106 protein-coding genes, 1 tRNA gene and 1 CRISPR repeat array (1 of these 108 cut by a window edge) are annotated in these 184356 nt (G+C 33.0%); of the genes, 79 read left to right on the top strand and 28 right to left on the bottom strand.

Annotation, left to right across the window (positions count from 1 at the left end; translation table 11 throughout):
• Positions 1-694 precede the first annotated feature (694 nt).
• From VP395_RS12135 to VP395_RS12095, 9 genes are all read left to right on the top strand, one after another.
• Positions 695-3898: a SusC/RagA family TonB-linked outer membrane protein gene (locus VP395_RS12135; RefSeq protein ID WP_346242279.1), complete on the top strand. Its 3204-nt coding sequence runs from the start codon at positions 695-697 to the stop codon at positions 3896-3898.
• Between the two features lie 16 nt (positions 3899-3914).
• Positions 3915-5696 (top strand): RagB/SusD family nutrient uptake outer membrane protein, encoded by a 1782-nt coding sequence (locus VP395_RS12130; protein ID WP_346242278.1) that lies wholly within the window; start codon positions 3915-3917, stop codon positions 5694-5696.
• Positions 5697-5728: 32 nt separating this feature from the next.
• Entirely contained in the window at positions 5729-8752 is a 3024-nt protein-coding gene (locus VP395_RS12125; protein ID WP_346242277.1) for a SusC/RagA family TonB-linked outer membrane protein, read from the top strand.
• 17 nt (positions 8753-8769) lie between these two features.
• Entirely contained in the window at positions 8770-10452 is a 1683-nt protein-coding gene (locus tag VP395_RS12120; protein ID WP_346242276.1) for a RagB/SusD family nutrient uptake outer membrane protein, read from the top strand.
• A gap of 35 nt (positions 10453-10487) precedes the next feature.
• The gene (locus VP395_RS12115) at positions 10488-11909 is read left to right on the top strand and encodes a DUF1735 domain-containing protein (protein ID WP_346242275.1); all 1422 of its coding nucleotides are present in this window, start codon (positions 10488-10490) and stop codon (positions 11907-11909) included.
• 159 nt (positions 11910-12068) lie between these two features.
• Positions 12069-16130, top strand: a complete 4062-nt coding sequence (locus tag VP395_RS12110; RefSeq protein ID WP_346242274.1) for an FG-GAP-like repeat-containing protein — start codon at positions 12069-12071, stop codon at positions 16128-16130.
• 411 nt (positions 16131-16541) lie between these two features.
• The gene (locus VP395_RS12105) at positions 16542-17957 is read left to right on the top strand and encodes a DUF6055 domain-containing protein (protein ID WP_346242273.1); all 1416 of its coding nucleotides are present in this window, start codon (positions 16542-16544) and stop codon (positions 17955-17957) included.
• Positions 17958-17977: 20 nt separating this feature from the next.
• A complete protein-coding gene (locus tag VP395_RS12100) occupies positions 17978-20377 on the top strand; it encodes a glycoside hydrolase family 127 protein (RefSeq protein ID WP_346242272.1) in 2400 nt (799 codons plus the stop codon).
• 78 nt (positions 20378-20455) lie between these two features.
• The gene (locus VP395_RS12095; RefSeq protein ID WP_346242271.1) at positions 20456-22015 is read left to right on the top strand and encodes a M61 family metallopeptidase; all 1560 of its coding nucleotides are present in this window, start codon (positions 20456-20458) and stop codon (positions 22013-22015) included.
• A gap of 4 nt (positions 22016-22019) precedes the next feature.
• On the opposite strand, the gene VP395_RS12090 is transcribed toward VP395_RS12095, so the two are convergent.
• On the bottom strand, positions 22020-22865 hold the full coding sequence (locus VP395_RS12090) for an AraC family transcriptional regulator (protein WP_346242270.1): 846 nt from the start codon (positions 22863-22865) through the stop codon (positions 22020-22022).
• A gap of 137 nt (positions 22866-23002) precedes the next feature.
• On the opposite strand from VP395_RS12090, the gene VP395_RS12085 reads away from it, so the two are divergent.
• The 20 genes from VP395_RS12085 (at position 23003) to VP395_RS11990 (ending at position 62793) form a co-directional block, all read left to right on the top strand.
• Positions 23003-23914, top strand: coding sequence for a dihydrodipicolinate synthase family protein (locus tag VP395_RS12085; protein WP_346242269.1), 912 nt, complete (start codon positions 23003-23005; stop codon positions 23912-23914).
• Positions 23915-23920: 6 nt separating this feature from the next.
• Positions 23921-25450, top strand: a complete 1530-nt coding sequence (locus tag VP395_RS12080) for an aldehyde dehydrogenase (NADP(+)) (RefSeq protein ID WP_346242268.1) — start codon at positions 23921-23923, stop codon at positions 25448-25450.
• A 32-nt stretch (positions 25451-25482) separates the two neighbouring features.
• Positions 25483-26490 (top strand): 4-hydroxyproline epimerase, encoded by a 1008-nt coding sequence (locus VP395_RS12075; RefSeq protein WP_346242267.1) that lies wholly within the window; start codon positions 25483-25485, stop codon positions 26488-26490.
• Positions 26491-26530: 40 nt separating this feature from the next.
• Positions 26531-27835 carry an NAD(P)/FAD-dependent oxidoreductase gene (locus VP395_RS12070; RefSeq protein WP_346242266.1) on the top strand — a complete coding sequence of 435 codons (1305 nt, stop codon included), beginning with the start codon at positions 26531-26533 and terminating at the stop codon, positions 27833-27835.
• A 13-nt stretch (positions 27836-27848) separates the two neighbouring features.
• The gene (locus VP395_RS12065) at positions 27849-29063 is read left to right on the top strand and encodes a M24 family metallopeptidase (RefSeq protein ID WP_346242265.1); all 1215 of its coding nucleotides are present in this window, start codon (positions 27849-27851) and stop codon (positions 29061-29063) included.
• A 225-nt stretch (positions 29064-29288) separates the two neighbouring features.
• Positions 29289-31538: a S9 family peptidase gene (locus VP395_RS12060; RefSeq protein ID WP_346242264.1), complete on the top strand. Its 2250-nt coding sequence runs from the start codon at positions 29289-29291 to the stop codon at positions 31536-31538.
• Between the two features lie 62 nt (positions 31539-31600).
• Positions 31601-34660, top strand: a complete 3060-nt coding sequence (locus VP395_RS12055; protein WP_346242263.1) for a beta-L-arabinofuranosidase domain-containing protein — start codon at positions 31601-31603, stop codon at positions 34658-34660.
• A gap of 105 nt (positions 34661-34765) precedes the next feature.
• Positions 34766-36418 carry a DUF885 family protein gene (locus tag VP395_RS12050; RefSeq protein ID WP_346242262.1) on the top strand — a complete coding sequence of 551 codons (1653 nt, stop codon included), beginning with the start codon at positions 34766-34768 and terminating at the stop codon, positions 36416-36418.
• A 23-nt stretch (positions 36419-36441) separates the two neighbouring features.
• Positions 36442-39129, top strand: coding sequence for a DUF5695 domain-containing protein (locus VP395_RS12045; RefSeq protein ID WP_346242261.1), 2688 nt, complete (start codon positions 36442-36444; stop codon positions 39127-39129).
• A gap of 90 nt (positions 39130-39219) precedes the next feature.
• Positions 39220-40191, top strand: coding sequence for a bifunctional Delta(1)-pyrroline-2-carboxylate/Delta(1)-piperideine-2-carboxylate reductase (gene lhpI / locus VP395_RS12040; protein WP_346242260.1), 972 nt, complete (start codon positions 39220-39222; stop codon positions 40189-40191).
• 166 nt (positions 40192-40357) lie between these two features.
• On the top strand, positions 40358-42496 hold the full coding sequence (locus VP395_RS12035; RefSeq protein ID WP_346242259.1) for a family 43 glycosylhydrolase: 2139 nt from the start codon (positions 40358-40360) through the stop codon (positions 42494-42496).
• 481 nt (positions 42497-42977) lie between these two features.
• Positions 42978-43871, top strand: coding sequence for a hypothetical protein (locus VP395_RS12030; RefSeq protein ID WP_346242258.1), 894 nt, complete (start codon positions 42978-42980; stop codon positions 43869-43871).
• 228 nt (positions 43872-44099) lie between these two features.
• Positions 44100-47162, top strand: a complete 3063-nt coding sequence (locus tag VP395_RS12025; RefSeq protein ID WP_346242257.1) for a PQQ-dependent sugar dehydrogenase — start codon at positions 44100-44102, stop codon at positions 47160-47162.
• Positions 47163-47370: 208 nt separating this feature from the next.
• Entirely contained in the window at positions 47371-49986 is a 2616-nt protein-coding gene (locus VP395_RS12020) for a T9SS type A sorting domain-containing protein (RefSeq protein WP_346242256.1), read from the top strand.
• Between the two features lie 114 nt (positions 49987-50100).
• Positions 50101-52851, top strand: a complete 2751-nt coding sequence (locus VP395_RS12015; protein WP_346242255.1) for a DUF5695 domain-containing protein — start codon at positions 50101-50103, stop codon at positions 52849-52851.
• 114 nt (positions 52852-52965) lie between these two features.
• Positions 52966-54924 (top strand): glycoside hydrolase family 97 protein, encoded by a 1959-nt coding sequence (locus VP395_RS12010; protein WP_346242254.1) that lies wholly within the window; start codon positions 52966-52968, stop codon positions 54922-54924.
• 382 nt (positions 54925-55306) lie between these two features.
• Positions 55307-56050 (top strand): DUF4859 domain-containing protein, encoded by a 744-nt coding sequence (locus VP395_RS12005; protein WP_346242253.1) that lies wholly within the window; start codon positions 55307-55309, stop codon positions 56048-56050.
• A gap of 263 nt (positions 56051-56313) precedes the next feature.
• Positions 56314-57660 carry a DUF6055 domain-containing protein gene (locus VP395_RS12000; RefSeq protein WP_346242252.1) on the top strand — a complete coding sequence of 449 codons (1347 nt, stop codon included), beginning with the start codon at positions 56314-56316 and terminating at the stop codon, positions 57658-57660.
• Between the two features lie 55 nt (positions 57661-57715).
• The gene (gene lacZ / locus VP395_RS11995; protein ID WP_346242251.1) at positions 57716-60925 is read left to right on the top strand and encodes a beta-galactosidase, LacZ type; all 3210 of its coding nucleotides are present in this window, start codon (positions 57716-57718) and stop codon (positions 60923-60925) included.
• Positions 60926-61560: 635 nt separating this feature from the next.
• A complete protein-coding gene (locus VP395_RS11990; RefSeq protein ID WP_346242250.1) occupies positions 61561-62793 on the top strand; it encodes a site-specific integrase in 1233 nt (410 codons plus the stop codon).
• 134 nt (positions 62794-62927) lie between these two features.
• On the opposite strand, the gene VP395_RS11985 is transcribed toward VP395_RS11990, so the two are convergent.
• Positions 62928-63143, bottom strand: coding sequence for a helix-turn-helix domain-containing protein (locus VP395_RS11985; RefSeq protein ID WP_346242249.1), 216 nt, complete (start codon positions 63141-63143; stop codon positions 62928-62930).
• 156 nt (positions 63144-63299) lie between these two features.
• Between VP395_RS11985 and VP395_RS11980 the strand changes: the two genes are divergently transcribed.
• The 5 genes from VP395_RS11980 (at position 63300) to cas2 (ending at position 71381) form a co-directional block, all read left to right on the top strand.
• On the top strand, positions 63300-64190 hold the full coding sequence (locus tag VP395_RS11980) for a hypothetical protein (RefSeq protein WP_346242248.1): 891 nt from the start codon (positions 63300-63302) through the stop codon (positions 64188-64190).
• Positions 64190-64552, top strand: a complete 363-nt coding sequence (locus VP395_RS11975; protein ID WP_346242247.1) for a hypothetical protein — start codon at positions 64190-64192, stop codon at positions 64550-64552. The genes VP395_RS11980 and VP395_RS11975 overlap by 1 nt, the downstream gene beginning before the upstream one ends.
• 1074 nt (positions 64553-65626) lie before the next feature.
• On the top strand, positions 65627-70057 hold the full coding sequence (gene cas9, locus VP395_RS11970) for a type II CRISPR RNA-guided endonuclease Cas9 (protein WP_346242246.1): 4431 nt from the start codon (positions 65627-65629) through the stop codon (positions 70055-70057).
• A complete protein-coding gene (gene cas1, locus VP395_RS11965; RefSeq protein WP_346242245.1) occupies positions 70054-70950 on the top strand; it encodes a type II CRISPR-associated endonuclease Cas1 in 897 nt (298 codons plus the stop codon). Before cas9 ends, cas1 begins: the two co-directional genes overlap by 4 nt.
• An 86-nt stretch (positions 70951-71036) precedes the next feature.
• Positions 71037-71381, top strand: a complete 345-nt coding sequence (gene cas2, locus VP395_RS11960; RefSeq protein ID WP_346242244.1) for a CRISPR-associated endonuclease Cas2 — start codon at positions 71037-71039, stop codon at positions 71379-71381.
• Positions 71382-71490: 109 nt separating this feature from the next.
• A CRISPR array of direct repeats spans positions 71491-74715; the repeat unit is 46 nt; unit sequence ACTGCGAATGCTAAGTAAAAATACAATTCTGAAAGCAATTCACAAC.
• 346 nt (positions 74716-75061) lie between these two features.
• Here cas2 and VP395_RS11955 read toward each other — a convergent pair.
• Positions 75062-77671, bottom strand: coding sequence for a chondroitinase-B domain-containing protein (locus VP395_RS11955; protein WP_346242243.1), 2610 nt, complete (start codon positions 77669-77671; stop codon positions 75062-75064).
• 275 nt (positions 77672-77946) lie between these two features.
• Between VP395_RS11955 and VP395_RS11950 the strand changes: the two genes are divergently transcribed.
• The 3 genes from VP395_RS11950 to VP395_RS11940 all read left to right on the top strand — a co-directional run bounded on the left by VP395_RS11950 (position 77947) and on the right by VP395_RS11940 (position 82660).
• Complete coding sequence (locus VP395_RS11950; RefSeq protein ID WP_346242242.1) at positions 77947-79056, top strand: T9SS type A sorting domain-containing protein; 1110 nt, start codon at positions 77947-77949, stop codon at positions 79054-79056.
• A 92-nt stretch (positions 79057-79148) separates the two neighbouring features.
• Positions 79149-80096 carry a sugar phosphate isomerase/epimerase family protein gene (locus tag VP395_RS11945; RefSeq protein ID WP_346242241.1) on the top strand — a complete coding sequence of 316 codons (948 nt, stop codon included), beginning with the start codon at positions 79149-79151 and terminating at the stop codon, positions 80094-80096.
• A gap of 257 nt (positions 80097-80353) precedes the next feature.
• Positions 80354-82660, top strand: a complete 2307-nt coding sequence (locus tag VP395_RS11940; RefSeq protein WP_346242240.1) for a chondroitinase-B domain-containing protein — start codon at positions 80354-80356, stop codon at positions 82658-82660.
• Positions 82661-82787: 127 nt separating this feature from the next.
• Here VP395_RS11940 and VP395_RS11935 read toward each other — a convergent pair whose 3' ends face one another.
• Positions 82788-83501, bottom strand: coding sequence for a ribonuclease activity regulator RraA (locus VP395_RS11935; RefSeq protein WP_346242239.1), 714 nt, complete (start codon positions 83499-83501; stop codon positions 82788-82790).
• A gap of 374 nt (positions 83502-83875) precedes the next feature.
• Between VP395_RS11935 and VP395_RS11930 the strand changes: the two genes are divergently transcribed.
• The 8 genes from VP395_RS11930 to VP395_RS11895 all read left to right on the top strand — a co-directional run bounded on the left by VP395_RS11930 (position 83876) and on the right by VP395_RS11895 (position 96079).
• Positions 83876-86176, top strand: a complete 2301-nt coding sequence (locus VP395_RS11930; RefSeq protein ID WP_346242238.1) for an alginate lyase family protein — start codon at positions 83876-83878, stop codon at positions 86174-86176.
• 89 nt (positions 86177-86265) lie between these two features.
• Positions 86266-86643 carry a cupin domain-containing protein gene (locus VP395_RS11925; RefSeq protein WP_346242237.1) on the top strand — a complete coding sequence of 126 codons (378 nt, stop codon included), beginning with the start codon at positions 86266-86268 and terminating at the stop codon, positions 86641-86643.
• Between the two features lie 393 nt (positions 86644-87036).
• Positions 87037-90330, top strand: a complete 3294-nt coding sequence (locus tag VP395_RS11920) for a SusC/RagA family TonB-linked outer membrane protein (RefSeq protein ID WP_346242236.1) — start codon at positions 87037-87039, stop codon at positions 90328-90330.
• A gap of 18 nt (positions 90331-90348) precedes the next feature.
• The gene (locus tag VP395_RS11915; protein ID WP_346242235.1) at positions 90349-91926 is read left to right on the top strand and encodes a RagB/SusD family nutrient uptake outer membrane protein; all 1578 of its coding nucleotides are present in this window, start codon (positions 90349-90351) and stop codon (positions 91924-91926) included.
• Positions 91927-92000: 74 nt separating this feature from the next.
• Positions 92001-92960: a polysaccharide lyase family 7 protein gene (locus tag VP395_RS11910; protein WP_379884329.1), complete on the top strand. Its 960-nt coding sequence runs from the start codon at positions 92001-92003 to the stop codon at positions 92958-92960.
• A 95-nt stretch (positions 92961-93055) separates the two neighbouring features.
• Positions 93056-93757: a FadR/GntR family transcriptional regulator gene (locus VP395_RS11905; RefSeq protein WP_346242234.1), complete on the top strand. Its 702-nt coding sequence runs from the start codon at positions 93056-93058 to the stop codon at positions 93755-93757.
• Between the two features lie 246 nt (positions 93758-94003).
• Positions 94004-95281, top strand: a complete 1278-nt coding sequence (locus VP395_RS11900) for an MFS transporter (protein WP_346242233.1) — start codon at positions 94004-94006, stop codon at positions 95279-95281.
• 33 nt (positions 95282-95314) lie between these two features.
• Positions 95315-96079 carry an SDR family NAD(P)-dependent oxidoreductase gene (locus VP395_RS11895; protein WP_346242232.1) on the top strand — a complete coding sequence of 255 codons (765 nt, stop codon included), beginning with the start codon at positions 95315-95317 and terminating at the stop codon, positions 96077-96079.
• 95 nt (positions 96080-96174) lie between these two features.
• Here the strand turns inward: VP395_RS11895 and VP395_RS11890 are convergent, their stop codons facing one another.
• Genes VP395_RS11890 through VP395_RS11880 form a run of 3 tightly spaced genes read right to left on the bottom strand, consistent with a single transcriptional unit; the run spans position 96175 to position 99376 of the window.
• A complete protein-coding gene (locus VP395_RS11890) occupies positions 96175-97194 on the bottom strand; it encodes a UDP-glucose--hexose-1-phosphate uridylyltransferase (protein WP_346242231.1) in 1020 nt (339 codons plus the stop codon).
• 16 nt (positions 97195-97210) lie between these two features.
• A complete protein-coding gene (galK, locus tag VP395_RS11885; protein WP_346242230.1) occupies positions 97211-98359 on the bottom strand; it encodes a galactokinase in 1149 nt (382 codons plus the stop codon).
• Between the two features lie 18 nt (positions 98360-98377).
• Positions 98378-99376, bottom strand: a complete 999-nt coding sequence (locus VP395_RS11880) for a GntR family transcriptional regulator (RefSeq protein ID WP_346242229.1) — start codon at positions 99374-99376, stop codon at positions 98378-98380.
• A 461-nt stretch (positions 99377-99837) separates the two neighbouring features.
• Here VP395_RS11880 and VP395_RS11875 point away from each other — a divergent pair, with 461 nt between their 5' ends.
• Together VP395_RS11875 and VP395_RS11870 are read left to right on the top strand one after the other, a co-directional pair.
• Positions 99838-101442, top strand: a complete 1605-nt coding sequence (locus tag VP395_RS11875) for a glycerol-3-phosphate dehydrogenase/oxidase (RefSeq protein WP_346242228.1) — start codon at positions 99838-99840, stop codon at positions 101440-101442.
• A gap of 78 nt (positions 101443-101520) precedes the next feature.
• Positions 101521-101868, top strand: coding sequence for a cupin domain-containing protein (locus VP395_RS11870; RefSeq protein WP_346242227.1), 348 nt, complete (start codon positions 101521-101523; stop codon positions 101866-101868).
• A gap of 7 nt (positions 101869-101875) precedes the next feature.
• On the opposite strand, the gene VP395_RS11865 is transcribed toward VP395_RS11870, so the two are convergent.
• Positions 101876-102901: a LacI family DNA-binding transcriptional regulator gene (locus tag VP395_RS11865; protein ID WP_346242226.1), complete on the bottom strand. Its 1026-nt coding sequence runs from the start codon at positions 102899-102901 to the stop codon at positions 101876-101878.
• A gap of 166 nt (positions 102902-103067) precedes the next feature.
• Between VP395_RS11865 and VP395_RS11860 the strand changes: the two genes are divergently transcribed.
• The 3 genes from VP395_RS11860 (at position 103068) to VP395_RS11850 (ending at position 106169) form a co-directional block, all read left to right on the top strand.
• On the top strand, positions 103068-104108 hold the full coding sequence (locus VP395_RS11860) for a PfkB family carbohydrate kinase (RefSeq protein WP_346242225.1): 1041 nt from the start codon (positions 103068-103070) through the stop codon (positions 104106-104108).
• Positions 104109-104207: 99 nt separating this feature from the next.
• On the top strand, positions 104208-105425 hold the full coding sequence (locus VP395_RS11855; RefSeq protein WP_346242224.1) for a 6-phosphofructokinase: 1218 nt from the start codon (positions 104208-104210) through the stop codon (positions 105423-105425).
• 75 nt (positions 105426-105500) lie between these two features.
• A complete protein-coding gene (locus VP395_RS11850; protein WP_346242223.1) occupies positions 105501-106169 on the top strand; it encodes a bifunctional 4-hydroxy-2-oxoglutarate aldolase/2-dehydro-3-deoxy-phosphogluconate aldolase in 669 nt (222 codons plus the stop codon).
• Between the two features lie 48 nt (positions 106170-106217).
• Here the strand turns inward: VP395_RS11850 and VP395_RS11845 are convergent, their stop codons facing one another.
• Positions 106218-106664, bottom strand: a complete 447-nt coding sequence (locus VP395_RS11845) for a hypothetical protein (RefSeq protein WP_346242222.1) — start codon at positions 106662-106664, stop codon at positions 106218-106220.
• A 170-nt stretch (positions 106665-106834) separates the two neighbouring features.
• Here VP395_RS11845 and trxB point away from each other — a divergent pair, with 170 nt between their 5' ends.
• The 15 genes from trxB to VP395_RS11770 all read left to right on the top strand — a co-directional run bounded on the left by trxB (position 106835) and on the right by VP395_RS11770 (position 132830).
• Positions 106835-107815 carry a thioredoxin-disulfide reductase gene (trxB, locus tag VP395_RS11840; protein ID WP_346242221.1) on the top strand — a complete coding sequence of 327 codons (981 nt, stop codon included), beginning with the start codon at positions 106835-106837 and terminating at the stop codon, positions 107813-107815.
• Positions 107816-107912: 97 nt separating this feature from the next.
• Positions 107913-107986: transfer RNA gene (locus tag VP395_RS11835), tRNA-Pro, on the top strand.
• 226 nt (positions 107987-108212) lie between these two features.
• Positions 108213-109469, top strand: a complete 1257-nt coding sequence (locus VP395_RS11830; RefSeq protein ID WP_346242220.1) for a site-specific integrase — start codon at positions 108213-108215, stop codon at positions 109467-109469.
• 573 nt (positions 109470-110042) lie between these two features.
• A complete protein-coding gene (locus VP395_RS11825) occupies positions 110043-111527 on the top strand; it encodes a Fic family protein (RefSeq protein WP_346242219.1) in 1485 nt (494 codons plus the stop codon).
• 350 nt (positions 111528-111877) lie between these two features.
• A complete protein-coding gene (locus tag VP395_RS11820; protein WP_428833356.1) occupies positions 111878-112048 on the top strand; it encodes a type I restriction-modification system subunit M N-terminal domain-containing protein in 171 nt (56 codons plus the stop codon).
• A 1182-nt stretch (positions 112049-113230) separates the two neighbouring features.
• Positions 113231-113782 carry a BfmA/BtgA family mobilization protein gene (locus VP395_RS11815; RefSeq protein WP_346242218.1) on the top strand — a complete coding sequence of 184 codons (552 nt, stop codon included), beginning with the start codon at positions 113231-113233 and terminating at the stop codon, positions 113780-113782.
• 1367 nt (positions 113783-115149) lie between these two features.
• Positions 115150-119364 (top strand): hybrid sensor histidine kinase/response regulator transcription factor, encoded by a 4215-nt coding sequence (locus tag VP395_RS11810; RefSeq protein WP_346242217.1) that lies wholly within the window; start codon positions 115150-115152, stop codon positions 119362-119364.
• A gap of 229 nt (positions 119365-119593) precedes the next feature.
• Entirely contained in the window at positions 119594-122629 is a 3036-nt protein-coding gene (locus VP395_RS11805; protein ID WP_346242216.1) for a SusC/RagA family TonB-linked outer membrane protein, read from the top strand.
• Between the two features lie 19 nt (positions 122630-122648).
• Positions 122649-124121: a RagB/SusD family nutrient uptake outer membrane protein gene (locus VP395_RS11800; protein WP_346242215.1), complete on the top strand. Its 1473-nt coding sequence runs from the start codon at positions 122649-122651 to the stop codon at positions 124119-124121.
• A gap of 133 nt (positions 124122-124254) precedes the next feature.
• The gene (locus VP395_RS11795) at positions 124255-125304 is read left to right on the top strand and encodes a glycoside hydrolase family 130 protein (RefSeq protein WP_346242214.1); all 1050 of its coding nucleotides are present in this window, start codon (positions 124255-124257) and stop codon (positions 125302-125304) included.
• Positions 125304-126557 carry an MFS transporter gene (locus VP395_RS11790; RefSeq protein ID WP_346242213.1) on the top strand — a complete coding sequence of 418 codons (1254 nt, stop codon included), beginning with the start codon at positions 125304-125306 and terminating at the stop codon, positions 126555-126557. Before VP395_RS11795 ends, VP395_RS11790 begins: the two co-directional genes overlap by 1 nt.
• Positions 126544-128301, top strand: a complete 1758-nt coding sequence (locus VP395_RS11785) for a hypothetical protein (protein WP_346242212.1) — start codon at positions 126544-126546, stop codon at positions 128299-128301. The genes VP395_RS11790 and VP395_RS11785 overlap by 14 nt, the downstream gene beginning before the upstream one ends.
• A gap of 3 nt (positions 128302-128304) precedes the next feature.
• Complete coding sequence (locus VP395_RS11780; protein ID WP_346242211.1) at positions 128305-129927, top strand: alpha-glucosidase; 1623 nt, start codon at positions 128305-128307, stop codon at positions 129925-129927.
• A 4-nt stretch (positions 129928-129931) separates the two neighbouring features.
• Entirely contained in the window at positions 129932-131128 is a 1197-nt protein-coding gene (locus VP395_RS11775) for a glycoside hydrolase family 130 protein (protein ID WP_346242210.1), read from the top strand.
• 97 nt (positions 131129-131225) lie between these two features.
• Positions 131226-132830, top strand: a complete 1605-nt coding sequence (locus VP395_RS11770; RefSeq protein WP_346242209.1) for a glycoside hydrolase family 32 protein — start codon at positions 131226-131228, stop codon at positions 132828-132830.
• Between the two features lie 1244 nt (positions 132831-134074).
• Here the strand turns inward: VP395_RS11770 and VP395_RS11765 are convergent.
• From VP395_RS11765 to VP395_RS11740, 6 genes are all read right to left on the bottom strand, one after another.
• Entirely contained in the window at positions 134075-138721 is a 4647-nt protein-coding gene (locus tag VP395_RS11765) for a glucuronyl esterase domain-containing protein (protein ID WP_346242208.1), read from the bottom strand.
• Between the two features lie 1029 nt (positions 138722-139750).
• A complete protein-coding gene (locus VP395_RS11760) occupies positions 139751-142522 on the bottom strand; it encodes an alpha-amylase family glycosyl hydrolase (RefSeq protein WP_346242207.1) in 2772 nt (923 codons plus the stop codon).
• 66 nt (positions 142523-142588) lie between these two features.
• Positions 142589-144055 (bottom strand): SusE domain-containing protein, encoded by a 1467-nt coding sequence (locus VP395_RS11755; protein ID WP_346242206.1) that lies wholly within the window; start codon positions 144053-144055, stop codon positions 142589-142591.
• Between the two features lie 18 nt (positions 144056-144073).
• Entirely contained in the window at positions 144074-145168 is a 1095-nt protein-coding gene (locus VP395_RS11750) for a SusE domain-containing protein (protein WP_346242205.1), read from the bottom strand.
• 17 nt (positions 145169-145185) lie between these two features.
• Entirely contained in the window at positions 145186-146787 is a 1602-nt protein-coding gene (locus VP395_RS11745; protein ID WP_346242204.1) for a RagB/SusD family nutrient uptake outer membrane protein, read from the bottom strand.
• Positions 146788-146798: 11 nt separating this feature from the next.
• Positions 146799-149708, bottom strand: a complete 2910-nt coding sequence (locus tag VP395_RS11740; protein WP_346242203.1) for a SusC/RagA family TonB-linked outer membrane protein — start codon at positions 149706-149708, stop codon at positions 146799-146801.
• Between the two features lie 326 nt (positions 149709-150034).
• On the opposite strand from VP395_RS11740, the gene VP395_RS11735 reads away from it, so the two are divergent.
• The 11 genes from VP395_RS11735 (at position 150035) to VP395_RS11685 (ending at position 165603) form a co-directional block, all read left to right on the top strand.
• Positions 150035-151108: a LacI family DNA-binding transcriptional regulator gene (locus tag VP395_RS11735; RefSeq protein ID WP_346242202.1), complete on the top strand. Its 1074-nt coding sequence runs from the start codon at positions 150035-150037 to the stop codon at positions 151106-151108.
• Between the two features lie 131 nt (positions 151109-151239).
• Entirely contained in the window at positions 151240-152595 is a 1356-nt protein-coding gene (locus VP395_RS11730; RefSeq protein WP_346242201.1) for an MFS transporter, read from the top strand.
• Positions 152596-152605: 10 nt separating this feature from the next.
• Positions 152606-153259 carry a beta-phosphoglucomutase gene (gene pgmB / locus VP395_RS11725; RefSeq protein ID WP_346242200.1) on the top strand — a complete coding sequence of 218 codons (654 nt, stop codon included), beginning with the start codon at positions 152606-152608 and terminating at the stop codon, positions 153257-153259.
• 15 nt (positions 153260-153274) lie between these two features.
• Complete coding sequence (locus VP395_RS11720; protein ID WP_346242199.1) at positions 153275-155584, top strand: glycoside hydrolase family 65 protein; 2310 nt, start codon at positions 153275-153277, stop codon at positions 155582-155584.
• Positions 155585-155609: 25 nt separating this feature from the next.
• Entirely contained in the window at positions 155610-157724 is a 2115-nt protein-coding gene (locus tag VP395_RS11715) for a glycoside hydrolase family 97 protein (protein WP_346242198.1), read from the top strand.
• Between the two features lie 83 nt (positions 157725-157807).
• Entirely contained in the window at positions 157808-159757 is a 1950-nt protein-coding gene (locus tag VP395_RS11710; RefSeq protein ID WP_379884328.1) for a glycoside hydrolase family 13 protein, read from the top strand.
• 1 nt (position 159758) lies between these two features.
• Entirely contained in the window at positions 159759-160886 is a 1128-nt protein-coding gene (locus VP395_RS11705) for an alpha/beta hydrolase (RefSeq protein ID WP_346242197.1), read from the top strand.
• 14 nt (positions 160887-160900) lie between these two features.
• Entirely contained in the window at positions 160901-162781 is a 1881-nt protein-coding gene (locus VP395_RS11700) for an alpha-amylase family glycosyl hydrolase (protein ID WP_346242196.1), read from the top strand.
• Positions 162782-163015: 234 nt separating this feature from the next.
• The gene (locus VP395_RS11695; protein ID WP_346242195.1) at positions 163016-163600 is read left to right on the top strand and encodes a YceI family protein; all 585 of its coding nucleotides are present in this window, start codon (positions 163016-163018) and stop codon (positions 163598-163600) included.
• A gap of 28 nt (positions 163601-163628) precedes the next feature.
• Positions 163629-164897: a hypothetical protein gene (locus tag VP395_RS11690; protein ID WP_346242194.1), complete on the top strand. Its 1269-nt coding sequence runs from the start codon at positions 163629-163631 to the stop codon at positions 164895-164897.
• Between the two features lie 55 nt (positions 164898-164952).
• Positions 164953-165603: a hypothetical protein gene (locus tag VP395_RS11685; RefSeq protein WP_346242193.1), complete on the top strand. Its 651-nt coding sequence runs from the start codon at positions 164953-164955 to the stop codon at positions 165601-165603.
• Between the two features lie 53 nt (positions 165604-165656).
• Here the strand turns inward: VP395_RS11685 and VP395_RS11680 are convergent, their stop codons facing one another.
• Positions 165657-166493 (bottom strand): GIN domain-containing protein, encoded by an 837-nt coding sequence (locus VP395_RS11680; RefSeq protein ID WP_346242192.1) that lies wholly within the window; start codon positions 166491-166493, stop codon positions 165657-165659.
• 195 nt (positions 166494-166688) lie between these two features.
• Between VP395_RS11680 and VP395_RS11675 the strand changes: the two genes are divergently transcribed.
• On the top strand, positions 166689-168857 hold the full coding sequence (locus VP395_RS11675) for a prolyl oligopeptidase family serine peptidase (RefSeq protein ID WP_346242191.1): 2169 nt from the start codon (positions 166689-166691) through the stop codon (positions 168855-168857).
• 57 nt (positions 168858-168914) lie between these two features.
• On the opposite strand, the gene VP395_RS11670 is transcribed toward VP395_RS11675, so the two are convergent.
• From VP395_RS11670 to VP395_RS11655, 4 genes are all read right to left on the bottom strand, one after another.
• On the bottom strand, positions 168915-169643 hold the full coding sequence (locus VP395_RS11670) for a head GIN domain-containing protein (RefSeq protein ID WP_346242190.1): 729 nt from the start codon (positions 169641-169643) through the stop codon (positions 168915-168917).
• A gap of 105 nt (positions 169644-169748) precedes the next feature.
• On the bottom strand, positions 169749-171563 hold the full coding sequence (locus VP395_RS11665) for a PspC domain-containing protein (RefSeq protein ID WP_346242189.1): 1815 nt from the start codon (positions 171561-171563) through the stop codon (positions 169749-169751).
• Between the two features lies 1 nt (position 171564).
• Positions 171565-171903, bottom strand: a complete 339-nt coding sequence (locus VP395_RS11660; protein WP_346242188.1) for a PadR family transcriptional regulator — start codon at positions 171901-171903, stop codon at positions 171565-171567.
• Between the two features lie 177 nt (positions 171904-172080).
• Positions 172081-172527 (bottom strand): DUF4870 domain-containing protein, encoded by a 447-nt coding sequence (locus tag VP395_RS11655; protein WP_346242187.1) that lies wholly within the window; start codon positions 172525-172527, stop codon positions 172081-172083.
• Between the two features lie 146 nt (positions 172528-172673).
• On the opposite strand from VP395_RS11655, the gene VP395_RS11650 reads away from it, so the two are divergent.
• Together VP395_RS11650 and VP395_RS11645 are read left to right on the top strand one after the other, a co-directional pair.
• The gene (locus VP395_RS11650) at positions 172674-173135 is read left to right on the top strand and encodes a DUF4442 domain-containing protein (RefSeq protein WP_346242186.1); all 462 of its coding nucleotides are present in this window, start codon (positions 172674-172676) and stop codon (positions 173133-173135) included.
• A gap of 101 nt (positions 173136-173236) precedes the next feature.
• Positions 173237-174037 (top strand): TIGR00266 family protein, encoded by an 801-nt coding sequence (locus tag VP395_RS11645; protein ID WP_346242185.1) that lies wholly within the window; start codon positions 173237-173239, stop codon positions 174035-174037.
• Between the two features lie 287 nt (positions 174038-174324).
• Here VP395_RS11645 and VP395_RS11640 read toward each other — a convergent pair whose 3' ends face one another.
• The 8 genes from VP395_RS11640 to VP395_RS11605 all read right to left on the bottom strand — a co-directional run.
• Complete coding sequence (locus tag VP395_RS11640) at positions 174325-175086, bottom strand: LuxR C-terminal-related transcriptional regulator (RefSeq protein ID WP_346242184.1); 762 nt, start codon at positions 175084-175086, stop codon at positions 174325-174327.
• Between the two features lie 118 nt (positions 175087-175204).
• Positions 175205-178861, bottom strand: coding sequence for a phosphoribosylformylglycinamidine synthase (gene purL, locus VP395_RS11635; protein ID WP_346242183.1), 3657 nt, complete (start codon positions 178859-178861; stop codon positions 175205-175207).
• 145 nt (positions 178862-179006) lie between these two features.
• Positions 179007-180221: an RsmB/NOP family class I SAM-dependent RNA methyltransferase gene (locus VP395_RS11630; RefSeq protein ID WP_346242182.1), complete on the bottom strand. Its 1215-nt coding sequence runs from the start codon at positions 180219-180221 to the stop codon at positions 179007-179009.
• Between the two features lie 233 nt (positions 180222-180454).
• Positions 180455-180880 carry a sensor of ECF-type sigma factor gene (locus VP395_RS11625; RefSeq protein ID WP_346242181.1) on the bottom strand — a complete coding sequence of 142 codons (426 nt, stop codon included), beginning with the start codon at positions 180878-180880 and terminating at the stop codon, positions 180455-180457.
• A 7-nt stretch (positions 180881-180887) separates the two neighbouring features.
• Positions 180888-181391, bottom strand: coding sequence for a hypothetical protein (locus VP395_RS11620; RefSeq protein ID WP_346242180.1), 504 nt, complete (start codon positions 181389-181391; stop codon positions 180888-180890).
• Positions 181392-181424: 33 nt separating this feature from the next.
• A complete protein-coding gene (locus VP395_RS11615; protein WP_346242179.1) occupies positions 181425-181967 on the bottom strand; it encodes an RNA polymerase sigma factor in 543 nt (180 codons plus the stop codon).
• A 292-nt stretch (positions 181968-182259) separates the two neighbouring features.
• Positions 182260-184086: an ABC transporter ATP-binding protein gene (locus VP395_RS11610; RefSeq protein WP_346242178.1), complete on the bottom strand. Its 1827-nt coding sequence runs from the start codon at positions 184084-184086 to the stop codon at positions 182260-182262.
• A gap of 81 nt (positions 184087-184167) precedes the next feature.
• Positions 184168-184356, bottom strand: the 3' end of a protein-coding gene (locus VP395_RS11605; protein ID WP_346242177.1) for a phospho-sugar mutase. Its footprint extends 1542 nt past the window's final position; the window shows 189 of its 1731 coding nt (coding positions 1543-1731); the start codon falls outside the window, past its right edge; the stop codon is at positions 184168-184170.

Below are 184356 nucleotides of genomic sequence, written 5' to 3'. Positions count from 1 at the left end.
AAAACTAAGGGTGCATAAGCCGTAACATCGCTTTAGCGTGTTACCCTCTTGCTCTTCGATCCTTATGTTCACAATGTCATTTACATAGGGTTCTCTTTTAATATAATTAAGTTGTTATTTAGAACTTTTTTATCATTATAGTACTTTAACTATACATAAAAACAGGAGTTACAAAACACTCAAAAAAAATAAACAAAATGAATTAATTATCTAAATTATTTATATTTTATTCCACTTTTTACTAAAATTCACAAAAGGAGTTAATATAGTATTACTTTCTGCTAATTATTATACTTTATAAAAAGATTAACATTTTAATTTTACCAAAATCAAATATTACAATTTTGCCTAAACGAAGTAATTGATCATAAAAGCTTGATTGTAATTAATTTAAAACTAAAAACTAACCCACACTATGAAGAAAATTTTACTCAAAAAAACTAAAATGAATTATTGTTGAATAAAGAATAATTCTGTGAATTCTAATCATGTTGAATTTTAATACTTTATTCAACAAACCTTTTTCTCTTATTTTAAGAATGCAAATAAGACCATAATAGTTTTTTTGTTAATAGGCATTGTCAACTATTTATCACTAAATAATAAAAAAACTTATTAGAATGAAAAAACAAATACAATTAAATCTAATTGCTTCATTTAGCAACTTAGAACATAACTTGAAAACCAAAAATTTATGAAAAAAATGAACTTTATGCCTCTCAGAGGAGTTCCAAGTAAATACAATTTGCTTTGTTATAAAATAGCATTCCTTTTCATGTTTATTTTCAGTTTTACAGCGCATGCACAGACCAAAAGCGTTACTGGAAAAATACTTGATTCTGATGGGGTTCCTGCTTTTGGAACAACAATTCTGGTTAAGGGAACTAATCGTGGAGTAACTACAGATTTTGATGGAAATTATTCTATTAATGTATCTGCTAATGAAATTTTAGTATTCTCTTCAGTAGGATTTAAAACACAAGAAATAGCTGTTAGAGATAAAAGCAAGATTAATGTAACATTAATTCCTGATCAAGAGGTTTTAGATGATGTTGTTGTTGTTGCTTTTGGGAAAAAACAAAAGCAAGAGTCTGTAGTAGGTGCAATATCCAAAATATCCGGGGATAAGCTAATGTCAGTTAGAATGGGTAGTAGTGTTGAGAATAGCTTACAAGGTAGGCTGCCAGGTTTAACGGTAATTCAAACAGACCCAACTCCTGGAGAGGAAGCACTTGGGGGTTATTATGCCGCCTCACCTATACAAATGTCTATTCGAGGTAATTCATCTATGGGTAGTAATACACCTCTTTTTATTGTAGATGGCGTTGAAAGACCTTTTTCAAATATAGATCCTAACGATATTGAATCAATTTCTGTGCTTAAAGATGCATCTGCTACAGCAGTGTATGGTGTTAAAGGGGCAAATGGTGTAATTATTGTAACTACAAAAAGGGGGGTAAAAGGTTCTATAGAATTGGATTTCTCAAGTAGCTTTTCAATGAAAGAAGCTGCTATTCTGCCAGAATATATGAATGCTTATGAAACCATGAAGTTAAGAAATGAAGCTTGGGCGAATGATGGTTTATGGAATTTAATGGTTTCAGATGAAGTATTAGAACATTATAGAACTCAAGATTTACCGTATTTGTACTCTAATACAGATTGGATGGATTACTATTTCAAACCGGGTTTCGATCAAACATATAATCTTAATGCAAGAGGTGGAAATAATTTTGTTCAATACTATGCGTCTATAGGATTTCTTAAAGAAGGTGATATATGGGCAGTTGGCGATAAATTTCCTTATGATTATGATAAGCAAAATGCCAATTATGGAAGTACAAGATATAATTTTAAAAACAATTTAGATTTCAATATTTCTAAGACCTCTAAGCTTATGGTTAACTTAGGAGGTAATGTTAAAGCATGGGGTAAGCCAAATGATACGTTTACACAACCAATATGGTATGAACCTGTAACTTCAATGCCATTTTACCCTGCTGATGCTTTAGAGCAATACCCAGACAATGTTATACCATATAACCAAACAGGTTCTAGACCTTATATCAACCCAGCACAAGGTGAAGTTGAAATGAACTGGTTAGGCGCCCAAGGTTTTAACAGGTATAAGGCAAATGAACTAAATGTAGATATTAAGTTTGATCAAAAACTCGATTTCATTACTGAAGGTTTGTCTACAGCACTGCTTTATTCGTACAATTCAAATGTAATTTATGAAAAACGATATGTACTTCCACAATATTTTGGATATTACCTAGATCCAGACACGCAAGAGTGGTCTAGATTTGATAATTATGGCGGGCAAGATTTAGATACACCTCAACCTGTTTTACAGGTAAATGGTTCTGAAAATATTTTCAAAGGATGGAAAAATCAATTTATCCAATACAATATTGGGTATAATCGTACTTTTGGTAAGCATACAGTTTCAGGATTAGGTCTTTTCAGTCGTAGAAAATCTACAGGAGATCAATTGTATTTCTTTCCAAGTTTTGAAGAGAATTGGGTGGGTAATGTAAATTATAGTTATGAAAATCGCTATTTTCTAGAAGCGAGTGTTGCTCATACTGGATCTGAAAAATTTGCACCAGGATTAAGATTTGGTACATTCCCCGCAGGTGGTATAGGATGGGTAGTTTCTAATGAAAAATTCTTTGGAAACTTTAAGGAATCAATGAATCTTTTTAAAATTAAATACTCATACGGTGTAGTAGGTAGTGATGCTGGCATTGGTAGATGGTTGTATTTATCTGAATACACACAAGGAGGTGGAACATCTTTTGGTTATCCTCAACAAGGCTATCCTTATATAAATGAAGGGAATTTACCAATATTGGATGCAACTTGGGAAGATGCTTACAAGCAAAATTTAGGTTTTGAACTTGGTTTTTTTCAAAATCTAATTACGCTTAATGTTGATTTATTCGATGAAAGAAGAGAAAATATGCTTCAATCAAGACAAAGAGTTCCTACTTGGGCCGGTGTTCCTGCAATACAAGCTAATATTGGATCTTCTAAAAGTCATGGTTTTGAAATAGAGTTAGGATTTAATAAAGCTTTTAATGATGGTTCTTTTATCATGTTTAAAGGCAATATGTCTGCTTCAGAAAACAGAATGGTATATTATGATGAATCTGATAATATCCCTTTTAACTTAAAAGCAGAAGGTAAGCCAGTAGATATAGCAAGAAGAATGGGGTCTTACACGCCAGCAACGGGTATTGTTACACAAGGGTTCTATCAAAATTTTGATGATTTATTCTTGTATCCTACCGTAGGTGGAGGAAGTCCAATTGTAGGTGATTTCAAATTCTTAGATTTTAATGGAGATGGTACTGTTGATACGCAAGACCGTGTTGTTGCTGAAAGCCCTTCTATACCTAATATGACATGGAATGGAACTTTAAGTGGTGGCTATAAAAATTTATCATTAGAGTTAAATTTCTATGGTATTAGCAGTGTGCAAACACCAATGAGACAAGGAGGCTTGTTCTTCTTATATCCATTTACTGAAAATAAAGATAATGCTTACACTGCGCATGCCAACCATTGGACGCCTACTAACACCAATCCGCAATTTCCTGCGGTACATGCTGAAGCTAGCAAACAATATAATTATCAAATTAGTGATTTTTCTATGGTTGAAGGTCAATACATACGTTTAAGAAGTGCTAACCTACGTTACGCAATTCAATCTGAAACTATTAAAAAGGCAACAGGTATAAAAAGTTTAGAATTGGGATTAATAGGAACAAATTTATGGACTTGGAGAAAACGTAAATGGGGAGGAGATCCTGAGGGAGGAAATTACGGAGTAGATTTTGGTGCTTATCCGCAAATGAAACGATATACTTTCGAGCTACGTGCAAGATTCTAATAAAAAAATAAGAGACATGAAAAAAATATTAAAATTTTTATCAATTATACTAGGTTTTTCTGCAATGATTAGTCTTTCTAGTTGTGAGGATTACTTAGATAAAGTTCAGGATTCTGCAGGAATTTCTGAAGCTGATATACTTGAAGATTACTTTAAGTTTAGACAGTATGAGGACGGTATGTTCAGAGATTTACAAAACTATTTAAGTGCTGGAGATTATAGTTACATAGCAGCTTTAAGTGATGAAGGCTATGTAAACTCTATAAATTGGGAAACCATGCCAATTGCACAAAGTGGAGATTGGCTTAGAGCCTACGATACAGGGCAAGCGTTACAGTTTTATGGTGTTTGGGGTTCATGGAGAAGCATCCGAATTGCTAATAGAGTTATAGAATTACTGCCAAAATTAGAAAACGCAACGCAGGTTGAAAAAGATAGGCTAAAAGGGCAAGCACATTTTATGCGAGCATGGTATTACTATGAGTTTCTTAAACGCCAAGGAGGGATGCCATACATTACGAAATCATTTAAAGCGTCTGATGAATTTTCTCTACCTCGTCTTTCTTTTCATGAAACAGCTTTGAAAATTGCTGCCGATTGTGATTCTGCTGCGGTATTGTTACCTCAAAGATGGGATATTCAAAATTTAGGACGACCAGAAAAGGGAGCTGCTATGGCAGTTAAAGCATCTGCTTTATTGTTTAGTGCTAGTCCAAGTAATAATACAACCAACGATAATGCAAAATGGGAATTAGCAGCTGAAGCTTCTTGGGATTTATTGTCGGAGTTAGGTCCTTATGGAAATAACAGATATAAATTATTAGAATCTGGTGGTACAGACCAAGTAACTTATAAAATACCTACTGGAGCATCAGAAAGATATGAAACCATACAGTATGCTAGCGGATTTGATAGTATTTTCATGTACCAACCTTATCATGATGAAATTATTTGGGAAAACTATGCTGCTGTTGGAGATGGTGGTGGTGCTTACCGTGTTTTAACAACAACTAGTATTCAAAGTAAAAACGTAACACAAGGATTTACACCTTCGGCTAATTTTGTTGATAGATTTGAAACTAAAAATGGATTAGCTATAACAGATGATTCTTCATTTGATAGTCAGAACCCATACATAGATAGAGATCCAAGATTTTATCATTCTATTCTTTTTAATGGAGAAAGATGGACAAGTCAATCGGGTAAATATTTAGAATTATTTGATGGTGGAACAGAAAGGAAGAGTCAACCTGGTGATGCACACTTAGGGTATATGGCAAGAAAATTTTGGGGAAAAAATGTAGATCAATGGTCAGGAACCGCAGCACCGCAAACACATATTATATATTTTAGGTTAGCAGATATTCTTTTACAATATGCAGAAGCAGCCAATGAAATAGGAGGACCAAATTATACGCTTCCAGGAGCTTCAATAAGTGCTGTTCAAGCTGTAAATATAGTGAGATCTCGTGTGAAAATGCCAAATGTAAAAGCACTATATCTTTCAAGTAAAGATGCTTTTAGAGAGCGTATAAAAAATGAAAGAGCCGTTGAGCTTTACCTGGAAGGAAAACGATTTTTTGATCTTTCTAGATGGGGAGATGCCAGTAAGTTAGAATATAAACAACATCTTGCTGATGATTTTATATTAAATCCTTCAGCACCTACAGGTTATGATATTAATAGAAATAACGTACCCTATTTTACACGCACATTTAATCAAAAACATTACAAATGGCCTATTCCATTATCAGATGCCTTAATGTTTGAAGAGTTTAAACAAAATCCAGGATGGTAGAATTTTTAATAACACGAAAAAATAGAACAATTATGTATAGAAAAATCGCAAAGATGTTGATGTTTTTTACAGCTATCGGGGTATTCAGTTCTACATCTTTATACGGACAAAGCAATGATGTATTCACATCTGTTGTTACTGGTAGAGTTATAAATAGTGAAGGGCAGCCTATTCCAAATGTTTTTGTAAAATCATTTGAAACAAAAGACAAAGGTATAACAAATAATCTAGGAGTATTTTCAATAAAAGTTTCTTCAACTGAAACCGACCAAATTGTAATTGATGAATTGGGTTATGTAATGAAAGTAACTGAAATTAATAAAGGTGTTTTGGAAAACCCTGATATTACATTAATGAATAGTGGTTATATTGAAAACAATATGGTGCAATTACCATATCAAACTATTTCAAATAACAGAAGTGTTTCTTCAACTTATACCATTACGGGTGACGAGTTGGCATCGTACCCATCGGGTATATTTTTAGAAGCGCTTTCTGGTAGAATACCTGGTTTACAAATAACACTTTTTAATAATAACCCAGGTAATGAATCTGTTTTTGCAAGCCTAAGAGGCGAAGGTGTTTCATTTTATATAGATGGTGTTATAAGAAATCCTTCAGATTTAACAGTTTTTGAAATAGAAACAGTGCAGGTTATTAAAGATATGTCTGGTAGGGCAGCGTTGGGTTTGTCTGGTGTTGGTCCGGTAATGTGGATTACTACTAAAACAGGAAAGAAGTTTAAAAAAGACATATCTGTATCTACAGAAAGTGGTTTTAGTTCGCCTACATCAAAGCCAGAATATTTAGATTCTTATAACTACGCAACGTTATATAATGAGGCATTGACTAATGATGGTTTGTCACCACTATATTCTGCAACAGCTTTAACAGCTTATAGAAATGGCACAAATCCTTTATATTTTCCAAATGTAGATTATAAATCAGATTATCTCAGAAAATCAAGTGTATATAACAGAGCTAATATTAATTTTAGTGGAGGAGATGATAAGGTTAACTATTTTTCTCTTTTAGATTATGTGAGAACTACAGGTTTGGAAAAAGTTGGAGAAGATACATCTTCAGATCGTTTTAAAATAAGAGGTGGTGTTAATATTAAATTAACCGATAAAATACAGTTTAATGTAAACTTATCAGGTACTTATCAGGAATTAGAATTTCCAAATGTAGGAGGTAGCGCTAATCAATTTAATATTTATAACTACATAGCTAACACGCCTTCAAATGCGCACGCTATTTCTTATGATGGAAAGTATATTGTTAGTAATGATTTTCCAACAAATATTGCAAATGAACTTTTAAATGGAGGTTATGCAGAGGGTTCAAATCTTAATTCTCAAAACAGTGCAACCTTGTTGTTAGATCTTGGAGCCATAACTAAAGGACTTACATTTACGGGTACAGCAGCTTTTGATATTTACAGCAATGTTATTAATAATAAAGGAGGATCAGCAGCATTATATTTATTGCAACCAAACAATGTATTACAATTATATACTGATGAAGTTATAGCGCCAAATTTAGGAACAGGAAGTGATAATTTTACTAGAAGTACAACTGCATTAGGTTCTTTAAATTATGATAGAGTATTTGGTAAGCATGCTTTAACTATGAATGCTTCATTTTATAGCGGACTTGTAGAAACACGTCGATTTGCAAATTACCAACCAGTTAATAAAAAGGACTTTAGTTATAGAGCAAATTATGCATATAACGATAAGTATGTTTTACAGTTAGATCTTGCTTATTCTGGAAGTATGAAGTTGCCAAAAGATAACAGATATGATTTGTATCCTTCTTTAGGAGCAGCGTGGATAGCTAGTAATGAGGCTTTCTTAAATACAAGTAAGGCTGTAAATTACTTGAAATTTTTTACGTCTTATGGCGTAATGGGTAATGATAATTTCAGAACTGGTTTTGATACTTCTTACAACCCTTATTATTTAGGTACAACACTTTGGCAAAATGTTGGAGGTTGGCAGTCTGGTATTGAAGGGAATAAAGGTAATGTTGTAAATATTTATAACATTCAACAAGCAGGTAGTACCAATTATGAGCTTCCAAAAGTTAGTTATTTGAATATTGGCTTTCAAAGTGAAATGTTTAATAAAACACTATCAGTAGAAGCAAATTATTATGCTAAAAGAGACTATAATCAAATATCCCCAAGAAGTTCTTTAACTCCATCATTATTTGGTACAGGAGGATTTCTTCCTTTAATCAACTATGGTGAAACAAAATATTGGGGATTAGAAGGTTACTTACAATATAAAAACACTATAGGTGATTTAGAATACAGTTTTGGAGGTAATGTAATGTATAATAGATCTAAATATATTGACGTAGATGAACCAGTTGCTTTAGAAGGTTACAGAAAATTAGCTGGCACAGAAACAGATATGTATAGAGGTTATGTGGCCGAAGGGTTGTATCAAACGCAAGCAGAAATAACATCGAGAAGTGTAACACAAAGTTGGGGAGATGTACAACCAGGAGATATCCGTTATAAAGATTATAATGAAGATGGTGTTATAGATGAAAAAGACATACATGAAACAGGAGCACATGCACCGAGAATATACTATGGTTTAAACCTAAACTTAAAATATAAAGGGTTTAATTTATTTGTAGTAGGTCAAGGATTGGCTGATGGTGTTACAAATGTAGGTGGTAATTATTTTGTGGGTAATAACCCAAGAGCAAACTACTCTGAAGTTATGTTAGATAGATATCCTGTTACAAACGATTTACCTCGATTAACTACACAATCCCAGAACAACTTCCAAGGTTCAACATTTTGGTTAAAAGATGCGGCATACTTTAGTATAAAAAATATTGAGTTAAGTTATACTATGCCTAAAGTAATAGCTGCAAATTTATCATTACCAAATTTAAAGTTTTTTGTTAGAGGTAAAAACATAGCTTCATTCTCTAAGTTTTCAAAATATAACTTAGATCCAGAAAGTACCTCGGCAGGGATCTCACAGTACCCAGTTTATAGAACTTTTACACTTGGAGCATCATGCAAATTTTAATTAATAACAACAAGATTATGAAACATAAAATATTTTATTATTTAATATTCGGCATCTTTGTAACGTCATGTGATATTGATCCGTTACCAATACAGGATCAAACAACAGAAGACCTTTGGAGTCATTCCACCTACGGAGAAGGCATTTTATCAAATGCCTATGCAAACCTTAGCGCTGATTATCCTGTTTATATGGATTATTATACAGATAATGCTGTGCCAAACCAACCCGGTACAAATGCTCTAGCATTAGGAACTTGGAGTGTGGAAAATAGCCCATTAGGAAATTGGAATCAAAATTATAACATGCTTAAGTATCTCAACTTGTATATAGCAAATGGTACTGATTTAATTTATAGTGTGTCAGATAAGGAAAGAGATTCAATTCTTAAGTCTAACAGAATGGGAGAAGCTCGCTTTTTAAGAGCTTGGTATCAATCAGAATTATTAAAAACATATGCTGGTAAAGTAGATGGAAGCACAGAGGTACTTGGTTTTCCTTTAGTAACAACTGTTTTAGAGCAAGGTGATAATTTAGATCTTCCAAGAAATACTTATGAAGCATGTGTTACACAAATAGTAGCTGATTGTGATGCTGCAATAGCAGTATTACCTTTAACTTACAGTAATGGAACGGATCCTTTTACAGGTTTAACTAATAGAGGTAGAGCTTCAGGTCTAGCAGCTTATGCGTTAAAAGCCAGAGTGCTTTTAAATGCTGCAAGTCCTGCTTATGGAAGTTCAACTCAAGCATTATGGGAAAGAGCCGCTACAGCTGCTTACGAAGCTATTGAAGCTGCAGGTGGTTTAAAAGACTTAGCAGCATACAATAATTTTAATAATGCAAATAATTTTGATAATATTTGGATACAACCAACATACAATAGTAATGCATGGGAAAGAAATTTTTATCCTCCTAGTTTGTTCGGTGCTGGTTTATGTAACCCATCTCAAAACTTAGTGGATATTTTCCCAACAGCAGATGGATATCCAATAGAAACGAGCAGCACTTTTGATGATGAAAATCCTTATGCTAATAGAGACCAACGTTTTAATAGATTTATATTCTTTAATGGAGATAATTATAATAGTAATATCATTAAAACATATAATGGTGGTGATGATGCCCCTGGAGGATTAACACAACAAGGAACCAGAACTGGTTATTACATGAAAAAACTTTTAAGTAAAAACGTAAGACTAAATCCTAACGATGCAACTTCTGATATTAAATTTTATGTTTTTCTTAGCAAAACAGAGCTTTATCTTAATTTTGTAGAAGCAGCGAATGAAGCTTATGGACCAAATGGAGCAACCTTAGGTTATTCTGCGGCAGATGTGATGGCAAAAATAAGAATGCGTGCAGGTATAGATTCAGATCCTGTTGCAGCAGGTTTTCAAGATCAGTATATGTTAGACCAAGCAAGCGCAGGTAAAGATGCTTTTAGAATTTTTATTCAAAATGATAGACGTATTGAATTATGTTTTGAAGGCTTTAGATTTTGGGATGTTAGAAGGTTGAATCAACCATTAACCCACACAATTAAAGGTGTGAAAATTACTAGAGATTTAGTAAATGGTGATTCGTATGATTATATAAATGTAGAAACTCATTCGTATCAAGATTATATGAGATATGCCCCATTACCATTTTCACAAACATTGATAATGAACAATCTTAAACAAAATGCGGGTTGGTAATCCTCTAAATTGAAAAAGATTTAATACAAATAGATATGAAAAAAATATTATTATTTTTAGTGTTGATTAGCGTTATAACAAGCTGCTATGATGATTTTAGACTAGACAATGAATACTCATCTGTAGCATTTTCAAGTGCAGATGGAGGATCTAATGAATCTGGTGTTCTTTGGCGAACGGTTGTTAAAGGAGAAGGACTAAAACTTGATGCAGGTATATACCTTGCTGGAATTTTAGATAATAAAAAAGAAAGATGGGCGGATTTTGAAATTGATCCAGAACTTCTTTTAGGTACTGATTATACGTTGTTACCCTCAGATTATTATACATTAAGCAACAACAGCAGATTTGTAATAAAATCAGGTGAAACTGTAGGCAAGGTATCAATAACTTTAGATTCATTAAAATTTGTAAACGATGTTCTTACAACTAAAATGAATTATGCAATACCGTTTAAATTAGTTGCTACTTCTGAAGATAGTATTTTAAGCACTCAAAGTAGTAAAATACTTGTGATTAAATATATTAATAAATACGAAGGTTTTTATGAACAAAAAGGAACATTTCAAACAGTTTCTTCTGATAATCAAATTTTAAATTCAGGAAATATAAATAACGTAATTAAAAGCAATACTATTTTTTTAGATTCTATAGAAAATAATGGCGTTATGAATTTAATAGGTCCAGATTACAAGATGAAATTGCGAGTGAATGCCGATAATACGGTCTCATTACAGTATAGTCCAAACCTAAATGTAGATAATTCACCAAAAAATATTGCATTAGATGCAACGGTTACTTCATCTTATGTAGCACCTTGGAATAATGAAAATGCAATTAAAAGTGGTACTACTCCGGCAAGCTCAGCTTTTACTGCTCAAAATTTAGCTTGGGGTAACTATGGAGCTCCCTCTGGGCCTGCAGCAGAAAATTGGGTTCAGTATAATTTTGGCTCAAAATTTTCCATAACAAAGTCAGAAGTTTATTGGGCTGCCGATGGTGGAGGTGTGGTGTTCCCTAATAAATCATATCTTAAATATTGGGATTTAGATTTAGGTGCATGGGTAACCCTAAAAAATAATAATATAGTTAATGGGGTTCCTGTATCAGATGCAGATTATGGTGTTATCAATATAGGAAATGATCCGGATAAATATAACGTAACTACATTTGATAAAATTGATACAGATAAAATTCGTATATACGCAACACCTCCCGCTGAGTTTATAGGAATTCATGAGTGGAGAGTTTGGGGAGTGCCTGCACCTTCAGGGTTTGAAACGGCTCCTATAGCAACTATTGTTGAAAACGGAATTAATACATACAATCCTGCTACAGGTACTTTCACTTTAAACTATACTGTAAATTATGTTGGAGAGGATTATAAAACAAATGTTTCTACAAAATTGGTTTGGAGAAACAGAATTAGAGATGGTGTAAATGAATGGAGACGTTAAATATTTTTAAAATATCTATTCAAGAGCTTAAATTTAATTATTAAAAAATAAAGTTCCCCAATACGCACTAATGTATGAAGTATGTATTGGGGATTTTTTTTTTGAAGTATTCAATCAATCATATAGTAGCATCTTTTTATGTCAATTAGAATTTATAAAATGAAGCATAGTTTAAAAAGAAAACCTTCTTTCTTTTTTGTGGTATTACTTTTTTTAATCACTTGTAATTTTTTAAAAGCACAAACTTTTAATAGAATCGAAACGGTAGCAGGTTTAAGTGTTTTAGAAGAAAATAACGGTGTAGCTATTGCAGATTATAACAAAGATGGGTTTCTTGATATGTTTGTAGTTGCATTAGGAAAAGATCAAAATGGTGTTGAAAAAACCCATAGTAGATTATTAAAAAATAATAATGACGGCACATTTTCAGATGTGACTGAAGCAGTAGGTTTATTGCTAAATTTATTTCCATTAGAAAAAGATGGAACTACTTATGATAAAGTTTTTGAAGGTGTAAAACATGGAGCATTTTGGGGTGATTATGATAATGATGGTTACCCCGATTTATTTATGACCAATGTGTATCAAGTTTATCTTTTTCATAATGAAGGCAACGGTACTTTTATAGATGTTACAGAAACTTCAGGGCTAAATATAGACAGTAGATGTATTAATACTGGAGCAACTTGGTTTGACTATAATAAAGATGGATTTTTAGATTTATACATTTCAGATTGGAAAGGTTGTGATAGTAATAGTTTTTATGAAAACAATGGTGATGGAACATTTACAAGCAAAATAGACTTATTTGGAAATACAGAACACAAAAATTCTTTAATGAGTATTCCATTTGATTTTAATAATGATGGATGGATGGACTTATACCTTGCAAATGATGTAATTAACAGAACTAACGATTTATTTATAAATCAAAAAGGCAAAGGTTTTACTGAAGAAGCTAGCAAATATGGTTTAGACCATGCTAGAAACGATATGGGTATTGCGTTTGGAGATTATAATAATGATGGTTTTTTTGATATGTATATTACCGATGTGCTACTAAATCCTTTACTAACCAATAAAGGAGATAACACTTTTGTAGATTTAGCTGTTGAACAAGGTGTACAATTAGGTGGCTGGTCTTGGGATACCGTGTTTTCAGATTTTGATTTAGATGGCGATGAAGATTTATTGGTACTTAATGGTTTCGAATATAAAGGGCATAGTACGGAAAAAAACATTTATTATCAAAATAGACATGCAAATGGAATACCAAAATTTATTGATAAATCAGTCGATTCTAATTTGGGAGAACTAACAATAAGCGTTGGAGCTGGTGTTTTTGATTTTGATAATGATGGTGATGAAGATATTCTGGTAACAAATACTGATAGACCTTCATTTTTTTATGAAAATAAAACCAGAGATTTTACCAATACGGTACAAGGTTTAAATTGGCTAAAAGTAAACTTAGAAGGTACAATATCAAATAGAGATGCCATAGGAACAAAATTGGTATTAAAAACAAATAAAGGAAAACTCTCTAGGTATTATTCCGGAAAAGGATTTTTATCACAAAACTTAAAATCTGTTCATTTTGGTTTAGCAAACGCAAATCAAATACAAGAGTTAAGAATAACATGGCCATCTGGCTTAATAGAAATATATAATGACTTGCCATTAAATAAAACTATAAATTTTAAAGAAGGCAACTCATATACAATTCCCAATATAGCACCCAGCATAAAATTATATGGTTGTACCGATCCTAATTCGTGTAATTATAATCCTAACGCCACTATTAGTTCTGGGGATTGTGTGTATCTCAAAACAGTATCTTCTATTTATGGAAATAGTAATGCGTTAAAGTTTAGTATCGAGGATTATTCATATCCGCCACAATCAGGAAACACAGTAACATGGGATGTTATAGGAGGAAGCATTTTAGAAGGGAAAACAGCAAATACCGTAAAAGTACAATGGGAAACTGGTACAGAAGGAACTATAAGTGTTATTGAAAAAAATAATAGTTGTAGTAGCAAAAGCATTGTTTTAAAAGTAAAGTTAAGAAGTGACTCAGATCCAATACCACCAGTAAATAAAAAATCTGTTGCAAGATTATGGAATGAGGTATTGCTAAATGCTATAAGGAAAGATTTTGCGCGTCCTACAGTACATGCTAGAAATTTATTTCACACAAGTATAGTTATGTATGATGCTTGGGCAGTATATGATGAAAATGCAAAACCATACCTTTTAGGAAACACTGTTCATCAATTCACGAGTGATTTTGAAGGATTTCAAACAACAGAAACCATAGAATTAGCAAGAGATAAAACAATTAGTTACGCTGCATACAGACTTTTAAAACACAGATTTCAGAATTCGCCAAAACTTGAATTAACTATGGGGTATTTTGATAATTTAATGCAAGAGTTGGGATATGATATAAACAATACTTCTTTGGATTATAAATCTGGAAACTCAATAGCTTTAGGGAATTATATAGCAAAAACCATTATAGATTATGGTTATACAGATGGTTCTAATGAAATAAATAAATATAAAAATAGTTACTATCAACCGGTTAATCCTCCAATATTACTCAATAATCCAGATATAAATGAGGGAGCCTTATTGTACCCTAATAGATGGCAGCCTTTAAGTTTTGATACATTTATAGATCAAAGTGGTAATTTAATTGAAGGCGCAACGCCAGCATTTTTAGGTGCTGAATGGGGTAATGTAAAACCATTCAATTTAGAGGAATCCGAAAAAAAAATATATACTAGAGCAGGACAAAATTATATTGTGTATGACGATCCTGGTATGCCACCTCAACTCGATTTAGCAAAATCAACACCTTCTAGCGATGCTTATAAATGGAGTTTTTCATTGAATACTATCTGGAGTTCGCACCTCAATCCTCATGACAATGTAATGTGGGATATCTCACCAAAGTCTATGGGGAACATCAATTTTAATTTAATTCCAAAGTCTGTAGAAAATCATAAATATTTTTATGATTTGGAAAACGGAGGAGATATAAGTAAAGGTCACACCATTAATCCGCGTACAAATGCACCTTACAAAGAACAAATAGTGCCAAGAGGTGATTATACAAGAGTTTTAGCCGAGTTTTGGGCCGATGGTCCAGATTCAGAAACACCTCCAGGGCATTGGTTTTCTATATTAAATTATGTTAGCGACCATGAATTATTCAAGAAAAAATTTAATGGTACCGGAAACGTTTTGAACAATTTGGAATGGGATGTTAAATCGTATTTTGTTTTAGGAGGCGCCATGCATGATGCGGCCATATCAGCTTGGAGTATTAAAGGTTGGTATGATTACATACGTCCTATTTCAGCTATTAGATTTATGGCAGAAAAAGGACAAAGTTCAGATGCTTCTAAAAGCAATTACAATATTGCAGGGATTCCGTTGGTGAAAAATTTTATTGAAACAGTTGAAATAGGAGATCCTTTGGCAGGAGAAAACAATAAAAATATAGGAAAAATTAAGTTATACGCTTGGAAAGGACATGATTTCATTTTAAATACAAATACAGATGAAGCTGGTGTAGGCTGGATTTTAGCTGAAAACTGGTGGCCATATCAACGTATTTCATTTGTTACACCACCTTTTGCAGGTTATGTTTCAGGGCATTCTACGTTTTCTAGAACAGCCGCAGAGGTTTTGACATTGATAACAGGTGATGAATATTTTCCTGGAGGTATGGGTGAGTTTTTTGCAAAAAAAGATAAGTTTTTAGTTTTTGAAAAAGGTCCTTCAGTTGATGTAACTCTGCAATGGGCAACTTACAGAGATGCTTCAGACCAATGTAGCCTTTCAAGAATTTGGGGAGGAATACACCCGCCAGCAGATGATATTCCAGGAAGAATAATTGGAGAACGCATAGGAAAAAAAGCATACGATTATGCTACAAGTTTTTTTGATAAAGATGCTTTTAATAACAATCAAAAACATGCTATTTTTCCAAACCCTTTAAAAGCAAATAGTGAAGAATTAATTATAACCAATACAAATCAAGCAGATGTTGTTAAGCTTTTCGATCTTAACGGAAGATATATACAATTGGTTGCTAGTAGTTACTCTGAAACAAATAGAACAACAATTTTGAAATTTCCAAAATCAATAACTACAGGAATTTTTATTCTAAAAATAAACAATAAAACCTATAAGATTGTTGTTCAATAATTGATGTTTTAAAACCATCGTAAATAGTTTGAATCTTATCCTAAATTAGCGTATTACAAATATAAATTGGTTTAATTTAATCATATTTTTTAGTAGTTTTTTTAATATAGAATTTAAAAATGGGTAATATAATACAGTTTTCTGATAATAATATTTCGTTCTTAAAAATTTAAGATGTTACCTTTATATTATATGAAGCACAATAAATTCTAGTGAAAATATATTGCTAGTAACTAGATAGTTATGATGTTAAATGTGAGTTAGTTTAATTTTTAATTGGAAAGCCAAAGAATATTTTTCAACTTCTTTGGCTTTATTTTATAACATTTATATTCATTTATTCTTAGTATAGAAAATATTCCAAAAAGTATCTCAAAATTTGAATCAAAGTATAATCAAAAAAATATTACAATGAAAAAAAAAATATTATTAAAATCTGCTTTTGCACTATGCTTATTTTTATTGCTTTCATGTTCTTCAAGTGGACCATCTAAAGAGGAGCCTGTGGAGGAAATACCTGAAAACCCAATTGACACTGGTATAACTCCACCAGATAATTTTGAATACGTTTTTGCAAAAAAACCAACCGAGGGTAAAGCTATTTATACACCAATTGAGCTTAGGGACAATAATTTTGATTCTAACGATAGTAAATGGAGTTATCAAAGAAGTGCTTCATCTGATAATGTTATCGTTTTTTGGGAAAAAGGATTTGGACAATATCCTAGTAAAACTACAAGAGAAAGCCTTCGTGTTGATATCAATGCATTGTTGAAAATGGCTGAAGAATTTTATACATATTATCGTGATATTATGAAATTTGTAGTTAAAGGGAATTCTAAAACTGATGATTATAGAATGATAATACAATTGCTGTATCAAGATGAATGGTTGGCAACAGGTGCAGGATATGATAACGTTATTGGGGCCTTATGGGTTAACCCTGCAACAACTCATGGTGGTGCTGTTATTGCCCATGAGTTTGGGCATTCATTTCAATATCAAGTTGCCTGCGATGGAAATTATGGATTTAGAGATCAACCTTATGTTGGGTCGTTTTGGGAACAATGCGCACAATATATGTCTTGGCAACAAAACAATGACGATTATACAAGAGAAATCCCTTATTTATTGGATAATATTCATAAAAACTTTTCGCATGAAGATATTCGATACCAATCTATGTACCTACAAGAATATTGGAAAGAAAAGCATGGTATAGATTTTTTAGGGAATTTATGGCGAGGTGCAATAAAGCCAGAACATCCTATTCAAGCTTATAAAAGAATTACTGAAATATCTCAGGATAAATTTAATGATGAAGTTTTTGAGTATGCTTCTAAAAACATTACTTGGGATTATCCTTTAGGTATTTACAATAAAGATTATATAAATAACTTACCAGCTACTGAACAAAAAAATTATAAACATTCTATCACTCTAACACCCATTGATAATGGATATTATCAAGTTTCAACTAATCAAAGCCCACAATCCTATGGTTACAACGCTATAGAATTAAGCGTTCCTGTTGCAGGAACAACAGTTTCTGTAGATTTTACGGGTTTAGACGGTGGGTATGCTACTGTAGAAGGATGGCGTTATGGTTTTGTAGCTGTAAAGACAGATGGAACTCCAGTTTACGGTATTATGGAAAAAACTAAAAGCGGTACCGCTTCTATTGTAATCCCTGAAAACGCAAAAGCATTGTGGTTAATTGTAACGGGAGCGCCAATAGAACATGTAAATCATATTTGGGATGAGGTTCCTACTAATGATCAAAATTTTCCTTATAAAGTTAAATTTGTTAATACAGCCATAGAATAAAACAAAATAATATTATACCTATGAAAAAAATAATAATCGGTTTATTTGTGCTAAGTTCATTTGCAGGTCTATCACAAAAAAAATCAAACACAGGTTACCCAATTACACCAGTGCCATTTACATCTGTACAAGTAAATGATGCTTTTTGGGGGCAACGCATTGAGGCAAGCAGAACAACAACAATTCCTTTGGCTTTTGGAAAATGTGAAGAAACGGGTCGTTATGATAATTTTGTAATGGCAGCAAGTCCTAGTGTAAAAAATAAAGTGGAAGGCTTTACTTTTGATGATACCGATGTTTACAAAACCATTGAAGGTGCTAGTTATTCCATGCAAACGCATCCCAATAAAAAGTTGGAAAAGTATATTGATAGCCTTATAACTATAGTTGGAAAAGCTCAAGAAGCAGATGGATATCTTTATACGTTTCGTACCATGAATCCTGAAAACACCCATGAATGGGCAGGAAAAAAACGCTGGGAAAAAGAAGAAGATTTAAGTCATGAGTTGTACAATTTAGGTCATTTAGTAGAAGGTGCAGTAGCTCATTACCAGTCAACTGGGAAAAGAGATTTACTTAATATCGCTATTGAATTTGCTGATTGTGCCGTTAGGGAAGTTGGTAATAAACCAGGGCAAATTATGGTGGTACCTGGGCATCAAATTACAGAAATGGCGTTAGCTAAACTATCCGTTGTAACTGGCGAAAAAAAATATCTCGATTTTGCTAAATTATTATTAGATGAACGTGGACATACACACATAAAGAGTGAATATAGTCAATCTCACAAACCTGTTTTAGAGCAAGATGAGGCTGTTGGTCATGCAGTTCGAGCATCTTATATGTATTCTGGAATGGCAGATGTTGCAGCACTTACAGGTGATGAGGATTATATTCATGCCATTGATAAGATTTGGGATAACATTGTTTCTAAAAAATTATACATAACTGGCGGAATTGGTGCTACAGGACATGGTGAGTCATTTGGAAAAAATTACGAATTGCCAAATATGTCTGCATACTGTGAAACATGTGCAGCCATAGGCAATGTTTATTTAAATTATCGCTTGTTTTTATTACATGGTGATGCAAAATATTACGATGTTTTAGAACGAACGTTATACAACGGACTTATTTCTGGAGTATCTTTAGATGGGGGTAGTTTTTTCTATCCAAACCCGTTAGAATCTATTGGTCAACATCAAAGACAAGCATGGTTTGGTTGTGCTTGTTGTCCTTCAAATGTAAGTCGTTTTATCCCTTCTGTTCCAGGATATATTTATGCTGTTGATGATACCGATGTTTATGTAAACCTTTTCATGGCAAATCAGTCAGATTTAAAAGTAAAAGGAAAATCATTAAAATTAACTCAAACTACCAATTATCCATGGACTGGTAAAGTAGATATTGAAGTATCGCCTAAAGGGAAGCAGAATTTTACGCTTAAAGTACGTGTTCCTGGTTGGTTGCAAAACGATGTAGTGCCATCAAATCTTTACGCTTATACCGATAAAAAAATATTAAATTTTTCGGTTAAAGTAAACGGAAAAGTAGTGAAAAGTGAGATTAACAAAGGTTATTTTAATATTAACAGAAGCTGGGTAAATGGTGATAAAGTAGAGATTGATTTCGAAATGGAACCGCGTACTGTAAAAGCGCATCCTGCCGTTGAAGCAGATAGAGGTAAAGTAGCTATTGAACGTGGGCCAGTTGTTTATTGTGCTGAATGGCCAGATAACGATTTTAATATTTTTAGTGTTATACTAAATAAAAAACCAGAATTTAAGGTTGAAAAAAAGAATGATCTACTTTATGGCATTAACATGATTCAAACAGATGCGCAAACCTTAAGTTATAGCGATAGTGGAAAACTTGTTACTAAAGATGTTAAATTAAATATGATCCCATATTATTCGTGGTCTCACCGTGGAAGTGGCGATATGGCTGTTTGGTTACCAATAGAATTAAATGCAACAAAACCAGAGATGGCACCAACTATTGCTTCAGAAAGTAAAATTGAGGCATCACATAATGTAAAGCCTATTGTAGCAATTAACGACGGACTTATACCTAAAGATGCTGAAGATCGTACATTACCTTATTACCATTGGTGGCCAAAAGAAGGTACAACAGAATGGGTTTCATACAATTTCGATTCAGAAAGAACCGTAAGTCGTTCAACAGTATATTGGTATGATGATAAACCTTGGGGAGGTTGTAAAGTGCCAGATTATTGGAAAATCTATTATAAAGATGCTAATGATAAATGGCAACCTGTTGAAAATACAACAGCTTATGGTATTGAGAAAGGTTTAGCTACTGAAGTAGTTTTCAAACCAGTTAAAACAAAAGCCATAAAAATAGAAGTGAAGTTAGCTGAAAAGAATGCGGCAGGTATTTTTGAATGGGAAGTAGAATAAAAAATAACAGGGAGGAAAAGGTTTTCCTCTCTATTTTTTTAAACATTTTAGTAAATTGAAATTGCAGAGATGCATCTAATGAAAAAGAATATAATACTTGTATTTGTTTTAGTAGTAACCTCGTTTTATACAACGTGTTTTTCTCAAATAAAGTTTAACTATTCGGCATATTTTACCGAACCAGAAAAGCATTATATTGAGGTTGAATTGAATATAGAAAATTCAAAAGTGGGAGAAACAGATTTTATACTTCCTGTTTGGACTCCGGGTTATTATGAAATATTAGACTCCCCAAAAAATATTGTAGATTTTAATGTGAAAAATAGCAATAATGAAGCTATTTCATGGTATAAAAAATTGAAAAACCACTGGGTAGTAAAAAACCAATACGATAAAAATTTCACGATTACATATAGGTATTTTGCTAATCAAAAATCTGTTGCAGAATCTAATGTAGATGGAGAAAAAGCGTTTATCATGCCAAATAATGTATTCATGCATGTTAAGCATAATCTACAAGAACCAGTTACTCTAAAAATCACTCCTTACAAATCATGGAAAACAATTTCAACGGGTTTAACAGAGAAAGATTCAGGTATTTTTTATGCTAATAATTTTGATATGCTTTATGATAGCCCTATTTATATTGGTAGTCCATATACGTTTGCGTTTAATCATGAAGGAAAGCAATTTAGTGTTTCAATTGCAAAGCCTGACGGTTTAATTGAAGAACAGTTAACTAACGATTTAAAAAGAATTATTAGTGCTACCACGAGTTTAATGCAACATGTACCATACACTAATTATAGTTTTATTATGATGGAAGCTGGAGGTGGTGGTTTGGAACATTGGAACTCGCAAGCTGTATTTACAGGCGGTTCTTTCAACTTTGAAGACAAAAGTGATTATATCGATTTTTTAAATTTCATTACACACGAGTATTTTCATTTGTATAATGTTAAAGCCATCCGACCCATAGAATTAGGACCTTTTGATTATAGTAAAGAAAACTATACAAACATGCTTTGGGTTTCTGAAGGTTTAACCGTTTATTATGAATATATAATTATGATGCGAGCTGGTTTGCTAGAAAAGTTTGCTGCGTTTGATTATTTGTCGAGTTCTATAAAAAGATATGAAAACATAGAAGGTAAAAATCACATGTCTTTAGCAAGGTCTAGTTTTGATATTTGGTTAAATTTTTTCAACCATAATTCCAATGCTTCTGAAACAACCATTTCATATTATAATAAAGGACCTATTATTGGTTTTCTTTTAGATTTAAAAATTAGAAATAGTACAAAAAACGAAAAATCATTGGATGATGTGATGCGTTTTCTTTACAATGAATATTATTTAAAACAAAACAGAGGTTTTAAAGAAGAAGAATTTTGGAAAGTTTGTGAAACTATTGCCGAAAACACCATGGAAGGCATAAAAGAATATGTTTACACTACAAATGAAATTGATTACCAAAAATTTTTAAATTACGCTGGTTTAGAAATAGATTTAAGCCCAATTAAAGGTGAACAAAATAATGTTTTGATTAAGCGTGTTTTTAATATTTCTGAAAAAAAACAAGCAAGCAAAATTCAAATGAAAATTAGGAATGATATTTTTCTAGTAAATAAATCATAATCATTTAAAATCTTTCAAGTCTGTAATGCGAAGGCGTTACGCCCTTTATTTCTTTAAATTTTCTATTAAAATTTGCTGTATTCTGAAAACCACATTGCTCTGAAATGGAGGAGATAGAGTAATCAGGGTAATTATGGATTAGCTTACAGGCATTTTCAATTCTTATTTCAATTAAAAACTGAAAGAAGGTCTTATTCGTGCGTTTTTTGAAATAACGGCAAAAAGCATTTTTACTCATGTTTGCTATTTCCGATATTTCTTCTAATGTTATTGGTTCTGGGTAATTTTCCATAGCATAATTAAAAACTTCATTCATCCGCTTACCCTCATCATCGGTATATTTCTTTTTGTAAACGAATGATGAAAGTGCAGCTGTTTCAGCTTTGCATACGTGATCTATAATTTTTAAAAGTGTTGCAATACGTTGTACTTTGTTTTGTTCTTTTAACTTAAGAAACTGCTTAATAAGTTTCTTTTTTCGGGATAAAACTCTTATGCCGTATTCGGATTGATTAAAAAAAACATTTAAGCCATCAAGGTCTGTGAGATCAAAAAAGCCTTTTCCAAAAGAATTTCTATCAAAAAATAAGGTGTAAACAACCGTTGTGTCAGAAAAATTGGTGTCAGTTCTAAAAACATGAGGTACATAACCTCCTAAAACCAAAATATCATTAGGTCTAAAATCACTAATTGTATCACCTACCAACAATGTTCCTGCACCTTCTTGAATATAGGAAATTTGTATTTCACTATGTTGATGAAACTGATCATATAGAACATTAACATGCTCTTCTTGATAAACCAATGCCTCATTTTCAGGCTTTGGAATTTTGAATGGAAGTACTTTCATTGCTATAATTTTGCTAATATTACTAAAAAAATAAAGACAAACCTATTTGTAGGATAATATAGTATTACAATAGGCTAATAATTGTAATGTGTATTTTCAAGCGTAGGTTTAAATTTGTATATCTAAATTTTTATACAATGATAAAATGGGAAGGCGTAATGCCAGCAGTTACAACAAAGTTTACAAGTGATGATACATTAGATCTTGTAATGTTTGAAAAAAACATCAAAGCTCAAATGGAAGCTGGTGTTCATGGAATAATTCTAGGTGGTACTTTAGGTGAGGCCAGTACTTTAACAAATGATGAAAAAGAAGTTTTAATAAAAGCAACGCTTTCAATAACTAATGGAAAAATACCTGTTATTATTAACATTGCAGAACAAAGCACTAAAGATGCAATTGCAGTTGCAAAACATGCAGAGGCTGTTGGTGCAGATGGCTTAATGCTTTTGCCACCAATGCGTTACAAAGCTACCGATTTTGAAACGGTTACCTATTTTGGAGAAATAGCTAAAAGTACTTCTTTGCCTATTATGATTTATAACAATCCCATTGATTATAAAATAGAAGTGACATTAGATATGTTTGAAGCATTATCTCAATATAATAATATTGAAGCTATAAAAGAGTCTACAAGAGAAATTACGAATATTATTCGTTTAAAAAATCGTTTTGGAGACCGTTACAAAGTATTTACTGGTGTTGATACACTTGGTTTAGAAAGTTTAGTAATTGGTGCGGATGGATGGGTAGCAGGATTGGTTTGTGCATATCCAGCAGAAACGGTAGCAATTTACGAACTTGTAAAAGCTGGAAAAATAAAAGCTGCCATGAACATTTACAAATGGTTTATGCCATTATTAGAATTAGATATTAGCCCTCAATTAGTACAAAACATTAAATTAGCAGAAGTTGCTACAGGTATTGGTACAGAAAATGTAAGAGCTCCAAGATTACCTTTACAAGGCGAAGAAAGAGAACGTGTTTTAAATGTAATTAACACCGCTATGAAAAGCAGACCAACATTACCTGATTACAAAAACTTATAAATAATAATGATTACAGGCAAAAATTATATTGGAAATAAACTGAGTGCTTTAGGAACTATTAGTCATAAGACAATTAATCCTAAACTAAATATTGAAAACCCTACGAAATTTATTGAAGCAACTTCTGAAGAAATTGAAGAAGCTGCACAGTTAGCCTCTCAAGCTTTCAAAGTATATAGAAAAGTAAGTGGAAAAGGAAAAGCAGCTTTTTTAAATGCTATTGCCGATGAAATTTTAGCCTTAGATCAAGAATTGATAGATGCATATACAACAGAATCTGGACTTCCTGAAGGAAGAGCCATTGGAGAACGTGGTAGAACTATTATGCAATTAAAGTCATTTGCAGATTTAGTTTCAAAAGAAAATTGGAAAAATAATTCGTTTGATGAAGCTATACCCGAAAGACAACCACTACCTAAAGACGATTTAAGAAAAACAGTTATTCCTTTAGGACCAGTTGTAGTGTTTGGTGCTAGTAATTTCCCCCTTGCATTCTCTACGGCTGGTGGGGATACTGCCAGTGCTTTAGCAGCAGGATGTCCTGTTATTTTAAAAGCACATGAAATGCATTCAGGTACTTCAGAATTAGTAGCGTCTGCAATAATTAAAGCTGCAGAAAAAACAAGTATGCCTAATGGTGTGTTTTCACAATTATCTGGTCGTGGCCCTGTAGTTGGTTCTGCTTTAGTAAATCACCCAAAAGTAAAAGCAGTTGGTTTTACAGGTAGTATTGGTGCTGGTAGAGCTATTTTTAATTTAGCTTCTATGCGTGAAGAGCCTATTCCTGTTTATGCAGAAATGGGTAGTATAAACCCAGTAGTTATTACTCCAAGAGCTATTGATGTTCGTGGTGAAGCTATTGCAACTAACTATGCTAGTTCTATAACAGTAGGAACTGGGCAATTTTGTACAAATCCAGGTTTGTTAATAACAATCGAAGGTGATAAAACAGATGATTTTATCCAAGATTTGGCTAAAAAAACGGTTGCTATAGAACCGCAATGTATGCTTCATCCTAATATTAAAGCTGGATTCGAAAAAAATGGAGAAATTGTGTCGTCTCAAAAAGGTGTTAAAACGGTTGCCAAAATGGAAGGTGAGATAAAAAATAATTTTGCTGCTTCACAAATTGTGACGGTTTCTGGAGTAGATTTTTTAGCTAATGCTAAAATTCATCAAGAAGTTTTTGGCCCGTTTTCTTTAGTTGTAAAAAGTAAAGATGAAGCACAGTTAATTGAAGTTATAGAGGCTTTGGAAGGTCAACTAACAGGAACTATTATTGCTGAAAAAGAAGATGTTGAAAACCTGATAGACATTGTTGATGCACTATCAAATCGTGTGGGTCGTATTATTTTTAATGGTGTACCTACTGGTGTTGAAGTATGTCCATCGATGCATCATGGTGGTCCATATCCTGCTTCATCAGATTCTAAATTTACATCTGTTGGTGTAGATGCTATTTACAGGTGGGTAAGACCGGTTAGTTATCAATCGTTCCCTACAGAGTTACTTCCAGAATCATTGAAAAATAATTAATTTTAAATCTTAAAAGCATTCATAAATAATACATGGCAAGAAAAACATTTTTTTGTGTAGATGCACATACATGCGGAAATCCAGTACGTGTTGTTGCGGGTGGTGGACCGAATTTGGTGGGCGATACTATGAGTGAAAAACGGCAGCATTTCCTAAAAGAATTTGATTGGATTCGTAAGGGGCTTATGTTTGAGCCACGTGGTCATGACATGATGAGTGGTAGTATTTTATATCCACCGCATAGTATGGAAAATGATTTTTCTATACTATTTATAGAAACTTCTGGTTGTTTACCTATGTGTGGACATGGAACTATTGGTACCATAACTATAGCTATAGAAGAAGGCTTAATTTTACCTAAAGTACCAGGTAAAATTAAAATGGAAGCACCTGCTGGATTAGTAGAAATTGAATACCAGCAAACAGGCAAAAAAGTAGATTGGGTCAAATTGGTTAATGTAAAGTCTTATTTGGCTGCAGAAAACTTAACTATTGATTGTCCAGAACTTGGAGAATTAACTTTTGATGTAGCTTATGGTGGAAATTACTATGCAATTGTAGATCCACAAAAAAACTTTAGTGGAGTCCATGATTTTACAGCTAGTAAAATTATCCAATATTCGAAAACATTAAGAGATTTAATAAATGACAAGTATCCAAATATGTTTATTCATCCAGAGAATGATACTATTAGAGATGTTAGCCATATGCTATGGACAGGAAATCCCATTGACCCTAGTTCATCAGGCAGAAATGCTGTTTTTTATGGTGATAAAGCTATAGATCGTTCGCCTTGCGGGACTGGCACTTCAGCTCGTATAGCTCAACTACATGCTAAAGGAAAATTAAGCTTAGGAGAGCCCTTTATTCATGAAAGCTTTATTGGTAGCAAATTTATAGGCAAAGTAGAACAAGAAACAACTTTGGCAGGCAAAAAAGCCATCATACCTAGTATTCAAGGTTGGGCACAGGTAACGGGTTACAATAATATTATTATTGATGATAATGATCCCTACGCCCATGGATTTCAAGTGATTTGATAATTAAAATTAAATAACAAAAAGACAAAAAATGCGTTTAGTGAAAATCAAATTTAAAATCGATTTTGCTGGCGCATTTTATTTAGAATATAAAAAATCAATGAAAAAAGTCGTTATAATTGGAGGCGGTATTTCTGGCATGTGCAGTGCTTATTACTTAGTAAAAGAAGGTCATACGGTAACTATTTTAGACCAAAGTGATATGACTACTGGTACATCTTTTATTAATGCAGGCTATTTAACTCCAAGTCATTTTATTCCATTAGCAGCACCTGGTATAATTACGCAAGGCATTAAATGGATGTTTAATAGTGCAAGTCCTTTTTATATTAAACCTAGATTGGATCTTGATTTTTTTAAATGGGCATGGCTCTTTAAACAATCAGCAACCAAATCAAATGTCGAAAAATCAATTCCTGTTCTTAAAGAATTAAACTTAAAAAGCCAGATCTTATTTGAAGAGATGCTTGCGACACTCGACTTTAATTTTCATTATGAGAAAAAAGGCGTTTTAATGGCTTATAGTAATGCAAAAAGCGAAGAAGAAGAAAACAAAGTTGCCCATCGCGCTTTAAAAGAAGGTTTAGATGTTACGCTTTTGAATAAAGAAGAATTACACAAAATACAACCTGTATTATCAGACAAAGTTATTGGTGCTGTCCACTACAAGTGTGATTCTCATATGACGCCTAATCATTTTATGGCAACCCTAAAAACATGGTTAGAAAATAATCAAGTGAGGTTCCGAACCTACCAAGAGGTTGAAGATTTCACTGTGAAAAATAATAAAATAATATCAGTAAAAACAAACCATATTAATTTTGAAGCCGATGAATTTGTTTTAGCTAGCGGAAGTTGGACTTCTAAATTAGCATCAAAATTAAAGCTAAATGTACCAATTCAAGGAGGGAAAGGTTACAGTATGGATGTATATAGACCAACAGGGATCACTATACCTACTATTTTATTAGAAGCTAAAGCAGCTATAACACCCATGGATGGGTTTACACGATTTGCAGGTACAATGGAGTTTTCTGGAAACAATACATTGATAAGAAAAGAACGTGTTGAGGCTTTAGCTAATGCAGCATCAAAATACTATAGAGACTTTGAAATTAGCGAAAAAGAACGTGCTAGTGCTACCTCTGGGTTAAGACCGGTATCCCCAGATGGTGTTCCTTTTATAGGTAAAACAAGTAAATACAGTAACTTAACTATTGCTGCTGGACATGCTATGATGGGATGGAGTTTAGGACCCATTACAGGCAAACTTGTTACAGAGCTAGTTGAAAACAAAAAAGCTTCCGTAAATTTAGTTCCACTTTCGCCTGAACGTTTTAAATAAAAACAATAAAAAAATGAGTAAATTCGGGATAGGTAGTTCAACTATTGAAGCAGAATTAAATGCTATTAAACCTGCAGCACATTTAATAGAACCTATCCAAGAGGTAGAATACAAAAATAGAATTAAAAAAGCATGCGAACTTATGAAAAGTCAGCATGTAAAGGCTATATATTTAAACGCTGGTACGAATTTACTATATTTTACAGGAACCCATTGGCATTCTAGCGAACGCATGGTGGGAGCTATCCTCTTGCCTAACGGTTCTATTCATTATATTGCCCCTAAATTTGAAGAAGGCACTATTAAAGATTTTATGATGATAGCAGGTGATATTCATTGTTGGGAAGAACACGAAAGTCCGTTTAAATTAATTAACACTGTCCTAAAATCCAATAATATTGCTAAAGGCGAGATTTTAATTGATGAAAGTACCCCGTTCTTTATTTATGAAGGTATTGTTAACGCATCAAGTTCTTTATCTTTAAATAATGCAAAATCTATCATTTCAGCATGTAGAATGATTAAATCTGAGGCTGAAATTGCTAATATGAAAGCTTTAATGAATATTACCTTAGAAGTGCATAAAGCAACTGCTAGAATTTTAAAAGTTGGTATTAGCGTAAAAGAAGTAGAAGGTTTTATTAACGAAGCACACAAGCGTTTCGGTGTGGTATCTGGTTCCTATTTCTGTATTGTTTTATTTGGCAAAGACAGCTCATTTCCACACGGCGTAAAAACACCAAAGCCATTAGAAATGAATGATATTGTATTGGTTGACACCGGGTGTTCCGTTCATAATTATATTTCAGATATAACAAGAACCTATGTTTTTGGAGACGCCTCTGATTACCAACGTAATATTTGGAATATTGAAAAAGAAGCTCAAATAGCTGCCTTTAATGCTTCAAAACTAGGCAGTACATGTGGGGAAGTTGATATTGCAGCACGAAAAACCATTGAATTTCATGGATTAGGTCCTGATTATAATTTACCTGGATTACCACATAGAACTGGTCATGGAATTGGTTTGGATATTCATGAGTACCCTTATATATTAAGAGGAAATGAAACTATATTACAGCCTGGGATGTGCTATAGTGTAGAGCCTATGATTTGTGTTCCTAACAAGTTTGGTATCCGATTGGAAGACCATATTTACATGACCAATAAAGGACCAAAATGGTTTACAGAACCTGCCCATTCCATTGAAAATCCTTTCAATATATAATATAGAAGTTACATTCTTATTTATTATTAGTCATTTTATTAATTTATTAAATGCTCATCAGTAAATTATAAAGCTTGTTTAAGCATTTATAATTGTATTTTTTTGTGATAAAATGCGTATTATTCCTTGTTAACACTGTGTTAAGGGTAATATAATATTAGTTTCAGTTAACATTACATCGTCTCTGTTAAATAAGAATAGTTATTTTTATGCATAATTGAAATTATGAAACAGATACTCAAAAAAACAAGTATAATAAGTATATTTCTTTGCTGCATTTCAATGTATAGTCAAGGAACATTAGAAGACTACAAAAAAGCGATGGCTATTGATTCTTTATTTAAAGATAAAGTTTTTAATACACCATCAGAATTTTATTGGATGCCAAATAATACATTTTGGTACATAAATAATTCTAAAAAAGGTAAAGAATATCTGTTGGTAAATGTAGAAGATAAGCGACAAATACCGTTTTTTAATCATATTAAACTTGCTGAGGTTTTAACTCAAAAAACGAATGAAAAAGTTGATGCTAGCAATATAAAAATAAGCGATTTGAAATATGATTCAGATGAAAATGAATTGCAATTCAATTTTAAAAATCTAGTATTAAAATGTAACTTAAATGATTACACACTACAAGTAACTGATTCAGTTAACAATCAAAGAAATAGAGATCGAGGTTATTGGGGAGATCGGTTTAATGAAACTAATAATAAACCTGTAGCATCTCCAAACAACACGCATGAAGCCTATATTAAAAATTCAAATCTCTACATAAAAGACAAAAAAACTGAAGTAGAAACTCAAATGAGTTATGATGGTTCTAAAGGGAACTATTATTCATCCTATATAAAATGGTCTCCAGACGGAAAAAAAATAATGGCATATAAAGTGAAGCCTGGAGAGGAACATAAGATTTATTTCGTTGAATCTAGTCCAAAAGATCAATTACAGCCTAAATTACAATCAAGAGATTACTTAAAACCTGGAGATGAATTGCCGATTAAAAGTCCACAATTATTTATTGTAGAATCAAAAAAGCACATCCAAATACCTATCTATGAATTTAGCAGTCAATATGATATTTCAAATATAGATTGGAGAAAGGATAGTAGAGCCTTTACATTTGAGTATAATGGGCGTGGTCATCAAGTTTACAAGGTAATTGAAGTTAACGCTGAAACTGGTAAAATATCTGTATTAATAAATGAAACAAGTAATACATTTATTGATTATAGTAGTAAAAAATACAGGTATGATGTTGAAGATGGTAAGGAGATTTTATGGACTTCAGAACGAGACGGATGGAATCATATTTATCTTTATAATGGTAATGGAACTGTAAAAAATCAATTAACCAAAGGTGATTGGGTGGTTAGAAAAGTAGTTTATGTAGACGAAAAAAATAAAGAAGTTTATTTTACAGCAAGTGGGTTAGATAAAGACCAAGACCCTTACTTAATTCACTATTGTAAAGTTGATTTTAATGGCAAAAATTTTAAGCGATTAACTTCGGAAAATGGTAATCATAAAGTAACATTCTCTAAAGATTACAAATATTTCGTAGATCAATATTCAAGAGTTGACATGCCAGCAGTAACACTGTTAAAGGCTACAGATGCTTCTAAAACTATCTTAGAAATTCAAAAAGGAGACCATTTAGAATTAATAAAACAGGGTTGGATCGCTCCAGAAGTTTTTACAGCAAAAGGGCGAGATGATAAAACCGATATTTGGGGTATTATTGTTAGACCCACAACATTTGATGCAACTCGCAGTTACCCAATTATAGAATACATTTATGCAGGACCACATGATTCTTTTGTGCCTAAAGATTTTCAAGCCTATTATTGGTCTATGTCTGCGCTTGCAGAATTAGGGTTTATTGTAGTTCAAATAGATGGTATGGGTACTTCAAATCGTTCTAAAGCTTTTCATAACGTATGTTGGAAAAATTTAAAAGATGGCGGTTTTCCTGATAGAAAATTATGGATGAAAGCTGCTGCAAAAAAATATCCATATATGAATATTGATAAAGTGGGCATTCATGGTACATCAGCTGGTGGACAAAACGCAGGAGCCGCTTTAGTTTTTAATTCAGATTTTTATGACGTTGCTGTATCATCTTGTGGGTGTCACGATAATAGAATGGATAAAATGTGGTGGAATGAACAATTTATGGGATATCCAATTGGGCCTCATTACGCTGCGTGTTCTAATGTTGAAAATGCGAGCCAAATGGGAGGTAACCTAATGCTTATATTGGGTGAAGTTGATGACAATGTAGATCCGTCCTCAACCATGCAATTTGTAGATGCATTAATAAAAGCAAATAAAGATTTTGAGTTAGTCACTGTTCCTGGAATGGCACACTCTTCAGGAGGTGCCTTTGGGGAACGAAAACGTAAAGACTTTTTTGTGAAACATTTAATGAATGTTACTCCACCTTCATGGGGTGAAATTTACAATTAGAGTATTCTGAAAAATATAAAAGTAAAAATTTAGAAGGGTTACAAACATTGAAAAAAATAACTATGAGAATTTATAAAGTATTTATTTGTTTAACATTAAGTTTCTTTGGTATCATTACAACAAATGTACAGGCGCAAGATGGTGATCAGATTTTAGATGGTATTGGAGAAACAGGATTGATAGCTCGTTATGTGTTTGATGGTGATGTAAAAGATTGGTCTAGGAATAACCTGCACGGTAAAATGGAAGGTTTAAAAGCAACGTTTATAGAAGACGATAAGTTTGGTAAAGTACTTTCTTTATCAGCAGAAAGTAAATCGTTTATTTCCCTTCCAGCTAATGCCATAACAGGAGAAGAATCATTAAGTATATCAGGATGGGTTTACTTGCGTTCAACCCAACATGGTCAGACTTTTTTTGATTTTGGAAAAAATACAAAAACACATTTCTCTGTAACACCTATAGGAACTAAACAAAATAAAGCATTTCAAGTTGAAATTACAAATGGCCTAGGTGGAAACTATTATACAAATTCACCAGTATTGGAAGCTGATAAATGGAATTATATAGCTATTGTTTTAAATATTCCTTCAAAAATCATCAGTACATATGTAAATGGTATTCTTGTAGGCGAAACTAAAAATGTAGAATTGGAGCTAGAGCAATTATTCGGTGCTGATTCAGGTAGTAAAAAGATGCTTTATGTTGGAAAATCATTAGCGTCTGAAAGTCCTTATCTTAATGCTAAATTACATGATTTTAGAATTTATAGAATTCCTTTGAGCAGAAGGCAAATAGGCAGAATATATCGAACAGCTTTAACTGGTGAAGAAACTGTTGTAAATGAAAAGCATGGTGCTGTAGATGATTTGCAACAATTTGATACGAAAACACCTCAATTATATAATCAATATCTAACAAGCATATCTGATGTTGAAGTAGAAACCATAGTTGGATATCTTCCAAGACTACCACGCCAAGTAAAAGGAGTTTACAGCAATGGTATTGAAGGACCAGAAGTACGAGTTATTTGGCCTTCGCCAACTGATAATAGTGAGACACTTAAAACAGGAAAATATACCGTAACAGGAAGTATAGCTGGATCAAACATAAAACCAAAGGCTATAGTTACTGTAAAAGAAGCTGATAACAAAGCAACACCAAACCGTAAGTTGGAAGTTTTTAATTTAGATCAGGTTTCATTGAATTCCGATATTCACGGTCACAACACTAAGTTTGTTGATAATAGAGATAAATTTATTACTACACTTGCTACCACAAACCCTGATGCTTTTCTTTATATGTTTCGTAATGCTTTTGGGCAAAAACAACCAGAAGGTGCTGAAGCACTAGGTGTATGGGATACTCAAGAAACGAAATTACGCGGACACGCAACAGGACATTATCTAACAGCTATTGCCCAAGCGTATGCAAGCACAGGGTATAATAAGGTTCTGCAAGATAATTTTGCCGATAAAATGGAATACATGGTGAATACACTCTACCAATTATCACAAATGTCTGGGCAACCACGTGAAGCCGGGGGTACATGTGTGTCAGAACCAACAGAAGTCCCAACAGTAGAAGGTAAATTAGTTTATGATTCTGATTTGAGTAAAGAAGGTATCCGTACCGATTATTGGAATTGGGGCCAAGGGTACATTAGTGCCTATCCACCCGATCAGTTTATCATGTTAGAGCAAGGTGCAACCTATGGGGGGCAAAAAACACAAATTTGGGCACCCTACTATACATTACATAAAATACTAGCTGGTTTAATGGATATTTACGAAGTAAGCGGTAATGAAAAAGCACTTGAAGTTGCCAAAGGTATGGGCAATTGGGTATACACTCGTTTGAGTCAGTTGCCAATCGAGACACTTATAAGTATGTGGAACAGATACATTGCTGGAGAATTTGGAGGGATGAACGAAGCCATGGCACGACTTTCTAGGTTAACCAATGAAGTACGTTATATGGAAGTTGCTAAATTATTTGATAACATTAAAATGTTTTATGGTGATGCATCCCATTCTCATGGTCTAGCAAAAAATGTAGATACGTTTAGAGGTCTACACGCCAATCAGCACATCCCTCAAATAGTTGGGGCACTTGAAACGTATCGCGATTCAAATGAACCAGAATACTACCATATAGCCGATAATTTTTGGTATAAAACTACGAATGACTACATGTATAGCATTGGAGGGGTAGCTGGAGCACGCAATCCTGCGAATGCCGAATGCTTTATTGCACAGCCAGGTACCATTTATGAAAATGGGTTGTCTTCTGGTGGACAGAATGAAACCTGTGCAACTTATAATATGCTAAAATTAACTAGCAATTTGTTTCTGTATGATCAGCGTACGGAGCTAATGGATTATTATGAGCGTGGTCTTTACAATCACATCCTTGCTTCTGTGGCGGAAGATAGTCCTGCTAATACTTACCATGTACCATTGCGTCCTGGCTCCGTAAAACAGTTCGGAAATCCAGACATGAAGGGATTTACTTGTTGTAACGGAACAGCTATTGAGAGCAGCACAAAACTTCAAAATGCCATTTATTTTAAAAGTGCTGACAATAAGGCTTTGTATGTAAATCTATATGTGCCTTCAACATTAACGTGGATAGGAAAAAACGTAACCGTTGAACAAACTACGTCTTTTCCAAATGAAGATCATACGCTATTAACCATTAAAGGTAAAGGTAAATTTGATGTAAATGTACGTGTACCACATTGGGCAACCAAAGGGTTTTTTGTAAATATAAATGGTAAAAATCAAAAAGTGGAGGCTACTCCAGGAACTTACATTACGTTAACCCGAAAATGGAAAAATGGTGATACTATTGAATTACGTATGCCGTTCCAATTTCATTTAGATCCAGTAATGGATCAACAAAATATTGCCAGTTTGTTTTATGGCCCAATTTTGCTGGCGGCTCAGGAAAATGAACCACGCAAAGAATGGCGTAAAGTAACATTAGATGCTAAAGATATCAGTAAAACTATAGGTGGTAACCCTGAAAAGTTAGAGTTTGTAATTGATGGGGTCATTTTTAAGCCATTCTATGAATCTTACGGACGTCATTCTGTTTATCTGGATGTAACATTAAATTAGTTTGAGAATAGTATGCACAATAATATGTGCTAAAATAAAAAATGATAAACAATGAGATGTAAAACGAAAAAAACATACAATTTTTTAATTATATTCTGTATAACCATGATGGCAACTGCGCAAAGCAATCTGATAGATTTAGTAAGTTCATATTCTGCTGATAAACGTGCTTTAAATAAGTTTTATACCAATAGCGAATCCGAAGAGTATTATCAGCGTTTTTTGACTTTATACAGTAATTGGGAAAATAAAATTAAAACGATAGATTTTGATGTGTTAACACAACAGGAGAAAGTAGATTATATTCTTCTAAAAAACTTAATAGAAAAAGAGACTTACTTTTTCAATTTAGACTACAAGGCATTTAAAGAAGTGGCTTATGTTTCAGATTTTTATAAAGATATTGTTCCATTTATTAAAGAACGAAGACGTGGGAAAAAGCCAGATGCTCAGTCACTTGCAAAAATTTTGCATAATACCAGTTTAAAAATAGATATTGAAATAAAAGGACTTAAAGATAAACAATTCAAAGATTGGTTAATGGCTGAAAAGTCATCTAAAGTAATTTATGAGTTTCAAAGCTCACTTAAAGAAGCCTATTCCTTTTATTATAGTTACGATCCTGATTTTACATGGTGGGTTGAAAAACCATTCGAAAACCTATCAACAAAACTGTCTGAATATGCCAAATTACTTAAAGAAAACTACACCAAAACAAGTATAAAAGATGATGGTAGCGGAATTATTGGTAAACCTATTGGTAAAGACGCTCTTATTAGAAGTTTAAATTTCGAATTTATTCCATACACACCCGAACAAATGATTAAAACTGCTGAAAGTCAGTTTAATTGGTGTAAGGAAGAAATGATAAAAGCTTCTAAAGAATTAGGTTTTGGTGAAGACTGGAAAGCTGCTTTAGAACATGTTAAAAACACGTATGTTCCTGCAGGTGAGCAACCTCAAGCCATTACTGATCTATATAATCAATCGGTTGATTTTATTGAAGAACGTGACCTTATTACTTTCCCAGAAATGGCAAAAGAAACTTGGGGTATGATTATGATGACACCAGAACGCCAAAAAGTAAATCCGTTTTTTACCGGTGGTTGGGAAATAAGCATTTCGTATCCAACTCAAGATATGAGTGAAGATGATAAGTTAATGAGTATGCGCGGAAACAATCCAAATTTTTCCAGAGCTACCGTTCAACACGAATTATTGCCTGGTCATAATCTTCAATTTTTTATGAATGCGCGTAATAAAAGTTATAGAAATGCTTTTGATACGCCATTTTGGATGGAAGGTTGGGCACTTTATTGGGAGATAAATTTATGGAATAAAGAGTTCCCTAAAACGCCAGAACAAAAGTTAGGGATGCTTTTTTGGAGAATACATAGATGTGCTAGAATTATTTTCTCATTAAAATACCATTTAGGAGAAATGACGCCGCAACAGTGCATTGATATGCTTGTAAATGAAGTGGGACACGAATATGCAAATGCAGAAGCAGAGGTTAGGCGTTCATTTGCCACAAGTTACACACCGCCATTGTACCAAATGGCATATATGACTGGTGGTTTACAATTTTATGCTTTGCGTAATGAAATGTTAGAAAAGGGTTGGACGGAAAAACAATTTCATGATCGTGTTTTACAAGAAAACATGATGCCAGTAGAGCTTTTAAGAGGTTTAATACAAGAGTTGTCACTAAAAAAAGATTATAAAACAAATTGGAAATTCTCAACAGAATTCAAATAAAAAAACTACCTAAATAAAGCACAATGAATCATATAAAACATAAATTTTGTTTCGTACTACTCTTTATAACAGTCTTAAGTGTAAAGGCTCAAGGTTATTGGAGCAGATTAGAAGATAAAACACCAACTTTAGGAATTGCAGATGTATATCAAAAATTTAATACACCAAATTTTCAATTAAAACTTGTAAAAGCGTCTCAAACGGTTGCAAGTTTAAAACCATTAAAAGATTTAAACTTCGATTTTACACCAGGTGACCGTTTAGAAATTAGAGATAAAGATGGTTTATATCATTTAGGCGATATTAATTTAAGAATTAAAGAAGGCACTGCTGAATGGAAAAGTTATTCATCGGCAGCAAAACGTGCCGTTGTTACACCGTTAGAAACATCCGGAAATGTACTGGCAGGTGCCGATTTAGCAAATACCTTTCCAAGTGATATTCCTGTTATTATAAAGCGTTTTTATGAAATAGATAATGGTCATTTGGTGATGCGATTTGAAATTACAAACAAATCAGTAAACAATATAGAAATAGGAGCTTTGGGTGTTCCTATGGTTTTTAATAATATTTTAGAAGGAAAATCACTTAATGAAACACATGCACAAAACGTGTTTTTTGATCCATATATTGGTATGGATGCTGGATATTTAGAAATAAAAAAACTTAGTGGTCGTGGTAACGCTCTATTGGTTTTACCACAAGAAAACATGGCTTTTGAAGCTTACCGTCCGTTGTTGGACGACCCAACTCCTAGAAGTATTGTTTTTGAAGGTTTCCACGAATGGATGGTTTACAGTAAAGCTTATGCAGAAAACGAATGGAAAGGTGTTAACCAATGGAATAAGCCAACATCATTACATTTAGCTCCAAAAGAAACTAAAAGTTTTGCTTTAAAATTTGTGCTTTCAGAAGGTGTTGAGAACATACAAACAACACTAAAAGAGCAAGAAAAACCAGTAACTACAGGGATTCCTGGTTATGTGATTCCGCAAGATATTACGGCACAATTATTTTTAGATTATAAAAGTGATGTAAGCTCAATTGAAGTTGAACCTAAAGGAGCACTTAAATTAAAAGAAGCAGGTAAAACACCAAAAGGTGTTAAAAAATACAATGTTTATGGTAAAATATGGGGACAATCAAGACTTACAATTACTTACAAAGATGGTTTAAAACAAACTATCAATTATAAGGTTATTAAGCCTGAAAATGAAGTTGTTAAAGATTTTGGGCGTTTTTCAACAACAGAACAATGGTTTGATGAACCTAACGATCCTTTTCATAGAAATCCTTCAGTAATTAGTTACGATTACGAAATCAAAAAACAGGTAACAAAAGATAGTAGATCATGGATTAGTGGTTTAAGTGATGAAGGCGGTGCAGGAGGTTGGTTAGCTGCTGTTATGAAACAACTAATTCAGCCAGATAAGCAAGAGATAAAAAAACTAGAAAAATTTATAGATAGTACGCTTTGGGGTGTTATTCAATACAAAGAAGGAAAAAATAAATATGGCGTTAAAAAAAGTGTTTTTTATTATGAGCCAGATTCATTGCCTAAAGGGACGTACAGTGATACTGAAAACTACAAATCGTGGACCGCTTGGAATCATAAACATGCAAACGATCCAGGACGGTCTTATAACTATCCTCACGTTGCTGCTGCTTATTGGACCATGTACCGCTTGGCAAGATATCATGAAGGTTTAGTTGATAATCAAACTTGGGATTGGTACTTAAAACAAGCGTACCATACTACTGTAGCGATGGTAGAACAAGCTCCGCATTATGCGCAGTTTGGGCAAATGGAAGGATCAGTGTTTTTATATATTTTGAAAGATTTAAAAGCTGAAGGTTATGAAGATATGTTTGCCGATTTGGAAACTAGAATGAAAAAGAGAGCAGACCATTGGGAAGCTTTAGAATATCCTTTTGGAAGTGAAATGCCTTGGGATTCTACTGGGCAAGAAGAAGTGTATATGTGGTCTGATTATTTTGGTTATCGTCGTAAAGTAAATGTAACGCTAAATGCCATTTTAGCTTATATGCCAACAATGCCACATTGGGCTTACAATGGAAATGCTCGCAGATATTGGGATTTCTTGTATGGTGGGAAATTATCAAGAGTTGAAAGACAAATACATCATTATGGCTCGTCATTAAATGCTATTCCAGTATTAGAACATTATAGAAAAAGAGGAGATAATTTATATTTATTAAAGGTCGGTTATGGCGGACTATTGGGTGGCATTTCTAATATTACACAAGATGGTTTTGGTCCATCGGCATTTCATTCCTATCCAACAGAACTTAGAATAGATTATCTATCTGGAGATTATGGTTCCGGTTTTTATGGATATGTCGTTAATACATCATCTTATTTAGTAAACGATGATGACTTAGGCTGGTTAGCTTTTGGAGGAAATTTAGTAACTAAAGGAGATATTGTTACTATAGAACTTACAACAGCTGCTAAATCTAAAATATTTATAGCACCTAAAAAAATGTGGTTAACTTTAGATGCAGGTCAGTTTAAAGAAGTAAGTTATAATATCAAAACAGAAGAAGTTAATATTACTCTGGAAAGTAAAGACGCGTTTACACCAAATGCTTATTTAAGAGTAAATAATGATATGAAGTTACCTTATAAAAATGTAAGAGGTGCTTTTGAAATTCCATTACAAAAAAAGAGTCTTACTATAAAGCTATAGAAAAGCAATTACTTTTTTTAATAGATTTTACATTGTAACCCCGAAAGATAGTATTCTTAGGGGTTTCTTTTTAATTGAAAAAATCAAAATATGAATACAACAATTCCGTTTATTTCCGATCAATTTATAAATGAAAATTGCCAGTTTAATGGTTTAATTGATGCTCTTAAAAGAGGGTTTTCAAATTCTGATATTGAAGTGCCCATGCGTCATCATCATGATTTTTCAAATCCTAAAGAAGCCAATGATTCTACATTATTACTGATGCCGGCATTCAACCCCGGAAAGGAATTAGGAGTAAAAATAGTTACGGTAAGTCCCAATAATGGTAAATATAATTTCCCAGCAATACAAGGCATGTATATTTTTATAGATGGACATAAAGGATTTATAAAAGCTATTTTAGAAGCGAAATCTTTAACTGCTAAAAGAACTGCAGCAGCATCAGCTTTGGCAAGTAGTTATCTATCTAAAAGAAATGCAGCTTCTATGTTAATGATTGGGACAGGTGCTTTATCCATCAACTTAATCAAAGCACATTGTTCTGTAAGGCCAATAGAATCAGTCTATGTTTGGGGACGAGATATAGGAAAAGCACAAAAAATTTGTGAAGCTTTAAAGAATGAGCAATTTACCTGTACTGCTATAAAAAATATTGAATATAAAATTTCTGAAGTAGATATCATTTCTTCTGCAACATTAGCGCCAACACCTTTGGTTTTAGGTAAATATTTAAAAAAAGGACAGCATGTTGATTTAGTTGGAGCTTATAAAAAGGATACTCGAGAAGCCGATGATGAAGCCATAACAAAATCAAGTGTTTATTTAGATACGTATCAAGGTGGATTAAAAGAAAGCGGCGATATTGTTATACCATTATCAAAAGGTATTCTTTTAAAGGAAACTATTAAAGCAGATTTGTTTGAGTTGTGTAATAATTCGAAAACAGGAAGAACGTCAGATGATGAAATTACGGTATTCAAGTCGGTTGGTCATGCACTGGAAGATTTAGTAGCAGCATCTTATATTTATAATTTGTTTCAAAATAAAGTAGAAATCTAAATAAAATTAGATATTTAACAATATTTCATAGCTAATATTTACAGTATATCAGGTAATAATTACCCTTAATTAAAACAGAAGAAATTTATATTTGTAAATAGCGATGTAATGTCATAAAAAACCATCTTTATACATTGTTTAAATTATCAAAAAACATAATAATATAATGATTAAAAAGTCCTTATTATTTATCTGTATTATAATCACTTTTATAATTTCAAGTTTCAACTCAAAAAAAGAGAGTGATGTATCTCCATATACAGGAAATCCTATTTTGCCAGGTTATTATGCAGATCCTACAATAAAAAAATTTGGTGATATTTATTATATCTACGCTACTACTGATAACGAAATGTTAGCATCTGGAGCACCAACAGTTTGGTATAGTAAAGATTTTCAAAATTGGTATAATTATACCATGGAAATTCCATCGCTATCTTCAGTAAACTTAAGAAATTTTTGGGCACCAGATATTGTTGAAGGTATAGATGGGAAGTATTATCTATACTTCGGAAATTGTCAAGCAGGTTGTAATATTTATGGTTATGTGTCTGATACGCCAATTGGACCTTGGACTAAATTAAATGAAGATGATACCCCTGTAATTGCTCATAATTACCCAAGACAAGGTTTTCCTTCTTTAGATGCGCAATTTTTTACAGATACAGATGGAAAGGTGTATTCTTATTGGGGAACTTGGGTGCATTATAACGGCGGTTATGCTGTAGGTGAATTAAATACTAATACCATGAAAGATATGGTAAATTCAAAAAATATTCCTTTAGAGCAAACTCCCGATCCTTTTGAGGCTGCTTACATGATGAAAAAAGGCAATAAATATATTTTAATGTATTCTGGTGATTCTTGTCATGATGAAACCTATAATGTGCGCTATTCTTATTCCAATAGTCCTTACGGACCTTTTACGCCAGGAGAAAATAATCCAATTTTAAGTACGAATGATGATAAAACCGTTCATGGGCCAGGGCATCATTCAGTGCTACAAGACGGTGATGATGATTACATTGTATATCACCGGCATGATTATCCAATGACACGCGGTGGACTTTCACGACAAGTATGTATTGATAAAATGATTTTTGAAAACGATTCAACAATTAAAACAGTGTTGGCTTCACATAAAGGTATTTTACCATTAGTGAAATCAAATGTCCCAAAAGATATCGCTTACAAAGAAAGCACCACAGCGTCATCAACCTATCATTTAAAATCTTTAGAATACGATTATACATATCAATCGGCATTTGCTACCGATAATAATAATGCAACCATGTGGAAAGCGGCAAATAATACATTTCCACAAGATTTAACAATCGACTTAGGGAAAGTAACAACCGTAAAACGTGTGATGACGCAATTCGAATTTGCTAGTTATTATTACCAATATACTTTAGAATATTCTAAAGATGGAAAAATATGGAAACTGTTTTCTGATAAGTCTAAAAACAGAACGTCTGGTAGCCCCATGATTGATGATAAAAACGTTAAAGCACGCTATATAAAACTTAAGGTTTTGGCAACCGAAAAGGTGGGGCTTTTAGCGGCTGTTTGGAATATAAAAGTGTATAGCGATTTATTTGAAATTCCGCTTCAATTAAAAAATAAAACATCAAGAGAAGAACCCGCAGTTGTAAGTACACGAAAAAAAATAGTAGATATTAATGCTAAAGATTTGAATACCGATGTTTTAACTCAAGTAACTAATAAAGGGGCAATTTCAGGCACATTTACCAAAAAAGGAGATGTTTTAATTACAACAGACAAAGAAACTGGTGTTAAAGCTTTTGAATTTAAAAAAGGATCATTAGTGTTGGATAAACCAGTTCCTAAAAGTTTGGCGTGGAATGGCTCTTTTACTGTTGCAACATGGGTAAAAAATCCAGAAACAGGAAAGGAAGGTGAGATTTTAGCATCTTGGTGCGATAGGCATGAATTTAATTTAGCAAACTCGTATAATGCTTTGGCATATAATAGTGGACATTACGGTGCAATGGCGCATTTAGATGGTCATTTTGATATGCGTTATAAAGCATTACCCGAAGCCAATAAATGGCATTATATTGTAGTGACATTTGATGGAGTTGTTGAAAAAATTTATGTTGATGGTGTTTTAAATAATTCACAAAACATGTTATTATCTTCAGCGATTGATAAGGCTAAAATAATTATTGGAGCTTCAGATGTTGGTGAGCATTTTACTGGATTTATGGCATCTTTGCAGATGTATGATTATGCTTTGAAGCGTGAAGAAATAGTTAGTCTTATGGAAAAAACGAGGTTCTGATTATAGATTATAAAATGTGGCGTGCTGGTTGGAGTTGGATTGTTTGAAGATAGAAATAACAATTATGAAGATTAAGAAAAATACATCAACTTTAGCAGTTTCTCTTATCTTTGAATCTATTCTAATTGATAATTGGTAGGGATTGGGTGTAAGACTTAGTCGAATATGTTAACTCAAAAAACATAAATGTTTTATTCTGGAAATGCTACCTGAAGGTGGTACTGTTATTTTTGAATAATTAACTTCATTCAAAATATTTATTTCTTCCATATAAATAATAGCCCATTTTTTAATATTCATTTTAATGAATGTCTCTACATTCATAATTTTTAAAAAGTAGGCATAAAAAACACTCCCGAAAAAAGCTAATATAGTATGATTTTTAGATAATTATAGTTGTTTGATTGAATATTTAAGTTATAATTTTCATGATACCCTAAAACGACAAAAAAATATTAATTAATTAAATCCTATTTTAATTATGAAAAAAACTACTTTAATATTAAAATTCTTTTTAACAATTTTGTGTATGGGTTTTATTCAAAACCTAAATGCTCGAACAACGTATGAAGATAATTTTTCTTCTAATGTCTCTGATTTTTTTACGAGTAATATTTCTGGAACTATATGGCAAGGTACTAATGTTAATACATCGGCAGGAGCCAATACTACTAGTAGTCAAGTAGCTAAGTCTGAAAACGGAAGCTTATTTCTTGCTTCATCAAATGGAGGCTTTGAGGACGGTCAAGCCGATGGTCTTCATTTATACCGTACAGTGACTGAAGGAAATGATTTTGAAGTTAGTGTTCAATTGGTTGGTAGTGATTTTTCAACTTTTACTGGAGGAGTAGCATCAAATTATAATTCTGCTGGAATATTGGTAAGAGATGCAAACCATCAAAGTGCTAATTTTGTTTATGGCATGTTCTTCGATTTGTTCAACAATCATTCTATGATTAAAAGAATTAAAGACGGTGTTCAACAGGAATTAGTAAATAATTCGGCATCTTATGCACTATCTCAGTATTCATGGATTAAAATGACGAAAACAGGGAGTGCTTTTAAATTGTATTTAAGTACAGAAGGTGGTGTTACTTGGGTAGAAACTCAATCCACTGGATTTCCTAAATTAAATAATGTGAATTTAGAAGGCGGAATTGCACAATGCAAATTTTTTACTGATGGCGCACAACTAAATAAAAATTCTAGTGCTATTTTAGATAATTACAAGTTAGTAGTTGGTTCTTCACTTGGTGTAACTGAAGTGTCTGCTATATCTCCAATTACTACATACTCTACAAAAAACAGTATTGTTGTAAACAACAAATTAGAAAAAACTTTAGAGTCTATTAAATTTTTATTATTTCAATTCTAAAATCCCGTTATGTAGTACTATAATCAGATGATTTTCATTGTCTATCGAAATATTATCACATAAGCTTCATAAATCAATCATTATTTAATTCATACACTGATTTTTTTTTGCAAATAAGTAAACAATCTATTGAATTTCAATAAATTATATTTGTAATTCATCTAGTTGTTTTAATAAATTAAGTCTATTGAATAAAAGTATTAACAGTTTAAAATAAATTTAAATTCGATGAATATTTCAAACAAAAATAATAAGATTTTAATTGCAATTTTAGGGGTTTTAATATTTGCTACTTTAAGTTTTGTTTCTTTTTTAGTGGGTCCAGGTTTTACCAATCCTGAACCAGTAGGAAGATTTTTGAATGGTAATTTTCCAGATTATTTGCCAGATAATCCTTATGTTGAGGCATTCCCAAACCTAAGGTTCGATTCGCCTTTAACATTTACGCTTGTACCCAATAGTAATGTTATTGTTATAGGGCAAAGAAATGGTATTGTATATTCATTTGAGGATAATAACGAGGTGCAAATAAAAAACCTTGTAGTTGATTTTTCAGGTGAAGTTGGTAATAGTAATGATAATGGTTTTTTAGGACTTGCCATCCATCCGCAGTTTGGTCAATCTGGTAAAAATTATTTTTATGTTTACTATCAAACCAAAGATAGTAATGGAGGTAATTCTGACGGCGGCGGCGGATTTGTTTGTGATAATACTCAGTATGTAGGGAGTTCTATGATTTTAAAACGTTTTGAGGTAAATCCAAATACTTTCAAAATAGTAGCAGGAACTGAATTGGTTATGATGAAAAGACGCATGTTCGGGTTTGCACATTATGGAGGATCGCTTAACTTTGGTAATGATGGCTATTTGTACTTAACAACTGGAGATCAATCATCATATTCCAAACCACAAAATACTTGGTCAAATTTAGATGGAGGAATTTTAAGGCTCGATGTAAATCAAGACCCCTCCAAAAGTCATGTCCCTATTCGTAAGTTACCAGCAGGAGCTCTCTATAATGATGAATTTTCTGGAGTTGGTTACTGGATACCTAACGACAATCCGTTTTTAAGCCCTAATGGTAGCCGTTTTGAGGAATACTATACGGTGGGCCATAGAAATCCTCACCGTATGACCAAGGATAGACTTACAGGTATCTTTTATATTGGAGAAGTTGGTGAATTTTACCATGATGAAATTAATGTACTTGAAAAAGGACAGAATTATGGTTGGCCTATATTTGAAGGATACCGCGACAGCCCTGGTACAAATTGTACCACAATGTTGGATGGCATGACACAGAAAGGGCCTTTGGTGGCTTTTCCTAGGGCTGAAGCCAATGCACTTATTGGAGGCTACATTTACCGTGGTTCCTCCATGACTAATTATTATGGTAAGTATATTTGTGCCGATTTTGGTGGCGGGTCAGAAATTTGGGCGGTTGATATTAATACGGGGGATTATGAACTTATAGCTTCCTTTACGCCAACACAGATTATATCTTTTGGAGAAGGAAATGATGGCGAGCTTTACTTGCTTAAACTTGGTGATAATGTACCGCTATATAAAATGGTGCCAAGTGGACAGCCAGAAAGTGGTTTTCCTCAAAAACTTTCTGAAACAGGTGCCTTCAAAAACCTAGAGACCTTAGAGCCAAACGAAGGCGTCATTCCGTATGAACTTATAGAATCCTTTTGGTCTGACGGTGCCAAGAAAAAGAGATGGATGGTAATACCTAATGATGGCACTCATAATACTCCAGCAGAAAAAATTAAATTTTCTGAGGATGGTGATTGGGAATTTCCTGTAGGTTCTGTGTTAATAAAACATTTTGAATTGCCTATTGATGAATTAAATCCTAACATAACAAAACGGTTAGAAACTAGATTTTCGGTTAAAACCAGTCCAGGTTCATTTTATTACTTAACTTATAAATGGAATGATGAACAAACGGATGCCGTATTGTTAGATTCAGGTATAGAGGAAACTATAGAAATAAAGACTCAGAATGGATCTACCAAAAATCAAACGTGGACATACCCAGGCACTCAAGACTGTATTACTTGCCATAATCCAGTAATTGGGGGCACTATAGGACCAAGAACAAGATATTTAAATTCTGAAATGACCTATCCAAAAACGACACTTAAAGCAAATCAATTGGTTACGCTAAGTCATTTAGGTATTTTAGATGAAGCAATAGACGATAATAAAGCTTTGCAGTATCAAACACACAAGGCACTAGACGATTCTAATGCTAGTTTAGAAGAGAGATCTCGATCTTATTTAGATTTAAATTGTGCATATTGCCATAGACCTGGAGGAACTGCTGAAAGAGCTAAATTAGATATGAGACTATTCAACAGTTTAGACCAAACAAATCTATTATATGCAAATCCTAGTAGCCTTCTTGGAATCGAAGGCGCACGGGTTGTTGCACCTGGAGACAAGTCCAAATCTGTTCTTTTCCATAGAATGAATAGTGTAGATCCAAATATTGCTATGCCTACAATTGCAAAAAATGTCATTGATAAAAAAGCCGTAGATCTTATTGGATTATGGATAGACCAACTTGAGCCCACTGCTTATAATAATATTGCCTTAACAGCTACAGCTAGAACCTCTTATGTATCTCCATGGGAATCATTGGCAGCAGTTAATAATGACTTTACCCCTGCCAGCTCAAATGATAAATCTAATTTAGCGTATGGTAACTGGAATAATCCAAACTCAATACAATGGGTCGAATATAATTGGCCCGAATCACACAAAATTACCTCAACTCAAATCTATTGGTTTGATGATAATGGGGGCATACTAATACCTACCATGGCATATATTGAATATTGGGACAGTAATAAATGGGTTAAGGTTGGAAACGTTCCTTTGGAAAAAGATTCTTGGAACACGCTTGCCATTAGCAACATTGTTACCACAAAGCTTAGAGTTTCTATGTTGAATAGTAATGAATCTACTGGTATTTTAGAATGGAGAGTAATAGGAGCTCCACTTTCAGCACTTTCAGTCAAAAGCGAAAAAACTTTAGAAATAGGTATATTTCCTAACCCTACAAATGGTTTGTTAAATATTAATCTTACTAATTTTTTAAATAGAGAAGTTAAGATTTTTGTATATGATTCATCTGGTAAAGTGGTAATAAATAAAACTATTCCTAAAAATCATGGTGCAATAGAAACGTTTAATTTATGGTATATGGCAGAAGGGGTTTATTATGTTAAATTCAAAAGTGATTCAATTCAATTTTCAAAAAAAATAATTGTTAAAAAATAAATAGAAACATCCATTTTTAGTATGTGTTAAAATGTATTTGTTAAGGTTATTTTTAACCATGCATCATCTGATTTTTCAAAACAAATGAAGCTAATATTTGCATATTATTGGGTAATAATCAGTGTGTTAAGATCTTGTTAGATGCTTAAATTGTAATCAACAAACTAAAACTTTTAATTGATTTTAAAAACAATTTAAACATGCTCTTATGAAAAAAAAATCACCTTTTTTATTGTTCTATAAATGGACATTTCTGCTAACATTATTTTTAAGCAGTTATTTAGCAATTGCTCAAACTAATTTAGCAATGCTAAATTCTACACAAACTTCAACATCTCATGTGTCTCCCTGGGAAAATTTAAATTCGGTTAACGATGGTTTTACACCCACAAGTTCATCAGATAGAACGCGTCCAATTTACGGAAATTGGAATGGTGACGCAGATTATGGTAAATACAATTGGGTTGAATACCAATGGAATTTTGCACATAGTATAAGCAGTGTTTCTGTTTACTGGTTTTCAGATGGCGGTGGCTTAATAGCCCCATCAGATGCTTATATTCAGTATTGGGATGGACTGGAATGGATTAACGCTGGAGCCATTGGTAAAGCATTAAACACCTTTAATACTCTTAGTGATTTAGCAATAAACACTAGTAAAATAAGAGTTAATATGAAAAGTGCAACATCTACTGGAATTATTGAATTTCAAGTATTTGGAATTGAAACTACAGAATGCGATTCTACACCAATTACATCAAGTGTTATAATTAATGGTACGCCTGAAGAACAAAATTTTGCGGTTGTAAATGCAGGTGAAGTTGTTGAACTTATTCCTGCATCATCAACTGATTTGAGTTTGGGAAAAATGAAATGGACTGGTCCAAATAATTTTGTATCGAATGAGCTAGCTCTTACACTATCCAATTTACAATCTAACAATTCTGGAACTTATACTTTTTTATATGTTAATGCATGTGGAAGGACATCTTCAACAGATTTCTATTTAACAGTTAAAGATGCGGTAAATCAATTCACAAATTGGCCAGCATACGATAATACTTTACACTACGATTTTAAAAGCGATTATCCAGATTTCCCTGTACCAATCAAAAATCTAGAAGAAGATTACCCTGGTTATAATGGCTGCGATGTTGCTTGGAGTCGAGACTATGGTTCATGGACCTTTAATGCAGGACCTAATGCAAACCCATTAGTAACTACCGCTGCTGTTGATGGATTGTTAAAGCGTTTGGATGAAGATTTTTCTTATCTAAGAAACAATATGGGATGGCCGCCAGATAAATTATATAGAGCAGGTTACCGTAGTTCCGTTTATTTATTTGGGTCTGGTTTATGTACAGATAATGCTTCTAACACGGATCTTGGAGGATGGCAAAGTGGTGTCGGTACTCAAGATGGTCAATCTTGGCCAATGGTGTTATTGTCGTATTATCCAGTGAATAGTTTTGACCCTAATACAACATTCCCTGATGCTGCAGGACAAAGAGGTGCTTGTGTTCATGAAGGTATTCACGCTATTTATGCGTCTTTACCGGGGTGTAGAGATGCCGCATGGTTTCACGAAGGCTCTAATGTCTGGTTACAAATGGAATTAGATATTCAAAAATCTGGACTTGAGGATTTTCGCAACATAGACTTAGGATGGCTAAGTATGGGGTCGGTTATGGCGCCATTTATACCTATAGAATGTTATAGTGGCTGGTTACAAGATGGTACTTTTGGAGGTCCTAAAGCTCAAGGTGTAAGTTCTGGAATATTCAATAGTCAAAATCAAGAACTTAGAAAAACAAGAGATGTTATTGGAGGTGTTCAATACAGTTCCATATTCCCAACATTTTTAGGAGAAATAGTAGATCAAAAAAGCTTACCTTGGATATGGAACTATTGTGAAGGATACGTTTTAGAAGGTATTGCAAATGGTAATGGTACTGTTAACGGTATAGGCGATGCAAAAACACGTACCCTAATTCAAGAATATCGCGCTCGACTAGCTTTATCAGATTTTGGTAAATATACAGAGGGTATTTTAAACATGTACAGAAATAATATGGGAAGAAATGTAGGTCCTGAAAGACCAGCCCTTATTGATGATCTTGCTACATGGAAGGCAACACCGTATGCAAAAACAACTAAAGATTCTGAAGATTTTCTAATTCCTGAAGAAAGAACATTACCGGGTTGGTCTGGAGCAAACATAGTACCTATTCATGTCACAGGAACTGATGCGACTGTATTTTTCCAACCTTTAGGAAAAAATATGACAATGCGGTTATGCTACCGTACAAAAGCAGGTGCTGCTTTTTATAGCAAACCTACATACGCTGGTGATGCTACTATATCATTCGCAGAAGGTCAACCAGCAAATGGTGTTATTTTCGCTGTTATTGCTAACTCCGATTATATTTATGAAGGTGAAAGTACACGTACTTCAAAATTTAATTACAAATTAAAATTAGGATCAGGTGCTATTCAAACAGCAGGTGTTGATAAAAACTGGTTTGATTGGAAAGTAGATATTTCTGAGCCGTTATCAACTAATGATTTTTCATCTAATGCTTCAAGTTTTACAATTTATCCTAATCCTACACAAAACGGTTCTGCTATTAATATAAAACTTCAAAATAATACAATTACTAACTACAATGTAGAGGTTTTGAGTTTAAACGGACAAGTGCTTTATAAGAAAGATAATTGCAAATCTGATGAACAATTGTCCTCATCAAAACTTTCAAAAGGCATTTATTTTGTTACTATTAAAACTGAAAACTTTAAGCAAACTAAAAAAATTGTAATACAGTAAAGTTGGCTGTTTAGTAAGTATATAGTTATTTATTAGCACTTAGTAGTTTGTTTAATAAACTACTAAGTGTTAAATTTTTTAAAAAAGCATATCAATTAATTTAAAATTAATGAAATGAGTTTTAAATATAAACACATAATTTATGCCCTGTTTTTTATAGGTATTTGTAAAAGCATAAATAGTCAAAACAATAAAACACAAACTTTAAAAGATGATAATATTACCGTTGAGTTAAACCATGACGGTATTACTAAAATAATATCACCTCATGATTCACATCAGGCTAATATAGTTAGTGCTGGCTCTGTTTGGGGGCATGCTCAAGTACAATATCAAATTGCTCCAAAAAGTTGGCTAAGTATATATACAGATGAAACTACTGTTTCTCAAAATGATAATAACATTATTTATACAGACTTTATAAAAGGAATGCCCATAAAAATGGTGCGTTCTTTTGCTGTAAATAATGGGGGTATCGATTGGAATATCAATATTCAAAATATGAGTAAATTTCCTTTAACTATTGGAGATTTAGCAATACCACTTCCGTGGAATAAACCTAGTAGTGAAAACCCTGAGTATGTTTTTGAAAAAGGCTTTGTAGAGCACCAACATATTGCAGAAAACGGTTCGTTCATTTATTTTACTAGACCATCTGGCGAAGCACCTTACCTAATGGTGATGACCAAACCGGGAACAATACTTGAGTATTTTAATGAAGCAGGAAATAAATATAAAGTGTTTATTCATTCTTCACTTTCAGCTTCTGAAGAAAAGCAAGGAAGTTGGAGGTTAGATAATACAAGTTTAAAATTAAACCCGAGTGGCACAAATGGTGATAACGCTGAATACGGTTTCAGAATAGAGTGGGCAAATAGTTATGAAGAGATGAGGGACATTCTTTATAAAAACAATTTATTTGATACCCGAATCGTTCCAGGAATGTCCATTCCGCAAGATTTAACAGCTAAAATAGCTTTGCGTTCAAAAAACACAATCGATTCTATAGTGGCGGAATACCCTAAACTAACAGAATTAAAAATTTTAAAATCTAATAAAGAAGACACTAAAATTTATGAAGTAAGTTTTAAAAAGTTAGGTGAAAATATGCTTACCATTTATTATAATGGAAATGAAAAAACAGTATTAGAATTCTTTTCAACGGAACCCATAGAAACATTAATAAAAAAACGAAGCAAGTTTATTGTTGAAAAACAACAACATACAGATTCAACAAAATGGTATAATGGCTTGTATTCTATTTGGGATATGGATGCAAAACAACTAAGAGGGCCTGATAATACAGATGGTTTTGATAATTGGTGGGGTTATGTTTTAGCAAGTGATGATCCTGCTTTATGTAAAGCACCTTTTTTAGCAGCAAAAAATGTATTCACTCCTGATGATAAAGAAATCGCATCTCTAGAATATTACCTTGAAAATTATGTTTGGGGAGGCTTACAACTTACAAATCAAGACGAAAAATATCCTTACGGCATTTACGGAGTACCTAATTGGAAGGTTAATAAAGATGAACTTTTAAAAACTGGTATAAGTAATCGAAATTTAGATAAAGAACACATCTGGCGCTCTTATGATTATCCTCATTTATTTATGCTGTACTATCACATGTATGAAATTGCCAAATTTTATCCAGAAAAAGTTAGTTATTTGGATGCTGAAGGGTATTTAGAACGGGCTTTTCAAACAGCAAAAGTTTATTTTATATATCCTTATGAAATTCTTCCTTGGTACGATACCTACAAATGGGGCTGCTATAATGAATTGGTTTTGTTGCCAATTATTAAAACGTTGGAAGATTATGGTAGACATGATGATGCAGATTTCCTGAGAAATGAATGGGAGAAAAAAGTAAAATATTTTGTTTATGATGATAAATATCCCTTTAGGTCAGAGTATAGTTTTGATAGAACAGCCTTTGAATCTAGTTATGCTTTTGCTAAATACGGTGCAACCACAGATATGAAACCCGACTCAAAACTTTGGTATGATGTTAAACTTGATAAATGGTATTCACATCCTGAAGTTAAAAAAGAGGATAGTAAATTATTTATGGAGCGGCAGCATTTAGCAGGTCTTGCGGTTAGGGGTTGGTTAAATAATGCTTACTATTTTTATGGTTCAGATGATACCCTAAGTTATATGGCCAGAATGGGTGGTTGGAGTATTTTAGATTATGCACTTAATTTTTCTGAAACCCCTTGGGATTGGTTGCAATTGGGTTATGCATCATATTTAAGTTCTTATGCTTTAGTGAATTCTGGAATAGAAAATTCTAGTTATGGTTATTGGTATTCTGGAAAAGAAAACGATGGTGCCATGGGTTGGGCATTTAACCCGCAAAAAAATGGTAAAATTTGGTTACAAGGTAGAATGAATCCACGAGGCTCTTGGAATTATGATGGTGAAGCCGATTTAGGTAACGGTGCTATTTTTAGAACGGCAGCTACCATTTTAGCAGAAGACCCCATATTTGGATGGTTTACTTATGGTGGTACTCATACCCTAAAAAATAATACTTTCTCTATTTTACCTAAAGATGGTGTTTTAAATACATTTTGGGTGATTTCTAATAAACAGAAAATAGGTGTGACTTTAAATAGAGATGGTTTAAAAAAAGATTCACCAATAACATATTCTACAAAAAAAAATGAAATAATATTGACTATTGAAAACAAAGCCAATGGTAGTCATACTACCGAAATGACACTTTTATCAAAAAATAAATGGCAAGTTTTTATAGATGGAAAAGAATTAAACCCCGAAGGAAACAAAAATGAAGACGAAAAAACATATATGCTTCCTATAAATAATAAACAACATATTATAAGTATTAAGCTATAAAAGGGTAATATATAACAAAGCTTAGGTAATAATTACCCTAGTGTTGTTTTTAAAATGGTTTATTTTTATAAACTAATAATAAATGCATCACATTAAAAAAAACAACAACTATAAATGAAAAAAGCATCGTTCTGTTTATCTGTTTTACTATTAGTTATTTTCCAAGCATCGGCACAACAATATGATATTAAATCTCCAGATGGTAGCATACGACTAAGTGTTTACAATTCGGATAAGATAAAATGGACAGCCTCCTTAAATGGTAATTTAATTATTGAAAACGCAGAAGCTGGAATGGATTTTTCTACTGGTTCAGATTTTGGAATAAAACCCATAGTTAAAAAGTACACTATAAAAAGTGTTTCTGAAACTATATATCCTGTAATTCCTCATAAAGATTCAGAAATAAAAGATAATTACACCGAACTTTCTATTGTATATAGTGGCAATTACAAACTCAATTTCCGTGCTTATAATGATGGGGTTGCATATCAATTTATTGATGAAGCTAAAGCAAAACGACATGTCATTTCAGAAAACGTATCATTAACATTTCCCGAAAGCACAAAATCACTGTTTCCGCAAGAAGAATCTATGTATTCGCACAACGAACGCTTGTATTTGGATAAATCTTTAACAAACATCAAGTCGAATGAGTTTTGTAGCCTTCCCGTGTTATTTACAGCAGAAAAAGCGAATGTGTTATTTACTGAAACAGCACTACATGATTATCCGGGCTTATTTTTAAAAGGAAATGCAAGTACAACAATGAATGCTATATTTCCGAAGTATGTATTGGAAGCCGTTGATAAAGGCGGAAAATCAGATCGGGTTCAAACCATTATCAAAGAAGCCGATTACATTGCTCAAACTACAGGTAAAAGAGAATATCCGTGGCGTGTATTTATTATAAGTGATGATGACCGTACTTTTGTAGAGAGTAACTTAACCTACCAATTGGCAAAACCAACTGTAATAAAAAATACCGATTGGATTAAGCCAGGTAAAGTAGCTTGGGATTGGTATAATGCAAATAATATTTACGGCGTAGATTTTAAAGCAGGACTAAACACAGAAACTTATAAGTATTTTATTGATTTTGCTTCAAAAAACAGCATTGAGTATGTTATTTTAGATGAAGGTTGGACAAAATCTACCACAGATATTCTTGATTTTAATCCAGATATGGATGTCAAAGAATTAATTGAATATGGCAAGATAAAAAATGTCGATATTATCCTTTGGGTGCTTTGGAAACCATTGGATGAAAACCTTATTGAAATTCTTGAAACCTATAAAAGTTGGGGAGCAAAAGGTATAAAAATTGATTATATGCAACGTAACGACCAGTATATGGTGAACTCCTATGAAAAAATTGCTAAAGAATGTGCTAGATTAGAATTATTAGTAGATTTTCACGGTGCTTTTAAACCTTCTGGATTACGCCGTATGTATCCAAATGTCATGAATTATGAGGGTGTTAGAGGTAACGAAAACAATAAATGGAGTGAAGACATTACACCAGAGCATACAGTGACCATTCCTTTTATTCGCATGGCAGCTGGCCCAATGGATTTTACACCTGGTGCTATGATAAACAAGCAACCTAAAAATTATGCCATTAGTTTTGATAGGCCTATGAGTTTAGGCACACGAGCGCATCAAGTAGCTATGTATGTAGTGTATGAAGCTCCTTTACAAATGATGTGCGAATCGCCATCAACCTATTACAAAGAACAAGAAACTGTTGATTTTATAAATAAAATACCAACTATATGGGATGAAACAAAAGTGCTACATGGCGCCGTAGGTAATTATATTGTGGTGGCTAGAAGAAAAGGAAGTGTTTGGCATGTTGGTGGTATGACAGATGACAGTGCTAGAAATTTAGATATTGATTTATCTTTTTTAGGTGAAGGCTCTTTTAATATGGAAGTATTTAAAGATGGTATAAATGTTGATATGTTTGCCCAAGACTATAAAATAGAAACATTAACCGTAAGTAAAAACACTAGAGTTTCTGCAACTATGGCTAAAGGAGGTGGTTGGTCTGCCATAATTAGCAAACAATAATTCGAATTTTATAAAACAACATTAACTTATCCCAGAATACCAATTAATTTAAATAGCAAAAAATACCTATTGAATATTATCTTAACGATATACCATTTTAAAAGCTGTTTTATTTAAAAAAAACTGATGCTTACAAATAGTATAGCTTTTCCTAATTTTAAAAAGGACCGCATGATTACTTGCTATTAAAAACACATTAGTAATAAATAGTCAATATAGTATTAGTATGTGCTAATTTATTGGTCTTTTAAACAGATATAACTTGTTATATTGCAATGAAGTATGAGATCATTCATTGTTTTTACAGAAAAGAAATAAACTAGGTTTTTGTTGATAAATCTTGATTGACCATACAAAAAAATATTAACTAAAATCATTTATTATGAAAAACAAACTACTTTTTTTACCATTTTTTAAATGGACGTTTTTATTAACGTTATTTATCAGCACTTCACAAGTTTTTGCACAAGTTGAGGAAACGATTACTTACAACATCCAACAACTACCTACAAGTGATTATTCGGCTACGAATGTTCCACTAGACGTAGAGGCAATAAGTACCTTTTTTGGAATTACTACAACAGAGTTTTCATCTTTATTTGGTACCGAAATTGTGTATGGAGCCATAGAGCCTGATGGTAATTTTAATACCGCATCAACAGCGAATACCCCTGGACATTGGTTTACTACTGACGGCTATACTATTGGTTGGGGTGATGGTGCCTATGTATATTCTGAAAAAAATGCACCTAATTTTAGTTTCAATGTTGGTCAATTTCCTGACAGATCCGCTGTTGATGATATGTACACAACAAAACAAGCCTTTACATATACACCGTCTGGCGGTGGAGATGTAAAACGTTATGTATTTGTTATTAATCTTACTATAGTAGCAACTTTAAGTACTTATAATGTATCAAAAGTTAACTCTATAAGAATTTGGAAGAATGATAATCATTTATTCGTTAATAAGTTACCTATTAATTCCACAATTAAGATATATGATATCTTAGGAAAAACACTTTTTAATGAGAAAATTCAAGGGGATAGTTTTGATGTAGCGTTATCATCAGGAATTAAAATCATAAGGATTAATGATTCTTTTGTGAAGAAGATATCATTATAAGCTATTTGGCTTAATTTAGACAGCTAAATTTAGAGAATTCTTTTATTTTTTTAAGAATACCACTCGTTATAATATTGGTTGTAAAATAATAAAGCCTTGAGATTTTCAAGGCTTTATTTATTATGTCTGTCCCGTCCTGAAACAAACAAATAGGGACAAAGCATGTAAACGACTCAAGACAAAATGAAATGGCCTTGGCTATTTATGGACTTAAAGTTGATTTATTAACTGAATAAGATGTTATATTTAACTAAGAAATAAGAATGAAACCATTAAAAATCATTATTTTAATCTCAGCTTTGGGCTTTGGCGTATTTGCCCTAGCACAAGAAAATCAACAAAAAGAGCGCTATATCCCAGCTAAAGTTTGGCGTGTTCCAGAAAACAATAACTATGATGATCCTGAAAGCGATTATAGTTATAGTCGTATGATAGAATCTGACAATATAGCAATGTTCTGGCATAAAGAATATGGCAATAATCCAATGACTAATTCAGATTTCACGAAAAGTTTCGATCCCAAAACAGCAATTATTGAGTGCGAACGGTTCTATAATTTTTATGTAAATGATTTAAAATTGGTTCAAAGAGGAAATTCCATAAGTGATAGCTACAAATTACTAATATATGTTTTTGGAGGTGATGAGAATACCGCTTTTGGTGGGGGAGAAGAAGAAAAGGTTGGTGTTTTATGGACACCTGCTAAGCGAATGAACAAACCTCCTTATGGAGCATTGGCACATGAAATTGGGCATGCATTTCAATACATGAGTCGTGCTGATAGCAAAACTGGTCCAGGAGGATCTGTTATGGAAATGTCTGCGCAATACATGTTATGGCAAGTATATCCTGAGTGGATGACTTTTGAAAACTATCACCTAAAAGATTTTTTAAAAGGAACGCATTATGCCTTTTTACATCCAGCAAATATGTATCACTCTCCTTATGTGTTGGAATATTGGTCTGAAAAACATGGTATTGAATTTTGGGGTAACTTATGCAGGGCGACGCAAAAGGATGAAGATGTTGTTATGACATACAAGCGTATGAATAACCTAACACAAGAACAGTTTAATGACGAAATGTTTGATGCCTCTCGGAAATTTATCACTTGGGATTTAAAAAGGATAGATTCTGTCGCTAAACCATATGCCAATCAACACAAAAGTAAATTGAATGATATTGGAGATGGTTGGTATCAGATTGATTCTATTAATTGTCCACAAAATTATGGATATAATGGCATAAAATTGCACGTTCCCAAAGCAGGAACAAAAGTTAAATTAAACTTTGAAGCTATTACTGGTGCCCAAGGATATAGTGCTGTTAAAATAGCTAAAGCTGGTTGGCGCTATGGATTTTTGGCTTCATTAAAAGACGGCAGTCGTGTTTATGGAAACATGTATAAAGACGAAAACGGCATTGCTACATTTAAGGTTCCAGAAAACACAACCTATTTATGGTTAGTTGTTAGTGGTTCTCCAACCGAACATTGGACTTTAACTCAAAGGCGAGGAAAAAACAAATCGGATGAATTAGAAGCCCAATGGCCGTATAAAATTAAATTAAAGGGAACAACTTTATACAAATCTGAAATTACTAAACAATAAATAAATTCTTAAATAGCGCTCAATAATAATTTATTCAACTTTTAACAAAGCAATTATGAAATCATATTTAATCATTTTCGCTTTTTTATTTTTTGCAGTACAAAATTCAATTGGACAAATAAACAAACAATCCTCTAACGAAATTAGACCTTGGGAAGATCCACAAGTATCGGGTATAAATAGAATGCCTTCTCGAGCTACTTCTTTTTCTTATCCAGATGAAATTACTGCTTTAAAAAATAAAAAAGAGGCAACTAATCGCTATAAGTCATTAAATGGAAAATGGAAATTTTATTGGTCAGAAACCCCTGAAGGTATTCCAGAAGGGTTTCAAGAACCTACGTTTAATTATAGCAATTGGGATATTATTGAGGTTCCAGCTAATTGGGAATTAAAAGGTTATGGTACTGCATTATATACTAGTGCGGGCTATACTTTTAGCCCTGTAGAGCCGCCATTCACACCAAAAGAAGACAATCCTACAGGAGCTTATAGAACAACTTTTGAAGTACCAACTACATGGAAAAATATGCAAATTACATTAACATTTGGTGGTGTTAGTTCTGCATATTATGTATGGGTAAATGGGCACATGTTAGGCTATAGTGAGGATAGTATGTTGCCCACACATTTTGATATTACTCCTTTTTTAAAAGCAGGAAAAAATGATATTGCTGTTAAAGTGTTTCGATGGAGTGATGGTGTTTATCTAGAAGATCAAGATCATTGGCGACTTAGTGGTATCCATAGAGATGTATATCTTACAGCGGCTCCTAAAGTGCAACTATATGATTTTTTTGTGCAAACAGATTTAGATGAAAATTATACAGATGCTACGCTTAAAATACGGCCAAAAATAAAAGTATTTGATGGAGAGTCTTTAGAAGGTTATAGCTTAGGGATAAAATTATTTGATGAAAATAATATCAATATACTTAAAGACACAAATAGACTAAAAGCAAGCTTAATTTACGAAGAAAACTATCCACAACGAGGGAAAAATGAATTTGCAATGATGAAAGCATCCATTGAAAATCCGAAAAAGTGGAGTGCTGAACAACCAAATTTGTACACTTTGGTTTTCGACTTAAAAAATAGGGAAGGAGATGTTGTTGAAACAAGGGCAGCAAAAGTTGGTTTTAGAGAGGTTGAAATTGTTGATGGCGAACTTTTAATAAATGGAAAATCAACCTTGTTATATGGTGTTAATAGGCATGACCACGACCCAATTAATGGTAAAGTAGTAAGTGAAGCTTCCATGCTTAAAGACATACTTACTATGAAACGATTTAATATTAATGCTGTTAGAACTTCTCACTATCCTAATGATGAAAGATGGTATGAGTTATGTGACCAGTTTGGTATTTACTTAATTGATGAAGCAAATCTTGAAACTCATGGGATAGGTGGTAAACTGAGTAATGATACCCATTGGGCAAGTGCTTTTTTAGAACGAGCAGTTCGTATGGTAGAGCGTGATAAAAACAGTCCGTCTATTATATTTTGGTCTTTAGGTAATGAATCTGGATCTGGTTTTAATCATGCAACCATGGCACAATGGATTAAAAATTATGATGAAACACGTTTTATTCATTATGAAGGCGCTCAAACAAACGGCATTGCCAAAAAAGGAACTTTTCTAAAGGACCCTGATTATGTAGATATGGTTAGTAGAATGTATTCATCTATTGATTATATGGTTAAGATGGCTGAATATAAAGAAGAGACAAGACCAATTATTTGGTGTGAATATGCACATTCCATGGGAAATTCAACAGGTAATCTATTCGAGTTTTGGGATGCCATTCGTTCTCATAAAAATATGATTGGTGGCTTTATTTGGGATTGGGTAGATCAAGGCTTATTGCAAAAAAATAAAGATGGTTTAGAATACTACGCTTATGGTGGCGATATGGGAGACGAAAATCTTCCCAACTCTTCAAATTTTTGTATTAATGGTATTGTTAATCCTAACATTAACCCAAAACCAGCATTATGGGAATGTAAAAAAGTATTTCAGCCTATAAAAATATCGGCAATTGATATTGACAAAAAAGAAGTCGAAATACTTAATAGGCATCATTTTACCAACTTATCTAATTTTGATATTATTTGGCAATTGCAAGAAGATGGTAGAACGATTCAAAAAGGTTTATTGAAACCTGTAAAATTAGCACCAAACCAATCAACTCAGGTATTAATTCCTTTTAAAACACCAAAACTTATTGAAGGTGCAGAATATTTTGTTCGAGTTGGGTTTGTGTTAAAATCAGATTTAAATTGGGCAGAAAAAGGATATGAAGTAGCTTGGGAACAAATAAAACTAAACTATCATAAACCATTTAAAGTTTCTAAAGAATCGAATAATACACTAGTTGTAAACAAAAATACAATTCTAGGTAAAGATTTTTTAATTCATTTTAATTCTGAAACTGGTATATTAGACAAGTATACTTTTAAAAACAATTCCTTTATTAAAAATGGTTTGAAACCTAATTTTTGGAGACCATTAACAGATAATGATCGCTTGGGTGGAAAAAACTATAATACACTAGCTGTGTGGAAGGAAGCATCACAAAATCGCATATTGAAATCGTTTGAAATAATGCCTGTAAGCAAATCAAAGATCAAGGTTAAAACCCTATTTCAATTTAACAATATGAATACAATCATGGCAGTTGATTATACCATTTCTAATACGGGAACTGTTTTTGTTGAAACCACTTTTGAGGGAGATAAAACTTTACCAATGCTACCAAAACTAGGATTGCAATTAGAAGTTTCAAAATCTCTTGATAATGTAACTTGGTTAGGCAAAGGCCCACAGGAAAATTATATAGACAGGCAATTGGGGGCAGATATAGGACTTTATAAAGCATCCATTTTAAATGATTATTATGCCTATATAAGACCACAAGAAAGCGGTAATAAAACAGAAGTTCGATGGTTTGCTTTAACTAATTTTATTGATGTTGGATTAAAAATAACTGCCATTTCAAATAACTTAAGTTTTAGTGCTTGGCCATATACCACAGAAGATATTGATAAAGCTCTGCATACTTATGATTTAGTTCCAAGAGATTTTATAACTGTTAATATTGATCATAACCAAATGGGACTGGGAGGTGACGACAGTTGGTCTTTAAAGGCTTTACCTCATGAATCATTTAGAATACCATCAAAAAAATATTCTTATAGCTTTTTAATAGAACCTGTTTCTAATTCAGAAGATTTAGTTAGGACTAATATTTCAGTATTCAATTAATTTTTTTACTTAGAATATAAATTGTTAGTATTTACAATATTGATTGTCAGATTTATACTAAATTGGTAAAATACTTCTTTTATGAGATTTATAAATTTAATGTCTATTGTAGATTATTATAAATTAACAATTAAATCATTTGATTTTTTAAAAGTAGTACCAAAACTTTATAATATTTAAGAAATTCGAAAATTAGTATTGAAGTATTTATGAGTATTAGAGTTGTTTTGAATAATTTTAAATTAGTAGCTGATATTGAATTTAATTTAATGAAATTCATATCTTTATGATATCAAAAACAATCAAATTAAATTTTAAAGTTGTTCTTTTAAAGTTTAGTGAGCAATTAGGTGAACACGAAGTGATAAAAACAGCAATTATACAGTAATATCAAAGGGTGAGTCTATTTTAAATTAAGTCTGCCACCCCGACTTTTTAGTATATCAAATAGTGTCAAAAACTTGGTAATCGAATGATTATCAAGTTTTTGCATTTTAAAGGGTCACATTTAATTTGCTTTGGTTTGGTAAAAAAAGTGACCTATTCGGTTACCTATACTAAAAACCCATAAAAAAGGTAACCGAATGACTTGATTTGACTTTTGTTTTTAATGTTTAACTTAAAAATGAAAGATTATGACACGTTCAAACACCTTCAGTATCCTGTTTTGGCTAAAACTGGCAAGAGCCAAAAACAGGAAAGCCCCACTTTATGCCAGAATTACGGTAAACGGCAAGCGTTCGGAACTATCCCTAAAGCGAAAGGTCTATATTTCAGATTGGAATTCCGCTAAAAGCAGATTGAAAGCCGTAAGCGATGAAAACAAGTTGGTCAATGCTTACCTAGAACAGGTTAATGTAAAACTGTTCGAATGCTTCCAACAATTGGAAAACAAGAACAAGCTGGTAACCTCAGACATTATCAAGGCCCACTTTTTAGGGAACACAGAAAGCTGTCATGCACTATCGGATATCATAGCATATCACAACACCCATATGGAAAGCACTTTGCGTTGGGGTACACAGAAAAACTATTATACCACACACAAGTACATCTATCTATTTTTAAAGGAAAAGTATAAAACCACAGACATGTTCCTCTCTGAATTGGGCTATAGGTTCATCATAGATTTTGAACGCTTTTTAAGGGGCCAGAAGAAAATGGGAAACAATACCGTTATGAAACACATTGAACGGTTACGGAAAATGGTAAGTCTTGCTTTTAAAATGGAATGGATAGATAAAGACCCCTTTGTAAAATTTGAAGCAAAGTATGAAAGAAAGGAGCGAGGGTTCTTGACTTCGGAAGAGCTGGAGCGTATAGAAAATAAAGTCTTTGAAATTCCAAGGTTGCAATTAATCAAAGACCTATTTGTATTCAGTTGTTATACGGGACTTTCTTATGGTGATGTGATGCATTTAACAACAAATGATTTATGTATAGGTATAGATGGTAAACAATGGATTAACTCACAACGTGAAAAAACAAATGTTCCAATTAAAATACCTTTATTATCGAAAGCTTTGGAAATAAAAAATAAATATAAAGCCCATCCAAACACTGAAAACAAACAAACCTTGTTTCCAAACATTTCCAATCAAAAATTGAACTCTTATTTAAAAGAGATAGCAGATGTTTGTAGAATCAATAAAAACCTGACCTTCCACATTGCCAGACATACCTTTGCCACAACGGTTATGCTTTCCAATGGTGTACCCATAGAAACAGTATCAAAATTATTGGGACATACCAAACTGTCAACAACACAGATTTATGCTAGGGTAGTGGAGACCAAGATAAGCGAGGATATAAACAATTTGGTTACAAGAATTGAAACCAAGAAGCAGCAATCCGAAGCACCAGCCTAAACAACTATTTTTTTTGAGGCTTAAAAAAGAATTTCCTTTCAATATGCTCTTCACAAGAAGACGGGAGCATATTGAAAGGAAATTTTATGTATAAATCAAAAAGAAATACAACAATCTTAATAGTATCAATTGTATTACTTAGGCAGTTTTATGTCTTTGCAAACTTCTTTTAGCATTTCACAAGGATTAACTTCTATAGCTAAAGCGATTTTATAAAGTTCATCAACTCGAAATTTAGTTCTTGTATTATTAGATAACTCGTTTAGTCTTGTTGTGTTAATTCCTGTTTTTCTAGAAACATCAGATCGGTTAATTGATCTTCTAGATAAATATAGTCCAAGCTCGGTCATTATTACTTTTTTAGGAATATAAATTTACCTATTAAGAACATCTATTACAATTTTATTATAAAATTCTAGTTATTATTTACTGTTTTTAAAATAAATATTCCTATTTTAGTAATAAATATATTTAAAATAGGAATATTAATTTTTAAGAATATAGAAATGAAAGCAAAAATATCAACAAAGTTCCCGTTACAGCAGGAACTTTTGACCCTTATCAAAAAGAAACTGCCGTTACATGCTGTATATGTTATCGGTGTAAATACTGACAAAAAGAAACAGCATATTTTTTTGTCACCAATAAGTACCTATCCACAAAAAACAGTCATCTACACCTTGCTTATTATAGGTTACAGACCCATGTCCATGGAACTTGGTGAATTTATGGACGGTATCTATAACCAAATGCAGCAACGTTGCAGGGTCTATGCCATTTATTTCACATTGGCAAAAGCTACCAAGCGATTGGATTATGGCAATAATTTCTTGTTAAAGACTATATTCAGAACACCCTGTATATATAGAGCGGATGATGCCCTGTTAAGGTTCAGGGACTATAAGATATTGATCCACCCGAACATCTACGAACGCATACAAAAAACATGGGAGGTTAGAATGAAGCGCGCAGCTTATCTACTGTCCATTTTAGATAACATTGAACCCACAGAGGATGTTACTTCCAGACTGATGACCATGCACTATGCCTTGGAGCAGATATGTTTGGGACTGTTGTATGCATTTTGGGAAATTAAGCCACAGCATTACGCACTGTCCTATATGCTGCACCTTTGCAGCCATTTCAGCCACTTACCACAGACCATATTCCCCAAAGAGACCTATGGACTGCACCGCATGCACTATATTCTGTGCAATGCCCACCACATCATGCGCTTTAAGGCAGAAAATGAATTCTCGCACAGGGACTCGGACAAAGCCTTTAACCGTTGTGAACGGTTCTTTGAAGAAGCCCAAAGCTTAGGAGAGAGGCACTTGAAAAAGCTAAAGGAAATCCATTATAAAGCCCATGCACCAATATCCTTAAAATCCAGCTGATGAAAACAAAAAATAAAAAGCACAGAAAGGACAGGGAAACATTGGACAAAGTCTTTAGGCTATTGCACCCCCGAGAGCGCAAATACTATAGGAGGGAGGACAGCCCTGTCATGCAGGAAGCCACCTTTGAAGTAACCGACAATGGTGAACTGCGCTACATTATTTCAAGTCTGTTACGGGTATGCATTTTGGCTTTGGACAGTGAGAACGACTTTGCTTCACCAAGGCTGAACAATTGCTCCAAGGAACTGACCATTGCAACCGTATTGGAACTGGTGGATAGTATATTGCCCGATGCACAGTTGGCAAGTTATGACGCCATTGAAAAACTATTATTGGCAAAAAGTAAAAGACAGGGATAAAAACATTAAATTTAGAATGTTCCCAATAGCTGTTGGCATTTTAATTGTTTTACGGATTAAAGCCCCAACATCTATCGAGCTAATACTATGAAGTGTTTTTGGAGAATTCAGGGCTAAAATTTGTTTTTTTAGTAAAAAAATGATTGATTTTACTGGGCTAAGCGAGTTTTTTCGTAAAAACCAAATTTTAAATCTTCATAAATATTTCTAAAACTTCAAAAGAGACCAAAAGGTAACAAATTGTACCCAAAGCCTACTTTTTCACGGAAAAATATATTAATTTTATTGGTCTACGAGCGTTTTTCCATGAAAAATGATTAAATAACAATTCATTCGACCCCTCGAAACTACTGAAAACTAAGGAGGTAATATAGTAACATCGCTTTAGCGTGTTACCCTCTTGCTTTACCCCTTAGTTTCATATTACCAATTTTCTATGGGACTTTATGAAAGATAACTTTTCTGTAAATAAGTAACTTCTTATATGGAATACTCTTCTTATTAGGGTGGTATCAAAATAAATTATAAGAGTATTTCAAAATATTAATTGTGAACTATATCTTCTTTAAAAATAAGTTTGCATTTTTATTTTGAGTGTTATGTGAAATGATTCTAAATTTATAAAAATTCTTATTTTAATAGAGTAATTGCTTACCATTATTTAATACATTTAGCATCTCCCTATTATTAATTAAGCATTTTATTTCAGAACGCTTACGGTTTTCCGTATTAAATATTTTGTAAAGCAATTTATGTTTGTATTTTGCTTGTTTTATTCGTCGTCTTAATAGGGGTATAAAGAGCAGGTATAAAGAAGATTACATAAACAGAAAGCTTTGTATAGCTAATAAAAAAGCTATTGAGTTTCAACAATAATTATGTAATGCACAAAAAAAAAGCGATTCGTAAGAACCGCTTTAAATGTTTTCACAACGGAATAATCCTTATTGTGAATTGCTTTCAAAATTGTATTGCTAATATATAATAAAATAATTAAAGCAGGTTACGGTTTTCCATAAAGAAATAATGCATTACCATTTTATAATGTATAAAAAATAAAAATCTTTTAAAAGCATGAAAAAAATATTAGGTCTAGATTTAGGAACAAATAGTATCGGTTGGTCTTTGGTAGAGCAAAATTGTGAAAAAAAGGAAGGCTTAATAAAAGGGTTAGGAAGTAGAATTATACCGATGAGTCAAGATGTACTAGGGAAATTTGATTCGGGGGTTTCAATATCCCAAACGGCTGAACGGACAGGGTATAGAGGGGTTCGAAGATTATTTCAACGAAGTTTATTTAGACGGGAACGCCTACATAGGGTTCTAAATATTATAGATTTTTTACCAAAACATTATAAAAATTCGATAGACTTTAAAAAAAAATTAGGCCAGTTTAAAGATAATACAGAAGAAAAACTAAACTATTATAAAACTGAAAAAGGAAGGCATGAGTTTGTTTTTATAGATTCATTTAACGAAATGGTTGAAGAATTTAAGAAAAGTCAACCGCTTTTGTTCTATAATAAAAAGAATGGGGAGGAAATAAAAATTCCTTATGACTGGACAATTTATTACCTAAGAAAAAAGGCATTATCAAAAAAAATACAGAAGGAAGAGTTGGCATGGATAATTCTAAATTTCAATCAAAAAAGAGGATATTATCAATTAAGGGGCGAAGAAGAAGAGTTGTCTAAAGACAAAACAAGAGAATACTTTTCCTTAAATGTAGAAAAAGTTGTTGACTCTGGAGAAGTAATTAAAAAAAGTAATGAAAAATTATACGATGTTTATTTCTCTAATGGCTGGAAGTACGATAAACAAGTTGTAAAAACCGAAAACTGGATTGGGAAAAGCAAAGAGTTTATAGTAACAATCTCCACAATGAAAGATGGTACTATAAAAAGAACGTATAAAGCTGTAAACTCAGACGAGGATTGGATAGCCATAAAAAAGAAGACCGAGCGAGATATTGAAAATTCAGAGAAAACGGTAGGTCAATATATTTATGAAACCCTTCTGCAAAATCCAAAACAAAAAATACGAGGAAAACTAGTTAAAACCATTGAGCGAAAATTCTATAAAAAGGAATTCATTGAAATTCTTAAAGAGCAAATAAAGCACCATCCCGAGTTACAAAGCGAAGAGCTATACGAAAAATGTGTGCAAGAACTATATCCAAGAAACGAAGCACATCAACAAAATATTAAAAACAAAGGTTTTGAATATTTGTTCACAGATGATATTATTTTTTATCAAAGACCTTTAAAAAGTAAAAAGTCTACCATTTCTGGATGTCAATATGAAACTAGGTCGTTTAAGAAAAGGATAATTGACAAAGTTACCAATGAAGAAAAAGAAATTTGGCATACAGAACCTTTAAAAGCAATTTCTAAATCGCATCCTCTTTTTCAGGAGTTCAGGTTGTGGCAGTTTATAAAAAACCTAAAAATTTATCAAAAGGAAGATGAAAACGGAAAGTTGATGGATGAAGAGGTTACAAGCAAATTTTTACAGACTAAAGAAGATTGGGTCGAACTATTCGATTTTTTAAACACTAAAAAAGAGATAGAACAAAAACAAATTATTCAATATTTTGTTGATAAAAGCCAAATAGACAAGAAACAGAAAGACAACTATAGATGGAATTACGTAGAGGATAAAAAATACCCTTGCAATGAGACCAAATCTCAATTTATATCGAGATTAAAAAAGGTTAAAAATCTTGATGTCTATACCTTTTTAACCACAGAAAATGAACTCAAACTTTGGCATATTATCTATTCGGTAAAAGATAAAAATGAATATGAACAAGCAATTAAGAACTTCGCAATCAAGAATAATATTGATATAGAATCATTTGTTGAAAATTTCAAAAGATTTCCGCCATTTAAAAGTGATTATGCAGCATATTCAGAAAAAGCCATTAAAAAGATTTTGCCTTTAATGCGTATGGGTAAATATTGGAATGAGTCTATAATAAAGCTAGATACTAAGGACAGGGTTTTTAATATTATAGAGCGATTACAGACCATTGATTTCAACAAAGATAAAATTGACGAAAGCATTATAGATGACGATATACCAAAACAATTATTGAAAAGCTTTATGGATTTTAAAGATAAAAATCCTTTACAAGGCCTTAACACATATCAAGCGTGTTATTTAGTATATAACCGCCATTCTGAAGCAAATAACATAGCACGCTGGAAAACACTAGAAGATATAAATACATATTTAGAAGATTTCAAACAACATAGTTTACGAAACCCAATTGTAGAACAGGTAGTTACAGAGACCTTAAGAACTGTTAGGGATATTTGGCAACACTTTGGAGAGGGCAAAGAAAATTTCTTTGATGAAATTCATGTAGAATTAGGAAGAGAAATGAAAAGTCCTGCTAAAAAAAGAGAAGAATTAACTAAAAGAGTTACCGAAAATGAAAACACAAATCATAGGATAAAGGAAATATTAAAGGAATTACAAAACGACGGTGTTGCAGAGGTAAAACCATATTCTCCAAGCCAACAAGAAATTTTAAAAATTTATGAAGAAGGCATTTATCAAAGTATAGAAGTAATTGATGATGTTATTGAAAAAATAAGAAAAAATAATTCCCCAACAAAAGCTGAAATCACAAAATATAAATTGTGGTTAGAGCAAGGTTATATTTCTCCTTACACTGGAAAAACAATTCCAATGAGTAGATTGTTTACCACCGACTATCAAATAGAACATATTATTCCTCAATCTCGTTATTTTGATGATTCTTTAAGTAATAAAGTAATTTGCGAAAGCGAGGTGAATCAATTAAAAGACAACCAAACCGCTTATGAGTTTATTAAAAACCATGGAACAGAAAAAGTATCTTTAGGAGCTGGTAAATCGGTTGAAGTTCTTTCTTTAGAGCAATATGAAAACCATTGTAATCAGTACTTTAAAAAGAATAAAGCCAAGCTAAAAAAATTATTGAGTGAGGATATTCCAGAAGGTTTTATTGAAAGACAATTAAATGATAGCCGATATATTAGCAAACTTATCAAAGGATTATTAGGTAATTTGGTTAGGGAAGAGAATGAACAAGAAGCTACATCTAAACATATTGTACCAGTAACAGGTTCTATTACTTCAAAACTGAAACAAGATTGGGGATTGAATGATAAGTGGAATGAGTTAGTTGTTCCAAGATTTCAGCGTTTAAATTCAATAACAAATTCTGACAGTTTTGGGTATTGGGATGAAAAGATAAATGCATTTAGAATTCAAGTTCCAGATGATATTTCAAAAGGATTCAGTAAAAAGCGAATAGACCATAGGCATCATGCATTAGATGCTTTGGTAATTGCTTGTTGTTCAAAGAAGCACATCAACTACTTGAATGCTTTAAACGCTGAAAATGAAAATTATGGGTTAAGAGATTCTTTGCTAATTAAAAATGAAGAAGGGCATTATACCAAATATTTCCAACATCCTTGGGATAATTTTCCAACCGAAGCTAAATCTGTTTTAGAAAAAACCATTGTTAGTTTTAAGCTGAATACAAGAGTAATCAATAAGACAAATAATAAAACTTGGCAATGGAAAGAAAAGGACGGGCAAGTTAAAAAAGTGTTGGTAAAACAAACCAAAGGAGATAATTGGGCGATTAGAAAGCCAATGCATAAAGAAACTGTTTCTGGAAAATTAAATATACCCACACCTAAAGGTAAAATAGCAACAGCATCAAGAGTTCCTTTATCTGAAATAAAAACCCACAAACACCTTGAAAAAATTACAGATGCTAGTATTCAGGAGATATTAAAAAATCATTTAAAAAATTATATAGACGAAAAAGGAAAAGAACAGTTCGATTTGGCTTTTAATGCAGATGGCATTGAAGAATTAAATAAGAATATTAAAATTCTTAATAAGGGGAAATCCCATCAGCCCATTTATAAAGTTAGATTATATGAAGTTGGTAGTAGATTTAATGTTGGGTATTCAGGAAACAAGAAAGATAAATATGTAGAAGCAGCTAAAGGGACCAATCTTTTTTTTGCTATTTATTGGGATGAAAACAATAAAAAACGAATCTATGAGACCATTCCTTTAAATGAAGTAATTGAACATCAAAAACAAGTAGCCCATTTACCTAAAGGAGAACGTACTCCAGTTCCAGTTGACCATACTAAAGGGGTGTTTTTATTTTCATTATCGCCAAATGATTTGGTTTATGTGCCAACAGATGAAGAAATAAATAATCCTTCTTTAGTCAATTTTAATGATTTGACGAAGGAACAAGTTGAGAAAATATATAAAATGGTAAAAACATCAGGAGTTGAATGTTATTTTATTAGAAATGATGTTTCAAATTTAATAAAACAATATGATGCAAAAACTAAATTTGGTGAATTAGGAAGTCAAAATAAATACCAAACGACAATGTGTGGTTGGGCTTTTAAGATTTCTGACAGGTGTTGGAAATTAAAAATAGATAGGTTAGGTAATATCACACATGTTATAAGATGATCAAACGTACCCTCTTTTTCAGTAATCCCGCCTATCTAAGTACCAAAAACCAACAGTTGGTCATCAATTACCCAGAAGCAGGTATACCAACCAAAACAGTACCTATTGAAGATGTGGGTATGGTAGTCCTGGAAAATCAGCAAATAACCATTAGTAATGGCTTACTTTCTAAATTGATACAAAATAATGCGGCTCTTATAAGTTGTGATGGGTATCATTTACCAATTAGCTTATTGCAACCCTTGGTGGGGCATAGCGAACAGACTGAGCGGATGCGTCATCAACTAAATGCCAGTGTGCCATTAAAGAAAAACTTATGGCAACAAACCATTAGTGCCAAAATACAAAACCAAGCTAATTTTATGGACAAACAAGGCATTCCGGCTCGTAAAATGCACAAATGGGTCAACGAGGTTAAAAGCGGTGACACCGAAAACCATGAAAGTAGAGCGGCAGTTTATTATTGGCAGCATATTTTTGGTATTGAAAATTTTATAAGAGGACAAAAAGAAGCTCCTCCAAATAACTTGTTAAACTATGGGTATGCCATTTTAAGGGGTATTGCAGCACGAGCCTTGGTTAGTAGTGGGTTATTACCATCGGTGGGCATTTTTCATAAAAATAAGTACAATGCGTTTTGTTTGGCTGATGATATTATGGAGCCTTATCGGGTATACGTTGATGTATTGGTTAATGATATGGTGCAAGCTGGAGGCAATTATGAAACCCTAACAACAGATTTAAAAACCGGTTTGTTGCAAATACCTGTTATAGACGTGGTAATTGATGGTAATAAAAGTCCGTTAATGGTGGCTATGAGCCGAACCACCAATAGTTTGTATGAGTGTTTTGCTAGTATTAGTAGAAAGGTGTTGTATCCTGTTTTTGAATAATAATATTACCAAGAATACATTATAAATCAATTCTGAATCCCCTATTCTTAAAAGATAGTAGAAATATAAGGATATAATATATCTTAATGAATGGTCATTTTTCAAGATTAAACCAATATAGAAGTATGTGGGTACTTGTGTTTTTTGATTTACCAACAGAAACAGCTATAGATAGAAAACGAGCTACCAAGTTTAGAAAAAAATTGTTGGATGATGGCTTTACTATGTTTCAGTTTAGTATCTACATGCGGTTTTGTGCTAGCAGGGAAAATGCAGAAGTTCATACCAAACGTGTTAAAAAAAGTTTACCTGAATATGGTAAAGTAGGAATTATGCAAATTACCGATAAACAATTTGGAATGATGCAGCTATTTTATGGACAGAAACCTGCTGAGTTGGAAACACCGTCTCAACAACTCGAATTATTTTAGAAATAAAAAAATTAAGTTGCAGGTTACTTGTAGTGTTTGGTAGAGAGCAGATTTTAAATTCCAACAAAACACTTAACATACAGTATATCAATTTCTTATATATTAATATACTGCGAATGCTAAGTAAAAATACAATTCTGAAAGCAATTCACAACATAATTGGTGCGCGGAAACTTACAAAGAAACTGCGAATGCTAAGTAAAAATACAATTCTGAAAGCAATTCACAACGAACAGTACGAACTTGATAAACTATTATTAACTGCGAATGCTAAGTAAAAATACAATTCTGAAAGCAATTCACAACGCAAATGAAGTTTTGCTTAATGTTGTAGTTACTGCGAATGCTAAGTAAAAATACAATTCTGAAAGCAATTCACAACAAGCTTTTGTTCCTTCATCAGCTCCCGATTACTGCGAATGCTAAGTAAAAATACAATTCTGAAAGCAATTCACAACGGCGGTTGTAGGTTGCCGCAGCTTCGCCCACTGCGAATGCTAAGTAAAAATACAATTCTGAAAGCAATTCACAACTTGGTCTGGTGTCGCTTTCAATACTAAAGGACTGCGAATGCTAAGTAAAAATACAATTCTGAAAGCAATTCACAACCAAATATACATTTTCTTTTTTAATGTGCAAACTGCGAATGCTAAGTAAAAATACAATTCTGAAAGCAATTCACAACGCTCTATCGTGTGTATATACAGCGTTTAACACTGCGAATGCTAAGTAAAAATACAATTCTGAAAGCAATTCACAACAAAACGAGCCTGTCGATTTTGTTAAATGGACTGCGAATGCTAAGTAAAAATACAATTCTGAAAGCAATTCACAACACAAATCTAAATATTTTGATATTAACCAATACTGCGAATGCTAAGTAAAAATACAATTCTGAAAGCAATTCACAACTTCTTAATGGTGTTTACAGACACCAATTGACTGCGAATGCTAAGTAAAAATACAATTCTGAAAGCAATTCACAACATTGACTCGTGAAGAGCAAATGGCAAACCTACTGCGAATGCTAAGTAAAAATACAATTCTGAAAGCAATTCACAACCGTCTGCAACCGCGCCCGCGAAATCTCCAGACTGCGAATGCTAAGTAAAAATACAATTCTGAAAGCAATTCACAACAGTATCTTTATTCGCATAATGGCAAAGAGAACTGCGAATGCTAAGTAAAAATACAATTCTGAAAGCAATTCACAACTAAAGCTTCAATCGTGTATGCAAAACCACCACTGCGAATGCTAAGTAAAAATACAATTCTGAAAGCAATTCACAACACATTCAATACACTTTCCGCATCCTATTGACTGCGAATGCTAAGTAAAAATACAATTCTGAAAGCAATTCACAACTCATCGTTTATTTATTAAGTTGTTTTTAAAACTGCGAATGCTAAGTAAAAATACAATTCTGAAAGCAATTCACAACGTATTTTTTGGTTTTACAAATTCGCCTACGACTGCGAATGCTAAGTAAAAATACAATTCTGAAAGCAATTCACAACTAATAACGCCTCAAGATAAGAACCTTCAAACTGCGAATGCTAAGTAAAAATACAATTCTGAAAGCAATTCACAACGATAGTATTGGTAGTTGGTTTAGATTATCTACTGCGAATGCTAAGTAAAAATACAATTCTGAAAGCAATTCACAACGAAATGGTTTTCGCTTCAGAAAGGACAGTAACTGCGAATGCTAAGTAAAAATACAATTCTGAAAGCAATTCACAACGGAAAAGACAGCACCGATCGTAAAGATTTTACTGCGAATGCTAAGTAAAAATACAATTCTGAAAGCAATTCACAACGCAGCTGGGATGCTGTCTAAAATAGCTTTACTGCGAATGCTAAGTAAAAATACAATTCTGAAAGCAATTCACAACTAATACGGTTACTTTCATTTTTTAGATTTTACTGCGAATGCTAAGTAAAAATACAATTCTGAAAGCAATTCACAACAGGCTTCCTCTTTATCAATCACGCCTTTTTACTGCGAATGCTAAGTAAAAATACAATTCTGAAAGCAATTCACAACTGCAGGTGTAGTAGTGCCCGCAGGAACTAACTGCGAATGCTAAGTAAAAATACAATTCTGAAAGCAATTCACAACATGATTCGTAAGTAACTTTCGATTCCTTTTACTGCGAATGCTAAGTAAAAATACAATTCTGAAAGCAATTCACAACCCTTTGAGGTAACGGAGAACCCACGACAGTACTGCGAATGCTAAGTAAAAATACAATTCTGAAAGCAATTCACAACTATGTCCTCCCTTGTTTTTGTTCGTGAGTACTGCGAATGCTAAGTAAAAATACAATTCTGAAAGCAATTCACAACAAGAATATTCGCCTGTTGTATTGTTATAAAACTGCGAATGCTAAGTAAAAATACAATTCTGAAAGCAATTCACAACGTTTCCTTTGTAGGGATTCTTGTTTCAATAACTGCGAATGCTAAGTAAAAATACAATTCTGAAAGCAATTCACAACCGGGATAACACAATTTTACACGCACTTAGAACTGCGAATGCTAAGTAAAAATACAATTCTGAAAGCAATTCACAACTGCTATCTCTTTTCAGTTGCCGAAGCATTACTGCGAATGCTAAGTAAAATACAATTCTGAAAGCAATTCACAACGAAAGATATAACTAATTTTTCATTATATTTACTGCGAATGCTAAGTAAAAATACAATTCTGAAAGCAATTCACAACGAAATGGAACTAACAAATATAACAGACCCAACTGCGAATGCTAAGTAAAAATACAATTCTGAAAGCAATTCACAACTCTATTCCACTTGGGTAATGCAAACAATAACTGCGAATGCTAAGTAAAAATACAATTCTGAAAGCAATTCACAACTTATAACTGCCATTATCTTGTCGTATCTTGACTGCGAATGCTAAGTAAAAATACAATTCTGAAAGCAATTCACAACAACACCTCTTTTAGCTTGTTTAAAAATATAACTGCGAATGCTAAGTAAAAATACAATTCTGAAAGCAATTCACAACCGATGTGTCATACTATCTCCACGCCTTGTTACTGCGAATGCTAAGTAAAAATACAATTCTGAAAGCAATTCACAACAGTTGCCGAAGCATTGAAAAAGTAAAGAGACTGCGAATGCTAAGTAAAAATACAATTCTGAAAGCAATTCACAACTCGGGGCCTAACAATTCGTGCAACTTAGGTACTGCGAATGCTAAGTAAAAATACAATTCTGAAAGCAATTCACAACCGGTAACTGGTAAAACAGGTTCGCCAAATGACTGCGAATGCTAAGTGAAAATACAATTCTGAAAGCAATTCACAATAGCCTAACTCACAAAAGGGTTAATAGTAATTTTATATGCTCACTTTTATAAGTTAAGGATTGGCACTTTATCCGCTCTATGTACTAATTTCTTTATCAATTATATTAAAAATAGTTTTTCTTTTCTAAAATCATTATTTTAGTAGCAAAATACAACAAAAGGTCTTATCAAATAAGTTATCTATTCGGTTACCAAGCAGTAAATTAATATGTAACTATTTGAATATTAAAAAAATACATTGGGGTATTTCTCCCTGCCACCCCGACAAATTAGCATATAAATCAATATCAAAAACCTGTTAATCGTATGATTTACAGGTTTTTTTGTTTTGTAATTATTGCATGATTTAATGTGAAACAATAATCATTTTAGAATGTTTTGAAGTATCATTATTAATGATATTTAAAATATAGGCACCGTTAGAGAATGATGATACATCTATTTTAATTTCGTTTTCAGATAACTTAACCGGTCTTTCCAACACTTTTCTTCCATCTATATTGAATATCTGAATTGAGTTTACAGATGTTTTTATATGGCTAAGGGTTAATATATCTTTAACAGGGTTAGGGTACATTTTTACTTGTTTCGTTAAATCATTATCATTTACAGAAAGGGTACTTTCGTTTCCATAAAATTCTATTTCATGAATAGTAGTAAAAGTACTGCTAGCTTGCCCTTTACCAATAAGTTTTACATATTTTGTATCTATAGCTGGAGCAGGAAGTATAAAACTTTTGAAAGAAGCGTTTGTGTTACTTATAAGGTCTACATTATCAGGGGGAAATGCATTTGTAAAATCTTCATCAGCAGTACCAGTTGAAGACACCCAAATTTGTAATTTATATGTTTTTCCATTTGTTGTTGCGATATCAACTAAATCTAAATCAAAAGCACCTTTTAAGTCATAAATTAGAATAGAAAATCCACTTCCATTAGGATCTAATGTGCCATTTGAAGCCCATTGTGTATTAAAATCTTTATCTAAACTATTGATTGCATAATTAAATTTTGTAGTACCGTTTACTTCTTCGTTGGAAACATAATTGACTTCTACATCTGTAGCAAGAACGTTGATTAAGTTTAAACCATCGCGTGGATCAGCCGCTGCTTGGGAAATGTTTAAGGTTCTTGTTAATGCGCCACCTGTAACAGTAACAATTCCTGTGCGTTCTGAGAATGTTGTGTTTTGTGATGTGGTAACATCAAATGAACCATTATTGGTTCCAGAAGTAGGAGTTACAGTAATCCATGAAGTATCTGGTGAAACAACCCAGTTTACATTCGATGTTACAGTAACGGTTTGTGAACCTCCTGCGGAAGCAAAACCAGTTACAGAAGTTAAGTACATACTTTCTGAAGTATCATCAACCTCATAAGCATTTGGACCTACGGTGTCAGGTGTCATAGGAGCATATCTAACTGATTCTAAACTATAATGATCTGCACCTGGGTTGCTGGAATTAGTTCTGGTTTGCCCTTCTATGTCTTCGTTAATGGTTTCAGTTGTAACTACATTATTGTAATTTGGAGTATTTACAGTTGTTTTCCAAACACCAGTATCAGAATTAAAAGTCAAAAAAGGATTTTCGTTTACGTTACTTGTGTTAAGAGTGGTTGAAGTAGCACCAATAATGGTCTGTGCAGAACCTGTAGGATACAGTAAATTATTTGTCCAAGTAATGTTACTTCCTTGGTCGTTATTGTCTTTAATTTCAATCAAGCCATTTTCAGAACCTGTGATAAGATTGTTTAATATTTTAATATTGCTTAATGCTTTATTGTAGGCGCCATTGTTGTTAAAACCAATTTCTATACCGTGGCTATTGTTTACTAAAGTATTGTAAGCAATGGTAACTCTCTCTGCTCTAAAATGAGAGCTCAAGCTGGTGCTTTGCCCGTCAATTACATCACCTTGAGTTAGTGTAATTGGAGCATCCCATCTAGTACCATTTAAGCCTTCCATGTAGTTGTTAATAATAACATGGTCTGTGCCATATATTCGAATACCTCCTGTATATAGTGTGGTAGAAGTAATACCCCCATCATAAGATATAGATCCAATAGGTTTGTTACCACCAAAAAAATAGTTTCCTTCTATACGGTTTCTATTACCATGTCGTAGAGAAAGTGTACCATAACTTCTTAAAAAAGTGTTATGTCTTACAACATTATCACACGATTTTACCGAAACAATCTCTGGATCGCCATCACAATCTTCAAATAAATTAAATTCAACAGTAGTATAACCACTGGATAAAGACATATTACTCCATCCAATTCTAATAGATTCTTGCTCGTTTACAGCACGTGGTCCATTGTTTTTAAAATAGTTATGGTCTATTCTGTCATTTTGAGATTGTATAATTTCATTCGTACCATCAACGGTGATATAATGACCAGGCATTGTTTTGTTTTGAAAAATGTTATGATCAATACGGTTATCATGACTTAAATATTGGTATGGAGCAGTCGTATCATCGTAAACACCACCAATTAAAACCCATTTAGATGAACTAGTTTGAGCTGTTTCAAATACATTTCTTGTAATTCTTATATTATGGCAACCTTCTAATTTTACCATGGTACTATTGCCTGTACAATTAAAAGTGAACCCTTCCAAAATGGCATGTGCTGATTTGTTAAATGTGAATCTAGAACTTCCGGTTAGTGTAACACCGCCAATAGTTTCAGCCTTAATAATAATAGGGTTTCCAGCACTACCGTTAGGTTTTAAGGTTGGACTAAAGTCTGAATAAGTTCCGTTTCTAACTATAATAACGTCACCAGGAGCAGCTGCAAGTACCGCATTTTGTAAATCAGTTTTATTAGTTACATATGTTTGAGAAAATATAGTTGATGAGCAAATAAACATAATTAATATGCAACAATGTTTTTGTAATAGCTGTTTTGTTACAATTAACCCTTTGAAATTCTGTGAAGTAATTTTTTTCATTGAAAAATATGTTTGGTTTATTTGGAAATCCAAACTGGTAAACCAATTTGGATTTCCAAATATAACTATATTTTTATATTTCACAATTTTTTTATGTTTTTGCTTAACAAACTGAATGTTAAATGTTAAAAATAAAATAATTGTTAGGTAGTATGTAAAATTTCATTATATTTGGAAGACCAAAGTGGTAAACCAGTTTGGAAAACCAATAAAACATACATTTACAACCTAATTTTTGTGGAAACATTAAACTAAAACCTTTAAAACTTTACATTATGAAAAAAACATTACTACTTATTTGTACAGTACTATTTACATGGAGCTTAACTTTTGCTCAAGTGTATGTATTTGAGCCTTTCGATTATGGCAACACTGGCACATCACTTTTGGATGGAACTCGCACTAATCCTTCAACAAGCACAACTTGGAATAATTATTCTGCAGGATCTCCATTGGATATGACAGTTGAAACGGATCCAGGGTGGGCTTTAGATCAGGCATTTGATCTTAATCCTACAGGAAATGCAGTTTATTGGCAAGGAGGTGGAGAGGATGGAGAGCTTGATTTTCCTGCAGTGAGTGGTGATGGCAAATCCATCTATTTTTCTTTTTTACTCGACGTGGTTGGTTGGGCAACTACAACCTCAGGTCATGTACCTGAACAATACAGACATGTAAGCCTTGGGATCAATGATTCTGGCAATGTTGGGCCTGGTATACATATTGGGCCAACGGCTGCAGGAGGTGATATGAAATTTCGAATAGCACTTGGTGAGTCTGATCGGTCGCAAGCTGGAGAATTTGCATGGTACCCTACAGAGTATACCTATACTGACCTTGGTACTGATCCTTCTCCAACCGTTAATCAATTTTTTATTGTTATTAAATTTACAATTAATAATGATTTCTTAGCTGACGGGGTTACGCCTACAGGTACTGGTTATATGTGGATAAATCCAACAATTGCAAGTGGCGAGCCCGCTCCGGATGTTACACACAAATCGTTAACTAGAAACAGGACTAGTTTCCAATCTGTTCTTTTACAAGCAAGCTCTAATAATAGAAACCCAGCTAGTTATGTTGATGAAATAAGAGTTACAGGATCTTGGGAAGAAGCTTTAGGGCTGCCAGCTTTAAGTGTTTCTAAAAACGAGATTGAAGGCTTAAAAGTATACCCAAATCCAGCTAAAGATTATCTAACTATTGAATCTAATGCAACAAAAATTTCTTCGATAGAAATGTATAATGTTTTAGGTGCAAAAGTGTTGTCTAGTAAAGCTTTAGTTAATAATAAATTAAATGTATCTACCTTATCTAGAGGTGTTTATGTGTTAAGAATAAATGCAGATGCAAGCAGTTCTACAAGAAAAATTGTAATAGAATAAATTGTTGATACTATTTAATAATAATTTATTATGCAAAAAGCCTTTTCTATAAGGGCTTTTTTGTATTTTAATATTGAATAAATCATTTATTAATGATGCAAACAAGAAGAGAATTCATAACCAAAACAGCTTGTGCAGCAGGTTTACTGCCTTTTTCGGCATTAGCATTTCAAAATAGTATTTTGGAACAGCCAAATGATGTGCTTGATATTAATATATTCTCAAAACACCTTCAGTTTTTAGATTATAAATCCACGGGAGAAATGGCTGCGGAAATGGGTTTTTCTGGAGTTGATTTAACAGTGCGTCCCAAGGGGCATGTATTGCCAGAATTGGTGAAAACCGAGCTCCCAAAAGCAGTAAAAGCGATAACGGCAAGCGGTATTAATTGCAACATGATAACTACCAGCATAGAAAGTGTAAATAACCTTTTAGATGTTGATATTCTTGTAGCGGCTTCTAAAGAGCACATTAGTTATTACAGAACCAATTGGTTTAAATACAAAGAAGATTTGCCCATGCGAGATTCTTTATTGTTCTATCAAAATGAAATAAAAAAATTAGGTGATTTAAATGAAAAATTACAACTTGTAGGTTGTTACCAAAATCATGCAGGTATTAGTGTAGGCGCTTCGTATTGGGAAATAAAAAACATTCTAGAAACCGTAAACCAAAAATATTTTGGCACACAATACGATATTAGGCACGCTATGGTTGAAGGTGGCTATTCTTGGGAAAACGGATTCCAATTATTGCATCCAAATATTAAAGTCATTGTTTTGAAAGATTTCAAATGGGAAAAAGTAAATGGAAAATGGGAAGCTACTAATGTGCCCATTGGAGAAGGCATGGTAGATTTTGATAAATACTTTAAATTACTGAAGCATTATAATTTAAAACCACCCGTTTCTTTGCATTTAGAATATGATTTAGGTGGTGCTGAAAAAGGGAATACTGAAATTTCTATCGATAAAAAAGTAGTGTTCGATGCCATGAAAAATGATTTAAAGAAAGTGCAAAAACTATGGAAACAAGCTTAAAATAATTTTACCAACCCAACTGAATTAAATTAAAATCTATACCCGTTGTGTGTAATTAATGAAAATCAGTTTTTATTTTAAACTCATAACCCAATTAGAGCCTAAATGTTAGTCTGAGCCTGTCGAAGACTTCATAAAAGATACATTTCGAAAAGCATGTACTGAGCGAAGTCGAAGTGCTCAATGTCACAATTAGTACAAAATTGACTTTTTAGAATAATTACACCCAACGATTTAAAACCTATATATAATTACCAATGAAAAAAATATTATTAGTTTCAAGTATTTTAGTCCTTTTTGTTTCATGTGCTAAACAATCACAAGTAAATAGTATTAAAGTTACTAATATAAATGAGTTAAATCAAGCCATTAAAAACTGTAATGCTGGAGATAATATCGTTTTAGCAAATGGTGTTTGGAACGATGCTCAAATTGAATTTTACGGAAAAGGAACTAAAGAAAAACCAATCATTTTATCAGCTGAAGAAAAAGGAAAAGTAACTATAGAAGGGGTTTCGAATTTAAAAATTGGTGGTACTTATTTGGAGGTTCATGGACTGTATTTTAAAAACGGTCATACACCAACTAAAAATGTTATTCAATTCAAAATTAATAACGACTCTATTGCAAATAATTGCAAAGTAACGCAATGTGTAATTGAAGAATTTACGCAAACAGACCGCGATGTAAGCGACCATTGGGTGGAATTTTGGGGTAGATACAACGAGTTGAGTAACTGTTACCTGACTGGGAAATCAAACTTTGGACCCACTATTATGATTAGGTTAGAAGGGAATGAAAATATTTACAATTATCATAAAATTATTAATAATCATTTTGGACCTCGCCCAAGAAAAGGTGGTCCACATGGAGAAACCATTCAGCTAGGAGATAGTGGTACTTCCATGACACCTTCGCACACCTTGGTAGCAAATAATTTTTTCGAGCGCTGTAATGGTGAAATTGAAATAATTTCCAGCAAATCTAATTTTAACGAATTTAGAAACAATGTATTTTTTGAAAGTGAAGGCTCTTTGGTGTTAAGACATGGAAACTATGCTACAATAGATGGCAATGTTTTTATTGGTAACGACAACTCTAAATTTATTGGTGGCATTCGTGTGATTAATACCGGACATTGGATTACAAATAACTATTTCTACAAAATTAAAGGAGCCGAGTTTAGAAGCGCCTTGGCAGTTATGAATGGTATTCCAAAATCACCTCTCAATCGATACAACCAAGTTACAGATGTTGTGGTGGCTCACAATTCATTTATAGATTGTATATCGCCGTGGCAGTTTAGTGTGGGTTCCAATGTAGGTCAAAGTGCCGTATTGCCTGCCACCGAAATCCGTTCAGCACGTCCAGAACGCATTGTGGTTGCCAATAATGTTATTTACAATGAAATTCCAAATGAAAACCCTATTGTAAATTATGATGAAGTAGATGGAGTTAAGTTTAAAAATAACATTACAAATAGTGATAATAAAAGTGAAGTAAAGACTAATGGTTTAAAAACCAAAGATATTTCGGTAGTTAAAAAAACGGATAATTTGTATGTTTTAAATGAAAATATAAACAAAGTTTATGCGGGTTTTGATTTTGAAACTATTACAAAAGACATTTTTGGAAACGAGAGAACTTCAAAGAATAATAGTATTGGTGCCATTGTAAATCCTGTAAAAGAAAAAGCGGTTTTAATAGATAAGTCGAAATACGGGACCGATTGGTTTCAAGAATATAATAAAAAAACGGAAGCTAAAACACACAACATTTCAACGTCTGAAGCATTAATTACTGCATTAAAAGAAGCGAAATCGGGTGCTGTAATTTCACTTAAAGAAGGTACTTACAATTTAAATTCAAGCTTAATAATTGACAAGCATATTACAATAGTTTCAAGCGATATAAATAATAAACCAGAGCTGGTATTTACTTCAGAAAAAACAGCTTTCGAGATGCAACCTAAAGGAAACTTAATGCTCGTAAACATAACTTTAAAAGGAAATAAATTTCAAAACACCTTTACGACTTTAGATAAAAATATGAGTAAAGCCTATGATTTATTTATAGATAATGTTGAAATTAAAGATTTTAAATCTGTTTTAGAAGTATCAAAAGGATCGTTTGCCGATACCGTTTCGGTTACCAATTCCGTTATCAAAAATTGTGAACGCGGGTTTATGTTGAATAAAGAAACCAATGATGGAGGCGACTATAATGCAGAATTTGTTACCATCACCAACACTACTTTTGATAACATACAAGAAGTTGTTTTAGATTATTATCGTGGGGGCTACGACGAATCTACAATAGGTGGAAACTTAACACTCAAAAACAACACCTTTACCAATTCTGGAAAAGCAGAAAAAGATCAAGTTTTGATAAAAAACAGAGGTATTGTAAATGTGGAGTTAGCCAACAACACCTTTAAAAATAATCCAGTTAAAATTATTGCCATTTTATGGGGTGAAAAAGGGCAAGAACCTGGTGAAAACACCATCATAAATTCGGGTAAAATTGAAGTGGTTCAAAACTTGGAGTTAAAATTGATGTACTAATGAATTGGCTTAAAAATTTTTTTGGTAGTTTTTTGATTTTGATTAAAAAATTATGTTCTCAAAATATTTCTTCAAACCAAATTAAATTAGAGCAAATTCATATTTCCAATATCATATTGGCTTATTTTCATCTATTATTTTTCCATGCTTCAAAGTCTTTCAGCGTTTGTTCATCAGTAGGTGGGTATAATCCTATTATAGATTTTCCGTTATTAACCTGCTCTAAAACAAAATCTTCGAATAAGGTCATTTGCTCACATTCAATTGCTACATCGTTAGCAATTTCAGAAGGTATTACCATAACCCCATCTTTATCTCCAACAATAATATCCCCGGGGAATACAGCAACATCACCACAACCAATTGGGACATTGATGTCTAGGGCTTGGTGCAGGGTTAAATTGGTAGGTGCTGAAGGTTTTTGGTGATAAGATGAAAACGGTAATTGTGCAATTTCTTCAGAGTCTCTAAATCCTCCATCTGTAACGATCCCAGCAGCACCTCGCTTCATGAGTCTGGTAACTAATATGGAACCAGCTGATGCTGCTCTTGCATCTTTTCGGCTATCAATAACTAAAACCGCCCCTTCAGGACACGTTTCTATAGCAACTCTTTGCGGATGTCTAGGGTCTTGAAAAACATTAATAGAGTTTAAATCTTCTCTGGCTGGAATATAGCGCAGTGTAAAAGCTTCACCAACCATACTTTTATATTGATTGCTTAAAGGAAATACATTTTGTATGAATTGATTTCTTAAACCTTTTTTGTAAAGGCAGGTAGCAATAGTTGCCGTACTAATTTTTTGAAGCTTAATTCTGTTTTCGTTATTCAATTTCTTCATCTTAGAGGTTATTTAGTTTATAATAAGTCTATTTTTCAGTAAATCAATCTTTTGTTTAGGCCTAAAAGTATCTTTGTCTTCAATTCCAGAGCTATATAAGCTATATCTTTTAAAGGAGTATTAGGCTAATTGAAAAATTAATCATATATTTGGTAAACCAAATTGGTGAACCAATTGTGTTTCGCAAACTTATGAAATTATTTTTAACAGTAAAGCTAATTGAACAAAAGCAACATCAAATTTGGGTTTTTACATACAATATTAATTTTACAATGAAATTTTAAGGTTTTACCTTTTTTATTTAGCTGAAAAATTACAATTAAAAGAAAGCAACTCAATGGTTTAAACCTTGGTTTAATTTCTGAAAATCAAATATGAATATAAAAAATAAAATACAACTGTTATTAGCCACTTTGCTATTTTTTGTGGTTTCTTGCAAAGCGCAAACTAAAGAAACTTCAAATACAAAAAAATCAAACAAACAAGACCACCCAAGTTTAATTCTAACTAAAGCAGGTGTTCAAAAAATAAGGGCGCAGTTAGGTACAATACCTCTTTTTGACGAAACTTTAGCAAAAGTAAAAGCTGAGGTAGATGCAGAAATTTTAAATGGCATAGAAGTTCCTATTCCAAAGGATTTTTCTGGCGGTTACACACACGAACGGCACAAAAAAAACTTTCTAATTTTACAAAAAGCAGGTGTTTTATATCAAATTTTAAATGATGAAAAATACGCAGAATACGTAAAACAGGTGCTTTTAGAATATGCCAAAATCTACCCAACACTTCCTGTGCATCCACAAACAAGATCGTATGCAAGAGGAAAATTATTTTGGCAATGTTTAAACGATTCCAACTGGTTGGTGTATGTAAGTCAAGCTTATGATTGTGTCTACAATTATTTAAGCGAAACGGAGCGGAAGCTTTTAGAAAAGGACCTTTTTAGACCTTTTGCAAAATATATTTCGGTTGATAATCCTCAGTTTTTTAATAGAGTTCACAACCACAGTACTTGGGGCAATGTGGCAGTTGGAATGATTGCTCTTGTAATGGATGATTCTAAATTGCTTGAAAACGCTTTGCATGGGTTAAAAACGGATAATATAGACCCTAACGCGAAAGATAATGATGGTGGCTTTATAAAAAAGAAAGGCCAGAAAGTTGGATTTCTTGCTAATTTAGAAGAGCCTTTTTCGCCCGATGGTTATTATACGGAAGGACCCTATTACCAGCGTTACGCCATGTATCCGTTTTTAGTTTTTGCTGAAGCCCTGCAAAACGTAAAACCAGAACTTAAAATTTTTGAGTATAAAGATGGTGTACTATTAAAATCTATAACGACCTTATTAAATTTAACCGATGCCGAAGGTAATTTTTTTCCATTAAACGACGGACAGAAAGGCATGTCCTATTACTCAAGAGAACTGGTTTCAGCAGTAGATATTGGTTATTATTTTGGAGGTAATCAAACAGATTTATTATCTATTGCAAAAAAGCAGGGTGAAGTTTTGTTAGATGATACAGGTTTGGCGGTAGCTATTGGAATTCGCGATGAACTTGAAACTCCGTTTATTAAAAAATCGATAGACCTGTCCGATGGGAAAAATGGAGAAGAAGGTGGTGTTGCCATTTTAAGAGCAAATGGCTCAAAAGAGGAACATGCTTTGGTTATGAAATATTCAGCACATGGATTAAGCCACGGGCATTATGATAAATTATCGTTTTCATATTATGAAGGAGCTAACGAAGTAATACAAGATTACGGAATGGCACGTTTTGTTAATATTCAACAAAAAGGTGGTGGTAATTATTTAAAGGAAAACACTACTTGGGCTAAACAAACAATTGCTCATAATACAATCGTCCAAAACGAAACTTCACATTTTCGTGGTGATTTTGAAACTGGCAGTGCACATCATTCAGAAAAATATTTGTTTGATGTTTCTAATCCGAATATTCAAATAATAAGTGCCACAGAATCTAATGCCTATCCTGGGACTCAATTTCATAGAACAATGGCAATCATTAAAGAAGACGATTTTGAGAGTCCTTATTTATTAGACATTATCAAAATTAATTCTGAAACAGAAAACCAATACGATTTGCCATATTATTATTTAGGCCAAATCATGTCTGCCAATTTTAAATACAACAAACCAGATGTATTGAAGCCATTAGGAACTAAGAATGGTTATCAACATTTATGGAATGAAGGTGAAGGCAAATCAGATACCGGAAATGCTAAAATTTCGTGGTTTAATAATGAGCGCTTTTATACGCTTTCCTCAGTAGTATCAAAGGATGATGAATTAATGTTTACTAGAATTGGAGCGCACGATCCCAATTTCAATCTAAGGAACGACCCAGGCTTCATCATTAGAAAGAAAAACAATAAAGATGCCTACTTTGTTACTGTTTTAGAATCACATGGGCATTACGATTCAGTAAGCGAAATAGCTACCAATGCATTTACCAATATAAAAAATTTAGCCCTTGTCTATAATGATGAAAATTTTATCGCTATAAATATTGAAGCAGTAAATGGTAATACTAGTATGTTTTTGTTTTCGTTTAAGGACAATTCAAAAACCAGTAAACATCAAATAAAAATAAACGATAGAACCTATGAATGGATAGGAGCTTATAAATTAATAGAAATAAATAAAAAATCCTGAACCTTCCATAACGAGAACTTGATACCTCAAGGGAATGACTAAACGGAAGCAACATATGACCTTTAAAAAAACAATAAAATAAATATAGTATGAAAAGATTTAGTGAAAAGTACATCATCACAAAAAAAATGGAATGGGAACAGCTGGGCGGAGGAGTATCAAGAAAGTTCTTAGGTTATGATAATCAAATCATGATGGTACAAGTAAAATTTGAGAAAGGAGCATTAGGTGCACCTCATAAACATTTTCATACACAAGCCACCTATTGTGTTTCAGGTAAATTTGAATTTGAAATTAATGGAGAAAAGAAAATTGTAGAAGCAGGAGATGGCGTGTATATTGAACCAAATTTATTGCATAGTGCCGTTTGTTTGGAAGAAGGGATGTTAATTGACACATTTAGTCCTGTAAGAGAAGATTTCTTAAGTGGTGGAGCGGTATCCTATTTTGGAGATAAAAAGGCATGAGAAAATAACTCTTTCCTTAATTAGAAAGGACTTCCTGCAGTAAATTCTTAATAAACAATGTTTTTTTTGTTAAAATTTAAGTTTTGCAATAATTATTTTATATAAATAATTGTTTTTAACAAAATTTTGCATACATTTGGTTAACCAATTTGGTTTACCAGTTTGGTTGACTAAAAAAAAGGACAGGTGCACACCTATCCTTTTAAGTAATTTACTTCTTTTAGGAGGGAAGTAAAACATAATACATGTAATCATTTTAATAAAACATGCTCAACAAAAATACAAAAAAAATGTTGAGAATTCGATTGTTTTAATAGATGTTATTTTAATTAAGTTGTGCCAAAAACATGTTAGTAGTGCAGCAAAAACTAAACAAACTTTAAACATTTAATTATGAATTTAAAAAACAAGTTGGCTTTCATTGCAATATTGCTTTTCAATATTGCATTATTCGCTCAAAACAAAACTGTTACAGGTCAAGTTGTGTCTACAACAGATAATATGCCCATTCCGGGTGTGAATGTAATTGTTTTGAATACAACAAGAGGTACTACTACAGATTTTGATGGAGGCTTCAAAATTGATGTGAAAAGTGGAGAGGTTCTTCAATTTTCTTATATTGGATTTGTTACACAAGTTCAGGTCATTAAAGACCAAAAATCAATCAATATTGCTTTAGTTGAAGATTTAGCTAAACTTGATGAAGTAGTAGTTGTAGGTTATGGTTCTTTGAAAAAATCAAATATAACAAGTGCTATTTCTACTTACAAAAATGAAAACATGGAACAATTGCCAGTTTCTAGAGTAGATCAAGCACTTCAAGGAAAGATTGCAGGTGTTCAAATTCAAAACACATCATCGGCGGCAGGTGAAGATCCAGTAATTAGAATTAGAGGCCAGGCATCAATTAACGCAAGTCCTGATCCTTTAGTTGTGCTAGACGGTCAACCAATTGAAGATGGATTATCCTCAATAAATATGGCAGATGTTGAAAGTATTTCTGTACTAAAAGATGCGTCTTCTGCTGCTATATATGGTTCTAGAGGTGCAAACGGGGTAATATTAGTAACCACTAAAAGTGGTAGTGATAAAAAAACGTCTTATAGTTTTAATCATTCGGTAGGTTTTAAGAGTGCCTACGAGTTATATGATGTTCAAACGTCTACAGAATATGTTCGACAATTATATGCCGAGCGCGAATTGAGACTTAACGATCCTTTGTGGGATAGTGGTACTGTTCCAACCATATCAATCGGTGATCAAAAACAATACATTCTTGAGAATTTGGTTAGAGGTGGTAAAGGCACACTTTACCAAGATGAATTTATGAGATCAGGTCTTTTTAGAAATATTGGATTAAGTGCCTCGGGTGGTTCTAAAAAATTTAAATATAGAATTTCGGGTGCTTATAATGGCGACGAAAGTATGATGCAAAAGAGTAATTACGATAAATATCAGTTTAGAGTTAAATTGGATGTTGATTTGAGCGATAAATTGTCAGTTGGTGTTAATATTGCACCTACTTACAGTGAAACTGAAAGACCTGCAAATGATTATAGAGATTATTATAGGTTTCCAAGTTTTATTCCAGTTAGACATACCGCTGAAACTTTGGCTCTTGCTCAATCAGATGGAAATTTTCAAGATTTGGCAGTTGGAGATTATGCCAATCCGTCTCATTTTTACAGTTTAGTATTTCCGGAATACCCACTGCCTGATGGTACAACATATACAAGCACGAATTTATCCAATCCTTGGACAACGAGCAGTATTAACCCATTCAAGGTTTTAAATTTGCAAGATGATACTCAAGAAGAATTTAGAGTTCAAGCAAATTTCTATTTAGATTATAAAATTAATAAAGACTTAACATTTAAAACTACGGCAAATGCCTATTATAGATTTTCAGATAGAGTGCAATGGGTTGGAACCAATGCACGTGCTGAAACCAATGTCAATTATGCCGTATATATAACAAGAGATTATAGAGATTTATTAAGTGAGAATACTTTAAATTATGTAAAAGATTTTGATAAGCATTCGTTTAATGCCTTAGTTGGTTTTTCTGCTCAAAGAACAGATTATCAGAATTCTAGCTTTACAGGTCAAAATTTTCCGAATGATAATATTAGAACTTGGAATAATGCGGGAACACTTGTAAATGCAAATTTAAATTCGTCCTCAGATCCAGGAGGTGAAGTTAAAAACGCTACAGCATTATTGTCATATTATGGTAGATTAGTGTATTCGTACGATGGTTTGTTCAATCTTACAGGTACTTTTAGAAGAGATGGTGCTTCACAATTTGGACCAGGAAATAAATGGGGTACTTTCCCGTCAGTTTCGGGGGGTATAAACTTGGCAAGATTGGATTTTATTAAATCATCTGATGTGATTAGTAAATTAAACTTCAGAGTGGCCTATGGCGAAACAGGTAATAACCGTACGGAACCATTAGGATCAAATAATGCTTTTAATCCTTATTTAAATGTATTAACAAACACTCCTTATGGGGGTGATATCTCAATTTACGATTCTACTAACGCAAATTATGTTACTGGTTCAGGTAATGGTTCTCAAGCTAACGGTCAAGCTACACCAGCAGAGGCAGGAGCTAATGCCGATCTTACTTGGGAAACGACGGTATCAACAAATATAGGATTCGATTTGGGTCTGTTTAGAAATAGAGTAAGTCTATCTGCTGAATTTTATGAGTCAAATACTGATAAATTACTATTAACACCAGAAAACCAATTGTATAGTGGTGTACAATTTGCTTGGAATAATGTGGGTAGTCTGCAAAATCGTGGTCATGAAATTGAATTATCAACTACGAATATTGCCACTGAAAATTTCAGATGGACAACCGTTGCAAATTATGCATCAAACAGGCTTAAATTGACTGATTTTGGCGGTTTAGCTGAAACGCCACGACCGGGAGAACGAGGCGAACTGTATATAACACAAGTGGGCAGCCCATTGGTACAATTTTATGGGTATAAAACGGATGGTGTTTGGATTTCACAAGCTGAAATTGATGCTTCTGGTTTTACTAATGATGATGTTTCTCTTGGAACTTTAACCCCTGGCGGTTTAAAACTTGTAGATATTTCTGGTCCGGATGGTGTGCCAGATGGAAAAATCAATACTGATGATAGAACGGTGATAGGTGATCCGTATGCCGATTTTACTTGGGGTATGACAAATACTTTTGAATATAAAGGTCTTGATTTTTCATTTTCATTTCAAGGTGTTCATGGTATCGAAATGTACTTAGGTGATACAGGTTATACCGAAACTAAAAGTCAGGTGGTAAATTACACCAAGAATCGTTGGGTGAGTCCATCCAATCCTGGAGACGGTCAAACACCTTACGAAACTTTAGGAGGTGTACAATGGGTGCAAACCGATTACGGTATTGATGATGCATCATATATTGCTTTAAGAGATATAACTTTAGGTTATAACTTGGACGAAAAGTGGACTAATCGAATAGGTTTAAATCAACTTAGAGTTTATGTTGCGGGTCAAAACTTACTATATTTAACGGCCAAGGATTTTAGAGGATTGAACCCTGAGAGTAGAAGATCTGGTGGGCAATATAGCAGTCCGTTAATTACGGGTTATGATAGAGGAGGTTATCCTGTACCAAAAACCATAGTTTTAGGTTTTGATGTTAAATTTTAATTTTAAAAATTATTTTTTATGAAAAATATATATAAATTTTTTATTAGTGCATTACTTCTAGGTGTTATGAGTTGTGGTGAGGATTTTATAGATGTTCAACCACAATCTTATATTACTGAAGCGATTTATTTCTCAAATGCTCAGGAATTGAATACTGCATTAATTGGTTGTTATGCAGGTATGAGAGCACCCGCAAAGCAAGAATGGAAATTTACAGAGTTACGCTCTGATAATGCTGTTATGAACCAGATAGCCACCACCTCTGTAGATAATTTAGAGTTTTTATCTTATGATGCTTTTTTTATGAACACGATAGACACCAACTTATCAGAATTTTGGTTTTTTAATTATGTTAATATAAAAAACACTAACATTCTTTTAGATAAAATGAATGTTAATTATAGAGGAGGCTCAATTGTTTATGGTGGTCACAGTAATGATGCAACTGTAGATGATATTAAAGATGTGGCATCGCAAGCGTCATTTTTACGAGCCTATCATTACTTTAATTTGGTGCGTCTTTTTGGTGATGTATTTTTGGTAACTGAGCCATTGTCACCGGTGGAGGCCACTAGTTTGACTAGAGCTGATAAAGGATTGGTATATGATTTAATTATTGCAGATCTTAAAAACACTATAGCAAACGGAAACACAGCTAAATATAGTGCCACTGCTGCCAATGGAAAGGCCAATGTATGGTCTGCTAAAGCGTTGTTGGCTAAAGTGTATTTAACTTTAGGAAGAAAGTCGGATGCCTTACCTTTGTTGACTGATGTTATTACAAACAGTGGTTATGGTTTAGAAAGTACGTATGCAAATGTTTTTTCCATTACGAATGAATTAAATAAAGAAATCTTATTTACCATTCGTTATAAATCTGGAGTAGGTAATTTAGGTTCTCCGTTCACAACTAGTTTTGCGCCTGCTACCCCTACTAGAAATTTAAGTGGTACGCCTATTTTTGTGGTTTCAAATCAAGGAGACAATGCCCCTGGGCAAGAATTGTATGACACTTTTAATATGGCAGATGCGCGTAGAAATTTTATTCTTCCATCACGAGATGCAAGTACGCCTCAAAAATTATTTTATACTAAATATTGGTATTCTTTATCAGTTCGAGATGATTCTGAATTTGATTTTCCAATTATCCGTTATGCAGATGTATTGTTAATGTACGCTGAGGCAGCAGGTAGTTCAGATCCTAAATCATTAACTTATATTAATCAAGTTAGAGCAAGAGCAGGTCTGACCGGTGCAAACGCACTTACAACTGCGGATATTGATACGCCCGCTAAATTTGAACTTGCTTTCGCAAACGAAAGACGTTGGGAGTTTATTGCTGAAAATCACAGGTGGTTCGATATTTTGCGTTATAGTACTACTACAACCACGCTTAATGCGGTTGATATCATGGAGAATCATTTTAGGATAATCCATCCTTTATTATATGATTTCTATGATCAAAATGCCGAAGATGTTACTTTAGCAATTTTATTGGAAAGAGTTGATGAAAACAGTTTATTATTACCTATTCCACAAATTGAGCTGGATCTAGATATAGAAGATGATTTTAATCAGAATCCAGGTTATAATTAATAGTTTTAAGTTTAAAACCAATTTCAGGTTTTTTAATATTGAAATTGGTTTTTACTTTTTAATATAAAATGTCCATGAAAAAATTATTCGATTCTATAAAACAGATATTTATAATGAAAAGTAACAATGCTTTCCTAAAAGAATTAGTGTTATTGTTAATTATTGTTTTTATCTCTGTTAATGCCACTTGTCAGGATAAGGTAAGTAGTGCTGCACATCGGGATTCGAAAATCGAAAAGAAAGATAGAAAGAAAAGGAAGTATAAATTACCAGACATAGATTTAAGCCACTGGAGTGTTACAACCCCAGAACTTAACAAAAAAGGCAGTGCAATGAACATTGAACCGCCAGAAATATTAAATTATGCCAAAGACGAAAGGTTGATACCTTATATGTATAATGATTCAACCGATGGTTCATTAGTATTTTACTCATTTCCAAGTGATGCTACTACGGCAAATACTAAGTATACACGATCTGAATTGAGAGAACAAATGGTTCCTGGTGATAATAATACAAACTGGACATTTGCTCAAGGTGGGTATATGAAAGGTGAATTGGCCATGGAAAGTGTCTCAAGAGATGCAGATGGAAAGTATCATAAAGTAATTATCATGCAAATACATGGTCGTTTAACCAACGAACAACGCGATTTAATTGGTCAAAAAGATAATAATGCACCTCCCATTTTAAAAATATATTGGGAAAACGGAAAAATACGTGTTAAAACAAAAGTACTTAAAAATTTAAATGCCACTGGAGAACAGCTACTTCATGAAGATGCTTGGGATGATGATAACGGTTTTAATTTTGAACAAGAAGTAGGGTTTAGGAAATTTATGCTAGAAGTTAAAGTATCTGATGGAAAAATGGTGGTCATATTAAACGGCTATGAGTATAAAGTATATGAAGATATTAACATGAGAAAATGGGGCGTGTTTGAAAATTACTTTAAAGCGGGTAATTATTTTCAATCGAGAGATGAAGGCGCTTTTGCAAGGGTGAAATATTATGAACTAAAAGTGACCCATTAGTATTAAAAATGTTTCTAATAATTACCATATTATTTTAAGTTTTTGTATATTTTTATCGACTATAATGGTGGTTAACCAATTTTAAAGAAAATTGTATGAATTTAGAGGTATTATCAATAAGCGACAATCAAGAGTTACAAAATATTGTAATCGATAAAATACGTGAATTAATTAACTATAAAAACTTAGAACCTAACGATAAATTACCTTCAGAACGTATGTTATCTGATAAATTTGGGGTTAGTAGAGGCGTGATAAGAGATGCTATTCAAAAGTTAGAATTTTATGGATTGCTTAAATCAATGCCACAAAGTGGAACATTTGTAGCAAATGTAGGCGCTATTGCCATGAACGGTATTGTTGATGATATTTTAGATTTAGAAAAACCAGATTTTAAATCATTGGTTGAAACTAGAATTTTAATGGAGTTGAAAACAGTAAAATTAGCTTCTCTTAGAAGAACAGATGCTGATTTAAAAAAGATGAAGAGCGCACTTAACGCTTACTCAAAAAAAGTTTTGAATAACGAAAATGCAGTTCAAGAAGATTTACTGTTTCATTTAGCCATAGCAAAAGCAAGTAAAAACAGTACTTTAAATACTTTTATGCTATCTATAACGCCTGAAATTATTACCAATTTCGCAAAGTACCATGTTTGCGATGACGATTTGGCTATGTCTGGAATAGAGGAGCATACAGCTATTTACGAAGCTATAAAAGATCAAGACCCTGCATTGGCTAGGGAAAAAATGAAAATACATTTTAAAACGCTATATCAATATTGTTATAGCAAATAATATAAAATCAAGATTTGATGATGCACAGCGTTAAATTTTGATATAGTAAAAAATATTTAGGAGGACAGTATTGCTTAATACAGTTGTTGTTTTAATAAAACATTTCTTCACATATAAGTTTAGAAATACTTATTAGCTTTATACGTATTAGTAATAGAAATTAATTTAATAAAGTAACTGGAATACATGTATTCTGCTTATCTCTTATTGGATAATGGCATCCTTATAACTTTTAAATAAACAATTATGAAAATTAAAGGATTACGTTGGTTCATTATAGGTTTAATATTTCTAGCGACCGTTATTAACTATATCGATCGAAGTGCCCTTTCAATTATGTGGGGAAATGAAAATCTTGAAGGTTCAATTTCTCATGATTTAGGTTTAACTAAAGAGCATTACAGTTATATTTTAAATGTTTTTATGGTTGCCTATGCTTTGGGACAATTGTTTTCAGGTAAATTATTTGATAAAGTGGGCACTAAAATAGGTTATATACTTAGCATAGGTATTTGGAGTTTGTCTACTATTTTTCATTCTGTTGTTCGTGGTTTCTATTCTTTAAGTTTTTTCAGAATAACTTTAGGATTATCAGAAGCTGGTAATTGGCCTGGAGCAGTAAAAAGTAATGCCGAATGGTTTCCTATAAAAGAGCGGGCGTTCGCACAGGGCATTTTTAATGCAGGTGCATCTATAGGGTCTGTTATTGCACCCCTTCTAGTCGCCTTACTTTTTGTTGCTTATGGATGGCAAACAACTTTTATAATAATAGGTTCGATGGGACTTTTATGGATTATTCCTTGGATGTTAATTAACAAGGGAGGACCTAAAACACATCCATGGATAACTGAAGAAGAGTGTAATTATATTAGCCAAGGTCAAAGTAAAGCAGATCAAAATGATGATGCTAAGAGTCTAAGTTTAAAACAGATACTTTCATATAAAGAATCTTGGGCTGTTGTAGCAAGCAGGTTTTTTTTAGAACCTATTTGGTGGCTTTTTGTAGGCTGGATGCCAATATATCTATTCGATGTTTACGGGTTTAACGTAAAAGAAGTAGGTATGTTTGCTTGGGTGCCTTATGTAGGTGCTGCTATTGGAAGTATTGCAGGAGGTTATATTTCAGGCATTATAATTTCAAAAACAAATTCAATTAATAAAGGTCGAAAAGTAACTATTTTAATAGGTGGTATTATTATGGTTATTGGTCTTATTGCAACAGTTCTATATGCCACTACGCCAGAACGCTTTGTATCCATTGTATTTATTGTATTATTTGGATTTCAGGTTGCCATTGGAAATGTACAAACCTTGCCAAGTGATTTGTTTAGTGGGAAATCAGTTGGTTCTTTAGCTGGTTTAGGTGGTATGGTTGGTGTGTTTTCAGTTATTATCATGAACTTTTTAGTTCCAATTATTGCCAAAGTATCTTATACCCCAATTTTTATAGCCATTGCCATTTTTGTGCCTCTGGGTATAGGAGCCATTTATTATTTCGCAAAGAATATAGAGTCAGTAGAATAGTTTAAAATTTTAATAAAATTAAAAATCAAAAATATGAGTAATTCAAAAGGAAAAGTAGCAGTAATTACCGGAGCAACAGGAGGAATTGGTTTCGAAGTAGCAAAAAGATTGGGTAAAGACGGATACACTGTAGTCTTAAACGGTATCGAAGATGAAGCAGGAGAAAATAGAGTTAAAGAACTTACTGCATTAGGAATCACTGCTGAATATTACGGATTCGATGTTACAAAGGAAGAAGAAGTAACTTCAAACATCAACAAAATTGGTAATAAGTACGGTAAAATCGATCTTCTAGTAAATAACGCTGGAGGTTTAGGGGGAAGGTCTAGATTTGAAGAAATGACTACTGAATTTTACAGATTTGTAATGGCATTAAACCTTGACTCAACATTTTTTGCTTCAAGAGCAGCTATTCCATTCCTTAAAAAAGGTACAAATGCTTCAATTATTAACTATACATCCATTGCCGGATGGAATGCAGGAGGGCCTGGAGCTGGTATTTACGGAACATCTAAAGCAGGAGTTCATGCTTTAACCAGAGCATTAGCAAAAGACCTTGCGGAGTACGGAATAAGAGTTAACGCTGTATCTCCAGGTACTATCGATACGCCTTTCCATAAAGAAATTAAGTCTACGAAGCCAGAAGTGTTCGCTTCATGGAAGAACAATATTTTATTAGGACGATTAGGGCAGCCTGAAGAAGTAGCTTCTGTTATTTCATTCTTAGCAAGTGATGATGCTGCTTTCTTAACCGCAGAAACCATACAAATTGGTGGTGGACAAGGTTTAGGAATTTAAATAAATTTTTTTTAATATTTATAAACAGCCGTATTTGTATTTTACAAAACGGCTGTTCTATTTTATATAAACTCCAAGGTTGTTTTTACTAAATTTTAAATAAGTTCTTTCAGCATATTAGCAGCAATTTCAGGTGTAATATCGCGTTGTGGCGACCCAAACATTTCGTAACCAACCATAAATTTCTTTACGGAAGCACTTCGTAACAATGGTGGGTAAAAAATCATGTGCCAATGCCAATGATTGTTGTTTTTTCTGTTGGTTGGAGCTTGGTGAATACCACTTGAATATGGAAACGATGTGTTGAATAATTTATCGTAAGCTTTGGTTATTACAGAAATCGCTTCAGCAAAAAGGAATGAGTCTTTACCTTCTAAATCCAAAATACTATTTTGTTGGGCTTTTGGTGCTATCATCGTTTCGAAAGGCCAAATTGCCCAAAACGGAATCAATACAACAAAAGCATCATTTTCAAAAATGATACGTTCTTGCTTTGTTAATTCCTGCTTAAGGTAATCGCCTAATAAACTCGATTTGTTCTTGTTGTAATAGGTTAATTGTTGTTGGTCTTTTTTGTCTACTTCATTGGGTAGTGTTGTTTGGCTCCAAATTTGCCCATGTGGGTGTGGATTACTACAACCCATTACAGCTCCTTTGTTCTCAAATATTTGCACATAGTTTATAAGCTCATTTTCTGCCAGTTCTTTATATTCTTTTTGCCATGCGAATACTACTTTTTCAATGTCTTTAGCATCCATATCTGCCAAACTTTTTGAGTGGTCTGGACTAAAGCAAATTACTTTACAGATACCTTGCTCACTTTGGGCAATTAACAACCCATCATTTACAGAAAAGTTTTTAGAGTTTGTTTGAAGTGCAGCAAAATCGTTGGTAAAAACAAATACATCTTCGTAATTTGGATTTTCTTCCCCGTTAATTCTGGTGTTTCCAGCACATAAATAACAACTGGCATCGTGAGCAGGTCTTACTTCATTGGAAACAGTTTCATTTTGACCTTGCCAGGGGCGTTTAGCACGATGTGGGGAAACTAAAACCCATTCGCCTGTTAATATGTTATATCGTTTATGTGAGTAATCTTGTAAATCGGTAGTCATTTTAATAAGTATTTGTTTATTTAATTACGTGGGTTCCGTTAGAAAGTTTAACAGAATAGATGGAACAGTCTTTATTGAATTTATTTTTATAGGCTTCAGAAACAATAGTTTTGAAAGATTCTGTTTCTGTTTTTTCTATCAAATTGATAGTGCAGCCACCAAAGCCTCCACCCATCATGCGTGCACCTAAAATGTGCCCGTTCAATTTGGCTTGATCCACAAGAAAATCCAATTCCTCACAACTTACTTTGTACTGTTTAGATAAGCCATCGTGAGAGGCATATATTAACGCACCAAGAGTTTCTAGATCGCCTTCAACCATTGCTTGTGAAGCTTTTAGTGCACGATTGTTTTCCTGAATAACATATAAAGCTTTTTGATAGTTTATTGGGGTTACTTTATTCTTTATTTTAATTAAATCTGCTTCAGTAGCATCTCTTAACGCCTTAATACCTAGTAACGACGCTATGTTTTCGCAAGCAGAACGTCTATCATTATAAGCACTATCAGATAAACTGTGTTTTACGTTGGTATTAATAAGAATTAATTCATGATTCTTAAAGTCGATTTCAAAGGGTGTCGCTTCCACCGTTCTGCAATCTAATAATAGGGCATTGTTTTCAATGCCAAACATACTTGCATATTGATCCATAATTCCACAATTAACACCTACATAATTATGTTCGGCTTTTTGTGAAATAAGAATCATTTCGGTTTTAGATAATCCTAAATTAAAAAGTTCGTTTATACCAAACACCACACTGTTTTCTAAGGCAGCAGATGAAGACATGCCAGAACCTGCAGGAATATCTCCACTAAAAGCAATGTTAAAATTTCCAACTAATTTATTTCTGTTTTGAATTTCGGCAACAACACCGAAGACATAATTTTCCCAACTGCCTTCAGAGGATGGTTTTAGTTTATCCAATTCAAACGACACACTTTCATTCATGTCTATAGCATACGCTGTAGATGTGTTGGTGTTACTTTTTTGAATAGCAGCGATAATGCCTTTATCTACTGCTGCAGGAAATACAAAACCATCGTTGTAATCGGTATGTTCTCCAATAATATTGATTCTACCGGGGGAAAAAACCAGTATCGGTTCCATACTAAATTTGGTTATAAAGCGGTCTTTAACTTTTTTAATTAATATTGTATTCATTTTAGTTGTTTGTGTTGTTTATAATGAATTTCTTAAGATTAGACTATTTACATTTTCTATTTGCAATTGTTCCTTGTTAAGTATCATATGTGCTAAGCGTTCGCCCATAATGTTGAAATCTGTAGAAATGGTGGTAATACCGCCTTCTACTATTTCTTTAAGCAGGGTGTCATTATAGGATATTATTCCAATGTCTTTTGAAAGAACCAATCCTTCTTTTTTAATTTTTTTAATAATTCTCAACAGGTTTTTATCGTCTGGTATTACATAAACGGCACCTTTACTTAATGCTCTGTTTTGTAAGGAGTCAATAACATCATTTTCTATATTATTAGTTTTACAAAATTTGTTGAAGCCTTTAAGTAACCCTATAGGTTGTCTGTCTTCGGAAAAAAGTAAAATTAGTTTTGAGTATTTTTTAATTAAAGAAGTTGCTTTATTGAGGTTGCTATAAATGTCTTTTTCGAAATTTTGATAAATACCTGAATAGTCAGATAGTTCTGGGTGTGTTTGGTCTAGAATATAAACTTTTTCTTTGGGTAGTTTTTCAATCACCAAATTGGTGTTCTTTAAATTAGCAGGCATTATGACGTAGAAATTATAAGCGCCCATGTTCTCGTAAATTAAATTACCAAACATGTCATCATTAAAATGGTGAAAATAAGTATCTACGCGTATATGGTTTCCAAGATTATTGATAAAGGAACTATATAAATCTTCTTTAAATGAATTAAGCTCGTCAAATAATAAGAATACTTTTTGGGTAACATCAATAGTGTCATTTAAAACATAGTAACCTTTCCCTACTACAGATTGAATAATGCCTCGTGTCTTCAATTCATTAAACGCCATTAAAACGGTGTCTCTAGATAATTTATGAGTATCTCTAACACTATTTATAGATGGTATTTGGTCTCCTTTTTTTAAAGCACCAGCAATTATGGCTTCTTCAATAGAAGCTATAATTTGCTTGTATTTAGGGGTTCCTGTTTTTTTCTTTAGGTTAATAATACTCATGCCACAAAGATATAAAAAAAAAGAAAAACAAACTAGTAGGTACTGGTATGTTTTAAAATAGATCAATTCAATATGGCAATCAGTATAGTTTTATTAAAATGATTTATTCAAACATAAGTCTGTTTTGATAAAAACATGGACTGTTCTTTTGGGTTTGGTTATTGAAAATTAATGACTTTAAGACTTTATGTTGTGGTTATTGCTATAACATTCCTTTAAAGCATTTGTTCATTTACCCATTTTTGCATTTACAATTTGGTTATAATGTTGAGGTGTTTGTAACAGAAATAATAAAATGGATACAAAGTATTTAAACAATAATAAATAGTTATTTTAGGGTTTATATATAGGAATTACTTTAAACTTCTTAAATTGTCATAATCTTAATAAATTATATGGTTTTAGTATGTGTCTTTATAATAACTAAAACAAACATTTAGCAGTAAAGAGTATTTCGCTAAATGGCTTCTAATCTCACTAAAAAACAATTGAAAGAAAATAATATTTTTAAAAGAGTAACATTAGTAAAGCAAGTAGAGGAAAACTCTAATTGGGATGTGATTGTTATTGGTGGTGGTGCCACTGGGTTAGGTATTGCTTTAGATAGTGCTACCCGTAAATTTAAGACCCTTTTATTAGAACAAGTGGATTTTGCAAAAGGAACTTCAAGCCGAAGCACCAAACTTGTTCATGGTGGTGTGCGGTATTTAGGGCAAGGCAATATCGATTTAGTTAAGGAAGCATTATACGAAAGAGGATTGTTATTGGAGAATGCTCCACATTTAGTAAACAATCAGTCTTTTATTATCCCTAATTACACATGGTGGGATACCTTTAAATATATAATAGGGCTTAAGATTTACGATGCTTTGGCAGGTAAATTAAGTTTTGGAAAATCCATTCGAATCAATAAAAAGGAAACACTATTAAGATTAAGTACCATTAAGAATGGAAAACTTAAAGGAGGTGTGGTTTATCATGATGGACAATTTGACGATTCTAGATTGGCCATAAATATTGCCCAAACATGTATAGAACATGGGGCCACTGCTTTAAACCATTTTAAAGTAAATCAGTTGTTAAAAAACAATAATGGTATTGTAAATGGAGTCGTTGCAGAAGATAGAGAAACAGGCATTACATATTCTTTAAATGCCAAGGTGGTTATAAATGCCACTGGTGTTTTTACCGATGAAATTTTGAAAATGGATAATTCTGAAGCAAAAAAGATGCTGTGCCCAAGTCAAGGGATTCATTTGGTTTTAAATAAATCTTTTTTGCCTGGAAATGATGCGATTTTGATACCAAGAACCAAAGATGGGAGGGTGTTGTTTTTAGTGCCATGGCATAATAAAGTATTGGTAGGTACTACTGATACGTTGCTAGATAGCCATAGTTTAGAGCCCAAAGCGTTAGACAGCGAAGTAGATTTTATTATTTCTACGGCAAACAATTATCTTAATCAAGAAGTGAGTAAAGAGGACGTTTTGAGCATCTTTGCAGGATTAAGGCCATTAGCAGTACCAAAAGATAAGTCGGAAAAAACGAAAGAAATTTCAAGAAGCCATAAAATTATTATCTCAAATTCTGAATTGATAACTATTACAGGAGGAAAGTGGACCACGTACAGAAGAATGGCTCAAGATACTATTAATAAAGCTATTTCGATAGGGAAATTGAATCATGTATCATGTAAAACTAAAAATGTAAAAATTCACGGCGCAACAGAATATCATGATAAAACCCATCATCAATATATCTATGGAAGCGACCAAGAAGCTATTCAAAATTTAATTAAAGAATATCCTGAATTAGGCGAAACATTACACGTACAATTACCATACACTAAAGCAGAAATTATTTGGGCAATTCGATACGAAATGGCAAGAACCGTAGAAGATATTTTGGCAAGACGGGTTCGTACGCTATTTTTAGATGCTCGAGTAACATTAGAAATAATTCCTATGGTAGCAAAAATGTTGGCTAAAGAATTAGGTAAAGATGCCTTATGGGAACAACAACAAATTGAAGTGTTTACTAAAATTGCTAATCAATATGTTTTGTAAACATCAATCTGTTTTTATAGTTATTAAGAAAAAAGTACATTTGTATAATTAATAATTAAACTAAAAATAAATATAACGATGAAGAGTTTTGGATCAAGTAATGTTTTTTTACTAGGAGATGATATTGAATGGGAAGAATTAGGCGGCGGAATAAAAAGAAAAATTATGGCATATGATGATAAGATTATGCTTGTAAATGTTCATTTTGAAGCTGGAGGCATTGGCGCTATGCATAACCATTATCACTCGCAGGTTACTTATGTTGCTAGTGGTGAGTTTGAATTTACTGTAGACAACGAAGTTAAACTAGTAAAAGAAGGTGATGCTTTATATATTCCGCCTAATATCATGCATGGAACCATTTGTAAAAAGAGCGGTATTTTAATTGATGTGTTTAGCCCTATTAGAGAAGATTTTATGCAGTAAGCTATAGTTATTTTAAATTAGATGAATCCCTAACAATTAATTCAGCATCAAGAATTATTTTATTTAATGTTTGTTTTGTTTTTGGATCTTTTACACGTTCTAAAAATGTTAACGCAGCTAATTTTCCCATTTCGGTACTATGCTGATGGATACTAGAAATAGTAGGGGTAACCATTGAAGTAAAAGGCTCGTTGCCAAAACCAACAAGGGCCATATCTTTAGGTATATTGATATTGTTTTCATTAAGCACTTGTAAGGCACCTAATGCAGCGTAATCTCCTGCAACATAAACAGCATCGGGTCTGTTTTTTAAATTTAGCAGTTGCATCATTTTATCTCTGCCATCTTCTATGGTAAGACTGCTTTCTATTAACAGCGATTCATCTAAAGATAAATCATGTTTTTTTATGGCATCTATATAGCCATTAATTCGGTTATTGAAAATACGTGTGTGTCTGTAACCACCAATATGTGCAATTCGTTTACAGCCTTGTTGTACTAAGTGTTCAACAATCATGTGGCTACTGTCGTAATCGTTTATACCTACATAATCAACATTCAAATCATTTTCACCACGGTCAAATAAAATTAAAGGAATGCCTTTTGACTTTATTTTTTCATAATAATCTAAACTAATTGTTTCATTAGCCATAGAGGCAATAATACCATCAACCTGTGTAAATAATAGCGTGTCAATGTTGCTACATTCTTTTTTATAAGATTCGTTCGATTGGGTAATAATAATATTGTAGCCTTCTTTGTTTAAAACTTCTTCTATATTTTGAATTACAGAAGAAAAAAAGTGGCTGTTGGTTCTAGGAACAATAACTCCAACTAAGTTGCTTTTGCCTTTTCGAAGCGCACTTGCTAGATGATTTGGTTGATAATTTAATTCTTTAGCCACCTTTTTTACAGCTTCTTTCGTTTTTGTGCTTATACGAGAATCATCGTGAAGTGCCTTGGAAACAGCAGCGGGAGAGATGTTTAAAACGCTAGCAATGTCTTTTATTGTTGTTTTTTTTTTGTTTCTCATTTTTTTATATACTTTTGCTTAAACGTTTAAGCAAATATAGTATTTCAGTTTTTATAATCAAAGCAGATATATTTTTATATGTTTTTTTATTATATTTACTTGAAAGCGATTGCTTAAACGTTTAAGCAGAATTTAATTTTAACTAAATCAATAAAATTTTAACAAAATGAGTAGAGTAGTAACATTTGGTGAGATCATGCTAAGATTAGCACCTCAAGGATTCTTAAGATTTTCTCAAGCAGACAATTTTGATGTTGTTTATGGTGGTGGAGAGTCTAACGTAGCAGTATCGTTAGCAAACTATGGTATTTCTGTAGATTTTGTAACACGTTTACCTAAAAATGATATAGGTGAATGTGCTATGATGGAAATGCGTAAAAGAGGTGTTGGTGTTGATAAAATTGTATGGGGTGGTGAGCGTTTAGGTATCTATTTTTTAGAAACTGGAGCGGTTTCTAGAGGTAGTAAGGTGGTATATGATAGAGCATATTCTTCAATGTCTACAATCCAATCAGGTATGATTAACTGGGATGAAGTGTTTAAAGGAGTAGAGTGGTTCCACTGGACTGGTATTACGCCTGCAATTTCTCAAAGTTCTGCCGATGTTTGTTTAGAAGCTGTAAAAGCTGCTAGCAGATTAGGTGTTACTATTTCAACCGATTTAAATTACCGTGCAAAATTATGGAAGTATGGTGGAGACCGTGAAGCTATCATGACAGAATTAACATCTTATTGTGATGTTATTCTTGGTAATGAAGAAGATGCCGAAATGCACTTTGGTATTAAGCCAGCTGGCGCAGCAGTACAAACGCATGGACATGATGTGAAAGCAGAAGCTTTCTTATCTGTTTGTCAACAAATGATGAAAAAATTCCCAAGAGCTAAAAAAGTAATTACTACTTTAAGAGGTTCTATTTCTGCATCTCATAACACTTGGGCTGGGGTTTTATATGATGGAAATGAAATGTTACAAACCCGTCAATACCAAATTACTGATATCGTTGATAGAGTAGGTGGTGGTGATTCTTTTATGGGTGGATTAATCTACGGATTGTTAACATACCCAGATAACGACCAAAATGCATTAGACTTTGCAGTTGCAGCATCTTGTTTAAAACACACTATTAAAGGTGATGCCAACTTAGTAACTGTTGAAGAAGTATCTAAGCTTATGGGTGGTGATGCTTCTGGTAGAGTTGCTAGATAACAATAAATCTTAAATAAATAACCTGCAAGGTTTTCAATAACCTTGTAGGTTTTAATTGAATCTAAAATTTCCAACGAAACTAAAACCTTCTAATACTTTATGAAAAAATCAATTGCGATTATTTGTGGCGGTGGTCCTGCTCCAGGTATTAATACTGTTATAAGTACTGTTGCTAAAACCTTTATGAAAGATGGGTATAAGGTTATTGGCGTTCATCATGGATACCAAGGGTTGCTTTCTGATAATCCTGAAGTAAAGATTTTTGATTTCCATCATGCCGATCGTATTTTTAGTCGTGGAGGTTCTACTTTAATTATGAGTAGATTCAAACCTAAAGACAGTGATTTTAAAGCAGATTTTTTCAAAAATAATAATGTAAAACTATTGGTAACTATTGGCGGAGACGATACAGCTTCAACCGCTAATAGATTAACTAAATATCTTCAAACCCAAGATTTACAGGTTGCCCACGTGCACGTTCCTAAAACCATAGATAACGATTTACCTTTGCCAGATAGAAACCCAACCTTTGGTTTTCACACCGCAAAAGATGAAGGTGTTCGTATTGGTAATACGGTTTATGAAGATGCTAGAACTAGCGAAAACTGGTTTGTAATGGCGGCCATGGGGCGTTCTGCCGGCCATTTAGCTTTCGGAATTGCTTCGGCTTGTCATTTTCAAATGATGATTATACCGGAAATGTTCAACAAAACCACGATTACATTTGAGAAAATCATTAATATGATTGTGTCTTCCATAGTAAAATGCAAAATTAAAGGTGTTGAGTATGGGGTAGCATTAGTGAGTGAAGGTGTTTTCCATTTTATGGATGAAAAGGAAATTTTAAGTTCAGATATTAATTTTACTTATGATGACCACGGGCATCCTGAATTAGGAAATGTAAGCAAGTCGCATATATTCAATTATTTGTTACAGATTAAATTAAAAGAAATAGGACTTAAAGTAAAAACAAGACCTGTTGAAATTGGTTATGAACTTAGATGTTGTAACCCAATTGCATTCGATTTAACCTTGTGTACCTTACTTGGTATAGGTGTTAAAAAGTTGTACGACCAAGGTATTTCAGGTTGTATTGTCAGTGCAAATTCTAGAGGCGATATCACTCCTTTGTTTTTAAAGGATTTTGAAGATGAGAATGGAAAGATTCCGCCACGATTGGTAGATATTAACTCTGATATGGCTCAATTGTTCATCAACAACCTGTTCTATATTCAAGAGAAAGATTATGAACAAGCAAAAAAATATGTACCCAATCCAGAAGCATACGATTTTAAGAAAATATTAAACTGGAATTAAAAAAAAAATCAAATCAAAAAACACAAATTCCGAACATAGGTATTTGAAGAATAAATAATAAAAAACATAAATAAAATGGCACAATTTTCAAGATTAGAAGTAGCTCAAGCAATGAAAGATACAGGAATGATTCCTTTGTTTTTTCATAGCGATATTGAGTTAAGTAAAAGAGTATTAAAAGCATGTTACGATGGTGGCGCTAGATTAATGGAATTCACTGCTCGTGGTGACTTCGCTCACGAAGTTTTTGGTGAATTAACCAAATATGCTATTAAAGAATTACCAGGTATGATTATGGGTGTTGGCTCTGTTACAGATGGCGCAGCTGCTTCTTTATATATGGCATTAGGGGCTAATTTTATAGTAACTCCTGTGTTAAGAGAAGACATCGCAATTGCTTGTAACAGAAAAAAAGTATTATGGTCTCCAGGCTGTGGAACATTAACCGAAATAGCTAGAGCAGAAGAATTAGGTTGCGAGATAGTAAAACTTTTCCCTGGTGATATTTACGGGCCACAATTTGTAAAAGGCATTAAAGGACCACAACCATGGACAAGCATTATGCCAACAGGAGGTGTTGCTCCAACTGAAGAAAACCTAAAAGGGTGGTTTGATGCTGGCGTAACTTGTGTTGGTATGGGTTCTCAATTAATTTCTAAAGATATTATTGCTAATAAAGATTATGCAAAACTAGAGCAAGATGTAAAAAAAGCTCTTGCACTTGTTAAAGCTGTTAGAAAATAATTATAAAAGAAGAAAGCTGAACTTAATAGTTCAGCTTTTTTTATTCAATTATTCCAAACGTTTGTAATTTTCGGCATATATAGGATGTCCTAAGCTATCAATTTCAACTTGAGTAAATGAGTTTTCATCAATTGTTATATCGAAAATAAACTTCTTTTTTGCTTTTATACGACTATTCATGGCGTGAGAACCGTAATCTAAAACTTCAGTTAAAGTACCGTCTTTAAAAGTATAATCTCCAACTCCAAACCAATCTAAAGAATCCCATGCCCGTAATCTGCTCCACATAATCTTAGTTTTAGAATACATCTTCATTTGCTTGTATGCATTTGAAGATTTTATGGTATCTACAGAACCATCTTCTTTGTAGTTCAAAAAGCTAACTAATTCCCAAGCACCCTCCAAAGAATGTTCTTTTATAGGTTGTTCAATGTTTTTTTTATTATTACAAGAAAGGAAAAGGGAGGCACAAAAAATAAATAGAAGTGTTTTCATAAGCGAAGTATTAAATTAATAATCATACTACTACAAGTTACAAAAAAAAAAGGAGAAATAATATGGTGGATAATAAGTACTTATACGATGATAATATCTTTTGATAATTTTAATGTAAGTTTTGTGTCAAAAATTCTACTTTTGTTTCAGATTAAAAATTTATAGCGATTATGCCAGATACAATTGAAAAAATAAAATGTTTAATAATTGGTTCGGGACCTGCAGGATATACTGCTGCGATTTATGCAGCTAGAGCCAATATGAAGCCTGTATTATATCAAGGTACTCAACCAGGAGGTCAATTAACAACTACAAATGAAGTTGAAAATTTCCCGGGATATCCAGATGGAATAACAGGACCAGAAATGATGATGGAATTACAAAGGCAAGCAGAGCGTTTTGAGACCGATGTACGCGATGGTTGGATTACTAAAGTAGATTTTTCTGGTGATGTGCATAAAGTATGGGTTAACGAAACTAAAGAGATACATTGTGATACGGTTATTATCTCAACAGGAGCATCTGCTAAATATTTAGGATTGGATTCTGAACAGAAATATTTAAAATTAGGAGGTGGTGTTTCTGCTTGTGCAGTTTGTGATGGGTTCTTTTATAGAAATCAAGAAGTAGTTATTGTAGGAGCTGGCGATTCTGCTTGTGAAGAAGCTCATTACCTTTCTAAATTATGTAAAAAAGTAACCATGTTAGTAAGACGTGATGAATTTAGAGCGTCAAAAATTATGGCTAACAGGGTTAAGAATACACCAAACATTGAAATATTGTTTAATACCGAAACCGATGAGGTTTTAGGTGATGGGCAAGTAGTTACTGGTGTTAGAGCTTTTAACAATGTTACGAACAAGAAACAAGAGATACCAGCTACAGGATTTTTTGTGGCTATAGGGCATAAACCTAATACAGATATTTTTAAGGGATTTTTAGATTTAGATGAAACTGGTTATATCATAAATGTACCAGGAACTTCAAAAACAAATGTAGAAGGTGTATTTGTGTCGGGTGATGCAGCAGACCATGTTTATAGACAAGCTGTTACAGCAGCAGGAACCGGTTGTATGGCAGCTCTAGATGCAGAACGTTATTTAGCAGGTAAAGATGCTACTTTTGAAGTGTCTACATCCACTTATAATTAAAAAAATAAATATATTATGGAAGAGTCAGAGTTATTACTTTGGCTCTTTTTCTTTTGTAATATTTATAAAATATGTTTTCTTTGAAAACAATTTTAAACGGGATGTGGCGCAGTCCGGTAGCGTACACGGCTGGGGGCCGTGTGGTCGCAGGTTCAAATCCTGTCATCCCGACAATTAGGGTATCAATAGATATCAAAAAACAGCTAAAAAAATGAAAATCAATGATTTACATTTTTTTGTTTTCAATTGATTCGCTTTAAAATCAATTGGCAGGTTACCTATTCGGTTACCTAAAAAGTTACCAAATTTTTCACTACATTGGTAGTTCATTAGTGTTTGACTTTCGCTTCGATTTGACTTTCGCAAACAAATCGAATATTCATTAAAGTGAGAGCACATGCAGACTTCAAAGACTTTTAGTATACATTTTTGGTTGAGTGCAGCCAAAAAAAAAGACGATATTGCACCTCTTTATGCTCGTATAACCGTCAACGGAAAAAGGGCAGAAATCAGCTTGAAGCGTTACCTATCGGTTACCTATTGGGATCCAATAGCAAAAAAGGCAAAGCCAAGAACTCCGAATGCTCCGGCATTGAATGCCTATTTGGACCAGGTTTACGCTGACTTGCTGGAGTGTCAGAAACAATTACTTTCTGAATTCAAACTGGTAACTGCTCAATCTATTAAGGCGCGATATTTAGGGGAGGACGACGACCAAAAAACGTTATTGGATTTGGTAGGCTACCATAACACCAATATGAAAGCAGTTCTAAAGCATGGAACATTAAAGAACTATTATACTACAGAGCGGTACTTAAAAAGATTCCTAGCGGCAAAAATAAAGTCAAGTGATATTTACTTAAAACAACTTTCCTATGGTTTTATTATTGATTTTGAGCTGTTCCTACGAAAAGGTCCTTCTATTAATAAACGACAACCATTAAAAAATAATGGTGTTATGAAACATTTAGAGCGTCTGAAAAAAATAATGAATCTAGCGCTTAATTTAGAATGGATAGAAAAAGACCCCTTTGTACGTTTCAAACTAAAATTCACTAAACATCAACGTGATTACTTGTCAAAAGTAGAACTACAAAGATTTGAACAATTTTTATTGGATGAAGAAGTTCATAGAAAGACCAGGGATATCTTTGTTTTTTCCTGTTACACGGGATTATCATATACCGATGTCCGGTCTCTTACCGATAATAACATCGTAAGGGGAATAGATGGAGAATATTGGATTTTTACCAAGCGTGAGAAAACAGATCAACCCGTTAAAATTCCACTGCTGGACAAAGCACTCAACATTATCAAAAAATACGATAATGTTATAGAAAATAACTCTGGATTATTGCCAGTCTATACAAATCAAAGATTAAATGTCTATTTAAAAGAAATTACAGTTCTACTTGGAATAAATAAGAACATAACCTTTCATTCTGCGCGACATACTTTTGCAACAACCGTAACTCTATCTAACGGTGTCCCCATAGAGACTGTTTCAAAATTATTGGGCCATTCCAAACTTTCAACAACACAGGTTTATGCCAGAGTCATAGAAGAGAAAGTGAGTATAGATATGAAGGCGTTAAGGAATAAATTAAATAATTGTATAAATGAAAAGATTAATAAATCTATAGCGGATTTTTAAGTGCCTTAATAAATTTCAGTTGGAATAAGTGGTACTATCTAAAGTTTCATTTTTGAGTTTAATTTGCTATAAATTAGTGTCCTTTTAATGGTGTGCGAAATAGTTGTTTTGATCGATTATTATCGATTTGTAGATATCTTGGGGTATCATGGGATTTTTTGTAAACATTGGGTTTAACCTATTAAACAGGTTTTGTTATAACGCTGACTGCGAAAGTTGTTAATACAGTTTCTTAAAAAAATTTCTTCTACAATGTTAATGACATCAAGCTTTTATGAGATGCATGAACTCCTCTAAAACAATAAAATGCTTGTGAACAAACACTTTTTATGCGACGACGTAGAGGGGAAGCATAATATGTATGGAATAGTATAATGGAAAAAATTCTCTATTCTATAAATTATAATGGAAAATATTCTCTTATTTAGCACTTAATGCTCTTTTTACTGGAAAATATTCTTTTTACCATTTTTCACATACAAATTGAAAACACACATTATAATGGAAAATATTCTCCAAAAGATATATTATAATGGAAAATATTCTCTATATTTACATTATAAAGCAGTTTAAATGGAAAAAATTCTCCCAATACATGTTCAAGAAATTATTTTCTCTTCAAGTGATAAAAGCTTAAGTAAGCAGATTTCTAAATTAGTGAAAAATGGAGAAATAAAAAAAATTGCGCCTCGCATCTATACGTCTAATTTCACAGATGAACCAGAAGAAATTATTAAAAGAAATATTTTTAAAATTATAGGGACACAATATCCGAATTCAGTATTAAGCCACAGATCTGCAATAGAATTTAAGCCTACAACAGCAGGTCATATTTTTGTTACATATACATATACAAAAAAAATTAAATTACCTGGAATTACAATCCGTTTTATGGAGGGAAAAGGTCCAATAGAAGGTGATAACCCTTTTTCTGGAGAATTATTTGTTTCACAACAAGAAAGAGCATTTCTTGAAAATTTGCAAGTTTCAAGGCAACCAGGCCCTAAATCCAAAACATTAACACTACCTGAAATTGAAGCTAAATTAGAGCAAATAGTTCGCATAAATGGTGAGGATGGAATAAATCAAATTAGAGATAATGCAAGAATAATTGCTGAAAAACTTGGAATGCAAAGCGAATTCGCGAAATTAAATAGGCTAATCAGTGCATTATTGACAACTAAGCCATCAAAAATATTAACTTCTCCAATAGCGATGGCAAGAGCTTTTGGTAATCCTTATGATCCAGCTAGAATTGAACTATTTGAAATTTTGTTTAAGTACCTCAAACAAAATCAATTTAAGAATATTCCGGAAATAAATACGGATAAAACAGCATTCAAAAATTTTGCTTTTTTTGAAGCCTATTTTTCAAATTATATTGAAGGAACAATTTTCGAATTAGAAGAAGCAAAAAAAATTATTAAAACAGAAACTCCAATTGCTAACAGAGATGAAGATTCTCATGATGTTTTAGGGACATATAGAATAGTTAGTAATTTAAAAGAAATGAATCAAACCCCTGCAACACATGAAGATCTTTTAAAAATACTGCAATATAGACATCACATTCTTTTAGAATCTAGAAAATCAAAAAATCCAGGTCAATTTAAAGACAAAAATAATAGAGCAGGCGATACTCATTTTGTTGATTTTAATTTGGTAAAAGGTACTCTTATTAAGGGATTTGATTATTATAGGGCATTAAGCAACCCTTTTGCAAAAGCGGCATATACAATGTTTATGATAAGTGAGATTCATCCATTTCTAGATGGCAATGGGAGAATAGCAAGAGTAATGATGAATGCAGAACTTGTAAAGGAAAAACAAACGAAAATAATTATCCCAACGGTATATCGTGATGATTATTTAGGAGCATTGAGACGTTTATCAAGACAGAAAGACCCGGTTGTTTACGTAAAGATGTTACAAAGAGCGCAAGAATTCAGTTCAACTATAAAAGCAACTGACATGAACGAAGCAGAAATACATTTAGAAGCATGCAATGCTTTCAAGGAGCACGATATGGCTATTCTTAAAATTATTAAACAAGACTAAAGGCTTGACTATACTCTAATATATTTAAGTTGTTGGTTTTTACCTGTAGTATTGATTCTAAAATTTACCATTTGTTTACTAGCTGTATAATTTGATTCAATTTCTTGTTTGGACATATTTCCATTAGTCAACGCTCAAACTAAACACTCTTTAGATAAATGTGAACAACTAGCCAAATATTCTGCTTCTGCTTCTTGGGATTTATCATAGTATGAACGTAGATTGTACGATAAATAATATTTTTATGTTTCATTTTAAAATTCATATCCCTACATTTATAATACCTAAGAGTCTCTCACAATTAATAGCAAAAATTATAAAAATAGTGACGGTGTTCACCTAATATATCTATGGCTAAAAAAGCAACAAAAAACGAAAAATCAATAGAAGAAATCCTTTGGGATTCCTCCAAAAAATTAAGAGGTTCGGTCGAACCATCAGAGTATAAGCACGTTGTATTAGGACTTATATTTTTAAAATTTACGAGTCTTCATTCTATAAATGAAACAAATAGTTTATAGATGCTGGTAAAAAGCGATTTGTAGTGATACCGTAAGAGAAGCTACCAGCGATGAAGTTTCATAGCTTTGAAAAAAAAAATCAGCGTTTAAAAGAGATTGTAGCTGATTTAGTATTGCGCTAGGACATTATAAAAATCACTTAAAGTTAAAACTTTATTAGTGCATGCTAACTTAAGTTATACATAAAAGTTATAAGCCAACCATTCAGCACATTCCCCTACATTCCGTTGCTCTTCATTTCGGGAAAAGAGCTTCATTACAAAAGTCTTGGACACAATCCCAAAATTTTAGATTTTCACGTCGCTTTTTCCTGCCGAAGAAGGCAGGAACGCTCCGTTCCCAATATAAAACTTAGAAATAGCGTCCGCTTAATAGGAACATTTATTAGCATTTTGTTCCACTTCCTATGCTTTTGTATTTCACAAAGAATTTAGATCCACATCCCGAGCCAACACTGCTATACCTTTTTTTGACAGCAAAATAACAACATTCAGTTTTATACGACAGCATAACCAGGCTCCCTTCGTCTACGCTCAGGGTAAACTCGCTCGCACTTTTTATATGTCTTAATAAAGCTGAATATTGAATGGCACCAAGCAACAAAAAAAGGTAACGGCGTCGGCCCTATAGGAAGTAAATCTAAAACGAACCTGATGCAATCTTACAAAATCAATAAAAAGGAAGCGGAACAAAAGTTAAAAAAATAAAAAAAGGAAAACGCTCTGGATATAATAAGTAAATCAATTTTAACCCTTTCTGTAAGGTTCAGACAGGTACATATAAATATGTAATTTTAGAGGCCTATTTATTTGTCTCCTGTATGATATCTGACGTTCAAAAACTTGATTTCGCCAATAATCATAAAATTTACCTCCAAAACGAACCAATTGGGAACATTCTAAGTTTCCATTTCACATCCTAATCCTATAACTTTAAGAGAGTCGTCATGCAAAGAAAAGCAACTGATATTTTTATCAGGTTGTTTGAAAAATTTTGGTCCCTGTGGGACAAATTATGGAGAAGCAAGAGGGTAACACGCAAAGCGGTGTTACGTTTATCGATTTTTCTCGGAATCCCTTTGTATAAGAGGGATTACGGAGATTGAGAATATAAGGGGTAGGTGGCTTTTTTTACTAAAAAAGCGTCACAGCCAAATAAAATCAATAAATTTTTTACTAAAAAATGGATCAAGGATACGAAAAAGAGAAATTTGAGACCTTCAAGATTAAAACTTCGGTGGCTAAGAAATTCAGGAACTATTGCAGGACTATTTCCAAATCTCAGTCTATGACACTAAGGCTCATGGTTGATTTTTTTGAGCTGAATGGCGTGTCCCCACAGGACAATCTTGGAGAAACTATTGCATCCCTCAAAAGGCAGGTAATCAAACGATCCAATGCGGTCATTGCCATCATCAAAAACATAGAAAAAATACACCATAAACCAACCACGGCTATATTACAATCTTTGCTAGAGGAAACTTCCAATATAGAACAGGATGAAGAGGACGTTTATGATTTTGGGTCTCCAGTGTTGATTACAGAAAATGAGGAGTTGGAATTCTATAAAAAACAATATAAACTAATACAAGAAGAAAATATGAGTTTCAAAAATAAAATAACAAAATTATTGGACAAGGTTAATGTTGAAAAACGAAGTTTTGGAAAAAACTACTTGAAACTAAATCTGGACAAAATCGATTTCGATAATTTTAGAAAAAGTAATAATGTTTAAGATGTTAAAAATGCTCAAAATAGAGCAAATAAAATTAAAGGAGGTTGACCAATATTGGTACAAGTAGTGTACCGACGCCGTACCAAATTTTGGACAAGCGCTGGACAAGCAATGGACAAGCGCTGGTATCTATATATAAACATATACAAACAATAAACAAACTTTAAAAAACAAAAAATTTTAAAAATTTATTTCAATGTTCTTAAAAATTAAAAAAAATATCAAAACACCAAAACGATGCAAATTTTATTAATCGAATTTCTTCAAAACAATCATGGGGTTGGCCAAATTTTGGACTACACTGTTGGATTTGGTTAGGAACCAAATCATTGGATTAATGATTTCATTGGGATTTGGATTAATCATCTAAGAAACTGAGTGTTAATCTCTCATTGTATCTGTCTAAAATCTCATTTGGAAGCGATTTAAGATAAATTTGAGTTGTAATTAATCACTATGTCCAAAGCATTGAAGAAATTGCTTGTAATGACCTATAAAGACAAAAGAACTAAAAAATTTAAATGTAAATTGGTTAGTATTTTGGGAAAAAACAATTTGAAACTATTGAATTGGCCAAAATTGCTGCATTTTAACAGAATTGAGTATTATAAAGAAAAAAATGATGGTAAAGCTAGTTGCCGCGTATAAAATTATTACTTAACCAGAGTTGTGTAAAAACGTTAAAATTAATTAGTTTTAGAATGCAAACATGCTATCATAAAATTCAATAGCCATTTATTTTGCTTTGATGTTAAAAAACCTTTATATTTATTTTATCAGGAAGTAAAGCATTTCTGGATGGGGAGGATGATTAGAACCATTAAAAGCGGATAATTTATACCAGATCATTTACGGCTTTAAACTAATACAATACAATGAGTTATTGATAATTTAACTATGCTCACTTTTTTCCGCCGAGGGTGGTATTGTCTTGCCGTTTTTTGCAACCAACTAATTTATAAATAGAAGTACTTTATCTATCTATTTTTAATAATAGATTGTTAATTTAGGAAACTTTAGACCTTACAGTTTTTCGTCCTATTTGATAGGGTAATTCTAGAGATTGCAGGCTTGTTTGTTTTAAATTCTATTCTTATTATTCCAAATTTACAACACAACCTCACTGAGTTTTTATCAGGTTTTGGCGCCAATAGGGTTTGTTTAATAATAAATATTTTTGATATCTAACTTATAAAAATTAAGTTTTAATATTTCATTTTAAATTGACTAAAAAGCGTAATATTGTTTAATTAGAACAACATATTTACCAAATTGTTGTATTTTATTCTTCCTTAGTATTAATAATCAAATAAATTTAAGCGGGCATTTGATTAAAGTTAATTTTAACGCTTTAAAATAATTTAAGTTTGAAATCTATTCAATTAATTATCGGCGTTATTTTAATTACACTTCTTAGTTGTAAAGAAAAACAAGATCCTACTCCTCAAGATAAAATTGGCCAAAGAAAAGAAATTGAAACATCACCGAAAACCTATAATAATGATTTAGATCAAAAAGAACCCGAGTCAAATTTTTTAAATGTAAAATACTCTTTCGAACAATTAGATAATACTAATGGTCTTTCCAATAGTTCTGTTAATGCAATTTTTCAAGATTCTGAGAATATTTTTTGGATTGGTACTTGGGATGGCTTAAATCGTTTTGATGGAAGCAAGTTTAAAATATTTAGACCCGAACTAAATAATGAAAATAGTCTCAGTAATCAAGTTATATTAAAAATAGGGGAAGATTATGCTGGTCAAATTTGGGCTTTAACCATGCATGGTATAAACAGATACAACAAAAAAAAGAATACGTTTCAACGTTTCTATTTTTCTAGTCGAAATAACCCTCCTCTTGCGGAGTCGGAATTCAATATTGCTTTTGATAGTGCTAAAAACGTTTTTTGTATTGTTAAGGATTGGGGTATTGGTTATTTTAACGGTGTCGATTTCCAATTATTTAATGCAAAAGGTCTTCCGCAGAAATCCGTTAAAAAAATGGAGTTTATGCCAACTGGAGAATTGTTGGTTTTATATGAAAATAATAAACTATATAGTGTAATTTTTGATAATCAAAATTCAGATGAAATTAATATTTCAAAAGTTGAAATGATTTCAGATAACATTAATGAATATGGAATATTATCAAATCAGAAAATTTTCATTATTTCTAAAACTGGGGGTTCTGAAATTTTTTCAATAAAAAATAGAAACAGGCACGTAATAAAAGGGAATGATTTTCAAAAAATAATTGGAACATCTAATGAAGGACTTGTTGTGTCAAATAAACTTGGTTATTTTTTAATCAATAATGACGGTAATATTATTAATAGTCCATGGCTAAAATATTTAAAAAATCAAAAAATATCAATATTAGCTTCAGGAAGTGAAAATGTAATTTGGACAGGCACCGATGGCGATGGAGTTTTTAAAATTTATCCATTAAAAAAGTCGTTTAATTTTATTTCAAAAGCACAAGTACCCGAATTAGATGGAGCAATTGTAAGAACTTTTCTTGAGGATACAAAGAACTCTATTTGGGTTGGTACAAAAGGGAAAGGGTTAATTAGATTTGAAACTAAATTTTATAAAAACCCAGATAATGTTATAGAGTATGAGTTTTTTAATGAGTCTAACGGTTTAATTAATAATTCTGTTTTTACCCTTTGCAAAGGGCAAAATGATTTGATTTTTATTGGAACTGATGGAGACGGAATTAGTATTTATGATTTAAAAAAATCTAAGCTTATTAATTGGTCAGAAATTGAAGGCTCCGATAAGCAAGATTATTTTAAATCAACCTATGCTATTTTTCAGGATGAAAAAGGGTTTTTATGGTTAGGAACCAATGGTTATGGGATGATTCGCCTCAAAATAGAACGCAATGGAGAAAAATTAAAAATAAATAATTTTAAAAGATATTTTGCTGATAATAATACAAAAGGATCAATTAGTAGTAATATTATATTCTCTATTGTTCCAAAGAATAATAGTGAACTTTGGATAGGAACCAGACTTGGTGGATTAAATTTATTTAATAAAGATTCAGAATTATTTATAAGTTATAAAAACAAAAAAGATAACGCTAAAAGTCTATCAAACAATGATATTTTATGTCTGCATTTAGATACAGAGAATAGACTTTGGATAGGGACAAGTATAGGATTGAATTTGCTCGAAGAATTTAAATATGGATTCGAACCTGAATTTAAATATTATACTGTAAAAGATGGTCTTCCCAATAACACCATTCATGGAATTGTTTCTGATAAAAAATCAAATCTCTGGATTAGTACAAATTTTGGTTTGTCAAATTTTATGATTAATGATTCAAAATTCATTAATTATACAATTAATGAAGGTTTGCAAAATAACGAATTTGCCGATGGCGCATTTTACCATGATGAAAAGTCTGATTTTGTGTTTATGGGAGGAATTAAAGGATTTAATTATTTTTTACCATCAAAAATAGAAGAATCAACTGTTGTTCCTGATATTCTTATTGATAAAATAAGTGGCCAAAACCATGAGGTTCCTTATTATCAGGGACTTGTTGTTTCTCCAAATTCAAAAACATTTCCTAAGATTACTTTAGAGCATGACCAGAATTTCTTTGATATCGAATTGGCGGCTTTAACATACATTAATACAGATAAATGTCAATATGCATATAAATTAAATAATTTTGATCATGATTGGAATACAATCAACAATAGAAGAATCATTTCATTTACAAACGTGCCAAAAGGGTCTTATTCATTATGGATTAAATGGTCAAACAGTGATGGAGTTTGGAGCAACCCTGTACATGCTATAGATATTAAAATTAAGCCCGTCTATTGGCAATCTAATGTCGCCATTGCTGTTTATTTAATCCTCATTTTTCTGTTTCTTCTGTTTGTATGGAGTTATTATAACAAGCAATATAAATTAAGACAAACCATTCTTTTTCAAAAACATGAAGAAGAAATTCACCAAAATAGACTTACGTTTTTCACAAATATTGCGCATGAATTTCAAACACCATTAACCTTAATTGTTGGTCCTGTACAAAAACTTACCGAAATTGAAAATATGGGAGAAAAAAGTAAGAAATTGATAAGTATGATTCAACGAAACTCTTCTAGATTACTTTTTTTAACACAGCAATTACTGGAATTTAGAAAGGCTGAATATGACTATTTAGAAGTATCTGTAAGACAATTTGATTTGGTTAATTTAATAGAACAAATTGCAGAGTTGTTTGATGAATGGGCCTTAGATAAAAACATTACTTATAATTTAGAACTGCCAACTACTTTAGTGGGTTGGTACGATAAGGACAAAATCGAAAAAATAATTTTCAACTTATTATCCAATGCTTTTAAATTCACGCCTAATAATGGTAAAATCAATTTGAAATTTTATATTAAAGAAGGCAATGTTAATACACTATATATTAAAGTTTCTAATACAGGTAAAGGAATTTCTAAAGAAAAACTAGAATCTTTGTTTGACAGGTTTTTCTTAACAGATACTGGTAATAAATCAGATACAGATTTATTTAGAACTGGTATTGGTTTGGCATATATTAAAAAATTAGTTACAGTGTTACGAGGTGATATTGATGTTTCAAGTAAAGCAAATAAGGCTACCATTTTTACCATTATGCTTCCTTGTAGTAAACAATCATTTACAGAGAGTGAATTTGATAATGAAGGAAGTCAAATATTGATTTCAGAGCACCTGAAAAATATACTAGAGGAAAGTCCGAATAGTGCCGACGAATCATTAAATAAAATGTCATCACTTGAGGCTTTTTTAGAGAAACGAAAATTAATTTTAATTGTAGAAGATGAAAGCGATATTCGATTGTTTTTGAACGAATTATTAAAAGAAAATTATAAAATCATTTTTGCGAATAATGGATTAGAAGCTTTAGAGAAAATTAATATTAAACTTCCAGATATTATTATAACAGATGTTATGATGCCGCTTATGGATGGAATTGAGTTTTGTAAAAGGGTGAAAAGTGACGATAGAACGTGTCATATACCTGTAATCATGCTTACTGCAAAAAGTTCGATTATCCAGCGCATAGAAGGATTAGAGAGTGGTGCAAATTCATATATACCTAAACCTTTTCACCCAGATCATATACGTATTAGGGTTCAAAAACTTCTTGAAGAAAGAGAACTCTTCTTAAAACAGTTGTCAAAAGAAACTTTTATCGAAGACATTAAAAACCTGCCAGTAGAAAACGAAGACAAGGAATTATTGCGAAAAGTTATTGAATTAATTCGTAAAAATATTGATGATGAAAATTTGCAAAGCCAGTTTATTGAAGAAAGATTAGGAATTAGTAATTCACAATTATATAGAAAAATCAAACAAGTTTTTGGCTTTTCTCCTGGGGATTTAATAAGAACCATTAGATTAAAATTCGCTGCCGAATTATTACGAAAAAGTAATTGTACAGTTTCAGAGGTTTGTTATAAATCAGGATTTAATAACAGGTCTTATTTTTATAGAGAGTTTAAAAAAATGTACGGCAGTACGCCTAAAAATTATCAACTTAAGAATAACTCTCGAATATCTTAAGAATTACTCAAAAACACACCCGTTTAATTATTAAATAATTAGTTTGTTCGAAGCTAGTGTACACTTTTGATGAAATAGTGTACACTGTTTAATAGGTCGCCTATATACATTTGTAGAGTGAATTCATGTAATGACTTCATACCAATTATTAAACTAAATAACTCACTTAATTTTTTAGAATTATGAAAAAAACTATTCAAATTATGAATCAACTAAAAACACTCAACTTATGAAAAAAAAATTAATATATAAGATATTCTTATTGGGTACATTATTATTTGGGGGTGCTTTGTGTGCCCAAACAGTTACTGGTACTGTTTCCGATACTAATGGAGTCTTACCAGGTGTTAACGTTGTTGTAAAAGGAAGCACATCTGGTACAGCAACAGATTTTGATGGTAAGTACACCATTGAAAACGTTAAATCTAACGCTGTGCTAGTATTTAGTTACTTAGGGTATATAACTAAAGAAATTCCAGTAAATGGATTACGAGTAGTTGATGCCGTTTTAGCAGAAGACTCACAATCATTGGATGAGATTGTACTTGTTGGATATTCAACAATGAAAAAATCAACGTTAACAGGGGCTTTGTCAGTTGTTGATGTAGAAGATTTAAATAAAGCAAAAACTTCCAATGTAGCGCAGGCTTTACAAGGAAAAGTTGCGGGTGTTCGTGTGGCATCTAGCAGTGGTGCTCCGGGTGGAAATATAGAAGTAACTATTCGTGGTGTAGGAACCATTGGAAATAACAATCCGCTATATGTCGTAGATGGAGTTCCATCGCTCGATATCTCTTTTTTAAATCAATCTGATATTAAATCAATGTCCGTTTTAAAAGATGCGGCAGCAGCTTCAATTTACGGCGCAAGAGCATCCGCAGGAGTTGTATTGATTACAACAAAAAGCGGTGTAAAAGGAAAAACAGTGCTTGAAGCGAATTATTGGTACGGCGTGCAAAATGCTACTAATCTTCCAAAAATGTTAAATGCTAATCAATACATGGATGTTACAGAAAAAGCATGGAACAATACTTATACTGGTACAAATCCTTATACTGCAGATAAAGGAAGATCTGATTTTGGAAATACTAATTGGCTAGGTGAATTATTTGAGCCAGGAAAATCTCAAAACTTGCAATTAACGGCAAGTGGAGGTAGTGAAAATGTACAGTATTTGATGTCTTTAGGCTATTATGGTGAAGATGGAATTGTGGTTTATGATAATGATAAATTTCAAAGGATCAATTTCAGAACTAATATCAATGCACAGTTAACTGATAAATTTAAAATCGGTTCAAATCTTCAATTGTCATATTCTATTCAAGACAAAGTACCTTCAACAGGAGAAAGTTTAATTCGATTTGCTTTATTAAGAGCTCCAGTTATTCCTGTGTATAAAGATGTAACTGATCCAACTTATTCTGTTGAAGATCCATTTACCGATATGCCTTTTTTCACTCCAACTGGATATGATCAAGCATTAAACAGAACCATGTATGAAATGGTTGGAAATCCAATTGCGCAAGCATATTTTTCTGATGATCAAACAACAAGGTTTCAAACATTTGGAAATATTTTTGGTGAATATAAATTAATGGAAGATCTTACTTTTAGAAGTAATGTTGGTATAGATTTATCATTTTATCACGATAAAACCTTTAATGAGAATTATGGAGATGACGATGGTGGTGGAAGCGCAATTGACCAAGGTTTAGGTAGACGAAATAGACCAAACAATTTAGGGGAATTAAGAGGGGAAGCATTTACGTTTACTTTTAGTAATACTTTAAATTATTTGAAAACATTTAATGAAAGACATGACTTTAGCGCTATGATCGGAACTGAATTAATTTCAAATTACGAGTCTTTTATTGGTGCAAGTAGATCACGTTTTGCATATACTGTTGATGAGTTTAGATATTTAGATTACGGAGGTTCAACACTTGATGTTAGAAATTCTGGAACAGCAACAGAATATGGTTTGTTTTCTGTATTTGGCTCAACATCATATGTTTTAGATGGAAAATATATGCTTACTGCTAATTTAAGAGCCGATGCTTCTTCACGTTTTTCAGAAAATAATCGTTGGGGGTATTTTCCGTCAATTTCAGCAGGATGGAAGTTATCCGATGAAGAGTTTTTAAGTGAAACAGATTGGTTATCCAATTTGAAATTAAGAGCTAGTTGGGGACAAGTTGGAAATCAAAACATTGATGATTATTCTTATTTAGAATTGCTAAGAGCAGGAGATATTCCTGGGAAAGAACGTTTCGGTAATCCAGATTTAAAATGGGAAACTTCAACACAACAAAATATAGGTGTAGATGTTGGCTTATTTAATAATAAGGTTGCAATTAATGCCGAGTATTATGTTAAAAATACAACAGATATTTTATTGCCTGTAGGTTTACCTGGTTTGCATGGAGATTTACAACCAACAATTGTAAATGCTGGAGAAGTTAGTAATAAAGGATTTGAGTTTTCTGCTAACTATAGAAATTCGGATAATGAATTTAAATATAGCTTAAATGCAAATTTTACAACATTGAAAAATAATGTTGAAAAATTACATCCAAATGTACCAAGTATTGTTACAGATAAATACAGAACAGTAGTTGGAGAAGCTTTAAATTCTTATTACGGTTATAAAATGATAGGTATTTATCAAAATCAATCTGAAATAGATTCATATTTAACTGGAGGAACTGGAAGTACGCAGCCTGGAGATATTAAATTTAAAGATATTAATGGCGACGGTAAAATAACGCCTGATTTTGACAGAGAATTTATAGGGTCTTCAATACCAGATTTAATATATGGTTTTGCATTTAATGCTGAATATAAGAAGTTTGATTTTTCCGTATTCTTCCAAGGAGTGAGTGGCGTTGAGAAATATAACGACGGTAAGAAAATTGTAGATTATGATACTAGACCATTTAATTACACAACAGCGATTTTAGGATCTTGGGATGGTGAAGGAAGTACCAATAGTATGCCTAGGGTTGCATTTAATGATAACGGAAGTAGTAACGTATCCAGCATTTTTGTTGAAGATGCATCATATTTACGTCTTCAAAATATTGAATTAGGATATACTTTAAATGGTATTAAAGGATTTCAAGATATGCGATTATATGTGTCTGGTAGAAACATATTTACATCAACAAATTATACAGGGTTAGATCCTGAGGTTTCTGGATTGATTGATAATGGAACATATCCATCATCATCAACTGTTTTATTTGGAGTAAATGTTAAGTTTTAATTTTAAAAAAAAAGCAACAATGAAAAATATATTTAAAAGGAGTGTTATTGCGTTTTTCCTTAGTGCCGCTTTAATAAGTTGCACAAGCGAATTAGATAATGAACCCATCGGACTTTTAACAGAAGATCTAGTTGATACTGAGCTGGCCGCTGTTACTTTAGAGGCGTTGGTGAATTCAGCATATCAACCACTTGGCAATACCTTGAATGGTGTTGTGCCAGGTTGGAGATGGGATTTAGGAACAGTATTTAGAAACGATATCGTATTACAGGATATTGCTTCAAACGACATGAACAAGAAATGGAACCCCGATGGTGATCAGCCTTGGATGGATAGAGTTGGTGATTTTACATTTACCCCAGAAAATCAAGCTTTCAATGGTATTTGGGTATATGATTATATTGGCATTAATAGACTTAACCTAGGTATTGGTTTTTTAACAGATGGTGTTACTGTACCAAATTCTGGTATGAGTGAGGCTCGTAAAAATCAGTTATTATCAGAAGCTTATTTTTTAAGAGCATATTATTATTTTGATTTGGTGAATAACTTTGGAGATGTACCATTGTTAAGCAAGTCTCCAGATACTTTTGCTGAAGCATTAGATGCTTCTGTAAGAGCGCCTAAAGCAGAAGTGTTAGCTCAAATCGCTACAGATTTGGCGACAGCAAAAGGATTAGCATCAAATGCTAAATATCCAGACCCTGCGCAAAGATGGAGAGTATCAAAAGGAGCTATTATTGCACTACAAGCAAAAGTGGCATTATTTGCTAAAGATTGGCCAACAGTATTAAGTCTTATTACAGAATTAGATGGTTTAGGACATTATAATCTTAATGCAGAATATTTCAATAGTTTTGATGCTAATCTTGAATTTACAGACAATGAAGTGATTTTTGCTTATGATCATCGCGCACTTGAAACTCCAAATGTTAACAATGGACTTCGTTTTGTAATTGGATGGGGATTTTTTGCTCCTACTAATGATTTTATTTCGGCTTTTGAGTCAAACGACCCTAGATTATTATATACAACAAACACAACAGCTAAGACTTCTTATAAAATTAGAGGTTCAGTGGCTGATAATCCTGATTTTGGTAACAAAATTTATATTCGATATGCCGATGTGCTTTTATGGAAAGCAGAGGCACTTCTTGAAACTTCTAACTTATCAGGCGCAATTACCATAATTAATCAAATAAGAACTAGAGCAAGAACAAGCTCAACTGCCGATGGGTCAATAATACCTATTGGAACATTACCTGATAGAGCAAGTTCAACCAATCCAACAGAAGTAAAGAATTGGTTAATGCACGAAAGGCGTGTTGAGTTAGGTTTTGAATCTCAACGATTTAACGATTTAAAAAGATGGGGGATTGCGGAAACAGTACTTGCTAGTAAAGGTTTCCAAAGCAAACATAATTTATATCCAATTCCACAAAGAGATATTGATAAATCGGGCGGTAGTATTACACAGAATCCAAACTATTAAGAATTATTAAAGTATTGTTTAGTTAAAGTTAGTTTTTAAGAGAAGCAGTTTATTTATTTACGGCTGCTTCTCTTTTTTATAATGGTTTGACTAATAATAGATTTTTTATCATTCAAAATTAAACTAGTCCAACATGACAGATATAGCAATTCGACATAAACAAAATCCATTATTATCTCCCAAAGATTTAGCGCCTAGCAATGAAAACATGATTATTGAATGTTTGCTAAATCCTGGTGTATTTGAATATAATGGAAAAGTAGGTCTCCTTGTAAGGGTGGCTGAACGGACAATTCAAAAGAAAGGGCTTCTTTCCGTACCTATTTATAATGATTTTGGTAAAGTTGAAATTTTAGATTTCGACTTAAATGATCCAAAACTGGATGCATCCGACGCTAGAGTTATAACTTATGATGGGACAGATTATTTAACAACTATATCTCATTTAAGATTAGTTTTTAGTGAAGACGGAATAAATTTTAAGGAATCAGAAATGTACCCTTCAATTTTTGGCGAAGGTGAATACGAAAGCTACGGCATTGAAGATTGTAGGGTTTCAAAAATTGATGATACTTTTTATTTAACTTATACAATGGTGTCTCCCAATGGTGTAGGCGTTGGATTAAGAACCACCAAGGATTGGAAAAGTTTTAAAAAGGAAGGTATGATTTTTAGTCCACATAATAAAGATTGTGCCATTTTTGATGAAAAAATAAATGACAATTATTTCGCGCTTCATAGGCCAAGTAGTCCACAATTGGGTGGAAATTATATTTGGCTTGCAGATTCTCCAGATAGTATTCACTGGGGCAATCATAAATGTATTGCAAAAACAAGAGCAGGGAAGTTTGATAGCAAACGATTAGGTGCAGGTGCTGCTCCTATTAAAACAGCTAAAGGATGGTTAGAAATTTATCATGGAGCCACAGAAGATCATAGGTATTGTTTAGGTGCTATTTTATTAGATTTAAAAGATCCTTCCATAGTAATTGCTCGTTCGGAAGCTCCAATAATGGAGCCCATAGCCAGTTATGAACAGACTGGTTTTTTTGGAAATGTTGTTTTTACCAACGGACATCTAGTAGATGGTGATACTATTAAAATGTATTACGGCGCATCAGATGAACACGTTTGTTTAGCTACTTTTTCGATTAATCAAATACTAAAAACACTCGGACAATAATGATTGATTTAGCAAAAGTAGGATTAAAAGATTTTACAAGAAGTGCAAAAATATTGATACTTACAAATACTATTTATGCTTTTGTATTGCCCGTTATAGATATTTTTGTGGCGTCGTATATTATGAGAAATTCTAACGATCCATCGAAAGTTATCCTTTATCAATTAGCTATTTATGTAGGTATTCCAATTACTTTTTTTATAAATGGTTTCTTATTGAACAACATTAATATTAAAAGATTATTCTCGTTAGGGATGATTCTAAGTGGAGTGTCCATGGTGTTTATGATGTCTTTAAAAGAAATTAATTATACAGGAATTGCCATAGCCGGTTTAATTATGGGTATGTCGTTTGGCCTATATTGGGCAAACAGGGATTATTTGGTACTTGCAACAACAAGAGATAAAACACGAAATTTTTACTATGGCCTAGAAACATTTCTATATACTATTATTGCGTCTATAGTTCCAGTAATGATTGGCTGGTTTTTAATGAGCGGTAATAATGGTGAAGGAGCAGTTGCTAATGATGGAGTAAATTCGGCATATAGAGTAATCACAATGATTGTTTTTGGCATTACCGTTTTAGCTTCCATTGTATTTCATTTTGGGAAGTATGAAAAACCAAAGAGTGAAAAGTTTTTATATTTTACATTTCACAAACTCTGGAAAAAAATGCTCCAATTAGCTGTTTTAAAAGGTTTAGCCCAAGGATTTATTGTTACCGCACCTGCTATGCTAATGATGAAATTTTTTAACTCGGAAGGTGCATTGGGTTCAGCAATTTCTATAGGTGCAGTAATCGCAGCTATAATAATGCTTTTTCTAGGAAAATATTCAAAACCTAAACACCGATTGGTTATTTTTTCTGTTGGGCTTATTTGTTTTTTCTTAGCATCATTTTTTAATGGTTTGCTTTTTAATACCACAGGTGTTATTATATTCATGTTTTTATTATTGATAGCAAGACCCGTTCTTGATATCGCTTATTTTCCTATTCAATTAAAAGTTATCGATTTACTTTCATCAATAGAAAATAGAAATGAGTTTTCTTATATTCTAAATCATGAATTCGGTTTATTTATTGGTCGGTTTTTAGGAGCAAGTACTTTTTTGGTCATCGCTTTTTATATAAATACAGACATCGCATTACGATATGCATTATTGATTATAGGTGTGCTTCAATTGCTCTCCATAGTTATCGCAAAACAATTATTAAAACAACAAGAAACATTAGAAAATGAAACTAAATAATCATTATAAGAATATAGTTAGTTTATTTTGTTTGAGTTTATTTTTAAGCTCTTGTAAAACAACTAAACTAGAAATTGCTTCGCCTTCTCAACAACTATCAATAAAAAGGATTGATGCCATGCCTAATTTACCAAAGCCATTTAAAATTCTTGATTTTAATGAATTAGCAAAAAATTATGATAAACTTGTTTACGACCCAAATCAAACAGGAGACTATTGGCCATTAAATTGGAAAGATAATTCGCGTAAAAATTATGATCAGGAAACCTTTGGCATCTATACAGCTATGGGCGATGCGAGACAAGGAAAAGAACATTATGACGGTATTTTCCATGAATCTCTTGCTAGTATTGGTTCTGTTTTAGGGAGTAGTTTAGTAGGCATAAATAAATCCAACCAAAATGGTGAAAATTATGTGGGAATGCTTAAAAATTATTTCAATTCAGATGTGAAATGGAATATCATCATGAATAATACATGTCCAGAAGTTGCGCAATTGGGTGGCGGTTATGCCAGAGATTGGTGGTATGACGTCTATCCAAATGTAATGTTTTATGCGGTAGCAGATTTTTACCCAAATGAAATTGGTTATGAATCAATTCTTCGTTCTGTAGCAGATAAGTTTTATGAAGCAGACGTTGTTTTAAATGGAAATTATAATTATTCTTTTTTTAATTACGCCACCATGGAACCAACTAAAAATTGGATTTGTACGCAAGATGACGCTGCCGCAGGCCATGCTTTTGTGCTTTATTCAGCTTATCAAAAATTTAAGGATCCCAAATATTTAAAAGGAGCAAAATCGTCTTTAGAAGCACTTTTAAATCAGAAAGAAAATACATTTTATGAAATATTAATGCCTTTTGGAGCCTATGTAGCGGCAAGATTAAATGCAGAGCAAGGCACGAACTATGATTTTTCAAAAATAATAAACTGGACATTCGATGGAGATCCTGCATGTCGCGAAGGCTGGGGCGTATTAGTTGATAATTGGAATGGATATGATGTATCAGGAATAGTAGGAAGCACCACACATAATGGAGGCTTTGGTTTTTTAATGAATACTTTCGATACCATGTGGCCATTAGTCCCTATGGTACGTTATGACCAACGATATGCCAATGCCATTGGAAAATGGATGTTAAATGCTGCAAATGCATCACGTCTTTTTTATCCATACGAAATTCCGGATGAACACCAAACAATTCCTGAAGAGAAAATACATACCAAAGGCGTCATTGCATACGAAGGACTCATAAAAAGTTCACACTACGAAGAAGAAGGCTTATACTTAGACCTAAAAGCTCCCGTTGCCATTGGCGATGGAATGAAATGGAATAAAGATAACCCAAAAGTGTCTCAATTTAGTGTTTATGGAAGTGGGCATGTTGGAATTGCTGGCGCGATAATATCAAGAACAAATGTTGAAAACATTTTACAATTAGATTTATTAGCAACAGATTTTTATAAAGATGAAGCTTATCCTTCGTACTTGTATTACAATCCAAACCCGGAAGTTAAAGAAGTTACAATTTCAACAGGAAATCAAAAAATAAAGATTTACGATGCCATTCAAAGAGCGTTTATTGCTAAGAATATAACAGGTGAGTTTACTTTTAAAATTGCTAATGAAAATTCAGCTTTATTAGTTTTTGTGCCTCAAAACGCTAAAATATCAGAAAAGAACGGAAAATTATTTGCAGATAATGTAGTGATTGATTACCGTTATTCAGCGAAAGATTAACAAATGAAAACATTTATCCCTGCTATATTATTTTTATTAATGCTTACCTATTGCAATTCGAAGATTGATTCAGATTCATCAGAAAAAACCTGGTGGAAAGAAACTGTGTTCTATGAAATTTACATGCCTAGTTATAAGGATAGTGATGGCGATGGTTACAGCGACTTTAAAGGTTTAACTTCAAAATTAGATTATATTAAAAATTTAGGAATTAAAGGAATCTGGCTAACCCCTTTCTTACAATCGCCCAAAGTAGATAACGGATATGACGTTTCGAATTACTATGAAATAGACGCTACGTATGGTTCATTAGAAGACTTTAAATTTTTTATAAAAGAAGCTCATAAAAAAGACATAAAAATAATCATGGATTTGGTTGTAAATCATACGTCCACCGAATCGAAATGGTTTCAGGAATCTCGAAAATCTAAAAATAATCCATATCGCGACTATTATATATGGAAAGATAAGCCTAACAATTGGGAATCATTTTTTGGAGGGTCGGCTTGGGAGTTGGATAGTATAACAAATCAATACTATTACCATCAGTTTGATGTTAAAATGGCAGATCTAAATTGGGGAAATCCGAAAGTAGTTGAAGAAATAAAAAATGTTTTAAGGTTTTGGCTGGATTTAGGAGTAGATGGTTTTCGATTAGATGTTATTAATTTTTTAACTACTGAAGGCATTACTTTAAACAATCCAATTAATGAAGAAGGAGAACAGGAGCATTTATATGACATTAATCAGAAAGGCTTAAAAGAAGCCATGAAAGCTATACGAGCGACGGTTAATGAATATGATAATCGCTTTTTAGTGGGAGAAATAGGCAGCGACAAGATTGAAGTCTTAAAGCAATATCAGGGAGATGAATTGTTAGATGTTATCTTCAATTTTAATTTTGGAAGTATAAAAGAATTTTCAGCAAAACGTATTTATGATGAGTTGCAAAGTATGGAAAAAAGCATGAGCAACTATCCTACATTATTTTTTGGAAGTCATGACATGCCTCGATTAATAGATAGATTAGCAGATAACAACCCAAAAAGAGCTGAGGCTTTAGCAGCTTTAATTTTAACAGCAAAGGGCGTTCCTTTTATATATTATGGAGAAGAAATTGGAATGACGAACATTGAAGCAAATTCCATTAATGAGATGATGGATATTCAAGGGAGAACACATTACAATATTGCTATAGATAAAGGGTATTCTGAAACTGAAGCTCTTATCATCGGAAATGAACACAATCGCGATAAATCACGTAGCCCAATGCAATGGAATTCTGATGATTTTTCGGGATTTTCTAAAAGTAAATCATGGATAAAGGTTCATGATAATTATCTTGGTATAAACGTTCAACAACAGACAAACGACACAGAATCCATGCTGTCAAAGTATAAGCAATTAATTGCTTTGCGTAATTCAGAACCTGTTCTAAAATACGGCTCATACAAAAAACTAGATATCGTAGATGACTGTATTTTTTTTACAAGAGCGTATCAAGATTCTAAAATCACTGTTTTAATTAATTTCGGAGCACCATTTACTTTTAGTTTGCCTAATAATTCAAAAGTCCTTTTAGGAACTGTCAATTTACAAACAGACGATTTTTTGATATTTAAATAATCTTATGAAAAAAAATATAAAGAATTTAATATTAATTAAAACGCAACTCCAATTAATTATTATTTGTGTTTTTGTAGTGGCATGTGCACATCAAAAACCAAATATAAAAGTAACAGTTAATAAACAAGATAATGAATCTTGGGCACTGACTTCATTTGTAAAAGTAGATAGTATAAATCCAATTCTAGGACCAAAAGAGGATACAGAATTCTTATGTCCAGTTCGGGGCACTAAAGTACAATGGGAAGGAAAAGATGTCTTTAACCCTGCAGCAATAGTGAAAGACAATAAGGTTTATATGCTATACAGAGCTGAAGATTTTATAGGAAAATGGAAAGGCACGTCGCGCTTAGGCTTAGCAGAAAGTAACGATGGTTTACATTTTAATCGTTTAGCTAATCCCGTATTTTATCCAGACAATGATGAAATGAAAGAATATGAATGGGAAGGTGGTTGCGAAGATCCACGGATTGTGGAAGATGAAGATGGTGTTTATTATTTAACATATACTGCCTGGGATGGCATTGTGGCACGTCTATTTGTGGCGACATCCACAGATCTTTTGAATTGGAAAAAGTATGGTTCTGTATTTAAGAATGTACTTGATGGCAAATACGTTGATGCATGGTCTAAAGCTGGTTCTATTGTTTGTAAACGCGATGGAGATAAAATGATAGCTACAAAAATTAATGGAAAATATTGGATGTATTTTGGCGAATCTAACATATATATTGCATACTCAAACGATTTAATAAATTGGACTCCTATTGAGCGAGAAAAAGGAGATGTGGTAGATGCTTTTGAACTTATTGGACATAGTAGTGTTGTTCCAGATTTACTTCCAGTAGTTAAAACTCGTAAAGGCAAATTTGACAGTCATTTAATAGAGCCTGGACCTCCGGCTATATTAACAGAACGTGGTATTTTGCTGATTTATAATAGTAAAAATAGTGGTGAGTTTGGGGATCCTAAATTAGCTCCAAAAACCTATTCAGGTGGTCAGGTACTTTTTGATAAAAACGACCCATCTAAACAAATAAATCGATTAGATAGCAATTTTTTTCAACCTGATAAGTCTTATGAAATTGAAGGACAAATTAATCAAGTTTGCTTCTTAGAAGGATTAGTTCATTTTAGAGGAAAGTGGTTTATGTACTACGGTACAGCCGATTCTAAAATTGCAGTTGCAGTTAAAGAGTAGCGACTTTTTATTCTATTAAAGGCCAAAATGGAATGAATTTTACGGGATTTGTTCTTAGCTATAAAAATCGATTTATGTAATATTAAAATTTTATAAAATGAAAAAATTGAATTATAAATTTTTAGTATTCATTATTTTAACTTTTGTAACTGGGTGTAAAAGTTTGTCTAAAACAGATATTTCACAAACTGCAAAAAGCAACTATACAGAAGAAGAATTATATAGACCAAGGTTTCATTTCACTCCAAAAGAAAATTGGATGAATGATCCTAATGGTTTGTATTATCTTAATGGAAGCTACCATATGTTCTTCCAATATTACCCAAGTTCAACAGTATGGGGTCCTATGCACTGGGGTCATGCTATTAGCTCAGATTTAATAAAATGGAAGGAGCTGCCAATAGCTTTATATCCAGATGAAAAGGGCTATATTTTTTCGGGAAGTGCAGTGGTAGATGTTAATAATACGTCAGGATTTAGAAAAGGAGAAATAGCACCAGTTATAGCGATATTTACATATCACGATCCTAAAATTGAAAAAGAAGGAAAAATTAATTATCAAAGTCAAGGGATTGCCTATTCTTTGGATGAAGGCTTAACTTGGACAAAATATACAGAGAATCCTGTTATAAAAAATCCTGGGATTAAGGATTTTAGAGACCCAAAAGTTTTTAGGGACACTATAAACAATCAATGGGTTTTAGTGTTGGCGGCAGGAAACAAATCAATGTTCTATAGATCAATTAATTTAATAGATTGGGAATACTTATCTGATTTTGGTGAAGGTATTGGTGCCCATGGAGGTGTTTGGGAATGTCCTGATTTTTTTTCATTAACTGTCGATGGAACCGATGAAGTGAAATGGGTTTTAATTCAAAGTTTGGTTTCAGGCGGACCAAATGGAGGTAGTGGAACACAGTATTTCGTTGGAGATTTTGATGGTAAAACTTTCAGTTTAGATTCGTCTTTTAAAAATGATTTGAATTTAGAAAAAGTTTTCTGGATTGATAATGGAAGAGATAATTACGCAGGCGTTACTTGGTCTAACATTCCTGAAGCTGATGGTAGAAAATTATTTTTAGGTTGGATGTCGAATTGGGAATATGCCGAAAAAGTACCAACCCACAAATGGCGCAGTAGTATGACAATTCCGAGAGAACTTATACTTGTAAAAACAGATAATCATTATAGAATAGAGTCGAAACCAGTTAAAGAAGTAAATAAGTATTTCTCAACTTCTATAATCAAAGCGAATTTAATAATTGACAAAGAAGCGATACTCGCTAATAATTCTGAAATTGATTTTTCAAGTTTAGATATAAAATTTAAAATAAAAAATATAACGGATGACACCTACACTTTTTCCTTATATAATTCGATTGGGGATTCAATAAATTTTGGAATTAACAATAAAGAAAAGAACTTTTTTTTAGATAGAACAAAATCAGGTAATCTTTCATTTTCTGATAAATTCGCCCCAAATATATCTACAGCTATTTTTAAGGAGTCTTGTAAAAATGTTGATGTGAGAGTTCTTTTGGATAAAACATCCATCGAAATATTTTATAACAATGGAAAAACGGTTATGACTGAAATATTTTTCCTTCAACAACCCATTGAATCTTTTTCGGTAAAATCTGATAAATTTAATTTTGAAATTGAAAATTTGATAATAAATCAGTTTGGTATTAATCAAAATTAATTATTTAATTAAGAAAAATAGTGATTAAATGTCTTAACACACTAATTCAGATTATGCTTATAAAGCAATGAAACTATAATCTGTTCTTGGTGATGTTTCTGCATTACAATTTGATTTTATAAACTAAAGTCTAAATGGATTAAGTTAATTTTAGGAAATCACTAGGGTTTCGCCTTTTTGATTTTTTTATTTATAATTTTTAGTTCTACATTATTTAGCCTTATTTCAGGACGGGTCACATACGCACACAACGTTTATATTTAATTTATGTCCATTAATAAAGTAGTTATTATTTTACTTATCTTGCATCAAATATTTCAATAATCCGAAAACTAAAAAGTGCATACGATTTTATAATTTTTAGGGATTTTGAGCTTAAAATTTGTGCTTAAATCATTTTAAGAGCAGAGTTCATAGCCCGAAGGTTTCTGGTTAGAATGTTGATTCCATTTTCAATATGGCGAAATTCTCTGTTAAAGGTGTGTATTTTATTATTGTGAAATAATTTAGATCCTGAGTATTTAAGCTTTCATTTTGACTATTAGAATGATATTATTTATTGTCTTTTTAGTTATTTATATAAAAAAGGAAATATTAAGATGTAGAGAAAGATTGTATGCAGATTTTGCAGGAGGATAAGAGAAATAAAGATTACCTGTGCTATTAGTATGTATGAATCAATTTAGTTTAAACACCTTTATTAAGGTGTTTTTTTATGAATTCATATTTAGCTATATATCATAAAATTTACATCAATTTGATATAGATTACTTCATGATTTTTTGATAACTTAGTACAATTAAAATCAAGTTAAATCAAAGCACAAGTTAACTATACGGTTACCTGTTTTGAAAATATTTAGTAACTATTTGATTGTTAATGATATACAGAGCGTCTAATAGTTCTGTCATCCCGACTTTTAGGATATCAATGGTAGTTCATTAGCACTGACTTTCGCTTCGATTTGACTTTCATGAACAAATACAACTAAGGAACGTATTTAAATGATAAAATATGGTCAAGTGGATAGGGCCAGTCAAAGTGGAGCCACTCAAGCTTGGAGGTTTCTGGTTTAGCTTGTACTGTACTGAGTTTTGAGCTTCAAACCACCTGTGTAACATTAAACAGGTATACCAAATTATATATCTTCTTTTTTATTGTAAATGAATTATAGTGGTGGAAAATGAGTTTAAAGGATCATCAATTTAAGATGATCCTTTTTCTCAATATGTAAAAATATAATGTTATTTTATCAGTATCTTTTTGGTGACTATTTGGTCTCCTAGTAACCTCACAAGATAGATGCCACTGTTTAGCCCATTTACATTCATTTTTATACGTTCAGATGCCCGAATTTTTTCTTTTCGTACAACTATTCCTAAAATGTTTGTGAGTTCCACAGTAACAAAAGTTGCATTGTGGCCAATCTGAATGTTCAACTCATCAGCAACTGGGTTCGGATAGACTTTGACATCAAAATCTTTGCTTGGTGAAATATTGGACTTTGCTTGTACAGGTCGTGCAAACGATCCTTCCTGAGACTCCCGGTACCAGTAGGCATAATCACCTGTGGATTCCAGTTTTTCCATAATAAACCAACCGGTCATGATGGTAGGTCGCTGTTCTTCTCCGTCCTGTACTTTAAGTTTTCCGTTTGGAATAAGAATATTGGCAGTTACCTTAGTGTTTTCTCCCTTTACATAGAAATTGCCATTCTCATCTATCTGGTCACCCAGATAGAAGGTTACTTCAGGTCCATTGACATTAATACGACAATCATCATAAACTTTTACTTTATTTTTCACTTTAACTGCAGCAGAGTTTGTGAAAATTACGTTAGTTGTATTTGCATTTTCAAACCCACTATTTACATGAAGGTCTTCGATATTTAATTCCGAACTGGTAAAGGTTACTGATGTACCTCTACCAATGGTAATCTTTCCAAAGTTATCCCCTGTGATGGTTACAGAAACATTATCTTGGATATTTACATCCTTGTAATTTCCATTAAGGGTTCCGCTATTGGTTACCTCGGTATCGCTTAATTCGTTTGTATTACCATTATATGCTATAAATAATGGAGTAGGACCGTCACTAGCAGGCATTGAAATCTGATTATTAACGCTTGCTGTCTGATCAGCATTGATTCGATGTGCCATTACTTTATAAGGGTCTAGAACGGAATATTCCTTAAACACGGCATTCCCTTTTGGATTGGTTACTCCCACATCTCCATCAATATAATTATACGGTCCGAATTTAGCTGATTTTTCTGCATAGATAATGTATCCGGTAGGGTTATTGGTAAGATGGATGATAAGCGTGACAATGTCACTTCGTTGCCAGCCATCACTTACGGAAACATTCAATGTATAGCTATCTTCATTATTGAAATCAATGGAAGATCTATCAGCTACGAGAATCATCCCTGATTCAGGGTTGATTGAGAACATATTTTCACCTGTACCTCCTTCTATTTGCCAATCTGAAAGTGGATCTCCGTCGGGATCAGAGGCGTAAGCAATGCCTACCTCGCCTCCATCTTCAATACGCTCGTTTATGTTGAATTCCTGATCGACCCCAACTAGTGGTTTCAGATTTGAGCTATTTCCTGTTCCCCACCAGTCGTACCAACTTTCTGCATCTAAATCTGGATATGGGTGTACTCCAATATCTGTATTCACGGAAGTATCTCCAAGTAAAAATTTATCTACGAATGCCTCAATAGCTGGTCGCTGTGATTCTGGAACGGCACAATGACCATGGCCTCCATCGATGTAATATCCCATTCGGTCACCAATGCCGAAAGTATTATAAACTTCTTTAGTTGCTTTTGCTGATACATAGCAAGACCGGTTAGACAACCACGTAAAATCTGTATTTCCGGTTACAAGTAAAGCTCTAGGAGCAACCATAGCCATCAATTCATGATGATCATGGGGCAGCTTGTATACACTGTCCCCTGAAAATTGGCGCATGCTTTCTGAAAACCAGCTGTAATCAGTATTGTCAATTTTTTCTACTGTGCCATCTGGTTCGGTTTGTGAAAATCTCCAAGCAGGAGCACCTCCTCCTCCAGATTCTTGAGCAATAGTTAGAGCGATACGCTCATCCATAGCTCCTGCAAAAAGTGACATTTTTCCAGCATAAGAACAACCAGTTACAGCCATATGTGAAAGATCGATAGGTAATGGGTTTATGGCCTGCTGGATCGCAATTTCTAATCCGTCAATCAGACGGCTCACTCCCCACGACCATGCACTATACTGACCTGCATCAATGTTTTCTGGATACAATAGGTAATAAGGGTCTGTTGGTTTGGGTGCAGGCAGTCCTGCAGAATAAGTGGTTACTTGGTTGTGTAAGAATTCCACGGTGGCAATGTTCCTACTGGTAAAAATATCAGAAGGTATACTGCCAGTACCGCCTCCGGCTAGCGACATGCCAATGACAGCTGGGAACGGTCCTTCGCCCTGTGGAATCGTAATCCTAGATGTAAGTGTTAGTGTACGACCATTGTGTAGGACATTGACTGTTAGTACGCCACCATTGGCCTCCGGAGCAAATACTGCATTAATGGTATCTGGTCGGTTTGGCTTTGGGCCAATTTCATAATTTTCGATCTCTGCCTTAATTTCATTTCTTCGGCAACTCCAGTCGCTGTAGTCGGTAGACCTGCTCAAATTATCGGACCTCATGAAAGGATCGGTAAGCGGTACGATGACTGGAAGCTCCTCCAGCGTAGGTAAAATAGGAGCAGGGCAATCTGACCCTCTGTTTTCAACGGAATAGACTAATGGGATTTTGGTTTGCTCTAAGTGAATCGTTACCTGTTCTGCTTCGCTTGTCTTGTTTCCATCTGAAACTGTTACCATAAGCGTTACCGGTGTGCTTTCAAAATTAATCAAACTTACATTTGACACTGTTAGATCTCCAGTAGCAGCATTCAGTACAAAACCATCTACCATTGCTTCCTCTACAATAGTCCAATTTTGTAGAGTGTCGTTTTCTGGATCAGTTCCACTGAGGGTTCCTATCAAATCACCGTTTTGATAAGTGTCATCTATTTGAAAGCTTTGATTTGCTGTAATTACTGGCTTTTCGTTTGGAGGAGGGCAATTAATTGCTACATCCCCTAAACCATTGGGACTATTACTGTTGGTAGTGACCAATAGTTTATCCAACAATGCGCCATCCTCTCGATAGGCAATGGTTAAGGTGTGTGTCCCTACATCGAGATTAGTATTGGCTAAGGTAACCCATGACCATCCGGTAGTGGTTAATCCATTAGCAGTTATATAATCACCATCGTCAATTTTTACCCAGAAGCTATCATCGTCCGCTGAAGGACAATTGACCCTGGCCATGACATTATACGATGCGATACTATCGATTTCAAAGGAAAAAGCAATATTAGCTTCGGCATTGGTAGGTGCGCTGCCGGTACTTTGTGTACCACTCATTACAGTAACGTAGGTGCCATTGGACGCTTGAGCATCCTCAACTACTTCCCAATCAGATCCAATGGTGCCACATTCAGCTTCCATCCATATCTTCTTTCCTTCTGGCTCAGGAGGAAAATTGGAATTGTCAGTTCCCCACCAACTATACCATTGTTCATAATCCAAGTCAGCAAAACCAGGAGTGGTTGGAGCGACATGCACATCCCATTCTATATCTTGTCCACCCAAAAATTTGTTGTAAAAAGCATCAATCACAGGTTGTTGGCCTTCACCCAAAGCACAATGACCGTGATTACCATCTATCCAATAACCAAATCGATCACCGATTCCTAGTGTTTCGTAAATTTTCTGGGCAGCCTTGGAAGTTGCATAAACGGCTCTATTAGAAAGCCATGTAAAATCTGTATTACCCGAGACAAATAGCGCTCGGGGAGCTACCATTGCCATTAATTCATGATGATCATGCGGAAACTTGTATACATTATTACCGCCAAAGTCGGTTTTCATACTTTGTTTAAACCACATACCACTGGTGTTACTGGCTTTTTCTACAGACCCCTCTGGTTCAATTTTATGTGAAATTCGCCAGGCTGGAGCACCTCCACCACCAGATTCTTGAGCAAAAACAGCCGCAATTCGTTCGTCAAAGGCTCCTGAATACAGAGCCATTTTACCAGCATAAGAACATCCGTTTACTCCCAAATGCCTTATATCTATAGGTAATGGATTTACCAGCTGTTGTGCAGCTATTTCCATTCCATCAATTAACCGGCTTACACCCCATGACCAAGCGCTGTACTGTCCTACTTGCTCTACTCCAAGCGTGGTAGTATTATCGCCTGTATAAAATTCAGGGTACATAAGGAAATATGGATCACCTGAATGCTCTACATCCTGCCCGAGCACGTAGGTAGTTACCTGGTCATGCATAAAGTCAATTTTGGCAATGCTGTTAGACACCGAACCTCCACTTGGCGCCAGTGACATCCCAATAAGAGCCGGCCAACCTTCTTCTGGAGGTGTGCCTGAGGGGAGACTTACTTTTGAATTCAGTGTAAGCGATTGGCCATTGGATGTCCTAGTGATAGTTACACTTAGTGTACCACCTCCTGCGCCAGGAGTGTAGTTTGCCGTAATTAGCAAATCTGAATTTGTGGGCTTCGGTCCTATCTCAAACTTCTCTATGGAAGCTTTAATTTCGTTACGTCGTCTTTCCCAGGCCACAAATGTGGTATCGCGACTTCCGTTATGGAAGGACTTAAATGCATCCGGCAAAAGCTGAATGGTAGGGAGCTGCTCATAGGAAGGCAAACTAGGTGGTGGGTAGTGCGCTCCGGTGTTTTCTTTGTCATAAACCAGAGGTATCTGGGCAGAAAGGCTCAAGCTAATGACAGTGATTAATAATGTGAATAGGATAGTTTTTTTCATTTTTTTAATTTTAGTTGATTAATACTATTTTCATAAAAAAGAGGTTTTTTATGGTCAAAAATGAGAGAAACTATTAATGAGAATATAAACAGATAAGGCCTTATAAATCAAGTTTTCATTAATAATTTAATGCAATATATAAAAATAATTCTAATTACGCAACCGATTGCTTAAAATTTATATTTTTTCTTAAGCCAAGAATAATTGACTTCAATTTAGCCATGTATTTAAAATTGGACTTACAAAAAAAAGGTTGGAAAGTTAATTAAGAGATTTAAGCTGTTACATTACTATTTAAAATTAGTCAATAGTTTTATATTCCAGAGTCGAGTGAATTCTTCTTTAATTATACCAAGTTCGATTAAAATTTTTAATTTGAAAGGTTCGCTGTAATATCTAATTACTTTATTGTTTTTGTACATAATGTTTAAAATTATGTAGCCTTTATTCAAGACGGGTCAGTTTTAATATCCTAAAGGAAGCATTAACCGATAATTACCCAGAGTTTGGTTAAAAACAAAGCAAATCTAAAAATAATCATGCCTTTGAGAGAATGCTAGTAGAACTGGAGGTAAAGCACAGTTATATCAGAACTTATAAACCTTAGGAAAAAGTCTAGACAGAATGTTTTTGGAGGACCATTGAAGAAGGCCTGATTAGAAACCTATTTTGAGATTAAACAACAACTAAAAAAAGAAGTATTACAATATTTGTATTTCTATAGCGAGGAGAGACCTCTCCAGAACTTAACGGAAAAGCTCCCAATAAGTTTAATAAAACGGTTCTAAAATAAGTTAACTTCTAAATCCCGACTAAATCAAAGTTGTGAGTTTTTGTAGAAATTTTACTTTCTTAAGAAAATCATGATTCTAATTTGTAACGAACTTTTATTAGGATTATAAAAAACTCTTCCATCCCGATAAAATGTATTTCATTCAACAATAAAAAGCTAACTATATGATTTTCTTTTATAGATTGCATATAGTTAGCTTTAAAATTTTCAATCACGTAAATGTGATAATTATTAGTTTATACCTTTAATAGTTTCATGACGTTTAATTCTCCAGAATCATTAGTTACTTTAATTAAATAGATGCCTTGAGATAGGTTAGAGACATTAAATAGGGTTCCCTTTAAAAATTGACCTTCAAACTGTTTTACCTGTTTTCCGGTATGGTTGTAAATAACAATACTGCTGCTGTTTTTATTGAGTGAAAAGCTAGTATTTGTTGGGTTGGGATACATTTTAATTCCTTCTGAAGTACCTACCTTTTTTGTGCTTAAATTTTGATTTTTAGAGTATAATCGATATTCACCTGGTTGTAAACTTAATAAAGCTGTTGGGGTGATAACGTTTAATGAGTTTCCGGAAAACGTATCATACCAGTTTCCAGTAGTAGGAAAATTTGGGTTTACAGATTGGGTAGTGACATCAAAATTAGCCACAATAACAACATCTAAATCCCCAATATTATCGTATAAATTAATGCGTTTTACAAGTCCGTTTAAACTAAAACTAAAATTATCAGTATTAAAAGTAGAAGGAAATTCCTTTTTTAGCGCAATCATTTTAGCTGTCACATTATGTAAATCTTGTCGATCTGTTTCAGTACCATAGCCCAAAGTCCAAGCTACTGGTTTTCTTTCTAACCTACAGCTACCATCATTTATATTTGCAGCACAATTAATACTTTTATCATAACCAAGTTCTCCAAATTGCCAAATCATTTTAGGACCGGGAACTCCATAAAAAATAACGGTGGCTGCTTCTTGTCTTTTTAAGGCAGTACTTAAGTTTTTTACATTATATCCACTATTTGAATTGCCATAAGCTAAATTTTTAACCATTAAGCGCTCTTCGTCATGGCTTTCCATATAGCCAACTACATGTGGGTTGTTCCACCCTCTGTTTTTATACGATAGCCAAGAAACATCTGCTTCTGAAGCATAGCCCATCGTATTTTGATTGAAATTATGATTAAGATTTCCCCAAAGCATGATACCATAATTAGCTAATTCGGCTTCTTCAGGGTTATCAGACAAATGCTCAAAAATAACATAGGCTTCATTTCCTGGAGCATGATTCCATACATGGTCTGCATAGGCTTTTAAATTAGCGATTCTATTGCCGTCGTAGGCACTTGCCCAATTATTGGTTCCGTAATAAAGTGTATTGGAGAAGCCTTTAGTGAAATCAAAACGAAAACCATCAATTTTATATTCATCCATCCAAAAACTTAGGACATCATTAAAAAAGTTGACGGTATAAGTAGATTCATGGTTGAAATCGTACCCCCAATGAGCAGACGTATTATCAACAAAATTATGATTTTGATTGTAATAGGGGTTATTTGCAGCAGGGCGGTTATTTGCCCCATCCCAATACATTTGTAATAATGGTGATTGGCTATAAGAATGATTAAAAACAACGTCTGCAATTACGGCAATGCCTCGGTTATGGCATGCATCTACAAACTGTTTCAGGTCGTTATTGGTACCGTAAGCTTTGTCTAAGGCCATATAAAATGAAGGGTTATATCCCCAACTGTCATTGCCTTCAAATTCATTAATAGGCATAAGCTCAATAGCCGTAACTCCTAAATTCTGTAAATAATCCAGATGGGTTATCGCTTCTTGGTATGTGTCACTTTCTGTAAAATCCCTTAATAACATTTCATAAATAACGATGTTTTCTTTATTTGGTCTAGTAAACGAGGTATTTTGCCACGTATAAGTGGCTTCATTAATTTTAAAAGTAGACACGATACCTGTTGTTTTACCTGTTGGGTATGCCATTAAATTAGGGTAGATGTTAGACGTTATATATTGATCGTTATTAGGGTCAAGCACTTTTTTAGAATAGGGATCGGCTACTTTTAAGTTGTAATCAATAGCATATTGATAGGCATATTCTGTATTAGGGTCTAAACTGGTTACTGTTAACCAAAAATTATCACCATCTTTTTTCATTTGGTAAGCTTCATTGAGCGTCCAATTATTAAAACCTCCAACTAAAAAGACATCGTTTTTAAAAGGGGCTTCTAAAACAAAAGTTACGGAGCCGTCACCATTGTTATTATAGCCTTTTTTTAAACCTGCAGGCATGGTTTGGTTTTGAGTAGCTGTTTTTACATAAGCAGAAATTGCTTCTTGTTTGGTTTCACCATTTTGAACAGCTATAGCTTCAATAGTATAATTTCCCGTTGAAGTAAATGTATAGGCTTTTGAAATGGACGTTGTGTTTGATGCCGTTTGTATAGATGTGTTATTAACTTTTAATTCTAAATTAGCACTAATGCTAGACTCTGCACTAATAGTAATGTTATCATTTAAATTATAAACAGCTTGGTTTGTTGGGTTTGTTATGGTTACGTTTAAGCCTTCGGCATATATGGGAATGAAAATATCGGGTCTAGATTGAGCATTTCCTACACTATTTCTAAACACTATTGCAATATGGGTAACAACCTCTCCAACATTTGTGCTGTAAAAAGTTGGTATATCTGGTGATATAATAAGTTGATATGTGTTTGTGCCAGTTCGGGTTAACTTTGGTTGGGTTGTATTGTTTCCCCAATTTCCTATAACATGTTTCCAGTCGGAATTACTTGTTGACGCCGATGTAAGAACTCCAGTGTGTGCATAAACATCTCCTGTGTATCCGGCCAATTCAGTTCCAGTAGCATTAAACGTTATTGTAATGGCTCCTGTTGAGGTTGGTATTGCAGGTGAAGTAGTATAAACCTGAGCATTTAATAATGAGCTTATAAGTAAAAAAATAAAAGTTAGAATTTTTTTCATAACCTAAAATATTTTGGAAAAAAAAGGCTGAAATACATCAGCCTTTTTTTAATTGTTAAAAAGTTTTTAGTTTGGAATGATAACGTAACTTCCATCTAGATCGTTAAACCAAACATCGTAAAAACCACTTGGTTCCGTAAATTTAAAGTTGTCTCCATTTGAATCTAAGCGCGCTTTACCATAAAGTTCTTTCGATCCAGTATATCTCCATACATCATTCCACATATCATTGGCTCTAATTAAAAAATCTTTATCATTTGTAAATTCCACAGCTAAAGAATACCATAAATGCGGGTTGTTAGTGTCCTTAATGAAATTAATTTCATCAGCATCTCCCCAGCCGCCAATACCTTCGCCAATAATACCCATTGTGGTGTATGTAGTTGCGCTAGAAGCATCGTAAGGTGCTACTGTAAAACTACCAGACTCACCAACAGTAGTGAAATTATATTTGTAATACCCAGCAGTAGTAACATTAAATGTTCCAGCTTCATTACTTCCGTCAAGATTACTAACACCTAAAGTAGAACCGTTTCTTACGCCCCATTGTCTGTGCCATGAGCCTTTGTTTTCAAGTAATTTAAAAGCACCAGATTTAAAATAACCTATGTAAACATAAGCGTTTGGTGTATTCTGGTCTCTAAATAAAGGGTTGTTGTTATTGTTGTTTTCCCAACCGGCTGTAGTAGCATCTCCTACCAAATATAAATTAGGGAAAGACACATTAAAAGGGGTAATAGAAACGGTTCTTTTTTCTGAAATCCGTTCTAAAACACTTCCTCCTTGGTTTGTGGTTTTTGCAATAATTCTAATATCCATATTGCCTGCCACCTCTGCAGTTAATCCAATTCCAATAGCAACAGCGTTCAAGTCTGAATGTGAAGAGGTGATAGTGGTTCCATTTAATTTGGAGCCTATGGAAACTGGGGCGGCAAAATCTGTACCTGGTTTTGCAGCTTGAATGGTGTAATTAACATCAATTCCTAATGCTGATGATAATACAGCATCTGTCCAAGTAACAGTCATGGCTATTTCATCAAGGGTTGCAATGGATAAAACAAAAGTACTGTTTGCAGCAGGACTTGTTACTACTGGAGGTTCAGTAGGATAAGTTGTTACAAGATACTGAACAGCATTACTAGTAACACTTCCTCCATTAACTCTTAAATAAACAGCTACATCTCTAAAGTTTGTTGTACCAGAGCTTCTAATAGCGGCATTTAATGCCTCAACACTTATTGAAAATGATTTTGAGCTTACGGTTCCTAAACTAACAATAGACGTAAACTCTGCATCTAAAGACATTTCAACGTCATAAGAAGTGCTGCCAGTTAGATCATCGTTCCAAGATAGTGTTATTGCAGCATTAGAAGGTGTTCCAAAGTTTAAGAACACATTGCTAATTCCCGGTTGTTGTAATACCAAAGCGGGGTCTGGTGATGTTATTTGAATACTTTCCTCGGTTTCACAAGCTGTAAAAACAAAGACCAGTGAAAGTAAAAGGAAACTTATTTTTTTTATGTATAAATTCATGTCTTATTTTTTTAATGATTATAAATTCAACGGAATTAGTATGTAACGACCAGTTAAATCGTTAAACCAAACAGTATAATCGTCTTCAACAATAACAGGAATATTGCCACCGTTTTCTGTAGCTTTTCCTGAAAATTCTGTTGTGCCTGCCCAAACAGAGCCAGTATTGGTTTTGAACTGTAAATTGCCTGGTACTAACCGTATACTTGTTAGGTACCAGATATGACCATCAAAACTAGATTGCGTCATTGCAGTAGTTGTACTTGCAGAACCTTGAATAGACATGCTTGTATAGTTAGTGGCAGCAGAAGCATCGTAAGGACTGAAAGTGAATGTTTTTGCACTAAAGTCTATAGTGAACGCATAAAAACCTGCTGCGGTAATTGCAGAGTTGTTATTAGGAAATGTGCCGGGGTCTGTACCGCCACCTGGATTTACATCAATAGTTGTTTTGTCATTAGTTCCCCATTGTGGTTGCCAAAGCCCTTTTGTTTCTAATAATTTAAATTCACCTACTTTAAAGTACCCCGTGTAGTAATATTTGTTAGGGTTATTACCATCTCTAAATATAGGGTTATTGTTGTTATTGTTATTCCAATCGGGTGCGGTAGCGTTTCCTACTAAATAATAATCTTTAAATTTATAGTTAAAGAACGGATAAACATTAAAGTTAATATTGTTTGAAGCTATTGGTAATCCATTTTGTGTTCCTATTGAAGATGTTACTCTTGCATATATGGAATTCCACGCAAATGGGGGCAGTCCAACGCTACCAGCGGCTGCGTTTAATTCGCTTACCGAAAGTGTAACAGTATTATTGCCGTTAACGGTTGCGACTTTTACAGCATCGGTAAAGGTAGCGTCCGAAGCCATTTCAATACTGTAATTGATAGAAGCTTGTTGTCCATAATTGGCTTCGGTCCATGTTAAGGTTAATGCCGGATTATTGGTGTTAACAGGGTCTAGTTCAATATCTGTAATGGTTAAATCAGACAAAACAACAGGTGCGGTTTCTGAAACCGTAAATGTATCAGTTGTGTCGGTGCATGAACTGAACAGCAGTATGGTAAAAGCTGTTAGTATAAAAATTGATATTTTTTTCAAATTCTTCATTTTTGATTCATTTAGTATTAATACCCTGTGTTTTGAGTAAGATTAGGATTTGCAGCCATACTTGCTGTTGGTATTGGATACACATTAAAATGTGCGGGAAGTGAAATACCGTTGCTGCCATTTCCTTTCCAAACCCAGTTGTAATTACCACCGGTAAATTTTTTGTAGCGAATTAAATCTTGTCTTCTGTGTGCCTCCCAGTGAAGTTCTCTTCCTCTTTCATCTAAAATAAAATCTAAGGTTAATTCTCCAGATGTTATGGTGTTTGAGTTATTTGCTCTTGTTCTTAAGGCATTTATGTAGCCTACAGCGGTAGTTAAGCTTCCGCCACCTCCTCTTAAATGAGCTTCAGCATACATTAAGTATACATCGGCTAATCTGAATAAAGGAAAATCGGTATCAACAAATGTTTGGTCTACACCAAAAGTGCCAGTTGAAGTTGCATTTGAATATTTTTGTAAAATGTATCCAGAATCTTTATCAGAGATATCAGTAATTTCAATAGATCTTCCACTAGAAATAATAGTATTTCTTGTATCGTTAGCAAATGAACTGTTAAATAGATTTGCTAGTTGCTTTCTTACTCTAAGCGCACCGCCCCAGCCGCCAGCACTAACGCCAACTTCGGTACCATTTACTTCAATACTTCCAACAGAACCGTTAATCATAACTGTAGTTGGCCCGTAGTTTTGAGTGGTTAAACCATCAGAAACTATGGGGAAAATAACCTCGTTAGTAGCAGAGTTTGTATTGTTGTCTGCCATAAAATTATGCAGATAATTGGTTGCTAATGAGTAGCCACCGTTAATTATTTTTTCGCAGTAGCTCACACAATCTGTATAGCGGCTTTCGTTAATATAAACTTCGGCATTCAAATACATCTTAGCTAAAATCATGTATGCTACAGATTTATCAGCTCTCCCATATTGGTTTTGTCTAGAGGCTATTAAATCTGTGTCAATAGCTTTTAATTCACTTTCAACAAATTCAAATAATTGCGCTCTATCATAAGCTGGAGGTTGCGAATTTAAAGCATCGTCTTCAGTTGAAAAATTTGCTTTTCCAAAAATATCCATCATATAATAATAAGACATTGCTCGCATTAATCGCGCTTCAGCTCTATAAGCAGGCATTTCGTTTCTTACGGTTGTAGATACGTTTCTAGCATCTAGTTTAGCATCGGTAGTTTCTCTTAAAAAGTTGTTTGCTAATGCTATTGACAAATGCGCTCTACTAAACATGCCTAATAGTAATGGGTTTTGAGCGGTCCACAGGTTTCTTTGAATTTCTCTAGTGCCCGGGTCGTTTTCATAAGACCAAATCATTTCATCGGCAGATAGTGATTGTACATATAAAAGTACACGTCCGAATTGGCTGGTTCCAGCATCAATGTTTTTAAGATTTGAACTTCCTGCACCATCAGTACCTGTTAATGCTAAGTTGGCATAAATACCGGCTAACACTTGTTTATAGGCGGTTTCGTTAGTAAAGAGATCTTCGCTTAACGTTGTTTGATCATCATTTGGTGTAATATCTAAATCGGCAGTACATGATGTTAATGTAACTACTAAAAGACATATAAGACCAATTGTTTTTTGTATTTTAAATCTTGTTTTCATAGTTGTTTTTATTAAAATTTAAAATTAGCTCCAGCCAAAACTGTTCTTGGTCTTGGATAAATTAAGTTATCTATTCCTCCAAATACTTCTGGATCTAAACCACTATAATTCGTGATGGTAAATACGTTTTGAATGCCTCCCCATAAACGGATACTTTTTAGAGTTTTAGAGACGTTATTAAAAGTATAGCCTAACGTAATATTGTCCATTTTTAAAAATGAAGCGTCTTCTAAATAGATGTCTGATATAATAACGTCAGACGTTCGTTGGAAATTGGTGTTTAATATCGATGTAGGGATATTAGCTAATACCGAGTTATCAAGTATGCGTTCATACTGTGCTCTAGATGAGTTTACATTGTTATATGCATAGTTTCCAATGTTTGCTCTTAAATTAAAAGATAAATCTAAATTCTTATAATTAATGTTTGATTGGAATCCTAAAATAACATCGGCATTTGGGTTTTCTTTTAAATAACGGTCATTATCATTAATAATATCATCTCCGTTTAAATCTACATAAGCACCCTCAATTGGATTTCCAGACGTATCGTATAATTGTTTAAAAACACTAAAAGAATTAGGTGCCTCACCTTCTCGTAATATTTGAATGTTATTACCAGTACCACCAGCAATTCCGCCTGTTCTAACATCTTGTCCTAAAGCAAGTTCTTTTATTTCTCTCTTTAAAAAAGTAGCGTTGAAGTTGAAGTTAATATTTAGATCTTCTTTCTTAACAATGTCGGTATTTACTGAAAACTCAACCCCCTGAATTTGTAATTCACCAATGTTTTGAATGATGCTGTTAGAGAAGTTAGTACCATCGGCAACAGAAGCCGTGAACAATAAATCGGTCGAATTTTTTTGGAAAAAGTTTAAAGATCCTGTAACCTTATCAAACAATCCGTAATCTACACCAAATTCTATGGTGCTTGTTTCTTCCCATTTTAAGTCTGGGTTTATCTCAGAAGCAATTAAAGATTCAATAACAGCATTCCCAAATTGGTATTGTGAGTTTTGATCGCCCCCTCTGTATCGGTTTAAAAAGATATCGTTATTACCACTTATATCTTGTTGTCCTGTTATACCATAACCTACACGTAGTTTTAAATTTGAAATGGTATTAGAGTCTTTTAAAAAATCTTCATCACTAATATTCCAAGCTAAGGCAGCAGCAGGGAAATTACCCCATCTGTTCTTTTCGCTGAAACGGGATGTACCGTCTCTTCTGTATGTTACGGTAAGTAAGTACTTGTCTAATAAAGATATGTTAGCTCTACCAAAGAAACCAATTAAAACCACATCCGGGTCGGCAAAGGTGCTAGGAAAACTAGCAGGGTCTCTTCGGTTACCTGTATTGCCGCCATTGTTTGTGAATTTTTGATAAGAATAGCCCGTCATAAGTTCAGTACGAACATCACCAAACTCTTTGCTGTAATTTAAATAACCATCAAAAGATTTATTGGTTCTTTTTTGGGTTCCAAATGATGAGTTTCCTTTTACAGGATCGTTTGTAGCGACCAAAGTAGATGTATAATCTATGGTTTTAGATTCGGTTTCATCATAACCTAAATTCAATACAGCTTTTAATTCTGGAATAAAATGAAACTTATATTCAAAGTTTAAGTTTCCATAGCTTCTGTTGGCATCGCCATAATTGTTTCTTTGCAATAAAGAAGCAACAGGGTTAGTGGTTCCGTTTGAAAGTAAAGACCCATTTCTGTGCTGATAGTAACCACCAAAAGGTGATGATGGGTCGTAAACTGGTTGTGTTGGATCGTAGCCTAAAGCTGCTCCAATTTGACCAGTATCTCCAAAACGGTTATCTTCAAACGCTAAGTTTGCATTTAAGTTTATTTTTAAATGACTGTCAAAAAAAGAAGGGTTTAAAGCCAGACCTAAATTTCTACGTTCAAAATTCGAAGTCAATAAAGCACCTTCTTGGTTGGTCGTTCCAAAAGAAAATCGTGTAGGGATGGCTTTAAACAGCGAACCTTGCATTGATATATTATGTTGTGAAGATACCGTGTTTCTAAAAATTTCATCTTGCCAATCGGTACTCGCCGTTCCTAATAAACTTTCATTTAAGCTAGAGCCGTTAACAGGTTGCGATGCTATTAATTGTCTAAACTCATCTCCAGAAAACACCCCTATTCTATCGGTTAACTCTCCAAAACTATATTGTGCATCGTAAGTAGCGCTAAATGTAGCTTTACCTTTTTTAGTTACAATAATGATAACCCCATTGGAAGCTCTAGAACCATAAATGGCTGTTGCAGAAGCATCTTTTAAAACAGAGAACGAGTCAATGTCGTTAGGGTTTATAGTTGCTAAAATACCATTGGAGCCATTTACACCGTTATTATCAATAGGTAAACCATCAATAATGATAAGTGGGTTGTTAGATGCATTTATAGAAGACCCCCCTCTAATTCTAATTTCAGACCCCGAACCAGGTGATCCGCTCGTATTTATGCTAACACCAGCAACACGACCACTTAAAAGGTTTTCTGGAGTTACAATGTTTCCTCTTGTAAAATCTTCAGATGTAATGGACTCTACAGAGCCTGTTGCGTCTTTTTTAGTGGTAGAACCATAACCAATTACAACAATTTCATCTAATTGTGCGGCATCTTCTTTTAATTGGATATTTAAAGTTTTTTGCCCAGAGTAAATTATTTCCATAGGTTGGTACCCAACATAAGAAAATAAAATAACATCTCCTTTTTTTGCTTCAATTTGATAGTTTCCATCAAAATCTGTAGCCGTTCCTGTTGTCGTGTTCTTTATAACAACATTAACTCCAGGGAGCGGAATTGAAGTTGATTGTTCTGTTACCGTTCCTGTTATGGTGTTTTGCCCAAACATAAAAGTAGGAGCAAAAAACAGAAAAAACAGTAAACTATTAATAGTTGTTTTCATATAATTTTGTTAAATTAATGTGTTAATTAGTTTAGTTATATTTTCACTTCTCGGCATAAAACTATATAAATTTAATGTGAATAAATAATTTGAAATTGCGAAATTCGTAACGAAAACGTTTTCGTGTTGACAACTTTGTATAAAATAAGATATTTTTTGTTAAATACTTAAAACAAGTAACTTAACGAAAACGTTTGAGATTTATTCCTATATAAGTAGTAGGATTTATTTTTTTTTCCTTATTTAAGGATGTCTTAAATTTTAAACCCTTTTGTGGATAAAGATTATTATATTAGATTATTCCCATAATAGAATTAATTTTTAGAATGAAACGAAAAATAACCTTGAAGCAAATTGCCAAAGAATTAGATGTCTCTATTTCAACAGTATCTAAAGCCCTAAGTGGTAGCAAAGAGATTAGTGAAGATACCACTCAAAAAATTCAGGCATTTGCAAAGCTGTATAATTATAGGCCTAACAATATTGCCTTAAGCTTAAAAAACAGAAAAACAAAAACCATTGGCATTATTATTCCAGAAATTGTGCACCATTTTTTTTCTACTGTTATACGAGGTATAGAATTGGTTGCTAATAAGCGTGGTTATAATGTAATTGTAGGGCTATCAAACGAATCGTTTACCAAAGAAATTATAAATATGGAAATGTTGGCAGGTGGCAGTATTGATGGGTTTATTTTATCTATTTCAAAGGAAACATTACTAAAGCAAGATTACCATCATTTCAATGCCACCATTAACCAAGGGATGCCAATTGTTTTGTTTGATAGGGTTGTGAATGAAGTAGATTGCGATAAAGTTATTGTTGATGACTTTAAAGGAGCTTTAAAAGCGGTAAAGAAACTATTGTCAACAGGTTGTAAAAATATTGCCCTTATTACTACTATGGATTATGTAAGTGTTGGAAGGCTTAGAACCCAAGGCTATTTAGAAGCTTTGCAAGATGGTAAAATAAATGCCGACACTAACTTAATTTTAAAAATTGATGATAGTCTAGATGTTGAAGGACATTTAGAAGTTTTGGAAAAAGAAATAGAGCAATTCTTTAAAAATAATAAAAAAATAGATGGTGTTTTCGCTGTTAATGAGTTATATGCGGTAACAGCAATGAAGGTAGCTCGTAAACTCGGATTTAAAATTCCAGATGATATTCAAGTGATTGGTTTTACCGATGGTGTACTTTCAAAACATGCCACACCTAGCCTAACAACAGTAAGTCAGCATGGACAAAAAATGGGCGAAAAAGCAGCCGATTTATTAATTGATAGATTAGAACTCGAAGAGGTTGGAAGTAGCGAATACATTGAGGAAAATGAGCGTGATGAATTCTTTAAAACAGTTGTTATTGAAACAGAACTTATTGAAAGAGACTCTACTAAATAATATTTTTATTAGGAATATATAAAATCTTTTATATCTTTGGCATCAAATCAAAACTTATATTTTCACTTCTCATAAATAAGTTTTGATAAGTTTATCGCTTATCAAATAGTATTAATTTAACATACTATTTAATGGAAAAGCGTAAGTTAAGTTTCTGGCAAATCTGGAACATGAGTTTCGGTTTTTTAGGAATTCAAATGGGGTTCGCCCTACAAAATGCCAACGCAAGTAGAATCCTTCAGATTTTTGGAGCCGATGTTCACGAACTATCATGGTTTTGGATAATAGCCCCTCTTATGGGTTTAATTGTTCAGCCCATAATAGGCTATTACAGCGATAAAACTTGGGGACGCTTTGGCAGAAGAAAACCTTACTTTTTAGTGGGTGCTATTTTAGCATCTATAGGTTTGGTTTTAATGCCGCAAGCCGATATGTTTATTGCATTTTTGCCCGCACTTTGGGTTGGTGCAGGTATGCTCATGATTATGGATGCCTCTTTCAATATAGCTATGGAGCCTTTCCGTGCTTTAGTTGGCGATAATTTAAGAACAGACCAACGTACTTTAGGGTTTAGTGTGCAAACAGCATTAATAGGTTTTGGTGCTGTTATTGGTTCATGGTTGCCTTATGCATTGCATAATTGGTTTGGCGTATCAAATGAAACTACTACAGGTACAGTGCCTACAAATTTAATTCTCTCTTTTATTATTGGTGCGGTTATTTTAATCATTTCAATTTTAATAACGGTTTTAACCACTAAAGAATATTCTCCTGAAGAACTGGAAAGCTTTGAAGATGAAAAAGCACATTCTGATGCCTTGACTAAAGATGGCGAAGTGGAAAAGTCCAGTTTATTGGATATTTTTGAAGATTTCAAAAAAATGCCAGTAACCATGCGTCAACTAAGCTGGGTGCAATTCTTTTCTTGGTTTGGGCTTTTTGGTATGTGGGTATTTGCAACACCTGCCATTGCACAACATATTTACGGGTTACCATATACAGATAGTAGTAGCGTTATGTATCAAGATGCAGGTGATTGGATAGGTATTTTGTTTGGGGTTTACAATTTGGTATCTGCTTTTTATGCATTCGCATTGCCCTACATCGCTAAGAAAATAGGAAGGAAACGCACACATGCAACCTCGTTGGTTGTTGGTGGTTTGGGTTTGCTTTCTATTTACATTATGCCAGATAAAAATTGGCTTATTGTTTCTATGGTAGGTGTAGGTATTGCTTGGGCAAGTATTTTAGCAATGCCTTATGCTATTTTAGCGGGATCTATCTCTCCAAAAAAAATGGGCGTGTATATGGGTATTTTTAATTTTTTTATAGTTATTCCTCAAATAATCAATGCGTTAATTGGTGGGCCGCTTGTAAAATACGCTTATGGAAATCATGCCATTTTTGCACTACTAACTAGTGGTGTTAGTTTTTTAATAGCAGCATCTTTAGTTTATAAAGTGAAAGATGTTGACGATATAGTATAATTATAATTTAATGAATAAAATAGGAGTCATATTTGATTTAGACGGTGTAATTGTAGACACCGCAAAATACCATTATTTGGCTTGGAATAACCTTGCAAATGCTTTGGGCTTCGAGTTTACTGAAGCACATAACGAGTTGTTAAAAGGTGTAAGTCGTGTAAGATCGTTAGAAATTTTGTTGGAAATAGGGAACGTTCAATTATCCGAAGAAAAAAAACAAAAGATATTGGTTAGTAAAAACGAAGAATATCTTAGTTATATAAAAAAAATGAATGCGAATGAAATTCTTCCTGGTGCAGAAAAACTACTAAATACTTTAGATGGTTTAGGTGTGAAATACGTGCTAGGTTCTGCAAGTAAAAATGCCGAATTAATTTTAAATCAGGTTGATTTATACCATCGTTTTTATGGTGTTGTAGATGGCAATGCTGTTTCAAAAGCAAAGCCAGATCCCGAAGTGTTTTTAATTGGTGCGAAAAAGTTAAACCTACCTCCAAAGAACTGTATAGTGTTTGAAGATGCCATTGCAGGTGTAGAAGCCGCTAATATAGCAAATATGACTTCTGTAGGAATTGGAGATAGAGAAACTCTTAAACAAGCTCATTTTAATTTTAATAGTTTAACAGAAATACCTGAAGATTTCTTTAGAAAATTTATTGTCTAAAAAAGATTATTAATAATGAATCAAGATTATATCATACCAAATAATTGGTCAATCATAGAAGAAGGATTTGATGCATCTCGCGTTGAGTCTTCAGAGAGCCTCTTTAGTATAGGTAATGGTGCTATGGGGCAACGTGCTAATTTTGAAGAGCACTATTCTGGAAAAACCTTTCAAGGCAGTTACATAGCAGGGGTGTATTATCCAGACAAAACCCGAGTGGGGTGGTGGAAAAATGGCTACCCAGAATATTTTGCCAAGGTACTTAATGCACCAAGTTGGATTGGGATAGATGTTATTATAAATGGCGAACAACTCGATTTATATGCGTGTAAAAAAGTAGAGGGTTTTAGGCGAGAACTTAACATGAAGGAAGGTTGGTTGTCTAGAAATTTTATAGCAACACTTCAAAATAATACGGTAGTTCAAGTTGAATCAAAACGTTTTTTAAGTTTAGATTTAGACGAACTTGGAGCTATTCAATACAGTGTGAAACCTGCAAAAGGAGACGTCGAAATTATTTTTCAGCCTTATTTGAGTAGTGGTATTACCAATAAAGATACAAATTGGGACGATAAGTTTTGGGATACAATGCAGGTGCACCAGGAAGATCGACAAGCATTTATTCAGGCTAAAACCATGAAAACAGATTTCCATACTTGTACATATATGGAAACTCAATTATTTTTAAACGAAAAAGAGGTTACTTTACAACCAAGTGTTAAAACCACCGATACATCTATTTCTTTTAGTTACAAGTGCGAAATAAAAGCTAATGAAACATTTACCATTCATAAGTTTGGAGGTTATACAGTAGACAGAAATCACAAAAAAGCAGAATTAGTTTCAGCAGCAAAAAGTGTATTAAAGACGGCTGTGAGTTTAGGTTTTAATACTCTATTGGAAACCCAAAAACAGGCTTGGGCAAACATTTGGGACATGGCAGATATTACCATACAAGGTGATGTAAAGGCACAACAAGGCATCCGTTTTAATATTTTCCAATTAAATCAAACCTATTTAGGTAAAGATTCACGTTTAAATATTGGGCCTAAGGGTTTTACGGGTGAAAAATATGGAGGCAGTACCTATTGGGATACCGAAGCCTATTGCATCCCTTTTTACATGGCAACAAAAAACCAGCAGGTAGCAAAAACCTTATTAGAATACCGTTATCACCATTTGGAAAGAGCCATTGAAAACGCCAAAAAATTAGGCTTTAAAAATGGAGCAGCTTTATACCCAATGGTAACCATGAATGGAGAAGAATGCCATAATGAATGGGAAATTACTTTTGAAGAAATACATAGAAATGGCGCCATCGCTTTTGCTATTTATAATTACCACCGTTATACGGGCGATTACAGTTATATTACAGAAAAAGGTTTAGAGGTTTTAATTGCAATTGCTCGTTTTTGGCAGCAGCGTGCTACATTTTCAATAGATAAAAACATGTATGTTGTTTTAGGTGTTACGGGCCCTAATGAATACGAGAACAACATCAATAATAATTTTTACACCAATTATTTAGCACAGTGGTGTATTAATTATGCTTTAGAAAACATTAATAAGATTAAAACAGAATACCCTTCAGATTATACCCGAATAATGAATAAGGTACGTTTATCTGAAAGTGAATTAAAAGATTGGAAATCCGTTGCGGATACTATGTATTTTCCATATTCAGAAAAATACCAAGTATATTTACAACAAGACGGCTTTTTGGATAAAGAATTAATTACGGTGGCCGATTTAGACAAGTCGCAACGCCCCATCAACCAAAAATGGAGTTGGGATCGCATTTTACGATCGCCTTACATTAAACAAGCCGATACGTTACAAGGGTTTTACTTTTTTGAAGAGCATTTTTCTACTGAAGAATTAGAACGTCATTTCGATTTTTACGAACCATTTACGGTACACGAAAGTTCGTTATCCCCTTGTGTACATAGTATACAAGCTGCTAAGTTAGATAGAATGGAACAAGCTTATACTTTTTATTTAAGGACATCACGGTTGGATTTAGACGATTATAACCACGAGGTTCACGAAGGTTTGCATACCACATCTATGGCTGGTACTTGGATGAGTATTGTTGAAGGTTTTGGCGGTATGCGCGTTAAAAATAACACGTTATCATTTACGCCAAAAATACCAAATCAATGGCAAGGGTATTCCTTTAAAGTGAATTTTAGAAACCATATTTTGAAGGTAAGTGTTAATCAAAATCAATCAAATTTTGAATTAATAAGTGGTGATTTACTAGAGATTTTAGTGAACAATAAGTCTTTAGTGCTTCAAAAGAAACAATTGCAAACTTTGAGTTAAACTATATAATTAAAAAAATTAAAAGATGAAATTATTCATAATTATCCTAACCGTTTTGTTTTCGGTACCCAATCAACTTAATGCACAAGAATTAAAATCACCTAATGGCGCATTAACCATGCAGTTTTTACTTGATGGTGACGGTGCCCCAAACTATAAACTATCTTATAAAAATAAAGAAGTTATTAAAACAAGTAGTTTGGGTTTAGAATTGAAAGATGATAAAAAATCGTTGTTGAATGATTTTATAATTTCAAATACAGAAACCACAACCTTTGATGAAACTTGGCAACCTGTTTGGGGCGAGTTGAAATCTATTCGAAATCATTATAATGAATTAGCGGTTACTTTAACCCAGAAAGAAACTGGTAGGATTTTGGTTGTTCGTTTTCGATTGTATAATGAAGGATTAGGATTCCGTTATGAATTTCCGGCACAAAAAAACTTAGTATATTTCGTGATAAAGGAAGAAAAAACACAGTTTGCTATGGCAGGAGACCATACAGCCTTTTGGATTCCGGGAGATTATGACTCACAAGAATATGATTATACCACATCTAAATTATCTGAAATACGAGAAAAATTCGATACAGCTGTAACGGATAACGCTTCTCAAGAGCAATTTTCTAAAACAGGAGTACAAACCGCATTAATGATGAAAACCAGTGAAGGATTGTATATAAACCTTCATGAGGCAGCATTAATAAATTACTCGTGTATGCATCTCAATTTAGATGATAAAAACATGGTTTTTGAATCTTGGTTAACACCGGATGCCGTTGGTGATAAAGGCTATATACAGGCTCCTTCAAATTCACCTTGGAGAACTATTATGGTAAGTGATGATGCCAGAGATATTTTAGCTTCAAAAATGACATTAAATTTAAATGATCCTTGTGCTATAGATGACACTTCATGGATTAAGCCTGTAAAATATATTGGCGTTTGGTGGGAAATGATTACAGGGAAAAGCTCATGGGCTTATACTGATGAATTGCCCGCTGTGCAACTTGGGGTTACCGATTATGCCAAAGTAAAGCCCAATAGTACACATGCAGCAAACAATACCAAAGTGAAACATTATATTGATTTTGCTGCACAACATGGCTTTGATGGGGTTTTGGTTGAAGGTTGGAACGAAGGTTGGGAAGATTGGTTTGGAAAATCTAAAGACTATGTTTTTGATTTTGTAACACCTTATCCTGATTTTGATGTAGAAGCGATTCATACATATGCAAAATCTAAAGGTGTTAAAATGATTATGCACCACGAAACGTCGGGTTCGGTTAGGAATTATGAGCGTCACATGGATATGGCCTATCAGTTTATGAAAGATAACGGATACGATGCCGTTAAAAGTGGCTATGTTGGCAATATTATACCTAGAGGCGAACACCATTATAGTCAATGGATTGTTAATCATTATCAATACGCCATTGAAAAAGCGGCCGATTATAAAATTATGGTCAATGCACACGAAGCCATACGTCCAACTGGGATTTGCAGAACCTATCCTAATTTAATAGGAAACGAATCTGCTCGTGGAACTGAATTTCAAGCCTTCGGAGGTTCTAAACCTAATCATGTTACCATCTTGCCATTTACACGATTAATTGGTGGCCCTATGGATTATACCCCCGGAATTTTTGAAATGGACATTAGTAAACTCAATCCAAATAATAATTCTCATGTTAACAGTACCATCGCAAACCAGTTGGCATTATATGTTACCATGTACAGCCCGTTACAAATGGCGGCCGATTTACCAGAACATTACGAGCAATTTATGGATGCCTTTCAGTTTATAAAAGATGTGGCCATCGATTGGGATGAAAGCGTTTATTTGGAAGCTGAACCAGGAAATTACATTACGGTTGCTAGAAAAGAAAAAGGTGCTAACAATTGGTTTGTTGGAAACGTTAATGGTAATGAAACCAGAACATCTAATATTAAATTTGATTTCTTAGAAAAAGGCAAAAAATATATAGCAACTATTTATGCCGATGCCAAAGAAGCCCACTATAAAACCAATCCGCAAGCTTATACAATTAAAACAAAAAAGGTTACTAGTAAATCTAAATTATCGCAAGTATCTGTTCCAGGTGGCGGATTTGCTATTAGTATTACAGAAATAAAGTAGGATGTGTTTTTTTAAGCATTCCTTTTAGAGGTTTTGTTAAAAGCCACATGTATTTTTGAAGTTTCATTTAAAATGAATAAAAAATGATAAAGGTAAGTAGTATATTTATTGTATGGTTAATGGTTTTAAACATGCCATTAAATCACACAAAAATCGAAAAATCAATTGTTGCTAATAAAAACAGTTTGATAGTGGAACACAATGATATTGAACGTATAGAACCATCAAACTGGTGGGTGGGTTTTAAAAATTCCGAATTACAATTATTGGTAAAGCACCCAAACATAACTACAGCTATACCAGAAATCGATTATGCAGGTGTGTCTATTAAAAAAGTGCATAAGGCAGATAGTGAAAACTACTTGTTTATAGATTTAAATATAGATAAAACTGCTAAAGCAGGAAAATTCAATATTGTATTTAAGTTTAAAAATGGCAATAAAAAGACACAGACCTACGAACTAAAATCAAGAAAAATACCTGCCGAAGATTATGTAGGGTTTAATAGTTCGGATGTTATTTATCTTATTACTCCCGATCGATTTTCTAATGGAAAGCCATCAAATGATATTCATGAAAATTTACTTGAAAAAACCATTGATAGGACTAACGATTATGCAAGGCATGGCGGCGATATTCAAGGTATCATAAATCATTTAGATTATATTGAAAGTATGGGTTTTACTGCTATTTGGTCCTGCCCATTATTAACTAACAATATGCCAAGTGGCTCATACCATGGTTATGCCATGACCGATTTTTATGAAATAGACCCACGTTTTGGTACTTTGGAAGAATATCTTGAATTAGCCAGTAAAGCCAAAGAAAAGGGCATGAAATTAATCATTGATCAAGTTGCAAATCATTGTGGGTTAGAGCATTGGTGGATGAAGGATTTGCCCTTTAAAGATTGGGTAAACTATCAGGAAAATTATGAAGATAATAAAGATTCATGGGATAAGAGAGCGACCATTACATCCAATCACAGGCGCACTAGTAACCAAGATATTTATTCGTCTAAAAAAGATAGAGAAGAAATGAGTGATGGTTGGTTTGTGTCTGGAATGCCAGATTTAAATCAGCGCAATCCGTTTATGGCAAAGTATATTATACAAAATAGTATTTGGTGGATTGAAACTGCCAGTTTAGGTGGTATTCGTCAAGATACGTATCCATATTCCGATAAAGAATTTATGGGGCAATGGGCAGGAGCTATTATGGAACAGTATCCTAATTTTAGTATAGTAGGTGAAGAATGGAGCTATAATCCGTTAATTATTGGGTATTGGCAAAAAGGCGCTAATAATAGAGATGGATATAAATCTAATTTAAAATCGCCCATGGATTTTGCTATGCAGCGTCAAATAGTGAATGGCTTGAATGAATGGGAAAGTTGGGACACAGGTTTGGTTAAAATGTATGAAGGTTTGGCAAACGATTTTCACTACGCAACACCAAAAGATATTATGGTTTTTCCAGACAACCACGATATGAGTCGCATTTTTACCCAATTAAAAGAAGATGTAGTTAATACCAAAGTGGCACTGGGTTATATTTTAACATTACCTAGAATTCCACAAATATATTACGGTACCGAAATTTTAATGAACGATTCGGCAAATCCAGGCGATCACGGTCTAATTCGTACCGATTTTCCAGGAGGTTGGGAAGGAGATGCCGTAAATGCATTTACAGGTGAAGGCTTAAACGATACACAAAAAGATATGCAGGGTTTTGTTAAAAAACTATTGAATTATCGCAAAGAAAGTAAAGCCATTCATGAGGGGAAAACCATTCATTTTGCACCATTTATGGGCACTTATTTGTTGTTTAGAATTATTGATGGAGAAACAGTTGCTGTGATAATAAACAAAAACGATAGTCCGATAACAATCGATTTGAAACGTTATGATGAAATTGGATTAAAAGGAAAGACCTTAAAAAATATTGTAACCAATGAAACGTTTGTTTGGGGAAATGAGATGATGTTAAACTCTAAAGGCATTAGCATATTCACAACCAAAGCAAACTAGAATGAAAACCTTTTTGTTTATAATAGGTATTTCGTGTTGCCAAATGTCATTTTGCCAAGTAACATGTATTATAGATACTTTACCCAAAAATCATGATTTTAAAAAGGACGTTTATATTTCAGGCGATTTTGAAGGTTGGTCTGGGGGGAAAGAAGACTACAAGTTAACAAAAAGCAATAACTACTATCACATTACAATTTCTAAACTTAGAGAAACCATAAATTTTAAATTTACTTTAGGTTCATGGGATTTTTCAGAGTGCGATTTGAATAGTAATCCTATTGAGAATCGAGTGCATACCTTTAGCAATTCGCTTGATACCATTCATCTAAAAATTGCCAATTGGACTAATGGAACTTCTAAAATTAATCGTTCAACAGCATCAAAAAATGTACATGTTTTAGCAGAACATTTTAAAATACCACAGTTAAATAGAAAACGAAAGATTAGTGTGTATTTGCCGCCTAATTATGAAACCTCAAACAAAAAGTATCCGGTTTTATATATGCATGATGGCCAAAATGTATTCGATTTGGCGACATCCTATGCAGGTGAGTGGGAAGTAGATGAAACCCTAAATAAACTAAGTGAAGAAAAAGGATTGAACCTTATAGTGGTTGCCACCAATCATGGAAATGAAAAACGGATTAGTGAATATTCGCCATGGCATAACCCTAAATATGGAGAAGCCGAAGGTGATGCATATTTAGAATTTATTGTTAATACCCTTAAGCCAAAAATTGATAAAATATTTAGAACAAAGAAATCGGTAAAAAACACGGCTATTATGGGTAGCTCTATGGGCGGACTTATTTCGCACTACGCTGGTTTAAAATATCCTAAGGTTTTTAGTAAGGTTGGTGTTTTTTCACCTTCGTTTTGGTATTCAGATGAGAGTTTTTTATATACTGAAAAACATGCCAATTTAAAACATGTAAAAATGTATTATTTGGTTGGTGGTAAAGAAGGTGAAGAAATGGTTGAAAATGTTGAAAAAATGGGAAACATTATGAAAATGAATAAGTTTCCCAAAAACAATATATGCACCAAAATAGTTCCTAACGGAACCCATAGCGAATCGTTTTGGAAATCAGAATTTGAAAACGCTATTCTTTGGTTGTTTAATTAAAAATTTATTAAAAAATGAAAAAGCAGCTTACTTACATTTTATTAATGATGATTATAGTTTTATATAGCTGTAATAAAACTGAGAAAACAGAACCAGAGCAATTTCTCATAGAAAATAAAACATATAAAAAACAAGTGGTTTATCAAGTGTTCACGAGGCTTTTTGGTAACACAACTACAAACAATAAACCTTGGGGTACTATTGAAGAAAATGGCGTTGGGAAGTTTAACGATTTTACGGACAAGGCATTAAATGAGATTAAAGATTTAGGTGTAACTCATATTTGGTACACCGGTGTACCACATCATGATGTAATTCGGGATTATACTCAATATGGGATTTCTAACGATGACCCTGATATAGTAAAAGGTCGAGCCGGTTCACCTTATGCCGTAAAGGATTATTACAATGTAAACCCCGATTTGGCAGTTAATGTTGAAAATAGATTAGAAGAATTTAAGGCGCTTATTAAAAGAACGCACTATGCTGGACTTAAGATAATTATAGACATAGTACCCAATCACGTTGCAAGAAATTACCATGGATTAACAAATCCAGATGGTATTGAAAATTTTGGAGCTAGCGATGATAAAAATATGGTTTATAGTGTAAACAATAATTTTTATTACAACCCAAAAGAACCTTTTAAAGTGCCTGTTTGGGATGATGGATATACACCATTAGGAGTTGGAAAGAGCCCGTTGGAAGATAATTATTTTAATGAAAATCCTGCAAAATGGACAGGAAACGGCTCACGCTTGTCACAGCCAAATGTTAACGATTGGTACGAAACGGTAAAGATAAATTATGGTATTTCACCAGATGGCAAAAAAGATTTTGAAGAATTACCAACGGGTTTTGAAAATGAAGATTATAAAAAGCATTATGAATTTTGGCAAGATAAAACGGTTCCAGATTCTTGGAAAAAATTTAGAGATATAGCCTTGTATTGGATTGATTTTGGTGTAGATGGTTTCCGTTATGATATGGCTGAAATGGTGCCTGTGGAGTTTTGGAGCTATATGAATTCATCTATTAAAATGAAAAACCCAGATGCTTTTTTAATGGCAGAAGTGTACAACCCTAATTTGTATAGAGATTACATTAAAAAAGGAAAAATGGATTACTTGTACGATAAAGTACAGTTGTATGATACTATAAAACATATTATGCAAGGTTATGGTAAAACCGACAATATTCCACCTATACAGGATAATTTAAAAGATATTGAGCATAACATGCTTCACTTTTTAGAGAATCATGACGAGCAACGTATTGCAAGTCCGGAATTTGCAGGAAGTGCCGAAAAAGGAAAACCAGCTATGATGGTTTCGGCAACAATAAGTACCTCTCCAACCATGATTTATTTTGGACAGGAATTAGGCGAACCAGGAGCTGAAGAAGCTGGCTTCGGAAAACCCTCAAGAACCTCTATTTTTGATTATATTGGAGTGCCTCATTTACAGCGTTGGGTTAATAACAAACAATTTGACGGTGGGCAATCAACCGAAGTAGAAAAATCATTACGGGATTTTTACAAGCGCCTATTAAATTTCACAATTAATAGTTCAGCATTAGCAGGCAACTATCAGGACATCCATCTTTTCAATAGAAAGAATACAGAAAATTATAATGATAAAGTATTGTCTTTTGTACGTTGGAGTACTGAAGAAAAGTTGATTATTGTTTCGAATTTTAGTGCAGATGATACGTATGGATTTGATTTACAATTACCAGAAGATTTGATTAAAAAATTGAATCTTGAAAATGGTAAATATAAAGTTGAAGATCAACTCTACAGCAAGTACGGTTCAACTTTAAAAGTTGAAAATGGTAAAGCATATGTTCATATAGATATTAAACCATTAGAATCTTTTATTTTTAAAATTAAGTAATTATAAAAATTTCACTTCAAATAAAATTAATTTAAAGTATTAACAGATTGTTGTTTATGTAGTTTTTTTTACTTTTTGTTCAATTCTAAAAAAGAGGTCTTCATATGTATGAAGACCTCTTTTTTATTAAAAAACGGGCTATTCTGTAACTAATAAATTTCTATATGACAAAAATCATATTTTAATACTTGGTTTCCGATGAACTTTGTACCATAATTAAAAACAACAGGATTTATGAAACCAAATAAAAATGAATTTAAAAGAGTTTTAAGCTTGATGGCTCTTTTTATTTTAACATGTAACTTAATTCAAGCACAACAATTCAATTTAATAAACAAAGAATCTTCATTAACCGTTTTAGGAACTTCAAGTTTGCACGATTGGCACATAACTGCCGAACAACAAAGTGGAATAATAATTTTAAAAAATCCTGAAACAGGTGATATCGATAAATGCACTATTGAAATAGTTGTTGAAAGCTTAAAAAGTGGCAAATCTTCTATGGATAAAAACACTTATAAAGCTTTAAAATCAAGTTCTTATAAAACAATTTCTTTTCAATTGACAGAGGTTAAGGAAACTTTAAGTAGAGGAAACGGCAAGTTTACAGCAAAAACAGAGGGAGACTTAACCATTTCAGGCGTTAAGAAACGTATTCCTTTAGAGTTTACCCTAAATATTGTAGGAAACAAAATAACGCTTGCTGGGGAAAAGAAAATTAAGATGACCGATTTTAAGGTCGATCCACCTAAGGCATTATTAGGAACTATAACAACAGGCGATGATATTACAATTAAATTTTCAACCATATTTAAATAAACCAAACAAACAATAAAAATTAAAAATTATGAAAGCAATATTAAAAAAATCAATAGTATTAGTACTTATACTAATTAGCTTCAGTTTTTATGGTCAAAACAGAAACTTAGATAATTTTAAACCACAAGACCAAGACGGGGTAGGTGTTTTTGAAGTACGTAAAGATTCTGTGTCAACCTTTGAAGGCGTTAAGGTTAGGGTTGGTGGAGCCTCTACACTTCAATTTCAAGCTTTAGATAATGAAAATTCAGGGGTAATTCCTTTAGGGGAAGTTGGAAGTAACTTTAACCTAGCTACCGCTAATTTAGATTTAGATGTGGCTCTTTATGATGGTGTGAGAATGCATTTAAGAACTTATTTGTCTTCTAGACATCACCCAGAACCTTATGTTAAAGGTGGGTATTTCCAAATTGATAAATTGAATTTTATTAGTGAAGGGTTTTTAGAAGACTTCATGAAACATGCAACTATTAAAATTGGTCACATGGAAAACAACTATGGTGATGCGCATTTTAGAAGAAGTGATAATGCCCAAACAATTTTTAACCTATTTGTTGGAAACTTAATCATGGATTCGTTTACAACTGAGGTTGGAGCTGAACTGTACTACCAATGTGATAGTGGGTTTTTAGGTATGGTTGGTCTGTCTAATGGTAAATTAAATCAAAACGTTAAAGTATCTAATGGTACAACTGGAGGAGCTGCTTTCTTAGCTAAATTAGGTTACGATAAACAAATTACCGACGATTTTAGATTCAGATTAACAGGGTCTCTTTATAACACAGGATATGCACAATCGGTATATTTATATACTGCGGATAGGGCTGGTTCTAGATATTATAATATTATGCAATCTGCAACTGCTACTAGCGATAATTTTAGATCAGGACGTTTCGATCCAGGTTTTAAAAACAAGATTACTGCCGTAATGATTAATCCTTTCTTAAAATATGGTGGCTTAGAAGTTTTTGGAACTGTTGAGTTAACTTCAGGAAGAACTTTGGCTGAATCTGATAAGAGAAAAGCGACTCAATATGCTGGGGAACTTATTTATAGATTTGGTAACACAGAAAACTTCTACTTGGGTACTCGTTACAATACTGTAAGTGCTGAGTTGGTAAGTGGTGATGATGTAGATGTAAACAGGTTCCAGTTAGGTGCTGGTTGGTTTATGACCAAAAACATCTTGATGAAAGCTGAATATGTTGCACAAAAATATAAAGGATATCCAACTGGAGATCTTTTAGAGGATGGCAAATTTAATGGACTTATGCTAGAAGCAGCTATAAGTTTCTAAATTAAAGAATTAAAATTTAACAAGTCTCAAAAGTATACAATCAAAATATTTTAAATTGGCACTTACTTTTGAGACTTGTTTTTATATAATAAAATTCAAAAATATTAGTTTTAATATTATGATTATCAGAAGGTTCATGTTTTTGGTTTCTATAGTAACAGCTTTGGCCTTTACAACTAGAGATTCAATAATTAAAAATACATCGGTTATTATTACTACAGAGAGTTCTTTGGTAGTTAGAGGTACAACCAATGTAAATACCTTTTCTTGTGCGTTTAATATTAATAAATTTAAAAATCCAATTCAGGTATTTTACAAGGTTGAGGAAGGGGAAATTGTTTTTAACAAAACAGCTTTAGTTTTAGATAATAACTGTTTTGATTGTGGGGGAAAAGGAATAAATAGTGATTTTCAAAAAATTTTGAAATCAGAAAAACACCCTCAAATAATATTGTCCTTAAAAGAAATTAGTCAACTTGAAAATAAATTGGAAGTAAAAGCTTTGGTAGATATACAAATTGCAGGGATAACCAAAGGCTACAAAATTCCTGTGAAAGTTAAAAAGAATAATGGCATACTTGTCACGGGAGATTTAGCAATAAGTTTAGCCGATTATGATTTAGAAGCACCAAAAAAACTTTTCGGACTTATTTCTGTAGATGATAAAATTGAAATTTTTTTCCAACTAACTGTTAAAGAAAAGTAGCTTAGTATAAATATTCAAATTTTTAAAAGAATGGTAAAAAACATCATTCTTTTTTATTTTTCCTTTTTTTGAAGTTTAGAGGTGTCACTAAGTTTATTCACTATAATTTTTGGGTTACCATACAGGTAAACACCACTACTGCCAGACGCATCAATAGTTACCGTGTCAATAACTTCCAAATAAACATCGCTAGACATTTCGTTTAAAGTTGAGCAAGTGTTAGCGGTAAAATTTTTACCACTAAATAATGATGAATTATCAGTTCTTAATTCAAATTCATTGGTTTCTCCTTCAATTGTTGCGTTTGCACGTTGGTATAAATCGATATTAGTTTTTGGTGAATAAATTAGCGCATCTAATTTGCTGTTATCGGTTAATGAAAGTTTGGCGTTTTCGCAGGTTAAATTAAGTTTTGTTTTTGCTTTGCCATTACTTTGAAACTCAAAATCAGTCGTTTTTAAAGTTAATCCTGCTCTTGATGATCCTTCGGTTATAAGTATAGCATTTGCTAAATTCATAGTGGTTAAAGATAGTATTTCGCCAGAATCCGTGATTTTAATATTGTTCAAACTATCATCGTAATTGACGGTAATATTCAAGCGTTTTTTTGATGTTATTCGAGTAGTTTTATCAAAGGTTAAAACACCGTTGATGACGTCAAATTTTATAAATTCATGTAGGTTTTCATCGGTTTCAATAGTTACAGAAGGCACATTGTTGTAAATTATTTCAATATCAAAATCTTCATCAACTATGATGGTATGAAATGGATTGATTTCGGTTTGTACAATGGTCACACTTTTATTCCCTTTTACTTTTTCAGTTTTTTGCGCTAAACCAGATAAGCATAATGACAGTGTAAAAAGTAGAGTAATAACTTGTTTAAGCATTGATTTCTAGAATATTGTTGAACAACAAATATAGTCAAAAACCGACCTAAACTTTAATTAAAATTAAACAGGGTTTTACTTTTATAGGTTTATATTATTTAATAGTTTAGAATTATTACTTTCCTTTTTGTACATTGTAGTCTCCCATAATTTTGGCAATATTTTTTTAATTAACTCATTAATATTTAATTTATTATGAAAAAATTATTATGTAAAATATTATTGGTGTTTTGCTTTATAGTAAATGCTCAAGAATCCATTAAGCCAGATTTAGCTCCTGTAAAAATGGCTACTAATGAATATCATGGTTTAACATTAGAAGATCCTTACCAATATATGGAAGATTTAAGTAATCCAGAAGTTATTTCATGGATGAAAGAGAACGCTAATTATGCATCATCTGTTTTAAATAGCATTTCTGGAAAAAAGGCATTGTTTGATAGGATGATGGAGTTGATAAACAGGAGAGCATCCTCAATATCAAATTTAGTAATTACTAAGAATAATGTTTATTATTATTTAAAACGTATTCCTGGTGAAGAGATAGCTAAAATGTATAAACGCCTAGGTTATGAAGGGAAAGAAACACTTTTTTTTGACCCTAAATCCTATAAAGAGGGTACAGAAGAAATCTACGCAATTGAATCAATTACGCCAAACATACAAGGAGATAAAATAGCAGTTACTGTTGCAGCAAATGGTTCAGAGAATGCTGAAACCTTAATTTTCAAAGAAAATGGAGAAAAATTTTCAGAAATATTGCATTTGGCTAGGGGTATATCATGGCTAAAATCTGGAAATGAATTTTATTATAATAAGTTGAATTCTAAGGATGTAACTGATATGGATAGAAAAATTTACACCAAAGTTTTTATTCATAAATTAGGAGCAGAACAAGAAGCAGATACGCTGTTTTTTTCTTCAGAGTTATATCCAGAAGTTAATATTGATGCAAAAGAAATTCCAATTGTTTTTTATTCAGAAGAGTCAAATTTTGACGCCTTAAGTTTTGTGTCTGTAGATAATAGTTTAGAATTGTTTTATAAAGAATCTCAATCAGATTCAAGTGTAAAATGGAAAGAGCTTACTCAACGCAGTGATAATGTTGTTAATATTGAAATTGATCAGAAAAGTATTTATTACCTAACATATAAAAATGCCTCCAATTATAAAATAAAAAAATCTTTTTTGAAAACCCCTTCTTTTTCAAATGCTGAAACTATAGTTGAAGAGTCTAAATCGGAACTTATTACTGACTTTAAAGTTACAAAAGACGGACTGTACTATGCTGTTATGAAGAATGGGGTAGAAGCCAATGTTTATTTTTTGCCGAATAAGAAAACGGTTCCAATAAAGCTTCAATTACCATTTGCAGCTGGTCAGGTAGATTTGGAAATTAAAAATAGCGAATCATCTGAAATATGGATATCCATTTCAGGATGGACTTCTCCTGGAAAACGGTTTTTATATAATCCAAAAAGCAATTCTTTTCAATATCAGCAACTTTCAGCGCCAGTTGAGTATCCAGAATTAGACAACTTAATAGTGGAGGAAGTAATGGTTAAGTCGCATGATGGGGTTATGGTACCTGTGTCTATTGTTTATAACAAGAATATAAAAATGAATGGACAAAACCCTACCGTAATTTATAGTTATGGTGCTTATGGAAATTCTACAAGTCCGTTTTTTAGCCCGATAACCTTGGCATATACTTTATATAATGGGGTTTTGGTAGTTCCTCATGTAAGAGGAGGAGGCGAATTAGGAGATGCATGGCATAAAGCAGGACAAAAGGAAACCAAACCTAATACATGGAAAGATGGTATAGCTACTGCTGAATATTTAATAAACGAAGGATATACCAATTCTAATAAACTATCAATCTTTGGAGGAAGTGCTGGGGGTATTTTTGTTGGCAGAGCTATAACTGAACGCCCAGATTTATTTGCGGCAGGTGCACCTATGGTAGGTTCTATGAATCCTGTTAGAATGGAAGAAACACCTAATGGACCAGTAAACACGCCTGAGTTTGGTACTGTTAAAGATCCTAAGGAGTTTAAAGCATTATTAGAAATGGATTCGTATCATCATATACAACCAAGAACAAAATATCCAGCCATGTTAATTTCGGCAGGCATAAATGATCCACGAGTTATTGCATGGCAGCCTGCTAAGTTTGCTGCTAAATTACAAGCAGCTAATATTTCGGATAAACCAATTTTATTTTTAACAAATTTTGAAGGAGGTCATGGAGGTGGCACAAAACTAACCGATACCGTAGATGAATTTGCAGGTTTGTTTTCATTTTTTTATTGGCAGTCTGGTCATCCAGATTTTCAGTTAACAAAATTTGTAAAAGATTAAATAAGAGAGCCGAAGACAGTAGTTTCGGCTCTTTTGAAATTGGTTGGTTTTAAATGGTTATTGTTTTTTTATACTACCCGAAGCACTATCACGTTTATTTACAACTTCTGGGTTTCCCAAATAATTAATGTCGCCACCACTACTGGCTTTAGCGGTTAATTCTTTAGAGGTATTAACCGTAATATCTGCACCACTGGTAGCTTTTACTTGGCTGGATTCAGCAATTAAATCGGCTGCTTTTATATCGCTACCACTGGTTGCTTCTGCTGTTAGTTCCTTTGTTTTGCCCGATAGTTTCAAATCGCTGCCACTGGTAGATTTGCAGTTTAGCGTTAACGTGTTAACATCTAATTTCATAGCGCTTCCACTAGTAGTTTCAAGTTCTAAATTTTTGACATTAATGGTATTTGTAGAAAATACATCACTACCACTTGTGGCTTTAATATTAGAAACGTCTCTAAAGTTTACCATAACTTTTTTAGAGGTGCATTTTCCAATATTTTCTTTGGTGTGAATTTTTAAAACATTATCTACGACCTCGGTTATAATAATATCTTGTAAATTCTCGTCGGCTTCAATGCTTATACTTTCTGTATCACTTTGTGTTAAATATACATTTAAACCTTCAGAAGCTTTAATAGCTGTAAACGGCTTGTTTATTGGGCGATTTTCTATGGTTACATGCCCATTTCCTTTAATGCCAGAGTTCATGTTTATATCAAAATTGCAAGAAAATAAACTTAAACTGATTAAGGTTGCTACAATAATTTTTACTAAAGTTGTCATAACTGTTCGTTTTTTGGTTGATGATTTTGTTGTTCAAATATCTTATTCGTTGTTATTGATTAGTAACTTAAATATCTGAACTGTTGTTTTTTAATGATGAATTGTTTAGTTATCGGATTTTATATTAATACCGTCGCCGTCAATTTTCACTTTTACATCTTCTGATTCAGCATTAATGCCTTTGTCGTTAATTTTTAAACTGCTTTTGTCTCCTTTAATTTCAATGCCATTTTCGTCAATTTTCACATTTGGTGTATCAACATCTATTTTAAAATCCTCAGTTGTGCAGTCTAAACATTCAATATCATTATCCATAATTTTTAAGTAATGGTTGATATGTTTTCTTGTAACTAGGTTTCCATTGTATTCTGAATTATATAAAAAAGATTCTGTGCTGTTATTAAAATTAACTATGCTGCTTTCTGGAAGGTATATTATAACATCAACATCTTGATCGCTAAATTTGTTTTTGGAATTTGTGGTTAGATAAGAATCTAAAAAGAGTGTGTTATTTCTAAACTCAAAGTTATAGTTTATGTTTTTTGCCCGTTCCCTAGCTTTTTCATAATCTCTACCATCGGCACTTTTTTCAATAACAATTTTAGCAACGGAATCTGTTGTGTGCCTAACTATAATATCAATATCAGATGAGTAAATCATTTTATTGCCATTTTCATCATTAATCAGCTTAAAACCATGATGTCTTCGGTAATTGTTAGATCCAAAATTATCATTATTTACCATTCTTACATTTAAAGTGTCTTTTGCTGTAATCTGTAATTCGGTTCTTTCAATATAGCTTTCATCAAAAGCATGCTCGCTAGCCTCTCTAATACCAATAACTACCAGACCGATTATAGAGAAAAGCCACAGTCCTAAAAGTGTGAATTTCGCAATGTTACCTATCGATTTTAGGTTGTTGATGAGGATTTTTAAACCTAAATAAAACAAGAAGAAAAACGGAATTCCTAGAGCAAAAAAGGTAAATAATGTTACCAGCCATATAGGTGTGTTTCCAGCGTTCACAATATCTACAAGGTCTAACCCAGGTATGTGCAATATATCTGAAACACCTAGAGAAAATAATCCAATTATAAGTCCGATTAGAGCCGATGCACCTACTATGATGAGTATAATTCCAACAAACTTTGCTATTATTTTAAAGAAAAACATAATAATGTCTGCCAAGGTGTCAAAGAACGATTTTGAACTAGATTTTATTTTATTTCCTTGTTTTTGAAAATCGGCTTTTTTTGCTGCTTCCTGTACATTTTTTGCTGCACCTGAAACAGAATCGCTCACGTTTTTTGCAACATCCGATACGGTTTCAGTCACTGTTTCAAACCCGTCTTTTATTTTTTTTTCAATGTTGCTAATGTTAACAGGTTCTCCCGTCATCATTATTTTTTCGGCAGTGGTTTTTGCTTCTGGAACTAAAATCCAGAACAGAATATAAATAAATATAAAGGTACCACCAGACCCAACAGTAAGTAATACCCATAGGAGACGTACCCAAACGGCATCAATACCTAGGTAATGCCCCAATCCAGAAGCAACACCACCTATATACGAGTTATCGGTATCTCTAAATAGTTTTTTTGATGCCAAAGATTTTCTATGATGAGCAGTTTGAGGCTCATCCTCAAATATCTCATCATCTACCAAATAATCTTCTGGTTGCCCCATGATGGAAATAACCTCGTCTACTTCCTTATTACGAATTACTTGTTTGTCGTTTTGCACGCGCTCACTAAAAAGTTCGGCAATACGCGCTTCGATATCTGCAATAATTTCAGTTCGTCCTTGAGAGTCTGTAAATGAACGTTTTATAGCCTCAAGATAACGTTGCAGTTTTAAATATGCATCTTCATCAATATGGAAGAATGTACCTGCTAAATTTATGTTGACTGTTTTATTCATTTTAATGTTGTTTTTTGGTATTGGTTACTAAGTTCACTGCGTTTTGTAATTCACTCCACGTGGTGTTCAATTCTTTTAAAAATAATTTACCTGTTTCAGTTAAGCCATAGTATTTTCTTGGTGGCCCTGAGGTGGACTCTTCCCAACGATAGTTAAGAAGTCCTGCATTTTTTAATCTGGTAAGTAGTGGGTAAATAGTCCCTTCAACCACTAGCAGTTTTGCGTCTTTTAAGGTCTCTAAAATTTCTGCAACATACGCATCTTCGTCCTTTAAGACTGATAGTATGCAGAATTCTAAAACCCCTTTACGCATTTGTGCTTTTGTGTTTTCTATCTTCATGTTCTAAAGCGTTTTAATAATGTGAAACTGTTCATTTTTTGATTGATTTGATTATTTATTGATGAAATTTTTCATTTTCGGCGTTACCCTATCGGGTCGGGCTTTTCGTTGCAATCTTTTTTTCGTGCCTCAAAAAAGGATTTCCACTTCAATCCCTAACGCGGGCATATTTGCTATTTATTTTAAAAAATTAATTGTAAGTGGGTATTTGTAATATTCACCATCTCGTGCTTTCAAGCTTGCGCTAACTATTAAAACAAGTTCTATAATAAAACCAACTACGGCTAAAACACCTAAGCCACCACCAATATATAAAAGGGGAGAAGGCTTGCCGATGTTAATATGAAAGTCATGGAAACCATTAAAATCTATAAAGTCAAAACCACTAAATATTTTAAACATAAAAAAAGGAATCGTAATAGCTCCAATAATAATGGCATATAGCAAAATACTTACTTGAAAGTTAATGGCTTGTTTGCCGTGTGCATCTATAAATTCCGATTTATCTTTATTGGTAACCCATAAAATAATAGGTCCAATAAAATTCCCAAACGGAAAAATAAACCTGCTAAAGGTTGATAAATGGATAAAAGTGGCGATGTTTTTTTGGTGGTTATCTAGCATAATTTTAAAACATATAATAGTTTCTTATGCAAATATATGTCTTAAAGAAGGTATTATGTTACGCATAGTACCATATTTTAACATAAAATTAACATTTATAGCTATAGATTATTTTCATAACTTAGTAAAAAATTAAATTATTTTAAATGAATATAACTCCCAGAAAACTAAACACTTTCACCTTATTTAAATTGCCATCAGCTTACTTATGTGGTGTTCGCACGAGGTATATAGATGCTAATAAATGTGTGGTTACGGTAAAACACAGCTGGATAAATCAAAACCCATTTAAATCTATGTTTTGGGCGGTGCAAGGTATGGCTGCAGAGTTTTCAACTGGTGCTTTAATGATGACAAAGATTAAAGATTCTGGTAAACGTGTGTCCATGTTAGTAACATCTAATTCGGCAACATTTACTAAAAAGGCAACAGGAAAAATAACCTTTACTTGTAATGAAGGCAATTTAATTGATGTAGCACTTCAAAAGACTATCGAAACAGGCGAGGGGCAAATTGTAAAAATGACTTCTGTTGGTGTAAATGAAGAAGGTGTAGAAGTTTCAACTTTTGTTTTTGATTGGAGTATTAAAGCTAAAACTAATAGTTGAAAAGTTATAAAGTTCCAAAACCTAGCACCCAAATCCCAAATAAAAATGTAACAAATTCTTAAACAAACCTACAAATAAGCAAATCAACAAAAACAGTAAAAATGACAGCACACGAAATTGACTATAGAATTTACGGCGAAGAGATGCAATATGTAGAAATAGAACTCGATCCGCAAGAAGGTGTTATTGCCGAAGCAGGAAGTTTTATGATGATGGATGATGGCATTAAAATGGAAACCATTTTTGGTGATGGGTCTAAAAACGATTCTGGTTTCTTAGGAAAAATTTTAGGTGCTGGAAAGCGCATACTTACAGGAGAAAGTTTGTTTATGACTGCGTTTTACAACACGGTTGTAGGCAAAAAAAATGTATCATTTGCATCACCATATCCAGGTAAAATTATACCCATTGATTTAACCGAATTTCGAGGAAAATTCATTTGCCAAAAAGATGCATTTCTATGTGCGGCCAAAGGTGTTAGCGTTGGTATTGAGTTTTCAAAAAAATTAGGTAGAGGGCTTTTTGGTGGTGAAGGGTTTATTATGCAAAAATTAGAAGGCGATGGTATGGCATTCGTACATGCAGGTGGTACCATGGCAAAAAAAGTGTTACAACGTGGAGAAACGTTACGTGTTGATACCGGTTGCATTGTTGGTTTTACCCAAGATATTGATTACGATATTGAATTTATAGGTGGTATTAAAAACACTATTTTTGGTGGAGAAGGCTTGTTTTTTGCTAAGCTGCAAGGGCCAGGTACTGTTTATATTCAATCATTACCATTTAGTAGATTAGCTGGTCGTGTATTAGCATCAGCACCACAAGGTGGTGGGAAAGATAAAGGTGAAGGCAGTATTTTAGGTGGATTAGGTAACATTTTAGACGGTGATAATCGTTTTTAAAAGTTACTTGTTTAATAGTAGTATTGGGTCGTTATATTATAGTTTGATAGGTAATATTAAATTAATCTAAAGGATTTCAAATTTATTTTTATCAGTTGTTTCCCCATTCCAGAAGTAATTTCTTTTTTCTTGTAAATATTCACCGGAAGTAGAGTTGTCTTTTTGGTGGGAAGTGTTGTAAAATGCAGCATTCAATTTAAATTCATTGTGAGTTTCAGTACTGTGGGGTTAAATTGATAGACAAAAAGAGGTAAAACAAATAATGCGTATTATTTTGATTTTATAAACTATATAAGCCCTTGAAGCATGCTTTTGTTAATAAGCTCTACCGAATTTTTACAACCTGATTTCTTACTAATATTATTACGATGCTTTTTTACGGTACTTTCACTAATATGCAGGATTTCGGAAATATTTTTATTGGAATGACCTTCAGAAATACATTTTATTATCTCAATTTCTCGTTTTGTATACTTTATATAGCTTCCAAAAGTTGGTAACATTTCAATATTCATGTAAGACGGAAATCCGTTAAGGCCAATCAAAGATATTTGATTAGTATTGGTTTTAGTTAAGTGATCAATATTTGTATGAATATTTAATGATTTACCAAATCTGCCCTGTTCATCAACAGTAAGTATAATGGCTTGATGGTTTAATAGCTCATAGTTACCATTTTTCATTTTACTTCTGAATGAAAAATTAGCTTTATAATCTAATACTTTGTCTATTCCAATATTTTTGTATAAAAAATCAATATTAACACTTTCTGCTTTTGCTACAAAATCCATATCATCAGGGTGAATACTGTTTAAAATATCATCAAAAGTAACGGTTTTTGGGTCAAAACCGTGCATGTCATAAATAGATGGGCTGACATTAGACAAGGACATGTCATAAAAATCGATGATATAAAAATAAAAAGGACCAATGCTAGTTATAGAACTAATAAGCTTTTCAAAGTCTAATTTTGGTAGTGTGGTGCTTTGAATAGCAGTTTTCTTTCCTTCCCCCCAAACATTTTTGAGTTTGTTGATTTGTATACTCATACATTATATGGCTATTCAAGATTCATAGAAGTGAATTTAACATAAAAAACACAATCTTTAATAGTGTAAGAAGATATATTTACAAAAAAAAAGCATCTAAAATTAGATGCTTTTATAATTAGTTGTTTTTCAGCCAATTCCTAGCGTTCACAAAGGCTTCCAACCAAGGAGATACTTCATCTTTCCTGTTTTCTGGGTAATAAGCCCAATTCCATTGAAAGGTAGAACGTTCAATATGTGGCATGGTTACTAAATGGCGCCCCGTTTTATCGCACAGCATTGCGGTATTAAAGTCGGAACCATTAGGGTTATGAGGGTATGCCGTATAACCATATTTAGCAACAATATTATATTGGTCTTCGGTATATGGGAAGTTAAATTTACCTTCGCCGTGTGAAATCCAAACACCTAAAGTAGAACCTTCAAGTGTAGAAAGCATTACCGAATTATTCTTTTGAATTTTTACTGAAGTAAATGAACTCTCGTGTTTATGAGAATCGTTATGTAGCATTTTGCCATGAACTTCGTGTTCTGGGTTAATAAGGTCCAATTCCATCCACAATTGGCAACCATTACAAATACCTACAGATAACGTATCTTCTCTTTTAAAGAAATCTTGAATCACTTTATTGGCTTTTTCGTTGTACTTGATAGCACCTGCCCAACCTTTGGCAGAACCTAAAACATCTGAATTTGAAAATCCTCCAACAGCACCTAAAAATTGAATGTCTTCTAAAGTTTCACGACCTGAAATTAAATCAGTCATATGCACGTCTTTTACATCAAAACCTGCTAAATACATGGCATTTGCCATTTCGCGTTCTGAGTTACTTCCTTTTTCACGAAGGATAGCTGCTTTAGGTCGTGTTGTTGGTGTTTTAGGTAACTTTCCTGTGAAATGACTTGGGAATGTATATTTTAAAGATTGAATTTTATAATTGTCAAATCTGTTTTTAGCTAAGCCATTTGCAGTTTGTTTTTGATCTAAAAGGAATGAAGTTTTATACCAAACATCACGTAAACGAGAAACTTCCAAAGAGAAAGCTGTATTGCCGTTGCTAATATTTAAAGCATCACTGTTAGTTACTTTTCCAATGTTATGGAATTGAACATTAGCTTTTGTTAAAACAGCTTCAATTGAAGTATCTTTCGACTGAATAACTATTCCAGTGTTTTCAGCAAATAATAATTTTACCGAATCTTTTTCAGCTAACGAAGAAAGGTCTAAATCAGCACCTAAATTAGTATCAGCAAAGCATAATTCTAACAGTGTAGTGATTAAACCACCAGATGCCACATCATGCCCTGCAACTATTTGTTTGTCTTTTATTAATTTTTGAACGGTGTTGAAAACGTTTTTTACATAAGCGGCACTTTTTACCGTTGGTGTATCGTTTCCAATTTTATTTAATACTTGAGCAAATGAGCTTCCGCCTAATTTAAAATCGTCTTGAGAAATGTTTATATAATAAATACTGCCCGCTTTTTTCTTAAAAACAGGTTCTACCACATTGCTAATATCATTACAATTTCCAGCGGCAGAAATAATAACTGTTCCTGGTGAAATTACATCGCCATCCGGATATTTTTGCTTCATGGAAAGGGAATCTTTTCCTGTCGGCACATTAATTCCTAAATCGATGGCAAATTCTGAAACGGCTTCAACGGCTTCATATAATCGAGCATCTTCACCTTCATTTTTACATGGCCACATCCAGTTTGCTGAAAGTGAAACGGATTTTAAGTCTTCTTTTAAAGGTGCCCAAATAATATTGGTCAACGCTTCGGTAATGGCATTTCTGCTTCCTGCAACTGGATTGATTAATCCAGAAATAGGCGAGTGCCCAATGGAAGTTGCAATGCCTTCTTTTCCTTTGTAATCTAGCGCCATAACGCCTACATTGTTTAAAGGAAGTTGTAACGCACCAGCACATTGTTGTTTCGCTACTTTTCCACCAACACAACGGTCTACTTTATTTGTTAGCCAATCTTTACAGGCAACGGCTTCCAATTGTAAAACTTGTTCTAAATAATTATGAAAATTATCTGAATTATAGCTTACATCACTATAGTTCCTTTTGATGGTTTTATCGGTCATGATGGTTTTTGGTGAACTACCAAACATGTCTTCCATCGCTAAATCCATCGGTTTATGGCCGTTGGTTTTAGATTCAAAAGTAAATCTATCATCACCTGTAACATCCCCAACTGTGTACATTGGTGAACGTTCTCTATCGGCAATACGTTGAAGTATGTCAATATGGTCTTTATCTATTACCAAGCCCATACGTTCTTGAGATTCGTTACCGATTATTTCTTTATTAGAAAGTGTTGGATCGCCAACAGGAAGAGCGTCTAAATCGATATTTCCGCCGGTATCTTCAACCAATTCAGACAAACAATTTAAATGGCCACCAGCACCATGATCGTGAATGGAGACAATGTAGTTTTTATCACTTTCCACCATACCACGAATGGCATTGGCAGCACGTTTTTGCATTTCTGGGTTGGAACGTTGCACTGCATTCAATTCAATACCTGACGCAAATTCACCTGTGTCAGCAGAAGAAACTGCAGCACCACCCATGCCAATGCGGTAGTTTTCACCACCAAGAATGACTATTTTATCGCCGGTTTGTGGTTTGTCTTTTAAAGCTTGGTCTTTTTTGCCATAACCAATACCTCCGGCTTGCATAATCACTTTATCGAAACCAAGTTTTCTTGCATCTTCTTCATGTTCAAAGGTTAAAACAGAACCGCAAATAAGCGGTTGACCGAATTTGTTACCAAAATCGGAAGCGCCGTTTGAAGCTTTAATTAAAATATCCATAGGCGTTTGGTATAACCATTTACGTTCTGGAAATGCTTTTTCCCATGGACGGTTTTCTTCCAATCGTGAATACGAGGTCATGTAAACGGCAGTTCCAGCTAAAGGCAAAGAACCTTTTCCGCCCGCCAATCTATCGCGAATTTCACCACCAGAACCCGTTGCAGCACCATTAAAAGGCTCAACAGTTGTTGGGAAATTGTGAGTTTCTGCTTTAAGTGAAATAACCGATTCGTATTCTTTTGTTACGTAAAAGTCTGGTTTATCGGCGGTTTTTGGAGCAAATTGTTCCACTTTAGGACCTTCAACAAAGGCCACATTATCCTTATATGCTGAAACAATCGTATTAGGATGTGTTTCAGAAGTTTTACGAATTAATTTGAAAAGTGATGTTGGTTTTTCAACACCATCAATCACGAAGTTTCCGTTAAATATTTTATGGCGACAGTGTTCTGAATTCACTTGAGAAAATCCAAATACTTCAGAATCTGTTAAAGGTCTACCGATTTTTTTAACAACATTATTTAAATAAGCTACTTCTTCATCACTCAATGATAAACCTTCTTGTTGGTTGTAAGCTCCAATATCCTCAATATTAAGAATAGGTTCTGGTTGAATGTTTATGGTGAACGATTCTTGATTTAATCCTTTGAATTTCTCTGAAATCATCGGATCGAATCCTTTGAAATCTTCAGTAACCACTTGAAATTCTTCAATACGGATGATATCTGAAATTCCCATGTTTTGAGTAATTTCAACAGCATTGGTGCTCCAAGGAGTTATCATGGCAGCACGTGGTCCAACAAAAAAAGCATCGAGTGATGCTTGTTCTATTTTAGGCTGGTTGCCAAATAACCACGTTAATTTAGCGATGGTTTCGGTTGATAATTCTTTTGTTGTTTGAACAGCAAATACATTACTGGTTGCGTTTCCAAAGAAATGAATCATTATATATTGATTTGTATGTGTTTAAAGAAAGTGCAAATTTACTTTTTTTCAGCGTAAATTCATCTATATATTTCTGTGAAAATTTAGAGTTATTCACGAGGTTTTGAACATAAAAAAAGCGACTCGTCAACGTCGCTTTGGTATGTTAAGCCTTTCTTTCTAAAAGCGCCATGTAAAATCCGTCATAACCCGTTTTATGTGACAATATTTTTTTGTCTTTAATCAAAGAGAAATTAGCTCCAGCTTCCGATTTTAAAAATGTACTTACTTGATTTTGGTTTTCAGAAGGTAATACAGAACACGTTGCATAAACTAATTGACCGCCTACTTTCACCATTCTAGAATATTGTTGCAGAATCTCTTGTTGGGTTTCTTTTATTTTTTCAATAAAATCGGGTTGTAATTTCCATTTAGCGTCAGGATTTCTACGTAGCACACCCAGGCCAGAGCATGGCGCATCTATTAAAACCCGGTCGGCTTTATCGTAAAGTTTTTTAATAACTTTTGTAGAGTCGATAGCTCTAGGTTCAATATTATGAGCACCATTTCGTTTTGCACGACGTTTTAGTTCATGAAGTTTATTTGCGTAAATGTCCAAGGCTATAATCTGCCCTTTATTTTCCATAAGAGAGGCAATATGCAAGGTTTTTCCTCCAGCTCCAGCGCAAGTGTCAACCACGCGCATCCCAGGTTGTACGTTTAAAAATTCAGCAACTAATTGTGATGACGCATCTTGAACCTCAAAAAAACCATTTTTAAAGGCTTCTGTAGTAAACACATTAGAACGCTCTTTTAGTTTTAAAGCATTTGGATATTCTTTTAAAAACTCGGTTTCTATATCTAAATCAAATAATTCGGTTTGTAGTTTTTCTTTAGTTGTTTTAAGGGTGTTTACTCTTAAAATAACATCGGCTTGCTCGTTTAACGCTGCTATTTCTTGTGTCCAGATCTCTTTTCCTAATTCTTTTTCACCTAATTCGTCCATCCAATCAGGAATGGATTCCTTGAATTTTCTAATTTTATAAAGTTCGTCAAAGCGTCCTTTTATTTTACGGGTTGGTGTGTTTTCAAAATAGGTCCAATCGGGTAATTTTATGCCTTTCAAAGTTGCCCAAACGGCGAACATGCGCCATAAATTATCGCGGTCAAACGGTTCTTTAACTTCGGCTATTTCGGCATATAAACGTTTCCAACGTACAATATCATAGGTGGTTTCGGCAACAAAAGCGCGGTCGCGAGCACCCCAACGTTTATCTCGTTTTAATAGTTGTTGAATCACTTTATCGGCATAGTTTCCTTCGTTAAAAATTAAGGTTAAACCATCAATAACCGAAAAGCATAAATTTCTGTGTAATCGCATTATGTGTAAATAAGTGTGCAAAGTTACATTTAAAATGTTGATTTGTTTATTTGATTGTTAGTTTATTGGTGTTGCTTTTTGTTTTTCTATGAAAAAGGAAAGGGTTTAGACTGGATTTTAAATGCCTATCGGTTTTTTAACGATATTACTTTTGATGTTGGGCAAAATTTACTTTTATAGAATAAAAAAAGAGGCATTTAAAATGCCTCTTTTTAATTTAATTCGATTTTTTTTTAAGGGCGCCCTCTTTTTTTATATTCGTCAAACATTTTTCTTTTGAAATCATCTTCAATTTTGTGCAGGAGAATAATTTTTTTTGCTGAAATCACCTTAGTTAAGTTGTTAATGAATTCATTTTCAATCGCTTGCTTTTTGTTGTCGTTTAAACGCGATTCCTTTAAAATTTGTTTTGCATCATCTTCGGTAATGGTTTCAAAATTTATTTTTTTTCTAGCTTCATATGCTTCTGTTCTCAATCTTGAATTTTCATCTTCAAAAGCATTGTAAATAGGCCAGAATTTTTGTGCTTCCTTTTCGCTTAAATTTAATTTTTCGGTGATGTACGCAATTTTCAAAGTCTTAATCTTATCTCTATTTGATTGCGCAACGGTTATTAGCGAAAAACTTAATATAACTAGTATGCTTGTAAGTGTTTTCATTTTGTTTTTATTTTGTAATAATATCTTCAATTTCTAAATTATCAAATATATAATCTTCTAAAGTTTCAGAACTATAGCCATCATGTATTATGCGAACATCTAATAAATCTTCTTTAGTGAAAAGAGAGGCAAATTCACTTGGTTCTAAATCTTCATTTAAAAAGTAATTTTCAATACTTGCTGTTTCTATGTTTTCAATAGTAATATTATTTGTATTATTATTAAAGAATATATTAATCATTAAAATTAAACTAGCAGCAACTGCCATTGTATAAACTGCTTTTCTCCAAGTAAACAGTTTTATAACCTTGGTTTCTTTTTGTGGCTTAACAATATTGATTATTTTATCTTCAAGCGAATCAAAGTAATTGTCAGGTACTTTATAACCAGGTTCAGATAATATTTCCTGAAGTTTTACCTCGCTTATAATAGTATCTTCAAGCGAGTTAAAGTAATCTTTAGGAACTTTAAATCCAGTAGTTTTTATATTATGTATTTTATTCGTTTTCATTCTATTAATAAGACTCCATTTTTTAATAATGGTTTAATCTTGAGTTAAATAAGTTTCAATTTTTTTTACAGCTATGTGATAGGAAGCCTTTAAGGCACCTTCACTTGTTTCCAATATATCTGCCATTTCTGAATATTTTAATTCCTGAAAATATTTCATATTGAATACTAATTGTTGTTTTTCCGGCAATATAGCAATGGCTTTTTGTAATTTAAGTTGAATAGCATCGCCTTCAAAATAAACATCTGAAGTTAATTTGCTTATTGCTGATAATTGTGCTTCTTCGCTAGTTATTTGTAATTTTTTCGCATTTTGATTAATAAATGTAATAGATTCATTTGTTGCAATGCGGTACATCCAAGAAAACAATTTACTGTCTCCTTTAAAGTTCTTAATGTTTTTGTAAATTTTAATAAATGTGTTTTGAAGCACGTCATCTGTGTCGTCGTGAGACTTTACAATGTTTCGTATGTGCCAATATAAGCGTTCTTTATATAACGTTATTAACGTTCTAAAGGCTTGTTCTTTATGGGTTTCAGATTTTAATCGTTCTATTAATTGTGTTTCGTCAATCACAAATATGCTTTACTGGTTAGACTACTAAATATACTAAAAGTTTAAAACTGATTTTTCTTAATTTTACCCATATATTTAATATATTGAAAATCAATGCTTTAAAAATAATTTTGTCGATGAAGTGTAAATTAAATACGATTAAAAGCATTTTTTCTTGTGAGTTATGTTTTTTTGTTTTATGTTTGCATCAGAAACCTACTTATGTTGTTAGTCTGCCCCAAGTCTAGCACAACAAAAAAAGGATAGAAGCCCCCAAGTCTCTATCCTTTTTTATTTTTATAGCTTTTGTTTCTTATTCAAAACTTTGCATTTCTACAAGTTTTTGGTAAACACCTTTTTTTGCAATAAGTTCGGCATGTTTACCTTTTTCTACAATTTCACCTTTATTTAAAACCACAATTTCATCGGCATTTTGAATGGTTGATAACCTGTGAGCAATAACTATGGATGTTCTGTTTTTCATCATATTTTCTAAAGCCACTTGTACCAAACGTTCACTTTCAGTATCAAGTGCAGAGGTAGCTTCGTCTAAAACCATAATTGGTGGACTTTTTAAAACGGCACGTGCAATGCTTAAACGTTGTTTTTGACCTCCAGATAATTTATTTCCAGAATCTCCTATATTAGTTTCTATACCGTTGGGTAATTCTTTAACAAATTCCCAAGCATTAGCAATTTTTAGGGCTTCAACAATTTCGACATCGGTAGCATTGTCTTTTCCTAGCTTTAAATTGTTTTTAATGCTATCGTTAAATAGAATAGCGTCTTGGGTTACAATGCCCAATTGTTGTCTTAAAGATTTTGTAGATAGCTCTCTAATATCAATACCATCAATTAAAATGGTTCCTTTGTTAACATCGTAAAAACGGGTAATTAAATTAGCTATGGTAGATTTTCCGCTTCCAGATTGCCCAACCAACGCTACGGTTTTTCCTTTAGGTATTGTTAAAGAAAAGTCTTTTAAAACATGTTCTTTTTCATATTTAAAAGAAATATTATCAAACACAATTTCTGAGTCGAACCCAGTTTTTGTCATGGCATTTTCTTTGTCTTTTAATGGGTTAGGTGTATCAATAATTTCCTGAATACGTTCTGCAGCGGCATCACCTTGTTTGATATTATAAAGTCCTCTTGAAATGGCTTTGGCAGGTACCATTATATTGTAGGCTAAACCCATATAAGCAATAAAGGAACTGCCATCAAGTGAGTTGTCTACTAGTACTAATTGCCCACCGTACCATAGTAAAATGGAAATGACTAAAATGCCTAAAAATTCACTAGTTGGTGAAGCCAAATTTTGACGATTAAACAATTTATTTGAAAAATGGTAAGAACGACTTGAAGATTCTTGAAATTTATCGTTAAATTTTTCTTCTGCATTAAAACCTTTTATAATACGTAAACCCGTTAAGGTTTCTTCCAAAACAGATAGAATGATACCTTGCTCTTTTTGAACACGGTCTGATTTTCGTTTTAAGCTTTTGCCAATTCTAGAAATTATAATACCTGATAAAGGAATAAACACAAAAACGAACATGGTTAGTTTTAAACTTATTATTACCATCATAATTATAGTAAAAATAATCGTTAAAGGTTCTCTTGCAATAAGTTCTAAAACAGGAAGCATGGAGTATTGTAACGTTGATATATCTCCAGTAATTCGCGACATAATATCTCCTTTTTTTTGCTCAGAAAAGAAGGAAAGCGGAAGTTCTACCGTTTTTTTGTAAACTCTGTTTCTTAGATCGCGAACCACACCGTTTCTTAGGAAAACCATAAAGTAATTAGCTAAGTATCCAAAAACATTTTTTAAAAGGAACAGGCTTATTATTAAACTTACTACCAAAAGTAATGCCTTTTGCGGGTCGTTTTCTGCATATAAATTTACTTGATATGCTAAGTAGTCTTTGTAAAAATCTTTTAAAGAGCCCAAACCTTGATAAACCGGTTTGATGGTTGGCTTTACTTGATTTTTTTCAAATAAAATATCCAACATTGGTATTAGTGCCACAAACGATAGTGCACCAAATAAGGCATAAAGAATGTTTGATATAATGTGTCCTACAGCATACTTTTTGTAAGGTTTAGCATACTTTAGGATGTTTAAAAACTGGTTCATTAAATAGGATTTGTCTGTTTATAAAACATGCTTTTATGGTTACCATAAAAGCATGCAAATTTTTGGCAAATATACGGGTTATTATATTAATTTCATGTCTTTTAAAATAGCTTCGGCTTTCGCATCAAGCGCAGCTTCTGTTTTACTAAAATCGGCAACGGAATTTAATTTGGTGTTTACACTAACATAAAACTTAATTTTTGGTTCTGTACCACTTGGTCTTAAAGCTACTTGACTGCCATCTTCTAAATAGTAAATAATTACATTTGA

It is taken from the genome of Mariniflexile soesokkakense (assembly GCF_039650365.1).
Taxonomy (GTDB): domain Bacteria; phylum Bacteroidota; class Bacteroidia; order Flavobacteriales; family Flavobacteriaceae; genus Mariniflexile; species Mariniflexile soesokkakense.
Note: the sequence above shows the minus strand (reverse complement) of the source record. Positions and strands in the feature narration are given on the sequence as shown.

Coding starts and splice junctions, on each gene's coding strand:
- cas2 (WP_346242244.1), top strand. CDS start 71,037: ATGAATGGTCATTTTTCAAGATTAAACCAATATAGAAGTATGTGGGTA.
- VP395_RS11680 (WP_346242192.1), bottom strand. CDS start 166,493: ATGCTTAAACAAGTTATTACTCTACTTTTTACACTGTCATTATGCTTA.
- VP395_RS12085 (WP_346242269.1), top strand. CDS start 23,003: ATGATAAAATGGGAAGGCGTAATGCCAGCAGTTACAACAAAGTTTACA.
- galK (WP_346242230.1), bottom strand. CDS start 98,359: ATGAATACAATATTAATTAAAAAAGTTAAAGACCGCTTTATAACCAAA.
- VP395_RS12050 (WP_346242262.1), top strand. CDS start 34,766: ATGATGGCAACTGCGCAAAGCAATCTGATAGATTTAGTAAGTTCATAT.
- VP395_RS11625 (WP_346242181.1), bottom strand. CDS start 180,880: ATGAAAACACTTACAAGCATACTAGTTATATTAAGTTTTTCGCTAATA.
- VP395_RS11730 (WP_346242201.1), top strand. CDS start 151,240: ATGGAAAAGCGTAAGTTAAGTTTCTGGCAAATCTGGAACATGAGTTTC.
- pgmB (WP_346242200.1), top strand. CDS start 152,606: ATGAATAAAATAGGAGTCATATTTGATTTAGACGGTGTAATTGTAGAC.
- VP395_RS11925 (WP_346242237.1), top strand. CDS start 86,266: ATGAAAAGATTTAGTGAAAAGTACATCATCACAAAAAAAATGGAATGG.
- VP395_RS11735 (WP_346242202.1), top strand. CDS start 150,035: ATGAAACGAAAAATAACCTTGAAGCAAATTGCCAAAGAATTAGATGTC.
- VP395_RS11900 (WP_346242233.1), top strand. CDS start 94,004: ATGAAAATTAAAGGATTACGTTGGTTCATTATAGGTTTAATATTTCTA.
- VP395_RS11655 (WP_346242187.1), bottom strand. CDS start 172,527: ATGCTAGATAACCACCAAAAAAACATCGCCACTTTTATCCATTTATCA.
- lhpI (WP_346242260.1), top strand. CDS start 39,220: ATGAATACAACAATTCCGTTTATTTCCGATCAATTTATAAATGAAAAT.
- VP395_RS11850 (WP_346242223.1), top strand. CDS start 105,501: ATGGCACAATTTTCAAGATTAGAAGTAGCTCAAGCAATGAAAGATACA.
- VP395_RS12100 (WP_346242272.1), top strand. CDS start 17,978: ATGAAAAAAATAATAATCGGTTTATTTGTGCTAAGTTCATTTGCAGGT.
- VP395_RS12020 (WP_346242256.1), top strand. CDS start 47,371: ATGAAAAAAAAATCACCTTTTTTATTGTTCTATAAATGGACATTTCTG.
- trxB (WP_346242221.1), top strand. CDS start 106,835: ATGCCAGATACAATTGAAAAAATAAAATGTTTAATAATTGGTTCGGGA.
- VP395_RS12125 (WP_346242277.1), top strand. CDS start 5,729: ATGTATAGAAAAATCGCAAAGATGTTGATGTTTTTTACAGCTATCGGG.
- cas9 (WP_346242246.1), top strand. CDS start 65,627: ATGAAAAAAATATTAGGTCTAGATTTAGGAACAAATAGTATCGGTTGG.
- VP395_RS11775 (WP_346242210.1), top strand. CDS start 129,932: ATGAAAAAAAATATAAAGAATTTAATATTAATTAAAACGCAACTCCAA.
- VP395_RS12080 (WP_346242268.1), top strand. CDS start 23,921: ATGATTACAGGCAAAAATTATATTGGAAATAAACTGAGTGCTTTAGGA.
- VP395_RS11910 (WP_379884329.1), top strand. CDS start 92,001: ATGAAAAAATTATTCGATTCTATAAAACAGATATTTATAATGAAAAGT.
- VP395_RS11830 (WP_346242220.1), top strand. CDS start 108,213: ATGCAGACTTCAAAGACTTTTAGTATACATTTTTGGTTGAGTGCAGCC.
- VP395_RS11660 (WP_346242188.1), bottom strand. CDS start 171,903: ATGAAGATAGAAAACACAAAAGCACAAATGCGTAAAGGGGTTTTAGAA.
- VP395_RS11640 (WP_346242184.1), bottom strand. CDS start 175,086: ATGAGTATACAAATCAACAAACTCAAAAATGTTTGGGGGGAAGGAAAG.
- VP395_RS11765 (WP_346242208.1), bottom strand. CDS start 138,721: ATGAAAAAAACTATCCTATTCACATTATTAATCACTGTCATTAGCTTG.
- VP395_RS12095 (WP_346242271.1), top strand. CDS start 20,456: ATGAAAAAGAATATAATACTTGTATTTGTTTTAGTAGTAACCTCGTTT.
- VP395_RS11610 (WP_346242178.1), bottom strand. CDS start 184,086: ATGAACCAGTTTTTAAACATCCTAAAGTATGCTAAACCTTACAAAAAG.
- VP395_RS12105 (WP_346242273.1), top strand. CDS start 16,542: ATGAAAAAAAAAATATTATTAAAATCTGCTTTTGCACTATGCTTATTT.
- VP395_RS12065 (WP_346242265.1), top strand. CDS start 27,849: ATGAGTAAATTCGGGATAGGTAGTTCAACTATTGAAGCAGAATTAAAT.
- VP395_RS11670 (WP_346242190.1), bottom strand. CDS start 169,643: ATGACAACTTTAGTAAAAATTATTGTAGCAACCTTAATCAGTTTAAGT.
- VP395_RS11665 (WP_346242189.1), bottom strand. CDS start 171,563: ATGAATAAAACAGTCAACATAAATTTAGCAGGTACATTCTTCCATATT.
- VP395_RS12035 (WP_346242259.1), top strand. CDS start 40,358: ATGATTAAAAAGTCCTTATTATTTATCTGTATTATAATCACTTTTATA.
- VP395_RS11700 (WP_346242196.1), top strand. CDS start 160,901: ATGAAAAAGCAGCTTACTTACATTTTATTAATGATGATTATAGTTTTA.
- VP395_RS11715 (WP_346242198.1), top strand. CDS start 155,610: ATGAAATTATTCATAATTATCCTAACCGTTTTGTTTTCGGTACCCAAT.
- VP395_RS11650 (WP_346242186.1), top strand. CDS start 172,674: ATGAATATAACTCCCAGAAAACTAAACACTTTCACCTTATTTAAATTG.
- VP395_RS11955 (WP_346242243.1), bottom strand. CDS start 77,671: ATGAAAAAAATTACTTCACAGAATTTCAAAGGGTTAATTGTAACAAAA.
- VP395_RS11975 (WP_346242247.1), top strand. CDS start 64,190: ATGAAAACAAAAAATAAAAAGCACAGAAAGGACAGGGAAACATTGGAC.
- VP395_RS11940 (WP_346242240.1), top strand. CDS start 80,354: ATGAAAAAAATATTATTAGTTTCAAGTATTTTAGTCCTTTTTGTTTCA.
- VP395_RS11695 (WP_346242195.1), top strand. CDS start 163,016: ATGAAACCAAATAAAAATGAATTTAAAAGAGTTTTAAGCTTGATGGCT.
- VP395_RS11880 (WP_346242229.1), bottom strand. CDS start 99,376: ATGAGTATTATTAACCTAAAGAAAAAAACAGGAACCCCTAAATACAAG.
- VP395_RS11865 (WP_346242226.1), bottom strand. CDS start 102,901: ATGAGAAACAAAAAAAAAACAACAATAAAAGACATTGCTAGCGTTTTA.
- VP395_RS11645 (WP_346242185.1), top strand. CDS start 173,237: ATGACAGCACACGAAATTGACTATAGAATTTACGGCGAAGAGATGCAA.
- VP395_RS12030 (WP_346242258.1), top strand. CDS start 42,978: ATGAAAAAAACTACTTTAATATTAAAATTCTTTTTAACAATTTTGTGT.
- VP395_RS11920 (WP_346242236.1), top strand. CDS start 87,037: ATGAATTTAAAAAACAAGTTGGCTTTCATTGCAATATTGCTTTTCAAT.
- purL (WP_346242183.1), bottom strand. CDS start 178,861: ATGATTCATTTCTTTGGAAACGCAACCAGTAATGTATTTGCTGTTCAA.
- VP395_RS11895 (WP_346242232.1), top strand. CDS start 95,315: ATGAGTAATTCAAAAGGAAAAGTAGCAGTAATTACCGGAGCAACAGGA.
- VP395_RS12090 (WP_346242270.1), bottom strand. CDS start 22,865: ATGAAAGTACTTCCATTCAAAATTCCAAAGCCTGAAAATGAGGCATTG.
- VP395_RS11755 (WP_346242206.1), bottom strand. CDS start 144,055: ATGAATTTATACATAAAAAAAATAAGTTTCCTTTTACTTTCACTGGTC.
- cas1 (WP_346242245.1), top strand. CDS start 70,054: ATGATCAAACGTACCCTCTTTTTCAGTAATCCCGCCTATCTAAGTACC.
- VP395_RS11985 (WP_346242249.1), bottom strand. CDS start 63,143: ATGACCGAGCTTGGACTATATTTATCTAGAAGATCAATTAACCGATCT.
- VP395_RS11770 (WP_346242209.1), top strand. CDS start 131,226: ATGAAAAAATTGAATTATAAATTTTTAGTATTCATTATTTTAACTTTT.
- VP395_RS11760 (WP_346242207.1), bottom strand. CDS start 142,522: ATGAAAAAAATTCTAACTTTTATTTTTTTACTTATAAGCTCATTATTA.
- VP395_RS11675 (WP_346242191.1), top strand. CDS start 166,689: ATGAAAAAATTATTATGTAAAATATTATTGGTGTTTTGCTTTATAGTA.
- VP395_RS11750 (WP_346242205.1), bottom strand. CDS start 145,168: ATGAAGAATTTGAAAAAAATATCAATTTTTATACTAACAGCTTTTACC.
- VP395_RS11815 (WP_346242218.1), top strand. CDS start 113,231: ATGGATCAAGGATACGAAAAAGAGAAATTTGAGACCTTCAAGATTAAA.
- lacZ (WP_346242251.1), top strand. CDS start 57,716: ATGAAATCATATTTAATCATTTTCGCTTTTTTATTTTTTGCAGTACAA.
- VP395_RS11820 (WP_428833356.1), top strand. CDS start 111,878: ATGGCTAAAAAAGCAACAAAAAACGAAAAATCAATAGAAGAAATCCTT.
- VP395_RS11945 (WP_346242241.1), top strand. CDS start 79,149: ATGATGCAAACAAGAAGAGAATTCATAACCAAAACAGCTTGTGCAGCA.
- VP395_RS12025 (WP_346242257.1), top strand. CDS start 44,100: ATGAATATTTCAAACAAAAATAATAAGATTTTAATTGCAATTTTAGGG.
- VP395_RS12135 (WP_346242279.1), top strand. CDS start 695: ATGAAAAAAATGAACTTTATGCCTCTCAGAGGAGTTCCAAGTAAATAC.
- VP395_RS11800 (WP_346242215.1), top strand. CDS start 122,649: ATGAAAAATATATTTAAAAGGAGTGTTATTGCGTTTTTCCTTAGTGCC.
- VP395_RS12060 (WP_346242264.1), top strand. CDS start 29,289: ATGAAACAGATACTCAAAAAAACAAGTATAATAAGTATATTTCTTTGC.
- VP395_RS11950 (WP_346242242.1), top strand. CDS start 77,947: ATGAAAAAAACATTACTACTTATTTGTACAGTACTATTTACATGGAGC.
- VP395_RS11930 (WP_346242238.1), top strand. CDS start 83,876: ATGAATATAAAAAATAAAATACAACTGTTATTAGCCACTTTGCTATTT.
- VP395_RS11875 (WP_346242228.1), top strand. CDS start 99,838: ATGGCTTCTAATCTCACTAAAAAACAATTGAAAGAAAATAATATTTTT.
- VP395_RS11860 (WP_346242225.1), top strand. CDS start 103,068: ATGAGTAGAGTAGTAACATTTGGTGAGATCATGCTAAGATTAGCACCT.
- VP395_RS11780 (WP_346242211.1), top strand. CDS start 128,305: ATGAAAACATTTATCCCTGCTATATTATTTTTATTAATGCTTACCTAT.
- VP395_RS11825 (WP_346242219.1), top strand. CDS start 110,043: ATGGAAAAAATTCTCCCAATACATGTTCAAGAAATTATTTTCTCTTCA.
- VP395_RS11710 (WP_379884328.1), top strand. CDS start 157,808: ATGATAAAGGTAAGTAGTATATTTATTGTATGGTTAATGGTTTTAAAC.
- VP395_RS12130 (WP_346242278.1), top strand. CDS start 3,915: ATGAAAAAAATATTAAAATTTTTATCAATTATACTAGGTTTTTCTGCA.
- VP395_RS11905 (WP_346242234.1), top strand. CDS start 93,056: ATGAATTTAGAGGTATTATCAATAAGCGACAATCAAGAGTTACAAAAT.
- VP395_RS11890 (WP_346242231.1), bottom strand. CDS start 97,194: ATGACTACCGATTTACAAGATTACTCACATAAACGATATAACATATTA.
- VP395_RS11740 (WP_346242203.1), bottom strand. CDS start 149,708: ATGAAAACAACTATTAATAGTTTACTGTTTTTTCTGTTTTTTGCTCCT.
- VP395_RS12120 (WP_346242276.1), top strand. CDS start 8,770: ATGAAACATAAAATATTTTATTATTTAATATTCGGCATCTTTGTAACG.
- VP395_RS12110 (WP_346242274.1), top strand. CDS start 12,069: ATGAAGCATAGTTTAAAAAGAAAACCTTCTTTCTTTTTTGTGGTATTA.
- VP395_RS12045 (WP_346242261.1), top strand. CDS start 36,442: ATGAATCATATAAAACATAAATTTTGTTTCGTACTACTCTTTATAACA.
- VP395_RS11870 (WP_346242227.1), top strand. CDS start 101,521: ATGAAGAGTTTTGGATCAAGTAATGTTTTTTTACTAGGAGATGATATT.
- VP395_RS12075 (WP_346242267.1), top strand. CDS start 25,483: ATGGCAAGAAAAACATTTTTTTGTGTAGATGCACATACATGCGGAAAT.
- VP395_RS11630 (WP_346242182.1), bottom strand. CDS start 180,221: ATGCGATTACACAGAAATTTATGCTTTTCGGTTATTGATGGTTTAACC.
- VP395_RS12010 (WP_346242254.1), top strand. CDS start 52,966: ATGAAAAAAGCATCGTTCTGTTTATCTGTTTTACTATTAGTTATTTTC.
- VP395_RS11915 (WP_346242235.1), top strand. CDS start 90,349: ATGAAAAATATATATAAATTTTTTATTAGTGCATTACTTCTAGGTGTT.
- VP395_RS11980 (WP_346242248.1), top strand. CDS start 63,300: ATGAAAGCAAAAATATCAACAAAGTTCCCGTTACAGCAGGAACTTTTG.
- VP395_RS11785 (WP_346242212.1), top strand. CDS start 126,544: ATGAAACTAAATAATCATTATAAGAATATAGTTAGTTTATTTTGTTTG.
- VP395_RS11790 (WP_346242213.1), top strand. CDS start 125,304: ATGATTGATTTAGCAAAAGTAGGATTAAAAGATTTTACAAGAAGTGCA.
- VP395_RS12015 (WP_346242255.1), top strand. CDS start 50,101: ATGAGTTTTAAATATAAACACATAATTTATGCCCTGTTTTTTATAGGT.
- VP395_RS11990 (WP_346242250.1), top strand. CDS start 61,561: ATGACACGTTCAAACACCTTCAGTATCCTGTTTTGGCTAAAACTGGCA.
- VP395_RS11690 (WP_346242194.1), top strand. CDS start 163,629: ATGAAAGCAATATTAAAAAAATCAATAGTATTAGTACTTATACTAATT.
- VP395_RS11720 (WP_346242199.1), top strand. CDS start 153,275: ATGAATCAAGATTATATCATACCAAATAATTGGTCAATCATAGAAGAA.
- VP395_RS11855 (WP_346242224.1), top strand. CDS start 104,208: ATGAAAAAATCAATTGCGATTATTTGTGGCGGTGGTCCTGCTCCAGGT.
- VP395_RS12115 (WP_346242275.1), top strand. CDS start 10,488: ATGAAAAAAATATTATTATTTTTAGTGTTGATTAGCGTTATAACAAGC.
- VP395_RS11705 (WP_346242197.1), top strand. CDS start 159,759: ATGAAAACCTTTTTGTTTATAATAGGTATTTCGTGTTGCCAAATGTCA.
- VP395_RS11935 (WP_346242239.1), bottom strand. CDS start 83,501: ATGAAGAAATTGAATAACGAAAACAGAATTAAGCTTCAAAAAATTAGT.
- VP395_RS11620 (WP_346242180.1), bottom strand. CDS start 181,391: ATGAAAACGAATAAAATACATAATATAAAAACTACTGGATTTAAAGTT.
- VP395_RS11805 (WP_346242216.1), top strand. CDS start 119,594: ATGAAAAAAAAATTAATATATAAGATATTCTTATTGGGTACATTATTA.
- VP395_RS11845 (WP_346242222.1), bottom strand. CDS start 106,664: ATGAAAACACTTCTATTTATTTTTTGTGCCTCCCTTTTCCTTTCTTGT.
- VP395_RS11745 (WP_346242204.1), bottom strand. CDS start 146,787: ATGAAAACAAGATTTAAAATACAAAAAACAATTGGTCTTATATGTCTT.
- VP395_RS12055 (WP_346242263.1), top strand. CDS start 31,601: ATGAGAATTTATAAAGTATTTATTTGTTTAACATTAAGTTTCTTTGGT.
- VP395_RS12005 (WP_346242253.1), top strand. CDS start 55,307: ATGAAAAACAAACTACTTTTTTTACCATTTTTTAAATGGACGTTTTTA.
- VP395_RS11795 (WP_346242214.1), top strand. CDS start 124,255: ATGACAGATATAGCAATTCGACATAAACAAAATCCATTATTATCTCCC.
- VP395_RS12000 (WP_346242252.1), top strand. CDS start 56,314: ATGAAACCATTAAAAATCATTATTTTAATCTCAGCTTTGGGCTTTGGC.